This is a genomic window from Blastococcus aggregatus, assembly GCF_900221005.1.
In the GTDB taxonomy this organism is placed as follows: Bacteria; Actinomycetota; Actinomycetes; order Mycobacteriales; family Geodermatophilaceae; genus Blastococcus; species Blastococcus aggregatus.
This window is the reverse complement of sequence record NZ_OBQI01000007.1, coordinates 57,672-273,061: the sequence shown is the minus strand read 5'-3', so window position 1 is coordinate 273,061 and position 215,390 is coordinate 57,672. Positions and strand designations below refer to the sequence as shown.

Annotated in this window: 198 protein-coding genes, 1 tRNA gene and 5 pseudogenes (1 of these 204 only partly in view); 55 read left to right on the top strand and 149 right to left on the bottom strand. The window is 71.6% G+C overall.

Annotated elements, in window-relative coordinates; all coding sequences use genetic code 11:
* The first annotated feature begins 321 nt into the window (after positions 1–321).
* The 4 genes from mobF (CRP29_RS21235) (at position 322) to CRP29_RS21220 (ending at position 7,990) form a co-directional block, all read left to right on the top strand.
* Complete coding sequence (gene mobF, locus CRP29_RS21235; protein WP_245853166.1) at positions 322–5,820, top strand: MobF family relaxase; 5,499 nt, start codon at positions 322–324, stop codon at positions 5,818–5,820.
* A 141-nt stretch (positions 5,821–5,961) separates the two neighbouring features.
* A complete protein-coding gene (locus CRP29_RS21230) occupies positions 5,962–6,654 on the top strand; it encodes a DUF433 domain-containing protein (RefSeq protein WP_097197045.1) in 693 nt (230 codons plus the stop codon).
* A gap of 9 nt (positions 6,655–6,663) precedes the next feature.
* Positions 6,664–7,074, top strand: coding sequence for a PIN-like domain-containing protein (locus tag CRP29_RS21225; RefSeq protein ID WP_097197044.1), 411 nt, complete (start codon positions 6,664–6,666; stop codon positions 7,072–7,074).
* A gap of 82 nt (positions 7,075–7,156) precedes the next feature.
* The gene (locus CRP29_RS21220; protein ID WP_097197043.1) at positions 7,157–7,990 is read left to right on the top strand and encodes a DUF5710 domain-containing protein; all 834 of its coding nucleotides are present in this window, start codon (positions 7,157–7,159) and stop codon (positions 7,988–7,990) included.
* On the opposite strand, the gene CRP29_RS21215 is transcribed toward CRP29_RS21220, so the two are convergent.
* The 27 genes from CRP29_RS21215 to CRP29_RS21085 form a co-directional block, all read right to left on the bottom strand.
* Positions 7,984–9,321 (bottom strand): hypothetical protein, encoded by a 1,338-nt coding sequence (locus CRP29_RS21215; protein WP_097197042.1) that lies wholly within the window; start codon positions 9,319–9,321, stop codon positions 7,984–7,986. The two genes, CRP29_RS21220 and CRP29_RS21215, sit on opposite strands and share 7 nt — an antisense overlap.
* 2 nt (positions 9,322–9,323) lie before the next feature.
* Positions 9,324–9,620: a hypothetical protein gene (locus CRP29_RS21210; protein WP_097197041.1), complete on the bottom strand. Its 297-nt coding sequence runs from the start codon at positions 9,618–9,620 to the stop codon at positions 9,324–9,326.
* A 108-nt stretch (positions 9,621–9,728) separates the two neighbouring features.
* Positions 9,729–10,211, bottom strand: coding sequence for a hypothetical protein (locus CRP29_RS21205; RefSeq protein WP_097197040.1), 483 nt, complete (start codon positions 10,209–10,211; stop codon positions 9,729–9,731).
* Entirely contained in the window at positions 10,208–10,786 is a 579-nt protein-coding gene (locus CRP29_RS21200) for a hypothetical protein (RefSeq protein WP_097197039.1), read from the bottom strand. The genes CRP29_RS21205 and CRP29_RS21200 overlap by 4 nt, the downstream gene beginning before the upstream one ends.
* On the bottom strand, positions 10,783–12,696 hold the full coding sequence (locus tag CRP29_RS21195; RefSeq protein ID WP_097197038.1) for a type IV secretory system conjugative DNA transfer family protein: 1,914 nt from the start codon (positions 12,694–12,696) through the stop codon (positions 10,783–10,785). The genes CRP29_RS21200 and CRP29_RS21195 overlap by 4 nt, the downstream gene beginning before the upstream one ends.
* 67 nt (positions 12,697–12,763) lie before the next feature.
* The gene (locus tag CRP29_RS21190; RefSeq protein WP_097197037.1) at positions 12,764–13,918 is read right to left on the bottom strand and encodes a M23 family metallopeptidase; all 1,155 of its coding nucleotides are present in this window, start codon (positions 13,916–13,918) and stop codon (positions 12,764–12,766) included.
* Entirely contained in the window at positions 13,915–15,423 is a 1,509-nt protein-coding gene (locus CRP29_RS21185) for an ATP-binding protein (RefSeq protein WP_097197036.1), read from the bottom strand. The genes CRP29_RS21190 and CRP29_RS21185 overlap by 4 nt, the downstream gene beginning before the upstream one ends.
* Positions 15,420–16,934, bottom strand: coding sequence for an SCO6880 family protein (locus tag CRP29_RS21180; RefSeq protein WP_097197035.1), 1,515 nt, complete (start codon positions 16,932–16,934; stop codon positions 15,420–15,422). Before CRP29_RS21180 ends, CRP29_RS21185 begins: the two co-directional genes overlap by 4 nt.
* Positions 16,931–18,511, bottom strand: a complete 1,581-nt coding sequence (locus tag CRP29_RS21175; RefSeq protein WP_225232359.1) for a hypothetical protein — start codon at positions 18,509–18,511, stop codon at positions 16,931–16,933. Before CRP29_RS21175 ends, CRP29_RS21180 begins: the two co-directional genes overlap by 4 nt.
* Before the next feature lie 40 nt (positions 18,512–18,551).
* Positions 18,552–19,289 (bottom strand): hypothetical protein, encoded by a 738-nt coding sequence (locus CRP29_RS21170; protein WP_318249959.1) that lies wholly within the window; start codon positions 19,287–19,289, stop codon positions 18,552–18,554.
* Positions 19,290–19,360: 71 nt separating this feature from the next.
* Positions 19,361–19,717: a hypothetical protein gene (locus CRP29_RS21165; RefSeq protein ID WP_097197033.1), complete on the bottom strand. Its 357-nt coding sequence runs from the start codon at positions 19,715–19,717 to the stop codon at positions 19,361–19,363.
* 23 nt (positions 19,718–19,740) lie between these two features.
* Positions 19,741–20,562 carry a hypothetical protein gene (locus CRP29_RS21160; protein WP_097197032.1) on the bottom strand — a complete coding sequence of 274 codons (822 nt, stop codon included), beginning with the start codon at positions 20,560–20,562 and terminating at the stop codon, positions 19,741–19,743.
* A 302-nt stretch (positions 20,563–20,864) separates the two neighbouring features.
* Positions 20,865–21,122: a helix-turn-helix domain-containing protein gene (locus CRP29_RS21155; RefSeq protein WP_097197031.1), complete on the bottom strand. Its 258-nt coding sequence runs from the start codon at positions 21,120–21,122 to the stop codon at positions 20,865–20,867.
* 7 nt (positions 21,123–21,129) lie between these two features.
* Positions 21,130–21,621, bottom strand: coding sequence for a hypothetical protein (locus CRP29_RS21150; protein ID WP_097197030.1), 492 nt, complete (start codon positions 21,619–21,621; stop codon positions 21,130–21,132).
* 138 nt (positions 21,622–21,759) lie between these two features.
* Positions 21,760–24,999 (bottom strand): AfsR/SARP family transcriptional regulator, encoded by a 3,240-nt coding sequence (locus tag CRP29_RS21145; protein WP_097197029.1) that lies wholly within the window; start codon positions 24,997–24,999, stop codon positions 21,760–21,762.
* On the bottom strand, positions 24,996–25,442 hold the full coding sequence (locus tag CRP29_RS21140; RefSeq protein ID WP_014375313.1) for a TadE/TadG family type IV pilus assembly protein: 447 nt from the start codon (positions 25,440–25,442) through the stop codon (positions 24,996–24,998). The genes CRP29_RS21145 and CRP29_RS21140 overlap by 4 nt, the downstream gene beginning before the upstream one ends.
* Positions 25,439–25,834 (bottom strand): TadE/TadG family type IV pilus assembly protein, encoded by a 396-nt coding sequence (locus CRP29_RS21135; RefSeq protein ID WP_236825405.1) that lies wholly within the window; start codon positions 25,832–25,834, stop codon positions 25,439–25,441. The genes CRP29_RS21140 and CRP29_RS21135 overlap by 4 nt, the downstream gene beginning before the upstream one ends.
* 26 nt (positions 25,835–25,860) lie before the next feature.
* On the bottom strand, positions 25,861–26,232 hold the full coding sequence (locus tag CRP29_RS21130) for a TadE/TadG family type IV pilus assembly protein (protein WP_225236003.1): 372 nt from the start codon (positions 26,230–26,232) through the stop codon (positions 25,861–25,863).
* Positions 26,233–26,333: 101 nt separating this feature from the next.
* Complete coding sequence (locus tag CRP29_RS21125) at positions 26,334–26,531, bottom strand: hypothetical protein (RefSeq protein ID WP_097197027.1); 198 nt, start codon at positions 26,529–26,531, stop codon at positions 26,334–26,336.
* Between the two features lie 30 nt (positions 26,532–26,561).
* Positions 26,562–27,476 carry a type II secretion system F family protein gene (locus CRP29_RS21120; RefSeq protein WP_097197026.1) on the bottom strand — a complete coding sequence of 305 codons (915 nt, stop codon included), beginning with the start codon at positions 27,474–27,476 and terminating at the stop codon, positions 26,562–26,564.
* Positions 27,473–28,384, bottom strand: a complete 912-nt coding sequence (locus CRP29_RS21115; RefSeq protein ID WP_097197025.1) for a type II secretion system F family protein — start codon at positions 28,382–28,384, stop codon at positions 27,473–27,475. The genes CRP29_RS21120 and CRP29_RS21115 overlap by 4 nt, the downstream gene beginning before the upstream one ends.
* Entirely contained in the window at positions 28,381–29,802 is a 1,422-nt protein-coding gene (locus tag CRP29_RS21110; protein ID WP_097197024.1) for a TadA family conjugal transfer-associated ATPase, read from the bottom strand. The genes CRP29_RS21115 and CRP29_RS21110 overlap by 4 nt, the downstream gene beginning before the upstream one ends.
* On the bottom strand, positions 29,792–30,595 hold the full coding sequence (locus CRP29_RS21105; RefSeq protein WP_097197023.1) for a CpaE/TadZ family protein: 804 nt from the start codon (positions 30,593–30,595) through the stop codon (positions 29,792–29,794). The genes CRP29_RS21110 and CRP29_RS21105 overlap by 11 nt, the downstream gene beginning before the upstream one ends.
* A gap of 14 nt (positions 30,596–30,609) precedes the next feature.
* Complete coding sequence (locus tag CRP29_RS21100; protein WP_097197022.1) at positions 30,610–31,293, bottom strand: SAF domain-containing protein; 684 nt, start codon at positions 31,291–31,293, stop codon at positions 30,610–30,612.
* Positions 31,290–31,607: a hypothetical protein gene (locus CRP29_RS23440; RefSeq protein WP_236825406.1), complete on the bottom strand. Its 318-nt coding sequence runs from the start codon at positions 31,605–31,607 to the stop codon at positions 31,290–31,292. The genes CRP29_RS21100 and CRP29_RS23440 overlap by 4 nt, the downstream gene beginning before the upstream one ends.
* A 578-nt stretch (positions 31,608–32,185) precedes the next feature.
* Entirely contained in the window at positions 32,186–32,593 is a 408-nt protein-coding gene (locus tag CRP29_RS21090; protein WP_225232370.1) for a hypothetical protein, read from the bottom strand.
* Positions 32,594–32,992: 399 nt separating this feature from the next.
* Positions 32,993–33,445: a helix-turn-helix domain-containing protein gene (locus CRP29_RS21085; protein ID WP_097197019.1), complete on the bottom strand. Its 453-nt coding sequence runs from the start codon at positions 33,443–33,445 to the stop codon at positions 32,993–32,995.
* A 548-nt stretch (positions 33,446–33,993) separates the two neighbouring features.
* Here CRP29_RS21085 and CRP29_RS21080 point away from each other — a divergent pair.
* A complete protein-coding gene (locus CRP29_RS21080; protein WP_097197018.1) occupies positions 33,994–34,215 on the top strand; it encodes a helix-turn-helix domain-containing protein in 222 nt (73 codons plus the stop codon).
* A gap of 311 nt (positions 34,216–34,526) precedes the next feature.
* On the top strand, positions 34,527–35,660 hold the full coding sequence (locus CRP29_RS21075; protein ID WP_097197017.1) for a site-specific integrase: 1,134 nt from the start codon (positions 34,527–34,529) through the stop codon (positions 35,658–35,660).
* A 309-nt stretch (positions 35,661–35,969) separates the two neighbouring features.
* Here CRP29_RS21075 and CRP29_RS21070 read toward each other — a convergent pair whose 3' ends face one another.
* The 3 genes from CRP29_RS21070 to CRP29_RS21060 form a co-directional block, all read right to left on the bottom strand.
* Entirely contained in the window at positions 35,970–36,248 is a 279-nt protein-coding gene (locus CRP29_RS21070) for a hypothetical protein (RefSeq protein WP_097197016.1), read from the bottom strand.
* Positions 36,249–36,493: 245 nt separating this feature from the next.
* The gene (locus tag CRP29_RS21065; protein WP_097197015.1) at positions 36,494–37,129 is read right to left on the bottom strand and encodes a response regulator; all 636 of its coding nucleotides are present in this window, start codon (positions 37,127–37,129) and stop codon (positions 36,494–36,496) included.
* Entirely contained in the window at positions 37,126–38,343 is a 1,218-nt protein-coding gene (locus CRP29_RS21060; protein ID WP_097197014.1) for a sensor histidine kinase, read from the bottom strand. Before CRP29_RS21060 ends, CRP29_RS21065 begins: the two co-directional genes overlap by 4 nt.
* 181 nt (positions 38,344–38,524) lie before the next feature.
* Between CRP29_RS21060 and CRP29_RS21055 the strand changes: the two genes are divergently transcribed.
* From CRP29_RS21055 to CRP29_RS21015, 8 genes are all read left to right on the top strand, one after another.
* Entirely contained in the window at positions 38,525–39,607 is a 1,083-nt protein-coding gene (locus CRP29_RS21055) for an ABC transporter permease (RefSeq protein WP_097197013.1), read from the top strand.
* The gene (locus CRP29_RS21050; RefSeq protein WP_097197012.1) at positions 39,604–40,293 is read left to right on the top strand and encodes an ABC transporter ATP-binding protein; all 690 of its coding nucleotides are present in this window, start codon (positions 39,604–39,606) and stop codon (positions 40,291–40,293) included. Before CRP29_RS21055 ends, CRP29_RS21050 begins: the two co-directional genes overlap by 4 nt.
* A gap of 990 nt (positions 40,294–41,283) precedes the next feature.
* Positions 41,284–41,598: a rhodanese-like domain-containing protein gene (locus CRP29_RS21040; protein WP_225232373.1), complete on the top strand. Its 315-nt coding sequence runs from the start codon at positions 41,284–41,286 to the stop codon at positions 41,596–41,598.
* Positions 41,599–41,635: 37 nt separating this feature from the next.
* Positions 41,636–43,024, top strand: coding sequence for an MBL fold metallo-hydrolase (locus CRP29_RS21035; RefSeq protein ID WP_097197009.1), 1,389 nt, complete (start codon positions 41,636–41,638; stop codon positions 43,022–43,024).
* Positions 43,021–43,602, top strand: a complete 582-nt coding sequence (locus CRP29_RS21030) for a rhodanese-like domain-containing protein (protein WP_097197008.1) — start codon at positions 43,021–43,023, stop codon at positions 43,600–43,602. Before CRP29_RS21035 ends, CRP29_RS21030 begins: the two co-directional genes overlap by 4 nt.
* Before the next feature lie 4 nt (positions 43,603–43,606).
* Positions 43,607–44,485 (top strand): sulfite exporter TauE/SafE family protein, encoded by an 879-nt coding sequence (locus tag CRP29_RS21025; RefSeq protein WP_097197007.1) that lies wholly within the window; start codon positions 43,607–43,609, stop codon positions 44,483–44,485.
* A gap of 107 nt (positions 44,486–44,592) precedes the next feature.
* Positions 44,593–44,862 (top strand): metal-sensitive transcriptional regulator, encoded by a 270-nt coding sequence (locus CRP29_RS21020; RefSeq protein ID WP_097194514.1) that lies wholly within the window; start codon positions 44,593–44,595, stop codon positions 44,860–44,862.
* A gap of 151 nt (positions 44,863–45,013) precedes the next feature.
* Positions 45,014–45,442: a DUF2892 domain-containing protein gene (locus tag CRP29_RS21015; protein ID WP_209305935.1), complete on the top strand. Its 429-nt coding sequence runs from the start codon at positions 45,014–45,016 to the stop codon at positions 45,440–45,442.
* Positions 45,443–45,455: 13 nt separating this feature from the next.
* On the opposite strand, the gene CRP29_RS21010 is transcribed toward CRP29_RS21015, so the two are convergent.
* From CRP29_RS21010 to CRP29_RS20970, 9 genes are all read right to left on the bottom strand, one after another.
* A complete protein-coding gene (locus tag CRP29_RS21010) occupies positions 45,456–46,814 on the bottom strand; it encodes an MBL fold metallo-hydrolase (RefSeq protein ID WP_097197005.1) in 1,359 nt (452 codons plus the stop codon).
* A 49-nt stretch (positions 46,815–46,863) separates the two neighbouring features.
* The gene (locus CRP29_RS21005; RefSeq protein ID WP_097197004.1) at positions 46,864–47,253 is read right to left on the bottom strand and encodes a DUF302 domain-containing protein; all 390 of its coding nucleotides are present in this window, start codon (positions 47,251–47,253) and stop codon (positions 46,864–46,866) included.
* A 574-nt stretch (positions 47,254–47,827) separates the two neighbouring features.
* A complete protein-coding gene (locus CRP29_RS21000) occupies positions 47,828–48,667 on the bottom strand; it encodes a cytochrome c oxidase assembly protein (RefSeq protein WP_135095149.1) in 840 nt (279 codons plus the stop codon).
* A gap of 5 nt (positions 48,668–48,672) precedes the next feature.
* Positions 48,673–49,155 (bottom strand): DUF2243 domain-containing protein, encoded by a 483-nt coding sequence (locus CRP29_RS20995; RefSeq protein ID WP_097197002.1) that lies wholly within the window; start codon positions 49,153–49,155, stop codon positions 48,673–48,675.
* A 17-nt stretch (positions 49,156–49,172) separates the two neighbouring features.
* Positions 49,173–49,589, bottom strand: a complete 417-nt coding sequence (locus CRP29_RS20990; RefSeq protein WP_209305936.1) for a hypothetical protein — start codon at positions 49,587–49,589, stop codon at positions 49,173–49,175.
* A 152-nt stretch (positions 49,590–49,741) separates the two neighbouring features.
* A complete protein-coding gene (locus CRP29_RS20985) occupies positions 49,742–50,320 on the bottom strand; it encodes a class I SAM-dependent methyltransferase (RefSeq protein ID WP_097197072.1) in 579 nt (192 codons plus the stop codon).
* A gap of 29 nt (positions 50,321–50,349) precedes the next feature.
* A complete protein-coding gene (locus CRP29_RS20980; protein ID WP_097197000.1) occupies positions 50,350–50,850 on the bottom strand; it encodes a hypothetical protein in 501 nt (166 codons plus the stop codon).
* Complete coding sequence (locus tag CRP29_RS20975; RefSeq protein ID WP_097196999.1) at positions 50,847–51,752, bottom strand: cytochrome c biogenesis CcdA family protein; 906 nt, start codon at positions 51,750–51,752, stop codon at positions 50,847–50,849. Before CRP29_RS20975 ends, CRP29_RS20980 begins: the two co-directional genes overlap by 4 nt.
* Entirely contained in the window at positions 51,745–52,506 is a 762-nt protein-coding gene (locus CRP29_RS20970; protein ID WP_209305937.1) for a DsbA family protein, read from the bottom strand. The genes CRP29_RS20975 and CRP29_RS20970 overlap by 8 nt, the downstream gene beginning before the upstream one ends.
* A 128-nt stretch (positions 52,507–52,634) precedes the next feature.
* On the opposite strand from CRP29_RS20970, the gene CRP29_RS20965 reads away from it, so the two are divergent.
* The 4 genes from CRP29_RS20965 (at position 52,635) to trxA (ending at position 55,054) form a co-directional block, all read left to right on the top strand.
* Complete coding sequence (locus tag CRP29_RS20965) at positions 52,635–53,450, top strand: GntR family transcriptional regulator (RefSeq protein WP_097196997.1); 816 nt, start codon at positions 52,635–52,637, stop codon at positions 53,448–53,450.
* Positions 53,451–53,472: 22 nt separating this feature from the next.
* Positions 53,473–53,826 (top strand): rhodanese-like domain-containing protein, encoded by a 354-nt coding sequence (locus CRP29_RS20960; RefSeq protein ID WP_097196996.1) that lies wholly within the window; start codon positions 53,473–53,475, stop codon positions 53,824–53,826.
* Positions 53,823–54,614, top strand: coding sequence for a sulfite exporter TauE/SafE family protein (locus CRP29_RS20955; protein ID WP_097196995.1), 792 nt, complete (start codon positions 53,823–53,825; stop codon positions 54,612–54,614). The genes CRP29_RS20960 and CRP29_RS20955 overlap by 4 nt, the downstream gene beginning before the upstream one ends.
* Before the next feature lie 71 nt (positions 54,615–54,685).
* Positions 54,686–55,054: a thioredoxin gene (trxA, locus tag CRP29_RS20950; protein ID WP_097196994.1), complete on the top strand. Its 369-nt coding sequence runs from the start codon at positions 54,686–54,688 to the stop codon at positions 55,052–55,054.
* Positions 55,055–55,285: 231 nt separating this feature from the next.
* Here trxA and CRP29_RS20945 read toward each other — a convergent pair whose 3' ends face one another.
* The 5 genes from CRP29_RS20945 to CRP29_RS20930 all read right to left on the bottom strand — a co-directional run bounded on the left by CRP29_RS20945 (position 55,286) and on the right by CRP29_RS20930 (position 58,526).
* On the bottom strand, positions 55,286–56,476 hold the full coding sequence (locus tag CRP29_RS20945; protein WP_097196993.1) for an NAD(P)/FAD-dependent oxidoreductase: 1,191 nt from the start codon (positions 56,474–56,476) through the stop codon (positions 55,286–55,288).
* 64 nt (positions 56,477–56,540) lie between these two features.
* Entirely contained in the window at positions 56,541–56,861 is a 321-nt protein-coding gene (locus CRP29_RS23665; protein ID WP_281256828.1) for a hypothetical protein, read from the bottom strand.
* A complete protein-coding gene (locus CRP29_RS23435) occupies positions 56,747–57,025 on the bottom strand; it encodes an NAD(P)-binding protein (protein WP_281256827.1) in 279 nt (92 codons plus the stop codon). The genes CRP29_RS23665 and CRP29_RS23435 overlap by 115 nt, the downstream gene beginning before the upstream one ends.
* Positions 57,026–57,027: 2 nt before the next feature.
* Positions 57,028–57,219, bottom strand: coding sequence for a ferredoxin (locus CRP29_RS20935; RefSeq protein WP_097196992.1), 192 nt, complete (start codon positions 57,217–57,219; stop codon positions 57,028–57,030).
* 29 nt (positions 57,220–57,248) lie between these two features.
* Positions 57,249–58,526, bottom strand: coding sequence for a cytochrome P450 (locus CRP29_RS20930; RefSeq protein WP_097196991.1), 1,278 nt, complete (start codon positions 58,524–58,526; stop codon positions 57,249–57,251).
* Between the two features lie 227 nt (positions 58,527–58,753).
* On the opposite strand from CRP29_RS20930, the gene CRP29_RS20925 reads away from it, so the two are divergent.
* Complete coding sequence (locus CRP29_RS20925) at positions 58,754–59,314, top strand: TetR/AcrR family transcriptional regulator (protein WP_209305938.1); 561 nt, start codon at positions 58,754–58,756, stop codon at positions 59,312–59,314.
* A gap of 81 nt (positions 59,315–59,395) precedes the next feature.
* Here CRP29_RS20925 and CRP29_RS20920 read toward each other — a convergent pair whose 3' ends face one another.
* From CRP29_RS20920 to CRP29_RS20910, 3 genes are all read right to left on the bottom strand, one after another.
* Positions 59,396–61,693 carry a (Fe-S)-binding protein gene (locus CRP29_RS20920; RefSeq protein WP_097196989.1) on the bottom strand — a complete coding sequence of 766 codons (2,298 nt, stop codon included), beginning with the start codon at positions 61,691–61,693 and terminating at the stop codon, positions 59,396–59,398.
* Between the two features lie 390 nt (positions 61,694–62,083).
* On the bottom strand, positions 62,084–62,518 hold the full coding sequence (locus CRP29_RS20915; protein ID WP_217991698.1) for a MarR family transcriptional regulator: 435 nt from the start codon (positions 62,516–62,518) through the stop codon (positions 62,084–62,086).
* 151 nt (positions 62,519–62,669) lie between these two features.
* Complete coding sequence (locus CRP29_RS20910; RefSeq protein ID WP_167758200.1) at positions 62,670–63,374, bottom strand: TetR/AcrR family transcriptional regulator; 705 nt, start codon at positions 63,372–63,374, stop codon at positions 62,670–62,672.
* Positions 63,375–63,535: 161 nt separating this feature from the next.
* On the opposite strand from CRP29_RS20910, the gene CRP29_RS20905 reads away from it, so the two are divergent.
* Together CRP29_RS20905 and CRP29_RS20900 are read left to right on the top strand one after the other, a co-directional pair.
* Entirely contained in the window at positions 63,536–65,887 is a 2,352-nt protein-coding gene (locus tag CRP29_RS20905) for an MMPL family transporter (RefSeq protein WP_097196986.1), read from the top strand.
* 79 nt (positions 65,888–65,966) lie between these two features.
* A complete protein-coding gene (locus tag CRP29_RS20900; protein ID WP_097196985.1) occupies positions 65,967–66,368 on the top strand; it encodes a hypothetical protein in 402 nt (133 codons plus the stop codon).
* A 110-nt stretch (positions 66,369–66,478) separates the two neighbouring features.
* On the opposite strand, the gene CRP29_RS20895 is transcribed toward CRP29_RS20900, so the two are convergent.
* The 4 genes from CRP29_RS20895 to CRP29_RS20880 form a co-directional block, all read right to left on the bottom strand.
* A complete protein-coding gene (locus CRP29_RS20895; protein ID WP_097196984.1) occupies positions 66,479–67,207 on the bottom strand; it encodes a dienelactone hydrolase family protein in 729 nt (242 codons plus the stop codon).
* A gap of 58 nt (positions 67,208–67,265) precedes the next feature.
* Positions 67,266–68,339 carry a BtrH N-terminal domain-containing protein gene (locus tag CRP29_RS20890; RefSeq protein WP_097196983.1) on the bottom strand — a complete coding sequence of 358 codons (1,074 nt, stop codon included), beginning with the start codon at positions 68,337–68,339 and terminating at the stop codon, positions 67,266–67,268.
* Complete coding sequence (locus CRP29_RS20885; protein WP_097196982.1) at positions 68,336–68,833, bottom strand: PaaI family thioesterase; 498 nt, start codon at positions 68,831–68,833, stop codon at positions 68,336–68,338. Before CRP29_RS20885 ends, CRP29_RS20890 begins: the two co-directional genes overlap by 4 nt.
* 210 nt (positions 68,834–69,043) lie before the next feature.
* On the bottom strand, positions 69,044–70,591 hold the full coding sequence (locus tag CRP29_RS20880) for an acyl-CoA synthetase (RefSeq protein WP_097196981.1): 1,548 nt from the start codon (positions 70,589–70,591) through the stop codon (positions 69,044–69,046).
* A 119-nt stretch (positions 70,592–70,710) separates the two neighbouring features.
* Here CRP29_RS20880 and CRP29_RS20875 point away from each other — a divergent pair, with 119 nt between their 5' ends.
* On the top strand, positions 70,711–71,367 hold the full coding sequence (locus CRP29_RS20875) for a TetR/AcrR family transcriptional regulator (RefSeq protein ID WP_167758201.1): 657 nt from the start codon (positions 70,711–70,713) through the stop codon (positions 71,365–71,367).
* A gap of 45 nt (positions 71,368–71,412) precedes the next feature.
* Here CRP29_RS20875 and CRP29_RS20870 read toward each other — a convergent pair whose 3' ends face one another.
* The 10 genes and pseudogenes from CRP29_RS20870 to CRP29_RS20830 all read right to left on the bottom strand — a co-directional run bounded on the left by CRP29_RS20870 (position 71,413) and on the right by CRP29_RS20830 (position 83,374).
* Positions 71,413–72,477 (bottom strand): MBL fold metallo-hydrolase, encoded by a 1,065-nt coding sequence (locus CRP29_RS20870; RefSeq protein WP_209305940.1) that lies wholly within the window; start codon positions 72,475–72,477, stop codon positions 71,413–71,415.
* Complete coding sequence (locus tag CRP29_RS20865; protein ID WP_097196979.1) at positions 72,474–73,643, bottom strand: acyl-CoA dehydrogenase family protein; 1,170 nt, start codon at positions 73,641–73,643, stop codon at positions 72,474–72,476. The genes CRP29_RS20870 and CRP29_RS20865 overlap by 4 nt, the downstream gene beginning before the upstream one ends.
* Positions 73,640–74,434, bottom strand: coding sequence for an enoyl-CoA hydratase-related protein (locus CRP29_RS20860; RefSeq protein ID WP_097196978.1), 795 nt, complete (start codon positions 74,432–74,434; stop codon positions 73,640–73,642). The genes CRP29_RS20865 and CRP29_RS20860 overlap by 4 nt, the downstream gene beginning before the upstream one ends.
* Positions 74,427–76,025 (bottom strand): AMP-binding protein, encoded by a 1,599-nt coding sequence (locus tag CRP29_RS20855; RefSeq protein WP_097196977.1) that lies wholly within the window; start codon positions 76,023–76,025, stop codon positions 74,427–74,429. Before CRP29_RS20855 ends, CRP29_RS20860 begins: the two co-directional genes overlap by 8 nt.
* Positions 76,015–76,584 carry an acyl-CoA carboxylase biotin carboxyl carrier protein subunit gene (locus tag CRP29_RS23430; RefSeq protein WP_455428505.1) on the bottom strand — a complete coding sequence of 190 codons (570 nt, stop codon included), beginning with the start codon at positions 76,582–76,584 and terminating at the stop codon, positions 76,015–76,017. Before CRP29_RS23430 ends, CRP29_RS20855 begins: the two co-directional genes overlap by 11 nt.
* Positions 76,585–76,754: 170 nt before the next feature.
* A pseudogene (locus CRP29_RS20850) lies at positions 76,755–78,077 on the bottom strand (acetyl-CoA carboxylase biotin carboxylase subunit); the annotation flags it as partial.
* Complete coding sequence (locus tag CRP29_RS20845) at positions 78,056–79,636, bottom strand: acyl-CoA carboxylase subunit beta (RefSeq protein ID WP_097196976.1); 1,581 nt, start codon at positions 79,634–79,636, stop codon at positions 78,056–78,058. The gene CRP29_RS20845 and the pseudogene CRP29_RS20850, both read right to left, overlap by 22 nt.
* Positions 79,633–81,435, bottom strand: coding sequence for an acyclic terpene utilization AtuA family protein (locus CRP29_RS20840; protein WP_209305941.1), 1,803 nt, complete (start codon positions 81,433–81,435; stop codon positions 79,633–79,635). Before CRP29_RS20840 ends, CRP29_RS20845 begins: the two co-directional genes overlap by 4 nt.
* On the bottom strand, positions 81,432–82,232 hold the full coding sequence (locus CRP29_RS20835; protein ID WP_097196974.1) for a TIGR03084 family metal-binding protein: 801 nt from the start codon (positions 82,230–82,232) through the stop codon (positions 81,432–81,434). The genes CRP29_RS20840 and CRP29_RS20835 overlap by 4 nt, the downstream gene beginning before the upstream one ends.
* The gene (locus CRP29_RS20830) at positions 82,229–83,374 is read right to left on the bottom strand and encodes an acyl-CoA dehydrogenase family protein (RefSeq protein WP_097196973.1); all 1,146 of its coding nucleotides are present in this window, start codon (positions 83,372–83,374) and stop codon (positions 82,229–82,231) included. The genes CRP29_RS20835 and CRP29_RS20830 overlap by 4 nt, the downstream gene beginning before the upstream one ends.
* A gap of 17 nt (positions 83,375–83,391) precedes the next feature.
* On the opposite strand from CRP29_RS20830, the pseudogene CRP29_RS23850 reads away from it, so the two are divergent.
* A pseudogene (locus CRP29_RS23850) lies at positions 83,392–84,312 on the top strand (SDR family NAD(P)-dependent oxidoreductase); the annotation flags it as partial.
* A gap of 316 nt (positions 84,313–84,628) precedes the next feature.
* Here the strand turns inward: CRP29_RS23850 and CRP29_RS20820 are convergent.
* Together CRP29_RS20820 and CRP29_RS20815 are read right to left on the bottom strand one after the other, a co-directional pair.
* Positions 84,629–85,561: an alpha/beta hydrolase gene (locus CRP29_RS20820; RefSeq protein ID WP_097196972.1), complete on the bottom strand. Its 933-nt coding sequence runs from the start codon at positions 85,559–85,561 to the stop codon at positions 84,629–84,631.
* Positions 85,562–85,639: 78 nt separating this feature from the next.
* On the bottom strand, positions 85,640–87,142 hold the full coding sequence (locus CRP29_RS20815; RefSeq protein WP_097196971.1) for a flavin-containing monooxygenase: 1,503 nt from the start codon (positions 87,140–87,142) through the stop codon (positions 85,640–85,642).
* An 88-nt stretch (positions 87,143–87,230) separates the two neighbouring features.
* On the opposite strand from CRP29_RS20815, the gene CRP29_RS20810 reads away from it, so the two are divergent.
* Positions 87,231–88,412: an AraC family transcriptional regulator gene (locus CRP29_RS20810; protein ID WP_141437191.1), complete on the top strand. Its 1,182-nt coding sequence runs from the start codon at positions 87,231–87,233 to the stop codon at positions 88,410–88,412.
* 29 nt (positions 88,413–88,441) lie between these two features.
* Here CRP29_RS20810 and CRP29_RS20805 read toward each other — a convergent pair whose 3' ends face one another.
* The 4 genes from CRP29_RS20805 to CRP29_RS20790 form a co-directional block, all read right to left on the bottom strand.
* Positions 88,442–88,762 carry a hypothetical protein gene (locus tag CRP29_RS20805; protein WP_097196969.1) on the bottom strand — a complete coding sequence of 107 codons (321 nt, stop codon included), beginning with the start codon at positions 88,760–88,762 and terminating at the stop codon, positions 88,442–88,444.
* Positions 88,763–88,980: 218 nt separating this feature from the next.
* Complete coding sequence (locus CRP29_RS20800) at positions 88,981–90,693, bottom strand: MDR family MFS transporter (RefSeq protein WP_097196968.1); 1,713 nt, start codon at positions 90,691–90,693, stop codon at positions 88,981–88,983.
* Positions 90,690–91,214, bottom strand: a complete 525-nt coding sequence (locus CRP29_RS20795; protein ID WP_176523078.1) for a MarR family winged helix-turn-helix transcriptional regulator — start codon at positions 91,212–91,214, stop codon at positions 90,690–90,692. The genes CRP29_RS20800 and CRP29_RS20795 overlap by 4 nt, the downstream gene beginning before the upstream one ends.
* A gap of 120 nt (positions 91,215–91,334) precedes the next feature.
* The gene (locus CRP29_RS20790) at positions 91,335–91,706 is read right to left on the bottom strand and encodes a hypothetical protein (protein ID WP_135095154.1); all 372 of its coding nucleotides are present in this window, start codon (positions 91,704–91,706) and stop codon (positions 91,335–91,337) included.
* Positions 91,707–92,047: 341 nt separating this feature from the next.
* Here CRP29_RS20790 and CRP29_RS20785 point away from each other — a divergent pair, with 341 nt between their 5' ends.
* Positions 92,048–94,705 (top strand): putative bifunctional diguanylate cyclase/phosphodiesterase, encoded by a 2,658-nt coding sequence (locus CRP29_RS20785; RefSeq protein ID WP_141437190.1) that lies wholly within the window; start codon positions 92,048–92,050, stop codon positions 94,703–94,705.
* 869 nt (positions 94,706–95,574) lie between these two features.
* Here CRP29_RS20785 and CRP29_RS20780 read toward each other — a convergent pair.
* The 5 genes and pseudogenes from CRP29_RS20780 to CRP29_RS22940 all read right to left on the bottom strand — a co-directional run bounded on the left by CRP29_RS20780 (position 95,575) and on the right by CRP29_RS22940 (position 103,347).
* Positions 95,575–98,805, bottom strand: a complete 3,231-nt coding sequence (locus tag CRP29_RS20780) for a type ISP restriction/modification enzyme (protein WP_245853159.1) — start codon at positions 98,803–98,805, stop codon at positions 95,575–95,577.
* 518 nt (positions 98,806–99,323) lie between these two features.
* A pseudogene (locus tag CRP29_RS23425) lies at positions 99,324–100,358 on the bottom strand (restriction endonuclease); the annotation flags it as partial.
* A 185-nt stretch (positions 100,359–100,543) separates the two neighbouring features.
* Positions 100,544–101,017 (bottom strand): Mov34/MPN/PAD-1 family protein, encoded by a 474-nt coding sequence (locus CRP29_RS20775; protein ID WP_225236002.1) that lies wholly within the window; start codon positions 101,015–101,017, stop codon positions 100,544–100,546.
* Between the two features lie 29 nt (positions 101,018–101,046).
* Positions 101,047–102,879, bottom strand: a complete 1,833-nt coding sequence (locus tag CRP29_RS20770) for a ThiF family adenylyltransferase (RefSeq protein WP_097196963.1) — start codon at positions 102,877–102,879, stop codon at positions 101,047–101,049.
* Positions 102,880–103,182: 303 nt separating this feature from the next.
* Positions 103,183–103,347, bottom strand: coding sequence for a hypothetical protein (locus tag CRP29_RS22940; protein WP_176523076.1), 165 nt, complete (start codon positions 103,345–103,347; stop codon positions 103,183–103,185).
* Positions 103,348–103,457: 110 nt separating this feature from the next.
* Between CRP29_RS22940 and CRP29_RS20765 the strand changes: the two genes are divergently transcribed.
* Complete coding sequence (locus CRP29_RS20765; RefSeq protein WP_097197070.1) at positions 103,458–103,808, top strand: helix-turn-helix domain-containing protein; 351 nt, start codon at positions 103,458–103,460, stop codon at positions 103,806–103,808.
* A gap of 19 nt (positions 103,809–103,827) precedes the next feature.
* Positions 103,828–104,787, top strand: a complete 960-nt coding sequence (locus CRP29_RS20760; RefSeq protein WP_176523075.1) for an ImmA/IrrE family metallo-endopeptidase — start codon at positions 103,828–103,830, stop codon at positions 104,785–104,787.
* A gap of 610 nt (positions 104,788–105,397) precedes the next feature.
* On the opposite strand, the gene CRP29_RS22475 is transcribed toward CRP29_RS20760, so the two are convergent.
* A complete protein-coding gene (locus CRP29_RS22475) occupies positions 105,398–106,678 on the bottom strand; it encodes a hypothetical protein (protein ID WP_141437189.1) in 1,281 nt (426 codons plus the stop codon).
* Positions 106,679–107,226: 548 nt separating this feature from the next.
* Here CRP29_RS22475 and mobF (CRP29_RS20750) point away from each other — a divergent pair.
* Positions 107,227–112,797 (top strand): MobF family relaxase, encoded by a 5,571-nt coding sequence (gene mobF, locus CRP29_RS20750; RefSeq protein WP_245853164.1) that lies wholly within the window; start codon positions 107,227–107,229, stop codon positions 112,795–112,797.
* A 282-nt stretch (positions 112,798–113,079) separates the two neighbouring features.
* On the top strand, positions 113,080–115,929 hold the full coding sequence (locus CRP29_RS20745) for an NACHT domain-containing protein (RefSeq protein WP_097196959.1): 2,850 nt from the start codon (positions 113,080–113,082) through the stop codon (positions 115,927–115,929).
* A gap of 97 nt (positions 115,930–116,026) precedes the next feature.
* Here the strand turns inward: CRP29_RS20745 and CRP29_RS20740 are convergent, their stop codons facing one another.
* The 16 genes from CRP29_RS20740 to CRP29_RS20665 form a co-directional block, all read right to left on the bottom strand.
* Complete coding sequence (locus CRP29_RS20740; protein WP_097196958.1) at positions 116,027–117,325, bottom strand: hypothetical protein; 1,299 nt, start codon at positions 117,323–117,325, stop codon at positions 116,027–116,029.
* A gap of 558 nt (positions 117,326–117,883) precedes the next feature.
* Positions 117,884–120,358: an AAA family ATPase gene (locus CRP29_RS20735; protein WP_097196957.1), complete on the bottom strand. Its 2,475-nt coding sequence runs from the start codon at positions 120,356–120,358 to the stop codon at positions 117,884–117,886.
* The gene (locus tag CRP29_RS20730; protein ID WP_141437188.1) at positions 120,355–120,585 is read right to left on the bottom strand and encodes a hypothetical protein; all 231 of its coding nucleotides are present in this window, start codon (positions 120,583–120,585) and stop codon (positions 120,355–120,357) included. The genes CRP29_RS20735 and CRP29_RS20730 overlap by 4 nt, the downstream gene beginning before the upstream one ends.
* A gap of 410 nt (positions 120,586–120,995) precedes the next feature.
* On the bottom strand, positions 120,996–121,688 hold the full coding sequence (locus CRP29_RS20725) for a hypothetical protein (protein ID WP_245853158.1): 693 nt from the start codon (positions 121,686–121,688) through the stop codon (positions 120,996–120,998).
* A 129-nt stretch (positions 121,689–121,817) separates the two neighbouring features.
* Positions 121,818–122,309: a hypothetical protein gene (locus CRP29_RS20720; protein WP_245853157.1), complete on the bottom strand. Its 492-nt coding sequence runs from the start codon at positions 122,307–122,309 to the stop codon at positions 121,818–121,820.
* A complete protein-coding gene (locus tag CRP29_RS20715; RefSeq protein WP_097196954.1) occupies positions 122,297–123,814 on the bottom strand; it encodes a type IV secretory system conjugative DNA transfer family protein in 1,518 nt (505 codons plus the stop codon). The genes CRP29_RS20720 and CRP29_RS20715 overlap by 13 nt, the downstream gene beginning before the upstream one ends.
* Positions 123,815–123,818: 4 nt before the next feature.
* Positions 123,819–125,111 carry a serine/threonine-protein kinase gene (locus CRP29_RS20710; RefSeq protein WP_097196953.1) on the bottom strand — a complete coding sequence of 431 codons (1,293 nt, stop codon included), beginning with the start codon at positions 125,109–125,111 and terminating at the stop codon, positions 123,819–123,821.
* Complete coding sequence (locus CRP29_RS20705; protein ID WP_097196952.1) at positions 125,111–125,416, bottom strand: hypothetical protein; 306 nt, start codon at positions 125,414–125,416, stop codon at positions 125,111–125,113. The genes CRP29_RS20710 and CRP29_RS20705 overlap by 1 nt, the downstream gene beginning before the upstream one ends.
* Positions 125,413–126,039 carry a conjugal transfer protein gene (locus CRP29_RS20700; protein ID WP_097196951.1) on the bottom strand — a complete coding sequence of 209 codons (627 nt, stop codon included), beginning with the start codon at positions 126,037–126,039 and terminating at the stop codon, positions 125,413–125,415. The genes CRP29_RS20705 and CRP29_RS20700 overlap by 4 nt, the downstream gene beginning before the upstream one ends.
* Entirely contained in the window at positions 126,036–127,181 is a 1,146-nt protein-coding gene (locus CRP29_RS20695) for a M23 family metallopeptidase (RefSeq protein WP_097196950.1), read from the bottom strand. Before CRP29_RS20695 ends, CRP29_RS20700 begins: the two co-directional genes overlap by 4 nt.
* Positions 127,182–127,184: 3 nt before the next feature.
* The gene (locus CRP29_RS20690) at positions 127,185–128,705 is read right to left on the bottom strand and encodes an ATP-binding protein (RefSeq protein ID WP_097196949.1); all 1,521 of its coding nucleotides are present in this window, start codon (positions 128,703–128,705) and stop codon (positions 127,185–127,187) included.
* 35 nt (positions 128,706–128,740) lie between these two features.
* On the bottom strand, positions 128,741–130,270 hold the full coding sequence (locus tag CRP29_RS20685; protein WP_097196948.1) for an SCO6880 family protein: 1,530 nt from the start codon (positions 130,268–130,270) through the stop codon (positions 128,741–128,743).
* Positions 130,267–131,751, bottom strand: coding sequence for a type IV secretion system protein (locus CRP29_RS20680; RefSeq protein WP_245853156.1), 1,485 nt, complete (start codon positions 131,749–131,751; stop codon positions 130,267–130,269). Before CRP29_RS20680 ends, CRP29_RS20685 begins: the two co-directional genes overlap by 4 nt.
* Complete coding sequence (locus CRP29_RS20675) at positions 131,744–132,589, bottom strand: hypothetical protein (protein ID WP_097196947.1); 846 nt, start codon at positions 132,587–132,589, stop codon at positions 131,744–131,746. Before CRP29_RS20675 ends, CRP29_RS20680 begins: the two co-directional genes overlap by 8 nt.
* On the bottom strand, positions 132,589–132,879 hold the full coding sequence (locus CRP29_RS20670; protein ID WP_097196946.1) for a hypothetical protein: 291 nt from the start codon (positions 132,877–132,879) through the stop codon (positions 132,589–132,591). Before CRP29_RS20670 ends, CRP29_RS20675 begins: the two co-directional genes overlap by 1 nt.
* 1,059 nt (positions 132,880–133,938) lie before the next feature.
* Positions 133,939–134,715 (bottom strand): hypothetical protein, encoded by a 777-nt coding sequence (locus tag CRP29_RS20665; protein WP_245853154.1) that lies wholly within the window; start codon positions 134,713–134,715, stop codon positions 133,939–133,941.
* A gap of 453 nt (positions 134,716–135,168) precedes the next feature.
* On the opposite strand from CRP29_RS20665, the gene CRP29_RS20660 reads away from it, so the two are divergent.
* Both CRP29_RS20660 and CRP29_RS23095 read left to right on the top strand, forming a co-directional pair.
* Complete coding sequence (locus tag CRP29_RS20660) at positions 135,169–136,374, top strand: PD-(D/E)XK nuclease family protein (RefSeq protein WP_097196944.1); 1,206 nt, start codon at positions 135,169–135,171, stop codon at positions 136,372–136,374.
* 513 nt (positions 136,375–136,887) lie between these two features.
* On the top strand, positions 136,888–137,358 hold the full coding sequence (locus tag CRP29_RS23095; protein WP_217991696.1) for a toll/interleukin-1 receptor domain-containing protein: 471 nt from the start codon (positions 136,888–136,890) through the stop codon (positions 137,356–137,358).
* A 52-nt stretch (positions 137,359–137,410) separates the two neighbouring features.
* Here CRP29_RS23095 and CRP29_RS20650 read toward each other — a convergent pair whose 3' ends face one another.
* The gene (locus CRP29_RS20650) at positions 137,411–137,845 is read right to left on the bottom strand and encodes an NUDIX domain-containing protein (RefSeq protein ID WP_097196943.1); all 435 of its coding nucleotides are present in this window, start codon (positions 137,843–137,845) and stop codon (positions 137,411–137,413) included.
* Positions 137,846–137,961: 116 nt separating this feature from the next.
* Between CRP29_RS20650 and CRP29_RS20645 the strand changes: the two genes are divergently transcribed.
* From CRP29_RS20645 to CRP29_RS22465, 3 genes are all read left to right on the top strand, one after another.
* Positions 137,962–138,540 carry an NYN domain-containing protein gene (locus CRP29_RS20645; RefSeq protein WP_176523073.1) on the top strand — a complete coding sequence of 193 codons (579 nt, stop codon included), beginning with the start codon at positions 137,962–137,964 and terminating at the stop codon, positions 138,538–138,540.
* A gap of 270 nt (positions 138,541–138,810) precedes the next feature.
* Positions 138,811–139,044, top strand: a complete 234-nt coding sequence (locus CRP29_RS22470) for a hypothetical protein (protein WP_141437187.1) — start codon at positions 138,811–138,813, stop codon at positions 139,042–139,044.
* Between the two features lie 182 nt (positions 139,045–139,226).
* Positions 139,227–139,628, top strand: coding sequence for a hypothetical protein (locus tag CRP29_RS22465; protein ID WP_141437186.1), 402 nt, complete (start codon positions 139,227–139,229; stop codon positions 139,626–139,628).
* On the opposite strand, the gene CRP29_RS20640 is transcribed toward CRP29_RS22465, so the two are convergent.
* From CRP29_RS20640 to CRP29_RS20545, 21 genes and pseudogenes are all read right to left on the bottom strand, one after another.
* Positions 139,629–140,870, bottom strand: coding sequence for an L-lactate MFS transporter (locus tag CRP29_RS20640; protein WP_097196941.1), 1,242 nt, complete (start codon positions 140,868–140,870; stop codon positions 139,629–139,631).
* A gap of 116 nt (positions 140,871–140,986) precedes the next feature.
* Complete coding sequence (gene nrfD, locus CRP29_RS20635) at positions 140,987–141,931, bottom strand: NrfD/PsrC family molybdoenzyme membrane anchor subunit (RefSeq protein ID WP_097196940.1); 945 nt, start codon at positions 141,929–141,931, stop codon at positions 140,987–140,989.
* 104 nt (positions 141,932–142,035) lie between these two features.
* Entirely contained in the window at positions 142,036–142,974 is a 939-nt protein-coding gene (locus CRP29_RS20630; RefSeq protein ID WP_097196939.1) for a 4Fe-4S dicluster domain-containing protein, read from the bottom strand.
* Positions 142,971–145,703: pseudogene (gene fdh / locus CRP29_RS20625) on the bottom strand (formate dehydrogenase); the annotation flags it as partial. The gene CRP29_RS20630 and the pseudogene fdh, both read right to left, overlap by 4 nt.
* A gap of 12 nt (positions 145,704–145,715) precedes the next feature.
* On the bottom strand, positions 145,716–146,285 hold the full coding sequence (locus CRP29_RS23880; RefSeq protein ID WP_097197066.1) for a dehydrogenase: 570 nt from the start codon (positions 146,283–146,285) through the stop codon (positions 145,716–145,718).
* A 48-nt stretch (positions 146,286–146,333) separates the two neighbouring features.
* Complete coding sequence (locus tag CRP29_RS23845) at positions 146,334–146,729, bottom strand: hypothetical protein (RefSeq protein WP_425427116.1); 396 nt, start codon at positions 146,727–146,729, stop codon at positions 146,334–146,336.
* Between the two features lie 76 nt (positions 146,730–146,805).
* A pseudogene (locus CRP29_RS23420) lies at positions 146,806–147,537 on the bottom strand (transposase); the annotation flags it as partial.
* 120 nt (positions 147,538–147,657) lie between these two features.
* Positions 147,658–148,329 (bottom strand): hypothetical protein, encoded by a 672-nt coding sequence (locus tag CRP29_RS20610; protein WP_097196936.1) that lies wholly within the window; start codon positions 148,327–148,329, stop codon positions 147,658–147,660.
* A 160-nt stretch (positions 148,330–148,489) separates the two neighbouring features.
* Positions 148,490–148,756, bottom strand: coding sequence for a hypothetical protein (locus CRP29_RS20605; RefSeq protein ID WP_097196935.1), 267 nt, complete (start codon positions 148,754–148,756; stop codon positions 148,490–148,492).
* A gap of 57 nt (positions 148,757–148,813) precedes the next feature.
* Positions 148,814–152,134, bottom strand: coding sequence for a LysM peptidoglycan-binding domain-containing protein (locus tag CRP29_RS20600; RefSeq protein ID WP_097196934.1), 3,321 nt, complete (start codon positions 152,132–152,134; stop codon positions 148,814–148,816).
* Positions 152,131–152,559: a hypothetical protein gene (locus CRP29_RS20595; RefSeq protein ID WP_245853152.1), complete on the bottom strand. Its 429-nt coding sequence runs from the start codon at positions 152,557–152,559 to the stop codon at positions 152,131–152,133. Before CRP29_RS20595 ends, CRP29_RS20600 begins: the two co-directional genes overlap by 4 nt.
* Positions 152,556–153,020 carry a TadE/TadG family type IV pilus assembly protein gene (locus CRP29_RS20590; RefSeq protein ID WP_097196932.1) on the bottom strand — a complete coding sequence of 155 codons (465 nt, stop codon included), beginning with the start codon at positions 153,018–153,020 and terminating at the stop codon, positions 152,556–152,558. The genes CRP29_RS20595 and CRP29_RS20590 overlap by 4 nt, the downstream gene beginning before the upstream one ends.
* Positions 153,017–153,430, bottom strand: a complete 414-nt coding sequence (locus tag CRP29_RS20585; protein WP_245853150.1) for a TadE/TadG family type IV pilus assembly protein — start codon at positions 153,428–153,430, stop codon at positions 153,017–153,019. Before CRP29_RS20585 ends, CRP29_RS20590 begins: the two co-directional genes overlap by 4 nt.
* A gap of 74 nt (positions 153,431–153,504) precedes the next feature.
* Positions 153,505–153,741 (bottom strand): hypothetical protein, encoded by a 237-nt coding sequence (locus tag CRP29_RS20580; RefSeq protein ID WP_097196930.1) that lies wholly within the window; start codon positions 153,739–153,741, stop codon positions 153,505–153,507.
* A 22-nt stretch (positions 153,742–153,763) separates the two neighbouring features.
* On the bottom strand, positions 153,764–154,672 hold the full coding sequence (locus CRP29_RS20575; RefSeq protein ID WP_097196929.1) for a type II secretion system F family protein: 909 nt from the start codon (positions 154,670–154,672) through the stop codon (positions 153,764–153,766).
* A complete protein-coding gene (locus CRP29_RS20570) occupies positions 154,669–155,532 on the bottom strand; it encodes a type II secretion system F family protein (protein ID WP_097196928.1) in 864 nt (287 codons plus the stop codon). Before CRP29_RS20570 ends, CRP29_RS20575 begins: the two co-directional genes overlap by 4 nt.
* The gene (locus CRP29_RS20565; RefSeq protein WP_245853149.1) at positions 155,529–156,944 is read right to left on the bottom strand and encodes a TadA family conjugal transfer-associated ATPase; all 1,416 of its coding nucleotides are present in this window, start codon (positions 156,942–156,944) and stop codon (positions 155,529–155,531) included. Before CRP29_RS20565 ends, CRP29_RS20570 begins: the two co-directional genes overlap by 4 nt.
* 110 nt (positions 156,945–157,054) lie before the next feature.
* Positions 157,055–157,837, bottom strand: coding sequence for a CpaE/TadZ family protein (locus CRP29_RS20560; RefSeq protein ID WP_097196926.1), 783 nt, complete (start codon positions 157,835–157,837; stop codon positions 157,055–157,057).
* A 4-nt stretch (positions 157,838–157,841) separates the two neighbouring features.
* Entirely contained in the window at positions 157,842–158,561 is a 720-nt protein-coding gene (locus tag CRP29_RS20555; RefSeq protein WP_097196925.1) for an SAF domain-containing protein, read from the bottom strand.
* Positions 158,558–159,439, bottom strand: coding sequence for a hypothetical protein (locus CRP29_RS20550; protein ID WP_245853148.1), 882 nt, complete (start codon positions 159,437–159,439; stop codon positions 158,558–158,560). Before CRP29_RS20550 ends, CRP29_RS20555 begins: the two co-directional genes overlap by 4 nt.
* 62 nt (positions 159,440–159,501) lie before the next feature.
* A complete protein-coding gene (locus tag CRP29_RS20545; RefSeq protein WP_245853146.1) occupies positions 159,502–160,110 on the bottom strand; it encodes a hypothetical protein in 609 nt (202 codons plus the stop codon).
* Positions 160,111–160,380: 270 nt separating this feature from the next.
* Between CRP29_RS20545 and CRP29_RS20540 the strand changes: the two genes are divergently transcribed.
* Positions 160,381–161,019: a peptidase gene (locus CRP29_RS20540; RefSeq protein ID WP_097196923.1), complete on the top strand. Its 639-nt coding sequence runs from the start codon at positions 160,381–160,383 to the stop codon at positions 161,017–161,019.
* A 107-nt stretch (positions 161,020–161,126) separates the two neighbouring features.
* On the opposite strand, the gene CRP29_RS20535 is transcribed toward CRP29_RS20540, so the two are convergent.
* The gene (locus CRP29_RS20535; protein ID WP_141437184.1) at positions 161,127–162,083 is read right to left on the bottom strand and encodes a coiled-coil domain-containing protein; all 957 of its coding nucleotides are present in this window, start codon (positions 162,081–162,083) and stop codon (positions 161,127–161,129) included.
* Positions 162,084–162,514: 431 nt separating this feature from the next.
* Between CRP29_RS20535 and CRP29_RS20530 the strand changes: the two genes are divergently transcribed.
* Positions 162,515–163,771: a DUF6880 family protein gene (locus CRP29_RS20530; protein WP_176523071.1), complete on the top strand. Its 1,257-nt coding sequence runs from the start codon at positions 162,515–162,517 to the stop codon at positions 163,769–163,771.
* Positions 163,772–163,932: 161 nt separating this feature from the next.
* Here CRP29_RS20530 and CRP29_RS20525 read toward each other — a convergent pair whose 3' ends face one another.
* Positions 163,933–164,691: a hypothetical protein gene (locus CRP29_RS20525; RefSeq protein ID WP_097196921.1), complete on the bottom strand. Its 759-nt coding sequence runs from the start codon at positions 164,689–164,691 to the stop codon at positions 163,933–163,935.
* 198 nt (positions 164,692–164,889) lie between these two features.
* Here CRP29_RS20525 and CRP29_RS20520 point away from each other — a divergent pair, with 198 nt between their 5' ends.
* Positions 164,890–165,474, top strand: a complete 585-nt coding sequence (locus tag CRP29_RS20520) for an SMI1/KNR4 family protein (RefSeq protein WP_097196920.1) — start codon at positions 164,890–164,892, stop codon at positions 165,472–165,474.
* Positions 165,475–165,778: 304 nt separating this feature from the next.
* Here CRP29_RS20520 and CRP29_RS20515 read toward each other — a convergent pair whose 3' ends face one another.
* On the bottom strand, positions 165,779–166,897 hold the full coding sequence (locus CRP29_RS20515) for a TDT family transporter (protein ID WP_097196919.1): 1,119 nt from the start codon (positions 166,895–166,897) through the stop codon (positions 165,779–165,781).
* A gap of 104 nt (positions 166,898–167,001) precedes the next feature.
* On the opposite strand from CRP29_RS20515, the gene CRP29_RS20510 reads away from it, so the two are divergent.
* The 4 genes from CRP29_RS20510 to CRP29_RS20490 all read left to right on the top strand — a co-directional run bounded on the left by CRP29_RS20510 (position 167,002) and on the right by CRP29_RS20490 (position 169,968).
* Complete coding sequence (locus tag CRP29_RS20510; protein ID WP_141437183.1) at positions 167,002–167,616, top strand: uracil-DNA glycosylase; 615 nt, start codon at positions 167,002–167,004, stop codon at positions 167,614–167,616.
* Positions 167,607–168,584, top strand: a complete 978-nt coding sequence (locus tag CRP29_RS20505; RefSeq protein ID WP_217991694.1) for a LysR family transcriptional regulator — start codon at positions 167,607–167,609, stop codon at positions 168,582–168,584. Before CRP29_RS20510 ends, CRP29_RS20505 begins: the two co-directional genes overlap by 10 nt.
* A gap of 160 nt (positions 168,585–168,744) precedes the next feature.
* Complete coding sequence (locus CRP29_RS20500) at positions 168,745–169,290, top strand: GNAT family N-acetyltransferase (RefSeq protein WP_097196916.1); 546 nt, start codon at positions 168,745–168,747, stop codon at positions 169,288–169,290.
* Positions 169,291–169,764: 474 nt separating this feature from the next.
* Positions 169,765–169,968, top strand: coding sequence for a helix-turn-helix transcriptional regulator (locus CRP29_RS20490; protein ID WP_217991693.1), 204 nt, complete (start codon positions 169,765–169,767; stop codon positions 169,966–169,968).
* A gap of 61 nt (positions 169,969–170,029) precedes the next feature.
* Here CRP29_RS20490 and CRP29_RS20485 read toward each other — a convergent pair whose 3' ends face one another.
* Together CRP29_RS20485 and CRP29_RS20480 are read right to left on the bottom strand one after the other, a co-directional pair.
* Positions 170,030–171,253, bottom strand: a complete 1,224-nt coding sequence (locus CRP29_RS20485) for a tyrosine-type recombinase/integrase (protein WP_097196913.1) — start codon at positions 171,251–171,253, stop codon at positions 170,030–170,032.
* Between the two features lie 110 nt (positions 171,254–171,363).
* Positions 171,364–171,436: transfer RNA gene (locus tag CRP29_RS20480), tRNA-Asn, on the bottom strand.
* Between the two features lie 142 nt (positions 171,437–171,578).
* On the opposite strand from CRP29_RS20480, the gene CRP29_RS20475 reads away from it, so the two are divergent.
* Complete coding sequence (locus tag CRP29_RS20475; RefSeq protein WP_097196912.1) at positions 171,579–171,788, top strand: hypothetical protein; 210 nt, start codon at positions 171,579–171,581, stop codon at positions 171,786–171,788.
* 1 nt (position 171,789) lies between these two features.
* Here CRP29_RS20475 and CRP29_RS20470 read toward each other — a convergent pair whose 3' ends face one another.
* From CRP29_RS20470 to CRP29_RS20460, 3 genes are read right to left on the bottom strand one after another with little or no spacing between them, the layout of a single operon-like run.
* Positions 171,790–172,344, bottom strand: coding sequence for a hypothetical protein (locus tag CRP29_RS20470; protein WP_097196911.1), 555 nt, complete (start codon positions 172,342–172,344; stop codon positions 171,790–171,792).
* Positions 172,341–174,224, bottom strand: coding sequence for a DNA primase (gene dnaG / locus CRP29_RS20465; protein ID WP_097196910.1), 1,884 nt, complete (start codon positions 174,222–174,224; stop codon positions 172,341–172,343). The genes CRP29_RS20470 and dnaG overlap by 4 nt, the downstream gene beginning before the upstream one ends.
* Before the next feature lie 11 nt (positions 174,225–174,235).
* On the bottom strand, positions 174,236–174,865 hold the full coding sequence (locus tag CRP29_RS20460; protein WP_097196909.1) for a YdcF family protein: 630 nt from the start codon (positions 174,863–174,865) through the stop codon (positions 174,236–174,238).
* 128 nt (positions 174,866–174,993) lie between these two features.
* Here CRP29_RS20460 and CRP29_RS20455 point away from each other — a divergent pair, with 128 nt between their 5' ends.
* The 4 genes from CRP29_RS20455 to CRP29_RS20440 all read left to right on the top strand — a co-directional run bounded on the left by CRP29_RS20455 (position 174,994) and on the right by CRP29_RS20440 (position 179,963).
* On the top strand, positions 174,994–175,428 hold the full coding sequence (locus tag CRP29_RS20455) for a Fur family transcriptional regulator (protein WP_097196908.1): 435 nt from the start codon (positions 174,994–174,996) through the stop codon (positions 175,426–175,428).
* A gap of 31 nt (positions 175,429–175,459) precedes the next feature.
* Positions 175,460–177,682, top strand: coding sequence for a catalase/peroxidase HPI (katG, locus tag CRP29_RS20450; protein WP_217991692.1), 2,223 nt, complete (start codon positions 175,460–175,462; stop codon positions 177,680–177,682).
* Between the two features lie 134 nt (positions 177,683–177,816).
* Positions 177,817–179,103, top strand: coding sequence for a zinc metallochaperone AztD (aztD, locus tag CRP29_RS22460; RefSeq protein ID WP_176523070.1), 1,287 nt, complete (start codon positions 177,817–177,819; stop codon positions 179,101–179,103).
* Positions 179,100–179,963: a metal ABC transporter substrate-binding protein gene (locus tag CRP29_RS20440; RefSeq protein ID WP_097196906.1), complete on the top strand. Its 864-nt coding sequence runs from the start codon at positions 179,100–179,102 to the stop codon at positions 179,961–179,963. The genes aztD and CRP29_RS20440 overlap by 4 nt, the downstream gene beginning before the upstream one ends.
* On the opposite strand, the gene ppdK is transcribed toward CRP29_RS20440, so the two are convergent.
* The 3 genes from ppdK to dusB all read right to left on the bottom strand — a co-directional run bounded on the left by ppdK (position 179,950) and on the right by dusB (position 184,307).
* The gene (gene ppdK, locus CRP29_RS20435) at positions 179,950–182,646 is read right to left on the bottom strand and encodes a pyruvate, phosphate dikinase (protein ID WP_097197062.1); all 2,697 of its coding nucleotides are present in this window, start codon (positions 182,644–182,646) and stop codon (positions 179,950–179,952) included. The two genes, CRP29_RS20440 and ppdK, sit on opposite strands and share 14 nt — an antisense overlap.
* 75 nt (positions 182,647–182,721) lie before the next feature.
* The gene (locus CRP29_RS20430) at positions 182,722–183,150 is read right to left on the bottom strand and encodes a hypothetical protein (RefSeq protein WP_097196905.1); all 429 of its coding nucleotides are present in this window, start codon (positions 183,148–183,150) and stop codon (positions 182,722–182,724) included.
* The gene (gene dusB / locus CRP29_RS20425; RefSeq protein WP_097197061.1) at positions 183,147–184,307 is read right to left on the bottom strand and encodes a tRNA dihydrouridine synthase DusB; all 1,161 of its coding nucleotides are present in this window, start codon (positions 184,305–184,307) and stop codon (positions 183,147–183,149) included. Before dusB ends, CRP29_RS20430 begins: the two co-directional genes overlap by 4 nt.
* A 205-nt stretch (positions 184,308–184,512) precedes the next feature.
* Here dusB and CRP29_RS20420 point away from each other — a divergent pair, with 205 nt between their 5' ends.
* Both CRP29_RS20420 and CRP29_RS20415 read left to right on the top strand, forming a co-directional pair.
* Positions 184,513–185,586 (top strand): type IV toxin-antitoxin system AbiEi family antitoxin domain-containing protein, encoded by a 1,074-nt coding sequence (locus CRP29_RS20420; protein WP_097196904.1) that lies wholly within the window; start codon positions 184,513–184,515, stop codon positions 185,584–185,586.
* Positions 185,587–185,703: 117 nt separating this feature from the next.
* Positions 185,704–186,345: a class I SAM-dependent methyltransferase gene (locus CRP29_RS20415; RefSeq protein WP_217991691.1), complete on the top strand. Its 642-nt coding sequence runs from the start codon at positions 185,704–185,706 to the stop codon at positions 186,343–186,345.
* On the opposite strand, the gene CRP29_RS20410 is transcribed toward CRP29_RS20415, so the two are convergent.
* The 5 genes from CRP29_RS20410 to CRP29_RS20390 all read right to left on the bottom strand — a co-directional run bounded on the left by CRP29_RS20410 (position 186,303) and on the right by CRP29_RS20390 (position 189,403).
* Positions 186,303–186,821 carry a GNAT family N-acetyltransferase gene (locus CRP29_RS20410; protein WP_281256825.1) on the bottom strand — a complete coding sequence of 173 codons (519 nt, stop codon included), beginning with the start codon at positions 186,819–186,821 and terminating at the stop codon, positions 186,303–186,305. The genes CRP29_RS20415 and CRP29_RS20410 overlap by 43 nt on opposite strands.
* A complete protein-coding gene (locus CRP29_RS20405) occupies positions 186,799–188,202 on the bottom strand; it encodes a glycine--tRNA ligase (protein ID WP_281256824.1) in 1,404 nt (467 codons plus the stop codon). The genes CRP29_RS20410 and CRP29_RS20405 overlap by 23 nt, the downstream gene beginning before the upstream one ends.
* Positions 188,203–188,281: 79 nt before the next feature.
* The gene (locus tag CRP29_RS20400; RefSeq protein ID WP_097196902.1) at positions 188,282–188,650 is read right to left on the bottom strand and encodes a hypothetical protein; all 369 of its coding nucleotides are present in this window, start codon (positions 188,648–188,650) and stop codon (positions 188,282–188,284) included.
* A 28-nt stretch (positions 188,651–188,678) separates the two neighbouring features.
* Complete coding sequence (locus tag CRP29_RS20395) at positions 188,679–189,065, bottom strand: HNH endonuclease (protein ID WP_245853143.1); 387 nt, start codon at positions 189,063–189,065, stop codon at positions 188,679–188,681.
* A 71-nt stretch (positions 189,066–189,136) separates the two neighbouring features.
* Entirely contained in the window at positions 189,137–189,403 is a 267-nt protein-coding gene (locus CRP29_RS20390) for an antibiotic biosynthesis monooxygenase family protein (RefSeq protein WP_245853141.1), read from the bottom strand.
* Positions 189,404–189,453: 50 nt separating this feature from the next.
* Between CRP29_RS20390 and CRP29_RS20385 the strand changes: the two genes are divergently transcribed.
* Positions 189,454–189,888, top strand: a complete 435-nt coding sequence (locus CRP29_RS20385; RefSeq protein ID WP_097196900.1) for a Fur family transcriptional regulator — start codon at positions 189,454–189,456, stop codon at positions 189,886–189,888.
* On the opposite strand, the gene CRP29_RS20380 is transcribed toward CRP29_RS20385, so the two are convergent.
* Both CRP29_RS20380 and CRP29_RS20375 read right to left on the bottom strand, forming a co-directional pair.
* Positions 189,866–190,630 (bottom strand): SDR family NAD(P)-dependent oxidoreductase, encoded by a 765-nt coding sequence (locus tag CRP29_RS20380; protein WP_097196899.1) that lies wholly within the window; start codon positions 190,628–190,630, stop codon positions 189,866–189,868. The two genes, CRP29_RS20385 and CRP29_RS20380, sit on opposite strands and share 23 nt — an antisense overlap.
* 3 nt (positions 190,631–190,633) lie before the next feature.
* Positions 190,634–191,797 (bottom strand): acyl-CoA dehydrogenase family protein, encoded by a 1,164-nt coding sequence (locus tag CRP29_RS20375; protein WP_097196898.1) that lies wholly within the window; start codon positions 191,795–191,797, stop codon positions 190,634–190,636.
* 25 nt (positions 191,798–191,822) lie between these two features.
* Between CRP29_RS20375 and CRP29_RS20370 the strand changes: the two genes are divergently transcribed.
* Positions 191,823–193,037, top strand: a complete 1,215-nt coding sequence (locus CRP29_RS20370; protein WP_097196897.1) for a CaiB/BaiF CoA transferase family protein — start codon at positions 191,823–191,825, stop codon at positions 193,035–193,037.
* Between the two features lie 6 nt (positions 193,038–193,043).
* On the opposite strand, the gene CRP29_RS20365 is transcribed toward CRP29_RS20370, so the two are convergent.
* The 9 genes from CRP29_RS20365 to CRP29_RS20325 all read right to left on the bottom strand — a co-directional run bounded on the left by CRP29_RS20365 (position 193,044) and on the right by CRP29_RS20325 (position 200,187).
* The gene (locus tag CRP29_RS20365) at positions 193,044–193,808 is read right to left on the bottom strand and encodes an isoprenyl transferase (RefSeq protein WP_097196896.1); all 765 of its coding nucleotides are present in this window, start codon (positions 193,806–193,808) and stop codon (positions 193,044–193,046) included.
* Positions 193,805–194,614, bottom strand: a complete 810-nt coding sequence (recO, locus tag CRP29_RS20360) for a DNA repair protein RecO (protein WP_097196895.1) — start codon at positions 194,612–194,614, stop codon at positions 193,805–193,807. The genes CRP29_RS20365 and recO overlap by 4 nt, the downstream gene beginning before the upstream one ends.
* Positions 194,614–195,516 (bottom strand): GTPase Era, encoded by a 903-nt coding sequence (gene era / locus CRP29_RS20355; protein ID WP_097196894.1) that lies wholly within the window; start codon positions 195,514–195,516, stop codon positions 194,614–194,616. Before era ends, recO begins: the two co-directional genes overlap by 1 nt.
* Before the next feature lie 45 nt (positions 195,517–195,561).
* Complete coding sequence (locus CRP29_RS20350) at positions 195,562–195,894, bottom strand: cytidine deaminase (protein ID WP_097196893.1); 333 nt, start codon at positions 195,892–195,894, stop codon at positions 195,562–195,564.
* Between the two features lie 6 nt (positions 195,895–195,900).
* Positions 195,901–197,250 (bottom strand): hemolysin family protein, encoded by a 1,350-nt coding sequence (locus tag CRP29_RS20345; RefSeq protein ID WP_097196892.1) that lies wholly within the window; start codon positions 197,248–197,250, stop codon positions 195,901–195,903.
* A complete protein-coding gene (gene ybeY / locus CRP29_RS20340) occupies positions 197,247–197,750 on the bottom strand; it encodes an rRNA maturation RNase YbeY (protein WP_091985166.1) in 504 nt (167 codons plus the stop codon). The genes CRP29_RS20345 and ybeY overlap by 4 nt, the downstream gene beginning before the upstream one ends.
* 5 nt (positions 197,751–197,755) lie before the next feature.
* Positions 197,756–198,886 carry a PhoH family protein gene (locus tag CRP29_RS20335; protein ID WP_245853137.1) on the bottom strand — a complete coding sequence of 377 codons (1,131 nt, stop codon included), beginning with the start codon at positions 198,884–198,886 and terminating at the stop codon, positions 197,756–197,758.
* 91 nt (positions 198,887–198,977) lie between these two features.
* Positions 198,978–199,802, bottom strand: coding sequence for an enoyl-CoA hydratase/isomerase family protein (locus CRP29_RS20330; RefSeq protein ID WP_097196891.1), 825 nt, complete (start codon positions 199,800–199,802; stop codon positions 198,978–198,980).
* Between the two features lie 25 nt (positions 199,803–199,827).
* Positions 199,828–200,187: an HIT domain-containing protein gene (locus CRP29_RS20325; protein ID WP_217991690.1), complete on the bottom strand. Its 360-nt coding sequence runs from the start codon at positions 200,185–200,187 to the stop codon at positions 199,828–199,830.
* Between the two features lie 228 nt (positions 200,188–200,415).
* On the opposite strand from CRP29_RS20325, the gene CRP29_RS20320 reads away from it, so the two are divergent.
* Both CRP29_RS20320 and CRP29_RS20315 read left to right on the top strand, forming a co-directional pair.
* Positions 200,416–202,527, top strand: coding sequence for a carbon starvation CstA family protein (locus CRP29_RS20320; RefSeq protein ID WP_245853134.1), 2,112 nt, complete (start codon positions 200,416–200,418; stop codon positions 202,525–202,527).
* Positions 202,524–202,712, top strand: a complete 189-nt coding sequence (locus CRP29_RS20315; RefSeq protein WP_097196889.1) for a YbdD/YjiX family protein — start codon at positions 202,524–202,526, stop codon at positions 202,710–202,712. Before CRP29_RS20320 ends, CRP29_RS20315 begins: the two co-directional genes overlap by 4 nt.
* Here the strand turns inward: CRP29_RS20315 and CRP29_RS20310 are convergent.
* Genes CRP29_RS20310 through hrcA form a run of 3 tightly spaced genes read right to left on the bottom strand, consistent with a single transcriptional unit; the run spans position 202,709 to position 205,644 of the window.
* Positions 202,709–203,470: a 16S rRNA (uracil(1498)-N(3))-methyltransferase gene (locus CRP29_RS20310; protein WP_097196888.1), complete on the bottom strand. Its 762-nt coding sequence runs from the start codon at positions 203,468–203,470 to the stop codon at positions 202,709–202,711. The genes CRP29_RS20315 and CRP29_RS20310 overlap by 4 nt on opposite strands.
* Before the next feature lie 6 nt (positions 203,471–203,476).
* Positions 203,477–204,607 carry a molecular chaperone DnaJ gene (gene dnaJ / locus CRP29_RS20305; RefSeq protein WP_097196887.1) on the bottom strand — a complete coding sequence of 377 codons (1,131 nt, stop codon included), beginning with the start codon at positions 204,605–204,607 and terminating at the stop codon, positions 203,477–203,479.
* A gap of 14 nt (positions 204,608–204,621) precedes the next feature.
* Positions 204,622–205,644: a heat-inducible transcriptional repressor HrcA gene (hrcA, locus tag CRP29_RS20300; RefSeq protein WP_217991689.1), complete on the bottom strand. Its 1,023-nt coding sequence runs from the start codon at positions 205,642–205,644 to the stop codon at positions 204,622–204,624.
* A 139-nt stretch (positions 205,645–205,783) separates the two neighbouring features.
* Here hrcA and CRP29_RS20295 point away from each other — a divergent pair, with 139 nt between their 5' ends.
* Entirely contained in the window at positions 205,784–206,203 is a 420-nt protein-coding gene (locus CRP29_RS20295; protein ID WP_425427113.1) for a type II toxin-antitoxin system VapB family antitoxin, read from the top strand.
* 6 nt (positions 206,204–206,209) lie between these two features.
* Here the strand turns inward: CRP29_RS20295 and CRP29_RS20290 are convergent, their stop codons facing one another.
* The 5 genes from CRP29_RS20290 to hemW all read right to left on the bottom strand — a co-directional run bounded on the left by CRP29_RS20290 (position 206,210) and on the right by hemW (position 210,765).
* Positions 206,210–207,565, bottom strand: a complete 1,356-nt coding sequence (locus tag CRP29_RS20290) for a DUF2254 domain-containing protein (protein WP_097196885.1) — start codon at positions 207,563–207,565, stop codon at positions 206,210–206,212.
* Positions 207,566–207,567: 2 nt separating this feature from the next.
* The gene (locus tag CRP29_RS20285; protein WP_097196884.1) at positions 207,568–208,815 is read right to left on the bottom strand and encodes an NAD(P)/FAD-dependent oxidoreductase; all 1,248 of its coding nucleotides are present in this window, start codon (positions 208,813–208,815) and stop codon (positions 207,568–207,570) included.
* 27 nt (positions 208,816–208,842) lie between these two features.
* A complete protein-coding gene (locus tag CRP29_RS20280) occupies positions 208,843–209,169 on the bottom strand; it encodes a TraR/DksA family transcriptional regulator (RefSeq protein WP_097196883.1) in 327 nt (108 codons plus the stop codon).
* A gap of 85 nt (positions 209,170–209,254) precedes the next feature.
* Complete coding sequence (locus CRP29_RS22935) at positions 209,255–209,431, bottom strand: hypothetical protein (RefSeq protein ID WP_176523069.1); 177 nt, start codon at positions 209,429–209,431, stop codon at positions 209,255–209,257.
* A gap of 113 nt (positions 209,432–209,544) precedes the next feature.
* Positions 209,545–210,765 carry a radical SAM family heme chaperone HemW gene (gene hemW / locus CRP29_RS20270; protein ID WP_097196881.1) on the bottom strand — a complete coding sequence of 407 codons (1,221 nt, stop codon included), beginning with the start codon at positions 210,763–210,765 and terminating at the stop codon, positions 209,545–209,547.
* Positions 210,766–210,813: 48 nt separating this feature from the next.
* Here hemW and CRP29_RS20265 point away from each other — a divergent pair, with 48 nt between their 5' ends.
* Entirely contained in the window at positions 210,814–211,584 is a 771-nt protein-coding gene (locus CRP29_RS20265) for an enoyl-CoA hydratase-related protein (RefSeq protein WP_097196880.1), read from the top strand.
* Positions 211,585–211,640: 56 nt separating this feature from the next.
* On the opposite strand, the gene CRP29_RS20260 is transcribed toward CRP29_RS20265, so the two are convergent.
* Positions 211,641–212,288: a maleylpyruvate isomerase family mycothiol-dependent enzyme gene (locus CRP29_RS20260; protein WP_097196879.1), complete on the bottom strand. Its 648-nt coding sequence runs from the start codon at positions 212,286–212,288 to the stop codon at positions 211,641–211,643.
* Between the two features lie 79 nt (positions 212,289–212,367).
* Between CRP29_RS20260 and CRP29_RS20255 the strand changes: the two genes are divergently transcribed.
* The gene (locus tag CRP29_RS20255) at positions 212,368–212,820 is read left to right on the top strand and encodes a MarR family winged helix-turn-helix transcriptional regulator (protein ID WP_245853132.1); all 453 of its coding nucleotides are present in this window, start codon (positions 212,368–212,370) and stop codon (positions 212,818–212,820) included.
* A gap of 3 nt (positions 212,821–212,823) precedes the next feature.
* Here CRP29_RS20255 and selB read toward each other — a convergent pair whose 3' ends face one another.
* Together selB and selA are read right to left on the bottom strand one after the other, a co-directional pair.
* The gene (selB, locus tag CRP29_RS20250) at positions 212,824–214,563 is read right to left on the bottom strand and encodes a selenocysteine-specific translation elongation factor (protein ID WP_245853131.1); all 1,740 of its coding nucleotides are present in this window, start codon (positions 214,561–214,563) and stop codon (positions 212,824–212,826) included.
* Positions 214,560–215,390, bottom strand: the 3' portion of a protein-coding gene (gene selA, locus CRP29_RS20245; protein ID WP_097196877.1) for an L-seryl-tRNA(Sec) selenium transferase. 501 nt of this gene lie beyond the right edge of the window; only the last 831 of its 1,332 coding nucleotides appear in the window; its start codon lies beyond the right edge, outside the window — the gene reads right to left on this strand; it ends in the stop codon at positions 214,560–214,562. Before selA ends, selB begins: the two co-directional genes overlap by 4 nt.

The window sequence follows — 215,390 nt, the reverse complement described above, 5'->3', positions numbered from 1 at the left end:
TCAGTCCCAGACCTGCTCTTCGCTGCGGTCAGTCCACCGCACCCACCGCCGACCCGGACGCTACTCCCGGGCCGTCTTGACACATAGGAGCTCATTTCGGCTGGCCGCTGCCAAGCGGTCGGCCGAGGAAGGCGGCAGTCGTCCGACACCGGGTCAGTGATCTGGGGTCCAGCGGACGAAGCCGGGGTGGAGGCGCGTAGAGACCGCTCACGGCTCCGTCGACGCGAACGATGACGGTCCAGGCAACGCCCGGCGCCACCGCGCTACTGGAGAAGTGCGGCAGCCGTAGTGGAGTCCGCCTTCCTACGGTCCGCGACCGTGATGACGCTGCACAAGCTGACCGCCGGGGACGGCTACACGTACCTGACGCGGCAGGTGGCAGCGTTCGACGCGACGGAGCGGGGTCACACGGGCCTGGGGGACTACTACTCCCAGCGGGGAGAGTCCCCGGGGCGGTGGGTGGGCGACGGCATCGCCGGGCTCAGTGGCGTGGGCGCCGGTCAGCTCGTCACCGAAGAGCAGATGAAGTCGCTTTTCGGAGAGGGGCGGCATCCCGACGCCAACCGGCTCGAGAAAGAGACCCTGGCCCTGGGACAGACGCCGACCGAGGCCCGAGCGGCAGGAGCCCTGGGGCGGGCCTTCTACGTCTTCACCCCTCAAGCCGACGGCTTCCGAGCCCGCTGCGCGGAGGAGTTCGCCGCTCTCAACTCTGCACGCGGGCAGCCGGCCACAGCGCCGGTTCCGGACGACGATCGAGCGAAGATCCGCAGCGACCTCGCCCGGGTCATGTTCGCCGAGGCCTACGGCCGGGCACCGCACGATGCCCGCGAGCTATCGGGGTTCCTCGCCCGGGTCTCGCGGCCGGCAACGACGGCGGTAGCCGGCTACGACCTCACCTTCTCCCCCGTCAAGTCCGTATCGGCGTTGTGGGCACTGGCCCCGCGGGGGGTGGCCGAGCAGATCGAGGCAGCCCACGCCGCCGCGGTCGCCGACGTCTTGGCCTGGCTAGAGGAGAACGCGTGCTTCACCCGGCTGGGCACCGATGGAGTGCGACAAGTGGAGACCACCGGACTCATCGCCTCGGTCTTCACCCACCGCGACTCCCGCGCCGGCGATCCCGACCTCCACAGCCACGTGGCGGTGAGCAACAAGGTCCAGACCCGCGATGGACACTGGCGTGCGCTGGACGGACGGGTACTGCACAAGGCCGCCGTCGCCGCCTCCGAGCGCTACGACACCCGGCTGGAAGCACACCTGGTCACCCGCTTGGGGATTCGATTCACCGACCGTCCCGGCATCACAACGGGCCGGCGGACGGTGCGGGAGATCGTCGGCATGGACCAACGCCTGCTGAGCGCGTGGTCGTCGCGGCGTCGGGACATCGACGCCCGGCGAGGCGTGTTGGCGGGCGAGTTCCAGCGCCACCACGGCCGGGCGCCCACGGCGGTGGAAGCGATCGGGCTGGCACAGCAGGCGACCCTGGAAACGCGCGGCCCCAAGCACGAGCCACGCTCTATCGGTGAGCAGCGGGCAACCTGGCGCCGAGAAGCCCTCGCCATCCTCGGCAGCCCGAATCGCGTCGACCGGATGCTGGGCCGGGTGCTGGGCGCGCGAGGGTCCCCGCGCCCGGGGGTAACCGAGGCCTGGGTCCAGTCGGCCGCCTCCCGGGTGCTGGACACCATCTCGGCTGGGCGGGCTACCTGGCAGATGTGGCACGTGTGCGCCGAGGTGGAGCGGGTAGTGCGGGCCGCCGCCCTGCCTCCCGCTGAGGTGGACGTCGCGGTCACCCGGGTCACCGAGGAGGCGCTGTCCCCCGGCCTGTCCGTTCCCCTCGGTGAACGCGACCCGGTGGTCGAGCCGCCGGAGCTGCGCCGCTCGGACGGGGCCAGCGTCTATACCGTCGCCGGATCCCGGCTCTACACCAGCCGGGCGGTGCTTGACGCCGAGGCGCTGCTGCTGGCGGCCGCGGGGCGCGGTGAGGGACGCCGCGCCGATCCGGCCACGGTGGAGCTGGCGCTGCTTGAGTCGACGGCCAACGGCGCGGAGCTCAATCCCGGCCAGGCGCAGCTGGTCCGTGAGCTGGCCTGCAGCGGTGCCCGAATGCAGCTGGCCCACGCCCCGGCCGGCGCTGGTAAGACGACCGCGCTGGCCACCCTGGCCCGCACCTGGACCGCCGACGGCGGGACGGTGCTCGGGTTAGCGCCCTCCGCCGTGGCCACCGCCGGGCTGCGGGCTTGTCTTGGTGCACCTTGCGAGACGCTTACCAAGCTCGTCTGGTGCCTCGAGGCCGGACAAGCACCCGACTGGGTGGCCGGCATCGGGCCGACGACGCTGGTGGTCCTCGACGAAGCCGGCATGGCCGGCACTGTCGAGCTGGCCCGCGCGGCCGAGTACGTCTTGGGGCGGGGCGGATCGGTGCGCCTGGTCGGCGATCACCAGCAGCTGACCTCGGTTGCCGCCGGCGGCCTGCTGGCCGAGATCGCCGCCACCCATGGCGCGGTCACCCTCACCCAGTTGGTGCGCTTCGATGACCCGGCGGAGGCCGCGGCGACCGTCGCCGTCCGGGAGGGCGACACCCTCGGGCTGGGCTTCTATCTCGACTCCGGCCGGGTCCACGTCGGGGACCGGTCCACCTGCGCCGAGCAGGCCTACGCCGCCTGGGCCGCCGACCGCGACCGCGGTGTGGACGCGCTGCTGCTGGCCGCGACCCGGGAGCTGGTCGCGCAGCTGAACCAGCGGGCGCGGGCTGACCGGCTGACCCGCGCCGCCTCCTCGCCGGGTGCGGAGGTCGAGCTGGCAGACGGCACCCGGGTCGGCGCTGGGGACCCCATCATCACCCGCACCAACAACCGGCATTTGCCGATCACTGCCACCGAGTGGGTGAAGAACGGTGACCGGTTCGCCGTCCGGGCCGTCGGCGGCGACGGCTCCCTCGACGTCGTGCACACGGACACCGGACGGCGGATCAGCCTGCCGGCGGGCTACGTCGCCGAGCACGTGCAGCTCGGCTACGCGACTACGGTGCACGGCGCCCAGGGCGTCACCGCCGAGGTCTGCCACACCGTTCTCGGCGGCACCGAGTCCCGGCAGCTGCTCTATGTGGCGCTGTCCCGGGGGCGCGCCGCGAACCACCTATACCTGGCCACCATCGGCGACGGTGATCCGCACAGCATCGTCACCCCCGCCGCCGTGTCCCCGCCCACGGCCACCGACCTGCTGGTCGGCATGCTCGCCCGCGACGGCGCCCAGACCTCCGCGGCCGGCGCCCGCCGGGCACTGGCTGACCCGGCCGAGCTGCTGCACGAGGCCGCCACCCGGTACGCCGACGCGCTACACGTCGCCGCCGACCACCGCCTGGGTGCCGTGACTGCAGAAGAACTGGAGAACGCCGCCGAGCGCCTGCACGCCGGGTTGACCGCCGCGCCGGCGTGGCCGACGCTGCGCGGACACCTGGCGCTGCTCGCACTCAAAGGCTGCGACCCTGCCGCCGTACTGAGGACGACGGTCGAAGCGCGGGAACTGGAGACGGCGACCGACCCCGCTGCCGTCCTCGATCACCGGCTGCCCGTGTCGGGTCCGGCAGGTCCGCTGCGGTGGCTATCCGGGATACCGGCGGCACTGGTCGACGATCCGCGTTGGGGGCCCTATCTGACCGCCCGCGCCAATCACGTCATCGCCTGCGCGGCACGGGTCGGAGAGAACAGCGCCGGCATGACCGCGGCCACCGCGCCCACCTGGGCGAGACCGCTGCTGGGCCCGGATCACGGGTCGCTGCGTGCGGACCTCGCCGTCTGGCGCGCCGCGCTCAGTGTTCCCGACAGCGACCGGCGCCCCACCGGACCGCCCCGGCGGCAGGCTGCGGAACGCCAATCTCAGACACGCCTGGACGAGGCCGTAACCGCTACCGGCCCCACCCGGGACAGCTCCGTGTGGTCCGCCCTCGCCGACGGCATCGCCCCCCGCATCCGCCGCGACGAGCACTGGCCGGCACTCCGCGACCGGCTGGCCGCCGCCGACCGTGCCGGTCTAGATGCCGCCGGCATGCTCGCCGCCGTTGCTGCACAACGTCCCCTGCCCGACGACCTGCCCGCCGCGGCCCTGTGGTGGCGGATGGCACCCCACGTCGCCCCGGCCAGCGTTCCCGCTGGGCCGGGCACGGCCGGACCGCGCCCCGACTGGTGCACCACCCTGCTGGACCTGCTCCCAGACCAGCAGGCCCAAGGTGTGCTGGCCGACCCGGCGTGGCCGGCGCTGGTCACCGCGGTCACCACCGGCACCCGCAACGGATGGCGTCCCGCCGACCTGCTCACCGCCGCACTCACCGGCCTGCCGCCCGCAGTGACCGACGACGCGGTTGGGCTGGCCGAGGCGCTGGTCCTCCAGATCGCCGCCCTCACCGACCCGGCCCCCGTGCACGACCCCGAACCCCTGCCGGCCGATCTGCAGCCCCCCGACGATGCGCATCTACTGCCGCCCGTGCACGCACCCAAGACCGCCACCACTGACCCGGCGGACGGGCTGCCCTGCGACGAGGACGCGCCATTCGACCCCAACTACGACACCCCTCCGCCGGCGTGGCCGCCGCGGTATCGCACGCCGGACCCCTTCACCGTCACCGGCGGGGTCGATGTCGCCGACGACGCCGACTACCTCCTCGAGCAACACTTCTGGGCCACCGCCATCGTTGGCCGCGACCGGCTCATCGAGCTCAACGCCCAGGCCGCCGCCTTCTCCAGCGACCACTACCGCCACTCCTGGGCAGCGGGCTACCTGCACGACCGGCTGGGCACCGACCTCACCGCCGATCCCCGGTTCACCGCGGGCTACGCCCCCGCCGGCTGGACCGCGCTCGTCGACCACCTGCGCGGCCTCGGCGCCAGCGACCAAGAGCTGCTCGCCGCAGGCCTCGCCCTCCGCGCTCGCACCGGAGCGCTGATCGATCGGTTTCGCGACCGGCTCACCTTCCCCATCTTTAGCCGCGACGGCGTCATCGTCGGCTTCGTCGCCCGCCGCAACCCCACCGCACCCGACGACGGACGCGCCGGACCCAAGTACCTCAACACCCCGGGCACCGACCTGTACCGCAAGGGCGAGCACCTGTTCGGGCTCCATGAGAGCCGAGCTGCGCTGGCCGCGGGAGCCACCCCGGCTCTCGTCGAGGGACCGCTGGACGCCATCGCCCTCACTCTGGCCGGTGGCGAACAGACCGTCGGCGTCGCCGCCCTCGGGACCGCCCTGACCGACCGACAAGCAGACCTCCTCGGCCCCTACATACGCCTCCACGGCCCCGGCATTCTCGTGGCCACCGACGACGACACCGCCGGACAGCAGGCCGCAGAGCGCATCTTCTGGCAGCTCTCCACCCGTGGGGACGACCCGCGCCGACTCGCCCTGTTCGACGGGCTCGATCCCGCCGACCTCTTCCACCGCGAGGGGGCCACCGCGCTACGGAGGGCCATCGACGCCTCGAGCAGCCTCGCCGACAACCTTCTCGACGCCCGCCTTACCGCCGCGCTCTCCGACAGGAGCCCCGCAGCTCTCCGCGCAGCACTGCACGACGTCAGCGCCACCATCGTCGCCCTGCCACCCAGCCGGTGGCTGGCACACATCGACCGGGTCACCGAGGCTCTCGGCGTGCCGCCTGGCACCGTCCACAAGGCCGTGCTCGACACCGAACCGATCACCTCGGCGCCTCGCAGGACCCCGACTGGTCCACACCGGGCGCACCGCTCAACGCCCCCATACGCGGATCCTCAGCGGCCGGGTCAGACGGGACGGCCGTCCCACAGCACGCCACCTGAGCTGCACCAACCCCGGTAGAGGTTCGGCTTCCGGGACGCGTTCACTCCCGGCAGCCGGGAGGACGCGCCACGGTCTGGGTCCCATCACTGTCGGGTGACAGTCCTGCGCCGCATGCCGCTTGTCCAGCGCTCGGTCATACCTCCCTGACAAGATGCGCTCATGAACCGAGTCGCCCGGCTGGTGGACCGCCCGGTGTACTCGATGGCCCAGGTCGATCGCATCCTCGGTCTTCATGGCGGGACAGCCCGCCGGTGGATCGACGGCTACAACCGCGGAGCCAAGTCGTATCCGCCGGTCATCAGGCAGGAGCGGACCAACGAGGACACCGCCACGTGGGGCGAGTTTGTAGAGACTCGGTTGCTCGCGGAGTTCCGTGACGCCGGGGTGCCGATGATCCGGATGCGGCCAGCGGTGGAACGCCTGCGCCGAGAGCTCGAAACGCCGTATCCGCTGGCCTCAGCGCGGACCTGGCTGTACGCGGAGGGTCAGGAACTGGTCCGAGCGGTGCAAGACGAGGTCGGCCTCGACAGCGCGTTGCAGCTCGTCGTGGTGAGGAGCAACCAGCGTCTTCTCTGGTCTCAGCATGCCGAGTCGTTCCGGGGGTCGCTCGAGTGGACAGACGGCGATGTTCCTGAGCCCCGACTACTGCATCCCATGCCGGACATCGCTGAGGTACAGGTCGATCCGCTTCGCGGCTACGGGGAGCCAGTTGTTCGCAACGTCCCTACTGAGGTCATCGCAGAGCTGATCCGTGCGGGAGAAACGCCTGACTCTGTGGCAGACATGTACGAGCTGAATCGCTCGCTCGTCGACGCCGCGGTCCGGTACGAGCTGAAGCGCGCGGCCGCCTGACGTCTCGTGGTGGCCGATCGCGAACGTCTGCGCTTCTACGTGGACGAGAGCGCGCTCGGGCTCGGCAAGGCTCTCACCGCCGCGCGCTTTGACACCGTTCATGTCGGCCATCCACTGATCCCCGAATGCCCATACGGCACGCTGGACCCCGACTGGATGCCAGCTGTGGCGGCGCGAGGCCTCATCGCCATTGGCCGGGACAGGCGAATGCGTACCCGGCCGGCCGAAGTGCACTTGATCCGGGAGTCGGGCCTGCGTGTCTTCCGGATCGGCGGCAAGCGGGATGAAACGACGTGGGGTTGGCTGACGTGGATGGTTCGCCGGTGGGACGACATCGAGGAGATCGTTGACACCAGGGGCCCAGGGCCATGGTGGTACGTCATCACCGAACGGTCAGTAAGGGAGTTGCCTTTGGCTTGAGAAGCCCCCGCCGAATGGGGGCAACCGTCATGTCGGTACCCGGCTGCATAGTCAGGGCACCCCGAGTAAGTACGGAGTACCGATGCCGGATCGCTTGTGGCTCGACGTGCCGTACGCCGAGAAGGACGCTGCCAAGGCAGCCGGTGCCCGATGGGATCCCGACGTTCGCCGCTGGTATGCGCCTCAGGTGGCACTGCTCCCGAAGCTCGCGCGCTGGGAATCACGGATACCCGAGCTCTTGCCCGGGGAGGACCGCAGCTTCGGCCAAGGTCTGTTTGTCGACCTGGTGCCGTCGACTTGCTGGTTCACCAACGTCCGCAGTTGCGTCGACGAAGGCCAGTGGGACGCGCTCCGGTCCATGGTCTACCGCCGGGCCGGGCACCGCTGCGAGGCCTGCGGCGCTCCACGCGGCACTGACCGTCAGCGACTGGAAGCCCACGAGCGCTGGCAGTACGACGAGAGCACCTACACGCAGACGCTGCGGCGCCTGATCGCCCTGTGTTGGTCCTGCCATCGGGCGACGCATTTTGGCTTCGCCGAGGTCACCGGCACCTCCGCCGAAGCGACCGCCCACCTTCGGGCGGTCAACGGCTGGTCACCCGGCGAAGCTGACGCCCACATCGACCGCGCCTTCGCACTCTGGGAGAAGCGGTCGACCCATGAGTGGCGGCTCGACCTGGGCATCCTCACGAACGCCGGCATCAGGGTGGTCGAGCCCCCCGATCCCGGGCGTCGGACTGAGGAGAGCGCGACGCGCCTGGCAATCAAGATGCCGCTCCTGCCCACGTCGATACAGGGGGAACACGGCAGCCATACCGCCGCGGAGTACCGATGCGACGACGAAGGCCCCTCCGCACCCGAACCGCCCCGCAGAAAGCTGTGGGCGCGTATTCGCGGAGCTCTCACTAGTCAGTAGCGGCCAGGGCCGCCTGCGCCCGGCGCCGGGGTGTTGATCCCTTGCGCACAGCGGGCTCGTGCGACTGCCTTGGCCACGTCGTCGGCGTGGCTGAGCAGTCGCTCGCCCGGGCCGGGCGCTCGAGCGCGCTGCGCGTAGAGCCCGGCGAGGTGGCGCTGGCTCGTAGGTGCGGCGGGTGCAGCACGGTTCACGGCGTCGGCCAGGCTGCTCGACAGCGCGGTGGCCGAGGCGACCGCGCGACCGAGGCGGTCAAGGTCGGCGCCGCGGGCCTGTACGCGGCGGCCGGCGATGACGTCCCGCACCCGGTCGTCGGGCATGTTGTCCATGCGGGGCAGGTCGCGGGCGGCGGCGTAGAGCTGACCGGTGCGTGACCAACGGTCGACGGCCGCGGCGAGTCGGTCGGCGAGGACGGGAAGCTGGTTGGTCACCTGCTGGACCGTGCGGGTCAGGCGAGGGAGGTCGCCCCGGTCGCGGAGCGCGCCGCGGTCGGCGTTGGACCCGAGGTCGTTGCGCAGCGTGTCGGCGAGGGCGCGTGCCCAAGGAACGACGCCGTGGGGGTCAGTGGGCCCGACTCGGTGGCCGTCGTCGAAGGTCATGCTGATTCGGCCCGTGAGTTCCCATGCGACGGCTGCCAGCAGGGGCCGCATGCCTTCGTCGCCCGAGGCGGCAGCTAGCACGGACGAGGCGCAGTCGCTGGTGATCTCGGCGGCGGCCACAGCGGCGCGAAAGTCGCGCAAGGTCAGGCCTTCGCTGCGCAGGGATCGGTCGACCGCCGCGGTCAGCGCCGCTGCGGCATCGACTGCGGTCAGCCTCTCGCCGGCTCGTGGCAGGCCGGACACCGGCACCAGGCGATCGAGGACGGCCGCGCCGTTGGCCGTCGGCGGGTCGGCCTGGGCGTCGCGCTCGACGGCTGCGGCCAGCCTCCGGACGACGGCCAGCTCGGCGACCGCAGCCTGCGGCAGCAGCCGGTGCGCCAGCCGGGCGCAGTGGTCGGCAGCTTCGGCAAGTTCGACGGTGACCGCCCACCGGTGGCCGCGACCCATGCTGGCGCGGTCGCGGCCGATCACGTCGGCGGCGGCGCCGGCCAGGTCGGTCAGCGGTCCTCCGGTGCGCGGCCAGAGCCGGCCCACCGTCGTGCAGGCAGCGGTCATCTGGGCGGCGGTCTGCTGCCGACGGCTGACGCCAGCAGTGAGCCCGTCCTGGGTCATGCCAGCGATGGCGCGGCCGAGGTGGGCCATCGCTCCGGTGACGTCCTCGATCGCCGCGACGCTGGTCGGCGCCGCGGTGCGTTCGGCGAGCGCGTCGAGCAGCTGCTGCAGGCTGGTGGCCATGATCAACGCAGCTGTCGCAGGGCGCGGCGGGCTGCGCGGGCCGCGTCGATGACGTAGCGAGTCGCGAAGGCCTCCTGGTCGACGAGGCCGAGCGCGCCCATAGCCGCGCGGATGCTGGCGCGGGGGTCGTCGTCGACCAGTGGGACAGGCTCGGCGTGCCCACCGGCCAGCTCGAGGAGCTCCGCGGCCTGCATGCACTCCAGGGCGATGTGTGCGGGGACTTGCTCTCGGTCGGCGCCGACGGCGTCGAGCAGGGAGGCGGCGTAGCTGAGCGGGTCGATGCTCGCCTCGACGGTCACGGCGGCTCTCCTTCACTTGGTGGACTGCACCGAGGCTGGGTCGCCGCGGCCGGTGAGTGGGGATGTGGCGATCAACCTGTGGATCGCGGCGGGGCTGTTTACGACCGGTCATCTGGGCGGCGGCGTGGCTGGGCCGCCGTCCGCATCGGGAACGGGCAAGGCGGCCGGGCAGTCGTCGAGCAGTCGCCAGTGCAACTCCCGCGCCGGATGCCGGTCGGGAAGCGGGGCGGCGGCGAGGCCGGGCAGCCCGGCGGCAACGTCGTAGCCGGCGGCCGCGGCGCGGGTGAGGGCGGCGGACAGAGGCCACCAGTCCGGGCCGTCCAGGAGGCGCGGATCGATCCGCCGGGCGACGGCCTCCCACGCCGGGTCTGCAGGCTCGTCGTCCCGGCGGCCGACCGGCTCGCTCTCCATCTCGGCGGCGACGCGCACGATCTCGGCCGCGATGGCGCGCCGCCGGGCCTCGGGCATGGCCTCGCACCACGCGGCCAGCAGTTCCGGAGTGTGGCGAGTCATCCACTGCCGGCTGACCCGGACGCCGCCGAGCAGCGCGACCCAGTCGTCGGACCGGTCAGGGCGCGGAGCAGCACTCATCGGGTAGCTCCCTCGCCGTCGTCCAGTGTGACTGTGTCCGGTGCCCCGTCAGATGACTGGGCCCCGGTGTCGGCGTCGAAGCGGCGGCGCCGCTCCGCGACGGCGGACGGAGTGCGGTAGTCGGCGTCCCAGGAGCGGGCCGGCCAGTCGACATGTCGGCCGGGTGGGCAGCCGAGGCCCTGTCGCTCGTTCATGCGGGCGTAGAAGCCGGGCAGGGCGTAGCGGTGCCACTCCTCCATCGGATGGGGAACCGTGGCGTCGGCCGCCGCGGCCCGCATGCACGCGAGGACTGCCAGCTCGCGGACCAGTGCCGGGTGGGCCGGCCAGCAGGAGGGGACGAAGTGCGCGGTTTGCCAGGCGTAGGTGTGGTTGAGCCAGCCGGCGACGTCGTCGATCCACGACCACAGCTCCCGGCGCACTTGGGGAGAGCAGGTCGCCGGGTCCCACGGCCGGTCTAGCAGCCCGTAGGCCGATGGCTCGAGCCCGGACACCTCGGCCTGCCGCAGCATCTCCAGCGCGTGCCGGACCCAGCGCGGCGGTCGCGGAAACGGGGGCGCCAGGAGGATCTCGGTCACGACACCTCCCAACTCGCGGGCATGGTCCCTGCGGCTTCAGCCGTCGGCTCGGAGGGGCGGCGGGGGCGCTCCCCTCCCCCGGTGCCGCGGCCGCGGGCGGCCATAACCCGGTCGCGGGCGGCCGCCTGGGCGGCCAAGAGCGTGGCGCCCCGGCGCCCCGTGAGGCACCGGGTCAGACGGGCGATCAGCGGCGGCGCGTTCTCTGCGAGCACCAGCGCCCGGCCGGGCGGCAACAAGCGGATCTCCTCCGGCCGCAGCACCGGGGTGTCCTCGCCGTGGGTGGACCGCGCCCAGCCGGCGCCCCGGTAGCTGTAGGAGGAGCGGCGCACGCGGGTCCGGCCGATCAGCTCGGAGAGCTCGCGGTAGAAATCGCCGTCCTTGCCGCCGCCGAAAGCGATCACGACGTTGGTGAGGCCGAACAGGGCCCGGGCCTCGTGCTCGCCGTAGAGCAACACCAGCTGCCGCCAGGTCTGGGCGGCGTAGATGTAGCTCACGCCCAGGGCCCGGTCGTTGGCCATGCGAGTGCGCAGAGTGGGCAGCGGCGCGGTGGACGGCAGCTCGTCCAGACAGGCCAGCAGCGGCGGGCACAGCCGGCCGGTCCGCGAGCCGGCGGCGAGTTGGAGCGCGGTATCGAGGACGTGCTCGGCCAGCGCGGTCAGCAGCGGGGACGCGGAGGCGTAGGGGTCGTCGCGCCCGAGCAGGTAGACGGTGCCGCCGGCAGCGAGGAGACCGGCAACCTCGGTGGCCGGCCGGCCGGGCCCGGGAGTGCAGCGGCGGCGGATGTCGGCCTGGAAGAACAAGGCCAGCGCCTGCTGGACGGTCGTGGCGGTGTTCCCGGCGGTGCGCGGGTCGCCCTGCATGGCGCCGTGCAGCAGCCCGTCCCACAACGGCGCGGCCTGCGGGTGGCCCCGCAGGATGTCGGCCGGGGCGGTCGCGGCCTGCGGATGGGCCGCCCACTCGAGGACGTGCTCGACGGTGCCACCGGTCAGCGCGGCGGCGTGGAAGTAGGCCTGCAGCACCTTGGCCGCCTCGAAGGCGTAGAAGCGGGCCGCGCCGTCGGAGATCCCCCCGGTGACCGCGCCGGCGACGGTGCCGGCGGTGAACGCCTTCGCCCGACGCTCGGCGACCATCGGATCTCCGCAACCGGCGACCGGGTCCCACACCAGCTCCGGCACGCCCGGGACCGAGCCGAACGGATCGCACACGGCGACCGGCCGCCCGCCGTCGGCGCGGGCGTCGAGGGTGAGCAGCAGGTCCTCGGCCTTGGTCAGCGTCACCAGCGCCGCGCCGGGCGCGTCCAGGAGCGCCGGTGCGAGCAGGTCAAGGGTCTTGCCCGAACCCTGCGGGCCGTAGATGCCGGTGGTCCGGTCGAAGGGCACCCACAGCTCTCCACCGGCGGGGACGGCGCAGACGCCCAGCCGCCAGCCCACGCCATCCGACTCGGGGGACCGCCCGCCTCGACCCGCGGAAGTGGGAAAGTCGGGCCGGACCACGGCAGCGGCGCGACGCAGCCGGGAGCGGCCAAGCACCTGCTCGACTTGGCTGCGGTCGGCCATTCCGCTCGGCGTCCCGAGCAACCGCCGTCCGGCCCAGACGGCACCTCCGCTGGCGACGAGGAAGGCGACGAGCAGGACCGCGATGACGGCGTAGACGGCGGGGGTGCCGGGCAGCGCCGCCGCCTGGCTCGCGTCGAGGCCGGTGTCCGGATCCCCGACCAGCAGGCCGCCGATCGAGGCGGTCAGGGCGGCGCCGTCGGTCGGCCAGACCCAGCCGCCGCCGTCGAGCACCGCGGCCACTCCGCGGCCGACAGGCAGCAGCAGCGCAGCAGCGGCCAGCCAGGCGCTGACGGCTGCAGCCGGGACCTCCCAGCTCGCCGGGCCCACGTCTGCGCGCGCGCCGACGCCGGTCATCGCCGCCGTCCGTACGGCGTCCGGTGCATGGCTCCTCCTGTGGGTCGGAAAAGGGGGCACGAGCAGGTCAGCCCGGGTTGGACGCATTCAGGTCCACGCCGCGATCGGCCAGCCACGGAACCGGGTCGAGCGGCGCGCCGTCCTGGCGGACCTCGAAGTGCAGGTGGACACCGGTGCTGTTGCCGGTGGATCCCTGGAAGCCGACCAGCGTCCCGGCGCCGACGTGCTGGCCCGCGCTGACCGTGTAGGTCGAGAGGTGCCCGTACCGGGTGGTCACCCCGCCGCCGTGGTCGAGCTCGACGAGGTTGCCGTAGCCGGCCAGCCCCAGGCCGCCGTCACGGTCGCAGTAGGCGCTGGTGCAGGCGGCGGTGATGACGGTGCCGCCGCCGGCGGCGTAGACGGGGCTGTCGCGGGGGCCGGCGATGTCGACGCCGGCGTGCAGGGTGCCCCAGCGGGGCCCGGAGCCGGAGGTGACCTGACCGGCGGTGGGCCGGATCCAGGATCCGGCGGGCACCGGAAGGTTCGGGCAGACGCCGGACGCCCCGCGAGCAGGGTCGGCAACGATGGCCTGGGCGGTGGGCCACAGCATGCCGGTCAGCTCGCCCGCGAACGGCGCCCAGCGGGCGTAGGCGCCGCCCGCGGCCGAGACCTGCACCTCCTGGGCTGCCTGGGTGAGCGGGATGGTCCGCCAGTTCGGCACCTCGACCAGCCGGTCGTAGAAGGCCGCAGCGGCGTAGACGGGGTCCATCAGCTGGGCGACGGTGCCCCAGCCGGCGATCCAGCGCTGCTGGAAGGTGTTGACGCTGTCGTGGTCGGAGCCGAGGCCGTCGTGCGCGTGCTGGAGGCTGGTGGCGGTCACCGCAGCCTGCTCGGCGGTGAGTTCGGGGCTGCTGCCGTCATTGGCCAGCATCCGGATCCGGGACTCCTGGTATGCGGTGGCCAGCGCCACGGTGGCCGCATAGGGGTCGAGTCCCTGCGCCGCGGCGACGGCGACGATGGTCTGCGCGTGACCCATCTGGACGGCGTCCAGCTCGATGCCGGCGACGGTGCCCCGGGTGCCGCCGATCGAGCAGCGCGACGATGCGGCCGCTGGCTGGTCGGGTGCGGCCAGAACGGCGAGCGGGATTAGCAACAGGGTGAGCCCGGCGAGCACCGGGAGGGCGACCGGAGCGGCGGCCTTCCACAGCCACGCCCGCGCCGCGCGCTCCGCCGCGCCGCTCATCGCGCTCCCCCGGCGGTGAGGGCCTCGTTGGTGTAGGTCAGCCGCAGCTCGGGCTCGGTGAGGACGGTCTGCACCTTGAACGCCCGGTCCCCGACCAGCCACAGTGCCCGGCCCTTGCCCGCGACGGCCCAGCCGGTGACCACCCGCTGGGCTATCGGGGCCAGGCCGAGCAGGCTGCCGAGTTCGTCGCCGATGGCCTGGTCCTGGCCGTGCAGGACCTTGACGTCGCACAGGTGCAGCAGGTCGCGGCCGATGGCGACCGCCTGCGAGGTCGCGTCCCCGGCGGTGAGCATGTCGGAGGGCTTGTGCGCCAGCAGGATCTGCACGTCGGCGTCGCGGCGGGACAGCCGGAGGTTGGCGTCCAGGCTCTTCATCGCCTCGGCACCCAGGCGCATTTGCCGCCACGTCTCGTCGCGGATGACGATGCGCAGGTCCCCGGGCTCGGCGATCTCGCGCATCGCCTGGCCCCAGGAGTTGAGGCAGGTCAGCGCGATGCCGACGGCCTGGTCACCGAGCGGCTCGACCCGGGACAGCGACAGCGACTGGATCGGGGCGCGCCAGTCGACGGCGATGGTGGTGTGGTCGTCGAACAACCCGGCCAGGGAGCCCTTGACCAGGGCGCCGAGAGCGTCGCGGAGAGTGCGGGTGGCGTCGATGAAGTGCCGCCGGTCGGCGTAGCGGCAGCCGGCGACGAGCTCGTCGGGAGGCTCGTCGAGTGCCCGCCACAGCTGCGGGATGGTGGGCTCGGTCAGCCGGGTGGCGCCCGAGCGGTAGCCAGTGAGCAGCCGCAGCGCCTCCCCGACCGCGGTCTCCTCCACCGGGCCGAACGGCACCGCCTGCGAGCCGATCAGGCCGCGCAGCAGCACCAGCCACCGGGCGAACAGGAGCGCCTCGCGGCGCCGGGCCTCGGCGGCGTCGAGGCGGTCCCAGCCGTACCCGAGCGGGCCGAAGGCCAGCGGGTTCACCCGGGTCGGCAGGCCGTGACCGATGACGAACGGCTCCACGCCGAGTGCTCTGCAGAGGGGCTCGTACTCGTCCTTGGTGTCCCCGAGGATGAGAGTGCGATAGCCGTAGGCGAGCATCCGCAGCGCGAAGGCCTTGACGGTGGCGGACTTGCCGCGGCCGGGCTTGCCGAAGACGACGACGTTGGGGTTGGTGACCGGGAGATCGTCGTCGGTGACCCAGCCGACCGGATCGCAGTAGAACGCTCCGCCGGACAGCAGGTCGAGTCCCATCTGTGCGCCGGTGGGCGGTAGGCCCGAGGTGGCAATCAGGGGCCACACCACCGGCGTCTGCTCCGAGGTCATCCGCCACACCGACAGCGGCGCCAGCGCCGCCGCTCGGCCACGACCACGTCCGCGGGGGCCGCGGCGGGGCACCAGCTGGGTGAACGGCCCCCGTTCCCGTGCCGCGGTCTCGATCGCGGGGACGGCGGGCAGCCGGTGGCCGAAGTCGTCGAGCAGGACAGCGACGTCCCGGCCACGGCGGAAGGGACGGCGGCTCATCGTCGGCCTCTGCGGTCCGGCAGCCCAACGCCGAGGGGAATGGCGGCAGCGGCGAAGGCGGAGTCCTGCGCCAGGTCGAGTCGCAGCGGCACGAAGCCGGCGGCCCGGACCGAGGCGGACAGCCGGCGGCCGTGCTCGACCACCGGCCACGTCGCCGGCACGGTGACGCAGGCCGCCGCGGCGACGCGCACCAGAGCACGGCCGGCGGTGAGCTTCTCCTCGGCGGCACCGACCCGCTCGGTGTCCCGCCGCTGCCGGGCCCGCTGCCGGAAACCCATCCGGGCGCGCATCTCGTTGCCGGTGGTGGCGCTCATCTGCTCCCGACTGACCACCCGGGTCGCCCGGGTCAGCGGCAGCGGGTCGAGGAAGACGGTCAGGCAGCGCCGCTCCCCCGCCACCGTCGGCACGAGCACCGGGGCGAGCGCGCCGAGCACCGCACCGGAGTCGGGCAGCAGGATCGTGTCGGTCACCGACGCCCAGGCGTCGTGCAGGTAGTGCCGCACCTCGGCGCGCGCCATCGTGGGTGCCGCGGCGGCCATCGGCACCCCGGTGGCCAACTGCTGGCTGGAGGCGGCCGCCAGGTCGGCGGCGACCAGCTCGCCACGGTCACCCGGGGCGAAGCTGGTGCGCACCGCGGCGGCGAGCTGTGCGGAGTCGAGCCAGGACACCGTCGTGCAGCCGACGGGTCCACGAAGCGCGGCCTCGACCTCTGCCATCACCGAGTGCAAGACCCGGGCCCGGCCGTCCACGCCCCCGCCGGACTCCCTCGCCGCCCGGGCGATCCGTCCCTCGCCGACCACGACGGTCACGAACGCTTCGGTCCGTACCGCGGCCGGCGTCAGCGTTGCGCCCAGCAGCGCGTTGACCCGCGCGGCGAGCGTCGGCGCGTCGGGGTGGGTGTGAGTGCGTTCCCAGGCGGCGCGCTCCGCGCCGTCGTCGGGCACGGTGCGCACCTGCAGGACGAGCACGTCGATCAGCTCGGTGCGGGCGGCGAGCTCGCACATCTCGGCCAGGCCGGCGCCCATCCGGTCCCGCTCGCCCGCCTCGGCGAGCCCGATGCCGGGATGGGCAATCGACGCCACCGCTGCCCAGGTCCGTGCGGCGCAGTTCTGCACGATCACCGGCCGGGTGAACAGCTGCCCGAAGGGCGGCCCGTCGTGAGTGCGGATTCCGGCGAGCACTCCCGGCAGGTCGGCCTCGGACAGGTCGTCGGCCGTCCCCGCTCCGGCCCGTGAGCCGAACGCCGCCCAGCCCATGGCTCCTCCGATCGCGTGCAGACAGAGGTCGCCGAACCAGCGGCCGGCGGCACGGCCCCGGATAGGCACCAGCAGCACGGCGGCCAGCAGCGCCCACACCGGCAGCCAGCCGACGAACAACCCCCAGGCCTGGCCGTTCAGGGCCAGCAGCGCCGGAACGCCGGCGAGCGTCACCAAGGCCAGCTGCGTGCCGGTCATCCCCAGGAACCAACCGGAGACGTCCTTGGCGTACTCGCCGTAGCGGTGTGCGCTCATGCGGCACCGTCGTCGGCAGGAGAGTCAGGCCGCCCCCGCGGAGCGGGGAGGTCGGATTGGGGAGACCCGCCGCGTCCGGCGCCGTTGGCCCGCTCCGCGGGCCAGCCAACAGCCGCTGCGCCGTCGGCGAGGGACGACCACAGCGGATCAGGAGTCAGGGGGTCTTGGCCGTCCCCGTCCGGACGCGGCGACGCGTCGTCCTGTCGTGAGAGCGCGGTTGCGCGAGCGTGCCCGTTTCCCGCCACGGAAGCCCGGCCCCGAACTGACTGCCTGTAGTAGGGCGCGGTGTGTCCGATGCCAGCTCCGGAGAGGACGTCGGCCGCCGAGGCGGCCACCCCAGCGGCCAGACGGCCGGCCGTGGAGGTGCCCGTTGTCAGCGCACGCAGCGCGCCGGCGAAGCGACCACTGGTCGCGGCGTCGGCGGTCGACTCCCCCTGCGCGCGGTCTCCAACCAGCTCTGCCGCGGCTCCGGAGGCCGCAACCCCACCGGAGGCGGCGACAGCGGCGGCCCCCGCAGCACGACCACCTCCCCCGCCGAGATTGCCCAGTGCGCCCATGACTCCGCCAGAGGCGGCCAGGGACGAACGCAGAGCCGCGCCGCTGGAGGTACCGGGGTCGACAAAGGCCAGCAGCCGGAACAGCGCCAGCGGGCAGATCGCGCCGAGCAGAATCAGCAGGCAGCCGACCACCGCCATGCCGACCGCTGCCTCTGTGCTCGTTTCCTCGGCTCCGGTGACGATGCCCTCGGTGATGGTGACGCCGACACCAAGGATGAGGACGGCGACCGGGGCGACCAGCAGTGCGGCGAGGAACCAGCGCAGGCTGCGCCAGAACCAGGCGCTCGAGGACTGTGCCAACAGGCCGCCGGCCGAGATGGCCGAGGTCGCCGCCAGCACGATCAACGCCGCCTCGCGGACCAGCATCAGCAGCAGGTAGCCGACGCTGGCCGGCACCAGGAGGAAAATGGAGCTGACTCCGAGAACGGTGGCAACCGTGCCGTTGACCACGTCGCGGCCCACGCTGATCGACGGGTCAAAGGCGGCCAGAGTGTCGATGTCGAGCAGGCTGCGCAGCAAGGCGGTGATCAGCCCGGAGACGCCGGTGACCAGCAGCGCCGCGATGCCGACGTAGCTGACCCAGACCAGCCCGAACTGCAGCAGGCCGATGAGCAGCCGGCCGAGGCTCTGCCCGTCCCGGCGTGCCGCCGCGACACCGAGTTGCACCATGGCCATCAGCGCAGCCACGGCCGCGCCGATGCCGAAGGTCACTGGATAGACCCCGGCCAGCGGGCCCCCTGCGGACAGGTCAGGGGTGGCGAGCGCGTCGATCACCGAGAAGGCCAGGCCCAGTAGCCACAGCCCGGCCTCCCACAGCGACAACATGGCGCTGATCCACACGTCGGCGACCACGGCTCCGGCCGCTTCACCGATCACGCAGAACGGGTTGGTCGGCAGACACGACAACGCGTCCTCGGCCGATGACGGATCGGCCGGGAAGGCGACCACCACCGCCGTGTCGGCCAATGCGGGAGCGGCGACTGCCAGCCATCCCGCCGCCGCCAGCAGAACGACGACCAAAGCTCTGGGCCCGACCCGACTACGCCGTCGTGGCTGTGGGCTAGGCATGGCGCAGATCCCGCCAGCCAGCCGCGATCGCGGTGTCGGTACCCGGCCAGACGGACGGCGCCGGCGCGGGCTCCGGCCCGGCACCGATCATCCACCGGTCCCCCACCCATGCCATGCGCTGGCAGTCGGCGATCGCGATCCGCGACGTCTGCTCGACGGTGACGGTGAACTCGAGGTTTACGCACACCACCGCGAACTGCGGACCCACCGTTCCCTTGATCAGCCCCATCGCCGGTCGGACAACGATGGCCAACTGCGGGGACCCGGCACCGGACAGCCCCGCCGCCGACAGAAGGCTCGCCATGCCAGCCACCCCGGACCACGACTCCGGGGTCGGGCCGCCAGGGGCAGCCCACTCGGCGATGACACGCCGCACACCGTCCATCGAGCCGGTCTGCATCGCCGTCACGTCGATCGCGGCCAACTGCGCCAGGGCCCCTTCCGAAGTGCGGGGAAAGCCGGTGGGCACGTCAGCCGGGCCGTCGGCCGTGGTGCGCGGCAACTCGATGACACCCGCCGCCTGCCGCGACACCGGACCTGGCAGCGCGTCGTCCGGGTCGGCGGTCGGCATCGGCGTCGCGGCCAGGGCATCTTGGGACGACGTATCCGTGGAGAGTGAATCTCCCTGTCGCGCAGCGTGCGCTGAGCCTGACTCCTCCTCGGTCAGCGCCCCAACGACTGCGAGGACCACGCCGGCCAAGACCGCTAGCGCGACGAGGGCGGCGACCACGACCAGCGTGAGAAGTCGACCAGCTCCCCACCCAGGGATAGCGCTTCCCTGGACGTCTCGGTGGCGGCGCATCACGTGCACCCGCTGCCGGTGATCGAGTCCAGGATGACGAGGATGACCGTGTAGGCGATGGCCACCATCACCACCACCGCGACGCCCATGGCCCCGTACCGGGAGGCGTGCGGATGGGAGAAGATCCGCCCGACGAGGATCGACCCGAGGGACACGACCGCGCCGATGCCGATCAGCGCCAGCACGCCCCACTTCACCCAGGCGGTCACATCGTCGGCGAAGGCTTCCATCCCGGGCGGTGCCTGGGGGCAGACCGCCGCGCTGATTTCGGCCGGCGTCGCAGTCGCCGGCCCGGCATCCAGCACGACGAACCCGGCAAGGACGAACACCACGCTTGATGCGGCCCGCACCGCCACGGCGGTGCTCCTGCGTCCGGCGGTCACGGAGTCTCCCCCGCCGGGGCCACGAGTGCGGCCAACGACCGGCCGGCGGCCGCCACTGGCTTCGGTAGCCGGTCGCCGGTCAGCCCGGCAATCTGCAGTTGCCGGTCGATCGGCACTGGGACCACCTGCCCCCGCGACCGCAACTCACGAAGCCGCGGACCGCAGCTGACCTCCACCAGCCGGGGCCAGCGGGCCGGGCCCACTGCGGCGACCGCCGCCTCGCCGCCGACGGCGGCGAGCAGCTGCTCGGTCTGCCGGACCGACGGCACCGTCACCCGGGTGACGACGACGACCATCGCGCCGCCGACGACCGAACCGGGTGGATCGAGCAGCGTGCGGGTCAGCGACCAGCCGGCATCGACCACCCTCAGGGGCTCAGCGTCGTCGGTCTCTGGTGGCGGCGGAAGCACTCCGTCGGCCGGATGCCGAGTGAGGCGGACGACGTCGAGTCGATTCCGGCGACCGCGCCGCCAGGCCCCGTCCGTGCCCATCTCGATGGCCGGGGCCGCCACCAAGCCCGACTGGACAGGCTCGGCATAGTCGACCAGCTGCACACGCCTGGCTTCCGCCAGCCCTTCGGCCACGGCCAAGGCGACCGTCGAAGCGCCGGCGCCGGCGTGACCGGCCATCACCAGGACGACAGGATCGCCGACGTTGGACGCCACCCACGGGATCGAACTGGCAGCCGGCCGGGAGGCAGCGACAGGACCCGCAGCGCGCGACGCCTGGCCTCTCCAAACGACGTCGAGATCGTTGAGGTCGTCGAAGTTCCCTGAGCGGATCGCGATGACGGCCGCGCGCATCGCCTCGACCGTCATCGGCCGTGCTCGACGAGAAGTCAGTGGGTCCGCGATCGCCATCGATCCCGACGGCGGCGCGTCACGGCTCATCCGACCGCGCCGCGGTCCCCGACGCGGGGTTGGGCTCTGCATGCGCCGACCGTGTCGTCCGGGCCTCCAGAAGTCCTCCAGTTAGCAAACTGGAGAGCGGTCATCGGCCGAGGTGAAGTGTGTGCCGGCGCTGGGGTGGTACCGAACGACTCTCACCGGCGGACGACTGGAGGATTACCGGAGCCCCGACGCCGCACGCCGGCGGATGCCGGCCCTCGATCGGGTTTCGGTCAGGGACGCTGGGCACCCTGCCGTGGAGCGCCGACCGCGCGCCGTGGAACCCCGTGCTTGTCCAGCACGCGGCGGACTGCGGTGGGCGAACGGTCGATCAGCTCGGCGATCTGCCGCAGCGAGCGGCCGGCGGCGTACTCGGCGAGGACGAAGGCCTCCAGCTGCGTCTGCAGCCGCAGACTGGGCACGGTGCCGGTGCGGGCAGTACCGGCGAAGGCGGGCAGCGGGCGAAGCTGTGGCCGCGGCGGATAGGGCATGGCTGGATCAGTGCCGAGCCGGCCAGGCGATCAGCGGTCCCAGCCGGAGGTCGGGGTCTACGCCCTGGCCGGCCGGAGCGCAGTGATCGTGGCTGCCGGCGGCGTGCGCAAACGCAGCGAGCACCAGGCCGAGTCTGCGACGGTCCAGCGCCACCACCACGTCGGCAAGGTCGACCGGCCGGCCGTCGGCGAGGCTTACGGCTACCCGGAGCACCGCAAGCTCCTCCGGGCTGCCGGGCAGCCGCCCGTCGGCGAGGGCAGCGTCGAGCTCGGCCCACTCAATGCGCGCCCACATCTGCCCGCCGACCGGCTCGGCCTCCACCGTGATCATCCCAGCGGCGGGCAGATGAGCCGGCCAGTAACCGTCGTTGGCGAGCAGCAGCACGGCGGCCTCGGCGGCGTAGTCACCGACCGCGGCATTCAGCAGCGCGACCTCTACCTCGTCGAGGTCGAGGTCGGCGGCGATCGGGTCGATGATGACCAGCGTCTCTCCTTCCATCCCGAGGGCCTGCGCACTCGAGTGTGGTCAGCAGGTACGACACCTCGACCTGCCGGCGAAGGTCCCGGACGTCCCGGACTGCGGTTCGTCCAGGTTGGACGCTTCCCTCGTTGTGGTGGATGCAGCCAGCGGCCGTCGTCACGAGGCACGGTCGAGGAACTGCCGGCGGGCGCGGTTGATGGTCTCCGCGGTGCTCATGGGCAGGTCCATCTCGTCCTCACCGTCGTGGACGGCCACGATGCGAGCGACGTAGGTCTCGGCCTCGGCGCGGTTGCCCTGGTGGTAGGCCACCCACATCGCGTCCAGCAGCACTTGTTCGTCGTCCGGCGCCACAAGCAGGGCGGTGGCCGAGGCGGTGCCGGCGGCGGCCAGGTCGCCGTCGGCGAGGGCGGCGGTGACGACCTGGTGGGCGACGTCGCAGACCGCGGCGGTGAGTGTGAGGTCCAAGCCGTCCAGCCACTCGTAGCCGGCCGGGCGCTGGGCGAACGGCGAGCCAGACACCAGCTGAAGGGCGGCCAGCAGGTCGGGCAGGCCGTCGTTTCCGCGGACAGCGGCGCGGGCGCGCAGCTGGCGGAAGAGGTCGGCGTCGACAAGCACGCCGGTCAACGTGTAGCGGCCGCGGTGGCCGGAACTGACGTGCTTTTGGCCGGTGGCGGGATCGGTGCCCAACCAGGCGCGGGCGCCGGCGGTGACCCGGTGGACGTAGGCGCGGGCGCTGACCGGGTCGGCCCTGCCGCCGCGGGCAGGCTGCAGCGCGGTGGCGGCCTCGTCGGCGGTGGCGCCGTGCGGGCGGGTGGCGAGGTAGGCGACCGTCTCCTCGTAACGGCGCCGCAGCCCGGACCGGGCGACGGCCGCCTCATCACCGTGCGCGCTCAGGGTGACCGGTCCGAGCAGCGTCAGCCGCGGCCGGGCGCATTCTGGCGACCACCAGTCGGCGAGATCGCGGTCGAGTTGGGCGAGGTCGTCCTCGATCCGGCTGCGCATGTCGGCTGGCGCCGCACGCCCCGGCGCCTCGGCGGCATCGCTCGCCGACGACGTCGTTCGGGCGGCAATGTCGGTCGGCGAGCGCGGCGTGGCATCGCCTGCTGCAGCAGTGGTGGACCTGCGTACGACCGTCTGCGGGGCGGCCAGTTGGACCCGTGGCTCGGTGATGCCCGAATCGGATGCGTCGTTGCGGAGGGCGCCGGCGGCGTCGGTGTGCACCTGCCAGGGGCGGTCGCCGGCGGCGACGGGGATTGGGTCGTCATTGGAGTCACGCTCGAAGGCCAGCAGCGTGGCGATGTCGCGACCCTGCTCGGCGGTCAGTTGTGGAGCCGGTAGCCGCAGCCCCAGTGCCGGAATGAGCAGCGACCCGTCGTCCGTCAGCGTCAGCAGCCACTCGTCGCCGGCCTCCCCCGCGTCGACGCCGAGCACGAGTGCGACCGCGGCGCGCCGCTCGCGGGCGGGCAAAGCAGCGGCGGCCTCGGTCAGTTCGCCGCCCTGATCTGGCGTCTGTGGGTTGAGGACGACCTGCGGCATCCAGCCGTCCCCCGCTCCGGCCCGCAACCGCCCGTCCAGCACGTCGTCGGTGTCGCGCTCGGCCGCTTCCCGCAGCGCGGCGTGCAGAGCGGGATCGTTGGCGGTGTCGGTCGGTTGGACCCGGTGCGGTGCCAGGTCGAGCAGTTCCTCGCCGAAACCAACGGTGGTGACAGTGAGGTGGTCCGACCAGCTGTTGACGGCCAGTTCGGCGGCCAGGTGCCGGGCGAAGTCCGTGCGGCGGTCGGCCGGTCCGGTCACGTACACGGCGCCGAGGCGTTCCAGGTCGAGCAGCCAACGGTCGCCGCCGTCGGTCCCGATGGTGACCAGGGTCGGATATGGCGCCAGGCGAGCCCGGACCACTTCGGTGGCCACGCCGGTGTCCCGGTCCAGCCGCACGAACCACCACAGGCCGGTGTCATCGGCGGTCCACGGTTCGGGCGGCGGACTGTCGGCCGGGGCGTGCAGCCGCAGCTCGAGCCGGCCGCCGTGCAGTCGGGCGGCGACAACGTCGGGCATCAGCCCGTCTGGGTGCTCGGAGATCCGGACGGCGAGTCCGCGCAGCGCCAGGTCGAGCGCGTCGTAGTCGGCCGTACCCGCGTCGGCCGCCGAGGTGACGACCGTCTGGGTGGCCGACAGCCCCTTCGGGAGGGGAATCAGCCGTCGGCCAGGGCGGCGGCGGCGCAGCCGCTGGCGGCGGTGCGCCAGCCACGTCGCGCCCACGCCTGCGGCGAGCAGTGCCCCGCTGCCGGCGAGAACGGCCGCCAGTTCCGCCGGGAACTGGTCCCCGTCGGCATCGAGGGCATCAGCGTCGACTGCCGACTGCACCGGTTCCTCGGCTGGACTCTGCGATGTCGGCGAGGCGGCGGAGGTCGATGAGGGCTCCGCCGGCACGGCTGGCTCGTCCTCATGCGGCGGGGGTGGCGGCGGTGCCTCCTCAGCCGGTGGTTCGGGGGTGGCGGGCGAAAAAGAGCCAGCGGCTGCCGGGTCTACGGGCGGGAGGTCGAGGACCTGCCCGGGGAGGATCAGGTCGGGATCGGTGAATCGGCCGCCGCCGGGAAGGGGTTCGCCGGCATTGAGGGCGTAGATCGGCTGCCAGCCGTCCAGGCCGTGTTGCTCGGCGATGTCGGTGAGGGTGTCGCCGGGCCCCACGGTCACCTCGCCGGCCGTCCTGTCGACCACGGGGACGCTGGCGTCGGGCGGAAGGATCAATACCCAGCCCGGACGGATCAGCCCCGGGTCGATGAGGATCGCGCCGTCAGGCTGGGGCCGGCCGCGGTTGAGCTCGAGGATTTCCTCGAAACGGGTCCAGTCGCCCAGGTAGCGGGCGGCGATGCGGCCGAGAGTGTCGCGCGGCTGCACCGAGTAGGTCGGACCGGCCGCGGGAGGTGCGGTAGGCGGGGTGTCGGCTGGCGGGGCGGGCGCCGGCGGCGGCTCCTCGTGGTCAAGCGGCTGTTCGGCGACGACCGGCGGACCGGCCACGGCCGGAGCGGCCAACAGCGGTGCGCTGGCGAAACCGAGGACGGCGGCCACCAGAAGGCCGGCGAGCTGCTGTGGGACCGCCAGGCCGGGCAGCCGCAGCGGTGGCAGTCCGCGCAACTGACTGACGAGCTCGACGGCCACCGACAGGGCGAAGCACGCCCAGGCACTCCAGCCGATCACCACGAGCAGTCCGAGGAAGACGGCGCCGGTGTCCGGTCCGCTCAGCGCAGTGGTCACCTCCACCCAGGAGGGCAGCTCGTCGGGCAGGTAAGCGCCACCGAGGTGCCATAGCGCAATCGGGACGCCGGCGACGGCGGCCGCCAACACCAGAAGGGCGAGCAGCTGGCGCAGCACGTCGAATGCCCGCGGTGGCGTGGTCATGGGCCCGCTCCCCCGTTCTGGCCGGTCCCTGTGATCAGGTCGGCGGTGCCGGAGCCCTCCACCGTGAGGGTGGAGATGCCGATCAGGCCCAGGAAGGTGGTGGGCTGGGTGATCGTGGTGGTCACGTACAGGGTGTCGCCGTCGACGACCGTCACCGCGCCCTGCACGTCGTTGCGGTCGAGGTAGTCCTGCGCGGCGGCGACAGCGGCGGTCGGGTCGACCTGCACCTGTCCGGCGAGGGCCGCGGAGATGTCGAGGGCCTGTCCGCCCGCGCGCGCCGCCTCGTCGGCGATGGCGTTGGCGCGCTGGGTCGCGGCCACCTTCGCGCCGCCGTCGACGGCCAGCCCGATGATGAGCAGCAGCCCGGGAACGAGAACGGCGAGGAAGACACTGATGGCGCCGCGCTCTCCGTCCGGCCGCCGGTGTCCGTGGTAGCCGGTCATCGTTCGCGGTAGGCGTCGATGGGGCTGATGAAGGAGGCTTCGACGGTGACCGAGCCGGGGAGGCCGGGGGCCAACAGGTCGGCCATGCCGACCACGCAGGTGATCGACACCGTGACGTCGCCCGGCTGGCCGAGCGGGGCTTGGAACCCCGCGGTGTCGACGTCCACCGTGGTGCGCTCGCAGCGCAGATCCTGAGCGGCCAGGGTGCGCTCCGCCTGGGCGCCGGCCCGTGCGGCGGCGGTGGCAGCGTCGCGGGCGAGCGATGCCTCCCGCGCGGCGGCTCGTGCGGCCTCTTGGACGGCACCCTCGGCGATCTGGGTGCGGCCGGCGACGACGGCGAAGGACAGCAGCAGGAGGAGCGCCGGGGCCAGCAGCGCCAGCTCGACCGACACCGACCCCCGCTCCCTGGCCTGGGCATTCATGGCGTGGGCCGTTCCACCGGGCCGACGGCGGTCTGGGTCACCGACCAGCCCGACAGGCCGGGGAAGAGGCTGAGCGAGCTGCCGGTGACGGTCACCTCGATGCTGCTCGGCGAGCCGGTCACGGTCACGTTCCGGGCGACGAGCAGGTCCTGCGCGGTCTGGTCGAGGAAGCCCTCGGCGGCAGACTGGGCGCGCGCGGTCGAGGCAGGCTGCACGCGGCCCTCGCGGGCGCCCTCCTGGGCGGCGCCCAGCGCGATCGAGCGGGCGTAGAACCACAGAGCCGCCTGGATCAGCGTCATCACCAGCAGCAACACCACCGGGAAGGCGACCGCCAGTTCCACCGACGCCGCACCGCGCTCGCCCGACATCCGTCGGCGCCCCACGCCGCCGGCCCGGCTGCCCGTAGCAGGGCAGGGCCGGGACACGGCCGCAGGGCCACACGGGCCGGCGAGGTGAGGCACGGGCCGGGCTACTGGATCTGGGCCGACCGAGAGGTGACCGCGTTGGCGATCACGGCCACCAGCGCGACGGCGATGCCGATCAGCGCCACAGTGATGATCACCTGCTCGACCGACAGCGAGCCGCGCTCCGGCTCGTCGCGGAGATCGCGCAGCCGGTCGCGCAGCTGCGCGCCGACGACGGTCAGGAGAGTGAGTATCGAGGTCATCGGGGTTCCTCTCGGATCGGGGTCACCGGGTCAGGTGGCCATGAGACGGGCCAGGGCGGGATAGAGGAAGAGCAGCAGAAAGGCGATCGACAGCAGGGCGACGGGAGCGGTGAGCTTTTCGCTGGCGGTGTTGGCCGCCGCCTCCTCCTCGGCCAGCAACTGGACCCGCAGCGACTGCGCGCGCGCCCGCAGCGTCGGCGCGATCGACGCGCCCTCCGAGGCGGCGACCTCGGCAATGTCAGCCACGTCGGCCAGCTCACCAACACCGGTGTCGGCGGCCATTCGGCGCAGGCCGTCCCACGGCGGATCGCCGGCCAGCCGGGCGGCGACCAGGGCGTCGGTGATCCGTCGGAACACCCAGCCCTCCCCCACGCCGGCGGCCCGCTCCAGGGCGATGGTGGGGCCCTCGCTGGCGTCGCGGCGCAGGCTGACCAGATCCAGATAGGACGCCAGCGCCCGCCGCATCTGACCGCGGGCCTCGGCGGCCTGGTCGCGCACGACCAGGTCTACGACGAGGAACAACACGCCAGCCAGCGCCAGCGATCCGGCCACCGGCACCACCACCGGCAGCCGGACGCCGGTCATGCCGAGCACGGCGGTCAACAGTGGAACGAACACCGCGCCGAAGGCGGCCAGACCGACCTTGCGGGCGGCGTAACCCTCCGGCGTCCAGCCGATCAGCGTCAGCGCCTGGGACGGCGCGCTCCTCCCGGCGGCGGGCAGCCGGGCGGCGGCCCAGGCACCGGCGCGGCCGGTTGCGCGTGCCCACCGGTCGCCTCCCTCCGGCATCGGCGCGACCGGGACAGGAGCCGCGCCCCCGTCGAGGCGGGCCAGCGCGTCGGCCAACCGCGGCTGCTCGACCACGAGAACAACCCGCAGCAGCAGGAACGCTCCGAGACCGACGAGCGCGCCGGAGCCGATCAGCAGTGCCTGGATGCCGCTCATGGGACCGGCAGCTCGTTCGGCTCGAGACCGAGAACCCGCAGGCTGCGGTCGGGATCGACCAGGAAGCGTGGGGACGGCGCAGGGGCGGTGAGCCGGCGCATCCACAGCAGGCAGGCGACGATCAGCCCGGCGATAGCGGCCAGCACCAGCTGCCCGACTCCCGTGCCGTAGGGAGCCAGGTAGTCGCCGTTGAGCGCGGCCAGCGCGGATGCGGCGACGGTGATCAGCAGCAGCCACCGGGCATTCGCGCGGGGCTTGGCGCGGTCGGCCTCGACCTTGCGCCGCATGGTTACGTCCTCGGTGAGGCTTCCCGCCAGCTCGGTCAGCACCCGTGCCAGCCCCGGCCCGCGCAGCTCCGCACCCAGCAACAGGGCGGCGACGACCAGGTCCCCGGCGGCGTCGTCGAGATCGTCGGCGAAGGCCAGCAGCGCCCGGGACGTCGGCCAGCGCGCCTGAAGCCGCGCGGCCAGTGCCGCTACCTCCGCCGCGATCGGTTCGGGAGCGGTGCGGGCCGAACGAATCAGCGTCTGCTCCAGCCCCCCGCCCGCAGCGAGTACGTCGGAGGTGCGGCGCACCCACTCCTGCAGCGCCTCCAGCCGCTCCACGGTGGCGTTGCCGCCGGAGAACTGCGCCAGCAGCCACGGCACACCGATCACCGCCAACCCGGTCAGCACGCCAGCGACCGGCCAGCCCGAGGCCAGCCACACCACCGCCGCCGCAACGGCGGCGGCCACCCACAGCGCCCGCTGCCGCCGCACCGCCGGGCCGTCGGCCCGCGCCGTCGGACGCGGCTGGCGGCGCCGCGGCCGAGCCGGCGGTTCGGGGGCGGTGAGGGCGTGGGCGGCTAGCAGCAGGCCGCCCATCAGCAGCGCCCCGCAGACGCCGGCAAGCAACCCCGTGCCGCTCACCGTCGTCCCCCGACAGCGCCAGCCCAGCGCCCGTGGCCTGGCCGGAGCCAGTCGGGATCGAAGCCCACCCGGACGTAGTCGGCGAGGTCCACCGGATCGTGCTCGGGTATGGCCCTGCCGTCGGGGCCTGGGGCGAAGACGTCGGTGACGGCCGGGCGCCCGCCCTCCCCGATGCCGTTGCACTCGAGGACCTGGCTAACGAACCGGTGCCGCTCGCCCCCGATCCACCGTTCGTCCACGGTGGTGATGTGCACGATCAGGTCGATCGCCGACGCGCAGGACCGGTAGACATGCTCCGGGGTGACCGCGGCGCGGCCGCGCATGCACAGGTTGGCCAGCCGCTCGAGGGCGTGGTGGGCTGAGCGGGCGTGCAGAGTGCAGGCCGAGCCGCCCTCCCCCGCCTCCATCACCTCGATCAGCGGCCACGCCTCATCGCCGCGGACCTCGCCCAGCCACACGCGGCTGACGTTCATGACCAGCGACTGCTCGACCAGCTCGGTCAGCGTCACCTCGCCGAGGCGGCGGCCGTCGGGTCCGCGCTCGCCGGTGCCCTCCCGGGCCTCGAACGGCACCACCCTCGGATGCCGGTCGGGCAGCTCGTGCAGCAGCAGCTCGAAATGCTTCTCGATCGTGGCCAGGTGCTCCTCGACCGGCAGCTCGTTGGCCAGCGCCCGCAGCATCAGCGTCTTGCCAGCAGCCTGGGCGCCGGTGACGACGATGTTCTTGCGCGCCCGCACCGCCGCCCGCAGGAACTCGGCCAGCGGCCGGTCGATCGCCCGCAGACCCACCATGTCGTCGAGGTCGACGTTCCGGATCCGGTGTCGGCGTATCACCAGATGGGGTCGCGGCACTGTCTCGATGACTGCGGCCAACCGGGACCCGTCAGGCAGGCGCATGGTGAGCAGCGGACTGGCTGTGGTTAGCGTCCGCTCCGCGCGGCCCAGCCGAGCGGCGATGTGCTGCAGTTGCCGCACCAACTCCTCGTCCGAGTCGGCGATCGGGTCAACGCGGACGTCCCGGCCGTCGGCGTAACCGATCCACACGTTGTCGTACCCGTGAACCTCGATGTTCTCTACCAGCGGGTCGTCCACGTAGGGCTGCAGCCGGCCCAACCCGAACTGGGCGGCGAACACCGCGTCAGCGATCACCCGCTCCTCGGCCGGCGTGGGAACCATCTGCCCGGCGCGCATCCGCTGCCGGACCAACTCATCGACGCCGTCCTGGACGAGCGTGCGGGCCAGCTCATGCTGCGCCATCATGCTGAGCGTCGGGCGGCGCTTGAGCTCCTCGGCCAAGGCCGTCGCCGTTGTCTGATGCAGCCGACGCACCAGCGTCCAGTCCACCGCCACCGGTGATGCGTCCGCTCGTCGAGGCACGGTGCCCGCGCTGAGCAGGTCGGTGGTGAGGTCAGCGGACACGGCTGCCCCCAAACGTGGTTGCGGGCGCAGGCACGGGCGCTGGCGGTGGTGTCAACCTGGATTCGTGAGCCGCGGCCAATTCGACCAACCGGGTCGCGACCGTCCGCGCGGCTCGTAGCAGCGGCGACTGGGTGAACAGCCGGCCCGCCGGCGCGCCGTCGCTGAGCACTGCGGCCGCCTTCGGATCCCGCGGCAGCGAACCGACCGAGGGAACGCCGAGTGCCTCGCTGATCTCTCGCTCGCCGTACGGCTCCCCCGGCCCGATCACCAGCGTGCCCAGCATGCCGGGGTACGCCTCCCGCCCTCGGAGTTCGGCAATCGCCTGCGTCGCCGCACGCACGGCGCGAAGCGTGGAGCCGGTGGCCAGCACGACGGCGGCAGCCCGTTGGACCACGGCGGCCGGGAAGTGCTCAGCGCGCCGCCGCCCGCAGTCGGCCACCACGTCCACGGCGCCGTCCTCCACCGCCGCCAGCACGGCGGCCAGGCGATTCCAGTCCATATGTCGGGCGCCGGCGGGATCGGCCAGGCCGGGTAGCAGCCGCGCACGTCCTTCGGAGTCGAGCCGCAGCAGCTGACGGTCCAGGTGCAGGGCCGGCCCGCCGCGCCGCGCCGCGAGCTCCAGGTCGGCCAGCCCGCCCGCGAACGGCTCGCCTCGGCCGTACCCCGGCAATACGTCCCCGCCGGCCGGATCCAGCTCGGCTAGGACCACCGGGCGAGGCCAGGACAGCGCCAGAGCCAGCCCGCTAGTGGTCACGCCGGGTGCGCCCTTGGCCGAGCACAGTGCGATCAACACGGCAGCCGCCCCGCCTACTCGCCGGCCACCACGACGATGGCGATCAGGCCTGCGGCGGCACGGGCGGCGACGTCCGGCCCGTCGGCCTCGTCGACGAGCACGTCGACGACCCGCAGCCCGTCGGTTCCGGGAGGGCCAGAGTTCACCACGGTCGCTTCCACCACGCTCGGAACTCCTTGGGTCGTGGCTGGAGCGCTGCCCGCGGCCACGGGCACCAGGAGGACGTCGTCGCCCGGCCGCAGCGGGGTCGTCGGTAGTTGCACGAGCGACACGCCAACCCCGATCAGCTGCTGTCCTGGAGCCGGGAGGCGCTCATCGGTCAGGGCGTCGCGGGTGAGCAACGAACCGGGCCCCAGGGTGGTCGCCGCGACCAGGCCGATCACTTCGTCGCGGTCGACGTACGGGATGGGCTCCAACGCCGGATCGGCAGAGATCGTTGCTTCTACGAGGTCGGCAGCGGTGAGAGTCTGCCCCCACGGCACCTCGCGTGCGATCGCGATCACGGCGGTCGTCTGACCCAGCGACGTCGCCAGATAGGTCGCCCCAAGAGCACCGAGCACCACCATGCTCACGGCCAATGCCAGAAGGGCCGGACGGCGCCGGCGGCGAGGTGGCGGCAGCACCGGCGCGCGAGGCAGGCCATGCATTTCCGCCGGAGAGGGCGCTGCCCCGGTCGTCGGCGGCTGGGTCCGGGTCATCGGCTTGCCCCGTCCTGGTTGAGGACGTGCAGTTCACCGACGAACAACTCCGCCGAAGAGGACAGCTCCAGCGTCTCTGTGCCCGACAGCCCACTACCGGACCAGGTGATCGTCCACGTGCTCGTCGCTGTGATGGGCCACGGGCCACCGCCCGGTACGTGTCGGCTCGACGCCTGCGCATACACATGGCCGCAGTCCGGAGACGCGCCTTCGGTGCCCTGCACGTACGGCGTCCCGAGGCCGCAGGTGACGATGTGTCCGTCGCCCATGTTCCAGAGGACCTGGCTGACCCGAGCTTCGGCGGTCACCGTCACGCCTCCGGCGGAGGCAGAGGCCTGGACAGGGCCAGTCGTGCCTGCGGTGCGTGCGACCCACATCCACACCGGTAGACCCACCAATCCGCTCCGGGAAGCCGGCGGTGGTGCCATCCCGATGTCCGGCGCCTTCAGTGCCATGGATGCGATTGCCTCCTGAGCGAGGAGGCGAGGGTCCACCGGGGGGGCGCCAGGTGCTCCAGCCCCGTTCGACAAGAAGATCAGGCCCGACCACAATCCTGATCCGGTTCCGACCGGGCGCGGGCATGTGAAGACCCAGATCATCCCGTCTTCCGGACGATGTCCGGCCCATACCGGGTCCCCAATCCACGGTTGAGGATCTGCAACCGCTCTCGTGCAACTGGGCGGGGGCGCCTCTCCGACTGCCGGCTGCTCCCAGCCAGGGCTGACGTCGTTGTCCCCACCGGCGCCTTGTCCCGCGGATGTCGCCTGGACCAGGCAGATCCCGGTCTGGGCATCCCTTTGCGCGCACTCCACGGGTGGAGCTGCCATTGCGACGTTCAGCCCGCCGGAGACCGTGAAGATCGCGATCGCGAGCAGGACCACGCGGTGCGACGTCAGCATGGTCGATCCGTCAGCGGGTCCAACTCGTTGACCAGCCACGGGGATCCCGGTTCGGCCTCGTAGCGCGTGACGGTGATGTCCCAGACGTACCGCGGCGGAGTCCCGTGGGGCACGACCTCCCCGTTCTCGACCCTCAGAACGCGCGTGCTCTCGCTGTCGTAGCAGCCGGTGATCCTCACGGTGGGTCCCTCGGGAGCCGTTAGGTCGACGTCGGTGACCTCCAGGTCGACTGCGGTGTCGCCTTCCTGACGGAGCCCGAGGGCTGCGTAGTCCCGTACTGCCGTGACGGCGAGCAGCGCGGCGGGGTCACCCGAGAACCGCCGGATCTCTGGCTCCCAGTCCCTGGCACCTGGGTCCTTCTTGGCCGCGTCAGTGACGCGCAGCAGCTCGTTGACGACCACGGTGGCATCTGTTGCCGCCTCGTCTTCGGGGCTCGGCGCGTTGCTCGTGGCAGGAGCGGTCGTCGAAGTCCGCGAAGTCGAAGACGTCGTCGCGCTCGGCGTCGAGCCCTCCGGACTGGCCTCGCCCGCCGTGCATCCAGCGAGGGGCAGTAGCGCAAGGAGCGCACCAGCCGCCCACCGCCGCCTGGTCATCGCGACTGCCCGCGCCGGGTAGGGAGACCGTGCTTCGGTACGAGGCTGACTGCCCGCGGTCGGTGGACGAGTCCCTGGGGCATGCGGTCCCATGCCGCACTCGACTCCGTCGTGCGGGCCATTGGGCACCTCCCCCGGGCAACTGCGCGGGAAATTACCACCGGGATCGTCCGGGGAGGCAGGCTCTTTCTCCAGTAATTCTCCAGTTCAGCCTTCGAAAGTCGCCATGGCCGCGTGGTCCCTGCGAGAGCGGCGGACGGCCGCCTCCACTCGCGGGCTGTCCACGCCGAGAACCTGGCTGATGGCGGCTATCACCTCGGGCGAGGGATCCGCCCCGGGGCGGCCGTCTTCCAGCCGCAAATACGTCATGACCGACAACCCGGGCCCAGTCACCTCATTCGTGGCAAATCCGGCCGCCAAGCGCAGAGCCGCCAGAGGTGGGTCGTCGCGGTCAACGTCGAGGAGATACAAGGGGTCGACGCCCAGCGCGGTCGCAAGCCTCGGCACGAAGCGGGGTCGCGGACGCTCGAGTCCCGTCTCCCAGACCCGGATGCGCACCGGACTGGAGAGCTCCAGATTTTCAGCCAGTTCTTCTCGGCTCAGGCCGATGGCCTCACGGGCAGCCTGCAGGCGGTCGCCTCGAAGCAGCGGCCGCGCCACGGCAGCTCCCCCATCACCCGATCGGTGGACACCCGCCCCGTGGCGCCGAACCCTAGTGCCGTGTGCCCGCCCCGATCGGGCAAGCGCCTCGTCACCGGCGCGGCGCGCCTGCGTGTCGGCACGCTGCGACACCAGTCGACGGAGGGGGCAACGGGAGGGTGACGTCGGGCGGTGGCTGGAGGCCTGCGCCGGCATCCTCCCGACGTCCAACGCACCTCTCGTCCACTGGAGACCCTCTGCAGGGCCACGACCGACTGCGCATCTGCCTCCGCAGGGGAACTGGAGAAGAACTGGAGGACGACATGCTCGACAAAGCCGGCACCCGCGACATGGCTGTGGAGAGCGCCTGCGTCGTCTTGCCGAGCCACCAAACCGAGGCCTCAAGACTGAAGGAATACCGGAACAGTCCGCGGAAGCCTTTGCGCCATGAGACCAACAGCCCAGCCACAGCCGCCGCGGTATCCGTGCCGGCCTCGGGGCACCCCGATCGGTGACGTCGACCGCGGCATCCGTGGCCGTCCCATCCTCGGTCAGCAGGTCGGTTCCTGATGCCTGCGACGACCTCGGAACGAGTCGCGTCGCTTGAACAGCACAATCAGCTGCTGACCGTCGCCCAGGCCGGGGACTACCTGGGAACAGGAGAGCGGTTCATCCGCCGGCTGATCGCTCAACGGCGGATCACCTACGTCAAGCTCGGCAAGTACGTCCGGCTCCAGCGCTCGATCCTCGACGAGTTCATCGAGGCCGGACGTGTCACGAGTGAGGAGTAGCTCGACTCGTGCCGCACACCGGCAGCGACCGTGGGGGCGCGCCTATGCCGGGCCGAAATTCTCGGCGGTCACCACGCCACTTGGGCGCCTGTCCCTGCCCTCGTCAACCATGGCGTGGGGGTGGCGATTCTGCGGCCCCTCCACCGACCTCGCGCCCACCGCCCGCTATTGCCGCGGCGAGCACGTCGTCCTAAGTACGTCAAGCCCCCCGATGAGACTCGTGGAAGGCCATCAGTCGATCGGCGTCGCCGCCTCAACTCGGTCGGCAATCGCCCGACAGTCGCCTCAACCGAAGGCACGGGGAGGCTGACGTGAGCCGAAGGACCTGGGGCACGGTTCGTCGGCTCCGCTCGGGGCGCTATCAGGCCCGCTACACAGATGACACGGGCAGGCAAGTCTCGGCGCCGTCCACGTTCGCGACCAAGGCCGACGGCTACAGATGGCTCGCCAAGACGCAGACCGAGCTGGACTCGGGCCGCTGGATCGACCCGAAGGCGGGCAAGGAGCCGCTCCAGGTCTATGCCGAGCACTGGGTGGAGACCCGCCTCGTCCGTGGCCGGCCACTGGCCCCTCGCACGGCCGAGCTCTACCGAGCACAGCTCAAGAACCACATCGTCCCGTCCCTGGGATCGACGCCCCTTCGCCAGCTGGAGGCCTCTTCTGTCCGGGCCTGGTACGGGAAGCTCAGCGGCCCCGCCGGACCGGGTCAGGTCACAGCGGCCAAGTGCTACCGACTGCTGCGCGCCATCTGCACTACGGCTGTCGACGACAATCTCATCGCTCGGAACCCGTGCTCCATCCGTGGAGCAGGGCAGGAACGCTCCAGTGAGCGACCGATGTTCACGCTCGCTCAAGTCCAGGCGCTCGTCGATGCCGTCGAGGATCGCTGGCGAGCGCTGATCCTCCTGGCTGCCTGGACGGGACTGCGCATCGGTGAGCTGTCGGCGCTCCGTCGGGAGCACCTCGATCTCAAGGCAGGCACCGTGAGCGTGAAGAGCGCGGTCATCGACGTGATCGGGCAGGAACGTTCCTACGGCCCGCCGAAGTCGGCCGCAGGTCGCCGAGCCGTGGCGATCCCGCCGCACATCATCGGCGACCTGGAACACCACCTCGCGACGTACGCCCAGCCCGGTGCGCACGGACTGGTCTTCGTGGGGCCGAAGGGCGGGCCTATACGACGCAACAACTTCGCCTCGCGGGTGTGGGCTCCAGCAGCAGAGGCGGCCGGACTGCCGGCTGGCTCCCATCTACATGACCTGCGCGGCTGGGGCGCCACCGTCGCCGCCCGGCACGGCGCCACCACCAGGGAATTGATGCACCGACTCGGGCACGCCTCCCCCGCCGCGGCGCTGCGCTACCAGCGCGCCGAGCAAGAACGAGATGCCGCGCTCGCCGCCGCCATGAGCGCGGCGCTGAGGCACTCCGACGGCACGACTTCTGCCTGATCCGGCTTGAGCTCCGGAGATCGAGCCACTCCACGAGCTCAACCTTGTCGCTGGTGATGCGGGTTCGAGCCCCGTCACTCACCCCACCGGCGAGGCCCCTGGTCAGGCGACTAACCAGGGCCTTTACCCTTCCTCGTTGCATGCTGGGAGGCAAGATCACCCCGGTCAACCCCTAGCTGGGGGCACCCTTTTTGGGAGGCCAATCCCACGACCGCCGTCGGCCGGCCGGGTCGGTGCACGCCAGGGATGACTGACTGAACATGTTGCTGACCCAGGAGCGGCGCAGCTCGTCGGCCCTGGGTCACGTCCTCACGCGGTGGCGGCGAGTTGGCCAGGCGAAGTGACGTCGACGGTCAGGACGCTGGGCAGACGGTCCAAGCGGAGGGTCACGAGTTCCATTTCATGCGACGAGGCAGTCAGATGCACGGTGACCGTCCACCGACCACCGTTGGCCTCTTCGGCTTCCAGGCGAGTGAAGGCGTGGTTGCGTCCGGTCAACATGGTGAGGACGCGCTGCAGTCCCAGCGCGTCGGCCACGACGACGCGCACTCTGGCTGCGCTGGGAACGAGATCTTGGTGGATGGCCATGGATGCCTCCGGGCCGTTGGGGCCCTGGTCAGCGGGAGAGCGACCTCGACTGACGTGCTCTCGGACCCACCGGCGCGAGAGTCAGTCGCCGGCGAGCCCGCACAGAATCGCGAAGCCAGCCACGTCAGCAAGCTACACGGCGCTTCTGTGGTGGCCGGCGAACCCCGCCCGACCAGCCGGAGTCCGCTCCGAACGCCGCATCGGGGATAGAACCACCGGGTTCCCCGCATCTACGCCTCACCGTCTCATCGGCGGATGAGCCCTCGAGCGGTGGCGGCGGCCACGGCAGCGGTCCGTGAATCGACGCCAAGCTTGGCGTAGATGTGCACGAGGTGGGACTTCACGGTCGCCTGGCTGAGGAACAGTCGCCCGCTGATCTGCTGATTCGACAGTCCTTCGGCCACCAGCTGCAGAACCTCGACCTCACGGAAACTGAGCGTCTCGGCGGGCGTTCGTACGCGGTCCATCAGCCGCTGTGCGATCTCCGGAGCGAGCGCGGATTTGCCCGCGGCTGCCGTCCGTACTGCGGCGGCGAGCTCGTCGGGCGGGGTGTCCTTCAGCAGGTAGCCGGTGGCGCCGGCCTCGATCGCGGCGAGGATGTCCACGTCGGTGTCGTAGGTGGTTAGCACAAGCACCCGTGGCGCGCCGGAGCGAGCGGTGATGAGCGCGGTGGCCTGCGAGCCGCCCATGCCGCTGCCGAACTGCAGGTCCATGAGCACCACGTCGACTTCCAGCTCGGCGGCGAGCTCGACGGCCCGCTCGGCGGTGGGCGCCTCGGCCACGACGTCGAAGTCCGGCTCGCCCTCCAGGACCGCACGCAGGCCGGCGCGGACGACGGGGTGGTCGTCGGCGAGCAGCAGCCGGACGGGTCCGGACGTCAAGCCGACACCTCCTCGACGGTGCCTGCGGGGACCGGGAGGGTGGCCGCCACCGCCGTGCCCTTGCCGGGCGCGGACTCCACGACCAGCGCGCCCTGCAGGGCGCGCGCGCGAGCGCGCATCGCCGCCAGGCCGAACCCAGTCCCGTCCGGACCCTGGCCGGGCGGTGCGACCAGCTCGGGGTCGAACCCGGTGCCGTCGTCGACGATGTCGAGGGCGACGTCGGTGCCCATGTAGCTCAGCGTCAGCTCGACGCGTGACGGCTGCCCGTGCTGGACGGCGTTGGCGAGCGCCGCCTGTGCGATGCGCAGCAGCGCGGTCTCCTGGGCAGCCGGCAGCTCGATCGGCACACCGGAGATGGAGGCGTGCACGGCCAGCCCAAAGGCATCGGCGGTGGTCGCGCACAGCTGCTTGAGCGCGGCGGGCAGTGAGCCCGCCACCTCCAGGCCCGGCGGAGTCCAGTCCCGGACGAAGCGCCGCGCCTCGGCAAGGTTGTCGACGGCGGCCTGGCGGGCCTGCCGCACGTGACCGAGGGCGCTGTCCGACCGGCCGGGAAGGGCGCGCTCCGCGGCGCGGAGCAGCAGCTGGATGCTGGACAGGCCCTGGGCGAGGGTGTCGTGGATCTCCCGGGCGAGCCGCTCGCGTTCGGCCAGCACCCCACCCGTGTGCTCGGCGGCGGCCAGGTCGGCGCGGGCGGCGGTGAGCTCGTCGATCAGCCGCCGGCGCGCTTCGCTCTCCCGGTACAGCGCCTGGTAGCCGAGCACGGTGGCCACCGCGACGGCCGCGCCCAGGACCGGGCCGAGGACCATCGGCGCGGTGAGGCCGTCCTGGTGCCAGGCGAACCCGGCGATCGCCGCGACAGTCGTGGTCGCGACGGCGGTGAGCCCCCAGCGCATGGGCAGCAGGTGGAGCTGGACGAAGAACAGCGGGAAAGCCAGCCAGATGCCGTCCGGCGTCCAGTACAGGAGCACCAGCCAGCCGAGGCCCAGGATCGTCAGCCAGATTGCCGCCGCGGCGGTGGAGCGCTGCACCGACGGCAGAGCAGGGCCGACGGCGTAGATCAGGCCCACGGCGACCGCCGCGGCGAGGACCGCACCGGCATGCGGGGCGTCCTCGGCGACGGCGCGTGCGACGGCCAATCCCAGCAGCGCGAGCACCAGCAGGTGCAGACAACCGCGCAGCACCGGCTGTACCGGAACGGGAGCAGTCGGGGTCATGGCACCTCCAGGCTAGGCAGCTGCGCGAGCACCGCATCCATCGAAAGGTTGAGGCGGCCGTGCACCTCCTGGCCTGGCCGGAGCAGTCTCCCGCACGATGCCTGGAATGCCCTCTCCTGGCGAGGCTGGATCCAGTCGCCGGGCACGTCGCCTGGCACGTGCAGCGAGGAGAGCCTGAACCGTGTTCGTCGCCTGGAGAGACCTCCGGTTCGCCAAGGGACGCTTCGTCCTCATGGGCGCCGTGGTCGTGCTCATCACGGTGCTGGTCGGGCTGGTGTCCGGCCTGACCGCCGGCCTGGCCCGGGCCAACACCTCCGCCATCACCGACCTGCCCGCCGACTCCCTCGCGTTCGCCGCGCCCGCCGACGGAGAGGGCTTCTCCTTCACCGTCTCCAGCGTCGACGCCGACACGTGGACGGCATGGGAGCGGGTGCCCGGAGTCACGAGCGCCGAGCCGCTGGGCATCCTCACCACCCGCGCGCAGACCGACGGGCGGACGGCCAGCGTGTCCGCGTTCGGGGTGCAGGCGGGCTCCGGCCTGGCCCCGTCCGCCGGGCAAGTCCGGGACGGCGCGGTCGTGCTGTCCACCGCCGCCGCGGACGAGCTCGAGGCCCGAATTGGGGACACCGTCACGGTGGCCGGGCAGGAACTGCGGGTGGCCGACATCGCCGGGGACGCCTCCTACAGCCACACCCCCGTCATGTGGACCAGCCTGGACGACTTCCAGGCGCTCACCGGCAGCACCGGCGACGACGATCCCAGCGCCACCGTCATCGCGCTGACCACCACCTCCGACGCCGACCTGGCCGCCGCCGACGCCGAGCTGGGCACCACGACGGTCAGCCGCGACGACGCCCTGTCCGCGATCGGGTCGTTCACCTCAGAGAACGGCTCCCTGCAGCTGATGCGCGGATTCTTGTTCGCGATCTCCGCACTGGTGATCGGTGCGTTCTTCACCGTCTGGACCATCCAGCGCAGCGGCGACATCGCCGTCCTCAAGGCACTGGGCGCGTCCACGGGCTACCTGCTGCGCGACGCGCTCGGCCAGGCCGTGGTGCTGCTCGTGCTCGGCACCGTCGCCGGCACCGCGATCGCGGTCGCCGCCGGCGCCGCCCTCGGCCACGCCGTGCCGTTCGTCCTCGACCTCGCCACCGTCGCCGTCCCGGCGCTGGTCATGATCGCGCTCGGCGTCGCCGGCGCAGCCCTGTCCATCCGCCGGATCACCTCCGTCGACCCGCTGACCGCCCTGGGAAGTGCCCGATGAGCCTGCACCTGACCGATGTCACCCTCACCTACCCCGACGGCGGTGCTCGCCTGACCGCCCTGGACGACGTCGACCTGGACGTGCCGGCCGGCACCATCACCGCCCTCGTCGGCCCGTCCGGCTCCGGCAAGTCCAGCCTGCTGGCCGTCGCGGCCACACTCATCAGCCCGGACACCGGGCACGTGGTCATCGCCGGCACCGACACCACGGGGCTGAGCCGCAGCCGGCTGACCGAGCTGCGCCGCACCCGGATTGGCATGGTCTTCCAGCAGCCCAACCTGCTGCCGTCACTGACCGCCGCCGAGCAACTCCAGGTGATGGCCCACCTCGACGGCCGCGCCCCGAGGGCCGCACGAGGCCACGCCATGGAACTCCTCGAGGCCGTCGGGCTCACCGGGCAGGCCGACCGCCGGCCGCACCAGCTCTCCGGCGGCCAGCGGCAGCGCATCAACATCGCCCGCTCGCTGATGAACGAGCCGGCCGTGCTGCTGGTCGACGAGCCCACCAGCGCCCTGGACCAAGAACGAGGCGCCGCGATCCTGGACCTCATCACCACCCTCACCCACCGGCAAGGAACCGCCACCGTCCTGGTCACCCACGACCGCACCCACCTGACCGCCGTCGACCAGATCGTCGAGATCCACGACGGACACCTGCGCAGCCCCGTTACGGCCGGACACCGCTGAGGGCCATCACCCCTCCGCGGCGGCCAGCAGCGACCAGGCGATGCCCCGGGATTGGGGGGCAGTTGGGGGTGTCCCAGGCGGGGGAAGACATCCGGACCCCCTCCGCCTCGGCCGGCGTCATCGGAGTGGCGCACACCGTGGTCCGGCGACGATGTGCAGGAGTTCGTTCATCGGATCGCACCTAAGGCACGCGGAAAGCACGACGGCCACCTCGTGAGGCTGTCACCAGCGGATTCACGGGTGGAGTCACCCAGCCTTCCAAGCTGACTGTGCGGGTTCGATTCCCGTCACCCGCTCCGATGCGATGTAGCGGGACACCTCTCACAGGTGTCCCGCTACGTCATTCACGGTCATCTTGCGGTTGTTTGTACCCGGGTCGGGGTGGGGGCAGGGGCGCGGAGTAGTTGTCCGTGAGTTGCAATGATGCGGACGCGCGGACATCTACGTCCACGAGCCCGCCGAGGGCGACGAGAAGTTCCTGGAGGAGACCCGCCGCCCTCTGGGCCAGAAGGCCGCGTAGGCGGCGCGAATCGAGGGGCCGGCTGCTCAGGCAGCCGGCACCTCCTCTTCGCGCGTTGGGCCGACCGACTGGATCCGCCCGTCGACTACCGCGATCGCCGGAACTTCGAGAAGAAGCCGCCGCCAGCGCGGCCGGCCTGCCGATCGTGCCCTGGGCAGCGCTGTGCGGCTGGGACGCCTCGCATCACCTGGTCCACGTGCTGACCGCAGCCGGCCCACGTTGTGTTGCCGCATGTCTTGCAGGACACCGCTCGACACATCCGTCCTTTTCCTTCTCCTCGAGGGTGATCGCGAGGGCGGAGGTCCTCGTCGACACCGGTGTTCCACCACACAGGTGGGGTGCAGGCAGCGCTGGCTTGGTGAGCTCTGCCGCTCGCACAACATGCCCCCGGGGGAATGCGTCGGACGGTGCTACCGTTGGTCCACACATACCCCCCCGGGTATCTGACCCACAGACTTTCAGGAGCTGACGTGATCCCCGAGATCGACCAGAACACCTTTGCCGCCCGGCTCGCCGAGGGCGATGCCCTCGTCGTCGACGTGCGCGAGGCGCGCGAGTACCGCCCCGGCCACGTCCCCGGCGCGCAGAACATGCCGCTGAGCGTGCTGCCGGCCCGCCTGCCCGAGCTGCCGAAGGACCGTCCGGTCTACGTGATCTGCCAGGCCGGTGGCCGCAGTGCCCAGGCGACGGCCCTCATGCGCGGCGTCGGCATCGACGCCACCAGCGTCGCCGGCGGCACCGGCGCCTGGATCGAGTCCGGCCGCCCGGTCGCCACCGCCGCCTGACCTGAACCACGCCACCACGGCCCCGAGAGGAACCCCGATGACGATCACCGTCCTCCCCCTGGACACCCCCGGCCTGGGTGACCGCACCTACATCGCCCACGACGGCGAGGTCGCGCTCGTGGTCGACCCGCAGCGCGACTACGACCGCGTGCTCGGCATCGCCGAGGCCGCCGGCGTCCGGATCACCCACGTCTTCGAGTCCCACATCCACAACGACTACGTCACCGGCGGACTGGAACTGGCCCGCGAGGTCGGCGCCCAGTACCTGCTGAACGCCGACGACCAGGTCTCCTTCGAACGGACCGGGGTCTCCGACGGCGACATCGTCGAGGTGGGGGCCCGGATGCGCGTGCGGGTGCTGCTCACCCCCGGCCACACCCACACCCACCTGTCGTTCGCACTGGAGGCCGACGGCGAGTCCGTGGCGGTGTTCACCGGCGGCTCGCTGCTCTTCGGCTCCACCGGGCGCCCCGACCTGCTCGGCCCCGACCACACCCAGACGCTGGCGCACGCCCAGTGGCACTCCGCGCAGCGGCTGGCCGCCGAGCTCCCGGACGAGACCGCCGTCTACCCGACGCACGGCTTCGGCAGCTTCTGCTCGGCCACCCAGTCCGGCGGCACCGCCAGCACCATCGGCCAGGAGAAGCTCGCCAACCCGGCCCTGACCACCGACGAGTCCCGCTACGTCGAGGATCTCCTCGCCGGCCTGGACGCCTACCCGGCCTACTACGCGCACATGGGCGCGGCCAACTCCGCCGGCCCCGGCGAGGCCGACCTCTCCCTGCCGACCGAGGCGGACCCGGCCGAGCTGCGCCGGCGCATCGAGGCCGGCGAGTGGGTCGTCGACCTCCGCAACCGCACGGCCTTCGCCGCCGGGCACGTCGGCGGGACGGTCAACTTCGGCCTGGACGGGCAGTTCGTCACCTACCTCGCCTGGCTGATGCCCTGGGGCACCCCGGTGACCCTGCTCGGGGAGACCGCCGAGGACGTCGCCGAGGCCCAGCGCGAGCTGGTCCGGGTCGGCATCGACCGGCCGGCCGCGATGGCCACCGGCCGCGTCGAGGACTGGTCCGGCGGCGAGCCGCTGCGGGCCTACCGCACCGCCACCTTCGCTGACCTCGCCGCCGAGTTCACCGCCGGCCGCAGCCCCCTCGTGCTCGACGTGCGGCGCAACCAGGAACGCGCCGAGCGGCACATCGCCGGTTCGCTGCACATCCCGATCCACGAGGTGCTCGAGCGCCTCGACGAGGTCCCGGCCGGGCCGGTGTGGGTGCACTGCGCCGGCGGCTACCGCGCCGGCGTCGTCGCCGCCCTGCTCGACGCGCACGGCATCGACGTCGTCGCCATCGACGACTCCTTCGACAATGCCGGCCCCGCCGGCCTCTACCTCACCACCGACGCGATCAAGCAGGAGATCCCCGCATGACCACCCCCACCGTCGACGCCCCCACCCTCGCCGAGCGCCTCGGCAACAACTCGGACCCGGACCCCACGCTGATCGATGTCCGCACACCGGCGGAGTTCGAGGCCGGCCACATCCCCGGCGCGGTCAACGTCCCCCTGGACGAGCTGAAGGGCTCGCTCGACGAGCTCCGCACGGTCCTGGACGATCACCACGACGTCGTCCTCGTCTGCCGCTCCGGCGCCCGGGCTGGCCAGGCGCAGGAGGCCCTGCAGGCGGCTGGCCTTTCCTCCCCCGCCGTCCTCTCCGGCGGCATCGTGGACTGGGAGAAGACCGGCGGCACGGTGAACCGCGGCCGCCAGAGCTGGGAGCTCGAGCGCCAGGTCCGCCTGGCCGCCGGATCGCTCGTCGTCGCCGGGATCGTGGGCAGCACGGTCGCCCCCAAGGCGAAGTGGCTGTCCGGCTTCGTCGGCGGCGGGCTGGTCTTCGCCGCCCTGACCGACACCTGCGCCATGGGCATGGCGCTGGCGAAGATGCCGTGGAACAAGCGGGGCGCCCGCGCCACCGGCTCGGCGCTGGACCAGCTCACCCGGAAGCGGTGACCCGGTGCTGATCGCGCTCACCGTCGCACTGGCCGTCGTCGTCGGAGTCACCCTGGGGCTGCTCGGCGGTGGCGGCTCGATCCTGATGGTGCCGCTGCTGGTCTACGTGGCCGGCATGGACGCCAAGGAGGCGATCGCCGCCTCGCTCGTGGTCGTCGGCGTCACCGCGGCGGTGAGCGTGGTCGGCCACGCCCGCGCCGGGCGCGTCCGCTGGCGCACCGGGCTGCTCTTCGGGACTGCCGGCATGGCCGGCGCGCTGGCCGGCGGGTTCGTCGGCGGCCACCTTCCCGGGCAACTGCTGATGATCGCCTTCGCCCTCATGATGGTCGCCACGGCGGTGGCCATGCTGCGCGGCCGCCAGGACGTCGACCCGGCCAAGGCACACGCCGAGCTGCCCGTGGGCCGGGTACTGCTCGACGGCGTCGTCGTCGGCCTGGTCACCGGCCTGGTCGGCGCGGGTGGCGGATTCCTCGTCGTCCCCGCGCTGGCCCTGCTCGGCGGGCTGCCGATGGGCGTCGCCGTGGGCACGTCCCTGCTGGTCATCGCCATGAAGTCCTTCGCCGGGCTGAGCGGCTACCTGGCCACCGTGTCGATCGACTGGGCCCTCGTGGGTGCGGTCACCGTCGCCGCTGTCGTCGGGAGCCTGCTCGGGGCCCGGGTGGTCGACCGCATCCCGGCCGATGCGCTGCGCCGGGCGTTCGGGTGGTTCGTCCTGGCCATGGGCGCCTTCGTGCTCGTCCAGGAGGCACCGGACGGCGCGCGGCTCCCGGCACTGATCGCCGTGCTCGGCGTGGCCGCAGCGATGGGGACCTGCACGGCGTTCGTGCCGCGCTGCCCCCTCCGCCACGCCGGGATCGTCGGCCCCCGCCCCGCCCGGGCCTGACCCAGACGGCCGCGCGGTGCGTCCGGGAATGCCCACGCACCGCGCGGCGCTTCAAGAAGCAGTACCCGCCGGGGTATCACCCCGGCGGACGGGAGAGGATGAGGGACATGCAGCTCGAGAACACCCAGGTCGTCGGAGATGTCATCAAGCGGCTCCGGCGTGCTGAGGGCCAGCTCGCGGGCGTGATCCGCATGCTGGAGGCCGGCCGCGACTGCGAGGACGTCGTCACGCAGCTGGCGGCCGTGTCCCGGGCCCTGGACAAGGCCGGGTTCGCCATCATCGCCACCGGCCTCGAGCAGTGCATCACTGCCGGCGAGGACGGCAACGCCGCCCTCGACCGCGCCCGGCTCGAGAAGCTGTTCCTCTCGCTCGCCTGAGCAGCGGCTCCCCGCGGCCCGCACCGGTAGTTCGGTGCGGGCCGCGCGCCGTTTCCTGGTCCGTTTCACCCGCAGGGCCGACGGGCACGGGCTCCGAGGCACCCGCCCGTGACGAGATGGAGGCGAGATAGGCCAGGAGGAAACCGACCCGGTGCGGACGCACACTCCCCAGCGGCTGACCCGGCGCCTGGACGACGAGCGGCTGGCGCGGATCGCGGAGTTCGGGACGGCGCCGCGGGAGAGGTCGAGCAGGCACCTCTCCCAGCTGGACCGGGAGTGGGACGTCGAGCGCAAGCTCGAGGCGAATGCCGCCACGCTCATGCTCGTGGGCGTCGCCCTCGCGGCCACGCGGTCGAAGCGATGGCTCGCGCTCGCCGGCGTGGTGCCCGCGTTCCTGCTCCAGCATGCGATCCAGGGCTGGTGCCCACCGATCGCCGCCTTCCGCGCTCTCGGCTCCCGGTCGCGCAACGAGATCGACGCCGAGCGCACCGCCATCAAGGCCCTCCGCGGAGACTTCGCCGGGCTGGAGCTGGAGCCCGGGGCGGCTGAGCGCGCCCTCGCAGCGGCCGGCGCACGCTGACACACCTCGAGACCTAGGCGTCCTCGAGTCCAGCCTTTCCGGCCGACTCGTAGGAGTCGTTGACCAGGACCACGGAACGGCCGGGTCGGTCCAGCACCGAGGCCGCGATCGAGGCCCGGTAGCCGGAGCCGCAGTAGACCCACACCTCGCCCTGCGGCACCTCGTCGAGCCGGTCGGCGAGCTCGTGCAGCGGGATGTGCTGCGAGCCGCGCACGAAGCCGTCCGCCCGCTCGTCGTTGCGCCGGGCGTCGAGGACCTGCACCGGCCCCCGCTCCATCGCCTCGGCCAGGCCGGCGAAGTCACTCACCGGATACGACCGCAACGGCTGCCCGTCGGCGAGGGACTCGACGTCCCCGATCGCGGCACCGGCCAGCTCGTCGACGCCGATCCGCACCAGCTCGCGGCGAGCCTCGGCCACCTGCTCCTCGCTCTCGCCGATCAGCGTCAGCGGCTCCCCGTAGCGGTAGAGCCAGCCGAGGTAGGTCACGAAGTTGGTGCCGAGCTCGACGTTCATCGCGTCGGTCAGGTGGCCGGCCGCGAACGCCGTGCGCTCGCGCAGGTCGACCACCCACTCCCCCGCCTCGATACGCCGGCGCAGCCCCGCGGGGTCGACCTTCTCGGGCATGGAGAGGTCGACCGGCGCGGGGCCCCGCCGGTTGATGGGCGCCATGCGCGCGTAGTAGGCCGGGAAGGCGTCCAGCCCGGCGAGGAGGGTGTCGACGTACTCCTGTTCGGCCTGCGTGAGCGCGGGGTTGACCTTCGCCTGCTCCCCGATGGTCGACGACGTCCCGCTGGTCGGGGTGGCCGAGCAGAAGCTGCCGAAGCCGTGAGTGGGGAACACCTGCGCCTCGGCCGGTAGCTCGCGGGCCAGCCGCCGCACCGAGTGGTACTGGGCGTGGGTCAGCTCGTCGGTGACCTCGGGGCTGACTAGATCGGTGCGGCCCGTAGCGCCGTAGAGCATGGATCCACCGGTGAACACCGCCTGGACGTCGCCGTCGCCGTCGCCGTCCGCCAGCGCATAGCTGACGTGGTGGTGGGTGTGCCCGGGGGTGTGCAGGGCCGTCAGCCGCAGCCGCCCGGCTGCGATCACTTCGCCGTCGGACACCGCCACGTGGTCGAGCTCGGCGTCGCTCCCGCTGGGCAGGACGTAGGCGGCACCCGTCTCACGGGCGAGTTCGGGGCCCCCCGTCACGTAGTCGTTGTGGACGTGGGTCTCCAGGACGTGGGTGACCCGCACGCCGCGCCGCGCGACCAGGTCCAGCACCCGGTCGATGTCGCGCTGGGGATCGATCACCACGGCGACCTCGCCGTCGTCGATGAGGTAGCTCCGGTCGCCCAGGCTGGAGGTCTCGATCGTCTGCACATCGAACATGCCGTTGTCCCTTCTCTACCCCGTACGGTACAAACCGTCTGCGGCGGGCTCAGCTCCTGAGTGCCGCCAGCGCCGCATCCAGACGACGCCCGGCCTCGTCGGCCATGGGCTGCAGCTCGGGCCGGCCGGTCATCGACACCATGGTCTGCGGGTCGAGGACCTGCACCGTGGAGCCGTCACCGGCCTGGCTGACCACGACGTTGCACGGCAGCAGCACGCCGACGCCGCGGTCCGCCTCCAGTGCCTGCTGCGCGAGGTCGGGGGCACAGGCGCCCAGGATCAGGTAGGGCTCCATCTCCACTCCGCGCTTCTGCCGCAGCGTGGCCTGCACGTCGATCTCGGTGAGAATGCCGAAGCCCTGCTCGGCCAACGCCTCCTTTGTGCGTGTCACCGCCTCTGGGAACGGAACGTCGAGGTCGAGGGTCCGTCGGTACTCCATGCGGCCGTTCCTTCCGGAGCGCCGCCCGACGTTGAGAGGCGGCCCGCCTGCTCGGACCGCCGGTCGGTGCGGCGAGGTCTCGGCGTCCCTACCCGCACCGACCCTGCCGTACCGCCCGTTGGGGCCGGCGACGACGCTGGACGACGGCCAGCGGGCTGACCTGCGTCGTTGCCCTCGCGGTCGCCCGCTGCCTATTCTCGATCTGTGTACTGGGGATTTGCACCGAGCCGGCCCGCGTTCTGCGTGTGCCTCCTCGCGGTGACCCCGCTCGTGGTCGACGACCGGCTCTGTCCGGGCGGCACTCCTTCCCGCTGAGCCAGCGCTCAGCGGTCCCGTGTCCGCCCGCACGCCAGCCGAAGGACCTCCGTTGACCGAGATCGCCGCGCCCGTCCCCACACCCTTGCCGCTCGCCCGAGCAGTCGAGGCGGTCACCCCGGCCGCCACACCGGTCGCGACCAGCTCTGCCCCGGCCCGCCGATCGCGGTGGCGGCGCCTGGTCTCCGCCGTCGCTGACACGCACCGAGCAGCCGTCCCCTTCTGACGGGCTTGCCCGCCACTGACGCGCGCCGGGAGCTCACACGGCGGGAGCGTTGCTGGCCACCGCGGCCGGTTCCCGCGCGAGTGCCCGCCCTGTGCGGCGGTACCAGGCGGCGAACAGCGCGACGAGCAGCAACAGGTCCGCGACGTGGCCGCCGTAGTACATCAACTGTGCAGCAACCTCGACCTCCGCGGCGTCGTGCCCGCCACCCACCGGTAGCACCGGAGCACGGGAGAACAGCAGCTTGGCCAGGAAGGCGTGCAAGCCGCCGGCGACGACGAGGACGACCAGACGTACCGCCATGCCCGGCCGGCGCGGCGCGGGATCGGGCCCGGCCACCGCCCAGGCGAACAGGTACCCGGCCAGCAGGAAGTGCAGGTGCAACAGGTGGTGCACAACGTCTGACCGGGCGCTCAAGGCGTACAGCGGCGTCAGGTAGAGCAGGTACAGCCCGCCGACGCTGAGCACCGCGGCGGTGGCCACGTGGGACAGCCCGTGCAGCACCCGCGACCGCAGCAGCACGGCTGCCGGGCGCCGGGCGGACACGGGCAGACCCGAGAGCAGCAGGGTCACCGGGGCGCCCATGACCAAGGCAATGGGCGCGAACATCCCCAGCAACAGGTGCTGCGCCATGTGCCCGTCGGCCGTGCCGGCGTCGACAGCCGGGGACAGCGCGGCTCCCACCAGGACGGCTCCCAGCAGGAAGCTCGCCGTCCGCCCGCCGCTCCAGCGGCGGCCACTCCCCCGCATGCGGGCGACGCCGGCCAGGTAGCCCGCGCCGAGCACGACGGCGACCAGCACCGGCAACAGCCACGCCGCCGCGGCGGAGCCCGTCCCGTGCGAACCGCCGTGCGCCAGCACGGCGGCTCCGGACATGGTGTTCACCGCCGGTCGGCCCCGGCCTGCCCTTCGCCCCGGGACCGCCACAGCAGACCCGCACCCACCGCCAACAGCACCAGCGCGGCGCCGTTCCAGGCCAGGTCGTAGGGCAGCAGGTCGACCCCGTAGCGGATCTGGTGCAGGCGCAGGAGCTTGTGGTCGACGATCCCGTCGAACAGATGGAAGATGCCCAGGCCGAGCACGAAGCCGCCCCACGCCGAACGGCGCGCCAGCGTCCCGCGGCGGCGCAGGTCGGCGAACCAGAAGAATCCGGCGACCAGCAGCACGAGGTAGGCCGTCTGCAGCAACCCATCCGACAGCAGGCTGATGTCAGGGGTGGACCGGTCGTAGAAGTGGTGCCAGCTCAGCATCTGGTGGAACACGATCTCGTCGATCGCGGCCATGATCGCGACGCCGAGCATGGTGCCCGTCAGCACCGATCGGTGGCGGTCCGCCGTGATGGGTCGGGCGGCGGTGTCCGTCATGCCGAGTCCTCCTGGCGTCAGTGGCTGGTCAGCCCGCGGCGGGACTGCAGGGAGGGCGGGATCCACCGCTCGGCGATCAGCCCGGTCGTGACCGAGTAGATGGCCTTGTGCAGGATGTCTACGACGTGCTCGTTGCGGGGCCAGACCATCGGCGGGGCCCCCACCCCGGTGGTGTTCTCCAGCGTCTGGTCGGTCGACAGCCGCACGATGGTGTGCGCCACGTGCGCCTGCGGGCCACGGAGCCCGACCGCAGCCCACACACCCCGCAGGGCCCCCAGCACGGCCCCGGTCCCGTAGTGCATCGCCCAGTTCCAGCCCGTCGGCCGGTCGGCGTCGGACGGATGGCGGCCGAGCAGAGTGAGCAGGGTCCGGGCGGGGATGTAGGAGTGCGGCCGGCGGGTGACGGCCTGTTCCAGCCTCTCAGCCGCCGTCATCACAGCCACCCCCAGCAGGCCGGCGGCCGCGCCGCGGCCTGCTGCCGGAAGCAGTGCTCGGGCACGACTTGCCTCGTCCGCAGACATCCCCTGTGATCCCTCCTGTGAGTTGCGGACGGTCATAGCCCCTCCGGCGCGGATCTACACGGTCATCAGGGACGTTGCGCGAACAGCAGCGTGTCCACGGCGGTGCCGGAGTCGGTGTCCCTGTCCATCCGCTCGAGGCGTTCCGTGCGCCAGCCCCGGACCGCCGTCCCGAGCAACTCCGGGTCGTAGAGCACGTCGGGGTCCTGTGGGCCCCCGGTCCCACGGATGAGGTTCTCCCGGTCGTGGCCGAGGACCAACAGGTGCCCGCCCGGGAGGACGGCGCCGGCGGACCGCGCAAGGACGTCGACCAGCTCGGGGCGTGGAAGGTGCAGGTACAGCACGAGAACCAGGTCGAACTCCGCCGAGCCCAGATCGGCGGTCAGCACGTCCTCGACCCGCCACGTCACACGCGCCCCGGGCGGCGCGTTCTCCTGCCCCCGACCGAGACCGACGGCCGAGAAGTCGATCGTCTCGACATCCCATCCCCCGCCGGCCAGCCACAGCGCCATCCGTCCCTCGCCCGCGGCGACGTCCAGAGCCCGCCCGGGGGGCAATCCGGCGGTCACCTCGGCGGCCGTGCGGTTCGGCTCGACGGACCACTGCCGCGCCTCGGCGTAGCGGCGGTCCCACTCAGCGGCTTCCATGTCGCTCCCCTCGATCACACCGGGCTGCCTCAGCGGGCCGCGCCGGCGTGCGGCAGAGCCGGCACGGCGCAGGCGACCTGCCCCCGCAGTCTGCGGGCCAGCGCCCACGCCAGCAGGAGCAGCGCGAGGACGGAGAGCACGGGCTGTACCGGCTCGAAGTACGTCATCGCGCCACTGGCGCCCAGGGCCAGCAGGACGAGCTTGTTGCAGACCGGGCACCCGACGGCGAAGAACGTCAGCAGTCCGCCGGCACCACCCCACCAGCGCGACCGGCGCTCCTCCACGGCCGGAGCCGGCTCCGGCGACCCCGGTTCGCGCACGTAGGTCGCCACGAGCAGCCCGGCGAGCGCGGCGCTCGCCAGCAGGGCCGGCCAGGACCACCATGTGGGCGGCACCTCCCGGCTGAAGACCGGCGTGTCGATGAGGTCGGTCGGGACGGCGACCACCAGCACGCCGACGGCGGTCATGGCGAGCGCGGTGAGCCAGCGCCGGCGGTCCCAGGCCCGGAGCGCCAGGTACATCGAGGTCATCGGGACTCCTGTCGGTCGAGCGCGCGGATCGTGTCGTCGTCAGGACCGGCATCGGTGGTCCTGGTGCGGATCCGGTGCAGGCGGCGCGCGATGACGCCGAGGAGGAGCGCTGCGGTGGCCGCCAGCAACCAGACGTCGAGATCGCGTGCCGACAGCTCGGCGATCCAGCTCTGCGCCATGAACTCGAGGTCCGTGGTGTCCCCGAGCCCGAGGACGCCGGTGATGCCGGCGGTGCCGTCGAAGCGGAGGAACAGCCAGCCGATCACGATGAACAGGGCACCGGAGATCAGCTGGCTCGTGTGCAGCTGCCGACCGCCGATGCACAGCGGGCGACCGCGCAGCCATCTGCGCCGACCGAGGTCGAACCGGTCCCACAGCAGCGCGAGCACGAACATCGGCGCCGCCATCCCGAGGGCGTAGACGGCCAGGAGGACTCCTCCTCCCACCACGCCCCCATCGGTCGCAGCTAGGGTCAGCACGGCGCCGAGGATGGGCCCGGAGCAGAACCCGGCGAGGCCGTAGACCGCACCCAGCGCGAAGGTGCTCGCCCAACCGCGGGCCCGGCCCGGGGTGGCGACCCGGGCACGAAGCCGGTCGGCTCCGGGCAGGCCGAAGCCACCGCCGAGGAGCTGCACGACCCCGAGAGCGATGATCGTCCACCCGGCGACGGCGATCAGCACCTCGCGGTGCCCGTAGAAGAGCGTCGAGACCAGCGCCGACCCCACCCCGAGGGGCACGAGGGTCAGGCAGAGGCCAAGCCAGAAGACGACGGTGCGGGCGAGCAGCTCCCGCGGATGCGCGAACGCGTAGGCGAAGAACGACGGCAGCAGGAGTGCGCTGCAGGGGCTGATGAGCGTCAGCGCGCCACCGAGGAACGCCGCCGCGAGCCCCAGCTCACCCATCGGCCCCGGCCTCGGCGGCCGCCTGCTCGATCGCCGCGACGAAGGTGTCCGTGGGCTGCGCACCCATGATCGGTCGGCCGTTGAGCAGGAAGGCGGGCGTGCCGGCGATGCCGAGCTGCTGCCCCTCACGGAAGTCAGCGGTGACCGCGTCGAGCGTCTCCTGCGACTGCATGGCCGCGGTGAACCGGTCGACGTCCAAGTCGAGGTCGCGAGCGAGCCCGAGCAGCACGTCGTCGGTCAGCTGACCGCTGTTCGGCGGAAAGCCCAGCGCGTAGACCGCGTCGTGGTACTCCCAGAAGGCGCCTTGCTCCCCCGCCGCCCGTGCGGCCCGCGCCGCCTGGACCGACTGCTCACCGAAGTAGGGGAAGTCCCGCCACTCCAGCCGGAGAGTGCCGTCCTCGACGAACCGGTCGAAGAGCACCGGCTCGGTCTCCTGGGCGAACTTCGCGCAGAAGGGGCACTGGAAGTCCTCCCACATGACGAGGACGACCGGCGCGTCGGCGTCCCCCTGTGCCAGCGGGTCGTCGGCGATCCGTCGGGCCTGGTCGTCCGCCGGCTGCGCCGACCCACCCTCGTGGTGGACGTCCGCCACCGGGCCGCCGGCGTCCCTCCCGTCAGCACGGCCGAGACCCCAGACGACGGCGACGACGCCGAGCACGACGACCACGGCCAGGGCGATGAACGGTCCACGCAGGGCCTGCGCCGTCGTGGATCGGCCCGTCTCCGGCGGCGTGGTTGGAGCAGCGTTGGGCACGAGAACTTCCCCCTGACGCGCCATCGTCGACGCGGGTTGTCCGGACAACTCGTCTACAGTTGACCGTACAAGAGCTGCTGCGGTCGTCGATCGCCACCCACGGCCCCGTGAACCGAACTGGAGGAGCCATGCCGGAGCTCCCGCGCATTCCCCCGGCGGCACGGCTGGATCGCCACACGAACACACCGCTGTGGCGCCAGCTCGCCGCCGATCTCCGCGACCGGCTGGACGGCGGCGAGTTCACCGAGGGCTTCCCCGGTGAGGTGGAGCTCGGCCTCCAGTACTCGGTCAGCCGGCACACGGTCCGCGAGGCGTTGCGCCAGCTGCGCGCCGACGGCGTGATCAGCACCGGGCGCGGTCGGCGCCCCCGGCTCGCCGCGCTCGACCCGGTCATCGCCCAGCCCACGGGGATCGCCTACTCGCTGTTCTCCTCCGTGGAGGCCTGCGGGCTGGTGCAGACGTCGGTGGTACGCGTGCTGACCCTGCGGGCGGACGGCGTCATCGCCCCCCGGCTGGGGCTGGAGGAGTCGACACCGCTGGTCCACCTCGAGCGGCTGCGCTTGGCCGACGACCGACCACTGGCACTCGACCGCGTCTGGCTCCCCGCCTCGATCGGTGAGCCCCTGCTGGACGTCGACTTCCGCCGCACCAGCCTGTACGAGGAGCTCGCCCGTACCGGCATCCCGGTCACCGGCGGGCAGGAGACGGTCCGGGCGGTCATCCCGAGCAGGGCCGAGCACGACGCTCTCGACCTGCAGCCGCCGTCGGCCGTGTTCTCCGTCGAGCGGACGGGCACGAGCTCCGGTGTCCCCGTCGAGTGGCGGCACACCCTGATCCGGGCCGACCGCTTCGCCCTGACCAGCACGCTGGACCCCCGGCCGGGAGCGACCGAGCCGCCCAGCGGCGATCTCGCCGCCTCCGCGCTCACGCCGAGCTTCGGCTGACCCCACCCAGGAAGGACCGACGATGACCGAGGCGTCCCGCACCACCCGGCTCCCCGACCTGGACCCGGGCCAGGCCGCCGAACTGCTCGAGCGGGGCGAGGCCGTGCTCCTCGACGTCCGCGAGCCACAGGAGTGGGCAGCGGGCCACGCCCCGCAGGCCCGACACCTCCCGCTCGGTCTGCTCACCCCGGAGGCGGTCCCGCAGGACCGCCCGGTGATCGCCGTCTGCCGGTCGGGCAACCGCTCGGGCAAGGCCGCCGACACCCTGGCCGCAGCCGGCAGGCGAGTGCACAACCTGGCCGGCGGTATGAAGGCGTGGGCGCACGCCGGCCTCCCGGTGGTCACCGACGACGGAGAGCCGGGCACCGTCGCGTGATCGTCGCCGCCACGCTCGGGCTGGGCCTGCTCATCGGCCTGAGCCTGGGCGCCCTGGGCGGCGGCGGCTCCATCCTCACCGTGCCCGCCCTGGTCTACGTCATCGGCCAGGACGCCCGCGCTGCCACGACCAGCAGCCTGTTCATCGTCGGCGTCACCTCGGTCATCGCCGCACTCGGCCACGCCCGCAGTGGGCGCGTGCGCTGGGGCGTCGGCGTCGCTTTCGGGATCACCGGCATCGCGGCCGGCTTCGCCGGGACCGCGGTCAACCGGCTCATGAACCCCGATGTCCTCCTGCTCGGCTTCGCCGCGGTGATCGTCGTCGCCGCTGTGGGCATGCTCGCCAACAGCGGAGACGAGACGCTCCCGCCAGAAGAGGGCGACGCACTTCAGCCCGCACGACGCTGGAGAGCCGGGCGGATCGGACGGATCGCCGGCGCAGGCCTGCTCGTCGGCTTCATGACCGGGCTCTTCGGCGTCGGCGGAGGCTTCGTGATCGTCCCAGCGCTCACCCTCGCCCTGGGCATGTCCATGCCACAGGCGGTTGCCACGTCGCTGGTCGTCATCTCGATCAACTCCGCCGGCGCCCTGCTGGCACGCGCCGGCACGGCTCACTTCGACTGGGCCGTGATCGCCCCCTTTACGCTGGCCGCCGTCGCCGGCTCGCTCGGCGGGAAGGTCGTCGCCGACCGCCTCTCCGGCGCAACCCTCACGCGGGCCTTCGCCGTCCTGCTCATCGCCGTCGCCGTCTACACCGCCACCTCGAGCCTGATCTCGCTCCTCGGCTGACCGTCGGGAACAGGACGCACCTTTCGCGGGCTTATACCCATATGGGTATCGGACAACGAAAGGGTCACATCATGAGCTCGACCGACCTCACCGCCTCGACCTTCCAGGACACCGTCAGCCGTGACGGCATCGTGCTGGTCGACTTCTGGGCCGGCTGGTGCGGCCCCTGCCGGGCCTTCGAACCGGTCTTCGAGGCCGCCGCGCAGCGCCACCCCGACATCGTCTTCGGCAAGGTCGACACCGAGGCCGAGCAGGAGCTGGCCGCCGCCGCCGGCATCCGGTCGATCCCGACCCTGATGGCCTTCCGCGACGGCGTCCTCGTGTTCGCACAGCCCGGCGCCCTGCCCGCCGAGGCGCTCGAGGAACTCGTCACCGCGGTGCGCGGACTGGACATGGAGCAGGTGCGCGCCGACCTCGCCGACCAGCGCCTCACCGCCTGATCGCGGGACCTCGCTCGCGGTGTCCCGCGACATCATCTGCGTTGGAATTCGCGGTGCCGCCATGACTGATCATCCTGTCGGGCGATTGCAAGCCTTGGAGCAGACTTGGTGGGTGGAGTGCCGCCCCGGTGCCATCGCGGTCTTTCCCCCACGTCTCTTGGCTTCCGAGGCGACTGCGGCAGGACCTTCGCGCCATTGCGACACGTGGCCTCCCCGTGACGGGACCGGCGTTCATCGACCTGCGAAGGCGAGAGCGTCCTGCCAGGCGCTTCCCCGGCCGATCATCGCCCGATATTTCATGATCTTGCCCGGCATGTTGAGCGCCAGGGCGCCGACGAGCAGGTCCTCCTGGCGGTAGAGGGCGAGCCATCGAGTGTCGTCCAGGTCCCCGATCACGGTGACCTCGTCGGCGGCGGTGATGCCGACCATCTGCAGCTTGTCGCTGTACCAGTCCGACCAGAAGTAGGGGACGGTGCTGTACGGGGTGGCCTCGGCGGGGGCCAGAGCGTTGCGCGCCGCAGCGGCGCCCTGTTCGGCGGCCGACGTCCAGTGCTCGAGGCGCATCATCCGGCCGAAGAGCGGGTTGTGCCAGCGCGCGACGTCGCCCGCGGCGTAGACCTCGGGCGCGGCACGCAATGTCTCGTCGCACACGACGCCGTCCTCGACCTGCAGCCCTGAATCGGTGAGCCAGTCGGTGACGGGGTCGGCGCCGATCCCGACGACGACGAGATCGGCGGGCAGGATCGAGCCGTCGGACAGCGCGACGCCTTCGACGCAATCCTCGCCTTCGAGCCCGGTGACGGAGACACCGCACCGCAGCTCGGTGCCGTTGCGGGCGTGCAGGTCTGCGCAGGCGGCGGCCATCTGCTCGCCAACGGCACGAACGAGCGGCAGCGGGGCCGCCTCGAGGATGGTGACGTCGACGTCCCGCTTGCGGGCGGCCGAGGCGACCTCGGACCCGATGAAGCCACCACCGACGACGACCATGCGGCAGCCGCCGTCCAGGGCCCGGCGGATGCTGCGGGCGTCCTCCACGGTGCGCAGGGTGTGCACGCCGTCGAGCTGCTCCCCGGGCAGCTGCCGGGCGCGCGCACCGGTCGCGATGACCAGCCGGTCGTAGCGCAGCTGCTCGTCACCGCCCAGGACGATCTCCCGGGCATCGGTGTCGAGCGAGGTCGCGGGCACGCCGAGGCGCAGCTCGACGTCCAGGGCGCGCAGCTCCTCCTCGGTGCGGTGGTGCGGCACCGCCGGGTCCTCGCCTGGGTCGAGGAAGGCCTTGGACAACGGTGGCCGGTCGTAGGGCAGGTGCTCCTCGGCCCCGACGAGAAGCAGCCGCCCGGCGTAGCCGGTCTTGCGGGCGGACTCGACCGCGCGCAGCCCGGCCAGTGAGGCTCCGACGACGACGACAGGTCCTTCAGACATCGACTCTCCAGAGAACAGTCGGCGCTGATGCGCCAAGAACACGGGGCGCGTCAGCGGTCGGCGGTCACACAGGCCGGCAGCAGCTGATGGCGCAGTGCCCCCGGTGCGTGGGCGGGACGGCCGGCACGGATGGCGCGACAGGCGCGACGCGCTGGTAGGCCGCGCCAAGCGGTGGCCGCACATCCCGCTCTGCCTTGTTGGGCCAGAGGGAGCAGGCGCGCTCGGCCTGTGCGGTGATGGTCAGCGGCTGGTACAGGGTGTTGGCGTAGTTCAGCGAACCGGCGCCGACGCCCGCCCCGGCGAGGACCACGACCTTGGCGACCTTGCTGATCCGCTGGATCCCCTTGAGTCCCCAGGCGGGGTTCCCACCGGAACCGACGGACATCCCATGAGGTCCCGGGCAACGTGTCGTCGGTGAAGCGCATCCCCGGCCTCGAGCACGGTGATCCGGTAACCCTTCTCCGACAGCCGCAGAGCCGCGACGCTTCCGCCGAAGCCGCTGCCGATGACTAGGACGTGGGCGTCGTGCTCCGGGCGCGATGCGCCCATCCTCACTCCTCGATGCTCAGCGCGCTCGTGGGGCAGGCCGCGACGGCCTCCTCCATCAGCGCCCGGCGGCCCCCCGGGGGCGTGGGGTTCAGCAGCTTGAGCGCGCCGTCGTCACCGACCTCGAAGAAGTCCGGGGCGACCGACTCGCACATTCCCAACGACGAGCACTTGTTCTCGTCCAGCACGATCCTCACGGGAGTGTCCTTTCCGGTCGGGTGGACGGTCAGCGCTGCGGGGTGAAGCGCACGGGCAGGTGGTTGACGCCGTGGAAGAAGGTGCTGACCGTGTAGGAAGGCTCTCCGGACACGTCGATGTCGGGCAGCCGGGTCAGCAGCTCGCGGTAGATGGCCGCCAGCTGCTGGCGGGCCAGCTGATTGCCCAGGCAGTGGTGGATTCCGCCGCCACCGAAGCTCACGTGCGGGTTGGGGTTCCGGGAGAGGTCGAAGCGCTCGGGCGCGTCGAACACCTCGGTGTCCCAGTTGGCCGAGGCGTAGAACATGACCACCTTGTCGCCCTGGGTGATCTGCTGCCCGTTCAGCTCGCAGTCGCGGGACGCGGTGCGCCGGAACGTCATGATGGGGGTGGCCCATCGGACCATCTCCTCGACCGCCCCCTTGAGCCGGCCGTCGAGGTCCTCCATGAGCCAGGCCTTCTGCTCGGGGAAGTCGGTCAGGGCCTTCATCGCATGGCTGGTGCTCTGCCGGGTCGTGTCGTTGCCGGCGATGGTGAGCAGCCCGAAGAAGGACATGATCTCGTCGTCGGTCAGCCGCTCACCATCGACCTCGGCCTGCACGAGGTTGCTGAGCAGATCCTCGCCCGGGTTGCGCCGGCGCTCGGCGATGTACCTGCCGGCCAGCTCACCGAGGTACAGCATGGCCTGGAACAGGCGGTCGAGGGGTTCCTGGTCGCCCATCAGCTCCGGGTCGTTCCAGCCGCCGGCGAACTGCGACTCGTAGGCCATCTTCGCCCGGTCGGCCTCGTCGATGCCCATCATGTCGCAGATGTTGTGCATCGGGACGAGAGCCGCCACCTCGGGGACGAAGTCGACCTCGCCCCTGGTCGCGATGTCGTCCACGATGCGCCGGGCGTTGCCCTGGATCTGGTCGTGGATGCGACGGATTTGCTTGGGGGTGAACGCCGAGCTCAGCAGCCGCCGGATCTTGGTGTGCCGCGGCGGGTCCATCGCGATGAAGCCCTGCCCCGCGTCGAGTAGTTCCTGCGGCATCGACTCCATCACGATGCCCTCGCCGGAGATGAAGTCCTCGTGCCGCTTGGTGACCTCGACCAGGTCGGCATGGCGCACGACAGCCCAGAACCCCTGGTCGTTCGGGTCCTTCATCAGCATGTCCTCGACCGGCTGGTGCCAGCTCACCGGGCGCTCGGCGCGCAGCACGGCGTAGGTCTTCTCCCGCTCGGCGGCCGTCTGGGACCAGAACGCTCGGGACGAGATGTCCGCGGGGTCATAGGGGCGGGTGTCGCGCGGATGGGCAACGGTGGTCATCACGGCTCCAGGGTCTGCTCCGTACGGGTGGCAACCAGGTTGACACACCGCCCATTTTTGTCAAGTTGTAGACCCCGACTCGGGATTTGTCAGGACCGGTTTGGACAGAAGGAGGCCCCGGCAGTCGCTGTGACACACTGTCGGAAATTGTCAAGGACGGAACAAAGACGATGGGACGGGGGCGGCCAGTGGCGGCAGAGCCTCTTCGTCTGACCTTCCGCCAACACGTGCGCGACCGCGCACTGGACGCGGCGCGGGCTCTGACGGTCCAGAAGGGCTGGTCCCGAGTGCGCATGGGGGATGTCGCCGCGCTGACCGGGGTATCGCGCCCGACCTTGTACAAGCAGTTCGGCGACAAGCAAGGCCTCGGGGAAGCGCTGATCATGGAGGAGACCGAGCGGTTTCTCGTCGGCATCTCGGGAACGCTCGAAGCCCATCCTCAGGACGCCGCCGGGGGAATCACCGCAGCAATCGAGTACGTGCTGGCCGAGGCCGACGCCAGTCCCCTGCTGTGCGCGATCCTCACCTCGGCACGCGACGCCGACAACGAGCTGCTGCCCATGCTCACGACACGTTCCGCACCGGTGCTCGACGCCGCCACCCGAACCCTGATCTCCTGGTTCACGGAGCACTTCCCCCAGCTGGACCCGCAAGACCTGGCCGACGGCGTGGACGCAGTGGTCCGACTCGCAGTCAGCCATCTCGTACTCCCCGTCGATGACCGCACGACCACCGCGCGCCGACTGACTCGGATCGCCTTGCGAACCCTGCAGCTGGGGACCGTATGAGCGCGCGACCGATGCGGATCCCGGGCCGGGAAGACGACGGCGCCCGCCCCCGCTAGGGACGGGCCCCGTCGGCGTCCTGGATCATGCCTGACCGTGCTCCGTGTTCGCGGAGTCCAGGCCGACGACGTCGTCGGCCTTCGTGCCGACGTCGGCGCCGGACTCGGCACCCGGTGCCGCGACACCCGCCGGCGTCATCGAGCGGAGCAGGATCTGGCTGACGTCGAGGACCTCGACGTGCTCGCCGGCCTCGCCGTTCTGCTTCTTCGACGTCAACGCGTCGGAGAGCATCGTGATGCAGAACGGGCACGCGGTGGAGATCACGTCCGGGTCGAGCTCGAGGGCCTCCTCGGTGCGCTCCATGTTGATCCGCTTGCCGATCTTCTCCTCCATCCACATGCGCGCGCCGCCGGCGCCGCAGCAGAAACCGCGGTCCTTGCAGCGGTGCATCTCCTGGGTGGAGAGGCCCTGGACGGAGTCGAGGATCTCGCGCGGCGGTGTGTAGACCTTGTTGTGCCGGCCGAGGAAGCACGGGTCGTGGTAGGTCACCTTGCGGTCGACCGGCGTGACCGGCGTGAGCCGGCCCTCCTCGACGAGCTGACCGAGCAGCTGGGTGTGGTGCACCACCTCGTAGTGGCCCTCGAGCTGCGGGTACTCCTTGCCGAGGGAGTTGAAGCAGTGCGGGCAGGTGGCGACGATCTTGCGCATGCCCGGCACGCGGCCCTCGAAGACGCCGTCGAGGGTCTCCACGTTCTGCTGGGCGAGCATCTGGAAGAGGAACTCGTTGCCCATGCGGCGGGCCGGGTCGCCCGAGCAGCTCTCCCCGTTGCCGAGGACGGCGAACTCGACGCCGGCCATGTGCAGCAGCTCGGCCACGGCCTTGGTGGTCTTCTTGGCGCGGTCGTCGATCGCGCCGGCGCAGCCCACCCAGAACAGGTACTCGATGTCGTAGTCGAGCGGCCCGTCGGCCACCTTGACCTCGAAGTCGAGCTCCTTGAGCCAGTCCTCGCGGACGTTGCCGCCCATGCCCCACGGGTTTCCGCGGTTCTCCAGGTTCTTCATCATCACGCCGGCCTCCGAGGGGAAGCTCGACTCGATCAGCACCTGGTAGCGGCGCATGTCCATGATGTGGTCGACGTGCTCGATGTCGACCGGGCACTGCTCGACGCAGGCGCCGCAACTGGTGCAGCTCCACAGGACGTCGGGGTCGATGACCCCGCCCTCCTCGAGGGTGCCGACCAGCGGCCGGTGCGCCTGGGCGTCGTTGGTGCCCTCGATGCGGGCGTACCCGGACGCCCAGGCCTGCTCGTCGCTGGGCTTGAGGACGTCGTAGTCGGGAGCGGTCTCGCTCGCGGTCTTCTCGCCGAGCAGGTAGGGGGCCTTCGCGTAGAGGTGATCGCGAAGATCCATGATCACCATCTTGGGGCTGAGCGGCTTGCCGGTGTTCCAGGCCGGGCACTGGCTCTGGCAGCGCCCGCACTCGGTGCAGGTGGTGAAGTCGAGCATCCCCTTCCAGGTGAAGTCCTCGATCTTCCCGCGGCCGAAGATGTCGTCCTCGCCCGGATCCTCGAAGTCGATCGGCTTGCCGCCGCTGGTCATCGGCTGCAGGGGGCCGAGCGCGACCGTGCCGTCGTCGTTGCGCTTGAAGTAGATGTTGAAGAAGGCGCTGAACCGGTGCCAGGCGACGCCCATGTTCAGGATCCGGCTGATCACGACCAGCCAGACCAGGCTCGCCACGATCTTGACGAACGCGACGACCGTGAGCAGGTCGGGATTGTCGGGCAGCACCGTGGCCAGGGCGCCGGAGATCGGGTGCGACCAGGCGGGGGCGTCGGTCAGGTCGGAGGAGACCTTCAGCGCCCGGATCAGCAGGATGGAGATCCCGATGGTGAGGATGACTGCCTCGACGAAGTAGCCGCGGCCCTCGTTGGTGCCGGCGAAGCGGCTCTTCCGGCCCTGCCGGCGCGGGTGGTCCTTCTGGCGCCGGTAGATCAGGTACAGGATCCCGAGGATCGTGCCGGTGCCGATGACCTCGGCGAACAGGTTCCAGACCCCCCACTCGCCGATCAGCGGCACGTGGAACGCCGGGTCCCACACCTCGCCGAACGCCTCGACCAGCGTCAGGACGAGACCGTAGAACCCCATGAAGACGAACCAGTGCGCGACGCCGATTGTCGACCACTTGAGCATGCGGGTGTGGCCGAGCGACTCGATCGCCAAGGTCTTGAGCCGGTCCTTGACCGGGCCGAAGCGGGTGCCGTCGGGCTGGCCGATGCGGATGATCCGCACCATCGCCCGCACCGCGCGGTAGGCCATCACCGAGGCCACGATCAGGAAAAGGACGCTGATCGTGCCCAGGACAATCTGCAGAGGGCCCGTCATTCTCTTCCTCCCCGTACGCCTGGCGGCGTCGATCGACTCCCGTCCGTCACGCGAGGGACGGGTTTGCTCCGGTAAGCGCGCCGCGTGCGACAGCGGAAGGCGAGAGGCGGGGCACGTGTAGGGACGCCCTCCGCACTACTTGTGCGCGATAGCGGCCGGAGGTTAGACGACTGGTCGGTAACTCGGTGGCGGCGCCGCGCGTCCAGGGGCTGTCTGCGGAGCGGCTTCCCCCTTGTGACGACTCCCGAGGGCGCGAGGTCGAAGTCTGCGATGAAGGCCGCGCACAGTTGCCGATACCGCTGCACAATCTCCGGGCCGGATTCGGTCGTGCCGCCGTCGAGAGCGGGCGGGACGTGCCCGGACACGCACCCGAGGCTCCAGGCGCGGTCATCAAGACGACCTCTCCCAGCGAGCTATCGCGCGGGATGCGCTGGCGCGCAAGTACGACAGGAAGTCCCGTGCTTCCAGAAGTCGGTCTCGGTCGTCCCGGGGGGCGAGTTCACGGAAGCCGGCCTCCAGAGCTTCCTCGAGCCTCTCCAGCAGGACGAGGCGACTGGCGAGATAGCGCGGAAGGGGATTCGGCCGGCCCAGCCGGTAGTACCCACTTCGCACACCGGGCTCGCGATCCCGTTGCAAGAGTCCCAGACGGACCAGTTCCTGCACGGCGCCGCTGATCGCAGCCGCGCTGCTGCCGATCCCCTCGGCGAGATCTCGGGCGGTGAGGCGATCCCGACCGTCGGCGAGGGCGTAGGCCAGCACGCGCGAGGCCGTCGTGGACAGACCCAGACGATGCAACTCAGCGGTCAGTCGCTGATGCACCCGCACGGAGTCACGCCCCGCGTCGAGGTCGGCGGGGTGGGGCAGTCCCTCGGTCCGCGGGGACGTCGCCCCCCGCGGTCCCCGGTCCGGACCCGTGTCACCGGGCGAAGCGGCCATCACGACCCCGGGGCGTCGGGTGGGGGGTCGCTGGCATCGATCACCCGAACTCACCTGGCTGAACATGGATGCCCTCACGAGGGCTGCTCTCAGGATGGCGTGACGAACTTGCGATCCGGATCGCCGTGAAGCCGCTGCGCATGCCTTCCACGACATCCTTCTCGTCGAGCGGAGGCAGCGGCTCGGCCTGGTCGGGTCTCATCGCGTCGAAGACCAGGGACACGTACCGGCGCCGGTCCGCCGGCGAGGCCGGGGGCGTGGACAGACCGACGACGAGGATGCTGAGCACACGCGGGATGTCGTAGGGCTGGAGGTCCGCACGGATCTCGTTGGCCTCCTGCGCATGCCGCAGCAGGACGGCGAAAGGCTCCAGGAACTCCCTCAGCATGTCGTCGGTCAGCACCGCGAAGTTCGCCGACGAGGCGATCAATCCGCGCTCCCGGTCGAGCAGCTCCAGCAGCCGCTCGACGATTAGCAGGAACGACTTCCGGGCACTGCCTTGCGCGCACGAGTGCCGGAGGAGCGGCAGGAGCTCATCTCGCATGATCGACCGGTACACGGCCCGGGTCAGGCTCTCCCGGCTCGAGAAGTGGCGGTACAGCGTGGCGACCCCGACACCGGCTTCGCCGGCGATCTCCTCCAGCGACCCCTGGCCACCGGAGGCGAAGACCTTTCGGGCAGCCGCGATCAACCGCTCACTGTTGGCCAGGGCGTCGCGCCGCCGACCTCTTGTCGCCGATGTCATCGCAGCACTCCTCTCACGCCGACTCGGGGCGGCCCCCGTGGTGCCGCCACAAGCCCCCCTCCGCGTCCCGAGCTGACCGCGCTTACGATAGCTTCCTATCACTTCCATTCCGCGGGGCCCGCATGGGCGCTGTGACGCACTGACCGGCTCTGGGGGCTGCGGTGTCGACTTTGCTGTACCGGGTGGGGCGCTGGACCTATCGGCACCCGTTCCGCGTGATCGGGGTGTGGGCGGCGCTCCTCGTCGCGCTCGTCGGCGCGCTGGTCCTCAACCCGCCGAAACTCAGCACAGAGTTCCGGATCGACGGGACGCCGGCGCAGGAAGTGATCGACGAACTGGCCCGCGAACTGCCAGAGGTGTCCGGCGGCCAGGGGTCGCTGGTGTTCCAGGCGCCGGCCGGCGACCGACTGGACTCCGAGCTGTTGGGACCGGTGCTCGCCGAGGCGGTGCAAGGGGTCTACTCGGTTGAGGAGGTCGTCGATCCGGCCGACCTGATGCAGTCGCAGCAGCAGCCGGGCGCGGCCCCGGCCACCCCGCCGAGGAGCACCCCGGAGACACCGGGGAACGCGCCCAGCGCCCCGCCGGGCACGCTGGTCGTCGGGGGCCAGCCGGTGCTGGGAGTGACTGTGTCCGAGGACGGCCGGGTGGCACTGTTCCAGTTCCAGTTCGACGACCAGATCTTCGAGCTCCCTCAAGGCACCGTCGCGGACACCGTCGCGGCGGCGGAGGCCCCGGCGGAAGAGGCCGGTGTGGCCGTGCTGCCGGGCGCCACCCTGCAGGAGATACCCGAGATCATCGGCGTCGGGGAGATCGTCGGACTCGCCGTGGCCGCCCTCGTCCTCGTCGTCACGCTGGGCTCCGTGGTCGCCGCTGGGCTGCCGCTGCTGACCGCCCTGGCCGGGGTCGGCGCGGGCATCGGCGGCGCCTTCGCGCTGGCCCACCTGTTCGAGCTGAACTCCCTGTCGGTCGTCCTGGCCCTGATGCTGGGGCTGGCAGTGGGCATCGACTACGCGCTGTTCATCGTCAACCGGCAGCGCTGGCTGATCCTGACCCGCGGCCTGGACGCCGGGGAAGCCACGGGCCGCGCCGTGGGCACCGCCGGCAGCGCCGTGTTCTTCGCCGGCACGACGGTCGTCATCGCTCTCACCGCGCTGCTGGTCGTGGGCATCTCCCTGCTGACGGTCATGGCGCTCATCGCCGCCGCGACCGTCGCCATCGCCGTCCTGGTCGCCCTGACCCTGCTCCCGGCCCTGCTGGGTCTCGTGAAGGAGCGCATCTGCTCACCCCGCGCCCGGGCACGCCAGGCGGGACACCGCGACCGCTCCCGCAACCCGGCGCGACGCTGGGTCGGCCTGGTGGTGCGATACCGGTGGGCGGCCGTCGTCCTGGTCACGGCAGTCGCCGCGCTGCTCGCCCTGCCGCTGTCCAGCATGCGGCTCGGGATGCCCTCGGCCGAGAGCTACGGCAGCGGCACCCCGCAGCGTGAGGGATACGACCTGGTCGCCGAGGGCTTCGGCGAGGGCTTCAACGGGCCGCTGGTCGTGGCGGCCCGGACGGCCGAGCCCGGCACGCCGATCGAGCCGCCCGCCCTGCAGGAACTGGTGGCCGACCTGAGCGCGCTCGACGGCGTCCAGAGCGCCATGCCGGCCGGCCTCAGCCAGGACGGCACCATCGCGGTACTGCAGGTCGTCCCCACCACCGGCCCGACCGACGAGGCGACCGAGGACCTGGTCGCCGAGATCCGCGACCGCTCCGCGCAGTACGGGGACGACCTGGGGATCACCCTCGGCGTCACCGGCCTGACCGCCATCGGCATCGACATGTCCCAGCGACTGTCCGAGGTGCTGCCGATCTACCTGGCGGTGGTCCTCGGCCTGTCGCTGATCGTCCTGCTGCTGGTCTTCCGGTCCATCCTGGTCCCGGTCAAGGCGACCCTCGGCTTCCTGCTCAGCATCCTCGCGACGTTCGGGGCCACGACCGCCGTCTTCCAGTGGGGGTGGCTCAATCAGGTCTTCGGGCTCGACAGCACCACCGTGGTGATGAGCGTGATCCCGATCATCGCCACCGGCGTGCTCTACGGGCTGGCCATGGACTACCAGATCTTCCTGGTCTCCTCCATCCGCGAGTCCCACGTCCACGGCCACCACGGGACCGACAGCGTCACCGACGGATTCACCCAGGCCAGCCGGGTGGTGGTCGCCGCGGCGATCATCATGACCGCGGTCTTCGGCGGGTTCATCTTCAACGCCGACCCGATGGTCAAGCAGGTCGGCTTCGCGCTCGCCGTCGGCATCTTGATCGACGCGTTCCTGATCCGGCTCACCCTCGTGCCGGCTGTGATGGCCATGTTCGGCGACCGGGCCTGGTGGCTGCCCGCGTGGCTCGACCGGCTCCTCCCCGACCTCGACGTCGAGGGTGACAAGCTCGTCCAGCGGCTCAACGGCGAGCACGGCGACGTGCCCGAAGCCGCCGAGCCACCCGGCCGGGAACCGGCGTCGGCCCCAGCCGGGTGACGTGCCGATGATCGGAGGGCACCCGGCGAGGCAGCTCACCCGGCCGGGGAACCGACGCCTCGCGCGGTGGGGACGGCGGTTGATCGCCGGATCCGTCGTCGCGTCGGCCACCCTGCCCTGGCTGGCCGACTGGAACCACAGCCACACCTTCGGGCCCGAGTACGGCCCGCACGCCCGGTGGCACGGAACCTCCGAGGTCGTCGGCGCAACCGCGGAGGGACTCCTCGCCCTGTGGCTGCTCCGCGCCGCCGAGGAGCACCGCCCCGACGAACGCCTGCTCACCGCCGCAGCGCTGCTGCCCATCGCCCGCTGGGCGCCGTTCAACCTCACCCTGCTGGTGCCCGGGACCTCCCCCTACGACCAGCACCGCATCCCGCAACGGGTGCTGGGCATGCCGGCCGCCCTGCTGAGCCAGGACCTCATCGCCGCCACCGCCGCCGCCGGCCTGATCCTCCGCCGCCTCGCCCGCGAACGGGCGTAGGGCGCCCGGACCACCCCGGCGGCGCGCCGGGGGCGGCCGCTCGATAGGCAGGCCACCACTTCTGAGGTGCTTGTCCTGCACGGGCGGCGCGGAGTCGACAGCGAGCGCCTTCAGTCGGCGGTCGGGTCCCCGTCGTGGAGGTGGCGCGCGAAGAAGCCGAATACCCGCCGCCAGGCATCCTCCGCGGACGGATGGTGGTAACCGAAGCCCACCACCCGTTCGAGGACGGCGAGCGGCCCGGTGTTGTGCCGGTTCATGAAGGAGTGGCCGGCGTCGGGATACTCCTTGACGTCGTGGTCGACCGCGAGGCTGGTCAGGGCACCGTTCAGTCGCTGGGCCGCACCCGGCAGCGTCCTGTCGCGGCCCCCGTAGCTGGCGACGACGGGGCAGGCCCCCTGCAGCACCCGCTCGAGATCCTGCGGTGTCTGCCCGTAGTTCGGAGCAGAGGCGTGGAACCCGCGAGTCGCCGCGACCAGGGCGAAGCCGCCCCCCATGCAGAAGCCGACGATCCCCACTGTGCCGGTGCAGTCGGGTCGCCGTACGAGCCAGGAGCGCGCGGCCTCAAGATCATCGAAAGCCGCGCCTTCGCGACGGCCCAGCGCCCGGAACGTCGACCGGAGGCAGCGAACGGGTCCTCCGGCTGTGAACAGGTCGGGCGCCAGCGCCAGGTAGCCTCCGACAGCCAGCCGATCCGCCTGCTGGCGGGTGTCGTCGGTGAGACCGAAGGCCTCGTGCACCACCACGACGGCGGGCCACGGCCCCGTGCCGACCGGCGGGACGGCGAGGTACGCCCGCAACTGGGGGGCGCTCGCGGCCCCGTCGATCGTCGTGTCCGGCATCAGGACCCCCCGTGTCGTGTGCTCATCTGTGAACTGTCGGGCTGCGTGTGGGCCGGCGTCACGAGGAGACGCGTAGTTCCTCGGCAGCCAGCGCGAGCAGGTCGGCGGCCTCCTCCTCCAGGGCGGGCAGTCGAGCGGCCGCCTCGGCGGCTGCGGCGACCCGGTCCGGCAGCGGAACGTCGGCGGTCGCGGCACGAGCCAACCGGCTCCACGCCTCGGCACACCTGTCGTAGGCCAGGCCCGCCCGTGCGCTGGCCGAGCTTCCCGTCCGCCACGCCACGTCGTGGCAGGCAGCCACCTGGAGCCGGCGGAAGAGCCCACCGCCCGTGCCGGCCTTCTCGACGAACACCGGGAGGGCGGCCAGCGCGGCTTCCAGGGTCACGGTGTCCCACACCTGCGGCCACGAGGCCAGGTCGTCGGCGAACTCCCGGATCCCGGCGAGCCCCAACGCGCTGATCGAGCCCGGCGGCAGGTCGGAGGAGTCCACGATCCCCGGACCGCCGTGTCGGATCCCGGCCGCCGCGGCGGCGAACGCCTCGGCGGCGACTGACCTCAGATCCGGGAGCCGCTCGGGCCAGTCGACAGCGAACGTGGCGTGACGCGTCGGCGCCGGGAATCCGGTCGAGCGGCGCGCACGGGCCAGCGCTGCGTACGGCACCTCTTGGACGGCCTCGCGGTCGTTGTCCACGACGTAGGCGATCTGCCGCTCGTCGTCGTAGCCGATCACCACGACGTTGTGCCGGCTCATCTGCAGCCGCACGCGCAAATAGGGCAGTTCGGCGATGTCCGCCCAGACCATGACCGGCCGGCCGGCGGTCAGTTCGTCACGGACCCAGCGCCATCCCAGCGCCGCGTCATCGGTCCGCCGCAGCTCCACCTGCGCACCCAGGCGTCGCAGCAGGTCGACCTCCATGTCCCCGCCCCGGCCGACGAGGTAGATCGGCGGCGCCAGACCCGGCACCCGCAGATAGGAGAAGTCCAGCCCCCCACCGAGGCCGAAGACCAGTCCCTCCGCGAGCACGTCCCCTCCCCAGTCGAGCCCCGCCCAGTCCAGCAGGTCGCGGAGTGCTCCGGACCCGCAGTGCCCGGCCATGCGATCGGGATAGCTCTCCAGCAACCGTCGCCCGCTCACGGCGCCACAGGCGCCGCGTCTCCACCGCCACGGGCGAAGTGCTCCAGGCCGACGACGAGGAAGAGTGCGGACGCCTCGACCACGGCCGCTCCCCCCTCGTCGGTGCCCTGCGCCCGGACGAACAGCTTGCGCCCTTCCCGACGCTGCACACCTGCCTCCAGCAGGTAGGGGGTCCCGAGCAGGACCGGCGACCGGTACCCGACCTCCAGGTGACGGGTGACCGCGGGCTCCCCGATCAGGTACAGCAGGAAGCCGAACAGGTCGTCCAGCACCGTCGCCACCGCGCCACCGTGTGCGATGCCCGGCGCGCCGACGTGCCGCTCGTCGAAGACGTGCCGCGCCCGCACGGCGTCCCTCTCCCGCCAGACCTGCAGGTGATGCCCGTGCGGGTTCTCCGGGCCGCAGCCCAGGCAACGAGCATGGTGCGGCGGCAGGGGCCCGGCATGGTCCTGACGGGCAAAGCCCTCCGACCAGTCCCCGATCACGGAATCCACGTCATCACCCCTGCCTCCTGTCGCGCACCAGCTCGCCTGCGGCCCTCATGACTGCACACTGCCCGCCGCCGGCAGTGGCCGGAGGGAGCAGAACTCCGACGCCGGGAACGAACCGGAAGTGGAGGGTGAGTTGCCCCATCACGGGTGATCGACCGTGACGTCATTCCTGCCCCTCGCCGTTCCGCCGACCCCGCGTGCCGTCGGCCACTGTCAGCGGAGTACCGCGTGCTCTCCTCCGCCGTGCTGCTGCCGTAGCACCGTCTTGAGCACCTTGCCGGTGGCGTTGCGCGGTAACTCGGGGACGAACTCCACGCGGGTGGGGCACTTGAAGTGGGCGAGCCGCTCCCGCGCGTAGGCGATCAGTTCCTCGGCCGTCGTCCCGGCGCCGTCCTGGAGCGCGACCACGGCCACCGGGGTCTCACCCCAACGGTCGTCGGGGACCCCGACGACCGCTACCTCACGGATCGCGTCGTGTCGGTAGAGGACCTGCTCGACCTCGATCGGATACACGTTCTCGCCACCGCTGATGATCATGTCCTTCTTGCGGTCGACCAGCGTGATGAAGCCCTCGGCATCCATGCGGCCCAGGTCGCCGGTGTGGAACCACCCGCCGCGGAACGCCTCGGCCGTGGCCTCCGGTAGACCCCAGTAGCCGGCGAACACGTTCGGGCCGCGCAGGACCAGCTCCCCGACCTCATCGGCGGGCTGGTTTCTGTCCGTGTCATCGACGATGCGTGCCTGGACGTGGAAGACCGCCCGGCCGATGGAGCCTGCCTTCTCCTTGACGTGGTCGGCGTCCAGGACCGACACGAGCGGAGCGGTCTCGGTCATCCCGAAGCCCTCCTGGAAGGGCAGGCCTTTGCCCTGGAAGAAGTCGATGACCGGCAGCGGGCACGGCGCTCCCCCTGAGACGGCGAGTTCCAGCGACGACAGGTCGTAGCCGTCGAAGCCGGGCACCGACATGAGCGCCGCCCACATCGCCGGCACCATGAACTGCACGGTGGCCCGCTCCCGGGACATCACCTCCAGAGTCCGGATCGGGTCGAAGGACGGCAGCACGACATTGGTTCCACCGACGTACAGCAGCGGCAGGGTGTGGACCCCCAGTCCGCCGATGTGGAACATCGGTGCCACTGTCACGGTGACGTCACTTTCCCGCAGGCCCCGACCGAAGGAGAGGCTGTTCACGACGTTCCACAGGTGGTTGTCGTGGGTGAGCATCGCGCCCTTGGGACGCCCGGTGGTCCCCGACGTGTACATCAGGCACGACAGGTCCCGCCGGTCGACGTCGCTGTCCACGGGCCGGGGCTCACCGCCGGCCAGCACCTGCTCGTAGTCGAACTCCCCGTCCTCGACCTCGCCGCCGACCAGCAGGCGGGACCGTATCCGGACGCCGTCACCAGTGAGGGCTGCGCGCGCCACGGGTGCGAGAGGCGCGGAGTACACGAAGGTGTCGGCCCCCGAATCGGCCAGGAGGTAGGAGACCTCGGGCGGCGCGAGTCGCACGTTCATCGGCACGAACACCGCCCCCAACTTCGCCGTGGCGAGCATCGTCTCGAGGAACGCGACGCTGTTCAGGAGCAGCCCGGCGACGCGGTCACCCCGGCGCACCCCCAGTGCGCGCAGCGCCCGCGCCAGTTGGTCGGTCCGCCCGTCGAGGTCGGCATAGGTCAGCCGTCGCTCACCCTGGACCAGCGCGACCCGGTCCCCGGAGAGGAACGCCCTCGTGGCGACCCAGCTGCCGATCCCCTTGTCCATGTGCCGTCCTTCCCGAGAGCCCCACGGTCCGGTGACCTGAGTCACGGCCAGCTTGGCCAGACTTGACGGTTCCGTCAAGATGAGGTTCCACGCGCGACCGCCGGATGAAGGGACGAGGCATGACGTCGGCAGGACCGGCATCCCCTCCAGCCACCGCGCGTGGCCGTCGCACCCGGTCCGCGCTGCTGGCGGCCGGAAGGGAGCTGTTCGAGGAGTGCGGCTTCTCGGCCGTCGGTATCGACGCGGTGGCGCAGCGCGCCGGGGTCTCCCATGGCACGTTCTACACGTGGTTCGACTCCAAGGAGATGTTGCTCCGCGAGATCATCTCCGAGGTCGCCGCGGACATCTTCTCCGCGACCTCGATCGGTAGTCGCCTGCCGGCGGACGCGGCGTATGCGCGGATCGAGGCGGCGAACCGGTCCTTCCTGCGTGCGGTCACCCGGCACTCCCGCATCCTGCGGGTGCTGGACTCGCTGGCGGACACACGGGAGGACTTCCTCCGGCTGCGGCTGGAGATCCGGGAGTCGTTCGTCCAACGAGGGATGGAGGGCCTGATCCGGCTGCAGGAGCTGGGGCTCGCCGATCCGCAGCTGCCGCCGCGGGCGACGGCCAGCGCTCTGGGCGCGATGGTGGAGTCCTTCGCCCACCTGTGGCAGGACCCGGTGGAGGGGCTGGACGAGGCGGCGGCAGTCGACGTCCTCACCCGGTTGTGGGCCGGGGCGATAGGTCTGGCGCCGCGAGCGTGGCCCGGCGGCGGCCGGGCGGGGGCGGGCTGACCGGACGGCCACGGGCCGAGATGGCGTGGATGGGTGGCCGGCGAGTCAGTGCTGCACCCAGCGCCACGGCGTCTCGCGGCTGCGCCGCACCCGTCCTCTGCTCTCCAGGAGGACCAGGTGCGCCAGGGTCTCGGCGACAGCCGCTCTGCGCATGAAGCCCGAGATCTGGTCCCAGGGCCGCGACCAGGTCAGCGCTGCGGTCAGTTCCCACGTCGTGGGCGCCGTCGCCGCGGCAGCGCGGACCTCCTCCAGCCGCGCGTCGTGGTGTGCCACGAGCGCCGACACGCGCGCCGCGAGGCCGGCGAAGCGGTACTCGTGCGCGGGCAGCACCTCGCGCACGTCCGAGTCCAGCGCTCCCACACGCGCCAGCGAGTCGATGAAGTCGGCCAGCGGGTTGCCGGGCGACTGAGCGTGCACCCCGATGTTGGGCGTGATGCGGGGCAGGACGTGGTCGCCGGAGAAGAGAAGGCGACGACGGTTCTCGTGGAAGCAGAGGTGGCCGGGCGAATGGCCGGGGGTGTGCACGGCACGCAGATCCCATCCCGCCAGTGGCAGCCGGTCGCCGTCGCGGATCAGGCGGTCGGGTTCGGCCTGGCGGACGTAGTCGGTGATCGCCAGCGAGGCGCCGGCCAGGACCCCGAGCTCGTCCTCGGGCACGCCGCAGTTCCGCAGCAGCGCGGCCATGTCGTCGAGCAGGTCGGTGATGCCGGCCCCGTACCGAGCGGGCAGCAGCGCGGCGTCGTCGGGATGCAGTCCCACCCAGGCACCGGACGCCTCGCGGACGCGGCCGGCCAGGCCGTAGTGGTCGGGATGGATGTGCGTCACCATCACGCCGCGGACGTCGCCCATCGCGTGCCCCGCGGTAGCGAGCCCGTGGGTCAGGGCCTGCCAGGCGTCGTCGGTGTCCCATCCGGCGTCGATCAGGGCCAGGCCGTCGTCCAGTTCGAGGGCGTAGACCAGCACATAGCGCAGCGGGCTGTCCGGGATGGGGACGGGAATGGACCACAGCCCCTGCTGGACCATCTCGACCGGGGGCAGGACCTTCTCGGCCCAGGCCCGTTCCTGTTCGGTACCGGTGACCCGCAGCGGGCGGGCGGGCTCCGAGGTCACAGGCCCATCCGCTTGCTGATGACCTCGTTCATGATCTCGTTCGTCCCGCCGCCGATGCCGAGGATCCGCGCGTCGCGGTAGTGGCGCTCCACCTCCGACTCCCGCATGTAGCCCATGCCGCCGAAGATCTGCACCGCCTCATCCACCACGAAGTCGCAGGCGTAGACGGCTGTGTTCTTCGCCATCGACACCTCGGTGACGACGTCCTCGCCGGCCAGGTACCGCTGCGTGACCGCCCGCGTGTAGCAGCGGGCCACGTCGACCTGACGGGCCATCTCGGCGAACTTGTGCCGGATCACCTGGCGGGAGGACAGCGGCCGCCCGAAGGTCTCCCGGTCCCGCGCCCACGCGAGCGCCAGATCCAGGGCGCGAGCTGCGGTCGCGTAGGCCTGGACGGCCAGGCCGATCCGCTCGCTCTGGAACTGCTGCATGATCTGCACGAACCCGGAGTTCTCCGCGCCGACCAGGTTCGCGGCCGGCACCCGCACGTCGGTGAAGGCCAGCTCGGCGGTGTCGCTGCACCGCCAGCCCATCTTGTCCAGCCGCCGGGACACTGTGAACCCCGGCGTGTCCGTGTCGATGACCAGCAGTGAGACTCCACCGTGACCGGGTCCGCCGGTGCGCACGGCGGTGGTCACGAAGTCAGCGCGGACGCCGCTGGTGATGAACGTCTTGGCGCCGTTGACCACGTATTCGTCGCCCTCGCGCACCGCGCGGGTGCGCAGATTCGCGACGTCGGAGCCTCCGCCCGGCTCCGTGACCCCCAGAGAGCCGATGAGCTCGCCGGCGAGCGTCGGCCGGACGTAGCGGTCGACCAGGTCCGGGCTGCCGTGCGCGGCGATGTGCGGAACGGCGATGCCATGGGTGAACAGGGAGGCGCAGACGCCGGTGGAGCCGCCGCCTTGCAGGATCTCCTCGGTGATGATGGCCGAGTCGATGGGGTCGCCGCCGCTGCCGCCCACCTCCTCGGCGAACCCGACGCCGAGGAGCCCGACGTCGGCCGCCTTCCGGTGCAGCTCCCGCGGCAGCTCACCGGCCAGTTCCCACTCCTCCATGTGCGGTGCGATCTCGCGGGACACGAAGTCGCGGGCCAGCCGCCGCAACGCCACCCGCTCAAGCGTGCTCCACGGGTCCCCCACGGGCGCGAGGACATCGGTCTCGGTCATGCGGCTCCTCCTCCGGTCGGTGCTCCCGCCGGTGACACCCAGGCGGGCAGGCGCTTGTCCAGCAGCGCGGCGATGCCCTCCCGCGCTTCGGCCGAGAGGAACCGCTCGGCGGAGACCTCGGCCATCCGGCGGAGGTCCTCCTGCAAGTCAGCGCCCGGGATGTCCCGCAGCAGCTGCTTGGTGATGTCCAGCGCCTCGGGGGCTCCCCGGCTCAGCTGCCCGACCAGCGCGTCGACTGTCTCGTCCAGCTCGTCGTCGGCCACCGCACGGTCCAGCAGGCCGGCCTCCCGGGCACGCACCCCGTCGAACTGCTCGCCGGTGAGGAACAGCTCGCGCGCGGCGCGGCGGTCCATCCGGCGCAGGACTGGCACGGCGATGATGGCCGGGGCCACGCCGATGCGGACCTCGCTGAACCCGAACGTCGCGCCCGCGAGACCCACCGCGAGGTCGCAGGCTGCGACCAGGCCCAGCCCGCCGGCGCGCGCGGCCCCGTTGACCCGCGCCACCACCGGCTTGGGTCCCTCCATGATCAGCGTGAGGACCTCCGGCAGGTTGACCACCGGCCGCACGCCCGTCCGCTCCTCCTTGAGGTCCGCGCCGGAGCAGAACACCGGCCCGGCCCCGGTGAGGACGAGGACGCGCACGGCGGGCTGGCCCATCGTCTGCCGCAGCGCGGAATGCAGCTGCTCGAGGAGCGCGGCTGACAGCGCGTTGCGGTTGTGCGGCGAGTCCAGGGTGACCACCGCGGCGGGCCCACGGTGGTCGACGTGGACCAGCTCCTGATCAGCCACGGAACCGCGCTCGCAGCTCGTGCTTCTGGATCTTGCCCGTCGCCGTCTTGGGCAGGCCGGCGAGGACCTCGATCCGCTTCGGGACCTGGAAGCCGGCCAGGTGCTCGCGGCAGAACGCGGTCAGCCGCTGCGCGAGGTCGGCGGGGTCGGCGGCGCGGTCGGCGGCGACGACGACAGCTGTCACAGCCTCGCCCCACTGGTCGTCGGGCACCCCGATGACAGCGGCCTCGGTGATCTCCGGGAAGCTCAGCAGCACCCGCTCGACCTCCACGGAGGAGACGTTCTCCCCGCCGGTCTTCACCATGTCCTTCACCCGGTCGGTGAACCAGACGACAGCCTCCTCGTCGAGGTGGCCCACGTCGCCGCTGTGGAACCAGCCGTGGGCGAAGGCCGCGGTGTTCGCCGCCGGGTTGTTCCAGTAGCCGCTCATCGCGTGCGGACCCCGGTAGACGATCTCCCCTGTCTCGCCCCGGGGAAGCAGGTCCCCGGCCGGTCCCATGATCCGGGTGTCGACAGTCACCACCGCCGGGCCCCACGAGCCGCTCTTCGTGTCCTGGTGAGCGGGCCACTGGAGCACCGTGGCCGGCACGCACTCGGTCTGCCCCGAGCCCAGCAGCACGTCGGCGCCGGGGAACGCGGCGGCGATCTGGCCGATCCGCTCCTGCGGCATCGGGGCCATGGCGTACATGCAGAGCCGGACCGAGGACAGGTCCCGCTCGTCCAGCCCGGGGGTGGCGAGCACCGCGGCCCACATCATGGGGAGGAGGAGCAGGTGCGTGGCGCGGCGGCTCTCCACGACGTCCAGGTAGGACCGGGGCTCGAAACCACCGGGCAGGATCGCCGTTCCGCCGGTCAGCAGCACGGGCAGCAGCAGCGTGTCCAGCGCGGTGGTGTGGAACAGCGGGAGCACGATCGGGGCCACGGAGAACTCGTGCCCGTGCCGGTGACCCACCTGCAGCGCATTGCTCAGTGCCGCCACGTGGACGGCCAGGTGGCTGGTCAGCACGCCCTTGGGCCGGGCCGTCGTGCCGGAGGTGTAGAGGCAGTGCAGGGTGTCGCGGTCCTCCACCACCACCTGCAGCGGGGTGGGGTCCGCGGCCACGTCGTCCCAGCGCAGCACCGGGCGACCGGCCACCGAGGCCGGCGCCTCCCCGGTGACCACCACTGTGGTGACCTGCGGCAGGTCGGGCAGCACCTGCTCGAGGATCGGGACGAACGCGGGATCGGCGACCACCGCCCGCGCGCCCGAGTCGCCCAGGATCCACGCCACGTCGTCGGCGGGCAGCATCAGGTTGACCGGCAGGGCGACCAGCCCGGCCTTGGCGCAGCCGAAGAACGTGGCCACGAACCGCCACGAATTCCCCAGCAGGAAGGCCACTGGCTGCTGGCGCTGCAGACCGGCGTCGAGCAGCCCGCGCCCGAATGCCTCGGCGGCGGCGTCGAGCCCTGCGTAGCTGATCTCCTCGGCGCCGTCGGCGACGGCGGTCCGATCGGGGAACTGGAATGCCGAGCGGGTGAGCATGTCCCCCACCGACAGGCGGGTGGCCAGATTCAGCTGGAGGGGATCGATCCCGGACAGGTCAGGACGCATCAGGTTCTCCTCGGTCGGGCGCGGGTTGGTCCTCCACCACGGCGAGCACGGCGCCGGTCTCCACCTGCTGGCCGACGGTGACGTGCAGTGCGGTGACCACGCCTGCCGTGGGGGCGGTCACCGGGTGTTCCATCTTCATCGCCTCGAGCACCAGCAACGGCTGCCCCGCCGTCACCCGGTCGCCCTCGGCGACGGCGACCCGGGTCACCGAGCCCGGCATGGCGGCGGTCAGCGACCCGGGCGGGATGGCGGCACTGGGGTCGGGGAAGCGCGGCAGCTCGACAAGCGCGGTGGACCCACCCGGCTCGTCGACGTAGCAGCTGTCGCCGGCCACGTGCACCTCGAAGGCGGAGCGCAGGCCGCCGGCCTCCAGCTCGATCAGCACCCTGCCCGGCGCCAGCACCTCGGCGCCCAGCAGCGTCGCCTCCACGGGGGTGCCGTCCACGTCGGCAGCCAGGCCGCCTCTATCGAGGCGGTACCGCACGGTCCCGGCGTCGAAGACAGTGGTCTGCGCCTGCGTCGGGTTGTTGCGCCACCCCGACGGCAGGCCGGCGAGCACCGGCGCGGTGGCCCGCCGCAGCGCCGCCCCCGCGAGGGCGGCCGGAGCGCGTGCAGTCGCAGCCGTTCGGCGTCCACCAGGGGTGCGGCCAGCACGTCCAGGCCGTGCCGGTCCAGGAAGCCGGTGTCGGTCTCACCGGCGAGGAACGCCCCGCTGCGCAGCACCCGCACGAGCAGGTCACGGTTGGTGGTCAGCCCGTGCAGCCTGGCGCGTTCGAGCGCGCCGGCCAGGGCCAGCGCGGCCGAGGTCCGGTCCGGCGCCCAGGCGATGACCTTGGCCAGCATCGGGTCGTAGTGCACGCCCACCTCGCTGCCGGGGGCGACACCGCTGTCCAGCCGGATGCCCGGCCCGTGGGGCAGCCGGAACTCGGCGTCGGCGGGGACGTGGAGGTCCTCGAGCCGCCCCGACTGGGGCAACCAGTCCCGGGCCGGGTCCTCGGCGTAGAGGCGGACCTCGATCGCCGCCCCGTTCAGGGGAGGCCGCAGCGCCGAGTCGGGCAGCGGCCGGCCAGCGGCGACGTCGAACTGCAACCGGACCAGGTCCAGGCCGGTGACCGCCTCGGTGACCGGGTGCTCCACCTGCAGGCGGGTGTTGACCTCGAGGAAGTAGAAGTCGCCCTCATCGTCGAGCAGGAACTCCACGGTGCCGGCGCCGAGGTAGTCGATGGACCTGGCCGCGGCGACAGCGGCGGCCTGCAGCCGCTCCCGCAGCTCGGGGCCGACCGCCGGGGACGGCGCCTCCTCGACCACCTTCTGGTGGCGCCGCTGGATGGAGCACTCCCGCTCGAACAGCGCCACCGTCGTGCCGTGGCTGTCGCCGAAGACCTGGACCTCGACGTGCCGGGGCCGCTCGAGCAACCGCTCCAGGAAGACAGTGCCGTCGCCGAAGGCCGAGGCAGCCTCTCGGCGGGCACCCTCTACCGCCTCGGCCAGCTCCCCGGGACGGCGGACCTCCCGCATGCCGCGGCCGCCGCCGCCGAAGGACGCCTTGACCAGCAGCGGGTAGCCGACGTCGGCGGCGGCCTTTTCCAGTTCCGATCCGGACAGCCCGGTGGCGTCCACGCTGGGCAGGGTGGGCACCTCGGCCTCCTGCATGCGGGCCTTGGCGGCCAGCTTGCTGCCCATGGCGTCGATGGCCTCGGCGCTCGGGCCCACGAAGACCAGCCCCGCCGCCTGCACGGCGCGGGCGAAGTCGGCGTTCTCGGAGAGGAAGCCGTAGCCGGGGTGCACGCAGTCAGCGCCGGCCCGCAGCGCGGCCGCCACGATGGAATCGATGCGCAGGTAGGTCTCCGCCGGGGTGTTGCCCGGCAGCCGGACCGCGATGTCCGCGTCGGCCACGAACGGCGCGGACGCGTCGGCGTCGGAGTACACGGCCACCGTGCGCATCCCCATGGCCCGCGCGGTGGCGAACACGCGACGGGCGATCTCCCCGCGGTTGGCCACCAGGACGCTCGTCAGGTTCCGGGGAGCGGTCACAGCCTGAACACCCCCCATCCGTCGTGCAGACCTCGGACAGGGGCGTTGTGGATCGCCGACAGCGCCAGCCCGAGGACGGTCCTGGTGTCGCGCGGATCGATGATCCCGTCGTCGTAGACCCGGCCCGAGAGGAACAGCGCCAGCGACTCCGCCTCGATCTGCTGCTCCACGGCGGCCCGCATCGCCGCGGCGGCCTCCTCGTCGTAGTCGCGCCCGCGGGCCTGTGCGCTGGCCCGGCCCACGATGTCCAGCACGCCCGCGAGCTGCGCCGCCCCCATGACGGCGCTCTTCGCGTTGGGCCAGGTGAACAGGAAGCGGGGGTCGTAGGCCCGGCCGCACATGCCGTAGTTGCCGGCGCCGTAGGAGGCCCCGATGTTGACCGTGATGTGCGGGACGGCGCTGTTGGAGACGGCGTTGATCATCTGCGAGCCCGCCTTGATGATGCCGTCCTGCTCGTACTCGGTGCCGACCATGTAGCCGGTGGTGTTCTGCAGGAACAGCAGCGGGGTGTCGGTCTGGTTGGCCAGCTGGATGAACTGGGCGGCCTTCTCGGCGTCCTGCCGGAAGAGGACCCCGCGGGCGTTGGCCAGCACGCCGATCGGATAGCCGTGGATGCTCGCCCAGCCGGTGACCAGGGAGGTGCCGTAGAGCGGCTTGTGCTCGTCGAAGCGGCTGCCGTCGACGATCCGGGCGAGCACGTCGCGGGGGTCCAGCGGCTGCCGGAGGTCGGCCGGGGCGAGGTCGAGCAGTTCCTCGGGGTCGTGCAGCGGCGGGTCGGCCGGCCGGGAGGGGCCTAGTCCGCGCTTGCGCCAGTTGAGATTGCGCACGATCTGCCGGCCGATCCGGATGGCGTCGACCTCGTCGACGGCGAGGTGGTCGGCGCTGCCGGAGACCCGGGCGTGCATCGAGGCCCCGCCGAGGGACTCCTCGTCGGCCTCCTCGCCGGTGGCCATCTTCACCAGCGGCGGTCCGGCCAGGAACACCTTGCTGCGACCGTCGATCATCACCACGTGGTCGCTCATCCCCGGCACGTAGGCGCCGCCGGCGGTGCTGTTGCCGAAGACCAGGGAGACGGTCGGGATGCCCTGGGCGGAGAGCCGGGTGAGGTTGCGGAAGCCGCGGCCGCCGGGGATGAAGATCTCCGACTGGGTCGGCAGGTCGGCGCCGCCGGACTCCACCAGGCTGAGGAACGGCAGCCGGTTGGTCTCGGCGATGTCGTGCGCCCGCCCCGCCTTGCGCAGCGTGTACGGGTTCGAGGTGCCGCCCCGCACAGTCGGGTCGTTGGCGGAGATGATCACCTCCACGCCCTCGACGACGCCGATGCCGGTGACCTGGCTGGCGCCCACCGGGAAGTCGGTGCCCCAGGCGGCGTACGGGGACAGCTCCAGGAACGGGCTGTCCCGGTCCAGCAGGAGTTCGATGCGTTCGCGGACCGTCAGCTTGCCGCGCTTGCGGTGCCGGGCCAGGGCGCTCTCGCTGCCCCCCAGGTTGGCCAGGGCGCGCTGCTCGTCGAGTTCCGCGAGGCGCTCGAGCAGCGCGGCACGGTTCTCCGCGGCGCGCTCGGCGAGGATGGTCACACTCGTCCTTCCGGGAACAGGGACACCGGGACGTCGACCACGCGGGAGCGCAGCCACTCCCCCACGGCCTTGGCCTGGGGGTCGAAGCGGGTGCCGGCGGCGACGCCCTCGCCGAGCAGGCCGTGGATCTGGAACAGCACCGCCCGCAGCCCGGGCAGCAGCTCCCGGGTCAGCGGCAGGCCGGCCGCCTCGGGCAGCAGCTCGCGCAGCCGCTCCTCGGTGAGGAAGGCGGCCAGCCAGGCGTAGCCCTGGTCGTTCCGGGCGTACACGCCGAGGGTGGCCGCCCCTCCCTTGTCACCGCTCCGGGCGCCGACCACCCGGCCGAGTGGGACGCGGCGGGTGGGGCCGCCCGGCGACGGCCCACCGCCGGCCACCAGTTCCGCGGGCTCGTCGTCCTGGGCGCCGGCCGGCCGCGACCGCGCCGAGGGAACTGTCTCCGCGCCGCCGTCGGGCAGGCCCACCAGCTGGTCGACGTCCTCGGCCGGCACCCAGGCTGGCGCGTACACGCCGTAGGCCGACGGGCTGGGCGGGGCGGTGGTGGCGAAGAAGCCGGGGATGCTCGCCAGGCCCAGCTCGATGAGGGGCACTGTGAACGCCTTGCCCACCTTTTCCCGGTCCGGGTCCTTCACCGTCACGTGCAGCAGGGCGCTCGCCTCCTCCTCGGAGCCGGCGTCCGGGGAGTCCGTGCGCGCCAGGGTCACGACGGCCTCTGCCACCCCCTCCAGCGCCGGAGCCAGCTGCCGGCGCAGCAGCTCCGCCTTGCGGTCGACGTCCAGCCCCGCCAGCGGCAGGGTCATGGAGTTGCGGAAGCCGCCGAGACGGTTCGTCGCCACCTTCAGCCACCCCCCTGGCGGGAGCCCGCGGGCCCCGGTGATCTCGACCCGGTCACGCCCCAGCTGCCGAAGCTCTAGCTGGTCGAACCTGGTGATGACGTCCGGCCCGCCGTAGCGGCTGCCGGTGCACTCGTAGAGCAGCTGCTCTGTGACGGTTCCGACGGTGACAGCTCCCCCGGTGCCGGGGTGCTTGGTGATCACGGAGGTCCCGTCGGCGGCGATCTCGGCGAGCGGGAAACCGATGCGGTCCAGGCAGCCGGGGTCGGCGTCGAGCAGCTCGGCGAAAAAGCTGAAGTTGCCGCCGGTGGCCTGCGCGCCGCACTCGAGCACGTGCCCGGCGACGGTCGCCCCGGCGAGCGCGTCGAGGTCACCGGGGCCCCAACCGTGGTGCCAGGCCGCCGGGCCGACGACCACGCTGGCGTCGGTGACACGACCTGTGACGACGACGTCGGCGCCGGCCTCCAGCGCCCGTACGATGCCCCAGCAGCCGAGGTAGGCGTTCGCGGTGAGCGTGTCGGGGAACTCCCCGGCCCCCGCGGCCCCGTCACCGTCCGCCGGTGGCCGCTCACCGGCCCGCAGGCGGCCGGCGGAGCTCAGCTCGACGAGCCGGGGCAGCAGGTCGTCACCGCTGACAGTGGCCACCCGGACCTCGACCCCGAGCCGCGTGCCGAGTTCACGTACCGCGTCGGCCAGCCCTCGCGGGTTCAGCCCGCCGGCGTTGCTGACGATCCGAACCCCCCGGCTGAGTGCGTCGCCGAGGCAGTCCTCGAGCTGGGTGAGGAACGAGCGCGCGTACCCGGCGGCCGCGTCGCCGGCACGCTGCCGGCCGAGGATGAGCATGGTGAGCTCGGCCAGGTAGTCGCCGGTCAGGACGTCGACGTCGCCGCCGTCGAGCATCTCCCGCATTGCGGAGAGGCGGTCGCCGTAGAAACCGGAGACGTTGGCCACCCGCAGCGGCGCGCTCATCGCAGCGGCTCCCGCCCGGCTCCGGGGGGGCCGGCGAAGGCCTGCGCGATCCGGGCCCATTCCTGCGCCGCCGCCCCCCGCACTGTCAGCGCCAGGTCGTCGCGATGCCGGCGCTGGGTGACCAGCAGGCAGAAGTCCAGCGCCGGGCCGCTGATCACGTCCGCCGCCTCGGGCGGGCCCCAGGTCCAGCTCTGGCCGTCCGGCCCGGTCAGCTCGAGCCGCACCGGCGCTTCGGGCATGGTCGCGCCGCGGGCCGCGTAGGAGAACGGGCGCGCCCGGTAGCCGATCTCGGCGACCTCGCGCAGCCCGGAGGTGGCCGGACGCTGCTGCCCGAGCGCGTCGACGACATCCTGCCCGTGGGCCCAGGTCTCCATCAACCGGGCGGTGACGAACGAGGCGGGGCTCATGGGCGGGCCGAACCACGGGACGCGCATCCCGGGCTCGGCGACCCGCAGTGCTGCGGCCAGCTCGGCACGTCCCGTGCGCCAGCGGTCCAGGACCTCGGCCGGCTCCAGGTCCCGGCCTTCCAGCGTGCGCTGCTCGACGTAGTCGCCGCCGTCCGCGGTCACTCGCTGCACCAGCGCGGTGAAGGCATCCGGACCGGTGACCGCCAGCCGGGCGTCGGCGTCGAAGAAGGCCAGGTGGTTGATGGTGTCCCGGATGTCCCAGCCGACCGCGGGGGTAGGAGCACGCCAGGCGGCTGCCTCCAGCGGGGCGACCCGCGCGTCGAGGTCGGCGCACTCGGCCTCGAGGTTGCCGACGAGCTGCTCCAGCAGCGCGCTGCCGGTCGCCGTCATGCCGTGAACCCGTCCATCCGCGCCAGCACCTGGAGCATCACCTCGTCGGCGCCGCCGCCGATGGAGGCCAATCGGGTGTCGCGGAAGAACCGGGAGGTCCAGGTCTCCTCCATGTAGCCCATGCCGCCGTGGAACTGGATGGAGGTATCGGCGACCTCGCGCAGCAGGCGGCCGGCTGTCAGCTTGGCGACTGTCGCCTGCCGGGTGACGTCCTCCCCGGCCAGGTACGCCTCCGCGCAGGCGTAGTTGTGCGACTGCAGCAGGTCCACCTGCGCGGACAGCTCGGCCAGCCGGAAGGCCAGGTACTGGCTGGCCATGAGCGGCCCGCCGAACGCCTGCCGCTGCTTGAGGTAGTCGCGGGTGCGCTCGAGGGCGTGCCGGCAGCTGGTCACCGCGCCGTAGGCGACGAACATGCGTTCCACCACGAACTGCGCCATCTGCTGCTGGAAGCCGCGCCCGACCTGGCCGATCGTGTTGGACACCGGGACCCGGACGTCGTCGAAGAAGAGCTCGGCGGTGTCGGAGGACCGGTTGCCGAGCTTGTCGAGCGTCCGCGAGACGGAGAAGCCGGGCGTGTTCGTCTCCACGATGATCTGGGACATGCCGCGGTGGCCGCCCTCGTCGGAGGTGCGGGCGAGCAGACACAGCCAGTCGGCCTGGGTGCCGTTTGTGATGTAGAGCTTGCTGCCGTTGATCACCCAGTCGTCGCCGTCGCGCACGGCTCGGGTGCGCAACCCGGCCACGTCGGAGCCGGCGGCCGGCTCGGTCACCGCGATGGAGCAGACCGCAGTGCCACGGATGGCCGGCTCCAGGTAGCGGCGCTTGAGCTCGTCGCTGCCGAACTCGTGCAGCGACGGCGTGGCCATCATCGTCTGGACGCCGATGGCCATCGGGATCCCCGCGCACCCGGAGCGGTGCAGCTCCTCGACGAGGATGACCGAGTACATGTGGTCGGCCCCCTGCCCGCCGTACTCGGGGTCGTACTCCAGGCCCAGCAGGCCCAGCTCGCCGAGTTTCGGGAAGAGCTCGTGCGCCGGGAAGATGCCGGCGCGCTCCCACTCGTCGACGTGCGGGGCGATCTCCTTCTCGACGACGTCCCGGACCAATGCCCGGAAGGCGCGGTGCTCGTCGGTGAAGCGCACGGAGGCTCCTGCGGGTCATGGGCGCTGGCCACGGAGACAAACTTGACGACCCCGTCAGGTTAGCCATCTGGCGATGTGGCGCACAACACCCCGGGTCGGCTTTCTGGCGGGCCCGCCCCCTTTGGCGGCGCGGCTTCGTCGAACGGTTCAGCGACCGGCCGCTCCCGATCATCGGAGCCACCTTCCTGACCACCGGCGCTGGTCGGCTCCGGGCGATCACCCGTGGGTGGGTGACCCGCTGGATCCTGGCCCCGACCTTCCCGCTCGTCATCGCCCGGCGGCAGCGCCCAGCGGGGGCTCTGGAGTCATGGCAGGTCTGGCGAACGTGGGACGGAGCGGCGGAGGAGCTCATGCCCGAGCGGGCGGTCGAGGGGCAAGCGCGAGACGCCGATGTCAGCGGCGTCCGGGTCCTGCTGACGGGCGGTACCAGCGGGCTGGGGCTGGGCATGGTGCGGGCCCTGGTGACCGGCGGGGCCTCGGTGGTCCTGACCGGCCGGGACGCCGACCGTGCCCGCCGGGTCGCCGAGCAGGAGACGGCCGCCGGCCCGGGATCGGCCACCGGGATCGCGATGGACGTGCGGGACGAGGCCTCCGTCGCCGACGGCGTGGCGGCCGCGCGCGCGGCCCTCGGCGGCATCGACGTCCTGGTCAACAACGCCGGCATCGGCATGCGGACGGTCAATCCCCGGTTCCTCACCGAGCCACGACCGTTCCACGATGTCAGCCCGGCGGGGTTCGCCGACCTGATGGCCACCAACGTGACCGGCTACTTCCTCGTCGCCCGCGCGGTCGTGCCCGACATGGTCGCTGCCGGGCACGGCACCGTGGTGAACGTCAGCATCAACGAGGAGACGATGCGCCGCCGAGGGTTCGTCCCCTACGGCCCGTCCCGAGCCGCCACCGACGCGATGTCGCACGTGATGGCCGCCGACCTGGCCGGCACCGGCGTGGACGTCCACCTGCTGCTGCCCGGTGGGGCCACTGTCACCGGCATGATCCCTGACGACCTACCGGACGAGGCCCGAGCCGGGCTCCTGGAACCCGGTGATGGGCCCGGCCATCCGGTGGCTGTGCTCGCCCGCGTCCGCCGGCCGCACCGATCTCCGCGTGGTGTCGCGGGACTTCGTCCCAGCAGGGGACCCCTCTCCCGCGTGACCGACCCGCGGTTCGCCCCGGCCCCGGCCCGGGAGCCGCCGGCTGTGCGGGGCAGCCGGCCCCGCCCAATGGACGGAGCCGGCTGCATCCAGGGGTCGGTCAGCCGCGCAGCAGCTCGCCGAACCGGGCAGAGCTCTCGTCGATCGCCTTCTGCGCGGCGGGCGAGATCGCGCCCATGTCGAAGAAGCCGTGGATCATGCCGTCGTAGCGGTGGACGTCCGCGGCGACGCCCGCGGCACGCAGCGCCTCGCCGTAGGCCTCGCCCTCGTCCCGCAGCGGGTCGAACTCCGCCGTGACGACGACCGCCGGGGGCAGTCCAGTGAGGTCGGCGTGCAGCGGCGACAGGCGGGCGTTCTTGGCGTCGTCCCATGCCCCCGCGTAGTGGCCGTAGAACCAATCCATGGTGTCCTTCTCCAGGAAGTAGCCCTTGGCGTTCTCGACCCGGGACGGGTACTCCCCCTCCGCGTCCACCGCCGGGTAGATCAGGAACTGGGCGACCAGCGCTGTCCCGTCGGCGTGCAGCACCTGCGCCACGACAGCCGCGAGGTTGCCGCCGGCGCTGTCCCCGACGAGACCCAGCCGCTGGTCTCCGCCGAACTCGTCGAGATGCTGGGCGATCCAACGGGCGGAGGCCACCGCGTCGTCCGCTGCGGCGGGGAAGGGGTGCTCCGGCGCGAGCCGGTAGTCCACGGACACCACGACGGCGCTGCTGCCCTTGCAGACGTTGCGGGCCATGTTGTCGTGGGTGTCGAGGTCACCGATGACCCAGCCCCCACCGTGGAAGAAGATCACCGTGGGGAAAGGGCCCTCGCCTTCGGGGCGGTAGACGCGCGCCTTGAGGTCACCCTCGCTGCCGGGCACCGTGCGGTCCTCACTGCTCCCGACCTGGACGACGTGTTCGGGCGCCCGGGAGCCGTGGGTGAGCGCGAGGTACTGGTCGCGCCCGGCCTCTGCGGTCCCCTCGTACATGGGGGGCATGCCCGCCTGGTCAAGCATGCTGAGGACGGCGGCGATGTGCGGGTCAACCGGCACAGGATTCTCCTTCTGGGAACGACTCGGGACGTGCGGAAAGAACTCGTGGGTGGTGCAGCGCGACCGCCGGCCGGCCGGTCAGCCGTACACCAACGAGGTGTCGTCGAGCTCGAGCGCAGGCAGTGAGTCGCGCTCCTCGGCGTACTCGAGCAGGTGGAGCCAGGGCTCTCGGTCACCCTGCTTGAACATCAGGTGCATGGTGCGCATGACGTAGCCGGAGTTGAAGTTCTCCGGATCGCCCCATGGCCGCAGCTGCATGCCGGCGTCCTCCGGACGCAGCGTGGGGACGACTGTCGTCGCACCCCGCTTCTCCATGTGCGCGAGCAACCGGCAGACGAACTCGCTGACCAGGTCCGCACGAAGGGTCCAGCTGGCGCGGAAATACCCGAACACGTAGGCCATGTTCGGCACGCCGCTGATCATCATGCCGCGCCAGGTGACCCGCTGGGTAAAGTCGACCGGCTCCCCGTCGACGGTGAAGGCGACCCCCCCGAACAGGCTCAGGTCGAACCCGGTGGCGGTGACGACGATGTCGGCCTCCAGCTCCTCTCCCGAGGAGGTGCGGATCCCGGTCTCGGTGAACGTGTCGATCGTGTCGGTGACGACCGACGCCTGGCCCTCCCGGATGGCGGTGAAGAGGTCGCCGTCCGGGAGGAGGGCGAGCCGCTGCTGCCACGGCCGGTAGGTCGGGTTGAAGTGCTTGTCGATGTCGAAGCCCTCAGGCAGCAGGGGACGCATCGATTCGATGATGAAGGCCCGCAGCTCCTCCGGCGCTTCCTTGGACATCCGGGTGATCTCGTCGCCCTCGGCGATGTACGCGCGCCGCAGGATCTCGTGGGTCCACTCGTCAGGGACGTCCAGGGCGCGCAGCGTGTTCGCCAGCTCGTGGGTCCTGGGGCGGGCGAAGAAGAACGTCGGCGAGCGCTGCAGCATCGTCACGTGCGCCGCCTCCTGCGCCATGGCCGGCACGAGGGTGGCCGCAGTGGCTCCGGATCCGATGACGACGACGCGCTTGCCCGCATAGTCGAGGTCGACCGGCCACTGCTGCGGGTGCACGACCTGACCACGGAACCGGTCCAGCCCCTCCCACTGCGGCCGGTGGGGCCGGGAGTGGTCGTAGTAGCCCTGGCACATCCAGAGGAAGTCGGTGGTGAAGCGCAGCGACTCGCCGGTGTCCTCACGGGTCACGTGCACCGTCCAGCGCTTCTCCTCCGATGACCAGCTGGCCGCGCTCACCCGGTGCCGGTAGCGAATCCGGTCACCCAGGTCGTTGTCCTCGATGACCTCGTCCAGGTAGGCCAGGATCTCCTCCGAGGCGGCGATCGACGCGCCCCGCCAGGGCTTGAACCCGTACCCGAAGGTGAACAGGTCGCTGTCGGACCGGACGCCGGGGTAACGGTGGGTCCACCAGGTGCCGCCCCGGGCGTCCAGCGCGTCGAGGATGACGAAGCTCTTCCCCGGGAACTGCTCCTTCAGGTGGTAGGCAGCACCGATCCCGGAGATTCCCGCGCCGACCACGAGCACGTCGACGTGCTGGGTTTCCTCGGCGGTGCCAGGTGCTGCGTCTGCGGTCAAGGTCATGCTCGGTACCCATCTGCCGGGTGACGGCGGTCACCACGGAAGCTAGCCGCGAGAGTTCCACGTGAGCCATGACACAATAGGCCGTAAGTTGATTATTTCGGCCAACCCTCAGCCCTTCGACGCCCCCGTCCGCGGCACGGGCAGCGTGGCTCTGCTGTGCGCGCTCGCCATGGAGCACGGCCTGCCTCGCCGTGATGTCCTGGCCGGCGGCGGGATACCGGAAGCAGCCCTCGAGGACCCGGACGCCGAGATCACCGGCGCCCAAGAGCTGCGCGCCATCGCCGCGGTCGCCGAGTCGCTGCCCGAGGACGCAGGCCTGACCGCCGGCGGGCGGTACCGGCTCGCGAGCTACGGCATCTGGGGCTTCGCCCTGCTCTCGAGCCGCACCCTGCGTGAGGCACACGAGGTCGCCATGCGGTTCGTCGACCTCACCTACGCCCTGACGCGCATCAGCGCCCAGGAGGACGAGGGCGAGGTCCGGCTGTTCTTCGACGACTTGGACGTCCCGGAACACGTCCGGCGCTTCGTCCTGCTCCGCGACACCTCGGCGGCCCTCCAGCTGTGGCGCGAAACCCTCGGCCGCCCGGTCGTGCCGCTGCGCGTGACGCTGCGACTGCCGCAACCGGCCGACCCCACGGGGTACGAGACCGCGTTCGGCGTGCCATCCCTGTTCGGGACCGCACGGTCGATGCTGGCCTTCGACGCTGCCCTGCTCGACCAGCCATTGCCGCAGGCGGCCCCCCTGACCGCCGCACTCTGCCAGGCCCAGTGCCGGGACCTCCTCCAGCGCCGCCACTCACGGCAGGGGACGAGCGGACGCGTGCGGGACCTCCTTGTGCACACGGGAGGCCGGATCCTCGGACAGGAGGAGGTCGCCGCCGAGCTGCACGTCAGCGTGCGGACCTTGCGCCGAATGCTCGAGGACGACGGAACCACCTTCCGCGCCATCGTGGAGCAGACACGTGAACACCTGGCGGAGGAGCTGCTCGTGACCGCCGGTCTGAGCGTCGAGCAGGTCGCTCGACGGCTCGGATACACGGATGCCTCAACTTTCGTCCATGCCTTCCGACGGTGGAAAGGGATCAGCCCCGGCCGCTGGAAGGAGCGGAAACGCGGGCTCCCGGTGCGGCCGTCCACGAACGGTCGGAAGTCCCGGCCGGCGGCCGGCGTAAGTGACGGCCGCGCCGGCCGAGCCGCAGATGGGATCCCTGTCCCATCGACGAGTTCGAAAGCCCCGGGCCCGAGAGAGCCCGGCGCCGCCGACTCCTGAGCATTCGCGCCTCCCGTTCGAGGCCGCGCTCAGTCGGAGGTGTTGGGCCGTTCAGTTCGATCCCGCTCCGGCCGATCGGCCGCCGATGGGCAGCCGGCCCGTATCCACGATTCCATCGCGGCGACCCCTCGTGCCGCCTCGAGCGCGATCATGATCTGCTGGCGACCCGGTCGCCGCCAGGTCGGGGGCCCGGCCGCCAGCCAGTCGGTCAGCACCGCGGGACGTCCTGTCCACGCCGTGCCCATGGCCAGGCTGCCGGTCATCAGGCACCAGAGCAGCAAACGGGCCGCGCGCAGCAGCCACAAGCCGAGGCTGTAGAGGTACAGCCTGGTTCGGAGGAGGTACTCCACCGCCCCCCCTCTCTCCAGGGGTCTGCCCGCTCACAGCGTCACGACCGCCGCGGGTCACCCCCGGCTGTTGCGAACTGCAACCATGGTCCCGCGGTGCAGTGCGAAAGGGAAGGGTTCCGTCTGCGGGCAGCATCTGGGGGCAGCTAGCTGTAGCGCCCCGGAGACACAGGCTGGCCTGGCTGGTCCGGTGGTCCCGCGACTACCGACGGCAGAGGCCGCTATGGCTCGGCCTTCGGAAGTCGCGCACCGGCCGATCCGCGGGCGTCGGAAGCGCTCCTGCGTCCGGCATCGTCCGCGCCATGCCCGAGATCGCAGTCCGGATCGACCGCCGTCTCGAAGGCCTCTGCGACGTTCTCCCCGGTGGTGTGCTCCTGCGCGTGTTCGCGCAGCGGGGTCTCCCGCAAGAACAGCAGCACGAGGAACCCGAGCAGAGCGAACGGCACGGCGGCGAGGAAAGTGGTCTGCAGCGCGTCGGCGAAGCCGGTGATGACCGCGGTGTGCACCGGTTCGGGCAGTGCGCCGATCTGTTCGGGGCTGCCCAGCGTCGGAGTCCCGCCGGCGATCCGGTCGGCCGGGACGCCGGCCTCGGCGAGGCGGGACGGGATGGTGTCGGCGAGGCGATGGGTGAGCAGGGCGCCGAACACCGCCACCCCCAAAGCGCCGCCCAGTGACCGGAAGAACGTGGCCCCGGAGGTGGCCACGCCCAGGTCCTTCTGCTCCACGGCGTTCTGGGTGGCCAGCACCAGCACCTGCATCACCAGGCCGATGCCGACGCCCGTGACCAGCATGTACAGCCCGGCCACCACCAGGGAGGTGTCGACGGCGAGCCGGCTCATCAGCCCCAGCCCGACCGCTGCGATCAGGAGGCCGACCACCGGGAAGATCTTGTACCGACCGGTGGCCGTGATCGCCCGCCCGGAGCCGATGGAGGCAGCGAGCAGGCCCACCATGAGCGGCAGCGTCAGCAGCCCCGAAGCAGTCGGCGACTCCCCCTTGACGATCTGCAGGTACTGCGGCAGGAAGATGATCGCGCCGAACATCGCGACACCGACGACGAAGCCGGCCAGGCTGGTGACGACGAAGGTGTGGTTCGCGAACAGGTGCGGCGGCATGATCGGCTCGCCTGCGCGACGCTCCTGCCACACGGCGAGCACCAGCAGGACGGCGGCCGCGGCGGCGAGCGCATAGGTCCAGGCCGAGTTCCAGGCGAACTCCTTGCCGCCCAGCGACAGCATCAGCAGCAGCGCGCTGACCGAGGCGACGATGAAGAAGGCACCGAGCCAGTCGATGGAGTGCCGGCTGCGCGGGAACGGCAGCTTCAACACGCGCTCGGTGACGATCAGGGCCGCCACGCCGATCGGGATGCCCACCCAGAAGGTCCACCGCCAGGACAGGTGCTCGACGAGGAACCCGCCGAGCAGCGGTCCCGCGACCGTCGCGATCCCGAACACGGAACCGATGTAGCCCTGGTAGCGACCACGCTCCCGCGGGCTGACGACGTCGCCGATGATCGCCTGCGACAACGCCATCAGTCCGCCGACACCCAGCCCCTGAACCGCGCGGAACGCGATCAACTGCGCCATGTCCTGCGCGAAGCCGCTGGCCAAGGATGCGAGCAGGAAGATCCCGATGGCGGACTGGAACATGATCTTCCGCCCGTAGAGATCGGACAGCTTGCCCCAGATCGGTGTGGATGCGGTGGAGGTCAGCAGCGTCGCCGAGACGACCCAGGCCAGCTGCTCCTGCCCACCGAGCTCGCCCACGATGGTCGGCAACGCCGTGGCCACGATGGTCTGCGAGAGCGCCGCGACCAGCATGCCCAGCATGAGCCCGAGCAGCACGGTCAGGATCTGCCGGTGTTCCAACGGTGGCAGGCCCTGGTGGCCGCTCGAGGAGTCCGGCGTCTGGCTGTGAGGAGCAGGGGAACTCACGCGCGCAGGACCTCTTTCGAACCGGCTTCGTCGGGGGTTGCGGCGGATCTGTCCGGGCTCGCGCCGGAGGGCGACGGCGCTCCGCCGGCCATTGCCTCGGTGACTCTGCCGTCGAGACCTGCGTTCAACCGTTCCAGCAGCGCTGCAAAGGTGTCCTGCTCGTCGATCGGCCACGAGCCGATCAGCTCGCGCACGGCATTCCGGCGGACCTGACGTGTCCCAGCGACCGCACGCCGCCCCGCCGATGTCAGCCGCAGCCGGCAGGCCCGCCCGTCCTCGGGGTCCGCCTCGCGCGTGACAAGCCCGGCCTGCTGCAGGCTGGCCACGTGCCGGCTCACCGTCGAGGCGTCGAGGTACAACCGGGCCGCCAACGCCCCGTTGCGCATCGGTCCCTCGTCGTTGAGGAAGCCCAGGATCGTGTATGCGCTCCGCTCCAGTGGCTCCACGGGCCCATCGGTGTGGAGCTGGACGCGCTGAGCCCGGCGGACCAGATGGGTCAGCTCACGTTCGATGCGCACCATGGACCCCTCAGCCGATCCGGCCCCACCCAGTTGCATGGGCCAACCATAAGGCGTTGCCGACGAAGGTTCCAGCTCTACCGCCGCCGGTGGAACTCCCCACCTACGCAGTCCGCCATCCGGTCAGCCCTCGGCGCTGGATCCCGCCTCGTCGCCTCCCGTCGACCCCGGCGATGACTGGCCCAGCCACGACTCCAGGGCGGCGATGCCACGCGCCGCTTCCCGGTGCACGAGCTCATCGTCGAATCGCGGTGCAGGTGAGCCATCGACCGGCCCGGACCGCCCCGGTGCACCGTGGAGCAGGTGCCGACCCGCGGCGTAGAGGCCGTAGCAGGACACCGCCACGCCGCCCATACAGAACGCCGCAACCAGGGTCCACGTGAAGGCGGGTAAGGCTTCCTCCAGCAGGCGCGACAGCGCTTCCCCCGTCGCCTCCCAGGCCACTACCGAGGCACCCATCAGTCGCCGCCAATCAACGTGCGGCACCACAGCCACCGGGCCATGGCGCCCGCGTGCGAGGACTTCAGCCTATTCCCGTACCGGCTCGGAACGGATGGTTGCACACGTCATCTTTCGACCAATCCCCAGCGAGACCTGCACCCGGGCAGAGGTCCGCGGCGGGTTCCACGATCAGGTTGCGAGTCCCCATCGTTCCGTGACACGTCCCACCTCAGGCCGTGAGCGAGGCGCTGTGGCGTGTAGCGGTGCGCGCCGGGCTTGACCCGAGGGACCTCGCCGGGGCCGACGGGCACGACCGGTCACGGACACCGCCCCCCTCGAATGGGTGGTCGCGCTCAAGACGAGTTGAGCCGTACCGATACGGAACCATGCGATTCGTGCGGTTCTCCGAGCAGAGCATGCGCCGCGCCTCGCCCCTGTGGTGCTACCTGACGGCGCTCGTGCTGCTGCCGCTCCTCGGCGTCATGGTCTTGGCCACCGCCGCGGCACAGACCCGGGCGAGCGAGGCGGACAGTGCCGCACGCGCGGAGAACGGCATGCGGACCCTCGCGGCCCTCGACGGCGCGCGCCGGAGCGTGGAGCAGGAGCTGATCCCGTTCCTGTGGCTGCACGTCGTCGCCAACCCGGAGGCCATCGCCATGCTCGACCTGCCGCCGGGACTGCTGGAGGTACAGGCCGAGACGATGGCGCGCGACTCCGCGCGGGTCCGAGCGGTGACCGATCGGGCGCTGGCCGGCGTGCCGGCCGGCTCGGTGGGCTCCGCTGCCGCCGAGCGCGCCGCGACGGACCTGGCCCTGCTGCGCTCCGGTGGCAACACGCTGAACCTCGACATCGAGGACGTCTACTTCCGTTTCCTGGCCGTCTCGAACGATCTGATGACCGCCCAGCAGGCCGCCGCAGCCGCCGCCACCGCGGAAGGGATCCCGGGGGTCACCCTGCGGGCACTCCAGGACGTGCAGTCCATCGCGCGGCTCAGCCAGGTCGCCAGCCGGCAGCTCCCGCTCTTCTTCGGGTCCATGTTCGCCGGCGGGGACAGCATGATCGGCTCGCGCACCGCGTGGCAGACCGCCCTGCTCGACTACAGCGACGCCGAACGCCAGATGAAGTCCCTGTCCCAGCCCTCGCTGCGAGAGGCATGGCGGGCCGTGCAGACGTCCGACGCCGTGGGCGCCGTGGACGGCGTGCTGACCAGCGGTGCGGACGGCGACACCCCCACCGTGTCCGTCGCCGAGATCGCCACGCTGCTCGTCCAGACCCAGGAGCGCAACGATCTGCTGGGCGAGCTCGTCGAGACCGCGATCGGCAACGCCCACACGCTGGTGTCCGCCGACCGGGAGGAGGCCACCGGTCAGCTGCGGGGGATCCTTCTCCTCGCCGCCGGCCTGCTGGCCGTCTCGCTGCTCGCCGCACTGGTGCTCGGCCGCAGCGTGGCCGGCGCGCTGCGACTGCTGGCCGGGCAGGCCAGCCAGATCAGCGAGGGCTCGCTGGTGGAGGTGGAGGTCGCCGGACCGCGCGAGGTGCGCACCGTCTCGGCGGCGCTGGGAGCCGCCGTCGCCGGGCTGCGCCGGATCCAGGACCAGGCCCAGGCCGTCGCCCGCGGCGACCTCGACGACGCCCTGCTCGACCAGCCGCTGCCCGGACCGCTCGGTGAGGTCGTCCACGCGTCGGTCAAGGAGATCGTGCACGCGGTACGCCAGCGCGAGGAGCTGCAGTCCGCCCTCGCCCACCAGGCCACCCACGACGCGCTCACCGAGCTGCCCAACCGCGCCCAGGCCGTCACGCTGGTCACCGGCGCGCTGCACCGCGGCCGGCGGTCCGGTCAGATGACCGGCCTGCTCTTCGTGGATCTCGACGGCTTCAAAGCGGTCAACGACGGGCACGGGCACGCCGCCGGCGACGAGGTGCTGCGCGAGGTCGCCCGCCGGCTCACGGCCGGGGTCCGGCCCGGCGACGTGGTCTGCCGCCTGGGCGGCGACGAGTTCGTCGTCCTCGTGGAGCCCGTGCACACCGAGCACGACCTGCTGGAACTCAGCCACCGGCTGATCTCCTCGATCAGCGAGCCGATGGTGGTCCAGCGTGCCCAGGTCCGGATCGGCGCCAGCATCGGCGTAGCGGTCAGCCGGGACGGCAGCACCGACGCCGACGTGCTCTTCGCCGAGGCCGACGCCGCCGCCTACCGCGCCAAGGCTGCGGGGCGTGGCCGCGCGGAGATCTTCGACGAAACCCTGCGGCGGCAGCTCAACCAGCGGGCGGCACTGGAGGTGGCGATCGCCACCGGCCTGGCCAACGGTGAGATGCAGGTGGCGTACCAGCCCGTCATGGAGGTCGCCACCGACCGGCTGATGGGCTACGAGGCGCTCATCCGCTGGACGCGACCCGGTGTCGGACCGGTCGCTCCAGACCAGTGGATCCCCGTGGCCGAGGGGTCCCGACTGATCGGTGAGGTCGACCGCTGGATGCTGCACGAGGCCACCCGCCAGCTGGCGCAGTGGCGGGCCGAGTCCCCCGCCGCGCCGGGGGCGCCCGACCCGACGATCGCGGTGAACATCTCTGGACGGCACCTGGCCGACCCGCGGGTGATCAGCGACGTCGCCGACGCGCTGGAGGCGTCCGGGCTGCCCGCTCACCTGCTGGTCCTGGAGGTCACCGAGACCGTGCTGGTCGACGACCCGCTGGCCAATGACCACCTCACCGAGCTGCGCGCCATGGGCGTCAGCATCGCCATCGACTACTTCGGCACCGGATACACCTCCATCGGCCAGCTGCGCAACATGCCGGTCGACACGCTCAAGATCGACCGCAGCTTCGTGGCCTCCACGGAGCCCGCCCACCGCGAGCTCGTCGCCCTAATGATCAGAGCGGCGCACACCTTCGGGTTGACCGTCGTCGCCGAGGGCGTGGAGGAGCCGGACCAGCTGGCGCAGCTCAAGGCGCAGGAATGCGACCAGGCCCAGGGCTACCTGCTCTACCGGCCCATGCCCGCCACCGAGGCCGGGGCGCTGCTCCGCAGCCCCCAGCCCGCCGGCTCGCTCTGAGATGGAGCGACACGGTCCTGCGAGAGGGTGTGGGGGACACGACGACCTCCTGATCGAGGGCCGTCCATAGACAACTCCACAGCCCACCCAGACGTCTGAGCCATGCCGAGACTGGCACTACTGAGCAGACTCCCGGTCATTGACCGGCTCGCTGGCGCACGCCACGGTGACGGCCGAGACATCGACGACACCGCGATCGCCCCTACCCGCCGCAAGCGCAACGCCTCCTTGCGCGGCAGCAGGCCGCCCCCCGAGGAGGCGGCCAGCTCCGCAGAGCCATGGAGCAACCCAGAGGCGGATCGCGAGGTCGACGGCGTCGAACCCGTCGACCTTGTTCGGTCCGGAAGGTGCTGATCGCCTCGCCCCGCGATAGGACATGACGTCTCCCACCCTGGGTTACCCCCGAGCCGAAGAGGAGCCGGGACGCCGCATGCGCCGGCATTGCAAGCGCGGTGTTGAAGGCACGCGGAAGGCACGGCATCCGCGTGCCTCACGTCCCGCCTGCGGGAACAGGGCTAGAGTCTCAAGCCTTCCAAGCTGGCCATGCCGGTTCGATCCCGGTCACCCGCTCCACGTCCTGACCAGCTCCGATGCCCGTTTGTGCAGCTCAGCCGGGCAGCGCTGCTCCTTCCGTGCCTTACCGGTGCCGCCCCTGTTGACCACTGACCACCGGGTTTGACCGGTGCTTAAGGCGCGGATAAGGCGCGCCCCGGCCGTGGATGACCTCTGCGTCGTGCAGCTGCAGGGCACGGGCCGCCAGCCCACGAGCGACGCCGGGTACGGACGGCCAGGTGTCATCTCGTGGCTGGCCTGTGCCCCGATCGGGGCGGCCGGCGCACCGTGATCGCGGCCTGGCCGTCCCGTGTCGTTCACCCGTCGTGGCGGGTATCAAGCGGGGGCAGGGAGTCGACCACCTTGATCGTCTCCAAGGACACTGTGACGATGCGCGCCAGCAGGTCGACGATGTAGCGCGGATCGCCGACTTCGCGGGACCAGTCGTTGGGGTCGTTGACGATGCCCGACGCCTTGTCCGTCTTCACCCAGTAGCGGTCGATGATCCACTCGATCGCCGAGCGGCTGCCCAGCGTGTACCGGTACGCCTCTTCCGGGATGCCCCGCAGGGTGATCCGGTCGTTGTAGTGGATGACCGACTTGTCGCTCCGCAGACCTTCGGTCTTCTGCTCCGCAGTGGGCTTGCCGAAGCTCATCTTCTTGTTGCCGACGGCGAAGAACCCGTAGTTGGCCTCGCCGCCCGGGCCACTCACGTCAAGCCCTTCCAGCGGGTACGGCTTCACGGTCTCGTAGCCCAGGTGCACCTCGGCCAGCTGCCTGCCAGCATCGGCGAACGCCCGGAAGTCGGCCGCGAACGGGATCCGAGGCAGCATCTTCTTCAGGTCCGCCGCGTAGGTCTCCCGGTACTCCGACGAGTGCAGCAGCCCGTAGACGTAGTCGAAGATGTCGTTCTTGCTGATCGCCTCGCCCTGGTACGCGGCGGTGAATGCGGCCAGCGCCTCATCGGTGATGTTGTCGATCTGCCGGTAGCCATCGACGACGTCGCCCTCGTGGACGTCGAACATCCCCGCGTCGTCGACCTTCTCGTAGTGCCACCGCGCAAAGAACTGCCCCGTGTAGCTGTAGAAGCTCAGGTCCGGCAATTGGTCGACCATGACCACCCCTGGCGCTGCTTCAATGCGCGGGGCAACAACGACAAGCCCTCGATTCACGTGCGTTGAGCCGGGAAACAGCGTGGGAAGCCTGTAGACCATGTCATTCAGCGCGCGGTCGAAGTAGACGTTCGCCTTCGTGAATGGTCGATAGACGGCTAACTGGACGCGCTCACCCTTGAATTCACGAGGACGCCCCCGATCCAGATCCGCCAGGAGACCCCGGTTCCAGCTGATCAAACTGCCGTCCGTCGTTGCGGTCGCTGCGGTGGCGCCTCGGGCACGGTCCGTCTCGTACGTGGCGACCAGCCTGGTCATGTTCTCAGCCACTGATTCCCGGCCGAAGGAATAGCACCATGTATCGCGATTGGTCTTCAAACCGCCTGACTGGACTGCAAAGACAGACTCGATGGGCAGGAAGCTGACAAAATCGTCGGCGCGTTGGCCGAGCCAATCGCCATGATCGTTCGGCGCGATAACCACGGGTGCCAAGCCACCAAGAGTTTCCGCCTCGGCGACATGGGCCAACTTCTGCTCGCGAGTGAGATAGTCGCCGACGTCGGTGTAATGCACAGTGGCCGATCCGGCCTGGCCACGTTTCTTGACCAGCACGGTGATGGCGACAGTGGCTCGACTGCCGGCGCCAAAGACCTTGCCGCCCTCACGGCGAGACTGCTCGCCTGCCGTGCGCTGGTTGCCGCGGAGGTTGAACACGTGGATGGCCGAGAACTCCTCGGCCAGCGTCTTGCGCATGCCGTCGGCGGTGTTCGAGTCCAGAAATCCACCGTTCGTCACGAAGGCGACGATGCCGCGATCCTGGATGCGCAGCGTGGCCCACTTGATCGCCCGGATGTAGGAGTCGTACAGCGAGTTCTTGTTCGTCGCTGTCGAGCGGGCGGCGTAGGTGTCCCGGATGGCGGCGTCCAGCGTGGGGTACTTCTCGTTTGCGTTGTCGTCGTTCGCCGAGTCCTGGCCTGCCGAGTACGGCGGGTTGCCAACGATCACCTGGATAGGCAACTTCTTCTGCCGCTCCAACCGCTCGTTGTTCTCCGGCATGACGCTGATGTCCTGCTGGTCGCCGTCCTCCCACGACTGGAAGCTGTCGGTGAGCACCAGCCCGGGGAACGGCTGCGGCGTCCCCTCCAGCTCCTCGAACGTCGTCTCGATGTTCGCCGCGGCGATGTAGTAGGCCAGCAGCAGGATCTCGTTGGCGTGCAGTTCGTTCGCGTACTTGCGGGCCAGGTCATGCGGCTCGATCAGCCCGCTCTGCAGCAGCCGCACCAGGAAGGTGCCGGTGCCAGTGAACGGGTCGAGCACGTGCACGCCCTCGTCGGTCAGCCCCTGCCCGAACTCCGCGCGCAGCACCTCGTCGGCCGAGCGCAGGATGAAGTCGACGATCTCCACCGGCGTGTAGACGATGCCGAGCTTCGACACCGTCTTCGGGAACGCGGTGGCGAAGAACTTGTCGTACAGCTCCACGAGCACCCGCTGCTTGCCCGCGGCGTTGTCCACCCCGGCGACCCGCTTGCGCACGGTGTCGTAGAAGCCCTCCAGGGTCTCGTTCTCCGCACCCACCGCGTGCGCATCGAGCACCACCAGCATGTTCTCCATCGTCCGGGCCACCGGATTGCCGGCCAGGAAACTGGAGTGCGCGAACAGCGCATCGAACACCGGCCGGGTGATGAGGTGCTGGGCCAGCATGTCGATCGCGGCGTGGTCGGTGATCGAGTCATTCAGGTTGCCGCGCAGCCCGGCGACGAAGTGCTCGAACTCGGTGGCCGCCGGCCCCGGCGTCGCGAGCAGGCCCTTGATGCGGGTGACGTGCGCGGCGGCGATGTCGGCGATGTCCTTCGCCCAGGATTCCCAATACCGGCGCTCGCCGACCTTGGCCACGATCCGCGCGTACATCGCGTCCCGGAATTCGTCGGCCGGGAACTCCATGAGCAACTGCTCGGTGGACTTCTGCGCCGGCTGATCCGGGTCGGGCACGGCCACGCCGTCGCCGTCCGTCGGACCGGTGATGGAGACGATCTCGATGGTGTCCGGCTTGCGCTTGTTCAAGTCGATCTGGTTGACCATCGCGTGGAAGCGGTCATCGTGGCTGCGTAGCGCCTGCAGTACCTGCCAGACCACCTTGTACCGCTCGTTGTCCCGCAGCGCCTCCTCCGGCGCGACGCCGCTGGGCACCACCACCGGCAGCACGATGTAGCCCAGCTCCTTGCCCGGCGCCTTGCGCATTACCCGGCCGACGGACTGCACCACGTCGACCTGCGAGCCACGGGGGGTGAGGAACAGGACGGCGTCCAGCGAGGGCACGTCCACCCCCTCGGACAGGCAGCGGGCATTGGTGAGCACGCGGCACACGCCGTCGGGGGCGGGCTCCTTGAGCCAGGCAAGATGGGTGTTGCGTTCGTGCACGCCCATCGTGCCGTCCACGTGCGCCGCCTGAACCCGCAGCCGGGGGCGGTCCTCCGGGGGTCGATCTGCGCTCGGTCGGCCAGGTCCGGGAACGCCGCGGCCGCCGTCTTAGACGCCTTGATGTGCTGCGCGAAGGCCACCGCCGTCCGCATCGGCGCCCTGCCGACGACCGACGGCTGGCCATCGGTCGCCGACGGGCCGAAGTTCTTCGCCAGGCCGTTCCAGCAGCCGATCAGCTTCGCGGCCTGGTCGAGCTGGATCTCACCGGAGTTCGCCATGGCCTGCTGGAAGTTCTCCGCCACGTACTTCTCGTCGACGGCCAGCACCAGCACCTTGTAGTCGGTCAGCAGGTCGGCCTCGACCGCCTGCCCGAAGCCGAGCCGGTGCAGCTCCGGACCGAACGTGTTCTGGTCGCCCATGTCGGCCAGCACCGCGTCGGCGTCCGTTGCCTTGCGACGGACCTCCTCGCCGAACACCTTGGGCGTCGCGGTCATGTACAGCCGCTGGGCCGCCTTCAGGGCATCGGCGTCGTGCACCCGCACGAACGCGGACTCGTCTCCCTCGGCGAGGGTGACGCCGGTCGTCCGGTGTGCCTCGTCGCAGATGACCAGATCGAACCCGGGGAGGCCGAGCTCCTGGGCGCGGGTGACCACGTCGATCGACTGGTAGGTGGAGAACACCACCCGCATTTGGCCGTCGGCGTTCGTGTTCGCCTCGAACCGGCTCAGGAGCGTCTGCGGGTCGGTCGAGGCCGGCTCGGTCAGGTCGATCGGGAGCTGGTCGGCGTCGTCGGACGGCGTGCGCCGTCCGACCCGGACGTCCGAGCAGACCGCGTACGGCGCGATGTCCACCTCGGCGTTGGCCATCCACTCCCGCAGGCTCTGGCTCAGCAGCTGGATGCTCGGCACCAGGAACAGCACGGTGCCGCCCGCGCCGACCAGCTCCTCGGCGATCCGCAGGCTGGTGAAGGTCTTGCCGGTGCCGCAGGCCATCACCAGCTGGCCCCGGTCGTGCTTGGCGAGCCCGGCGCGGACATCGTCCAGCGCCTTCTGCTGGTGTGGGCGCAGCGTCTTCTTGCCCGTCGGGACGACGATTTCCGGCGTCGTCCAGGAGAACTGGTCCCAGTCGATGGCGGCGTCGGCGAGGTACCCGATGTCGACGCGCTGAGCCACTCCCCCCGCCAGCGTCTCCTCGGCGTTGGACGACCAGCCTGCTGCCGTGTCGAAGACGATCCGCTTGGTGAACTGGGCGGAGGCGGAGGCGGAGACGAACGAGTCGATGTCGGCCTTGGCGACCGTGCGACCCGGTGCGTAGAACTTGCACTGGATGGCGGTGAGTCCGCCGTCGTCGGCGTTCGCCGCGACCAGGTCGATGCCGGTGTCCGGCCGGCCGGCGCGCTCGGGCCAGTCCGACCACAGCCAGACGTCGGAGAACCGCGACTTCCACTCGGGGTCGGAGGTCAGGTAGGCCCTGATCAGTCGCTCGAACTTGCTGCCCTTGTCCCGCTCGTCCAGCGCTTCGCTGCGAAGTCGGTCTAGGACAGTGTGGATGGTCCCCGTCACGCTTCGCATCTTGCCCGACTGGACCTCAGGGCAGGGTTGCGCCGCCCAGACAAGTCGGCCCATCGCAGGGCGAGAGATCGACTAACGGGACGTCCGGCGAGGGTGGCTCCCGTCGGACGGGCTCACACAATCGACGCCGATCTGACGCCTTGGCACTCTTCTCCAGCGCCAGGTCTGCCGAGCCCATCGCCCGCTCACTCGCTTCGATCGGTCGGTGACTCCCACACCTCAAGGGATAGGAGACGAGGGCCGCCGCGACGGCGGACTTGCTGGCGGACGGCGACCTGCCACAGCGGACCGCCAGCGAGCACAGCCATCACCGGATAGTCGGCGCGCGCGTCGGGATGCTCGGCGATATGACGCAGGGTGGCCCGGTCGGTGCCGCTGAGCCTGACGGTGCCACGCGGATGGGTGTGCCAGTCGCCCAGGTACTGCAGTCGTCGGCCTGCCAGCTCGTACGCCTGGGCGAGTTGCTCCTCCTGCCAGGCGCTATCCGGTGTGAATGTCCTCGCGTGATGGCCGGCGCGGGGCCCGGGGCCGATGACCTCACTGATGACCACCGCGGCCGGTTGAGGGGACCAGCCCAGAAGGAGTCCCCCGGTCTCTGAGGGGTAGGCGCGCTGGGCCTCGCGGAGCGCCTCCTCCAGGGCCGCCGCGGCCCACCACACGCGGCCCCGGCGGGTGGCGCGGAAGTCGATCAGTGGTCGCCGCGGCACAGCGGATGCACCGGTAGCTCGAGGCCGGTCCAGGTCGGGGGGATCGGCGTCCCGTCAGACGTCCTCAACGCGAGGACGTGCACGTCGTGGCCGCTGTCGGGGTACCCGCCTGGCCGGCCCTGCTGCAGCGTTGCCACGGCGACGCGGACGGCGTGCAAGGCGACCTCGGCGAGGTCGAAGCCGGACCCGGCGAAGGTGGGGTCGGCGCAGCCGACCGGTTGGACTCCACTTCCGTCTGGGGCCGCCGCTAGCGAGGGGATGGACTCGCCGTGGAGGCCGTACTCGAGGCAGTACCAGCACGCCGTTCCCGACACGGGCGACAGGCGGGTCACACGACCACCCCACCCGCCGTTGGTCGCCGAGGCGGCGAGGTACGGCTTGCGGCGGCGGCGCGCCAGCCACGCCAGCGCCTGCTGCAGGCCCTTCTCCGCGGTGCAGTCCAAGACGAGGTCGACCTTGTCGATGAGCTCGATCCACGCGTCGATCTCGTTGCGGTGGTCGGGCTGGGGGTCGGTACGTGGTGCGCCGATCGCGTACGGAATGACGTTGACGGTGATGTCGGGCGCGACGCTAAGGGCGATCTGGCTGGCGGCGAAGGCCTTGTTCCATCCCGCCATGTCGAGGCGGGCGGCGTGCCGGACCAGGTTGCCCGGTTCCAGGTGGTCGCGGTCGACCACGGTGAGCTGTCCGATACCGGCCCGGGCGAGATGCTCGGTGACGGTGCTGCCGAGCGCTCCGACACCGAAGACGGCGATGTGCCGGTCGTGCAGGCCGGTGAGTTCGGGGACCCGGGCCGCCATGTCCGGCTGCCCGGCGTACCCGGCGCGGATGACATGCGTGGTGATCCTGCCGCCAGCCGACGGAAGGCCGCGCTGCCCGCGCCCGCGCTTGGCCTGCTGCCGGGGCCGGCCGCCGGCCGGACGGAGGCGGACGAGGAAGACCCAGCCGTCGCCGGTGCCGCGGTGCACTCGCTCCTCGGGGAAGGTCAGGCCGAACACCTGCAGTTCCCAGCCTTCGACGGGAGCGGGCTGCCACGCCCCGTCGAGGAGTTGCGGCGCAGCTCTCTTCAGTTCGGTCACGAACGCCTCGGGGGTGTTGCCCCGGACGGAGGCGTCCAGGCGAGCCCAGCGGCCGGTGACCGGTCGCGGGAAGCGGTCGGGATTCTGCCCGGAGAGCGAGCAGAGGACCTGGCCCCTGCCGTCGCTGACCGTGAAGACCGCGCCGTGCAGGAGGCCGGCGTCCTGCACCGCATCGACGCCGGCCAAGTCCAGCCGGGAGAGCCGCAGGCCGAGCGTCCCATGCGTGCTCGTGGTGGGCAGCGTCCAGCCGCTGTCGACGAGAAGCATCGATCCCTCGTCGAAGCAGCTGTAGTAGTCGGTCCAGGGCTCGGCCTGGGCCTCTTCCACGCCGGTGAGGGCCTCGACTTCGTCGGCGGACGTCGCCGTTGCCTGGCCGGCCTGCACCGTCTTGGGCAGCTGGTTGGTCAGCAGCCAGGCCAGCGTGTCGTCCGTGTGCCACAACGCAGTCGAGCGACCGATCAGGCAGAGGTCTCCGCTGAAGGGATGCGCGTGGTGGGCCATCGGCTCCAACTGGTCGGCAGTGAGGCGGACCGAGGGCCGGACGAAGGGGTACAGGTCGGGGAAGGTCACCGTCAGGTCGACGACCCGGTCACCGATCGCGGTCACGCGTAGCTGAAGGACGCCGAGCCGGCCGGCCGCGTCGTCGATGTCGTAGCGGATGCCGGCCGCCTCGAGACATATCAACTCGTGCTCGAGGCGGCCGGGGAACTCCGTCTCCCAGAGCGGAGTGCTCAACCGACCGGCCGGTCCTTCGGCGGACGCGGCGGGTTCGGCGGGCCCGGCGGGGGGCCCGGCGGCGGCTTCGGGGTGTGCGGGTGCTCCGGGTGCTCCGGGTGCTCCGGGTGCTCCGGGTGGTCGGGCTTGCGCGGCTGTCCAGGCATGGTTTTCCTCTCGTTCGGCGCCGATGTCGGCGACTCCGTTGACCATGGCACGTACCTCTGACAATTCCGCCCAGTCGCGGTTCTGCACGCCGCCGGACGGTTGACACCGCCTGAAAAGGAGCGAGTTGCACGACGCTCTTTTCAAGCGAGGTGGCAATCAGTTCTCTTTGCGGACGCCCTTGAACGGTTTGGCGTCGGCCTTGCCATCCATGAACTGGCCGCCTGGTCCACGCTTCGTCCACGAATGCGTCTTGGGGTTGTAGGTCTGCGTCCGCTGGCGCACTGCTCCAACGCGATGTCCGCGACCAGTGTTTTTGGCCATGACGGCCTCCTCTGTCTCATCGCCGCCACCATGGTGGGCGGACGTTCACTAGAGTGCATGGCGGTCGCAGGCTTGTCAACTATGGTGTCCGGGCGTGTACTATCGTGGCTATGCAGGACCAGCCCGCCGAGCTCGGCAAGATCCTTCAACGCCTTCGGGAGTTGTCCGGCTCATCGCTCAAGGCTGCGGGCGAGCAAGCGGGGATCAGCGCGGCGTACCTCTTGAAGCTTGAGCGCGGCGACGTTCAAAACCCCTCTCCCCACGTCTTGTACCGCCTCGCCGAAGCTCTAGACGGGGACTATCTGGACCTGATGCGGCGCGCTGGCTACGTCGTACCCGGCGCGCAGGGTGCCGGCGGCAGCCTCGCTCACGCACTCAGCGCCAAGGGCATAACTGACGACGAGGCCGCTGCGCTAGCCGCCTACCTAACGATCTACCGACAGCAGCGCGGGCATGGCTGACCTCCTAGCGTCGGCCGAGATGATCGACGCGCACGTCGACGACCTGCTTCGTGCAGCGGACGCGTACGGCCGCTTTCCCACACCGGTGAACGACATCATCGAGGCGGCCGGCCTGGTCGAGGTGCCGAACCACGAACTGGACCACGCTGTGCTGGCGCAGATGCCGCCCGAGCAGCGGGCGCTAGTCGTGCAGGCACTGCCCCAGCTTGAGGGCATGCTCGACCGACAGGCGAGGACGCTTTGCGTAACAGACCTCGTCACCAACGAAAACCGTCGTCGGTTTGTCAAACTCCACGAAGTCGTTCACGGAGCTCTGCCACACCAACAAGCGCTCATATACGCAGACAACGCCGAGACGCTGAGCCCTTCCACGCGTCTAATGTTCGAGCGCGAGGCGAATTACGGGGCCGCGCACCTGCTTTTTCAGAGAGCCGCTTTCGCGGCTGAAGCCCGCAGTCTCAGCCTCTCCGTGGCATCGGTTCAGGTGCTCGCCGCTCGCTATGGGTCATCGATCCACGCGGCGTTCAGACGTTATGCGGAGACTCACGACCGAGCGGTCCTAGTTTTACGGTTGGATCTCCCGAAGGTCAGGGGGGGACCACAGATTCGTCGCGAACAACCATGCTCCCCCTCGTGGACGAGCCGGTTCGGTGCTCCAAAATTCCCAACGCACATGAGCCCGTCGGATTTTTCCTTCCTCCACCTGGACAACGAGGTTGCCGGGGAAACTCAGCTCGTCGACCTGAACGGCCAACCAGCGAGAGCCAACGTCGAAATGTTCAGCAACTTCTATTCACGCTTCGCCCTGCTCTGGACGACGCCCGCACGCCCAAGAACGGACCCGCAACGACTCGCGAGCCTGCTCTCCTCGGACTGGACCGCAGCCCGGAGGCTGGCAGACCGCACACATCGCACCGCCTTGGCCCGGTCAGCTGGTACGGCGCCGAATGACCACACCACAGGCAACGACAACCGTTAGTCGGTGCGGCGCCGCTCCTGAGACAGGGTGCGTCAGACGGGAGACGCAGGCGTTTGCACCGCCGCGGTGAGAGTCATGCACGGCCACCCAGGTCAGGTCCCGTCGGGTGGGACTTGCGGCACGAACATCCCTCGGCCACCCCGCGACGAAGCAGCCTCGGCACGAGATGGGAGCTGTGTCCGCTCGGGGGCGCAGCAACGTGACCTGTGGCAGTGCATCAGAGCCAACTTGCTGCTCCGTCCCACGGCCCAGTTGCCTAACATGTCTTTCCGACAACGCCATGTCCCACCACCCGGCGCCAGCGCATCCTCGTAGCCGAAGGATTCAGGATCATCGGCCGGCACACGTCTTGCTGTCCGCCTGTCTATCCCGGACAGTCCCCACTGCATCACAGCGAACACTTGGTTAGGTCGCGCCACGAGATGCGCGAGGTGCCGTCCGGAAAGAGCTGCTCGGATTCCGTCCCGCCATCTGGGATTCTCGAAGCAGCGTCGAACCGGGGACCGAACGCCCGACACGCTCCCGCGCCATCTACTGTGCGCCGGCGTCACCACGCCTCCGGTCCGACATCGGGCCGTAGGACCATGCGGCGATGGCCGACGTCGCTATCTCACGGGCGCCGCGAAGGAATCTGAGAGTGCTCACTCTCGTCGATCACGACCACAATGCCTCGGTTGTTCTCGAGCGTATTTCTAATCAAGCTTGAGACGACCGTGCTCGTGTCACCTCGAGTCCCGATCCATGAGCCTCCCACTAGATCCACGAACTGACCATTGGTGAGGTAGCGCATGGCGTTATGCCAACCAATAGCCACGCCTCCTCGACTGCCCTCCACCCGGCGATCCCGACGGACTAGCTCGAACAGGTCGACGGGGAAGTACATGCCCTTCGCCAGGCGATTGCCGTCGGGACGACGGATATCAGGATTTACAAGCTTGACATAGAACGGCGCTGCGGATAGCCGCATGTCTTCCACCTGCACAGGAGTCGAGTCCACCAGACCAAGGCTAGCCATTCGCTTAAGTTCTTCGGTCAACTGCGCGTCAGGTCGATAGCTGACTCGCGAACCGTTTGCCTCCGCGGTCATGCGCTTGTACTGCACTAAGACGAATGCCTTCGTCTCTTCACGGTAGTAAATTAGGTCGGTACCAGTGAGCAGTTCGAGCTCGGTCTTGTCCGCATACAGGACAGTCAGCCTTCGTTGTGGCACATCCGGGTCCGTGTACCTCCAAACATCGTGGATGCCAACCTCGGTATCAACCCAAAGACCGAATCGTTGGGCATCGTGTCGAATCAAGGCCGCCTCTTGCGTGGTGGAGGTGGTCAAGCCACGCAGGAAGGGAACGTCGATCGCGCTCTCAACATCAGGCACCCGGGCGCGGCTGTCCACCCCGGCCAACTCGAATCCAAGCGCCACCGCATCCCGCTGCTCACGCCGATTGCGCACAGCAGCTGAGATTTGCCCAGGCACCGCTTGGAGCCGGTCGCGCAACGACTGAACTGCCTCCGCGACGCCGGCGCGAAGTTCGTCTAGTCGGGCTACCACGACATCCGCGGCACCGGGCGGCAGGAGTGAATCCCACGCCAATGCACTTGTGACCGTAGAGCGGCGACCTTCGGGTAACCCCTCGAGTACCTCCGTCCAGGGAACCGGTGGCGTTATGCGCCGGGGGTGGAGGACCTCCACCAGGAGGTCAAAGTCCCCCGACCGCTGTCGTCGGCGGACCAGCGCCGCGCCGCCAAGGCTGTCCGACCGCGACAGCAGCGCGACTTGCCAGGTCTTCGTCAAACGGATTCCCGTCGAAGCGATGGTTGTGGTCAGCACACCACCTGCTGTCTCGGCGCGGTCGAAGAGCACGTCCCACGACTGACGCAGTTCCAACACCGGCATGCGTGGAGTCTTCTTGGGGGATGCCACAGCCCGCGATTCTTCCCAATCATTCACTTCTCGCCCAAGGACCAGACGGCGAGTCACCCTATGGGGACGTCTTGAGCAACAAGGATGTGCTCACCGCGCACTTGTGTGGATCGAGGGCCGGCAGCGATGGCGGCCATGGCGCATACCAGGGAAATCCCGTCCGTCCCAAGGGACGCAGCGATCTGGTGAAGCGTCAGCCCATTGGCGCGCATGGCTGCCGCGGCCGCTCGGCCATGGCCGGTGATGACCCACCTTCGCCCCCTGTGCGGCCGGCGACCATGCCGGCCATGGCGCGTGCGCGGACAGTGCGGGTCTCGAAGGCGTGCCGCAGTCGGGGGTCCCACGCGCACAGGCGCCCTTAAGTGCTCGTGCAGGAGGTTTGGTCCGACGCGGTTCCATCCCGAGTGACATTGCGAGACGGCCGGGGATCGTCCAACTGCAGTTTCCAAGATCATCGATCGACACACCTAGTGCATCCAGGATGATCTTGGTGGGACAGCGCTTCATAGCGTCAGGTCGTGATGACGCTGCACAAGCTCACCGCGGGCGACGGGTACATGTATCTGACCCGCCAGGTGGCCGCGCACGACGGCACGACACGCGGATCTGGGAGTCTCGGCGACTACTACAGCGAGAAGGGCGAAGCTCCGGGCGTCTGGATGGGCCGCGGCCTTGCCGGTGTGCCGGACTTCCCGCTCGGTGAGCGGGTCACCGAGGCGCAAATGGTGGCGCTGTTCGGGAACGGACGTCACCCCAACGCCGAGGAGATCGAGCGAGCGGCCCGACTCGCGGGCAAGGACCCGGAGCAGATCGACCAGGCGAGCCGGCTGGGCGCGCCGTACCGGGTCTTCGACCAGTCCAACGAGTTCCGCCGTCGGTGCGCCGAGGGCTTCCGTGACCACAACTTCGCCAGCGGACTGGACGCCGTCACCCCGGTTCCGGAAGAGGATCGCGCCCGGATCCGCACGGCCGTGGCGAGCGCGATGTTCGTCGAGAGCTACGGCCGGCCCCCGGCCGACGCCCGAGAGCTGTCCGGTCACCTGGCCCGGATCTCCCGGCAGGCTACGACGGCGGTGGCCGGCTACGACCTGACGTTCAGCCCGGTCAAGAGTGTCTCCACGCTCTGGGCCATCGCCCCGCCAGACGTCGCCGCCGTCATCGAGCGGGCACACGCCGACGCCGTCGCCGACACGCTGACGTGGCTGGAGGACCACGCGACGTACACCCGGATCGGCCGCAATGGGGTGGCCCAGGTGGAGGTCCGAGGACTGATCGCGGCGGCGTTCACCCACCGCGACTCCCGTGCCGGCGACCCGGACCTGCACACCCACGTGGCGATCAGCAACAAGGTGCAGACCCTCGACGGCCGGTGGCTGGCGTTGGACGGGCGACCGATCTACAAGAACAAGGTCGCCGCCTCCGAGCGGTACAACACCCGGCTGGAAGCGCTGGTCGTCGACCGGCTCGGCGTCCGCTTCGCCGACCGGCCCGGCACCGAGCCGGGCAAACGGCCGGTGCGGGAGATCGTCGGTATCGAGGGGCCACTCCCCCAGCTCTGGTCCTCGCGGCGGCGGGCGATCGAGGTCCGCCGCGCGGCACTGGCGGTGCGGTTCCAGGCCGACCACGGCCGCCCACCGACCACGGTCGAGGCGATGTCCCTGGCTCAGCGGGCCAACCTGGAGACCCGCCAGGCCAAGCACGAGCCGCGCTCCCACGCCGAGCAGCGCGCCTCCTGGCGGGCACAGGCGCTGGCCACGTTGGGCGGCGAAGCGGGACTGCGCGCGTATCTGGACGGTGCCCTGCGCAGTACCCGCGGCCGCCCACGCGGCCCGACGCGCGCGTGGGTGACCGAGACCGCCCACCAGGTGCTCGCGGTGGTCAGCAGCGCGCGGGCGACCTGGCAGGAGAACCACGTCCGCGCCGAGGCCGAACGCGAGGCCCGGTCCGCCGGAATCGGACTGAGCGACGTGGACCGGGCGGTTGACGCGGTCGTCGCGGCCGCGCTGTCACCCCCGATGTCGATCCGCTTGGACGGCGGGGTGACACCGGGCCAGCGCGTCGCCGACGAACCCGTCGCGCTGCGCCGCTCCGACGGAACGTCGGTGTACGTGGTGGCCGGCTCGGCGCTGTACACCTCGAGCGAGATCCTCGCCGCTGAACAATTCATCCTCGCTGCGGCCGGCAGACGCGACGGGCATGTCACCCCTGCCGCGGCCGTCGAGGTCGCGCTCGTGGAGTCGGTCGCCAACGGGGTGACGCTGAACCCGGGCCAGGTGCAGCTGGTCCGTGAGCTGGCCACATCGGGCGCGCCGGTGCAGCTGGCGCTGGCGCCTGCCGGCACCGGGAAGACCACCGCGCTGCGGACGCTGTCGGCCGCCTGGCGCGCCGGCGGCGGCAACGTCGTCGGACTGGCTCCCTCGGCGGCGGCGGCCACGGTGCTGCGCGAGCAGATCGGCGCCAGCACCGACACGTTGGCCAAGCTGATCCACGCGCTGACCACCGACCTCGACGTCCCACCCTGGCTGCCCACGATCGGGCCGCGCACCCTCGTGGTGGTCGACGAGGCCGGCATGGCCGGCACCGCGGACCTCGCCCGCGTGGTCGAGCACGTCACCGCGGTCGGCGGGTCGGTCCGGCTGATCGGTGACGACCAGCAGCTGGCCGCCGTGGGCGCCGGCGGAGTGCTGCGCGACCTCGCCGCCACCCACGGCGCGGTCAGCCTCTCCCAGGTCGTCCGTTTCACCGACCCGGACACCGGCAGCGCGAACCACGCCGAGGGCGCGGCGTCGCTGGCGCTGCGCGAGGGCGACCCGGCCGCGCTGGCCTACTACGTCGACCATGGCCGGGTGCACGTCGGCGACCTCGCCACGGTCACCGAGGACGCCTACATCGCCTGGGCCACCGACCGCGCCGCGGGACGCGACGCCATCATGCTGGCCCCCACCCGCGAGCTGGTCACCGAACTGAATGGCCGCGCCCGCACCGATCGCCTGGCCCGGCAAACTGGACCGATCGGCCGCGAGGTCGCCCTGGCCGACTCGATGTCCGTCTCCACCGGCGACGCGGTGATTACCCGCCGGAACGAGCGCACCCTGGCACTCGGCGCCACCGACTGGGTGAAGAACGGTGACCGGTGGACCGTCACCGCCGTCCATGATCGCGGAGCCCTCGACGTCGTCCACGAGCGCACCGGCCGGCACGTCACCCTGCCCGCCGACTACGTCACCGAGCACGTCACCCTCGGCTACGCCACCACCGTGCACGGCGCCCAAGGTGTCACGGCTGACACCTGCTACGCCGTCGCCACCGGCAGCGAGACCCGCCAGCTGCTGTACGTCGCGCTCACCCGCGGCCGGCACGCCAACCACGTCTTCCTCCTCACCGCCGGGGACGGCGACCCGCACAGCGCGATCACCCGTGACGCGCTGCTGCCGCCCACCGCCGTCGACCTGCTCACCCGGGTCCTGGGACGCGACGGCAGCCAGACCTCGGCCGCCAGCCACAGCCGGGCGCTGGCCGACCCAGCCGCCCGGCTCTCCTCCAGCTCCGACCGTTACTCCCACGCGCTGAGCACCGCCGCGGAGGACCGGCTCGGGTCCTCCGCGCTCGTGGTGATCGACAGCGCCGCCGAGGCCGCGGTGCCCGGATTGACCGCGCAGGACGCCTACCCGGTGTTGCGCGCGCACCTGGCGCTGTGCGCTGTCGCCGGCCAGGACCCGGTCGATCTCCTCAGGCGGGCGCTGGCCTCGCCGCGCGGTCTGCACGACGCCCGCGACACCGCGGCGGTCCTCGACTGGCGCATCGATCCCACCGGTTCCCACACGGCCGGAACCGGTCCGCTGCCGTGGCTGCCCGCCATCCCCGAGACGCTGCGGACCGACCCCCGGTGGCGCGCCTACCTCACCCACCGCGCCGACGAGGTCGCCGCACTCGCCACCGCCGTCAGCAACGGGGCCCGCGCCTGGACCCCGGCCAGCGCCCCCGCCTGGGCACTGCCGCTGCTCGACCGCGCCCCTGACCTCGTCGCCGACCTCGCCGTCTGGCGCGCGGCCCACGGCGTCGACAGCGCCGACCGGCGCACCACCGGCCCCCCGCTGCCTGCGGCCGTCGACGCCCGCGCACAGCGCGCCCTCAACGCCCGCGTCGAGCGGCTGCTCGGCGAACCGGGCACGGCCGCCGCAGGGTGGTCGGCTCTGGCCCACGGCATCGACCCGCGCCTCACCGCCGACCCCTACTGGCCGACCCTCGCCGAGCGTCTCGCCACCGCAGAACGCGCCGGCATCGACGTCACCTCACTGGTCCGCGCGGCCGGCGACCGTCCCCTGCCCGACGAGCAGCCGGCCGCCGCGCTCTGGTGGCGGCTGTCCGGGCACCTCTCCCCCGCCGCACTAGCAGGCGGTGCCGTCGCGGCGCAGAAGCTGCGCCCGGACTGGGCGCCGGTCCTGTCCACCGTCATCGGTGGTCCGTCTGCCGACCGGGTGCTCGGCGATCCGGAATGGCCAGCGCTGGTCGCCGCCGTCAGCTCGGCCTGCCTCACCGACTGGTCCCCAGAGCAGCTCTTGAACACCGCGTACGACCTGCTGCGCGCCGGCCACCCCGACGACGAGCCGCTGGGTCCCGACGAGTTGACCACCGCTCTCGTGTGGCGGATCGGCCTGCTCACCGATCCGACGTCCGGCGGCCGCACCACCACATGCCCGCCGCCCGACGACCTCGACCAACTCCCGACGCCGGACGGCGTCCTCGATGAGGACTGGCTGGCCGGCCTCGCGGAACCTGACGACCTGGACCACCCCGGGCCGCCCGAGGACGACCCCGCTGGCGCCGCCGACACCGGTCGGGCAATCGGCTACGCCGAGTTGGGCGACGCGCCCCGCGTCGACCGGCGGCGCCTCCTCGAGCTCAACGAGGAGGCCGCTGACTTCTTCGCCGCCCGCTTCCGCGACTCGTGGGCGCCGTCGTACCTCATCGGACGGCTCGGCACCGACCTTGCCGCCGACGAATGGTTCACCCTCGGCTACGCACCCGCCGGCTGGACTGAGCTGACCAATCATCTGCGCCGCCTCGGCGCCACGGACACCGAGATCGTCGCCGCCGGCCTCGGTAGCTACGCCTCCACCGGCCGGGTCATCGACCGCTTCCGCGACCGGCTGCTCTTCGCCATCCGCGACGGCGCGGAGGTCCACGGCTGGATCGGCCGCCGCAACCCCGCGCACGACGGCGACGAAGCCGGTCGAGCCGTACCGAAGTACCTGAACACCACCGAGACAGACCTGTTCACCAAGGGGCGCGAGCTGTACGGCCTGACCGAGGGCGCCACAGTGCTGGCGGCCGGTGCCGTCCCGGTCATCGTCGAGGGCCCCCTCGACGCACTGGCCGTTACCCTCGCCGGCGACGGCGAGTACGTCGGCGTCGCCCCGTTGGGTACCGCGTTCACCGACGCACAGGCCGACCGACTGCGCCCCTTCATCGGCGAAGGACGACTGGGGGTCATCGTCGCCACCGACGCCGACTCTGCCGGACAGACGGCAGCGCAACGCATCTTCTGGCAGCTGACCGCCCGCGGCGACGACCCACGCCACCTCGCCGTCGCGACCGGCAAGGACCCCGCCGAGATGCTGCAGACGGCCGGCACCACCGCGCTGCGCCAGGCCCTCGCTTCCTCCCCCAGCCTGGCGGGCACGCTCATCGATGCCCGCGTCGCCGTCTACGCCGACCGCCTGGACACCGTCGAGGGCCAGGTCCACGCCACGCGTCGCGCCGCCGAGGTCATCGCCGCTCTGCCCACCACCAGCTGGCCAGCGCACCTCACCGACCTGGTAGCCCGCACCGGCATCGCCCCCGACATCGCGCTGTCCGAGGTCTTCGACGCCGCCCAGGCACGCAGCGAGGTAGACCGACGCACGAGAGCAGCGCTACCGGCACAGCACGGCGACGCTTGCACCGCAGTCCCCGGCCGCGCTGCTGAGTCATCTCCACCAGTGACCGGGCGGCAGACTCTCACGGCCAGCACGAGGACAGCTGAGCTCGCCGCATCCGCGGCACCTCATTCTCAGCCTGCAGTTCGGCGTGAATCCCGCCAGCGGTGCTGACGAGGACGGTAGGGAGCCTCCACAGGGCGGCCAAGCAGCGCGGTCAGCTGCCGAGAAGTCGGGCGCGGACGCGTCGTCTTCGCCCGTCGCGCTCGGTCTGGATCCCGCCCATCGGCCGGCTCATAGGGGGTCCCTTGGCGGAACCAAGGATTTGCCGTGAACCGCTTGCTCTTAGCCAGCCGCGACGATCCTGAGACATGAGGTCTCGTGACGCCGCCGCAGCTGCTGCGGGGGACGTTGGCCGGTGGGGCACGATGGGGGTACGCCCGGCCCAGGAGTGCGATGTTGAAGTACGACCTGCAACGTCTTGGAGGCATTGGCTTCCAAGACGTGGTGTCTGCGTTGGCCATCAAGGTGCTCGGGGCACACGTGCGGCCCATGGGGCGCGGCAAGGACGGCGGCCGCGACATGCTGGTCAACAACGGCGTCATCGTGTGGGCAGCGAACGACCACTACGCCAAGGTCGAGACCTGGGACGGCACCACGGTCTTCCAGGCAAAGCACAAGCAGATACTCGAAGCTCCTCAGAGGGACGCCAGCACACTGTGGCAGCACATCAAGGCTGAACTGAACGCGTGGGCCTCGCCTGACTCCGAGCGAAGTGCGGTGCCGCACTATCTGGTCTTCGCCACTAACATCCCGCTTACGCCGGCTCACCGGGGCGGCGGATTCGACACCATCAACGCCAACATTCAGCGCTTTCTCGACGACCTGAGCGACGAGACCTCCGAAGACCATCTCGACGGGGCAGAGAAGTCCCGGGCACGGCGAGTGCGGCAGGCACGCCGCGACCGGATGCGGAGCCTGCGAGCATGGCGCCTCTGGGACGGCAACCAGCTCGTCGGCCTACTCGACGCACACGATGGGGTTCGCCGAGCGTTCGACGGGTTCCTCACCGCAGGTGACGTACTCGCAGACCTCTCCATGCTGTCCACGAACCTCAATCAGCAGGAGTTGGGCCCGGCTCTCAAAGAGCACGCCCGCTGGGCGCTTCTGGCCGAACGGGGCGTCTACTTCGACGACGCTGGCGGTGAATCCAAGGGCGTGCCCGTCGAGCAGGTCGCCATCGACTTGCCAGTCCTCGTCGGCGACGGCCAGGCAACCGAGCGCGTCATTCGGTACGTGCTCGACCGGGGTGACCACGTCCTGAAACCAACGATGACGACGTCGCAGAAGCCGCGGCATCTCGTCGTCACGGGCGCCCCCGGCAACGGCAAATCAACCATCGCGAAATTCTTAACCCATGCCTATCGCGCCGCGTTTGTCGGCGAAAGCACCGACCTTGGCGACGAACACCAGGCCACCGTTGCGAAAACAGAAGCGGCACTCAAGAGGATGGGGCGAGCTGTTCCGGCGAACCGCCGATGGCCCGTCAACGTCGACCTCGCCAAGTTCGCCATCGCGCAGGCGACCAACAGCGACTACACCCTCCTACACTGGATCGCCTCACATTTGACCCGTCAGGTCACATCTAAGGACGTGCCCCGATGGGGGCTGTGGGCGTGGCTTCGAACATGGCCCTCGTTCATTGTCCTTGACGGTCTCGACGAGGTCACCGAGCCGTCAGTCCGGCAGACCCTGGTCGCCGACATCGAGGCATTCGTCGGGGACGCCGAGTCAAAGGACTGCGACCTGCTGGTTATGGTCACGACCCGACCGACCGGCTACGCCGACGAGATGAATCCGACGATTTTCGAGCGCATCAACCTGACGGATCTCACTATCGATGACGCCCTCCAATACGGTCGACTGGTCACCCGCGTGCGGGTGCCGAACGACGAGACTCGACGCAACGGCATCATTGCTCTCCTCGAGGAAGCCGCGAGACAAGAAGCACTGAAGCACCTGCTCCGCACGCCTTTGCAGACCCTCATCATGTCCATCATCGCGGAGTCATCGCGCCGCTTCTCTCCTAGCCGATTCGCCCTCTTCTGGGGCTATTACAAGGTCATTGAACAACGCGAGCAGAACAAGGAACTGGGGTACTCGAGACTGCTGCGTGACTACGCACCTCAGGTCTTGGACCTGCACCTTCGGGTAGGACTGCTGTTGCATGAGCGCGCCGAAACCACGACCGGCTCCGACGCGATCCTGACTCCTGAAGGCCTTCGAGATATGGCATGGCAGGTCCTCAACGATGCCGGCTACGAGCCGTCGAACAAGGACAGGCCGCTGTTGGATCGAATCCTCAGCGCTGCGACCCACCGACTCGTTCTGCTGACCCCGCAACCCGGCGGCGGTTACGGCTACGATGTGCGCTCGCTTCAGGAGCTGATGGCCGCCTACGCGCTGACCACCGGCACACTCGAGCTGGCCATTCCTCGACTTCGCCGGATCGGCGCTTCCCCGCACTGGCGCAACACCCTACTCTTCGCCGCAGGACGCTACTTTTCAGAGCCGCAGCCGCACCAAAAGAATGCCGTTACGTCCCTCGTCCTGACTCTCGACGAGAACGCCTCGGACCGACTCGGAGCAATCTTTCCGGTCGGCCCGAACGTGGCCATCGAAGTCATCGACGACGGGATGGCCTCGGAACCAAGGTATCTCCACCCACTCATGACCCACGCCTTGAAGGCGATCCACGAACCCGAGGGCTTCAGTCCGGACATCTACGCACGCATGCTAATGTCCGCCGCAACGGCCTCCGAGACCGTGCGTCGACTCATCGCCGACGGACTCCGTGAAGCGCTCAGCGGCACTTCTGTCTCACGCATGAACGCAGAAGACGTCCAGCGCTCGATCACAAACATTGGCAAAGAGGTCGGCACCACGCCGGACGTGCTGGGGCTGGCCACCGTGAAACGCGACCACTCAAGGTCGCTTCCGGATGACCCAAAGCCGGACTGGAAAGCGTTCTGGGACACCATCCATGCCTACTCCGACCCCGCCACTGCTGAAGTGCTCAGCACTATCGGAGACCTCCTACAGAGGGTCGCCGACCAAGGGGTGACGCACGATTGGGCTCCCCTCGACCTACGGACACACCTCTCTGATCCGGACGTCGCATTCATCCTGCAAGAAGCACTCAGCCACGTCGCCGACGCCTCCCCGCTCCTCGTCGCCATGTTGCGCCACGACGTCGTCCCGACACTGTGGCGGCAACCGGTCGACCTCACCGACGACCCGCTTTGACCCATCTTGGGCCCAACGCGCACGGCTGCCTGGCCGGTCCCGGAAGACGGTAGTAATTCGGGCGGCGCAGGCGAGCGCCGGTGGCGGTCCTGCCGCGTCACTCGTCCTCGTTGGCGGAGTCGTCATTCTCGATGATGCGGACCTGCTCCCCGAAGGTTGCCAGGTCCTCGTGTGTCCCGATTCGCACGAGCGCCGGCGTCGGCAAGGGGACCTCCCGGAGCTGTTCGGGTCCGTGTAGGCGAAGGCTGCAGACAGGGCAGCGAAAGCCGTCAGCGGAGAGCCGAATCCTGATCGCCACGAGCACCTTGTCTGAACCGTCGGCGTCGACGAAGTGCTCGCCAGGCTGCATCTCGAGGTAGGGGGATCCGGTCAGGAAACCGATGCGTTCGCAAGCGGGGCATCCGAGCGCAACCTTTCGGTCATCCTCCTCCGCCTGCAGCATGGTCACCCTGTCCAAGGCGGCGAGCTCCTCTTCGCGCTCGGCCTCCGTGAAGTCGGAGACTCGAGTGGCGAAGACTTGACGGGCATGGCCGAGGCGCAGCGTGATGACCTGCTCGACGGCCGTGCTCGCCTCGTCAAGGAGCGACACCGCAGCGTCCGTGTAGTCCCCGAAGACTTCATGGAGGTCCTCACCCATCATGCTCAAGATTTCGTCGGCGCCGCGCACCGCGAGCTGAGCGACCTCGTCGGCTCCGCCGCCCTGGTCGCCGATGTGTGCCACACCGTTGCGGGCCTGCATGACGGCATCGAACCGTCTGGCGAAGATGACGCCCGCACCGCCAGCGCCTCCGGCCTGGATGGTCCCGATCCGTTCGAGGGCTCCTTGCAGGCCCACCGTCTTCAGGACGTGCGGGGTGCTGAGCCGGTGCCCCTGGCCGGCGAGAACTACCAGCGAAAGCAGGTCGAATCTGGCGTCGATGAGGAGCGAGGGATGCAGACGCGCGAGATACGCCTTCGCGAGGTGCTCGAGCATGATGCCGAGTTGCAGGGCTGCGTCGTCGTTCTCATCCGCGGCTCGCGCTCGCATGCCCCGGGACGCGTGCCGACGTGCCGACGCCAGCAGAGAGTCGCTGTGGATCGGCGCTGAGGGCAGGATTGAACCGGCACCGGTCCGCACCCTGATGTTGCCGATCGACAGCGTTCCCTCGCCCGACAGCCCCGCGGGTACCCAGCCGCCATACCTGCCGGAGGTGCCCATCAGCGGATCATCCCGGCGACCCTCACGGGTAGCTCGCGCCGAGGATCTTCCCGGCCTCCGGAACGACACCTGTGGCGGCTTCGGCGCAGACTCGGAGCGGTGCATGAGCTTGTCCTGAGTCATCACCTCGAGGGCGAACGGACCGAGGTAGCTGGCCGACGCGGTCAGTGCCGTGCCGGTCGCGATCGCCTGCCGCATGGTGGCGGCGGCGACCCTGAAGTGTCGCTCGACGCGGTCGGCAGGGGTGAAGGCGACGAGTCCCCAGATTCTCCGCAGCCAGCATGAGACCGAGTGTCGCTCATGAGCTGTCGAGACCTCGTCGTTGGCCCAGCGGTTTCGTCGTCCCGGTAGGCGCTCCCCTTGCGCGCGTCCCGCGCGACGATTCTTCCCAAGGAACGGAGTCTCCGGACTCGCCGGGGCTGTTCAGTCCCTGGCCTCGCCGGACATCGGGGACGAGGACCGCGTGGACCTGCGAACGCTCTCCCTGGCCAACGGTTGCCTGCAATGCCTGGTTCGCCTCCAGCTGACTCCTCGCGACGCCGTAATAAGCCCCCGCCGCACTCTCGGCCACCACGCGTCCCGCGAGCCTCACCGGGAGGATGCCCGCTGGCACCGCCGGTGGGCGTTCAGCGTCATGAGCGGACATTCCGGAGACCTCCGCGGCGACGTCCGGCCGGGAGTGCGGGACGTGGCTCGACCATGCGCCGCGGTACTCGACAGGCCGCCGGGCGCTCGTGGATGACGTAGGGCGGGCACCTACTTCTCGACGAGGTTGAGGTTAAGCTTGGCGCACCGGCAGCGCAGCATCTTCGCGTCCGGGTACCCCTCGGTCTGGACGAGCTGCCCGCACCGGTTGCACTCGAAAATCGCGAGCAGCTTTCGGGCCGCCGCAACCGTCTCAGCGAACTCTTTCGCGGTCACGTCGATCGACGGGTTGTAGTGCGTCATGGCGTTGATAGCCCACTGCTCGATGTCGTAGCCGCGGCGGACCTGCTTCCAGGTCTCCTCGAGCTCCTCGGTCCTGGTGAGCTGGTCGGCGTCACCCCACCGTTGCGCTGCCTTCTTGGCCTTCTGCAGCAGCTTCGAGTACCGCGAACCGACGGCGGCGAGCATCTCGCCGAGCTCGTGCCGTCCGTCGGCACGGAACTGCACAGGGGCGCGTAAGTCGTTCGCGAGCGTGTGCATCCGGTTCTCGAGGAGTTGCCGCAGAGCCGGCGCCGCCAGGTTCACCTCGCCCTTGGCGAGGTGGCTCTCGATCTGGGCGAACACGTCTCCCTTAAGGGAACGGACCGGGCCTGTTTGCACGCTCCAACTCTGGAACTCGACGATGTTGTCGCGCTTGACGACCTTGAGCTGCTCGATCGTCTTCGCCCACGTCGTCTCGTGCGTCGTGATGACGAACTGCACGTGCGGGAAGCGCGACAAGAGCAGGTCGCAGATCTTGCGCCGATGCGCGATGTCGATGCTCGTAATGACGTCATCGAGGACGACGAAGCTGAGGTCATTGCCGAGCATGTGGTCGAGCAGGGCGAGGTACAGCGCCAGACCCATCCCGTCCTGGTGGCCCTCGGAGTGGTAAGCGCCTGGTGGGAACAGCCCGTGGTCATAGAAGCCGACGGCGAGGTCGAGCTTCCCGGCTGTTGGGGCGAGCTGGGCCCGGAACGCGTCCTCGTCTCCGGCGTTGATCTGCTGGTAGTGCGCCGAAAACTGCGCCTCGATGCTGCGGTACAGCTGGTCGAGGGCGGCGTCCATGGCTGCGCAGTACTTCACGTACAGCAGGTCGGCGACACGGGAGCTCTCGGTTGCGTCCTGCAGCGCGGCCCGCGCCTGCTCAAGACGCGACCACCGCTCCTGTGCACGAGCAAGCCAACCGGACGCGGCCTGGATGTCGGACTGGTCGGGCAGCGCATCTGCGGACGCGGCAACGGCGTCAGTAGTCGCGGTCGTGCTTGCCGTCGTGCCAATCAGTAGAGCGGCAGCATCGTCGCCACCGGCACGTGTGATGGCCTCGGCGACGGTCGCCGTCGCGTCGTCGGTGATCCGGCTGCGGGTACTGGCAAGCTCAGCCGCCCATGCGATAAGGGTATCGGGGTGCTCCGTGCCAGCGAGGAGCATCTTCGCGGTATCGGCGGCGGCGAGCACCTTGCGTTGAAGCGCCTCGAGCTGCAGGCCGAGCTGGCCGGTGACGTCTCCAATCGTCGTTTGGACGCTCCCGGCGTGCTCGGACGCGGCGAGCTTCGTGGTGATGTGATCCCGCAGTGCCGCTTCGGTGTCCCAGTCGCGGTCGCACACGGGGCAGTGGCTGCCGTCGACCTGAGCGAGAGCGGCGACGAGGAGGCTGCGTCGTGCGAGGGCCGTCTGTGCGGCATCGACGTCACCGAGTTCACGGACGGCCGCACCAAGCTCCGAGACGAGTTCACCGACGCGGGTTGTCGCCGAAGCGGCCGCGCCAGCGAGCTCCTGTGCGGTGCGGACCGCGCCGGCACGGTCGGGCCCGCTCGTGTCGCGATTGACGCCGTCGTCGAGCGCGACCCACTGCGGGCCAATCGTGAGGTTCGCCTCGGTCAGCTCGGGGAGGTTGAGCAGCCGCCGCCGGTTGTTCGCTGCCCTAGTGACGTCGCCCCGTGTGGTAGTCGTGCCGCCGAGGAGGCTGGCGAGGTCGGGCAAGGCGGCCTTGACGCGCGCGTCGGCGTTGTTCTTCTCCTTGGTGAGTGACCTCTTGGATGTCCCGAGGTTCTGGCGCAGGGTCTCGAGGCTGTCAAGCTTGAGTAATGCCTGCACGGTCTGCGAGCGGTCGCCGGGCTTGGCCAAGATGAACTTGAGGATCTCGCGCCGTGTCAGGATGAGCTCACGATGCGCGGCGGCGTCTGCGACGGCTGTGTGCATCTCCGCGGTGTCGGGTGTGAGCGTGTACTCGCCTGCGCGCCGGACGGTCCGGGTTAGCGTGCCTTCGCCGCCATTGGGGATGCTGAACGTGAGGGTGACCCTCGCTGCGTCCGGATTATTTCGCTGCAGAACGTGTGGCGCGTGCTCTTTCACGGTGATGCCAGCCGTGGCTGCGCCAGTGAGTCGAGCAATGCTGCCGGTGAGGGCAAAGTCGATGGCGTCGACGACGCCGCTCTTACCGCTGCCGTTGGGGCCATGCACGAGGATCGAGTCGCCGCCCATCGGGATCGTGAGGTGGCGGATCCCGCGGAACTCAGTGATCTCGAGTCCGACGAGCCGGATCATGCCGTGCCGCCCAACCCGTCCCGCGTCGCCGTGTGGACTTGGACGAGCGCCACGATCTGCTCAGCGTCGGGCAGTTTGCCAGTTCCGGCGAGGAGTTCGCGGAGCTCTGCGGTCAGTGCCGGCGGCGTTGTTTCGTCGGACTCGACGGCGGAGAGAAAGTTCTCGATGACGGCGGTAGGGATGCTGCTCAAGATCACGCTTTCGTGTGCTGGCTGGCCCGATTTCATCAACCCGGAGTGGCTGATTCAACAGAGTTTCGACTTCTCGTAGAGTTTGCACGACCCGGGCCCCCGCTGGGCTCGGAGAAGGTCTCGGCGAGCCTCTGGGATTACGGCCAGCGCCCCGCCTGTCCGAGGCTGCCGGTGGGGCGTCGTCTTGTCAGCTAGGCAAGCGCGCGGGCCCTCCAAGCCGACCCCCAAGCGGGGAACCGCCCTCGTCCCGCTGACCCAGCCCTCAGCGGGAACAGCGAGCTAGCGTTGGCGCCCGTATCGGGGCGTCCCGCAAGACCCACCCGGTGATGCGTAGTCACAGCGAGGCGACATCAGGTACGCCCGGCAACGCCAAACGATTCTGGACCAGCCTGTCAGTCGTCTCAGTGCGCACATGGCCGCGGTAGCGGCTGGGCGAGAGTGGAGCACTACGGCCGGGTGGCCAGCAGGCTGGCAACCGTGCTGGTGGCCTGCACGTGCTGTCCGAGCTGCGGATCCAGTCGCTTGGCCAGCCCGAGCAGGTCGGCCAGGCGCGCGGCGACGTCGGTGTTCAGCAGGGGTTCGTGGTGGGCCACCCGGTTGCGCAGGTCGTGCAGGCGTCCGACCGGTCCGTCCACGTGGGCGGCGCGGTCGGTACCCGACGGGAAGGCGCGGTGCAGGGCGGGCACCCACAGCGTCTTCTCGTGCGCGGCGGAGCTGAGGTAGCGCCAGAAGCCGAACATCAGCTCCGCCACGACCTTGCCCGGCGGGGCGGTCGGTCCGCCGGCGTTGGCGACCGCATGGCGCAAGCTCTCCCGGGGCCTGTCGTTGACGTCGACGCGGCGTCTTCCTCGTCTGCGGTACAGCGGTGCGAAGACGGCGTCCCCGGCGAGAGTCCAGTGCGGTGGTCCGGGCCAGCGAGTGGACAGGGCGACGTCGTACGCGTTACGCAGCCCGACCTCCAGGTTCGCCAGGTCGTGCAGAAGTGCAGCGCTGAGCTGGGCGTTCCACTCGTACATGGCCAGCGCCCGAGCCCGATCCCCGCCCGTGGCGGTCAGATAGACCGCGAACCGCGGCGCACTCAGCCAGGCCTCCACCCAGGACCCAGCCAGTGGGGAGGTCGGGGGCGTCGGCGTTGTCATGACGCCCGATCCTCGCGTACATTGATCGCGAAAGCCCCGGTGGACCGCTGGCCTCTGGCCATGTCGCCGGGGCTACGTCTTTCCGACGACCGCCACGTCGGGGTGCCCCGCTGGAGCCCTTCGCCCCGGTCACCGCGACGGGGCGTCGAGGGACGCGATGTAGCGGCTCTCGGCGGGCCAGTCCTGGTGTCTACCGGTGCGACACGTGCTCTCCCCGAGGCGTTCGGTCATGCGGTCGCTGAACATCGGGAAGGCGTAGCGGTTCCACTCCTCCACCAGCTCGGGCCCAGCAGCGTTCTCCGCCGTCCAGCGCAGAACCGCCAGGACGGGCAGCTCTCGGGCGATGTGGGGATGACGCGCCCAGCAGGCCGGAATCATCTGCGCGGGGCGCCACGCGTACTCGTGGTTGATCCACGTGACGACGTCGTCGCACCAGCTCCAGACCGCAGCGCCGAGCTCGGCGCTGCAGCTGGCCGGCTCCCAGGGCCGCTCCAGGTCCGCGATGGCATCGACGCGCCCCGCTCCCCCGCGGTCACGTCGCCGAATGTCCTGCAGGAGCTCGAAAGCGTGCAGTACCGCGAGCGGTGGCGGTGGGAAGGGCAGCACGATCACGACGACCACGCCCCGGGCAGCGATCCGAACGGCGGCTCGATGTGCTCGTCCTGCCTCGGGCCGAGCCGGTGGTCGCGGGCATAGGCGAGGGCAGCAGCGGTGCGTTCACGAACATCCGAGGAGTCGGCGCGGGCGCGGTTGACTTCCGCTCGTGCAGCGTCCAACTCCTGCTTCAGTTGCTCGCCGTCCTTGCCGTCGAAGCAGCGCTGCAACCGCGCGATGATCGGTGGCGCGTTGCCGGCGATGACCAAGGCGTGGCGCTCACGGATGCGTCGGATGTCGCCGGGCCGCAGGACCCGTACGTCCTCACCGGAGCGCGAGGTGCCGACGCCGCCGGGACCGTCGGTGACGGTCTGCCGGCTGATCCGCACGTCGTCGAGCAGGTCGGACAGCTCCCGGTAGAAGTGGATGTCCTTGCCGCCGCCGAAGACGACGAGGTTGTTGGTGAGCCCGAACAGCGAGCGGGCCTCGTCCTCGCCGTAGGAGACGACCATCTGCTTCCACGTCTGGGCGGCGTAGATGAAGGAGAGGCCGAGCGCACGTTCGTTGGCCATGCGCACCCGCAGCGTGGGCAGCGGCGTGGTGGAGGGCAGCTCGTCGAGGCAGGCCAGGAAGCAGGGGGTCAGCCGCCCGTGCGGCGAGGTGGTGGCGGCTCGCAGTGCGGTGTCGAGGACGTGTTCGGCGACCGCGGTCATCAGCGGCGCCGCCGAGGCGTAGGGGTCTTCCCGGCCGAGCAGGTACACGGTGCCCTGCCGCGCGATCAGGTCGGCGAGATCGGTCGCCGACCGTCCGGGCGAAGGCACGCAGCGGGCTCGAATCTCGGGCTGGAAGAACAACGCCATCGCCTGCTGAACCGTGGTGACGGTGTTGCCGACGGTGTCCGGGCTGCCGTGCAGTGCACCGGCGAGAAGCCCGTCCCAGAACCGGGCGGCGTGCAGGTGCTGCTGCAGGATCTCGGCGGGTTGCTCGGCGGCGACCGGGTTGGCGACCCACTCCAGGACGTGCTCGAGGGTGCGGCCGGTGAGCGCTGCGGCGTGCAGGAAGCCCTGCAGGACCTTGGCGGTCTCCGCGGCGTAGAACCGGGCGGCGTTGTCCTGCCGACCCCCGGTGACGGCTCCGGTGATAGTGCCGGCGGCGAAGGCCTTGGCTCGTCGCTCGGCGGTCTGGGGGTCCACACAGCCGGCGATCGGGTCCCACACCAGCTCGGGCAGCCCGGGCGCGGCGCCGAACGGGTCGAGCACCGCGATGGGGCGCGGTGGATTCCCGGCGTGCGGCGGCTGCTGGCGTCGTCCGGCGGTCAGCAGCAGGTCGTCGAGCTTGGTCAGCGTGGCCAGCGCGGCGCCGCGGTGGGCCAGCAGCGCGGGGGCCAGTAGGTCGAGGGTCTTGCCGGACCCCTGCTCGCCGTAGACGCCGGTGGTGCGGTCGTAACGGCACCACAGCTCCACCCCGTGCGGAACCCGGGACCGGCCCAGCCGCCAGCCCACGTCGGTCGGGTCGAACGCGTGCCTGCGCATCGCGTCAGCGCGCCCGGCTCGGCCCGGGGCGGGCTCGGGTCGCCTGCAGCTGTTGGTGGGCCTGCTGGCGGGCCTCGCTCAGCGCCACCGGCGTCTGCGGGTCGTCGAGCAGCGCCCGATTCGCCGTCCAGGCCCGCTGCGGGAAGCCGGCCGTCGCGCGTACACCTGGGCCGGCGGCATGATCGGCGACGGCGAGGGAGAGCAGCCGGGCGTTGTGCAGGGCGCCGGCGACGGGCTGCAGGTCGACCGCGTCGGCGCGGACGAGCCCACCGAGCTGATAACCGCGCAGGTACGCCGCCACGCGCTCGTCGCGCGGCGGCATGTCGCGGGCGTAGCCGATCAGGGTTCCGGAATCGGCCCAGTGCCGGACGGTGCGGTACAGCAACTGGTTCGCAAAGGTCGGCAGGTGCTGAGCACCGGCCGCGACCGACGCGCGCAGCGACGCCGTCCAGGTGTTCGGGTCGGATCCAGCCTCGCTCAGGACGGCATGGAGCCGTCCGGCCGCGGTCACGCCGGACGGCGCGTGCGCGTGGGGACGCCGACTGCCGTCCTCGTACGGACGGAGAGCGAGCCGGACCGCGCCCCAGGCGTCCGACGCCCTGCTCGGTCCGGCAACTGCCCCGCTGGCTGGGCCGAGGCGTTCGGCAGCGGAGCTGAGTGTCTGGGCGGCGATCGTGTAGGCCGAGACCTCGGCGACCGAGGGTGGATCACTGCCTCGGGCGGTCGCGCGCAGCAGGACGCCGACGGCGTCGGGGACCACAATCGCGGGATCGACGGATCGATCGGCCGCCGGGCCCGGGACGGGGCGGTCGAGGATGGCGGCATCGGTACGTGTCGGCGGTTGGAGCGCGGCTGTCTGCTGCACCAGGACCGCCTGGTGCCTAACCTCGGCCAGCCACTCCGCCGCCGGGCCGGCGGGCAGGCCGCGGGCGATCACCTCGGCCAGTGGCGTCACGGTCTCGGCGACGGTAGTGGCGGCGGCCCACCGGCTGGCGACGGTGGTCTGGGCGTGGAGGACGCCGACGGTGTCGGCTGCGGCGGCCGCTATCCGGGTCAGCGTCGACTCGGTCGCCGGAGCGCGAGCGGCCAGCTCGGTGCAGGCGGCGGCGAGGGCGGCCACGTGTTGTTCCCGCTGGTCGCCGGCGATGGGAGAGACGCCGTCGCGACGCAGGTGCGCCAGCGCTCGGCCGACGTGGCCGAGCGCGGTGGCGGCGTCGGCACGGACGGCCGGGCGGTCGTCGAGCGAATGGGCGTTGTCGACGAGGGCGTCGAGGAGCTGCCCGAGTGAGGTGGCCATCAGCGCGGTGCCCGGAGCGCGCGGTGCCCGTGCTGGGCGGCGGCGAGGACGTCGGGGTGCGCGAAGTCGTGCGCGGGCAGGTTGCCGAGGACGCGCAGCGCCTGCTCGATGAGCCGGTCGGGGTCGGTGCTGTCGGCCGTCGCGGGCACCGGACCGGGGGGCGCCAGAGTGGTGGCCGCGGTGAGGCAGTGCAGCTGGGCTGTCGGCCCGGCCTTCTCGTTGCGGGCGGCGGCGGCGAACAGCGCCGCTGCCTCGGCCCGGGCGGTCAGCAGGTCCGGCCTGTGGCCGTTGTCGGTCGAGCTCATCGATATGACTCCTTCTCGGAACGAACGGTTGGACGAGATGTCGACGTCGACGGTCGTGGCGCGGTCGGCCCCGAGTCGGGGCTCGCGCCGGATCTGTGGGCACGACGGCGAACTGCAGCGGCGCCTGTGGACAGCAGTCGGCGGAGGCGGCCTCGGCCGCCTCGAGACGGGTAGCGGTCCGGGCGGATGACTGCTCGCCCGGCGCGGAGCTGGCGCAGCCCCAGTGCTTGCTCGGCCTCCCGGCGGGTGGCCATGCCGCCGCGGGCGTCGCCGGGACGCCGGTAGCGAACAGCCAGGACGGTGGTCGTGAGCGCCCCGCTCAGCAGAACGAGCTCGGCTGCGGCGATACAGGCGTACGCCGGGACCTGCCCGGCGACCTGGCGCAGCTGGTCAGGCGGCAGACCGCGACCGGGCTGGCCGTGCAGAAGTCCGCCCAGGACTCGCACGACCGTGTCGGTGCTGTGCGGCCACACCCAGCCGCCGCCCCACAGCGCCGAGGCGACCCCGAGTCCGGTCAGGGCGGCCAGCGCGATGGCGATCAAGGTGCCGCCGGCTGCCACGACGGCCAGCTCCCATCCGCGACCGATCGGCTGGGGATCGCGACGCCGGGGCGGTGTGGTCACGCGCCGGCCCCCGCGTGGACGGACAGGTCGACACCGCGTTCAGCGAGCCAGGGCACCGGGTCGACGGGTGCGCCGTCGAGGCGGACCTCGAAGTGCAGGTGGACGCCGGTGCTGTTGCCGGTGGAGCCCTGGAAGCCGAGCAGCGCACCGGCCGGCACCTGCTGCCCGGGAGTGACGGTGTAGCCCGAGAGGTGGGCGTAGCGGGTGGTTACTCCGTCGCCGTGGTTGAGTTCGACGAGGTTGCCGTAGCCGGCCAGATCGAGGCCGCCGTCGCGGTCGCAGAAGGCGCTGGTGCACGCGGCGGTGAGCACGGTGCCGGCCGCGGCGGCGTACACCGGGCTGCCGCGCGGGCCGGCCAGGTCGACGCCGGCGTGCTGGCTGCCCCATCGCGGCCCGAAGCCGGAGGTGAGGACGCCGGCGCTGGGGCGGGCCCACGCGCCGTCGGGCACCGACAGGCCGGGGCAGCCGCCGTCCACCGCACCGGCCGTGTCCGCATCCACCGCCTGGGAAGCCGGCCACAGCATCGCCGTGAGTTGCTGGGCGAGCGGCTCCCAGCGGGCGTAGGCGCCGCCGGCGGCCGAGATCTGCACCGCCTGCGCAGCCTGGGTCAGCGGAATGGTTTCCCAGTCGGGTACGTCGACGAGCCGGGTGTAGAACGCTTCGGCCGCGTAGACGGGGTCCATCAGCTGGGCGACGGTGCCCCAGCCGGCCATCCAGCGCTGCTGGAAGGTGTTGACGCTGTCGTGGTCGAACCCGAGCCCGTCGTGCGCGTAGCTCAGGCTGGTGGCGGTCACCGCGGCCTGCTCTGCGGTGAGCTCGAGGCTGCTGCCGTCGTTGGCCAGCATGCGCAGCCGCGACTCCTGCCAGGCGGTGGCCAACGCCACCGTCGCGGCATGCGCGGGCAGGCCGCGCGCGGCGGCGACGTCGGCGATGGTCCGCGCGTGACCCATCTGGACGGCGTCCAGCGCGATGCCGGCGACTGTGGCCCCGGTGCCACCGGCCCCACATGTGGTGTCGGGGTGGGTCTCGCTCGACGCTGCCCCGCCGAGGAGGAGCAGCACGGTGGACATGGCCAGCAGGGGCAGGACGAAGACTGCGACACCCGCCGCCAGCGCCGTCCGGCCGGCGTCCGTTCCTGCCATGGGCTACGCCACCCCCGCCCGGCGGGCGGCCACCGAAGCTGCCTCCGCGTCGCCGGACGTGGAGGTCGTGATGGCGTCGTTGGTGTCGGTCAGGGCCACGTCGATCGAGGTGCGAACCGTCTGCACCTTCGCGACGTGGCTGCCGACCAGCCACAGCGCCCTCCCCCGGGCGGCGGCGGCCCAGTCGGTGACGATGCGCTCGGCCATGGGGCTGAGTCCGAGCAGGCCGGAGAGCTCGTCGCCGATCTGGTCGTCCTGGCCCAGCAACACCTTGGTGGCGCACAGGTGCAGGAGGTCCTTGGCGATCGCCACGGCCTGGCTGCCGGCATCGCCGACGGTGAGCATGTCCGACGGCTTGTGCGCGACGACGACCTGGATGCAGCCGTCGTTGCGGGACAAGCGCAGGTCCGCATCCAGTGACCGGACGGCGTCGGCGCCGAGGCGCATCTGCTTCCAGCACTCGTCGCGGATGACGATCCGCAGGTCGCCAGGTTCGGCGAGCTGGGTCATCGCCCGGCCCCAGGAGTTCAGGCAGGTCAGGGCCACGCCGACGGCCTCGTCGCCGAGCGGGTCCAGCCGGGACAGCGACAGCGACTGGATGGGGGCGCGCCAGTCCACCGAGATCGTGGTCGGTGCGTCGAACAGGCCCGCCAGGTGCCCGGTGACCAGCGCGCCGAGAGCGTCGCGCACCGGTCGGGTGTCGTCCAGAAACTGTTGGCTCGTCGCGTAGCGGCAGGCGTCGACCAGCTCGGCACTGGGGGCGCGTAGTGCCTCCCACACCCGCGGGATGGTGATCTCGCGCATCCGGTCGGCGCCGGTGGTGTAGCCGGTCAGGTCCCGAATCACCTGGCCGACGGCGGTCTCGGCCGTCGGCCCGAACGGCACGTGCTGGGACCCGACCAGACCGCGGAGAAGCAACAGCCAGCGGGAGAACACCATCGCCGCGCGGCGTTGCGCCTCCGCGCGCGGCAGCCGGGTCCAGTCGTTGCCCAGCGGACCGAAGTCCAGCGGATTGATCCGCGCGGGCAGGCCGTGGCCCACCGCGTGGGGCTGCACCTCCAGCGCCCGGCAGAGCGGCTCGTACTCGTCCTTGACGTCGCCGAGGACCAGCGTGCGGTAGCCGTAGGCCATCTGCCGCAGGGCGAACATCTTGACGGTGCCGGACTTCCCGCGGCCGGGTGCTCCGAAGAAGATCATGTTCGGGTTGGTGACGCCGGCGACCGCCTGCAGCGTCCAGCCGATCGGATCGACGGAGAAGGCGCCGCCGGAGAGGTAGTCGATGCCCAGCAGCGCGCCCGTGGGAGGCAGTCCGTTGCCGGCGATCAGCGGCCACACCCCGCCGGCCTGCTCCGACGTCATCCGGTAGACCGCCAGCGGCGCGGGCACCGGGCACCAGCCCGTGGCCCGACCGGTCCGTCCGTGCTGGCCGACCAGGAAGGAGAGAGGGTCGCGGTCGTCCGACCGAGCCGGACGTGGGGCGAGCGGCGGCAGTTGGTGGCCGAAGTCCGAGACGAGCTTCGCCACTCCCCTCCCCCGCACGCGAGCGGCGCGTCGGCCGATCACTTCGTGCCCCGACGTCGAGGCAGGCCGATGCCGAGCGGGATGCAGGCCGCGGCGAAGCCAGAGTCCTGAGCCAAGTCCAGCCGCAGCGGCTTGAATCCGCTTCCGGTGATGCTCGCCTCCAGCCGGCGGCCGTAGTCGGTGATCGACCACGTCCCGGGCACCGTCACTGATGCGGCGATGCCGACGCGGACGAGCGCGTTTCCCTCGGCGAGCCGGACGTCCTGGCCCTCGACGCGGGCGGCGTCGCGGCGGTGGGACGCGCGGACCTGGAACCCGCCGCGGCGTCGGATCTCGGTCGCCAGCTCCGAGCTCATCGACTCGTTGCCCACGAGGCGGTCGGCCTTCGCCGTGCTGATCGGCTCGAAGAACACCGTGGCGCACCGCCGCTCCCCCGCCGTCGTCGGGGTCAGCACCGGTGCCAGGGCACCCATGACGGCGCCCTTGTCGGGCAGCAAGACGGTGCAGGTGGCCGAGTGCCATGCGTCGTGGGCGTAGTGGCGACGCTCGGGATTCGGCGCGACGGTTGGCCCGGCTGCGCCCATCGGCAGAGCCGCGGCGACCTGCGGATCGGAGCTCGCGGCGAACTCGGCCGCCGCGAGACCGGCCCGGTCACCGGGCGCGAAGCCGGTGCGGATGGCGGCGGCCAGGCCGGGAGAGTCCAGCCAGGTGACGCTCGTGCAGCCGACGGCACCGGCCAGCCGGGCCTCGATCTCGCCCATCACCCCGTACAGGACGCGCGCGCGGCCGTCGACGCCGCCGCCGGCTTCCTTGGCCGCGCGGGCGATCCGCCGCTCCGGGACGACGACGGTCACGAATGCCTCGTGGCGCACTCCGGCGGACGTCATCACCGCGGCGAGTTCGGCGTTTGCCGCCAGCGCCAGCCCCGGAGCGCTCCGGCGCAGATGGGTGCGCTGCCACGCCTCCCGTTCGGCACCGTCTTCGGGCAGCGTGCGGATCTGCAGGGCGACCACCGACACCAGCTCCGCCGTGGCCGCGCCCTCGAGCAGCTCGGCCAGGCCCGCTCCCAATCGCGCGCGGGCGGCTGCCTCGGACAGCCCGATCCCGGGGTGGGTGATCCTGGCGACGGCGGCCCAGGTGCGCTCCCGGTGGTCGGCCACGACGGCCGGGCGGACGAGCAGCGGGCCGAACGGCGGGCCGTCGTAGGTTCGGATACCCGAGAGCACGCCGGGCAGGTCGGCCTCGTCGAGGTCGTCGGCAGTTCCGGCGGCGGCCTTGGACTGCCAGTCCGTCCAGCCCAGGACGGCTCCCGACCAGCGACGCAGACACTCGACGGCCCACTGGAACGCCGAGCGACCCCGCACCGGGACGGCGACCAGCACGATCAGTACCGCCCACACCGGGGCCCATCCCAGCGCTAGCAACCACTTGGCCGAGCCCGCGGCCAGCAACAGCGGCAGGCCGCCCACAACGATCACCACCCACGACCCGCCGCCGAGACCCAGGAACCAGCCCTGCCTGTCCTTCGACCACGAGCCGTACCGGACCGGCCGTCCCGGGGCCGTCACAGCGCCACCGTCGCAGCTTTCTGGGCGGCCGCGGCGCCGCCGGAACCGCCGGCCGCCGTCCCCTCCTGTGCCCAGCCCGCCAGGCCCCCGCGGGGAGTCCCGGGAGTCCCGGCAGGGGGTCCTCCATCGAAGGGCGGTGGCCCCGGCGGCTGAGTCGATGGGCCGCCACCGTCGGCTTCCGGTCCACCGGCCGAGCCACCGTCACCGGAACCGCCGTCGGGACCTCCGCCCGTATCGCTCGACGACCGGCCGCCTGCTCGCCGGCTGCTACCCGCATCGCTGGGCGGCATGCCGTAGGCGGGGTGGCCGACGCCGGCCGAGCCCAGCACGTCCGCACCGACGGCGACCGCACGGTGAGCCAGCGAGGTGCCGGCACCCACCGCGGCGCCGACCCCACCGAACATCGCGGCCAGCCGCCCCGAGGACTGGGCCTCCGCTGCAGCCTCCCCACCGGACCGGCCGTCACCGCCGCTGCGCGCCGCGGCGCCACTGCCCACGGACTCGCCGCCACCGCCGGAGAGCACGCCCGACAGGCCGCCCGCGTCGGTCCACGACTGGCGCAGCGCCGCACCGGATGCGGTTCCTGGGTCCACGAACGCCAGCAGCCGGAACAGCACCAGCGGGCAGACCGCACCGATCGCGATCATGACCGCGCCGACGATGGCCGTTCCCGCGGCCTGGGCGGTCGAGTCACCGTTCCCCGCGACCACCCCGGCGGAGAGCTGGACGCCGATGCCGAGGACGAGTGACGCCACCGGCGCGATGAGCAGGCAGGAGATGAACCAGCGCAGGCTCTTCCAGAACCACGCTTTGGTGCTGTCGCTGAGCAGTCCGCCGGCGGAAATCGGAGCCGTGGCGGCCAGGATGATCAGCGCCGCCTCCCGGACGAACATGATCACCAGGTAGAAGAACGAGGCGGGGATGAGAAGCAGCAGGGAGGAGATGCCCAGGACGGTGGCCACCGTCGCGTCGACCACCTCGCGGGGCCAGGAGCTGCTGGGGTCGAAGGCCGACAGGCTGTCGATGTCCAGCATCGCCTGGAGGATTCCGCGGGACAGCCCGGCCGCGGCGGTGACCAGGGCGCCGGCCACTCCGAGGTAGCCGACCCAGACCAGTCCGAACTGCGCCATCCCGAGCAGCACCCGGCCCAGGGACTGTCCGTCGCGGCGGATCAGTGCCACGGCCAGCTGGACGAACATCATGATCACCGCGACCGACGCACCGATCCACAGCGTCGTCGGAAGCACCGCCCCCATCGGTCCCGATGCCGTGAGGTCTGGGGTGGTGAATGCGTCGATGACCTGGAAGGCGAGGGTGAGCAGCCAGAGCCCGGCGGACCAGAGGGCGATCATGGCGGCCTTCCACACATCAGCGACGGCCGCGGAGGCGGCGTCCCCGAGCCAGCTGATCGGGTTCAGGTCGATCGCCAGCACGCTGGTGCTCACAGCCGCCGCGTCGCCGGCCAGGAGAGTGCTACCCATGGCGCAGCTCCCGGTAGCCGACGTCGATCGCCAGATCTGTTCCGGGCCACACCGATGGCGGCTGCGCGGGTTCGTCGCCCGGTCCGATCATCCAGCGGTCGCGGTGCCAGACCATCCGTTGGCAGTCGGCGGTCGCGCCGCGGGCAGTCTGCAGCAGGGTCACGTCGAGCTCGAAGTTCACGCAGGGCACGACGAAGTCGGGCCCTGCGCTGCCCTTGAATTGGCCCATACGTGGCGTGAGGACGACGGCGAGCTGCTGCGATCCTCCACCGGACAGGCCCGCGGCACTCAGGAGCGTGCTCATCGCCTGGACGCCGGACCAGCTCGTGGTCGTCGGGCCACCGGGCATCGCCCAGGCGGCGATCACGTCACGCGTGCCGGCCAGCGAGCCGGACTCCAGCGCGACCTGGTCGATGGCTGCCAGCTGCGCCATCGCTCCTTCGGCGGTGTGCGGGAAGCCGGTCGGCACGCCCGCCGAGCCAGTGTGCGTCGCCCGCGGCAGCACGATCGGCGGGCCGGAGTCACGGTTGGAGAGGGGCGCGGGACGGGAGGCGGATGTCGGCACCTCAGGCATCCGCCTGGCGGCGAGCGCGTCACGAGCCTCGGCGGCGGGCAGCGTGCCGGTCGGATCAGCTTCCGTCGCCGGGCCTGTCTCGTTCCCGACCAAGCCGCTGGCGTCGTCGCCGTCTCCAGTCGGGGCGACCGCGTGGCCCACGGCCAACACCAGGCCTGCCATCAGAACCGCGACCGTCAACGCTGCCATGACTAGCAGGGCGAGCAACTTCCGTCGCGACCACTGCGCGCTGCGCGGCTCCCGGCCGCCTCGGCGGAGCGCCATCAGCAACCGGTCCCGACGATCGACAGGACGATCACGTATCCGACGACGTAGAGGATCGCGCCGACCAGGCAGATCAGGATGCCGTCCATACCGAGCCGGGCACCGCGGGGATGGTGGGTGACCCGGCCCCAGATCAACATCCCGACGCTGGCGAAGAAGCAGATGCCCAGGATGGCCAGGACGCCCCACTTCACCCAGGACTGGATCTGGTCGGCATAGACCTGCACGCCAGGCGGTGCGGCCGGACAGACGGCGGCCACCGTCAGTGTGTCGGCGAGCAGGGTTCTCATCGACGCGTGTCCTCCGGAGTCGGTACGGGATTGATTGCGCCCTGTGACGCCCTGTTCCGGTTCCGTGAAGGCCGTCGTCGAGCAGCTCGAGCAGCGCGCGGCCGGCCCCGCGAAGAGGCTTGGGGAGCGGGGATGAGGTGGGTCCCGTGAGCTGGAGGCGCCGATCCATCGGCACGGACACGACGCGACCAGCGGCCCGCAGGGCGAGCAGGCGAGGGCCCAGGCTGCCGGTGACCTCGCCGGACCACCGGCGTGGACCGACGGCGGCAACCACGACCGGTCGCCCTCCCAGCTGCTCCAGCAGCTGCTCCGTCAGCCGCACCCCGGGCACGGTGGGCCGGCAGACGACGACGGCGCGGCTACGGCCAGTCAGACGGCGCAGATTCTGCGCGGCGTGACCGAGGTCGATGACGGTCAGCGGCGGGCCGTCGGCGACCGGAAGGACCGGCCAGTCATCGGATGCCGTGTCGGTGGCGCGGCGGTCGATGGTGACGCCGGTGCGCAGCCCGCGCCGCCATGCTCCGGTGACGTCGGTACCCAGCTCCTCCGAGGCCGCGGCGACCAGCCCCGACCGGAACGGACGGGCAGTGTCGACGAGGTGCACCCGCTGCCCGTCCGCTGCCGCGGCGTCGCTGACCACCAACGCCACCGTGGACGCACCGGCGCCGGCGTGAGCGGCCAGAACCCCGATCCAGCCAGCCTCCAGCTCACCGTGGTGAGCCCCGGGGTGCCTGGTCCCGGCGGTACAGTTACTCCCGGGGACGAGCACCTCCCCTTGGGAGTTCCCTCGGCCTCGAACCGGTGAGCCCGCCTCCGCCCTTCTCCGACGTCGCGTGGTCGGAACCGCCTCGCTCGTCGAGGCGGGCTGCTGCAAGCTGCCGTTGCTCGTGCGCTGCGGCGGTGCGGTGATCCCTGCTGTGTCGGGTCGCGGCCGTCGGGACTGCAGCTCTCGCAGGACCTCCTGGATCTCAGCGACGGACAGAAGTCGGCCGTTGCCCCCGAGGTCGCCGGAGTCGTGATCGCCGCCATCGGTCATGCCGACGGTGGGCAGGCGCGCGGTCACGCGACGGCCCCCAGATACTGCGTAGCCACGTCGCGCAGGGCGGTCAGCGTGCGGTGCCGCCGGCGGTACAGGGTGCGGGTCGTGATGCCGTGCGCGGCGGCCACCCGCTGGTCGACATCGCGCTCACGTAGGGCTCGGGCGCACTCGGTGGCGACCAGCAGCGCCACGTCACCGGCGTCGACCCCGGACCGCACCGCCCACTGCAGCAGGTCGGCGACGTCGAGGTCCTCCCGCTTGTCGTAGGCGGTGGCTCGAACCAGCCGAGTGACGTCGCCGTCGACGGTGAGGAGCTCTCCCCACTCTGGGTGCCGTCGGCTCCGGGGTCGCAGCTCGTGGAGCACCATCCGCCGCGTCTCGGCCCCCAGGTTCGCGGCGACCGCACGCGGACGCCGTTGCCAGGGGTAGCGCCGGACCTGGCAGGCGAGCTCGCCGACCACCACAGCGACGATGTCGGGGCTGAGGTCCCTCAGTTGCGCGGCCATCGTCCACACCAGGCCACTGAGCAGGTGCAGGATCAGCAGCAGGGCGTCGTCGTCCCGGCCGCCATCGACGGCGGCCAACCGGACCAGCGCGGCAAGGACGACGTCGGTGCGGTCGGACTCGGCGTCCCTGGACCAGACGGCGAGCAGCTGGGCGACGGTGGTCAGTTCGGCCAGGTCCGGCTCGGTCTCTGCCCAGCGGGGCAGAACGGCGTCGGCGTCCAGCCGTGCGGCCAGCGCCGGCCAACTGCCGACGATGGTGGGGTCGTAGAACATCTGCGGGTCCTCCGGCATCAGTGCGATGCCGTAGACGCTCCGAAGAGACGTTCAAGTAGCCGTCACCCCTTGCCGGGGTGACATCGGGACGAGCACGGCTCGCCGACAGGCCACCAGCGCCGTGGCACAACCACGTCTCTGCACCGCCCGGGCGCTGGTGCCGGCGAAGGGGTGACGGAGTCGCTCGTCGGGGTGACGGATGCGGTGTTGATCGCTGGTACGAACTCCGCCGCCACGCAAGGGATCGGGCCCCGCATGACGCCCCTCAGCGGGAATGGCAACCGGACGCGTCTACCGGGACAAGCTGACACGAGCGCCTCGTCCAACGGCGGCGTGCTCGGTAGCCCTTCCCCCTGCGGAACATCCGGACATGCCGGTGAGCGGATGTTTCCTAGTCGGCCGTCTCCGTCAGTGCGATGAACTTGTCGAGAGTCCTTCATTCTCGAAGGCCAGTGAGCCTACGGTGAGTGCGTGCCCGACCACCTGCTGACCGTGCTTGCACCGATGCTGACCAACCGCCCACAGCGCCGGTTCAACGTGTTCGACGTCATGCACCATGGCACTCACGAAAAGCAGCTCTCGAACGTCTTCGCGTGGCTCCTGAAAGCCGACGGGACACATGGCTTAGGAAGCGCGTTCCAGCGGATCTTCGTTGAGGAGGTCAACCTCCGGCTCGGCGAAAAGGGTCGAGAGCCGATTCCAGACCAGGCGTTCGGTGTCCGGCAGGAGCAGAACACAGCTGCAGTCGGTGAGCCTGCGGACATCGCAGACATCGTCCTCGACGGTGACGACACCACGATCGTCATCGAGAACTACGGCGTGCCCGATGGCCACGAGCACAGCTATTACGGGTACCTGGGGTACGGCGCACGTCAGCCCCCCCCCCCCCCCCCCCCCCCCCCCCCCCCGAAGAGTGTTGTCGTGCTGCTCTGCGAGAGCGGACTTGGGGGCGCTCTCGTCAGGGGATGGGAGAACGCCCCCGTAGTTCTCTACGCGACGCTGCTGGACCGGGTCTACGAGCACATCCAACAGCTTCCGAAGTACCGCCGCGAGTACGTCGAGCAGTACTACTTCATCGAGAACATGCACCGGTACTTCACGAACAGGACGGCGCTCACCATGGATCGTGAAGGCTTGATGCAGTTCGTCGATGCTCTCTGCAGAGGCGGGGAAGCCGAGCGCTTTGGTCAGAAGCATCAAGACGCGGTCGCTCGGCAGCTCGCAGATCAGCTGCGGGAGGAGGCGATCCAGCGCTACAGCGAAGGACGTGAGCTGCTCGGCATGGCGAAGACGATCCTCCGCAACTACTGCGACGCGACACTCTCTCCGCGGGTCAACGAGACCTTGGGGCGCAACGTCCTAGGGAAGGCCATGGTCCCGTGGTCTGGCATCTACGCATGGGAAGTCAGCATCGCGCCTCACCCAGACTTCGCTGACAAGGCCGAAGGCACCTACGTCGCCCATCTGGCTCTTGGCCCGTCTGCTTGGTACGAAGTCACGAAGGGGCGCTGGCAGGGCACAGCGATACAGCCTGACTTCAAGCGCGTCATGCTGCTCGACGAGAGAACTGCCGGCCAGGCAGTGATCTCGAAGGTCTCGATCGTCGAGGTACTCGAGGGTCTCGGTGCAGAAGACACGCGGCTTCACGACGAGATGGTGAGCCTGCTTCAGCCTTGACCCAGTTGGCGTGCTCGCAGCTTGTCCAACGCCTTCCGCACAGCCTTGCCGCCCCTCGATGAGAGGTCCCCCTACCGCGCGCCCAGTGCGCCTACCTCGCTGCCGCGACCGGACGCGCGCCCCGCTAACAGGGGCGGCTAGCCGACGTCCGCTCATGCCGCGGACAGCGTGCGTTTCGGTGAGGGATCCCCTATCGGAACAACCCTCGCTGTCATGTCAGAGGTCGCCACTAGCCTCCGCCTCATGTCTCAGTGCACTGCGCCCGTGCGGGGCCACATCAGGGGCGGCGGCGCCGACTGCCCAGTTCACGGACGCGGCGGAGGGTATGGCTACGCGCCGCCGCGGTCATACCCGTCTTACCCAGCACCGGCCGCCCCTCTCCGTAGGAGCGGGAGCCTGTCGAGCGGCAGCGGGGAAGGTCGCACCGTCCAGCCGGCCTGGCAGCCGAGCACGTCGACTGTCTCGTACACGCCGCAGCAGGTGCGCGACCTAGAGCCCGTCCGCGCTTCGGTCGTGGCCCGAACCCAGGAGCAGGACGTGTTCCTCTGCCACGCCTGGGACGACCGTAAGGCCGACGCGAAAGATGCCTACGACTTGCTCGTCGGACGCAAGCTCTCGGTGTGGTTCAGCGAAGTGAGCCTTCGGCCCGGCACGGACATGCGAGTGGCCATCGAAAAGGGGCTCGTGAGTTCGCGCATGGGAATCGTCCTAGTGACGCCCGCCATGCTCGTAAAGCTGCGCTCCGATCGAAGCGTCGCCAACAGTGAGCTCAGCGCTCTACTGCGCCGCAACCTGCTGGTGCCGGTCATGCACGGTGTGACGTTCGAGGAACTCGACCAGGTCAGCCCCATGCTCGCGTCACGTGGTGGGTTCAACACGGCGGAGGAGTCCTTGGAGGACATCGCCGTAAAGGTCGCCGAGCTCGTCGGAGAGCTCGCCGATGAAGAGGCGGCCGCGCTCAGCATGAAGTCGGCCGCCGAGTAGCGCGGGATAGGGACGGCTACGACCCCTCGGAGCGTTCTCGGTACCCGATCGCTCAGCGGAGCGCGGCTTCGAACAATGCCGGCAGGCGAGCATCGGCGAGCTTGAGCGCCGTCATCTCCCCATGGTTCAGCCAGGCCAGGGCATCGTGCTCTGTCGGATCAAGGCTCGCTGGCTCTCCATCCCACGATTCGACGACCCAGACATCCATGCGGAAGTCCGCGCCGATGACTTGAGCGAACGGAGTCCCGGTGATGACAGCGGCAACGCCGAGCTCCTCCCGCAGCTCTCGGCGTAGCGCCGCGGCGGGAGTCTCCCCATCCTCAACGTGGCCGCCAGGAAGGTCCCAGCAGTCGGGGTACCAGCGTCGCGCGGGGGCACGATGTAGCAGCAGCCCGCGGCCGCCTCGCTTCAGCAGTCCGGCGGCGACAATGTGGACATCCTCATCGACTGTCACCGCGTCAGTTTTGCAGGTGCCCCGGTTGTCCATCGCTCCGTGGGGACGCAACTGTTAGGGCCCGTGCCCTGGAGTCCGGCACAGTCGTCCACTGGACTACTCGGTCGGCGGCACTGGCTCTCGGCGCTCGGCCTGGGCACTATCTCCCCGTGGACCGCACCGTTCTACTTGTCGACGCCGGCCACCTGCTCTCCGGCGGCGGGAGCTTGACCGTGGCCGAGCACAGGCGCACCAACCTGGATGTCGACGTGTGCAAACTCTTGACGGCTCTCGTCGATCGCGTCGAGCAAGACGCTGAGCTTCCCCTGCTACGCACGTATTGGTACGACGGCGCCCGCGAGGGCAAGCCCTCCGCGGAACACTCAGCACTCCGGGAACTGGACTACACCAAATTGCGACTCGGGCGCCTCGTACAGGGCAGACAGAAGGGCGTCGATGCGCTGATCTACCGCGATCTGACGACTCTCGCGCGCCAGCGCTCCATCGTCACGGCATACCTTGTGGCCGGCGACGAAGACCTCTGTGAGGGCGTCGCCGAAGCGCAGTCCCTCGGCGTTCAGGTCTGCCTCATGGCCGTTGAGCCCGCCGGGAACAGCGACGTGTCGCAGGCCCTGATCCACGAAGCCGATCGTGTCATCGACTTGGACGACGACTTCCTAAGCCCCTTCTTCGCTGCGCGCGGTCCGGTCGCTGCTCCGCTTGGCGCCCAGCCGGCCGAGCCTGGGTGACGGTCTCCTCACAGAAGCATCCAGATGGGATCGTGCCCGGTGCGTCAGGTTCCCATCGTCTCGTCTCGAGAGGTGCGAGCGATCAAGGCGGTGGCCTGTACTCAACACGATCCTGCACAATCCGCTCCTCGCCTGGCTGCACTACCCAGCGCACTCTCGACACCACCCACGCGTGCCGCCCCGTCGGGGAATCCTGGTCTGGCAGGGTGATACCTACGTCTGACGGAGGCGCTGACCAACCGACAAGGTCTGAACCCGGAGGAGGCTGCAATGCCCACAGGACCAAGGCATTACCGCGCGGTGGAGCGGCCGGAAGGTGCGCCGCCCGGCGACTACGCAGTGGAATGTCGGTGCATGATCGGCGAAGACCACGCGGACGGGGAAATCGAGGAGTCGCTCAGCGTTTACGACGCCGCAGACATCTGGCTGTCCAACGGCATGGACGAGGACTATACGTTCGGCTACGGCGAGGATGAGTTGAGAAACGCCGCCGGACTGGATTGATCGCGGCATCAACGCCCGCGCCGTCAGGACCGTTATTGGACTGCCGATTTGAAAGACACAAGCCGGCGGCGATCGATCGCGTCCCGCGACGGTTGGTGAGCCATGGAGGCAGTCGAGATCGATGCGGCGTGTCCACCTCGCCGCTCATTGGAAATCGCTGATCGGGAGGCAGGCTGGCACTCATGGCGATGACGCTGTGCCGCGAGTGCACCCGTGACGTGTCCACGGAGGCGGCGAGCTGTCCCCACTGTGGGGTACCGAACCCGTCCTACCGCGACGCATCGAAGTTCCACTCGTCACCTCCCGAGTGGCAGCCTGGAGACCCGTACCCGGCACGTCTCCAGCCGCGCCCGAATGTTCGGGGCGGCCTGTTCGGCAAGCGGATAGGCGGTCTTCGAGTCGGCAACTCGGTGAACGTGTCCAACCCCTTGGCCCATGGCCGCGCCACGATCCTTGACATCTCCACAGACCCGTCGCGCGGGTACGCCACGAAGCTCTTCCCATCGTTCCTGGTGGAGTTCGCGGACGGCACGCGCGGGTGGTTCAACCGCATCGACCTGGAGAAGGAGTACAGCGCCGACTAACTAAGCCTCGACGCTGCGACGCGCGCGGGGCAGCTTGGTGATGAACGTCAGAATCATGGACACCAGCGCGATGATCCCGATGGTCGTGTAGCCCAGGGTGTAGTTGCGGTCGCCGCCGATGAGGGCGGAGATGAGGATCGGGCCGAGGATGCCGCCGATGCTCCAGCCGACCAGCATCAGGCCGTAGATGGCGCCGGCGTACTTGACCCCGAAGTAGTCGCCGGCCGTGGCCGGCATGGTGCCGAACCCACCGCCGTAGCAGAGGTAGATGACGGCGGCGAGGATGAAGAACAGCGCCGCGTTCGAGGCGTGCGGCAGCAGCAGACACACGCCCTGGAGCCCGAGCATCGCCGCGAAGGCGGGCATCCGCCCGATGTAGTCCGACGCCGCCGCCCAGACGACCCGGCCGCCGCCGTTGAACACCGCGAGCACGCCCACGACGGCGGCCGCACCGGTCGCCGTGTACCCGGCGATGTCCTCGGCGCTGGCGGCGGCCTGGGCGATCAGTGCGATCCCCGCGGTCACGTTGAGCGTGAGGATGGCGGTGAGCAGGTACCACTGCGGGGTCCGCAGCGCCTCACCCTGGGTGTAGTCCTTCTCCACCCTGGCCTCGACCCCGCTCGTCGCCGGCTCGTAGCCGGGCACGGTGTATCCGGCCGGCGGGTTGCGGAAGAACGAGGCCCCGATCAGGGACATCACCAGGTAGGCGATGCCGAGCGGGAGGAAGGCGCTGGTCGGCTGCTCGGGATCACCCTCGATCAGCCACTGGGCGACCGGTGAGGTGAGCACCGCACCGAAGCCGAAGCCGCCCACGGCCAGGCCGGTGATCAGGCCCCGCTTGTCCGGGAACCACTTGAGCAACATGGCGATCGGGACGATGTAGGCGAAGCCCAGGCCGAACCCGCTGATCACGCCGTACCCGAGGATGATCAGCCACAGTTGGTCGCCGCTGGTGGCGAACGAGGCGAGCACGACGCCGACGGCATAGATGACACCACCGATGAGCGCGACGATCCGCGGCCCCCGGACGTCCTGGATCCGGCCCCCGATGTAGCTGCCGATGAAGATCATCCCGATAGTGACGGTGAAGGGCAGCGACGCCTCCACCCGACTGAGGTCGAACGCCGAGGCGTCCCGCAACGCCGAGCCGAACACGCTCCACGCGTACACGGCACCGATCGAGAACTGCAGGAGGAGCGCGGCGGCGACGAGGAACCACCTGTTCCCTTCCGGGGGCGCCACTTCCGGTGCTGGTGTCGGGTGCCGTGCTCTGTCCCTGCGCCATGTCCGTCCTCTTCACCTCGACGCTCCGTGACTTCGATGCTCCGTGCGGGCGCCGGGCGGGCGCCCCGTGCTGATCAGCCCCGGTAGCGGGTCGGTTCCCCCCGATCGAGGCGCTCACGCTGCGGCACCACGGTGTACTTGGGGTCGCGGGCCGACTGCTGACCGGCCTCGAAGATCCCGAACCGCGTGCACACCGAACCCGCCACCAGCGCGGCGCCCGACACGGCGGCCACCGGCCTGCTGCGCCCGCCGAGGAGAGAGCCCAGCGCGCCGGTGATGGTGAGGGCTTTGCTCGCTCTCATCCACCGCCCCGCCTTCCCCTGGTGCAGGGGCTCGGCGGTGATCCCCATGGAGGACTCCATCCGCTGCTCGGCCACAAGCTCCAGCACGGCGCCCCCGACGGCCATCCGCCGTGCGGGGCCGGCCTGGTCCGGAGGGACGGCGAGCATGCCGACGCCGCCGGCCGCGGCCGCGGCCGAGCCGACGAAGACGAACGGCAGCTCCCGGTAGGCCTCGTGCCAGGATGGGGTGGCCGTGTCCGAGAGCAGGACGGCGGTGTACGCGGCGACCGGTGGCGCCGTCAGCGCGGCCACGAACCCGGCGGGCCGCCCCACGGCGGAGACCAGGCGGAACAGCGCCGGAACGCGCCGCTCGGGGAGCATGTCGACGAGCTCGGCCGCCGCGGCGACTCCGGCGATCGGACCGTACGTCGACAGGATCCAGGTGCCCACGGACATCGGCGAGGTCAGCTTGGCGGTGCGCAGCATGTTGAGGAATCGCCCCGGACGTCCGAGGTCGTGGACGAGCGTGGCCATGGTGGCGGACAGTCCGATGAGGGCGGTGAACCGGCCGGCACGTCGCAACGCGGGCCGGCCGGTCAGGTCGCCGCCGGCGGCGAGCAGGGATGATCCCGCCGCCATCCCGCCGAAGAACATGTACGCGGGGATGTCGGCCTTCCACGGGGATGCCTTGACGACGGGCAGTCCGGAGTACGACGTGAAAGTGGCCTCCGGAACCATGGACTGGTCCCCTCCGCCCCCACGCCGCCGCTTCCCGCGCCGCCCGTCCTGGGAACCGAGCACCACCGTCTGCTGCCGCGGACCTTCACCGTCTGGTGCCGAGCTCATGAGCGCCTCTCCAGGAAGGAGAGGACAGCGCCCAGCAGCAGCGCACCGGCGGCGACGACGGCCCGCTGGTACATGTGCGGGAGGTCGCGGGTGGTGACCACCGGGTCGGGGGGCAGGCCGTAGACCTCGGGTTCGTCGAGGAGCAGGAAGAACGCTCCCGCGCCGCCCACGCCGTCCTCGGGGTCGGCCCCGTAGAGCCGGGCATCGGTCACCCCGCCGGCCTGCAGCGCCTCGACCCGCTGCTTCGCCCGCTCCCGCAGCTCGTCGACGTCACCGAACTGGATCGACTGGGTGGGGCAGGCCTGGGCGCAGGCAGGGGTCATGCCGGCGCCCAACCGGTCGTAGCAGAGCGTGCACTTCTGCGCGATACCGACGTTCTTGGCCGCCTCAGGGCGCTCTCGCCGTTCGATGACCCCGTACGGGCAGGCCGGCACGCAGTAGCCGCAGCCGTTGCAGATGTCGTCCTGGACCACGACCGTGCCGAACTCGGTCCGGAACAGCGAGCCGGTGGGGCAGACGTCCAGGCAGGCGGCATGCGTGCAGTGCTTGCACACGTCCGACGACATCAGCCAACGGAAATCTGGCCTGTCCTCGCCGGCCACCGTCGTCTGCTGCCCGTCATCGGCCACCCCGTCGTGCAGCAGCGTCGGCATGCCGAGATCGACCGGCGGGGCGGTCGGGCGAGCCGGCTGCTCGACGAACGCGACGTGCCGCCAGCTGTTGGCGTTCAGCGAGCCGGTGTTGTCGTAGGACATCCCGAGCATGTCGAAGCCGTTGTCGGGGACCTCGTTCCACTCCTTGCAGGCCACCTCGCACGCCTTGCACCCGATGCAGATGCTGGTGTCGGTGAAGAACCCCTTGCGAGCCGGAGGGTCGTCGTAGCCGGCATCGCGTGCCGGGTTCACCGGACCGAAGAGACTGGTCTTGCCGATCATGGCTGCGCCCCCTCGTCGGCCTCGCGACCGTCGGTGTGAGATCCGGCGGTGCCGGTGGTCAGGATCGGCGTGCGCCGGCCGGTGTCGAGGCCCGCCCGCTGCAGGTAACCCGCGATGTACTCCCGGAGCGCCGGCCCGGTCGGGCGCCGCCCGGGCCGGACGTCACAGGTGCCGACCTTGCTCTCCTGGATCAGCACGTTGGGATCGAGCGTGATGCCGAACAGGTCGTTGGCCGAGTCGCCGGTGACCATGCCGCCGGCCCCCCAGTGGTAGGGCAGCCACACCTGGTGCACCACCCGACCTTCGACACGGAGCGGGATGAGCCGCTCGGTGACCAGCACCCGTCCCTCCACCGCCGACCGGCTGGTGATCACGTGGCACCAGCCCATGTGCTCGAGCCCGCGCTCTTGCGCCAGCGCCGGGGACACCTCCACGAACATCTCCGGTTGCAGTTCGGAGAGGTACTCCAGGTACCTGCTCATCGCCCCCGAGGTGTGGTGCTCGGTGAGCCGGCTGGTGGTGAACACGTAGGGGAACACCGCGACCTGCTCGGCCTCGTCCGGGAAGCTCGGGTTGATCGGGTTGTCCGGCCGCGGGTAGTCCTTGCGCGTCGGGTTGCCCTGCTGGGCGTACAGCGCGTTGCGGAACGGGGACTCCACCGGCTCGTAGTGCGTGGGCAGCGGGCCGTCGATGAGCCCCTGCGGCACGTACAGGGCGCCCTTGCCGTCGCCGTTCATGATGAACGCGTCGTCGCCCGCCAGGGCCGCCACGCCGCGCGCGCCGTCGGGCGCACGGTAGGACGGCGGCTTGGTCTTCTCGAAGTCCGGGACGTCGTGCCCGGTCCACTCCCCGGCCGCCTCGTCCCACCACACGTAGGCCTTGCGCTCGCTCCACGGCTTGCCGTCGGGGTCGGCCGAGGCCCGGTTGTAGAGGGTCCGCCGGTTGGCCGGCCAGGCCCAGCCCCACTCGGGGGCGACCCAGGACTGCTCCGATGCGGGCTTGCGGCGCGCCGCCTGGTTCACGCCGTCCTTGAAGACGCCGGTGTAGATCCAGCAGCCGCCCAGCGTCGAGCCGTCCTCCTTCATCTCGGTGAACGAGGACAGCGGCCGGCCGGTGGCGATCTCGTAGCCGTTGATCTCCATGAGCACCTTCTCGGCGCTCGGCTCGCCCCACGGCTCGTGCTGGTGCTCCGGAGGGACGTAGTCCCAGACGAGGTCGAGCAGCGGCCGGTCGCGCTCACGGGCGGAGCCCGCCAGCCGCTCCCGGAGCAGCCGGCCCAGGTGGTAGAGGAACCACAGCTCGGAACGGCAGTCGCCCTTGGGGTCCAGCGCCTTCTCGCGCCACTGCAGCATCCGCTGCGTCTGGGTGAAGGTGCCCTCCTTCTCGACGTGGGACGCCGCGGGGAACAGGAACACCTCGGTGCGGCACTCCTCCGGCACGATTTCGCCGGTCGCGATCTCCGGCGAGTTCCGCCAGAACGACGCGCTCTCGATCTCGACCAGGTCGCGCACGACCAGCCAGTCGAGGTTGGCCATGCCGAGCCGCTGCGCCCGGCCGTGCGCGGAGCCGACCGCCGGGTTCTGACCGAAGAGGAAGTAGCCCTTGACCTTGCCGTCGATCATGTCCAGCACGGTGCGGTAGGTGCCGTGGTCGCCGGTCAGCTTGGGCATGTAGTCGAAGCAGAAGTCGTTCTCCGCCGTCGCCTTCTCGCCCCAGTAGGCCTTGAGCAGGTTCACGGTGTAGGCCTTGGAGTTGTCCCAGAACCCCTTCGCCCCGGGCTTGCGGATGCTGTCCACATAGGTCTGGAAGTCCGGGTGCTTCGAGGCGCTCGGCATCGGCAGGTAGCCGGGCAGCAGGTCGAACAGCGTCGGGATGTCGGTCGACCCCTGGATGCTGGCGTGCCCGCGCAGAGCCATGATCCCGCCGCCGGTGCGGCCGATGTTGCCCAGCAGCAGCTGCAGGATCGCCGCCGTGCGGATGTACTGCGCCCCGACGCTGTGCTGCGTCCAGCCCACGCTGTAGCACAGCGCGGTCGTCCGCTCCCGGCCGGAGTTCTGCGTCCACGCCTCGCAGACCTCGCGGAACGCCTCGGGGGAGACGCCGCAGACCTGCTCGACCATCTCCGGGGTGTAGCGGGAGAAGTGCCGCTTGAGGATCTGGTAGACGCAGTTGGGGTCCTGCAGCGTGTCGTCCCGCAAGGCGCTGGAGACGCTGGCACCGTGACTGCCGAACTGCTGCGCGCTCGACGTTTCCCGTTGCTCGTGCATGTCCTGCCGGGTGTCGCCCTCATGCTCTTGCTGGGCGTACTGCCAGCTCTCCGGTGAGTAGGTGCGGGTCTCGGGGTCGAAGCCGGAGAAGAGGCCGTCGAGCTCGTCGGGGTCGGTGTACTCGTCGCTGACGATCGAGGCAGCGTTGGTGTAGGCCACGACGTACTCGCGGAAGTCCAGCTCGTTCTGCAGAACGTAGTTGATGATTCCGCCGAGGAAGGCGATGTCAGTGCCGGCACGCAGCGGCACGAACGTGTGGGCCAGCGCGCTGGTGCGGGTGAACCGCGGGTCGACGTGGATGATCTTGGCGCCGCGGAGCTTGGCCTCCATCACCCACTGGAACCCGACCGGATGCGCCTCGGCCATGTTCGAGCCCTGGATGATGATGCAGTCGGCGTTGGCCAGATCCTGCTGGAAGCTGGTGGCGCCGCCGCGACCGAAACTGGCCCCCAGACCGGGGACGGTGGCGGAGTGCTATATACGCGCCTGGTTCTCGATCTGCACGGCGCCCATCGCCGTCCAGAGCTTCTTGATGAGGTAGTTCTCCTCGTTGTCGAGCGTCGCGCCGCCCAGACCGGCAATACCCATCGTGCGGCGGACCTTGTTGCCGGACTCGTCCTCGTCCTGCCACGTCTCGTCGCGCACCTTCAGGACGCGGTCGGCGACCATGTTCATCGCCGTCTCGAGGTCCAGGTCCTCCCACTCGGTGCCGAACGGCCGGCGGTAGCGCACCTTCGACTCGCGCATCGGGCCGGTCACCAGGTTCTTGCTGGCGGCCCCCTTCGGGCAGAGTCGGCCGCGGGAGATCGGGCTGTCCGGATCGCCCTCGATCTGGACGACCTTCTCATCCTTGACGTAGACCCGTTGACCGCAGCCCACGGCGCAGTACGGGCAGACGCTCCTGGCGACGCGGTCGGCGGTCTCCGTGCGGGCGGTGATCCGCTCGGTCTGGCCGGATCGGGCCGCGGTGCCGCGGCCCAGCGGATCGTTGCCGCTGAACTGCCGCAGCACCGGCCACGAGAGGAAGGTCTTGCTCAGATCCACGTCCGCACCCACTCAGGTTGGTGACGAAAGCGCTCGACTGTGACCTTCCTAACAGGTCCCCGTCGACGCCGCGACCCGGATCACCACGGGGCCCGGAACTGCGGCGCGGTCAGCCGCGGTCGCCGGTCGCAGGCCCGGCGTGGCGGCGCTGGATCCTCGGGTCGGGCAGTGCGGCGGCCACGCAGTGCCCGATCCGGCCGTCCCTGGTCGTACATCCACGTGGTGCCGAAGCCGATGCCGTCGGCACCGAGGTGGCCGGCGCTCTCCATGCCGATCCACTCCCCCCCGCGGGTCGCGCACCAGGTACATCGTCACGTCGACGTTGATGAACGCCAGGCCCACGGAGCCGGAGTTCGCCAGCGGGTTGGTGAAGTCGGCCATCAAGGCGGCGCGGAGCATCGGCGTGAGCGGCTGCCCGGCCACGAACTCGGCCGTCTCCCGCATCCACACCTTGCCCGGACCGTCGTCGCTCCAGCCGGTGATCCGCCGGATCTCCCAGGACATCGGGCCGCCGGCCGGCGAGTAGTTCGTGGGTGCTCCCGGCGCCGTCGATACGGATCAAGACCTTCTTGCCGCGGGTATGTCCGCCGGGCAGCTGTGCCAATGCGGCCTTGATCACGGTGAGGTGGTCAGCGGCGGTGTTCGAGCCGGCGTTGCCCTTGCGCAGCAGGAACGACAGGGGTTCCCCGGTCCCGGCGGCGCCGTGGTCGACGAACGCCCACAGCGGGTGGTGGCCGTACCCGCGCTTGAACGTCGGCGCCGCGGCCTCCTTGTCCGAGTGCGAGGTGATCAGCGTGGCGTCCACGTCGATGACCACCGGTCGATTGGCCTCGGCGTCGTGATCGGGCGCGTGCTCACCGGCCAGCGACCAGGCGTTGGCCCGGGCCGTCGCCCGGGCGGTGTTGATCGCCGTCAGTGCCGCGGGGGCATCGGCGGCCAAGGCGTCGATGCAGCGGGACACTGTCGGATCCGACGCCACCAGCCCGAACACCTCCGGAGCCGCGCGCAGCTGGGCGATGTCGGCCAGACAGTCACCGCCGATCGCCAGGCTGACCGCGAGATCCAGCAAGATCTTGCCGGGGTCGTGGACGGCCAGCGGCTTGCGCCACCCTGCCATGGCCTCCCGCAGCGCCCGGGTCAGACCGACGGTCTGCGCGGTGCGCAGCAGCAGCATCGAGCCGGCGTGAGCCACGACCGCCGAGCCGGTCCCGTCGATGGCCGGGCGCGGGTAGTACAGGGTAGGTTTCTTCACCTGGAAGGTGCTCCTCGAGCTGCGTAGAACGGACCCTAGACAAGTCCCATTCTCGCTGGTCAGGAGCACTTTCCGCTTGATCAACTACGCGTCAAGCGACTGCGGCATGAAAGCCCCGGGCTAACCGCGGCCGCTCTGGAACCTCCAGATCCGGTGATCCAAGCCGCGGAGATCGACGTTCAACCCGGCGGCGACGGCCGTGACCAAGTCCGCCGCCTCGTTCGGCGTCGGGGTGCGCCCGATTGCACGCGCGACAAAGCGTGTGATCATCCGGTCGGGTTTGACCTCTTGCACGCCGGCGAGCAGCCGCGCGTACCGCCACGAGATGCCCGAACCTTGACCGGGCACGGCGCGCCAAGCGCGCTCGGCGGCCGAGGTCATGGGCTCGACGGCACCGCGGAAATCGGCCGCCGACTCCATGCCAGCCGCGACCAACGCCCGAGCGCACAGCAGCACCGCCTCGGCCTTGAGGATCCCGCTTCGCGTCGACGTCCGATGCTTGTTGTCCATCGCCGCGGAGAAGGCGTCCGAGCCACCGGTTCGCTCGATGGCGATGATCAGGTCGCGGGCGCCGTCGACCCCCGGGTCGGCCCCTTCGTCTGCGCGCAGCCCGCGATAGCGCCGGACCACGCGCCGGACCCCGCCGTAGCGCACCCCCATGGACCAGACGGCATCGATGATGCAAAGCGCCAGTCCGTCCGGGTATCCCTCCGGGGGCGTCCAACTGTCGGTCGGGCCGAGCAACTGCTCGCACTGCACCGCGAGTCTCGCGACGTCCCCATCGGAAGACATGGGCGTCATTCAAGCAGCCGCCAGGCGAAGCTACGTGCGATGTCGGACCGGGGCACTGGACCTGGCAATTCGACGGTTCCGTGCGGCCGTCGACCCGGTGAAGCCGGTCGATCGCCGGCTCCGCGACGGCACGCGGACGACCGGCTTCCTGGTGAGGGGCCTACCGCGGTCGGCGATCCAGCTGCCGGTCAGCGACAGGCACGGGATCCGGATGCGGTTCCGCGGAGAGCTCCAGCCAGCGAGCCATACGGTTGAAGTTGGCCGGGTGGTAGTCAGCCGACCTCGGGTTGCTGCTGAAGACGATCTGCAGGCCTGGGTTCTCGCCGTCCTCGCCCACGATGTCGGCGTTGTTCGTGGCGAGGCGGATGCGATCAGGGGTGTCCTCGTGCCACCAGACGTAGAAGCCATCGAGGGGCGGAGCGGCCATGGTGGGAAGGTAATCCGAGATCGACGAAGGCGCCTGGCTGTCCTCTTCGCATCGGAGTCAGCTCGCTCGACCGGTCCACTGGCGTCGGAAGAGAATTTCGGCTGTTCTCGGTGGCAGATCCTCTTCGACCTCGGCGTCATGGTTGGCCAGGATGCGGGCGACGTACGCGTCTGCTTCAGCCCTGTTGCCCTGCGCGTCGCAGGCAGCGACCAGGTCGAGCAGCGGCGTGTCCTCGTAGCTTTCAGCCTTCAGGGCCACCTCCGCAGCGGCCGCCGCGAACTCTGGCCGCCCAGCGGCGAGGTGATGGGTGGCGACCGTGTGGGCGACGTCGGCGATCATCGCCGCGTACTCGAGGTCCAGCCGGCCGTCTTCGTCGACTAGCCATCGATATCCGCCCACGGCCCCCTGCCGTTGGGTCGGCAGGTCGAAGGGGCGACCGGTGACCAGGTCGAGCGCCGCGCACAGGTCGGCGATGCCGTCGGCTCCGCGCGCCAGGCCTCGGACTCGCAGTCGGCGGAACAGTTCGGCGTCGATGAGCATGCCGTCGATCCGGTACCGGCCCGCCGCTGCGGCGGTGAGCCCGGAGGGCAGAAAGTCGGCGCCGGTATCCGGATCGGTGCCGAGCCAGGCCCGCACGACGGAGATGGACTGGCGCACCTTCGTCTTGCCGACGACGTCGGGCTCGTTGGGCCAGATGGCGGTGGCGTAGCGCTCGCTGGTCACGCCGCCCGGTCGGGTCGCCAGGTAGGCGACGATCTCGGTGTAGAACTGCCGCCGCGGATTGCGCTCCGGTAGCGAGCCCTGAGCGCGCACCAGGACCGGACCGAGCAGCGTCAACTTGGGGCGGGGACAGGAAGGGTCGGCCCAGTCGGCCAGGTCTTCGTCCAGGCCGGGATCGGCGCTCTCCACCTGGCCCCGGATGCCCTCATCGGTGGCCGGGGCCAGCGCCTGCAGGTCCTGCTCGGTCGTCGCCGCCTGATCCAGGTAGCTCTGCGTGGGCAAGGGCAGCACGGAGCTTGTCGTCGACAGCGGCTTCTTCGTCGGGCCCGGTGACCGCTCGTCAGCCGCGACAGAGTCCGGTCGCTCCCGCCGGGAAGTGCCTGCTCGTTCGACGCGTAGGCCGCCGCAGGCGTCGGCGTGCGCGTCCCAGGACTGGTTGCCGTGGCTCGGCGGGACGGGCCGGTCCTCGGTGACAGACGCCAGGGCGAGCACCTGACCCAGCTGCGCGGCCTCGTGGGCCGGGACCTGTTGGGCGATCAGCTCGAGGTCCAGTGCCGGGATGCGGAGAACCCCGTCGTCGTCGATGGTCAGCCGCCAGCGGACGTCGTCGGTGAGATCGGTGTCGTGAACCAGCACCACCGCGACCGCACTGCGGGCCGGCTGCTGCCGAATCGCAGTCACCAGCTCGGCCAGACTGTCGCCGTCCTGGGCCGCGTCCGAGGCGATCAACAGCACGTGCGGAGCCCAAGCGTCAGCCGCGACGTCGTGCAGCCGGCCCCCGAGCACGTCGGTGGCGGCAACCCGTATGGCGTCCGTGACCGACTCCAGCCTCCCGGAGAGTGCCGCGATCGCCTTCTCGACGTCTTCGGAATAGGTCAACCGGTCGGTATTGATCTTGGCCAACTCCTCGCCGAAGCCGACCATGGTCACCTGCAGCATCTCCGACCAGCTGTTGTGCGCCAGCTCAGCGGCGAGGAACCGCGCCAGGTTCAGGCAGCGCTCGGAGTCGCCGGACAGGGAGATGGCCCCGACGCGTTCGAGGTCGACGAGCCAGTGCTCCCCCGCGGCGGTGTGACCCACGGACGCGAGCGTCGGGAACGGGGCGAAGAACCGTGTTCGCCGGTGCTCGTCGTAGGTCAGCGGGTCGCCGCGTCGGATCGACCAGCGGGTCCCATTGAAGTCCACGGTCCATGGCTCCGGTGCCTGCGGCGAGGGGCTCGCGAGTACCAGCGTCAGGACGTCGTCGGTCGTGCACGCCGCGACGACGTCGGGCAGCCGGGCGCCCTCGACCGTCGACAAGCCGTGCACCAAGCTGCGCAAGGCCTGATCCAGCCAGCTCACGTCAGCGCTGCCGGCGCTTCCCGCCATCAGCAGGGTCCGCTCGGCGTCGAGGAGTTCGGGCGGGGTGCTGCTGATGACCCGGCCGGGACGGCGGTGGCGGAACTGGCGTCGCCGATAGCGCAGCAGAGCAGCGAGTGAGGTACCGGCCAGGAGTAGCCCACCACCCGCGAAGGCGACCATCGGCAACTCGGGTGCGCCGTCCTCTGTCGGGGACTCGCTCTGCTGGGTTGGTGACGACTCGGCGTCCGGCGCGGCCGCTCCCGACGGAGTCGAGGGCGGGTTGTCCGGCGCCGGCACGGACGCCGTCGGGGCTTCTCCGGACGGCGGCAGGGGCGGTTCCGTCGGTCGAGGCGCAGGTGCGGGCGGTATCGGTGGGCTCGGCTCGGGCTCGGGGCTGTCCACCGACCTTGGGATGCTCAGCGTCCATCCCGGCCGGATTAACGATGGATCGGTGAAGGTCGCTCCGCCCGGCTGGATGCGTCCGCGGTTCAACTCCCAGGCTTGACGCCAGTCCTCACCGCTCCCGGTGACCTCCTCCGTGAGATCCCACAGGGTGTCCCCCGGTTCGACGGTGACCTCCTCGGCAACGCTCGCGCCGGTGGGCTCCGGGACGCCCCCGGCCGGCGGCAGGCCGGAAGCGTCCGCCGGCAGGACCAGCAGCGTGCCGGGGTTGATCTCGTTGTCCGGACCGACGGCAGCAGCGTTGAGGTCGACGATCTCCGGATAGCGCAGCGGGTCGCCCAGGTAGCGCTCGGCCAGCGCCCACAGGGTGTCTCGGCGCTGGACCTGGTAGGTCGGGGGCGTCGCAGTCGGGTCCTCCGGAGTCGAGTGCGCGGACGCCGTCTGGGTGACCCGGACGCCGATGTCCTGCTGCGCCGACGCGGACAGGCCAGTGGACACGGTCACGACCGGCAACGGCGGCCGGGCAGATGCGGTCCCGGACGGGGATGCACTGGCGAATGCAGGGGCGACGGTCAAACCGACGGCGACCGCGGTCACCAGCGCGGCCGCCGGCCGCTGGAAGATCCGCAGCCCCGGCAGCGGTGGAGCCGGCCGGTCGCGGACCAGCCCCATCAGCTCTGCCGCGGTCGACAGCGTGAACAGCGCCCAGCACACCCATACCCCCGTAGCGAGGACGATCTGGGCGAGTCGTCCGTCGTCTCGAACCTTCAGCGAAGTCGCGACCTCGCCGAGGGACGGCAGGCTGTGCGGCACCAATTGCAGGGCCGCGAGGAGCAGCGGAACGCCGACGACGACCGCGATGAGCACGACTAGCGCACCCGCGGCCTTCAGGAGGCGGACCGCGCGAGCGGTCACGACAACCCCTCCCCTTGAGTGACGCCGACCAGCAGTTGCGCGGTGTGGGTGCGGGTCTGGCTGACCGGGATGCCGAGCAGGGGTGTCGAGGCGGTGACGGTCACGCTGACCTCGACCACGCCGGGGCCGAGGACGTTCACCGTGCCGACCGCGCCGGCCTGCTCGAGGTAGTCGCGGGCGGCGGTCACGGCCAACGTGGCGTCCGCGCTGCCTCCGGTGGGGACCGGGCCGACCGCGATGCTGGCCGCCCGGGCCGCCTCGGCGGAGTAGGTGTCGGCGCGGTTGGCCGCTTGGATCGCCGTACCGGCGTCCACGAGGCCGGTCACCAGGAGGCTGGCGGTCAGCACGATGAAGCAGAAGAGGACCGCCACCGACCCGCGCTCGTCGTCGCGGGCTTGGGCGCAGGTCCGCCCCGGGCAGGTCACGACAGGTCCCGGGCGGGGTCGAGCGGGCTGGTGGCCGTGTCACGCAGGGTGCGCGAGCCGGGCAGTCCGGCCACCCCGATGTCGGACAGGCCGACGGTGCATGCCACGGTCACGGTGACCGACGCCGGAACGCCCGGGGCGCTGGTGAACCCGGTGGTGTCGACCCGCACCTGGACGTCGGCGCAGTGCAGGTTCCGGTCGGTCAGCGCATCGGTGGCGCTGGCCGTGGCGACTTGCTGAGCGGCGCTGGCTGAACGGGCGAGCGAAGCGTCTCGGGCGGCGATGCCGGCGACGCCGCTGATCCGGTCGCCGGCCAGTGCGATCCGGGCTCCGATCACCAGCATCGCGAGGATCAGGATGCCGACCGGTAGCAGGATGGCCAGCTCGACGGACTCGGAGCCGCGGTCGTCTCTCCGCGGCGGGCCGGTCGGAGCGGTGACCGGCTGCAGGCGACGGTTCATGGCGAGTCCGGCGTGGTGAAACGCTCCTTGCCGCGCGTCACAGTGACGTCGACGGTCGGGGCGAAGCCGGGCAGCGGGATCACGTTGGGCACCTCGGCGGTGATGTGGACGGTGACCGTGGTGGCGGTGTCCTGTTCCTCCACCGAGTAGCGGGTGATGGTGCCGGTGCCGAGTCGGGCCAGGTACTGGTCGGCCGCTTCCTGTCCCGCTCCCCCGGCCGCGCCGCTGACGCTGGCTGCCCGCGCCCCGGCGTGCGCGGCGGCGTCGGCGGCTTCGCGGGCGAAGTACCACATCGCCAGCTGCGGGCCGGCGAGCAGCAGAGTGACGATGATCGGGAACAGGATGGCGAACTCGACGCTCGACGAACCCCGATCGCTCCCGCCACCGCGGCTCGGCAGGCCTGGACGCACGACCACACCGCACGGCGGTACCGCGGTGCGTCTCCGGGCACGGGATCCAGGCATGGCGTTGCTGGTGCGTCTCGCTACTGGAACAGCGCCGTCTTGCTGGCCACGAACGCCACCGCGGCGACGGTGACCGCGCCGCCGAGCGCGATGGCCAGGATGACCATGAATGCCTTCTCGGAGGAGTCCGAGCCGCGGTCGTCGCGCACGTGCTCGGCGCGCAGCCACGCGAGTGCTGTCAGGACCGCGGCGTGCAGTGCCGCCTGGTGGGCCAGGACTGCACGAAGGTGATGGCGATGCGTTGCGAGCTGGAACATGGGGCCTCCCGTTGGTGTGGGGTCAGGTGCTGACGGCGAACATGCGGAGCAGGAACGGGACCAGGACAAACAAGGTCAGTCCGGTGACGAGCAGCGCCAGCGGGCGGGACATCCGCTCGCTGACCTCGTTGGCCTGGCTGCGGGCATCGGACAATTCGGCGTGCCGGAGGGTGCGGGCGCTGGCCAGCAAGGTGTTGTAGACCGACGCCCCGTCGGCGGCCACCGCGGCGATGTCGGCGAGGCTGCGCAGTTCGGGAACCGCGAGCTCGTCACCGAGGTCGCGGAGGTCGCTCCAGGGCTTACGACCGGACAGCGCGGCGCGCCGGATCGCGCGCCGCATGCGGACGAACGGCAGGCTGCCCGAGATCTCCGCGGCCTCCTCGAGGGCCTGCTCCACCGAGCCTCGCGCCCGGCGCTCGCCGGCCACCAGGGTGAGGAAGGACTCCAAGTTGCTGCGGAACTCCGCCCGCGCCTTCCCCGCCGCCTCCCGGGCCTCGGCCGACGGGAGCAGCCATCCGACCGCAGCCAACCCCAGTCCGACGGCGCCGGGCACGACGAACGGCACCGGCATGTCGACCAGCACGGCGACGAGGCCGAGCACCGCGGGGGCGAGCAACCCGGCGAGGGCAAGGGTCAGCTTGCGCGCGGCAAGCTCACTGCGGGTCTGGCCGAGGATGGCCAGGTCGGCATCGGGGACGCCGAGGCGTCCCTCGACCACGCGAACCATCGCCGACGGCAACCAGGTCCACCGGTGCCCCGCCGAGTTCGACGTCGTTCCCGGCGGGGGCAGGGTTCCCGCGGTCGGGCTGGCCGAGAGCTGCTCGAGCGCCGCGATCAGCGACGGCGGCGCGGGACGCAGCGCCCGGGCCGCGAGGACGAGACCGAGCGCCACCACCATGCCGGCCAGGGTGGCCGTCTGCAGCCCGGTCACCGGTCCACCGTGACCAGATCGGGGTCGACGAGCACACGCGGCGGCCGGGGCGGGTCGGACAGGCGGCGCATCCACCGCAGCGCCGTACCGAAGAGCACGACGTCCAAGAGCAACGCCACCTGCCCGAGAGGCGTGGAGTAGCCCGACAGGAAGGTACGGGAGAACAGCGTCATCGCGACGACCAGGACCAGGGTGACCACCACGATGGTGCGCATGTTCGCCCGTGGCTTGGCGCGCTCGGCCTCCACCTCGCGAACCATCCGCGAGCGGTCGTCGAGGTCTGCGGCCAGCGCGGTGAGCACCTCGGCCAGACCTGGCCCGCCGTTCCGCTCCCGCAGGATGAGCACCATGGCGATCTTGTCGGCGGCCGGGTCGTCGACCTCACGGGCGAACTGCCGCAGCGCGGACTCCACGCCCTGAGGCCCCATCCGGGTCACCAAGTTGGTGACCGCCGGCGCGATCGCCTCCGGCGCCGAGCTCAGCGAGCGGCGCAGCGCATCCCGGGTCGAACCGGCAGCGCCCGAGCTGATCAGGTCCGCCAGCCGCCGTGTCCAGTCCGCCAGCGCCTCAGAGGTGGCGATCATCCGCTTGGCGGCCTTGCCGCCGCCGAGCACCTTGGGGATGAACACGACGCCGCCGGCGGTGGCCAGCGCGGCGACCGGCCAGCCGGTGATCAGCAGCGCGAGCACCCCGGTTGCCACGGCGCCGAGGTGCAGTGGCGTGATGCGCCGTCGGCGGGGACGGCGTACGGACAGCGAACCAGTGGACGGGCCGACCCCACGGACCGCTGCGACCGCGACGACCAGACCGCCGGAGACCAGCAGCCCGGCGAGGACGAGCAGCAGCATCCCGGCGGTCACGACGCCCACTCCTGCCGGCGGAGGTCGGTGGGCCAGTCGGAGGCCTCCGGGTGCAGCCAGTTCAGGTCGAAGCCGACCGCGGTCAGACGTTCGGCCAGCGAGTCGCTGAGCATCCCCGGCCCGGTGGCCCGGGCGCGGCCGTCGTCGGGTCGCGGCGCGAAGATCGGCTTGAGGTCGGGGCGACCGGAGTCGCCGATCGCACCCAGTTCGTAGATGCCTGACACGAACCGGGTGTAGCCGTGGTCGCGCTGCACGTGCACGACCAGGCCGAGGGCGGCCAGCGAGCGCAGGACCAGCTCCGGTGACGGCGTCGGGTGTGCCTTGAGCGCGTTGATCAGGACCTTGTCGAAGACGCCGTCAGCCGACGGGGAGTGGATCGTGCACATCACCGAGGCGATGCCGCTGGTCGCGGCCTCCAGCAAGGAGGTGACGTAGGCGCCGCGGACCTCGCCGACCAGCACCCAGGTTGGCGAGGCCCGGAGCGCCAGGTGCAGGGCGTCCCCCATGTCGAATCCGCCCCTGCCCTCGGCGTTGGGCAGCCGCGACTCGAAGGGGCGGCAGACGGCGTGCCGCTTGACCAGTCGCTGCTGGTCGGGATCCCACCGCGGCAGGTGCAGGCCCAGCTCACGCTCGTCCTCCACGGTGATGACCACGTTGTTCCACGGGATCGCGTTGCCGAGCGCGCGCAGCAGGGTGGTCTTGCCGACGCCCGGCGCCCCGGTCACGAGCGGCGATACGCCGGCCTCGATCACCGCGCGCAGGAAGGCCCGGATCGGTGAGTCGACCATGTTGAGCCGGTGCAGGTCGTCCAGGCTCGGGTCGGAGAAGCGGTGCACCCGGATCACTCCGGCCGGGCGGGGCAGCACGTCCATCGCGGCCTGCAGGCGAGCTCCCAGCTGGGTGACGCCCTTTAGACGCACGTTGAGGATGGGGCTGGCCGAGGAGAACTCGCGGCTGGTCTGCCCGCCGTCCGAGCGTGATCCGATCGACCGCAGCAGCTGCTCAAGTTCCTCGTCGGTGGAGGCGATCGGCGGTCCGGCCACCAGCTGGCCGTCCACCGTGCGCAGCACGGTCGGGTCGCAGCCCTCGAAGTGGATGTCCTCCACGTCGTCCCGAGTCAGCAGCGGCGCCAGCCGCCCCAGTCCGTCGAGCTCGGCCAGCACCGCGGCGAAGATCCCGTCCTCGGTGGCCACCGCGGGGACGGCCCGGCCGCGGTTGGCCTCGTGCAGCAGCCACTGGTCGTATTCGTCGCGGATCAGCTTCTTGGTCAGTTCCCGACGCGGACCGGCCGCGTAGTTCTTGTCCTCCGCCGTCAACCGCGTCGACACCCGGTCGCGCAGCTCCGCCACGACGCGATACTCGACCTCGGTGAGGTCCGCAGCATCGGACGGCGTGGTCTTGGCCCGGGGCACGTCTCCTGGGACGTCGCCTCCGAGGCCGGACAGCAGCGGGCGCGTCGGGACCTGCGGGAGCTCCGGTGCTGTCGACGATGGCGACCGGGGCGGCCGGGCGTATTCGGGGCTCATCCGGCCACCGCCTCAGCGAGCGAGGAGGCCTCGGCGGAGCCAGCCAGCTCGCCGGCCAGGGACGACGCCGCGCGCATCAGCGCGGACCGCCGCAGCGTCTTCATGCTCGAGACCGCCCCGTCGGAGAGGGCAGCGGCCGCGCTGGGGTCGTAGGGCAGCACGCCGGCGAGCGGCAGTTGCAGCGCCTTGACCACCTCGCTGGCTGAGTACGGCCCGTTCCCGACCACCAGCGCGGCCACGCTCGCCAGGTCACCGAGCTCCTGACGCACCCGCCGCACGGCGTCCTGTGCCGCGTGCACCGACCGCACGCTGGGCCGCACCGCCAGGAGCACCTGGTCAGCGGCCCGCAGGACCGGCCAACATCCCCGATCGGTGACCAGTCGTCCGGCGTCCACCACGACGTCCCGGCCGATGGCGGTCGTGGACGCGCGCAGTGCCAGCGCGAGCCGCTCCCACGTCTCGGAGGTGAACGACGCCCCCTGCGTGGCCGTCGTGAACCCGGGGATCAGCGACACCTGCGGATGCTCGGGTACCTGCACCGCATGCTCGGCGAACAGCTTGGCGGCCGCCGTCGCCGGCAACCCCCGACGAGCGGCAGCCGACCAGGACAGCAGGCCACGGTCGACGCTGACCCGTCCGGCCAGCAGCCCCGGCGCCAGATCGCCGCCCGCGTGATCGCAGTCGGCCAGCAGCAGCGGTCGAGGCCAACACAAGGCCAGCGCCCACGCCGACGTCGACACGCCGGGGGCTGCCTTGCCGGAGGCCACAACGGTCAGCACCCGATCACCGCCCCGTCGGCAGCAGGATCAAGGCCAGACTGCCGGTGGAGGCGAGCTGGGCGAGCGCTGGACCCTCGGCCTCACGGACCCGCACGTCGACGACCGTCACCTGGGTGGCCGGGTTCACCGGCCCCACCTCGGCGACGGTCGCCTCGGTCGGCCGACCGGACGTCCCGCCCATGGCATCGGTCCCACTGGTGGAGCCCGCGGCACCGGGAGTCGGAACGATCAGCACCTGCTGCCCCGGCGTCACCCCGCGAGAGGGAAACTGGCCTTCCTTCAACGGCAGGGCCACCAGCATCTCCCCGACCGCGAGTCCGGTGCCCGTGCCGACCTGGGCGCGGGTCAGCAGCTCGCCACGGGTCAGCGGGACCTGCGCCACCATCCCGACGACCTCGGACTGCTGGGCCGCAGGGATGGGTGACAGGTTGGGGTCCGAGGTGACGTTCGCGATCGTCAGGTCGTCGGCGGCGATCGTCGAGCCCACCTGCACGTCCCGGGCGACCGCAAGCACCTCGGTCTGGGCGGTCAGCATCCGGCCGGCGGCAAAGGCGATCAGACCACCGAGCAGGACGACGAGCAGGCTCAGGACCAGTGACTTGCGGCTGGTGCGCCGCCTTGCCGCCGCGCTCCGCAGCGTGGGGACCGGTGGTGGTGCCGCCTCACGCACCGGAGCCGCGGCACGCCCGGCTAACGTCGTCGTCCCCTCTACCTGTGCTGTCACCCGGTCACCACCGCCTGCACCTCCGCAACCGCGAACGTCGCGTTCGACGTCGTCGTCAGGTCCGGCAGAGTGCCGCTCGCTCCTGTCGACGACGTCCAGGCGACCGACCAACTGATGCCGTAGGTCGCCGTCACCTGCTCATCGGGCTGGTGGATCGACGAATGCGGATACCGGTACTGGCAGCCCGTCGGGGATGGAGCCCAGACACCGTCGCCGCGCTGCCAGGCCGCCCCGGGGCCGGAACACGAGACAGCACCAGCCCCGTCGCCGGGTGTGAAGCTCAAGGCGGTTGGCGTCACCGTCACCTCCGCCCAGACGCCGCCGGCGTCCGCCCGCGCGGTCAGCGCTCGGAACGATGCGGGGTCGGTCCAGAACCACGTATAGGCGTTGACAACGGTGAAGGCCCGGCCATCCCGCATGGTCCCGGCCGGGTAGCGACCGGTCGTCGGCTCAGGCACGGTCAGGGTGCGCAGCGCCTGCTCGGCGAGCACCGCGGGGTCGACGGCCGCGGGGCCGGCCGGCGCGGTGGCCGACCAGAACGAGAACCCGTTCGTGCCGGGAAAGGCCCCACCGTCCGTGTAGAAGGTGCACAGGTAGACGGTGCCGTCGGTGTGCCCGCTCCACACCGGCGAGTCCTTGGGCGGTGGCTCGAGCATCGGCTGGGCGTAGCACTGCAAGCTCTGGACCCACCACGACGGGCCCTCCTGGCAGGGTATGGCGGCGCCGGTGGCGTCCAGGGTGCACGAAGCCTCCTGACTTCCACCACCGCCACCGGAGCCCACTGCGACCGGCCGACTTCTCGGCTGCTGAGCGGACTCGACCTCCACCACGCAGATGCCGAGCGAGTTGAACTGCTGGCAAGCGACCGGGTCGGCCATGGCCGTGCCCGAGTGCACGCCTTGGACGCAGAGGCCGAGCAGCGCCCCGGACAGCGCGACCGTCACCCGTCGCATGACTGCGCCTGCCTGTTCGGAGCCTCGCTGACCCGCCATCCGGAGGCGTCCGGATAGTCCGGGTTGACCAGCGTCAGCCGTGCAACGAGGTATCTCGGGCGGTCGGCGGGGACGACCGAAGTCCCGGAGGCGTCGGTCGCCTGCACCTGGCTCACGTCGACACATGCGGTGACCACGACGGTCGGGAGCGTTGGTGACGGCGAGGCCGCCGGATCGGTCGTGAGGTCGACGCTGTCGGCGGTCGCCGTCACCAGCTGGGATCGCCCGACCTGCCGGTAGCCCTGCGAACGAAAGGTTCCGATGGCAGTGGCCTGATTGGTTGCCTCCGGCGCGACGGCCACCTCGTAGAGGTCGTCGAGGGGGCGCGACGGGTCCAGGTAGAGGTCGTCGATCGTCTGGACGTAGGTGGGGACGAACTCGACGGCCTGTGCTCGTGCTTCGTCGGCCGGATCGGTCGCGGATGGTGCGGCGCTCGACGACGACCCCGAGGTCGGTGTCGAAGTCGGCGCAGTCGAGGAACCGCCGGACGACGAGCAGCCCGAGACCGTGAGCACGCCAGCAACCGCTGCCGTGACCGCCGTCCGCGTCACCTGCACGCGTCCTCCGCTCCGCTTCCGGTCTGCCTGTTCGTGCATCGAGACTTCCTCTTCGCCGTGAACACGGTGTGACATCGAGCACCATGACACCCATTCGGGTGACTCAGAGTCACGATGGCTCTGCCGGTCGTCCCCCAGATGGGTGTATCGCGAGGCCCTGTCAGGTTTCTGCGCCGCACACTCGCAGCCCGCTCCCCCGCGCCTCGGCAGACGAGGTGCCAGCGCATGGGAGCAGTCGTTCGCGGTCCGGCGAGGAGGCACCTGGCGCGCATGGATGCTGTGTGGCTGGGTGTGGTGGTCGCAGCCGTTGTCACCGGGGCGGCGGCCACACCCGTGCTGCTGGCACGCGGGCTCGCGCAGCTGGCGCGACGGGACGCCGCGAGCAGGGGTCTGGGTCTGGCGGGGGCTCTCGGCGGGATCGCGGCCGGGACGGCGGCGGTTGCGGTGGCACAACGCACGGGGATCTGGGAGCTCGCGCCCGTCCTGCTGCTCTGGGGATGTGCGCTCGTCACGGCGGCGTGCTGCGACGCGGTCACCCAGCGCATCCCGACTGCACTCGTTCGGCAGGCCGGCGTCCTGACCTGCGCTCTGCTGACCGTGGCACTGGCCGTGCACGGCGACTGGCCGGGACTGGCGCTCAGCGGCGTCGCCGCGATGGCGTCGGGGCTGACGTTGCTCCTGTGCTGGCGGTTCGCAGGAGCGGGGTTCGGTGACGTCCGCCTGGCGACGCTCGGCGGGCTGGGCCTGGGGCATGCCACACCTCGCGGGCTCCTGTTGGCCTTCGCCGCGTTCACCGTGATCACCGTGACGCAGGCCGTCGTGACCGTGATGCGCGGCGGGGACCGTCGGAGCACGATCCCGTACGGCCCTGCTCTCACGGTGGGCTTCTTGCTCGCGGCCGCTGCCTGACACGAGCGAAAGCCAGCGGCCGATCTTCGGAAGCGGGATCTTCGGCACACCGGCAGGGCGCCGCTCGCATGAACCAGTCCGGTGTGCCCGGCCAAGCCTCCGGGACATCAGCCGCCGGTCTGGTCGGCGCCCGGGGTCGTGCCCTCGCCTCGACGCCTGCCACGCCCGGCGGGCGACTGGGGACGCCGGGTCTCACGTGCGACGGGGGTGCTGTCGAGTCGGGCTTCGGCCCGATCGGCTCTGCTGCGCTGCACGGCGACTTCCTCGCGTGCGGCGTTGAGTTCACCGCGCAGCCCGCCGAACTCCGCCTGGAGTCGGCGGTGCTCCTCCTCGTGACCGGCACGCAGGTCGTCGACCCGCTGCTCACCGTGGGCCTTCTCGCGTTCGGCGCCGCGAACGGCGGCGTCACGCTGGGCGGTCATCGTCGCCAGCTTCCCGCGCAGATCGCCGACCTCCTCATGCAGGTCCATAGCTCGCCGTTCGACCAGCGCCAGGTCCCGGCGTAGCGACTCCACTGCCTCCTCGGCCCGGGCGGCGCGCTTCGACTCGGCCTCGATCCGCTCGACGGCGTTGCGGAAGCGTTGCTCTGCCTCGGACTGCGCGACCAGGGCTGCCTCGGCTCGTTGTGTCGCGGTGTCCCCGCCATCGTGCGCCTCGACCAGCCGCGCCTCGGTGACGGTCAGCCGCTGTGAGATTTCGGCCAGCTCTGCAGCAGACCTGTGCAGCTTCTTCTCCGCAGCCGCGTGGGAGTCTGCCAGCTCGGCGATCGCCCCGTCGCGTTCGGCCTGGACCTCCGCCAGCCGCTGGCGAGTCTCTTCGAGCCCGGTACCGAGCTGCTCGCTCAGCGCAGAGGCCTCCTCCGCAGCGGCGTCGGCCTCGGCGCGCTCGGCCTCGGCGCGCCGTTGCGCTTGCTGAGCCCGAGTTGCGCGCGCCTCGGCGGTCGCCACCTGCTCGGCCGCCTGACTCGCCGCAGCCTCGATCTGCAGCTCGGCAGCTTCCGGATCGGCCACGGTCCGCAGCTCTTCGAGCAACCCCTGCAGCTGCTCACCCAGGTGCTCGACCATGCCGGCGACCTGACCGTGCAACTCACCGGCCCGCTGCCGCGCAGCGTCCACCGGCCGCGACTCGACTCCGGGCGCGTGCCCGGACTGCGCCGCTCGCAGTCGGCGGCGTGCATGCCAGGCGGCGGTCCGGTTGTGCGCGCTGTCGTCGCAGTACTCCGGCGGGCGGCCAGCCCCGGCATGCGATGCCGCCGCCGGCCGCTGGCAGCCGGGAAAGCGACAGATCCGTCGTTCCGTTTCCGTAGGGTCGCTCATAACGTAAAGCTGCACCGACGTAATGACGGCGGAACGCTTCTGCGGCGGTCCTGTGGACGAGGGATCCACTTCCACATCTCGGGTTGCGCGGTGCGCCGGTGCGCTCCAGGCGCGGGCCGTGCCCAGTTGGCGGGGTTGGCGGGGTTGGCGGGGTTCCACGAGCCCGGGACGATGAGCAGGTGGGATCTCTCGCCGCCGCGGTGCTGCCGCTGATCCGGACTCGCACCGATCTGCACCGTTGGGGTTCGGCGAGCCAGCACGGCATGGTGATGCACGAAGCAGTCGACCTGCTCGAGCAGGCCATGCCGACCCGTGATCCGGTCGAGGTGCACGCGGTGACCCACAAGGCGCTGACCAGCGCGATCAAGGTGATCGCACGAGCCGACGACTCCAGCGGAGTCATCGGTGACGCGTGCCGCCGGCTACTGGCCCTGCACCCGAGAACAGCGGCCGCCGCGTCAACTCCACCGGGCCGGCTGGTCGACTGGATGATCGCGTTCCAGTTCGACGGCGACGTCGACTACTTCGAGCTCGACCCCGTTGCCTACGCCCCGGCCCTCGGGGCCGACGGCATCACCGCCTACCGCCACCGCCTGGGCGAGATCCAGGTGCGGGTCGGGGACCCGCCGGCCGACCGCCTGGCATCGAGCCACCGGCACGAGCACTGGGTGCTGTCCTGGAACGAGCAACGGCTCGCCGTCCTCGACCGGGATGCCGACGCCGTCATCCGCACCCACGCACGCGACCGGCGCATCGCCCGCTGGTTCCACGACACCGCGGTCGCCCTCGTCGAGATCGACCGGGTCGACCTCGCAACCAGCTGGGCCCGGCAGGGCGCCGGGATCAACCCCTTCCACCAGGCTCAGGAGTGCGCCGACCTGTGGGTGTCCCTGCTCGACCAACAACCCGGGTACGACGCGGACGACATCCTCGCCGCCCGCCGCTCGGTTTTCGACCGATGGCCGACCGACTCCACCGCAGCCCGACTGCACGACGCCGCCACCGCTGCCGGTCGGGCCTGGGCCGACATCGACGACGACGTCATCGACCGGCTCGCCCAGCAACCGCGGGACGCCGTCAGCTTCGCGCTGGGCACCCTGCGCGACCCACGACGTGCCTGGCAGCTCGCCCACGACCTCGGCCTGGACCCCGACGACAACCACACCTGGGGAACGCTGGCCACCGCATACGAGGCCATCGACCCACCGGCCACATTCCCGGTCCACGCCCGGATCGTCGAGAGCGACCTCACCCACGCCGACGCACGGCACTACCGCGACGCCGCCCGACGCCTGGCCGGAATGCGCACCCTCGCCGCCGGCACCAGCGACCAGGAACACATCGACCACGTCGACCGGCTCATCGCCGACCTCCGCCTCACCCACCGCCGCAGGCCACGCCTGCAGCAGGAGTTCAACCGAGCTCACCTGCCATGACGTCCCGACCAAGAGCCGGCACCGACGTTGCTAGACATGCACGGGACAGCTGGCGCCGCGGGACAAGGGGCATCCTCGGATACAGACGTCAGCTACCGCCTGAGCAGAATGGATGCGGCTCACTCTGATGTAACGGCTCTTCTCGGCGCAGCACTGTCAATTCAGGCGTGCGCGTCATAGGGCGAGCGATCGAAGTGGTGCGCCAGCCGTGTCATCTTCATCAAGTAGGCCGCTGCCATCTGCAAGTGCGTGTACGCGGTGTCGTAGTCGATCTCTGTCCCAGTTGGGTGCCCCGCATCATTGCGCGTCAGGCGCAGCAAGTCCGTCACCGCATCAAGGCTGAGGCTGTCAGCGAGCCCGTCGGGCACGCGGCCGCGGTGGGAATCCAGGAGCTTGCGCACTTCTTCGAACCGGGCGCTCTGCGACGTACGCGGGTTCTCTACGGCCTTGCGCAGCTTCTCGGCCGATGGGCCGAAGGACTGGACCATCGACAGAGCCAGCTCGTTCACCACCCGCTCGGATGCAACGCCCAGCATGACGGAGGAGGCGAGGAAGCACTGGGCGTTGAACGCTCGCAGCGCTTCCTCGAGGTAGACGAGGGCGAAGGCGTCGACGCCTGGTTCGGCTCGTCGGAGACGGCGGAGGTATCCGTCCGGGTCATGCGGTTCCCAGCGCCCTGTTGTTGCTGTCTTGATCCCTCGGGCGCTCGCCCGCCAGCGCCAGTTGTCGGTGCTCGACCCCTGGCCGGCCTTGTCGATGTAGGCCAGGCCCTCGCCGACCAGACCCCAGAGCGCCTCGGCCACTTCGTGCGGGGGCCGGCTTGCTTGCACAGCGATGTGGCGGAGCAAGTAGGGGTCACCGAAGCGCGTGTCAGCTCCCGGCGTGACCAAGTAGCCAAGGATGTGCTCGCGTAGTTCCACGGCCCGCAGTCTGACCTGTCGCACGGTGGAGCCTCGCTCCCGACGAGTCAACTGAATTCGTGGCAGCCCAACACGGGGTAGATCCTGGGGCAGGTCCCGCGATGCTCGCAGTGGTGTCGGCCTAGGGTCCCCAGCATGTCCGAACTCGACAATCGCGTCTGGCGGGCCTGGACGGCGACCGCGTGACTCCACGAGCCTCTGCCTCCCGCGTCACCCGACGAGCTGGACTCCGTCGAGCAGTCGATCGGACGACCCCTGCCGGGCGCGTTCCGAGAGCTGTACCAGCGGCACGACGGTGGATCCTGGCTCGGGGGCAATTGCGTCTTGTACCCGTTGCAGACCGACGGTGAGCTCAGCGTCGCGCAGGCGTCCGCGACACATCGCGAATGGGGTTGGCCAGTCCCGGACGAGCTTGTGCTGTTCGGCAACGACGGCAACGGAGACCCGGTGGGACTGTGGCTACCGCCCACCGAGACTCGACCGATCATCGCCAAAATCGGTGCGATCTTCGAGCCCGGCTGCATGGGCATCATCGGGGAAGACCTCAACGCGTTCCTCCGGATGTGGACCGCCTACTACCTGCTCCTGCCTGACCGGGAGACGACGACCGCCGGCCTCAACGCCCTCGAACTCCCCGACCACCTGCGGACTGACGACCCCGACGACGAGACCCTCGCCCAGATCGTCGAGTGGGCGAACCCCACGATCACGGGCTCGGTGAGCGACCCGTACCAGGCGCGGCTGACCGCGGACGACGTGCGTCGCATCGCGGCTGCTGGCTGACCAATTTGTCTCTTCGTAGGCCGCCAAGGGACACGGCCCCAGACGACGTCGGCGCATCGAGTAGCGACCGGAAAGGCCCGTATACGGTCCTGCGGATTTCGTTCCACAACTCGGACCAAAAGTCCGCTCGTAGTCACCTTTTGATGTCCAGCCTGGGTGAGGCTGAGGGGGAGGCCGGCAGTGATGCTCGCCGCCGCGACCTGGCCGAGGACTCGAGTGTCGGCGGACGTGACCTGCGGGGACGGTGACCTGGACCGCAGGGATCGAGCGGGCCAACTCCGACGGTGACCGGCTGGGCCGGCTGTCAGCGCAGCAGGGTTCCGGTGAGCACTCCGCGGATGGTGCGGGCGGCGACGGTGGCCCAGGCCAGGAGCAGGCCGGTGAACAGGGTGAGGGCGGCGACCTGCAGGAAGGTCTCCCCGGTGTGCAGGGCCAGGCCCGAGGTGCCGGTGACGACCGTGCCGACGGGGAAGGTGAACGACCACCAGGTGAGGGTGAAGGGCAGGTGCGCGCGAGCGGTCCGGATGGTCACCACGAGGGCGATCCCGGCCCACATGAGGGCGAAGCCCCACACGGGGAGGCCGTAGACCAGACCCATGGCCTGGAAGGCGGTGGCGTAGGGCTCGGGGACGGCGAGGTGGGCCTGGGCGCCGAGGTTGTTGGCGGCGGTGATCGACTGCCCCAGCGGACCGAGCACGATCCACAGCGTGGGCACCATGGCGGCGGCGCCGATCTTGTGCCGGGCCAGTCGGCCCCACACCAGGGTGATCACCACGAGGCTGGCCAGCAGCGACAGCCCAAACATCGACCAGCACAGGGTGAACAGGGTGGTACGCAGCTGTCCGGCGGGCAGTTCGGGCACCAGCAGGGCGCCGGTGGCCGCGGACACCATGGGCGGGACGACGGGCATCAGCCACCCGCCGAACGCGGCGTCCTCGGCGACGTCGTGGCGGGTGAAGACCAGGTACGGAACCCCGACGGCGGTGACCAGGCCGTAGACGGTGCCGGCGATCCACAGGACGGCGAACACCCACAGAGCCGCGGTGGCGCCGATGAGGTCGGCCCCGACGAGGTGCGTGGCGACGCCGAAGGCCAGCAGGCCCATCGGTGGGGCGCCGTAGAAGTGCGCCATGACCGGGTTGTTGGCGTGCCGACGGGCGGTGTTGGGGTGGTATCGCCAGTGCGCGAGGGTGGCGGCCGAGACGGCCAGCAGCAGCACCCCGGCCAGCACCCACACCACCTGTGCCAGGACCTGCAGGCCCGGGACGGTGACGGGCAGGGTGGCTGCAGCGGTGGCCACGATGGAGGTGCCCATGACCGAGGCGAACCAGTTGGGGCCGATGGTGGCCACGGCCAGTCGCCGGTCGTCGGCGCTGGCGAACAGGCCGGGTTCGGGGGTGGGGTGGGTCGCCGTGCTGGTCATGGGTCCACCCTGCGCTGATGCCGACCCTGCCGGTAGCCGCCGCGTCGTTGTGCATGCACAAGTGAAGCTTGTGGGTTTTGCCACGGGGATCTAGCGTCGCACCTGTGCAGGAGACAATGCGAGAGCTCAAGCTCGCCCGGCTGGACGCCCCGCACGTCGCGCCGCTGAATGCACTGGTCCGGCGGTGGCGGGGCCGAGGTCGGGCGGTGCCGTGGTTCGACCCGGACGGCGGAGGCACCGGTGCGCGGGTGCTGCTGCTCCTGGAGAGCCCGGGCCCGGCAACGATGGCGCTGGGGGAGCGCGGGTTGTCCTCCGAGGACAACCCCGACCCCACGGCGCGGGTGCTGCGGGCCGCGCGGGAAGCGTCCCCGCTGCGGGCGGTGGACTGCCTGAGGTGGAACGTCGTCCCATGGGCGCTGGGCACCACCGAGGCCTGGCGCAACCCACGGGCGGCCGACCTGGTGGAGGCCGGTCCAGCATTAGCCGAGGTCCTCGAGCTGGTCCCGCGGTTGCGGGTCGTCGTCCCGCTGGGGACGGCGGCACTGGCCGGCTGGATGCGGTACCTGACGATGCACCCACCCGCGCACCCGGTGGCGACCCTGGCGGTGCCGCACCCCTCCCAGCGCAACACCCATGCCCGGACCGAGGCCGGCCGGCGGTTGCAGCAGGCCCTGGGCGCCGCAGCAGCATGGCTGCCGGAGCTGACGGCGTGCCGCTGAGTCCGCACGTGCCCGAGCTGGGGGCGTTGGAGCTGTTGCTGGACGTGGTGGCCACCGGCAGCATCGGTGCCGCGGGGCGCCGGCACGGTGTCACCCAGCAGGCCGCCTCGGCCCGGCTGCGCACCTTGGAGCGGCAGGTGGGCTTTGCCGTCCTGGAGCGGCGGGCCCGCGGCACCCGGCTGACCGAGGCGGGGACCGCCTTCGCCGCCTGGGCGGCTCGCGTGGTGGAGGCCGCCGCCGACCTGGACACCGGGCTGACCGCACTGCGTCACCGGGGATCGGCACGGTTGCGGTTGGCGGCGAGCATGACCGTGGCCGAGCACCTGGTCCCGGGGTGGCTGGCCGCCCTGCGGGCGCACGGGGGCGTCGAGCAGATCACCTTGACGGCCACCAACAGCGCCGCCGTGGCCGACCTGGTTCGCGCCGGGGTCGTGGACCTGGGTCTCGTCGAGGGACCGGACCCCCTGGCCGACCTCTCCCAGGTCGTGGTGGGCACCGATGACCTGGTGCTCGTCGTTGCTCCGGACCACCCCTGGGCCCGTCGGCGACGGCCGGTGGCCGCCGCCCTGCTGGCCCGCACCCCGCTCGTCACCCGCGAGGTCGGCTCGGGCACCCGCACCGCGCTCGAGCAGGCGCTGGGCACCCCGGGCCCGGCGCCGGTGCTCGAGCTCAGCACTGCGACCGCCGTCCGGGAGTCCGTCCGGGCCGGGCTCGGCCCGGCCGTCCTGCCCCGACTGGCGGTGGCCGGTGACCTGCGCGACGGCCGGTTGGTCCCAGTCGGCCTCACCGGGGTAGACCTGGGCCGACGGTTGCGGGCCGTGTGGGTGGGTCCCACCGGCAGACCACCCGCCGGACCGGCCCGCGACCTGGTGGCCACGGCCACCGCACGAGCCCACCCGCCCGAGCCGCGGAGGAAGGGTGACGCGGGCGGGGTGACACCCCGGTGCTCGTCGTCCCCGCACCACTGACGTGCCGGCACGCACAACGCAACCCGTGTCGACAGTGCTTTCAGCGCCGACCACAAACCCCCGTTAACGGACGGCCCGATACCCAACCGTTTAGGAGCCAACGGGAGCCAGTGGTAGTCCGGGCGCGCGTGGCCGGACGGACAGCAGGCACGCTTCTCGCGTGATTCATGCACCTTGGCCCGCGGCAGTCCCCCTCTCCTCACCTCGTCTGGCGCTTGAGCCGCTGCAGGTCAGTCACGCCACCGAGGCCGCGACAGCCTTCGGGGATGCTGCCTTGCACCAGTTCACCGGAGGGGCGCCAGCCACCGAGGAGCAACTTCGCGCTCGGTACGCCCGCCAGGTCCATGGGCACTCTCCGGATCGCACTCAGGGATGGCTGAACTGGATGCTTCGCCGACACGACACCGGCGAACTCATCGGCACCGTGCAGGCCACCCTCACCCGCACAGCCGACAACCGCATCACCGCTGAACTCGCCTGGATCATCGCCACCAGTCACCATCGCCAGCACCTGGCGAAGGAAGCCGCCGCTGTGGTCGTCGCGTGGCTCTTCCAGGTCGGTGTCGCGGACTTGGTCGCGCACATCCACCCGCACCATCTGGCCTCTGCTGGCGTAGCCCGCCACCTCGGATTGCACCCCACGCCCGTGATCGTCGACGGCGAGGTCGAGTGGCGACTGGCTCCCGGTCCCGTCGAGGCGGCATGAGCGCACGAGCGATGCGGTCAAGCGCGGGCCAGTTCCGCACCCGACGGGGCGCGCGGACCTACAGCGCAGAGCGCGGCTAGCGGGAATCGGCCGTGTCGCTCTGTGTGACCAGAAAGGGGTTCCGAAACTGCGGCCAACAACCACCCGTTTCTGGGCCGCTCGTCGCGCCACTTGGCTCGTCGGGCGTTTGCGCAGGTCGGCCGTCGGATCAACCGGCCCAGAACCCGTGCCCGAAATCAACGGCCCGAATCGGCGGACCTCTGACCTTTGTGGGCCGCTCCCGCTAGGCGAACTCGTCCTCCACATCTTCGCCGCCTACGTCCAGATGGAACGACGCCTCATCAGCGAACGCAGCCGCGCCAGCCTCGCCGTCGGCCGCGCCGGCTGGCCGAGCCGCCAGGATGTCTACAGCTGGTCCTACCTTGCAGGCCAAGCCTGACCGACATGCGTGAGGAACGACCAGGAGGTTCGTCCATGGACAGCCCCGATGACCTGCTGACCACCGCTGAGGTCGCTCAGATCATGCGCTCACCGGTGTCCACCTTGAGGTACTGGCGGCATCTCGGCACTGGTCCGCACAGCTTCCGGCTGGGGCGTCGGGTCGTCTATCGCCGCGCCGACGTGACCGCCTGGCTACTCGAGCGGTCGGAAGCGGGACGTGCGGAACGAGCGGGCTGAGCAGTGAGCGTGATCGCCGCTCTGCCGTCGTGCCAAGGATCCGCGGCGGCGCCCACGCGGATCATCGACCAAGCACCCGAGCGGCCTCGGCGCTGACCACGTGGCGGCCGAAGTAGACATCCAGGGTCATCGACGGGTTGGCGTGGCCGAGCTGGTCGGCCACCTGGCGCGGGGTGAAGCCAGCTTCGTCGAGCCGGGTGGCGACTGTTTTGCGGAACGTATGCGAGGTGACCCACGACCAGGGCCCCTCCGTGCAGCGGGCTGATCGTCCACCCGCCACCGGCCGCACGCCGGCTCCGTCGCACGCTTCGCACTCGAAGCCGTCAAACAGCTGGCGCAGATCGGCGGAGACGTTCGTCGGGTCCCGCAGCGTGCCGGACACCGGCGTCGGGAAGACCAGCGCGGTGTCCGGCCGCCGGGGTGACGCGAGCCGCCGGCGCACCATCTCCACGGCGAAGGCCGGCACCGCGACGATCCGCCAGCCGGCGGCGGTCTTCGTCCGCGGCTGCACGACCATCCCCTGCTTGGGCACCCGCACCGTGGTGGCGTTGACCTCCCACGTGCCGGCGTCCAGGTCGAGCAGCGGCCGACCATCAGCCTTTCCGGTCCGCAGTGCCAACGCCTCACCGATCCGGGCGCCGGTGGCGAGCATCCAGTCGACGAGATCAGCGACGTCCAGCTCGGCAGCCCGTGGGCTCGAGTGGAACAGCTCGACCAGCCGCCTGGCGTCCTCCACCGACAGCGCCCGCGGCGCCTTCTTCGCGGTCGTGGTCAACCGGGCGCCGGCATCACGCACCGGGTTGGACGTCACCGCGCCGTCCGCGATCGCCAGGGCGAACATCCCCGACAGACACGCTCGAGCCGTCTTCGCCGCTCCCGAGCCGCTGCGCTGGGCGATCCTGGTCAGCGCCCGGTTCACGGTTCCCGGGGTGATCTCGCGCAGGCACAACCGGCCGAATGCCGGGATCACCTGGGTGCGCACCGTCGAGCGGTAGGTGCGCTCGGTGCCGGTCGACCAGCCGTGCTCGGCGGCCAGCCAGGCCTCGGCCAACGCCGACACCCGCGTGCCTGCGGTGAGAGCACCCGTGCCACCCGGGGAACGGCGGACGGTCAGCTCCACCTTCAGCGCCCGCTCGGCTGCGGCCCGGCTCGCCGCGGTCTTGGAGACCAGCCGGACCTGGCCGTCGTGGTCGCGGAACTTGACCCGGGCCTTGACCATGCCATTGGGCATGGTGGCGAACAGGACCTTGCCGCTGGTGCCCAGGGGCAGCGGTGGACGGCCCACGGGACACCTCCGGCACTCGGTAGTGAGTGCCTAAAGAGTGCCAGCGTTGTCTTGGCTTGCAAAGGGAGAAGGCCCTGACCGGCGATTTCGCTGGTCAGGGCCTTACGTTGCTCCCCCGACTGGACTTGAACCAGTAACCCTGCGATTAACAGTCGCATGCTCTGCCAATTGAGCTACGAGGGACGAGCGGGCGCGAACACCCGCTGACCCGACCAGAGTACCGCAACGATCGGGTCGTTCCTCAGCCCCCTCGGCCGTGTCCGGGGCGACGATGCTCACAGGTAGCGTCATCGACTGTTCCGCTCCCGTTGCCCTGGAGGTCCTTGTGGCGAAGCTGTCGTTCCTGGCCGGATTCGGTGCCGGCTACGTGCTCGGCGCGCGCGCCGGGCGTGAGCGCTACGAGCAGATCCGGCGCGGCTGGGACCGCGCGAAGGACGACCCGCGCCTGCAGAGCCTGGCCGGCATGGCCCAGGCGCGGGCCGACGACGCCCTCTCCTCGATCCGCACCCGCATGGGCAGCGACACGCCCCGCTGAGTCAGTCCGGCACGTCCGCGGCGACGACGTCGGCCAGCTTCTGCCGGGCCGACTCGCGAGCGACCGGATCGGCGCGGTCGGCGTCGTCGTCGAACACGACGGTCCACTCCCGCCCGGGCTGACCGGGGATCCGCCGGGCCACCAGCAGCACCCCTCCCCGGCCGGGCAGCGGCGACCGCTGGCTGGCCACGACCGTCTGGTCCACCCGCCGGCGCACGACGGCCGGCAGCTCCCCCGCATCGACCAGCGCGTGCCGCTGCGCCGGCCCGCGTGCCTGGACTCCCGGCTCCACCTCGGTCAGCGGGGTGACGTCGAACGTCCCACCCGTCTCGCCGGCGGCCCTCCAGCGCGCCGAGCCGATGTGGTGCCATGGCAGCGGCTCGCCGGCGACGCCGTCGGCACCGATCCGGCGCAGGCCGCGGTCGGTGGCGACCAGCCAGCCCTCGTCGCGGGTCAGCGCACCCCACGCCAGCGCCTGCTCGTCCCCGGACAGGGCCGCCCGCACCGCCTCGGGCGGGCGGGCGAAGCGCCGGCGCACGGCGTCGAGCAGGCTCATCCGAGCCCGCCGATGGCCCGCTTGCGCAGCGAGATGGCCAGCTGCTCCAGGTCCATGAGCTGCTTGAACGCCTTCATGTACTCGTCGCCGCTCTCGACCGGGTTCATCCGCTGCAGCTTGCCCTTGAGCCCGGCGATCTCCCGGACCGTGGCCATCTCCTGCAGCCGGGCCATCACCGCGGTCACGTACCCCGCGTCGGCCTCACCGGTCGAGCGCAGCGGCTCGACAGCCAGCGCGGTCAACATCGCCCGCGCGCTCTCCCGGTCGCACTGCTCGGCGACCAGGTCCAGCCAGGCCGGGCCGGTCACCGTGGCGGCCGCCGCTCCCCCGGTGCCGGCGACCGCCGAGGCGACCGCCGCGTAGTCCGGATCGGTGTAGGCCGCGGGCGGGACGGCGTCGAAGGCCGGCCCCGCCAGCTCGGGCACCTGGAGCGCAGCCTTGACCGCCTCCCGCTCGATCGCGATCGCCGCGTCGTCGGGCGTGCGCTGCGGCGGCCGGGGACGGCGGCCACGCGACTGCTGCCCTCCGTCACCGGTGTGCCGGCGCACCCGCTCGAGCACGTCGGACTCGTCGGTGTCGCCGATCAGCGAGGCCAGCCGGCGGGCGTACGCCGGGCGCAGCGCATGGTCCTTGATCTGGGCGAGCAGCGGCGCGGTCTTCTCCAGCGCGGCGACCCGGCCCTCCACGGTGTCGAGGTCGTACTCGGCCAGCGTCGTCTTCAGCACGAACTCGATCAGCGGCGAGCGCCGCGCGATCAGGTCGCGCACCGCGGCGTCGCCGTGCTCCTGGCGCAGCTCGCAGGGGTCGCGACCGTCGGGCTCCACGGCGACGAAGGTCTGCGCGACGAAGCGCTGGTCCTCCTTGAACGTCTTCATCGCGGCGGCCTGGCCCGCGGCGTCGCCGTCGAAGGTGTAGACGACCTCCCCGCGGAACTCGTCCTGGTCCATCAGCAGCCGGCGCAGCACGCTGATGTGCTCGCCGCCGAAGGCGGTGCCGCACGACGCGACGGCGGTGGTGACGCCGGCCAGGTGGCACGCCATGACGTCGGTGTAGCCCTCGACCACGACGGCCTGGTGGCGCTTGGCGATGTCCCGCTTGGCCCGCTCGATGCCGTAGAGCACGGTGCTCTTCTTGTAGAGCGGGGTCTCCGGGGTGTTGAGGTACTTGGGGCCCGGGTCGTCGTCCATCAGCTTGCGGGCGCCGAAGCCGATGACGTCGCCGGTGATGTCGCGGATCGGCCACACCAGCCGGCGGTGGAAGCGGTCGATCAGCGTGCCGCGCGAGGACTCCTTGGCCAGGCCGCCGGTGACCAGCTCGTTCTGGGTGAAGCCCGCCGCGCGCAGGTGCCGGGTGAGCGCGTCCCAGCCGCCGGGGGCGAAGCCGCAGCCGAAGTCCAGGGCCACCTGCCGGTCGAAGCCGCGCTCGGCCAGGAACTGCCGGGCGGGCGCGGCGTCCGGGGTGCCCAGCTGCTCGGCGTAGAAGGCGGCCGCCGCGGCGTTGGCCGCGACCAGCCGGGCGCGCTGGCCCACCGAGGCGCGGTCCGGGCCGGCCGTGGGCCGCCCGCCGTCGTCCTCGTACTTGAGCTCGATGTTGGCCCGGTTGGCCAGCAGCTCGACCGCTTCGGAGAAGGCGAGGTGGTCGATCTGCTGGATGAACGAGATGACGTCGCCACCGACCCCGCAGCCGAAGCAGTGGTAGAGCCCGCGGCTGGGCGTCACCTGGAACGACGGCGACTTCTCGTCGTGGAAGGGACAGAGCCCCTTCAGGCTGCCGCCGCCGGCGTTCTTGAGCTGCAGGTGCTCGCCGACGATCTCGTCGATCCGCGAGCGCTCGCGGACCAGCGCGATGTCGGCGGCCCGGATGCGTCCTCGACCGGCCATCAGGTGCCTCCTCAGCCGATCCCGGGAGCGCCGGCGACCGACTCCCCGGTCACGCGGTAGAGGAGGTAGGCCGCCGTCTCCCGCATGATGTAGCGGAACTGCGTGACCCGAGTCTGCACCGCCGGCCCCTGGCGGGTCGGCGAGCTCACCGCGTTCATCCCGGCGTCGGCCGCCATCCGCTCGGCGCGCATCGCGTGCCAGGGGTCGGTGACCAGGACGGCGTCGGACCAGCCGCGCTCGTCGAAGACGGTGGAGACCACTCGCATGCTCTCCAGGGTGTCCACGCCCTCGGGCACTGCCAGGAGCGCGTCCGCGGGGATGCCCGCCGCGGCCAGGTAGTCGCGGCCGGCCTCGGCCTCCGCGAACGCGTCCCCCACCGCCTTGCCGCCGACGGTCACGATCACCGGCGCGACGCCGTCCTCGTAGAGCGCCAGGGCGTGCTCGAGCCGCGCCTCGAAGATCGACGACGGGACGCCGTTGTACTGCGCCGAGCCGAGCACCACGATCGCGTCGGAGGTCGGCCGGGAGTCCTGCCGCGCCGTCCACCAGATCGCCAGCGACGTCGCGGCGACGAGCAGCAGCGACGCCAGCACGGCGGCACCGACCACCCGCGTCACCAGGTTCCGCAACCGCACCCCCACGGGTCATGGGTACCACGCGGCACCGACCGCCCGTGGCGCGCGTGCGACGAGTGATGCGCGCGCCACATCGGGCGCGGAATGCCGCCCGCCATCTTGAACGAATCCGGTGTGCACGACAGGCTCTCCCCATGGCGACCCCCGAGTTCGAGTCGATGCTGCGCAGTGCCGCGCTTCGGGTCACCCGGCCGCGCATGGCCGTGCTGGCCGCCGTCCACGCCAGCCCGCACGCCGACACCGACTCGCTCATCGCTGCGGTGCGCCGGACCTCGGGCCCGGTGTCGCACCAGGCGGTCTACGACGTCCTCAGGACGCTCACCGAGGTCGGTCTGGTCCGCCGATTCCAGCCGGAAGGGTCGGTGGCACGCTACGAGACCCGGATCGGCGACAACCACCACCATCTCGTCTGCCGCTCGTGCGGCGCCATCGTCGACGTCGACTGCGCGGTCGGGCAAGCCCCCTGCCTGACGGCGAGCGACGACGCCGGCTACACGATCGAGGAGGCCGAGGTCGTCTACTGGGGACGCTGCCCGGACTGCCTCGCGAGACCCACCACTGACGCCTGACCCGAACCATCCGCCGACAGAGAGGCCCACCGTGAAGGACGAGCAGAACAAGGTCGAGACCGAGAGCACCAGCGAGAGCGAGAACCCGGCGATCCCCTCGCCCACCTCGCACACCGGTGGCCGCCCCCGCAGCAACCGGGACTGGTGGCCGAACCAGGTCGACCTCTCGGTGCTCAACAAGCCCTCGAAGGACTCCGACCCGCTGGGCGTGGACTTCGACTACCGGGCCGCGTTCGCGACGCTCGACGTCGAGGCGGTCAAGCGGGACCTGGCCCAGCTCATGCGCACGTCGCAGGACTGGTGGCCGGCCGACTGGGGCCACTACGGCCCGCTCTTCATCCGCATGTCGTGGCACGCGGCCGGCACCTACCGGATCGCCGACGGCCGCGGTGGCGGCGGCGAGGGCGGCCAGCGGTTCGCGCCCCTCAACAGCTGGCCGGACAACGCCAACCTGGACAAGGCCCGCCGCCTGCTCCTGCCGATCAAGCAGAAGTACGGCCGCAAGCTCTCCTGGGCCGACCTGCTCGTCCTCGCCGGCAACGTCGCGCACGACGACATGGGCCTGCCCACGTTCGGCTTCGCCTTCGGCCGCGAGGACACCTGGCTGCCGCAGGAGACCTTCTGGGGTCCGGAGGACACCTGGCTGGGCGACGAGCGCTACGCCGGTGACGACCCGCTCGACCTGGACGAGGGCCCGCTGGCCAACGTCACCATGGGTCTGATCTACGTCAACCCCGAGGGCCCCAAGGGCAAGCCGGACCCGCTGGCCTCCGCGCACGACATCAAGGTGACCTTCCGCCGGATGGGCATGGCCGACGAGGAGACCGTCGCCCTCATCGCCGGCGGCCACACCTTCGGCAAGACCCACGGCGCCGGCAACCCCGAGCTCGTCGGCCCGGAGCCGGAGGGCTGCCCGGTGCACGGCAACGGCCTGGGCTGGATCAGCCAGTACGGCACCGGCAAGGGCGCCGACACGATCACCAGCGGTCTCGAGGGCGCCTGGACCCCCACGCCGACCACCTGGGACAACACCTACTTCGAGGTGCTGTTCGGCTACGACTGGGAGCTCGTCGAGAGCCCGGCCGGCGCGAAGCAGTGGCAGCCGAAGAACCCCGAGGCGCAGCAGCTCGTGCCCGACGCGCACATCGAGGGCAAGAAGAACCCGCCGATGATGTCCACGGCGGACATGGCCCTGGCGGTCGACCCGGAGCTGCGCGCCTACGCCGAGCGCTTCCGCGACGACCCGGAGTACTTCGCCGACCAGTACGCCCGCGCCTGGTTCAAGCTGCTGCACCGCGACATGGGCCCGAAGACCCGCTACCTCGGCCCCGACGTCCCGGCCGAGGAGCTCATCTGGCAGGACCCGGTCCCCGCCGTCGACCACGAGCTCGTCGGCGAGGCGCAGATCGCCGACCTCAAGCAGCGCCTGCTCTCCTCCGGTCTGACCGTCTCCCAGCTGGTGCACACCGCCTGGTCGGCCGCGGCCTCCTACCGCGGCACGGACAAGCGCGGCGGCGCCAACGGCGGCCGGCTGCGGCTGGAGCCGCAGCGCGGCTGGGCGGTCAACGCCGGTGTCCAGGACGTGCTGCCCGTGCTCGAGCGGGTCAAGGCGGAGTTCGAGTCCGGCACCGGGGCGAAGATCTCGCTGGCGGACCTGATCGTGCTGGGCGGCAGCGCCGCCGTGGAGAAGGCCGCGGCCGACGCCGGCGTGCAGGTCACCGTGCCCTTCTCCCCCGGTCGCACCGACGCCTCGCAGGAGCAGACGGACGTCGACAACTTCCGCTGGCTGGAGCCGCGGGCCGACGGCTTCCGCAACTGGCTCTCGCCGGGCAGCAAGCTCCAGCCGGAGACGCTGCTGGTCGACCGCGCCTACATGCTGGAGCTCACCGCCAAGGAGATGACCCTGCTCGTCGGCGGGCTGCGGGTCCTCGGTGCCAACACCGGCGGCGTCCGGCACGGCGTGTTCACCGACCGGCCTGGCGTCCTCTCGCAGGACTTCTTCCGCAACCTGCTCGACCTGGGCATCACGTGGCGCACCTCGGCCGAGTCCGAGGACGTCTACGAGGGGCTGGACGCGAACGGCACCGTGGTGCGCACCGCCACCGCCGCCGACCTGGTCTTCGGATCGAACTCGATCCTGCGCGGGATCGTCGAGGTCTACTCGGCCGACGACGCGCAGGAGACGTTCGTCCGCGACTTCGCCGCCGCGTGGGTGAAGGTCATGGAGCTCGACCGGTTCGACCTGCACGCCTGATCCCTTCCCACCGGACGCCCCGGCCCGCCTCGCGGGACCGGGGCGTCCGTGCGCCCACCCCCCTTACTGAGAATGATTATCATTAGCGTTACGGTGCTCCTGACCGATCCGGTTCACGACCACCAGGAGCCCCCGTGCGCAGCCCCCATCCCCTGTCCCTCCGCACCGTCGCGGTCGCCGCGACCCTGCCGCTCGTGCTCGCGACGGCCTGCGGCTCGGCCGACGACGACGCCGCCGCGCCCGCCCGGTCCAGCGCGCCCGCCTCGGCCGAGCCCACCGAGGTCGGGGCCGCCGCGCCGCGCCTCGCGCTCACCTACGACGGCGGGGTGCAGATCCTCGACGCCACGACGCTCGAGGTGCTCGCCGACGAGCCGATGGACGGGTTCAACCGGCTCAACCCGGCCGGCGACGGACGGCACTTCCTCGTGTCGACCCAGGGCGGGTTCCAGCTGCTCGACGGCGGCGCCTGGGGCGAGCCGCACGGCGATCACGGCCACTACTACACCGCCGAGCCCCGGCTGACCGACGTCGTCTTCCCGGCCGAGAAGCCCGGGCACGTGGTGGCGCACGAGGGCCGCACCGTCCTGTTCGACGACGGCACGGGCGACGTCACCCTGTTCGACAGCGCCGACATCGCCGACCCGGACGTCGAGCTGTCCGCGTTCTCCACGCCGGAGGCCCACCACGGCGTCGCCGTCGAGCTGGCGGACGGCACGATGCTGGTCTCCGACGGCACGGAGGACGAGCGCAGCGGCGTCCGCATCCTGGACGCCGACGGCGAGGAGCTCGCCGCCCGCGACGACTGCCCCTCCGTGCACGGCGAGACCGTGGCCGCCGGCGAGGCCGTCGTGATCGGCTGCCAGGACGGCGCCGTCCTCTGGTCCGGGGGCGAACTCACCAAGATCCAGAGCCCGGACGCCTACGGCCGCATCGGCAACCAGTTCGGCACCGAGGACTCGCCGATCGTGCTCGGCGACTACGAGCGCAGCGAGGACGACCGGTCCCGCACCGTCGCCCTCATCGACACCACCACCGCCTCCGTGCGTCTGGTCGACCTCCCCGCGCCGTACTGGTACCAGTCCTTCGACCGCGGCCCGAACGGCGAGGGTCTCGTCCTCACCTACGACGGGAACCTGCAGGTCATCGACGTCCTCACCGGCGCGATCACCCGGTCCATCCCCGTGACCGCGCCATGGGAGGAGTCCGACGACTGGCAGGACCCGCACCCGCAGGTCGTCGTCGTGGACGGCATCGCCTACGTGACCGAGCCCGCCACCCGGACCATCCACGCCGTCGACATCGCCGGCGGCACCGTGTGGAAGAGCGCCGTGCTGGAGGTGACGCCGAACGAGCTCTCGGGCGTCTCCGGCGACGCCGAGGAGCACGCCGAGCACGAGCACGAGGGCGAGCACGACGAGTGACCCCGGCCCGGACCCTCGGCGTCCTGGCGCTGGCCGGATCGCTCGCCGCCGGGCTCGCCGCGTGCGGCGGCGGGCAGGACGAGGTGGACGGCGTCGACGTCGTCGTCACCTCCTACGCCCTGCAGTTCGTCGCGGAGGAGGTCGGCGGCGAGCACGTCGCGGTCACCAACCTGACCCCGCCGGGCGGAGACACCCACGGGCTGGAGCCGGCGCCACGGGAGGTGGCCGCGCTCGCGGCCGCCGACCTCGTGGTGCACCTCTCCGGCGGCATGCAGCCCGCCGTCGACGCGGTCCTCGCCGAGGTGGGGCAGGAGCACCTGGTGGACGCCGCGACCGTGGCCGACCACGAGGGCGACCCGCACTTCTGGCTCGACCCGCTGCGGCTGGCCGAGCTCGGGCACCGGGTCGCCGAGGGGCTGGGCGCGGTCGATCCGCACGCCGCCGCGGACTACACCGCGGCGGCCGACCGGCTCGAGGCGACGCTGTCGGCCCTGGACGGCGAGTACGCCGACGCGCTGGCCCCCTGCAGCGGGGCCACCCTGCTCGCCTCGCACGAGGCCTTCGGGTACCTGACCGACCGCTACGGCCTCCGGCAGGTGGGCGTCGCGGGGCTGGACCCGCAGGTGGAGCCACCGCCCAGCCGGATCCGCCGGGTCGCCGAGGAGGTGACCACCACCGGCGCCCGCACGATCTTCTTCGAACGGGCGGCCGGATCGTCGGTGGCGGAGGTCCTCGCCGCGGACCTCGGCCTGGCGACCGATGTGCTGCACCCGATCGAGCGGGTGCTCCCCGGCGAGACCTATCCGGAGCTCATGGCGGAGAACCTGGCGGCGCTCCGCAGGGGGCTCAGCTGCGACTGACGCCCAGCGCGGCGCGGCCGGCCTCGAGCCGGGCCACGGGCACCCGGAACGGCGAGCAGGACACGTAGTCCAGGCCGACGTCGTGGAAGAAGTGCACCGACTCGGGGTCGCCGCCGTGCTCGCCGCAGACGCCGAGCTTGAGGTCCGGGCGGGCCGCCCGCCCGGCCTCGACGGCGATCTCGACCAGCTTCCCGACGCCGTCGCGGTCGATCGACTCGAACGGCGAGACGCCGAAGATCCCCTTGTCCAGGTAGGCGTGGAAGAACGCCGCCTCGACGTCGTCCCGCGAGAAGCCCCACGTCATCTGGGTGAGGTCGTTGGTGCCGAAGGAGAAGAACTCCGCGGAGCCCGCGATCTCGCCCGCGGTGAGCGCGGCGCGCGGCACCTCGATCATCGTGCCGAGCAAACCGTCCACCTCGCAGCGCTCCCGCTCGAAGACCTCGGTCAGCACCCGCACGGACTCCTCGCGGATCGCCTCCAGCTCCTGCACGGCGCCGACCAGCGGGATCATGATCTCCGGGCGAGGGTCCCCGCCGGCCTTCTTCCGTTCGCAGGCCGCCTCGGCGATGGCCCGCACCTGCATCGCGAAGAGCCCCGGCACGACCAGGCCCAGCCGGACCCCGCGCAGCCCGAGCATGGGGTTCTCCTCGTGCATCCGCCGCACCGCGGCCAGCAGCCGCAGTTGCCCCTCGTCGTGGTGGCCCTCCGCCTCGGCCACCGCGACGCGCACGGAGAGCTCGGTGAGGTCGGGCAGGAACTCGTGCAGCGGCGGATCGAGCAGCCGCACGGTGACCGGCAGCCCGTCCATCGCCTCGAAGATCTCCAGGAAGTCCTGCCGCTGCAGCGGTTCCAGCGCGTCCAGCGCCGCCTGCCGGTCGTCGTCGCTCTCCGCGAGGATCAGCTTCTCGACGTGCCGGCGCCGGTCCCCCAGGAACATGTGCTCGGTGCGGCACAGCCCGATGCCGTGGGCGCCGAACCGCCGGGCCCGCGCGGAGTCCTCGGGGGTGTCGGCGTTGGTGCGGACGTCGAGTCGCCGCACCTCGTCGGCGTGGCCCAGGATCCGGTGCACGCTGCGCACCAGCTCGTCGGCGTCCTCGGACCCCGGGTCGATCTCCCCCTCGAAGTAGCGGACGACGGACGACGGCTCGACCGGCACCTCCCCCAGCCACACCCGGCCGGTCGACCCGTCGATGGAGATGACGTCGCCCTCCTCGACGACGCTGCCGTCGGGGGCGGTGAAGCGCCGCGCCTTGGTGTCCACCTGCAGCTCCTCGGCACCGCAGACGCACGTCTTGCCCATCCCGCGCGCGACGACGGCCGCGTGCGAGGTCTTGCCGCCCCGGCTGGTCAGCACGCCCCGCGCGGCGATCATCCCGGAGAGGTCGTCGGGGTTGGTCTCCCGCCGGACCAGGATCACCTGCTCGCCGCGCTCCTCCCAGGCCACCGCGGTCTCGGACGAGAACACCGCCTTGCCGACGGCGGCCCCCGGCGAGGCGTTCATCCCCTGGGTGAGCTGCCGGGCGTTCCCACCGGCGATGAACCGCGGGAACATCAGCTGGGCGAGCTGGTCGCCGGTCACCCGCCGGACCGCCTCGTCCATGTCGATGAGGCCCTCGTCGACCAGCTGGGTGGCGATGACGAACGCCGCCTCCGCGGTGCGCTTGCCGACCCGCGTCTGGAGCATCCAGAGCTTGTTCCGCTCGACGGTGAACTCGATGTCGCACAGGTCGCGGTAGTGGGACTCGAGCCGGCTCATGATCCCCATGAGCTCGTCGTAGGCGCCCTCGTCGATCCCGCGCAGGTCGGCCAGCGGAACGGTGTTGCGGATGCCGGCGACGACGTCCTCGCCCTGCGCGTTCTGCAGGTAGTCGCCGTACACGCCCTGCGCGCCGCTGCCCGGGTCGCGGGTGAACGCGACGCCGGTGCCCGAGTCCATGCCGAGGTTGCCGAAGACCATCGCGCAGACGTTCACCGCGGTGCCGGCGTCGCTGGGGATGCGCTCGCGCCGACGGTAGATCACCGCGCGGTCGGAGTTCCACGAGTCGAAGACCGCGTTGATCGCCAGGTCCATCTGCTCGCGGGGTTCCTGCGGGAAGTCGCGGCCGGTGTGGTCGCGCACGATCGCCTTGAACCGGGCGACGACGTCGCGCAGGTGATCGGCGTCCAGGTCGAGGTCGGACTCCGTGCCCTGCTCGCGCTTGACCTCGTCGAACGCCTCGTCGAACAGCTCGCCGTCGATGCCCAGCACGGTCTTTCCGAACATCTGGATCAGCCGGCGGTAGGAGTCCCACGCGAACCGCTCGCTCCCGGCCTGCTCGGCCAGGCCCTGCACCGACTCGTCGTTGAGGCCGACGTTGAGGACGGTCTCCATCATCCCGGGCATCGACGCCGCCGCCCCGGAGCGGACCGAGACCAGCAGCGGGTCGGCCGCGTCGCCCAGCGTCTTGCCCATCGCCTTCTCGAGCGCGGCCAGGTGCTCGCCGACCTGCGCGTCGAGCTCGTCAGGGGTACCGCCGTGCTCGAGGTAGTACCGGCACGCGTCAGTGGTGATCGTGAACCCCGGAGGGACGGGGAGCCCCAGGTTGGTCATCTCGGCGAGGTTGGCGCCCTTGCCACCGAGCAGGTCCTTCTGGTCCTTGCTGCCCTGGCTGAAGTCGTAGACCCACGTGTCCCCGCTGGACATCGTCCGCACCTCCACGCTCGACCGGCGGCTACCGCCTGGAGGCGATCGTGCCGTACCGGGACGCGCGCGGCCGGATCAGGCGACGCCGCAGATGCGCAGGCCGTCCTCGCCGATGACGGTCAGCTCGGACGTCGCCCCGTCGGACCACCGCACCGGAACCAGGCGGGCGTCCCCGTCCCTGCGCACCTCGCCGAGCTCGGGGTCCCCCTCGCCCAGGTAGTCACCGGCCACCTCGGCCGGCTCGAGCCGCGCGCGCTCGGTCTCGCAGAGCAGCGCGTGCGCCGTCTCGGTGTCGTCCGCGGCGAGCGCGGTCAGGAAGACGCCGCTGACCTCGGTCGCCTGCTCGCTGCCCGAACCGCGGAGAGCCAGCCCGAGGAACACGACGAGGGCGGCGACGACCACGGTGCCGCCGAGGATGAGCACGAGGATCTTGCCCGACCGCTGAGGGACGCCCGTGTGCAGCGGCGCCGGGCCGTCGTCGTAGAGGAAAGGTCCGGTGGTCATCCGCCACTCACTTCCAGTTCGGCGCCGGCCGGCGGCCTCGGGTCGTCCCGGTCGGCCAGCCAGCCCTCGGGCAGTGCGACCGGACGTGGCGGCGTGGTCCGACCCCGGGGAGCCCCGAGGACGGCGGTGGGATAGGGCTGGTCGGGGATCCGCGCCAGCAGGTCGGCGAGCTCGTCGAGGCCGCTGACCATCGCCAGCGCGCGCCGCACGTCCGAGCCCACCGAGAAGCCCTTGAGGTACCAGGCGACGTGCTTGCGGAAGTCGCTGCAGCCCCACCGCTCGCCGTGGTGCTCGGCCAGCAGGGTGGCGTGCCGGTGCATGACCGCCGCGACCTCGCGCATGGTGGGCAGCGCCCGCTGGGACCGGCCCGCGAAGGCGGCGGCGAGGTCGCCGAACAGCCACGGCCGACCCAGGCAGCCACGGCCGATGACCACACCCGCGCAGCCGGTCTCGGCGACCATCCGCAGGGCGTCGTCGGCCTCCCAGACGTCGCCGTTGCCCAGCACCGGGATGTCGACGGCCTCGACCAGCCGGGCGATCGGCGCCCAGTCGGCGGTACCGCTGTAGAGCTGGTCGGCGGTGCGCCCGTGCAGGGTGATCGCGGCGGCGCCCTCGTCCTGCGCGATCCGGCCCGCGTCGAGGTACGTGACGTGATCGGCGTCGATGCCGATGCGGGTCTTGATGGTGACCGGGACGTCCTTCGCGGCGCGGACGGCCTCGCGGACGATGTTCGCCAGCAGCACGCGGTGCCACGGCAGCGCCGAGCCGCCGCCCTTGCGGGTCACCTTGGGCACCGGGCAGCCGAAGTTGAGGTCGATGTGCGCCGGGCGGGTGCCTGCCACGCCCTCGTCGACCAGCATCTCCACGGCGCGTCCGACGGTCGCCGGGTCGACGCCGTAGAGCTGGACGGAGAAGGCGTCCTTCTCGTCCGCGGTCGCGCGGATCATCCGCAGCGTCTTGTCGTTGCGCTCGACCAGCGCCCGCGTGGTGATCATCTCGCAGACGTAGAGCCCGGCCCCGAACTCGCGGCACAGCGTCCGGAACGCCGGGTTGGTGATGCCGGCCATGGGTGCGAGCACCACGGCGGGGTCGACCGACAGCGCCCCGAGCCGCAGCGGCGGGAGCGCCGTCGTCGTCGGCTCGAGCGTGGCGGTCACGTTCCCAGGGTAGGCGGCGCGCCACGTCACCCCCGTGCCGACGTTCAGCCGCCCGGATCGACGTCCAGCCGCGGTATGGGGCGGCGGGACGTCACACGGCGCGGCTGGACCCCGGTGCCGGAGCCCTCCGTCCCCAGCCGGCCGGCCCGTCCACAGATCCGACCGGCTCCCTCGTCGGGCCGCCCACGTGCTGCACCGTCGGCCCATGAGCGCCGTCCCGGTCCCGCCGCTGGCCGTCCGCGAGCCCGCCCGCCGCCGGCTGGGGATCTTCACCACCGCCGATCTCGCCGCCCGGGGGGTCAGCCCGCGCGAGGTGGCGACGGCGGTGCGCGCCGGTGCCTGGGTGCGGCTGCGACCCGGTGTCTTCGTCCGAGCCGTAGACCTGGCCGAGGTGGAGCGGACCGGACGTCGTCCAGGTCTGGATGCGCTTGCAGTCGTGGCGGGCATCGATCGCCCGTCGGCCGTCTTCAGCGGCGGGACGGCGGCCTGGGTCTGGGGGCTGCCCCGACCGGCGTCCGAACCCCGGATCGTCCAGCTCACCGATCCCCACCGCTGGCGCCGCGGGCGGGGCTGGTCGATGACCCACGCCCGCCTGCCGGACGACGAGGTGACCGTGCGGGGCGCCTACCCGGTGACGACGGCTGCCCGCACCGTGGTCGACCTGGCGCGCGAGTGGCCCGAGGTCGACGCCGTCGCCGCCGTCGACGCCGCCCTGCTGCGCCGGTTGACCACGCGACAGGAACTCGCGCAGGTCCTCGCCCGCCAGACGAGCGTCCCCGGGATCCCGCGCTCGGTGCGCGCGGTGGCGTCGGCCGACGGCCGGGCGGAGACCTGGCTGGAGACGTGGGGCCGGCTGACCTTCGGCGCGCTGGACCTGCCGCCCTTCGTGCCGCAGGTGGAGCTCTGGGTCGACGGGCGTCTCGTCAAGGTCGTCGACGGCTGGTACGCCGAGGCCGCCCTGGCCGTCGAGTTCGACGGACGGATCAAGTACCGGCGCCCCGGCTTCGGCCGCACCCCGGAGGAGGAGCTGTGGCGGGAGAAGCGGAGCGAGGACCTGCTCCGGTCGCTGGGCGTCCGGTTCGTCCGGGTGGCCGGCGAGGACATGGCGCCCACCCGGCGGGCCGAGCTCGACCGGTTCGTGCGGCGCCAGCTGGCGACGGCGGGACCGGCCGTGCGCACCTTCCTCGAGGTGCCGCGCGCCGAGGGCCGCTGGCGCGGCGGCGATCCCGGGGACGACGGGTGGCTGGCGCTCACCGACGACCGGGTGGGGCTGGCATGAGGAGGGTCCAGCCGCTCCGATCAACGTCCAGCCGCGGTGTGACGCGGCTGGACGTGTTACGGCGCGGCCACACGTCAGGTGGCGCGCGCAGCGGGGCGACTCTGGCAGCCTGCCCGGATGATCACGGACTGGGACCACAACAGCTGGTACCACCGGCTCCTGCTGCGCGAGGTCCCGGCGGGGGCTCAGCGGGTGCTCGACGTCGGCTGCGGTGCCGGCGGCCTCGCCCGGCGGCTCGCAGCCACCGTCCCGCAGGTCGACGCCGTGGACCGGTCCCCGGAGATGATCGCCGCCGCCCGCCGGCTGGCGCCGCCGAACTGCTCCTTCGAGGTCGGCGACGCGCTGACCCTCGACGTCGCGCCGGGCAGCTACGACGCCGTCGTCAGCTCGGCGGTGCTGCACCACCTGCCCCTGGCCGAGGCACTGCCCCGGATGGCCGGGTGGCTGCGGCCCGGCGGGGTGCTGGCCGCCGTGGCCCTCCCCCGCACCGACCTGCCCCGCGACCTGCCGGTGGAGCTGGCGGCCTTCGCCGGGCACCAGGCGCTCGGCCTGGCCTTCTCCGCCGCCCGCCCGCTCACCGGGGCGGCACTGCACCGCCATGACGCCACGCACGACGCCATGCCGGTGGCCCCGCCCGCGCTGACCACGCGCGAGGTGCGGGCGGCGGCCGGGGCGGTGCTGCCGGGTGTCCGCGTGCGGCGGCTGCTGTTCTGGCGCTACCTGCTCGTCTGGGAGAAGCCGGCCGGATCCCGCTCGTAGACCAGGAGCTCGGGGTGGGGCGGGAAGGCGCTCACTCTCCGCTCCCCCGTCCGTCGCCACCCGAGCCGCTCGTAGAAGCGCCGGGCGCGGGCGTTCCCCTCGAACACCTTGAGGAACGCACGCCCGACACCGCCCTCGCGCATGCCCTCGAGGATCGCGTCGTGCATCCGCTCGGCGTCGCCCGTGCCCCAGCGCTCGACGGCGGTGCCGAGGTGCAGCAGTTCCGCACCCCGCACCGCGGCGAAGCCGATCACCGCCTCGCCGCGGACGGCCACGGCGCACTCGATCCCGGGATCGGCGATCTCCTGCAGCCAGGTCCGGCCGATGTCCTCGCGCGGGAAGGGGTACTCGTCCTGCGGGAAGATCGTCGAGAGCGCCCGGACGGCGCCGGGCTCCTGGACCGCGAGCACCGCCGGCACGTCGCCCGGGGTCATGGGGCGCAGCCGGAGAGGCTCAGCAGCCGACGAGGCGCGCACCCAGGTAGGACTCGACCTGGTCCAGGCCGACGCGCTCCTGGCTCATGGAGTCGCGCTCGCGGATGGTCACGGCCTGGTCCTCGAGGGTGTCGAAGTCGACGGTGATGCAGAACGGCGTCCCGACCTCGTCCTGCCGGCGGTAGCGGCGGCCGATCGCGCCGGCGTCGTCGAAGTCGACGTTCCAGTTCCGCCGCAGCGCCGTCGCCAGGTCCTTCGCCTTGGGCGAGAGGTCGGCGTTGCGCGACAGCGGCAGGACGGCGGCCTTCACCGGCGCCAGCCGCGGGTCGAGCCGCAGCACCGTGCGCACGTCGACGCCGCCCTTGGCGTTGGGCGCCTCGTCTTCGGTGTAGGCCTCGATGAGGAAGGCCATCAGCGAGCGGGTCAGGCCGGCCGCGGGCTCGATGACGTACGGCGTCCAGCGGGTGTTGGTGGCCTGGTCGAAGTAGGACAGGTCGGTGCCCGAGTGCTCGGTGTGCGTCTTCAGGTCGAAGTCGGTGCGGTTGGCGATGCCCTCGAGCTCGCCCCACTCCGAGCCCTGGAAGCCGAAGCGGTACTCGATGTCGACGGTGCGCTTCGAGTAGTGCGACAGCTTCTCCTTCGCGTGCTCGTAGTGGCGGAGGTTGTCCGGGTCGATGCCGAGGTCGGTGTACCAGGACGTGCGCTGGTCGATCCAGTACTGGTGCCACTCCTCGTCGGTGCCCGGCTCGACGAAGAACTCCATCTCCATCTGCTCGAACTCGCGGGTGCGGAAGATGAAGTTGCCCGGGGTGATCTCGTTGCGGAAGGACTTGCCGATCTGGCCGATGCCGAACGGCGGCTTCTTGCGTGCGGCGCCCATGACGTTGGCGAAGTTCACGAAGATGCCCTGGGCGGTCTCGGGGCGCAGGTAGTGCAGCCCGGACTCGTCCTCGACCGGGCCGAGGTAGGTCTTGAGCATCATGTTGAAGTCGCGCGGCTCGGTCCAGGCGCCCTTCGTGCCGCAGTTCGGGCAGGAGATGTCGGCCAGGCCGTTCTCCGGCGCCCGGCCCTTCTTCTCCTCGAAGGCCTCCTCGAGGTGGTCGGCCCGGAACCGCTTGTGGCAGCTCTGGCACTCCGTGAGCGGGTCGGTGAAGACGCCGACGTGGCCCGAGGCGATCCAGGTCTGGCGCGGCAGGATGACCGAGGAGTCCAGGCCCACGATGTCGTCCCGGCTCTGGACCACGGTCCGCCACCACTGCTTCTTGATGTTCTCCTTGAGCTCGACGCCCAGCGGGCCGTAGTCCCAGGCGGAGCGGGTGCCGCCGTAGATCTCACCGGACGGGAACACGAAGCCCCGGCGCTTGCAGAGGTTCACGACCTTGTCGAGGCGGGCGGGGTCGTGCTTGGCGGTGCTGGCGCTCACGGCGAGAGGCTCCATCCGGCTGGCGGTCGGCGGTTGACCTGTCCACGGTAGTGGCACCCCCGCGGACACCCCCAGCCGGTCACATGCGGCTGAACAGCACCAGCCAGGCCACTCCGAAGCCGACGATCACGAGGATCGGGAACAGCGTCAGCAGCACCCACGGCCAGCGGCGCGGGTTCGACCGCACCTGGACCGGCTCGATGGACCGGTGGCGCATCTCGGGCGAGCTGAAGGCCAGCGTCCGCTCGCGCGGGACGGCGCGCGGCGGCGCCGCCATCTCGTCGGTCGGCCCGGTGGCCATGCGCCGCGCCCGGACGACGGCCGGGTCCTGTTCCGCGCTGAGCGGACCCAGGCCCTTCCACTCGTCCGGCAGCGCGGGCGGGGGGCGACCGGGCAGCGGCGGGAGGGTGATGTCGCGGGTGCGGTCGTCGGGCGGCATCGGGTTCACCGGGCCACTGTGCCCAGGGGACCGCGCGCTACGCCTCGACGGGTGTGACCTCGACGGGGACGGCCTCGACGGGGAACCGCTGGGCGAGCGCGATCCGGATCTCGGCGTGCCGGACCAGGAAGGCGCGCTCGTCGAGCTTCTTGCGCCGCAGCCAGCCGGAGACCTCGTCGTTGCACTTGCTGGCGTTGCACGAGCCGCAGGCCGGCGCGATGTTGTCCAGCGTGTAGCGGCCGCCCCGCGAGATGGGCAGCACGCAGTCGCGCTGCAGGGGGGCGCCGGTGGCGCCGCAGTACGCGCACCCGCCCCAGGAGTCCTGCAGCGCCGTCCACTGCTCCGGGGTCAGGTCGTGCTCGACGGCGTCCATGCGGCGCTTGCGCCGTCGGGCGTACCGGGCGGTGCGGGTGCGGCTGACCACGCTCCGACCGTAGGCGCTGCGAGCCGCCCGGCGTGGGACCGCCGCGTCACTCCCGCACGCCGACCGGAAGCTCAATCGGAGACGTACGCCCCCGGCTCGTCGAGGGCGTGCACCCACACCGGCGCCCCCGCGATCTTCACCGCCGCGGCGGACAGACCCCGCCGGTACGCGCCGACGCCTTCCCAACGGGTCACCAGCGCGAACAGGTCCGGGTCGTCGGCGGCGCGGCCGAACTCCCCGCCCAGGAACCCGGGCATCGCGCCGAGCGCCTCGAGCAGCGGCGGCACCGCGGCCACCAGCTCGTCTGCGTCCTGCCCCGTCGCCCGGAGGCGGGTCACCGCGAACACTGCTGTCTCCCGTCGTCGTGCACGCCTGTCAGCATGGACGCATGGTCCGCACCACCCGCCAGCGTGAAGCCGTGCGAGCAGTCTTCTCCGACCTCGAGGGCTTCCACAGCGCCCAGGAGGTGCACGCCCGGCTGCGGGACGCCGGGGACGCCGTCGGGCTGGCCACGGTCTACCGCGCGGTGCAGTCGCTGGCCGACGACGGCGAGCTGGACTCCCTCCGCACCGACTCCGGCGAGGCCCTGTACCGCCGGTGCAGCCCTCAGCACCACCACCACCTGGTGTGCCGGAGCTGCGGCCGGGCCGTCGAGGTGGAAGGCCCGGCCGTCGAGCAGTGGGCCGACCGCGTCGCCGGTGAACACGGGTTCGCCGACGTCAGCCACACGCTGGAGATCTTCGGCACCTGCGCGGAGTGCCGGGCGGCCGCCGAACCTCCGGCGGCCGGCCCGGCGCCGGTCAGCGCGGAGCCATCCGGATAGCGCCGTCGAGGCGGATCGTCTCGCCGTTCAGGTAGCCGTTCTCCAGGATCTGGGCGGCCAGCAGCCCGAACTCCGAGGTGTGCCCGAGCCGGGCCGGGTTCGGCACCGAGGCCTCCAGGGACGCCCGGACGTCCTCGCGCAGGCGCGCCAGCAGCGGGGTGTCCATGATCCCCGGCGCGATCGTGCACACACGGATGGCCTTGCTGGCCAGGTCGCGGGCGGCGTTGAGGGTCATGCCGACGATGGCGGCCTTGGAGGCGGTGTACGGCAGCTGGCCGATCTGGCCCTCGTACGCCGCGACCGAGGCGGTCAGCACGATCGCGCCGCGCTCGCCGTCCACGGGCTCGGTGCGCGCCATGCGCGCCGCACCCAGCCGCAGGGCGTTGAACGAGCCGGTCACGTTGAGCTTCATGACCCACTCGAAGTCCTCGAGCGAGCCGGGCTCGCCGTCCTTGTCCAGGACGCGCAGCCGGCGTCCGGCGCCCGCGCAGTGCACGAGCCCGCGCAGCGGGCCGTCCTCGCCCGCCACGTCGAGGGCGGCGGCGAACTGGTCGGCGTCGGTGACGTCGGCGGGCGCGAACCGGGCGGCGTCGCCGAGGTCGGCCGCCACCTGCTCCCCCGCCGAGGTGGGCAGGTCGATGATCGTGACCCGGCCGCCGGCGGCGACGAGCCGCTGGGCGGTGGCCAGGCCGAGGCCCGAGGCGCCGCCGGTGACGGCGGTGACGAGTCCGTTGAGCTGCATGGGTCAGATTCCCTCTCGGTTGCGGTCACGTGCGACGAGCTGGGCGGCGATGACGTTGCGCTGGACCTCGTTGGTGCCCTCGCCCAGGATCATCAGCGGGGCGTCACGGAAGTAGCGCTCCACGTCGTACTCGCGGGAGAAGCCGTAGCCGCCGTGCACGCGCATGGCGTCCAGCGCCACCTGCATCGCGGTCTCGGAGGCGAAGAGCTTCGCCATCCCGGCCTCGAGGTCGGCACGCTTCCCGCTGTCGAGGACGGCGGCGGCGTCGAGGGCCATCAACCGGGCGGCACGCGTCTTCGTCGCCATGTCGGCGAGCAGGTTGCCCACCGACTGGTGCTGCCAGATCGGCTTGCCGAAGGTCTCGCGGTCCTGGGCGTACCGGAGCGCCGCCTCCAGCGCCGCCTGGGCCACGCCGACCGCGCGGGCGGCGACCTGGATCCGCCCGACCTCGAGCCCGCGCATCATGTGCCGCCAGCCCTGGCCGGGCACGCCCCCGAGGACGGCGGAGGCGGGCACGCGCATCTGGTCGAAGGAGAGCTCGCAGGCCTCGACGCCGCGGTAGCCGAGCTTGGGGATCTTGCCCGAGATCGCCAGGCCCTCGCCGGGCTCGACGAGGACCACGCTCATGCCCGCGTGCGCGGGCTGGGCGGTCCGGTCGGTCTTGCACAGCAGCCCGATGAGCTGGGAGTGCTGGGCGTTGGAGATCCAGGTCTTGGACCCGCTGATCACCAGGTCGTCGCCGTCGGCGGCGGCGTAGGTGCTCATGCCCTGCAGGTCGCTGCCGCCGGAGGGCTCGGTCAGCGCCATGGTCGCCCGCACCCGGCCCTCGGCCATCGCCGGCAGGTAGCGCTGCTGCTGGTCCGGCGTGCCGAACGTGCGGATCAGGTAGGTGATGACCGAGTGGCCGCCGATGGCGCCGGCCAGGCTCATCCAGCCGCGGGCGAGCTCCTCGGTCACGCGGGCGAAGCAGGCGGCGCTGACGTCGGCCCCGCCGTGCTCGGCGGGCACCAGCAGGCCGAAGAAGCCGAGCTTCTTCATCTCCTCGATGAACTCCTCGGGGTACGCGTCGACCGCCTCGAACTCGCGTACGCGGGGCGCCACCCGCTCGTCCACGAACTGCGCGACCAGGTCGACCATGTCCTGCTCGTCAGGCGGAAGGGCGCTCATGGCCCGGACACTATGTTGTGCGGCTATGAGCGCCGCCACACCCCCGTCCCTCCCCCTGGCGGGGATCACCGTGGTGGCCCTGGAGCAGGCGGTGGCCGCTCCGATCGCCACCCGTCACCTCGCCGACCTGGGCGCCCGCGTCATCAAGATCGAGCGCGTGGGCGAGGGCGACTTCGCCCGGCACTACGACGGCGCCGTCCACGGCCTGGCCTCGCACTTCGTGTGGCTCAACCGGGGCAAGGAGTCGGTGGCCCTCGACCTCAAGTCCGAGGACGGCCGGGCGGTGGCCCGGGCTCTCGTCTCGGGCGCCGACGTCTTCCTGCAGAACCTCGCTCCCGGCGCAGCGGCCCGGCTCGGCCTGGGCGCCGAGGCGCTGCGGGCGGCCGATCCGCGGCTGGTGGTCGTCAACATGTCCGGCTACGGCACCGCCGGTCCCCGGCGGGACCGCAAGGCCTACGACATGCTCATCCAGGCCGAGACGGGCCTGGTCTCGGTGACCGGCACGCCGGAGACGGCCACCAAGACGGGGGTCCCCGCCTCCGACATCGCCGCGGGCCTCTACGCGAGCCAGTCGGTGCTGTCCGCGCTGTTCCGGCGCGAGCGCACCGGTGAGGGCGCCACGGTCGAGGTGTCGATGTTCGACGCGACCGCCGAGTGGCTGGGCCATCAGATGTACATGCAGCTGTACGCCGGCCGGCAGGTCCCGCGCATGGGGCTGAGCCACGCCGCCATCGCGCCCTACGACGCCTTTCCGACGAAGGACGGGCAGATCCTCATCGGCGTGCAGAACGACCGGGGGTGGCAGGACCTCGTGACCAAGGTCTTCGACCGGCCCGACCTCGTCGACCACCCCCGGCTGCGCACCAACGTGCTGCGGGTGGAGCACCGCGAGGAATGCGACGCCGTGGTCGCCACCGAGTCCCAGAAGTGGTCGACGGCGGAGCTCGACGCCCGCCTCGCCGAGGCCGGCGTCCCGGCGGCGCAGGTCAACGACCTGCAGGGGCTCATCGACCACCCGCAGCTCAGCGCCCGCGACCGGTGGCGCGAGGTGGAGACCCCGGTCGGGCCGGTCCGCGCGATCCTGCCGCCGATGACCTTCACCGACGTCGAGCTGGCCATGGGTGCCGTGCCGGACCTCGGCGAGCACAGTGTCGAGCTGCTGGCCGAGTTCGGTTACAGCACCGAGGACGTCGAGCGGCTGGTCGCCGAGGGCGTCGTCGGGCGGCCGAAGACCGACTGACCGGTCCTACGCGGAGCCGAACCGCCGCTGGCGGGAGGCGTACTCCTCGCACGCCGCCCACAGGTGGCGGCGGTCGAAGTCGGGCCACAGCGTGTCGAGGAAGACGAACTCCGCGTACGCCGACTGCCACAGCAGGAAGTTGCTGGTGCGGTTCTCCCCGGAGCTGCGCACGAACAGGTCGACGTCGGGCATGTCCGGCTCGTCGAGGAACCGGGCGATGGTCTTCTCGTCGATCTTGTCCGGGTTCAGCCGGCCGGCGGCCACCTCGCGGCCGATGGCCGCCGCGGCGTCGGCGATCTCGGCGCGGCCGCCGTAGTTCACGCACATGGTCAGGGTGAGGACGTCGTTGTCCTTCGTGAGCTCCTCGGCGGTCTCCAGCTCCTTGATCACCGAGCGCCACAGCCGGGGACGGCGGCCCGCCCAGCGCACCCGCACGCCGAGCTCGTGCATCTCGTCGCGACGCCGGCGGATCACGTCGCGGTTGAAGCCCATGAGAAAGCGGACCTCGTCGGGGCTGCGCCGCCAGTTCTCGGTGGAGAAGGCGTAGGCGCTGATCCCCGTGATGCCCAGCTCGATGGCGCCCTCGACGCAGTCGAACAGCGAGGACTCCCCCGCCTCGTGTCCGGCGGTGCGCGGCAGCCCGCGCTCCTTGGCCCAGCGGCCGTTGCCGTCCATGACGATCGCGACGTGCCCGGGCACCTTGTCCTTCGGCAGCTCGGGAGGGCGCGCGCCGGAGGGGTGCGGGTTCGGCGCCTTCACCTCGCGCTTCACGCGCCGGTCCCGACGATCAGCGGCGTCGCGGCGGCCCGGACCATCGGGCGCCCGTGCTCGGTGCGGTCGACCAGCGGCAGCGAGCGCAGCCCGCGCTCGAGGTGCCACTGCAGCATCGCGGCCACCAGGCCGCTGCTCTCGCGGCGGTTGATGCCCTGGCTGGCATCCGCCCGCGCCCAGTCGCCGGTCAGCAGGGCCTCCATGAGCTCGAGGGTGACCGGGCTCGGCATCGCCGAGCCGGTGGGCCGGCACGAGGGGCACACGGTGCCGCCGGCCGGGACGGAGAAGTGCCGGTGCGGGCCGGCCTCGCCGCAGCGGGCGCACTCGCCCAGCGCGGGCTCCCATCCCGCCACCGACATCGCCCGCAGCAGGAAGGCGTCCAGCACCAGCCCCGGCTGGTGGGCCCGCTCCCCCAGCGCCCGGAGCGCGCCCACGACGAGGAGGAACATCCGCAGCGACGGCTCCTTCTCCTCGGCGGTGAGCCGGTCGGCCGTCTCCAGCACCGCGGTGCCCGCGGTGTAGGCCGGGTAGTCGGCGACGACCTCCTGGCCGTAGGACCGGATCGACTCGACCTGGCTGACGATGTCGAGGTTGCGGCCGGTGTAGAGCTGCAGGTCGACGTGGGTGAAGGGCTCCAGCCGGGCGCCGAACTTGCTCTTGGTGCGGCGCACCCCCTTGGCGACCGCGCGCACCTTGCCCGTCCGGCGGGTGAGCACCGTGACGATCCGGTCGGCCTCACCCAGCTTCTGGGTGCGCAGCACGATGCCCTCGTCGCGGTAGAGGGCCTTGGGGGTGTGCGCGCTCATCAGTACCCGAGCCGGTTCAGCTTCTTCGGGTCGTCCTGCCACTCGCCGAGCACCGTGACGTGCAGGTCGAGGTGGACCCGTGCGCCCAGCAGCGTCTCCATGCCGACGCGGGCCTCGCTGCCGATCGCCTTGATGATCGAGCCGCCCTTGCCCAGCAGCATCGGCTTCTGGCTGTTGCGCTCGACGTGCAGCAGGGCGTGGATCTCGACCAGGTCCCGGTCGGGGCTGCGGTTGATCTCCTCGATGGTGACCGCGAGCGAGTGCGGCACCTCCTGGAAGACCTTCTCCAGCGCCGCCTCGCGGACCAGCTCGGCGAGCTGGCGCTCGACGTCCTCGTCGGTGGTCTGCTCCTCCGGGTAGAGCGGCGGGCCCTCCGGCAGCATGCCGATGAGCAGCTTCTCCAGCAGCTCGACCTGGTCACCCTTGACCGCGCTGATCGGCACGATCTCGGCGGCCTCGACCAGCTGGCTGGCGGCGAGCAGCTGCTCCACCACCTGGTTCTTGCCGGTGGCGTCGGTCTTGGTCACCGCGATGACGATGGGTGCCCGGATCTCGCGCAGCTGACGGGCGATGAACTTGTCGCCGGTGCCGACGGGCTGGTCGGCCGGGACGCAGAAGACGACGACGTCGACGTCGGACAGCGTGTCGCGGACGACGTCGTTGAGCCGCTTGCCCAGCAGGCTCTTGGGCTTGTGCAGGCCGGGGGTGTCGACGAGCACGATCTGGCCCTCGGGCCGGTGCACCACCCCGCGGATGGCGTGCCGGGTGGTCTGCGGACGGTTGCTGACGATGCCGACCTTCTCGCCGACGAGGGCGTTGGTCAGCGTCGTCTTGCCGGCGTTCGGGCGGCCCACCAGGGCGACGAAGCCGCTGCGGTGCGGCGTCTGCTCAGGGCTGCTCACGCCGACAGTCTCCCACCGACCGGTGACACCAGCGGCCGCCGACGGTCAGACGGTGGTGCGCAGGGTTCCGTCGGGGCCGGCGAGGTGCACGGGTGCCGACGGCGTGAGGTCGCGGACGGCGGCCAGGCCGTCGGTCTCCACCGCGTCGCCCTCGCTGACGATCGCGGCGGCCTCGAGCCCCTCGACCCCGCTGGAGACGGCGGCGGCGACCGCGGCCTGCAACGCGCTCAGCTTCAGCGACGGCAGGCCGACGCTCGCTGCGACGTAGGTGCGGCCGTCGGTGTCACGGACCGCCGCGCCCTCGGCCGCACCGGTGCGGGCGCGGGCGGAGCGGGCCAGGGTGACGAGCTTGGCGTCCTCGGGCTGGAGTTCGGTCACGGGACGTCAGCCTTCCACGCCGACGGCCGGCTCCTGGTCACGGGCCGACGAGCGGCCGCGGCCGTCGCCGTCCTCGTCCTCGGCCGGCTGCTCGACCCGGCAGACCAGCAGCGTGTCGACCCGGTTGCGCCGTCCGCCGGTGCTCTCGGCGACCAGCCGCAGGCCGCCGATCTCGGCCGAGGCGCCCTCGATCGGCACCAGGCCCAGCTCGCGGGCGAGCAGGCCGCCCACGGTCTCGACGTCGTCGTCCTCGGGGAGCTCGACGCCGAACAGCTCGGCGAGGTCCTCGACCGGCAGCCGGGCGGTGACCCGCATCGAGCCGTCGGGCAGCTCCTCGACCGGCGGGCGCTGGAAGGCGTCGTGTTCGTCGGCGATCTCGCCGACGATCTCCTCGAGGATGTCCTCGATGGTGACCAGCCCGGCGAAGCCGCCGTACTCGTCGACCACGATCGCGATGTGGATCCGCTGGGCCTGCATGTCGCGCAGCAACTCGTCGACCGGCTTGGACTCCGGGACGAACGTCGGCGTGCGCATCAGCTCCTCGACCCGCGGCCCGCGGCCGTCGCCGGCGTTCTGCGACCGGCGGACGAGGTCCTTGAGGTAGACCACGCCCACGACGTCGTCGACGTTCTCGCCGATCACCGGGATCCGGCTGAAGCCGCTGCGCAGCGCCAGCGCGAGCGCCTGACGCACGGTCTTGCTGCGCTCGATCCAGACGACGTCGGTGCGCGGGACCATCACCTCGCGGGCGATGGTGTCGCCGAGCTCGAACACCGAGTGGATCATCTGGCGCTCGCCGGACTCGACCACACCGCGCTCCTCGGCCATGTCGACGAGCTCGCGCAGCTCCACCTCGGAGGAGAACGGCCCGTCGCGGAAGCCGCGGCCCGGCGTGATCATGTTGCCGACGAGGATGAGCAGCGTGGCCACCGGCCCGAGCACACGACCGAGCAGCTTCACGACGCCGGCGGTGGCCAGCGCCACCGAGTAGGCGTGCTGCCGGCCCAGGGTGCGCGGGCCGACGCCGATCAGCACGTAGCTGACGACGGTCATGATCGCCGCGGCGGTGAGCACGGTGCGCCAGCCGCCACCCCAGGCGTCGTAGAGCAGGACGGTCCCCAGCACCGCCGCGACCATCTCGCACGCGATGCGGAGCAGGAGCAGCAGCGAGACGTGGCGGGCGCGCTCGAGCACGACCTCCTCGAGGGCGCCGGCGCGCTTGGCGCCCTCGCGCCGGAGCTCGTCGACGCGCGCCTTGGACACCCGCTGGAGGGCGGCGTCCATGGCGCCGAACAGGCCCGCGAGCGGGACGAGGCAGCAGGCGATCACCAGGAGGACGACCGCACCCGAGCTCATCGGGGGTTCTGCCCCTTGTCGACCGCCTCGCCGGTCACCGGCTCGCGCGGCGCCGACTTCCAGCTCTCGATGAGCTCCGACTGGAGACCGAACATCTCCTTCTCGTCCTCGGGCTCCATGTGGTCGTAGCCGAGCAGGTGCAGCACGCCGTGGGTGGCCAGCAGCACCAGCTCGTCGTCCATGGTGTGCCCGGCGGCGCGGGCCTGGCGGACGGCGACCGCGGGGCACAGCACGACGTCACCGAGCAGCGCCGGGCCCGGATCGGGGTCGTCGGGGCGGGCGGTGTCGAGCTCGTCCATGGGGAACGCCAGGACGTCGGTCGGACCCTTCTCGCCCATCCAGCGCTCGTGCAGGCTGCTCATGTACTCGACGTCGACGCACAGGACCGAGAGCTCGGCCATCGGGTTGACGTCCATCTGGCCGAGGACGAACCGGCAGATCCCGGCCAGCTCCGCCTCGTCGACGGCGATCTCGGACTCGTTGGAGACCTCGACGGGCATCGCGGTCAGCTCCCCTGCCGGCGCGGCCGGGTCGGTCGGGCCGGCGCGGGCGTGGTCGCCCGGGGCTGGCGGGCGGCGTCGAAGCGCTCGTAGGCGTCGACGATGTCTCCGACCAGCCGGTGCCGGACGACGTCGGTGCTGGTGAGAGTGGCGAAGTGCACGTCGTCGACGCCGTCGAGGATCTCGCGGACGATCTTCAGACCGCTCTGCGCACCCCCGGGCAGGTCGACCTGCGTGACGTCACCGGTGACGACGATCTTGGACCCGAAGCCGAGCCGGGTGAGGAACATCTTCATCTGCTCGGCGGTGGTGTTCTGCGCCTCGTCGAGGATCACGAACGCGTCGTTGAGCGTGCGGCCGCGCATGTAGGCCAGCGGCGCGACCTCGATCGTGCCCGAGGCCATCAGCCGCGGGATCGACTCCGGGTCGACCATGTCGTGCAGCGCGTCGTACAGCGGCCGCAGGTAGGGGTCGATCTTCTCGCTCAGCGTCCCGGGCAGGTAGCCGAGCCGCTCCCCGGCCTCGACCGCCGGGCGGGTCAGGATGATCCGGTTGACCTGCTTGGTCTGGAGCGCCTGCACCGCCTTGGCCATGGCGAGGTAGGTCTTGCCGGTGCCGGCCGGACCGATGCCGAAGACGATCGTGTGCTCGTCGATCGCGTCGACGTAGTGCTTCTGGTTCAGCGTCTTGGGCCGGATCGTGCGCCCGCGGCGGCTGATGATGTCGAGGCTGAGCACCTCGGCGGGCCGCTCGGAGCCCCCGCCCCGGAGCATGGCGATGACCCGGCGCACGGAGTCGGGCCGCAGCTGCTGACCGGTGGCGAGCAGCGCGAGGAGCTCGTCGAAGACACGGACGGCGAAGGCGTTGTCGGCCGGCTGCCCGGTCACGGTGATCTCGTTGCCGCGCACGTGCACGTCGGCCTCGACCTCGGCCTCGACCAGCCGGAGCAGCTCATCGGCGGAGCCGAGCAGGGCGACCATCGAGACCGACTCCGGCACGGCGATCGTGGCGCGGACCGCGGCCGGTTGCCGGCCGGTCGGGTGCTCGGCGGTGGAGTCGACGGCGGCGGCCTGCGCCGATGCCTCACGGGACGTGGGGGCACCCTCGACGGGGACGTTCGGGGAGGTGTCGGGCAAGAACCCTCGACCCTGCCTTCCTGGCTGGGAGTGGCGGACCGTTCGATGCTACCCGCGTGCGGGACCGCGAAGCGCGCTTCGCCCGATGGGGTCAGCGCCCGGAGTAGGTCGCCTTCCCCGGCCCCTCGGTGAGGAAGGACCGGACGGCACCGCGCAGGTCCTCGGTGCCGAACAGCGCCCCGGACACCTCCGGGACCAGCGCGTCGGCGGCGCGGGCGCCCTGGCGGACGGTGGCGGCCACGAGCTGCTTGGTGGCGGCGTGGGCGAGCGTGGGGCCGGCGGCGACCTGCCTCGCGTAGGCCCGGGCGGCCTCGGCGAAACCGTCGTCGGGCAGCACCCGGTTGACCACGTTCCACCGCTCGAGGACGGCGGCCGGGTAGCGCTCGCCGGTGAAGACCAGCTCGCGGGCCCGGGCCGGGCCGGCCCGCTCGGCCAGCCGCTGCGGACCACCCATCGACGGCGTCAGCCCGACGACGATCTCGACCAGCCCGAACGACGCCTTCTCGGCGGCCAGCAGGATGTCGCAGGCCAGGGACAGCTCGAACGCGGCCGTGAGGGTCAGCCCGTGCGCGGCGAAGACCGTGGGCACGGGCAGGTCCTCGACGGTCTGCGCGACCCGGAGCAGCTGCGCCCAGAGCTCGCCGCCGCGGGCCTCCGGCTCGGGGCCCTCGGCGATGTCCCGGAAGAACGTCACGTCGACGCCTCCGGAGACGACCTTGCCGCGCGCCTCGAACAGCACCGCCCGCGCGCGGTCGGCCCGCTGCGGGTCGGTCAGCGCGACCAGTTCACCCACGGCGGCGTCCAGCGCCTGGAACACCGCGGGCGTGAACAGGTTCAGCGGCGGGTTGTCGAGGACGACGACGGCGACGTCGCCGTCCCGCTCGATCCGGACGGGCGGTGCGCTCTGCTCGGTCACCGGCCGATCCTCGCAGGGATCCCGGTCAGCCGGGCGGCCAGCCGAGGCCGCGGCCGCCCAGCACGTGCAGGTGGAGGTGGTCGACCGACTGCCCGGCCTGCGGCCCGGTGTTGGTGACGACGCGGTAGCCGGGCTCGCTGCCGCCCTCGGTGACCAGGCCCTCCTGGACGGCGACGGCGTGCGCGGCGTTCGCGACCTCGCCCAGCAGGGCCGGGTCGGCCGCCGCGAGCGCCCCGAAGTTCCGGTGGTGCTCCTTGGGGATGACCAGTACGTGCGTGGGGGCCTGCGGGTGGATGTCGCGGAAGGCCAGCACCCGGTCGGTCTGGTGGACGACGTCGGCGGGGATCTCCCCGGCGACCATGCGGCAGAACAGGCAGTCGGACACGGTTCGCACCCTAGGGCCGGCCGGCCGTCGAGGCCTCGCGGGCACCCACCCCGCTCCCTATGCTCGTTGCCGTAACCGACGGGGGCCGGCGACGGAGCCGGTGTCGGGACGGAGGACGCCATGTCCGGGACCGCGACCACGGGTAGCTCCGCGAGCGGGCACTCCCCCGCGCCTCCCGGCCGACGCCCGAGCCCGGGATCCATCGCGGTCTGGGTTCTCGTCGCGGCCGTGGGCGCGGTCTGCTGGACCGTGCTGGCCCTCGCCCGCGGCGAGACCGTGTCGGCGCTGTGGATCCTGTTCGCCGCGCTGTGCTCCTACGCCATCGCCTACCGCTTCTACGCCCGGTTCATCACCTACCGGGTGCTGCGGGTCGACGACCGGCGGGCGACGCCGGCCGAGCGCATGGACAACGGCATCGACTTCGACGTCACCGACCGGCGGGTGCTCTTCGGCCACCACTTCGCCGCCATCGCCGGCGCGGGGCCGCTCGTGGGTCCGGTGCTGGCCGCGCAGATGGGCTACCTGCCCGGCACGATCTGGATCGTCGTCGGCGTCATCTTCGCCGGCGCGGTGCAGGACCTGACCGTCCTGTTCTTCTCCATGCGCCGCAACGGCAAGAGCCTCGGCCAGATGGTGCGCGAGGAGATCGGCGTCGTCGGCGGGATCGCCGCGCTCATCGCCGTCTTCGCCATCATGATCATCATCCTGGCGGTGCTGGCGCTCATCGTGGTCAACGCGCTGGCCGAGTCCCCGTGGGGCGTCTTCTCCATCGCCCTGACCATCCCGATCGCGCTGTTCATGGGCATCTACCTGCGCCGGCTGCGCCCCGGGAGGGTGCTCGAGGCGACCGGCATCGGTGTGGTCCTGCTGCTGCTGGCGATCGTCGGCGGTGGCTGGATCGAGGACACCGGGCTGGGCGACGCACTGACCCTCTCCAAGGAGTGGCTGGTCCTCGCCCTGGTCGTCTACGGGTTCGTCGCCTCCGTGCTGCCGGTCTGGCTGCTGCTGACCCCGCGGGACTACCTGTCGACCTTCATGAAGATCGGCGTGATCGTCCTGCTGGCGATCAGCCTGCTGATCGCCCGACCGGTGCTGCAGGCCGAGGCGGTCACCGACTTCGCCCGGGAGGGCACCGGTCCGGTGTTCGCCGGGTCGTTGTTCCCGTTCGTCTTCATCACCATCGCCTGCGGGGCGCTCTCGGGCTTCCACGCGCTCATCGCGTCAGGGACGACGCCGAAGATGGTGGCCAAGGAGAGCCAGGTCCGCCTCATCGGCTACGGCGGCATGCTGATGGAGTCCTTCGTCGCCATCAGCGCGCTCATCGCCGCCTGCGTCATCGACCAGGGCCTCTACTTCGCGATGAACAGCCCGGCCGGGGCCACCGGGGGCACGGCGGAGGCCGCCGCCACGTTCGTCAACGGCCTCGGCTTCGACACCACGGCGCAGTCGCTCGGCGCGGCAGCAGCCGCGGTCCAGGAGGACACGCTCATCTCCCGCACCGGTGGCGCCCCCACGCTCGCCGTCGGCATCTCGCAGATCTTCAGCGACGCGTTCGGCGGCGGTGGACAGGCGTTCTGGTACCACTTCGCGATCATGTTCGAGGCGCTGTTCATCCTCACCGCCGTCGACGCCGGCACCCGCGTCGGGCGGTTCATGCTGCAGGACACGATCGGCAACGTCTGGACGAAGTTCGGCGACCTGTCCTGGCGACCGGGCAACGTCATGGCCAGCGCCCTCGTCGTCGGGCTGTGGGGTTCGGTGCTCTACATCGGCGTCACCGATCCGCTGGGCGGCGTCAACCAGCTCTTCCCGCTGTTCGGCATCGCCAACCAGCTGCTCGCGGCGATCGCGCTGACGCTGGTCACGGTGCTGCTGATCAAGCACGGGAAGCTGCGCTACGCGTGGGTGACCGCCGTCCCCCTCGTCTGGGACCTCGTCGTGACGATGACGGCGAGCTACCAGAAGGTGTTCTCCTCCGACCCGCGTGTGGGCTACTTCCAGCAGCGGCAGGTGTACGCCGACGCCCGGGACGCCGGGGACGTGCTGGCCCCCGCGACCGACATGTCGGAGATGGACCAGGTCGTCTTCAACTCCACGCTCAACGGCGTCCTGCAGGCGCTCTTCGCCGTTCTGGTGCTCGTCGTGGTGGTCGACGCGGTCGTCGTGATCGCGCGGGCCATCCGTGCCGGCCAGTTGCCGACCACGGAGGAGCCACCCACGCCGTCGCGGCTGGTCGAGCCGGCGGGGTTCTTCCCGACCCCGGAGGAGAAGGAGGCGCTGGCCGAGCACCGGCGGCTCGTGGGCGCCGGCGTCGGGCGGCCCGAGGCGGAGGAGAAGTGACCGCGGTCATCGCGCGGGCCTGGCGCGGCGTGCGCTGGTACCTGCGCGAGTTCACCGGCGAGGCCCGCTGGGACCGCTACCTCGAGCACTGCGCCGCGCACGGCCACGACCCGATGACCCGGCGGGAGTTCGAGCGGCTGCGCTCCGACGCCCTGGAGGCCAACCCGGTCTCGCGCTGTTGCTAGCTCCAGCGGGTGCGGGCGCTCAGCGCGGCCAGCGCCGCTGCGCCGGCGGTGGAGGTGCGCAGCACCTCGGGGCCCAGTCGCGCCAGTTCGGCGCCCGCGGCGCGGAACGCCACGGCCTCGCCGTCGGTGATCCCGCCCTCCGGTCCGACGACGACCACGACGGACCCGCTCTTCGGCACGCTCAGCCCGGCCATGGGACGACGGGCCTGCTCGTGGAGCACCACCGTCAGGTCGGCGTCCCCGATCAGGCCGCACACCTCACGGGTGGACATCGGCTCGGTCACCTCGGGCACCCGCGGACGGCGGGACTGCTTGCTCGCTGCCCGGGCGGCGGCGCGCCACTTGGCCACGGCCTTGGCCACCCGGTCGTCGCGCCAGCGGGTCACGCAGCGCGCCGCCGTCCACGGCACGATGCGGTCGACGCCGAGCTCGGTGGCGAGGTCCACGGCGAGCGGGCCGCGATCACCCTTGGGCAGCGCCTGGACCAGCACGAACTCCGGCTGCGGGGCCGGCACCTCGAAGCGGGCGCTCACCGCGACGCGCAGCCCCTGCGGCCCGGCGGAGACGACCGCGCCCTCGGCGACCGCACCCTGCCCGTTCCCGACCCGCACCCGCTCCCCCGGCTCGAGGCGCAGCACGTCGACGGCGTGCCGGCCCTCGGGCCCGTCGACCAGCAGCTCAGCGGTCTCCGGCAGGGCGTCGAGCAGGAACAGCGGTGCCCCGTCGAGCTGGGGCGCGCCGGCGTCGGCGGCGGTCACCGCGGGTCAGCGCCCGTGGAAGGCGTCGCGCACGCGGGAGAACAGCCCGCCCTGCGCCTCGCGGTTGGACTCCGGCTGGTCCTCGCCCCGCAGCGCGGCGAGCTCGCGCATCAGCCGCTCCTGCTCGCCGTCGAGCTTGGTGGGCGTGACGACGTCGACGTGCACGACCAGGTTGCCCCGGCCGGTGGCCCGCAGCCGCGGTGCGCCGTGGGCCCGGAGGGTGAGGATGCTGCCCGACTGCGTGCCGGGCGCGATGTCCAGGTCCTCCTCGCCGTCGAGGGTCTTCAGGTTGAGCGTGGTGCCCAGTGCCGCCGACGTCATGGGGAGGGTGACCCGGCAGTGCAGGTCCTCGCCGTCCCGGGTGAAGACGTCGTGCGGCCGCTCGTGCACCTCGACGTAGAGGTCGCCGGCGGGGCCGCCGCCGGGGCCGACCTCGCCCTGGCCGGTCAGCCGGATGCGCATGCCGTCCTCGACGCCGGCGGGCACCTTCACCGAGATGGTGCGGCGGGCGCGCACGCGGCCGTCGCCGGCGCACTTCCCGCAGGGCTCGGGGATGACCTGGCCGGTGCCCGAGCAGGTCGGGCAGATGCGGCTGGTCATGACCTGGCCGAGGAAGCTGCGCTGGACGCTCTGCACCTCGCCGCGACCGGAGCAGGTGGTGCAGGTGGCGACGTGCGTGCCGGGGGCGGTGCCGGCGCCGGCGCACACGTCGCAGAGGACGGCGGTGTCGACGGTGAGCTCCTTGACGGTGCCGAACACCGCCTCGTCCAGCTCGAGCTCGACCGGGATCAGCGCGTCCCGGCCGGCGCGGGTGCGACCGCGCGGACCACGGGTCTGCTGGCCGCCGAAGAACGCGTCCATGATGTCGCCGAGGCCGCCGCCGAAGCCGCCGCCGCCGAACCCGTTGCCGCCGCCGCCGTTCTCGAACGGATCCCCGCCGAGGTCGACGATCCGGCGCTTCTCCGGATCGGTGAGCGCCTCGTAGGCGCGGGTGATCTCCTGGAAGCGCTCCTTCGCCTCGGGGTCGGGGTTGACGTCGGGGTGCAGATCCCGCGCCAGCCGCCGGTAGGCCCGCTTGATGTCGGAGTCACTGGCCTCGCGGGCCAGGCCCAGGACGCCGAAGTAGTCGGTTGCCATCGAGAAGTTCGTCCTCAGCTCTCGGCCAGGATCTGGCCGACGTAGCGGGCCACGGCGCGAACCGCGGCCATGTTCGTGGGGTAGTCCATGCGGGTCGGACCGACGATGCCCAGGCCGCCCAGCGCGCGGTCCCGGGAGCCGTAGCCGACGGTGACCAGCGAGGCGCCGGTGAGCGCCTCGTGGTCGTTCTCCTCGCCGATGCGCACGAGCACGGTGCCGGCGTCGACCTCGCTGATCAGGCGGAGGACGACGACCTGCTCCTCCAGCGCCTCCAGAAGGGGGCTGACGGTGCCCTGGAAGTCCAGGGCGCTGCCGCGGGCGAGGTTCGCCGTCCCACCGATGACCAGACGGTCCTCGCTGGGCTCGACGAGGGTCTCCAGCAGGGTCGAGCTGACGGTGGCGACCAGACCGCGCAGGTGCTGGGGCGCGGTCTCGAGCAGGTCGGGCACCTTGTCGCCGGCATCGGTGAGCTTCACCCCGCTGAACGCGGAGTTCAGCAGGGTGCGCAGCTCGGCGACGGCCCCGGCGTCGATGTCGGCCGGGCAGTCGACGACCCGCTGCTCGACGCGGCCGGTGTCGGTGATGAGCACCAGCATGAGCCGGGCCGCGGCCACCTGCACCACCTCCAGGTGGCGCACGGCGCTGCGGGAGAGCGTCGGGTACTGCACGACGGCGACCTGCCGGGTCAGCTGGGCCAGCAGCCGGACGGTGCGGCCCAGGACGTCGTGCAGGTCGACGGCGCCGTCGAGGAACCGCTCGATCGCCCGTCGCTCGGCGACCGACAGCGGCTTGACCGCCGACAGCCGGTCGACGAAGAGCCGGTACCCCTTGTCGGTGGGCACCCGGCCCGCGCTGGTGTGCGGCTGGGTGATGTAGCCCTGCTCCTCCAGCACCGCCATGTCGTTGCGGATGGTCGCCGGGGAAACCCCCAGGTCGTGCCGGTCGGCCAGCGCCCTGCTGCCCACCGGGTCGTTGGTCGAGACGAAGTCCTGGACGATTGCCCGGAGGACCTCCAGGCGGCGTTCGTCGTGCGCCACGAGACACCTCCCCGTACCGGTCGACCCGCCGTGCGGTGCGTGGATCGCGCCGGCCGGGGCCACGGGCCCGGGACCGATCCTGCTGGCACTCGCACGGTCGGAGTGCCAGCCCAGCATACGACCGCCGCGGGCCGTTAGGGTGGAGCGGTCGGCGCTGCGGCGGACAGAGAGTGGAGACGGTCCCCTGATCTTCAAGGCGGTTCGAGACGGGCGCCCCTATCCCGATCACGGCCTGTCATCCCGCGACTGGGCGATGATCCCGCCGCGGCAGGTGCGCATGGACACCTTGACGACGACGAAGCGCCAGCTCGCCCTCGACACCCTCCTCGCCGACGACTCGACCTTCTACGGCGACCTGTTCTGCCATGCCGTCCAGTGGCACGGCGAGCTCTACCTCGAGGACGGGCTGCACCGCGCGCTGCGAGCGGCCCTGCAGCAGCGCAACGTCATCCACGTCCGCGTGCTCGACCTCGACGCGCTCACCCCCGTCCAGGCGGCCGGCCCGTCGACCGAGGCCATCCCGGCCCAGCCCCCGGTCCCCGGGACGCGCCGCAGCTGACGACGCTCAGGCCGGCGTGCCCGCGTCCGTCCTGGCCGTGTGGTCCGCGGGATCCACCGGGTCCTCGGCCACGGCCCGCAGGTGGGCGACGTCCTCCACGTGCAGCTCGGGATCCTCCTCGACCATGGCGAGCAGCAGCCGCAACTGGCGTCGCAGCTCGGGCAGCGCGTCGGTCCGGCCGGCCTCCTCCACGTGCAGCACGAGCATGCGCAGCACGCGCGCGAGCGCGGCGACGACCTGGTGCTGCGGGGCCGCGTCCTGCCGGAGCTGCTCGAAGCCGTGGGTGACGTACTCCGCCGCGCTCAGCTCCCACGGGCGGACCAGCCGCCGTCCGTCCAGGCCGGCGACCACCGGCCGCGGGAGCTCTGCGGGGAGCAGCCGGCGCAGCAGGCTCCCGATCCGCAGGATCACCTCGACCGCCGTCGTCGGGTCGTTGATCGCCGGGCTGAGCGCGCGCAGGCCGATGTCGACCAGTTGCCGGAGCGCGAAGTCGACGTCGTCCTGCATCGTGCGGACGTCGCCCACCAGGACGCTCGCCTGCACCCGGGCGCGCACCCGCTCCGGCCGCTCCGGAGCCGGCCAGACGTGCGCCAGCGGTTCGCCCTCGTGGATGTACGCGCCCACCCGGGTCTCCAGCCGCAGGGTGGCGCCCGCCGGCAAGGCGGCAAGCAGGCGGTCGGCCGGCGCCTGGGTGACCCAGCCGTCCGCGGTCGCCCGCACCGTCAGCCCGGGTTCTGGCCGGGGCACCGCCCCCTCCGCGGGGCGCTCGGCGGAGGTCCGGCGGACGACGTCCGCGAGCACCGTCTCGGCCTCCCCCGTGATCCGGCGGACGACCTCGCCCACCTGCATGCCGTGGGCCAGGTGGTCGAGGTAGGCCACGATCAGCAGCACGGTGACGACGGTGAGGACGACGGCCACGGTGACCGGGACCGGCGCCGCCGTCTCCTCCTCGGGCCCGCTGACCACGCGCAGGGTCAGGACGCTGTAGACGAACGTCGCGACCAGCGACCCGATGACCACCTGGGCCAGCCGGTCGCGGATGAACGACCGCATGACCCGCGGCGAGAACTGGCTGCTCGCCAGTTGCAGGCTCACCACGGTCAGGGAGAACACCACGCCGGCGGTCGTGATCATCGCGCCCGCCACCGTGCTGAGCAGCCAGGTCGCGGTGTTGTTGCTCATGTCCAGCGTGAACGGCGGATCGCCCCTGTCGGCGAGGGCGCGGTCGAGCGAGCGGGTGGCCTCGGCCAGCAGCACGCCGCCGACCACGATCAGCGCGGGCAGGAGGAACAGGCTCTCCCGGAAGCGGTAGCCGACCGAGGCGAGCCGGAGCACCGGCAGCGGTCGCGGGGTCCGGCCCACCGTCAGCGCAGCGGGTCGAACGGGCGGAGCACCTCGGGGGTCTCCCCCTTGAGCACGGCCTCGGCCACGAGCATCCCGGTGACCGGTCCGAGCGCGATCCCCCACATGCCGTGCCCACCGGCGACGAAGACCCGGTCCGACGCGGTGCGCCCCAGCAGCGGCAGCCCGTCGCCGGTGACCGGGCGGGAGCCGACCCACTCGTCCTGCCGGTCGTCGAGGTCGACGCCGTTCAGGAACGGCCGGACCGCGTCGACGACGGCGTCGATCCGGCGGGGGTCCAGCGGTGCGTCGGGACGGCGGAACTCCATCATCCCGGCGATCCGCAGCCGGTTCCCCAGCGGCGTGAGAGCCACCCGCTGCTGCGGGAGGTACAGCGGCCCCGCGGGCATCCGCGCCACGGGCACGCTGAAGCTGTAGCCCCGACCGGCCTGGACCGGCTGCCGGACGCCGAACCGGCGGGCCAGGCGCTCCAGCCAGGCGCCGGTGGCGACGACCACCGCGTCGTGCCGGCGCTCGCTGTCGTCCAGGTCGAGGACGACGCCCTGCGGAGCGTCGCGCACGGCCCGCACGTCGGTGCCCTCCAGCACCTGCCCGCCGCGGTCGCGCACGGCCCGTGCCAGCGCGCGGACGAACGCCGGCGGGTCCAGGTAGCGCTGGCCGTAGAGCTGGATGCCGGCGCCCACCCGGTCGGTGAGCACCGGCTCCAGCGCCCGGGCCTGCTCGCCGGTGAGCTGCCCGAACAGGACGCCGGACTGACCGCTGTCCTTGATCGCCTGCAGCTCGGCCAGCAGCCCCTCGCGCTCCCGCTCGGTGCGGTACAGCGCGAGGAAGGGCGACGCGCGGTGCGTCGCCGCCTGCACCCCACCGGCGGCGAGCGCGTCGAAGGCCTCCAGCGCCCGCTCGTTGAGCGGGACGTAGGCGGCCATGCCCGACCGCCAGCGGCCGGGCGTGCTGTTCCGGGTGAAGCGGGCGAGGAACTGCAGCAGCCGGGCGTCGGCGCGCAGCGGCACGTAGACCGGTGACCGCGGGCTGAGCACGGCCCGCAGGCCGTAGCGCAGCACCGCGGGCTCCGGCAGCGGCGCCGTCAGGCTCGGGGTCAGCCAGCCGGCGTTGCCCCAGGACGCGCCGGCCGCGACGTGCTCCCGCTCGTAGACGGTGACCTGCGCGCCGCTCTCCTGCAGGAACCAGGCGGTCGCGAGACCGACCATCCCGGCCCCCACGACCGCGACGGACTGCGGGTGGACCGACATCGACGGACTCCCTCCCTCACCGGCCGGTCATCGCCGGTCGGTGCAGGCGACGCAGGCGCCGGCGTAGGGCCGCAGCTCCAGCCGCTCCTCGGGGATCGTCGCGCCGCAGTGGACGCAGGAGCCGTAGGTTCCCGCCGCGATCCGCTCGAGGGCCTCGTCGATCGCGGTGATGGTGTCCGACAGCGACGCGCTGCGCCGGAGCGCGACCGGGTCCGGGACGGACTGGGCGCACTCGAGCAGCGCGGCCTCGCGCTGCCGGACGCAGTCGGCGCGCTGGTCGGCGAGCAGCGTGCGGAAGGCGTCCCAGCGGGAGTCGCCGGCGGGCAGGTTCTTGGTGTCGAGCGTGGTGGTCATGAGAAGTCCTCGGGGTACGCAGAAAGACGCGGTCACCCGGTGGGTGCGCGTCAGGACAGGGGTGCGGCGGCGACTCGGGGGCGAGTCAGGCGATCTGCGGCGGGGCCCTGTCCTGGCTGCGGCGGAGCACGTCGAGCCCTCGCAGCCCTCGGGCCCGGCGGTTCATCGCCAGGGCCAGCAGCATGCCGCCCGTCAGAGCGGGGGCAGCGCCGGTGACCCGGACGCCCGGCGGGGAGCTCGGGGTCGCAGGGAACGTGCACATGTCCACCGCCGACCACCTCCTCACCCGCCCGGCACCGTTGCCAGCTGTGTTGCCTGGAAAGGGGCCACCCTAGTCCAGGAACGCGAACAGGTGGCCGGATTACGGGCCGGTCCTCAGTCGGTGAGGTCGCGGACCAGCGCGTCGGCCAGCAGCCGGCCGGGATCGGTGAGGACGGCACGACCGGCGACGTGCGCCGCCTCGTCCAGCAGCCCGCGGGTGACGGCGTCCGCGGCCCGGCGCCGGCCGAGCTCCGACAGCAGCTCCAGCGGCAGGCCCTCGCGCAGGCGCAGGCCGAGCATGACCGTCTCCAGCGCGCGGTCGTCGTCGTCGAGCAGTTCGGCGTCGGCGTGCGGGCTCTCCCCGCGGGCCAGCCGGTCGGCGTAGGCGGCCGGGTGCTTCACGTTCCACCAGCGCAGGCCGCCGACGTGGCTGTGCGCGCCGGGTCCGACGCCCCACCAGTTGGCGTTCGCCCAGTACAGCTCGTTGTGCCGGCAGCGGGCCGCATCCGAGGTGACCCAGTTGGACACCTCGTACCAGTCGAAGCCGGCGCGGCGCAGGGTCGAGTCCGCCTGCTCGTAGCGGTCGGCGAGGACGTCGTCGTCGGGCATGGGCAGCTCTCCGCGGCTGATCCGCCGGGCCAGCCGGGTGCCCTCCTCGACGATGAGGGCGTAGGCGCTCACGTGGTCGACCGGGGAGGCCAGGACGGCGTCGAGCGAGGCGGCCCAGTCGGCGTCGCTCTCCCCCGGGGTGCCGTAGATCAGGTCCAGGTTGACGTGCTCGAACCCCGCGGCCCGCGCGTCGTGAGCGGCCTGCACGGCCCGGCCGGGGGTGTGCCGGCGGTCCAGCACCGCCAGGACGTGCTCCGCCGCGGACTGCATGCCGAGGCTCACCCGGGTGAAGCCGCCCTCGCGGAGCGCGGACAGGTAGCCGAGATCGACGGTCTCGGGGTTGGCCTCGGTCGTGACCTCCACGTCGGCCGCCACCGGGAAGAGCCGGCGCACCTCGGCGAGCACGGCCGTCAGGTCGGCGGCCGGCAGCAGGGTCGGGGTGCCGCCGCCGACGAACACCGTCGAGACCGTCGGCAGGTCCGGGCCGAGCAGGGCAGCCGCGCGGCGCAGCTCGTCGATCGCCGTCCCGGCGTACTCGGCGCGGTTGGCGCCGGGCCCCAGCTCGTCGGAGGTGTAGGTGTTGAAGTCGCAGTAGCCGCAGCGGGTCGCGCAGAAGGGCACGTGCACGTACAGGCCGAACGGCGTGCTGGTGAGCCCCTCGCGGGCGGACTCCGGCAGCTCGAGCGGCGGGACGGCGCGCTCGACCAGGGGCAGGACGGTGTTCATCTGCTCCCAGTGTGCCGCGCCAACGCCCGCTCGCGGCAGGATGCCGCTGTGACCCACGACCGAGTGATCCAGGTGACCGTGTCCGCCGGCGTCGCGACGCTCACCCTCGACTCCCCCGAGAACCGCAACGCGCTGTCCCGGGCGCTGCGTGGCCAGCTCCGCGCCGCCCTCACCGACGCACTGGCCGACGACGCCGTGCGGGTGATCGTGCTCGACCACACCGGCCGGGTCTTCTGCTCCGGCATGGACCTCGCCGAGGCGGCCGGAGGCTCGTCGCAGGAGCAGGGCGTCAACGAGTTCCCCGAGCTCCTGCGGCTGATCTGGTCCTCCCCCAAGCCGGTCGTCGCCGTCGTCCGCGGGCCGGCCCGCGCCGGCGGGGTGGGCCTGGCCGCGGCCTGCGACGTCGTCGTCGCGGCGTCCTCGGCCAGCTTCGCCTTCTCCGAGGTGCGGCTCGGCCTCGTGCCGGCGGTCATCTCGGCGGTCGTGCTCCCGCGGATGACCCCGCACGTGGCGCACCGGCTGATGCTCACCGGCGAGGTGTTCGACGCCGCGACGGCCGCCGGGGGCGGGCTGGTCGACCTCGTCGCCGAGCCCGCCGAGCTCGACGCCGTGGTCGCCGGTCAGCTGACCGCCCTGGCCGCCGGAGCCCCGGTCGCGCTGGCGGAGACCAAGCGGCTGCTGCGGTCGCGCCAGCCGGACCTGGAGTTCGGGGAGCTGCTGACGCTGTCCGCCCGCTTCTTCGCCGGCGAGGAGGGCCAGGAGGGGATCGCGTCGTTCCGCGAGAAGCGCCCGGCCCGCTGGGTGCCCAGGACGGACTGAGCACGGTCGGCCTCTGCCCACGCCGGGTGGGCAGAGCCCGACTGTCCCGGGAGGCACTACCGGAGCTCCGGCACGCCCGCCCCGGACAATTCGTCGCGGACCGGCGTGGTGCGGCCGGTCAGCACCATGAGCAGCGCCTGGATCGGCCCCTCGACCGGTGCGCCCTCCCCTGCCGCCCAGTCGGTGTCGGTCGCGGCCAGGCGCACGCCCCGCACCCGCGGGAACGTCGTGGACATCGGCCACGGCATGGTCCACACGCGGATGGCCGCGGTCCTCGCCGCGTCCACCGGCATGTGCCGCTCCCGCCCGAGCGGGACGGCGATGTCCTGACCGTGCACCAGCACGTCGAGCAACGGCTCGAGCGGCGTGACCCCCGGCGCCGTGCGGCGGGAGCCGGCCATGCCCCGAATCTGCTCGGAGAGCAGCGCCGGTGGTCGCTCGGCGTGCCGGACGGCGCTGTCGTGGATCATCCGCGGCAGGCTGCCCCGCGCCCGGAGCAGGTCGAGCGCGGCCCGGCCGGCTCCGGTCTGCGCCAGCGCGAGGTGCGCCGCGACGTCGCGGACCCGCCATCCCGCGCAGAGCGACGGTTGCTCCCACTCGGCGGGGGTGAGGTCGTCCAGCAGGTCGGCCAGGTCGAGCCGCTCGCGGTCGACGGCCGCCCAGACGGCGTCGGTGTCCAGGGTCCGGATCGGGTGAGGTCCCATGAGGTGCCCCTCGGGAACTAGTACGATGATCGAACGAGATTAGTTCGATCTGCTGACCATCGTCAAGGGAGATCCGCGCGTGGCCGACCCCGTTCCGGCTCCGGACGAGCTGGACCTCGGGTTGCTCCTGTTCATCCCCTACCGGGCGATGGAGAACCGCGTCTTCGCCGCACTCGCGCAGGCCGGCTTCGACGACTTCAGCCCCGCCCAGGCACGGGTTCTGCAGCGGATCGGTCCCGACGGCACCCGGCTGACCGAGCTCGCCGAGTCGGCGCAGGTGACCAAGCAGACCGCCAGCCACCTCGTCGACCAGCTCGAGCGGACCGGCTACGTGCGCCGGACCCCCGACCCGACCGACGCTCGCGCCCGGCTGGTCCGGATCGCCGAGCGGGGCGCCGCCGCCCAGCCCGTCGCCGCGGCCGTGGTCGCCGAGGTGGAGGCGGAGTGGCGCGCCCACCTGGGCGAGCGCAGGTGGGGCCAGCTGCGGGCGGCGCTCGCCGAGCTGCGCGAGATCACCGACCCCTACCGCTGAGGATCAGCGCAGCCGTCGGGTGTTGTCCGGGAGGCGGGTGCTGAGGCCCTGCGCGTCGAGCCACTCCATGAGCGGGACGGCGACCCGGCGACTGGTCCCCCACGCCTGCCGGGCCTGGCTGACGGTGAACGGCTGGGCCAGCCCGCCCAGTCGCGCCCGTGCCACCTCGGCGATCCCGGGCGCCAGGTAGACGGCATCGGCGACGCGGACCAGCTGACCGCTGCGCACGGCAGCCGCCAGCTCCCGCGGACCCAGACCCGCGGCCGCCAGCTCGGGAACCTCGGGAGCGGCGAACGGGTCGGCGGCCAGCCGAACGCGGATCGCGTCGACGGCCCGCTGCACCTGCGGAGGCAGCTCGGCCGCGCCGTCGACCACCCGCCCGTCGCGGAGCGCGAGCGGAGGGCGCACGAGCGCCGGCACCAGGTCGGCGCCGGGCAGGTCGAGCGCCCGGCGGACGACCTCGACCGGCGGGCCGGGCTCCAGCGGGCGCAACCGCCGGAACCGCGCGACGACGTCGGGCACGCGGGCGGCGAGCGCGTCGACCAGGCCGGGCGCGAGCAGCCAGGGACCGTGCTCCGCGGCGCCCTCGGGTACCGGCCAGCCCATCGCGGTGAACTCGGCGGTGCGGACGATCCGCCGGCGGGCGAGGTCGGCCGCCGCACCGGCGTCGCCGGCCGGCTGCGCGGCCAGGTCCGCGGCGCGCTGGCGGGCCGCGCCGCGGCGGCGCAGCTCGGGCGGGTCGACGTCCCGGACCTCGGCACCCAGCACCCGCCGGGCACCCGGATCCCGGAGCAGCACGCGGTCACCGATCCGGAGGGGCAGCGCGGCGTCCAGACGCAGCCGGACGACGGCGCCGTCCAGGGGGCGCACCCGCGCACCGACGGTCGCCGACCCGACGTGCACGACCGCCTCGGCCGGGAGCCGGTCCTCCGGCGCCCGCACCAGCGTCACGTCCACCTCGGCGGTGCTGCGGAACGCGCCCGGGGTCAGGAGGGCGTCGCCGCGGGAGATCTCCTCGACCGCGATCCCGCGCAGGTTCAACGCCACGCGAGCGGTGGCCCGGGCACGGTCGACCGGCCGGCCGAGCGACTGGACGCCGCGCACGACGACGTCGCGGTCCCCCAGCCGCAGCCGGTCCTCCGGGGCGACCGTGCCGCCGGCGAGGGTGCCGGTGACCACCGTGCCCGCGCCCTTGATGGTGAATGTCCGGTCGATCCACAGCCGCACCGGCGCGGTCGCATCCGGCTCGGGCAGTCCCTCGAGCAGCCGCTCCAGCGCGGTGGTGAACTCCGGCATCCCCGCGCCGGTCAGCGCGCTGACCGCGATCCCGGGCACGGCGCCCATCGACGTCCCCGCCAGCCGCTCGGTCGCGTCGGCGAGCACCGGCCCCGGGTCGGCCAGATCGGACTTGGTGACCGCCAGCAGCGCGTGCTCCACGCCGAGCGCGTCCAGGACGGCGACGTGCTCCTCCGTCTGGGCCGACCACCCGTCGTCGGCCGCGACCACCAGCAGCGCCGCCGGGACCGGGCCGATGCCGGCGAGCATGTTGCCGATGAACCGCTCGTGGCCGGGCACGTCGACCACCGCGACCGCGCGGCCCGACGGCAGCGCGGTCCAGGCGAACCCCAGGTCGATGGTCAGCCCGCGCCGTCGCTCCTCGGCCCAGCGGTCGGGCTCCATGCCCGTGAGCGCGCGCACCAGCGCGGACTTGCCGTGATCGACGTGCCCGGCGGTGGCGATCACGTCCACTTCTCCGCCACCTCCAGGACGGCGTCGGCGAGCGCGGCGTCGTCGTCGGTCAGCAGGCTGCGCAGGTTGAGCAGGGTGCGGCCGTCCTCGACGTACCCCACCACCGGCCGGGCGCCCAGCCGCAGGGGCTCGGCGAACGCGGCGGGCAGCGAGACGGCGACCCCGGTCAGGGGGTGCTCAGGGGCTCCTCCCCCGCCGACGCGGCCGGGCGCGTCGACGACGCGGGCGTCGACGCCCGCCCCGGTCAGCCGCCCGGCGATCGTCGCCGCGCGGGCCCGCAGGCCGGCGAGGTCGGCGGCGAGCAGTTGCTGCACGGGTGGCTGCGGGCCGCGCAGCGTCGCCTCGAGGGCGGCGAGCGTCGTCTTGTCGACGCGGAGCGCGCGGTACAGCGGATGCCGGCGCAGCCGCTGGACGAGGTCGGCCCGGCCGAGCACGAGCCCGGCCTGCGGCCCGCCGAGCAGCTTGTCGCCGCTGGCCAGCACGAGGTCGGCGCCCGCCGCGAGCGTCGACTGCAGGTCGGGCTCGTCGGGCAGCAGCGGATGCGCCCGCAGCAGGCCCGACCCCACGTCGGCCACCAGCGGGACGCCGGTCCCGGCCAGCGCCGCGGCCAGCTCGCCGATCCCCGCGGACCGCGTGAAGCCGCGGACGACGAAGTTCGACGGGTGCACCTTGAGCACGGCGCCGGTCTCCGGCGTGAGCGCGGCGCGGTAGTCCTCGACGGTGACCCGGTTCGTCGTCCCGACCTCGCGCAGGCGGGCGCCGGTGGACTCGAGCAGGTCGGGGATGCGGAAGCCGTCGCCGATCTCGACCAGCTCGCCGCG

Bases quoted from the DNA above. Each gene is read 5' to 3' on its own strand.
- CRP29_RS21005 (WP_097197004.1), bottom strand. From the start codon at position 47,253: ATGGAGTACCGACGGACCCTCGACCTCGACGTTCCGTTCCCAGAGGCG.
- CRP29_RS21150 (WP_097197030.1), bottom strand. From the start codon at position 21,621: ATGGAAGGAGAGACGCTGGTCATCATCGACCCGATCGCCGCCGACCTC.
- CRP29_RS20735 (WP_097196957.1), bottom strand. From the start codon at position 120,358: ATGATCCGGCTCGTCGGACTCGAGATCACTGAGTTCCGCGGGATCCGC.
- CRP29_RS20760 (WP_176523075.1), top strand. From the start codon at position 103,828: ATGATCGACGCGCACGTCGACGACCTGCTTCGTGCAGCGGACGCGTAC.
- CRP29_RS20490 (WP_217991693.1), top strand. From the start codon at position 169,765: ATGGACAGCCCCGATGACCTGCTGACCACCGCTGAGGTCGCTCAGATC.
- CRP29_RS20670 (WP_097196946.1), bottom strand. From the start codon at position 132,879: ATGAGAACCCTGCTCGCCGACACACTGACGGTGGCCGCCGTCTGTCCG.
- CRP29_RS20710 (WP_097196953.1), bottom strand. From the start codon at position 125,111: ATGGCCACCTCACTCGGGCAGCTCCTCGACGCCCTCGTCGACAACGCC.
- CRP29_RS21220 (WP_097197043.1), top strand. From the start codon at position 7,157: ATGCCGGATCGCTTGTGGCTCGACGTGCCGTACGCCGAGAAGGACGCT.
- CRP29_RS20895 (WP_097196984.1), bottom strand. From the start codon at position 67,207: ATGCCGGACACGACGATCGACGGGGCCGCGAGCGCCCCCCAGTTGCGG.
- CRP29_RS20995 (WP_097197002.1), bottom strand. From the start codon at position 49,155: ATGACGGACACCGCCGCCCGACCCATCACGGCGGACCGCCACCGATCG.
- CRP29_RS20835 (WP_097196974.1), bottom strand. From the start codon at position 82,232: ATGACGGCGACCGGCAGCGCGCTGCTGGAGCAGCTCGTCGGCAACCTC.
- CRP29_RS20725 (WP_245853158.1), bottom strand. From the start codon at position 121,688: ATGACAACGCCGACGCCCCCGACCTCCCCACTGGCTGGGTCCTGGGTG.
- CRP29_RS20285 (WP_097196884.1), bottom strand. From the start codon at position 208,815: ATGTCGGTCCACCCGCAGTCCGTCGCGGTCGTGGGGGCCGGGATGGTC.
- CRP29_RS20745 (WP_097196959.1), top strand. From the start codon at position 113,080: ATGTTGAAGTACGACCTGCAACGTCTTGGAGGCATTGGCTTCCAAGAC.
- CRP29_RS21125 (WP_097197027.1), bottom strand. From the start codon at position 26,531: ATGACCTCGATACTCACTCTCCTGACCGTCGTCGGCGCGCAGCTGCGC.
- CRP29_RS21060 (WP_097197014.1), bottom strand. From the start codon at position 38,343: ATGACCCCGACTGCTCCCGTTCCGGTACAGCCGGTGCTGCGCGGTTGT.
- CRP29_RS21070 (WP_097197016.1), bottom strand. From the start codon at position 36,248: ATGGCCATCCACCAAGATCTCGTTCCCAGCGCAGCCAGAGTGCGCGTC.
- CRP29_RS21030 (WP_097197008.1), top strand. From the start codon at position 43,021: ATGACCACCCCCACCGTCGACGCCCCCACCCTCGCCGAGCGCCTCGGC.
- mobF (WP_245853164.1), top strand. From the start codon at position 107,227: ATGACGCTGCACAAGCTCACCGCGGGCGACGGGTACATGTATCTGACC.
- hemW (WP_097196881.1), bottom strand. From the start codon at position 210,765: ATGAACACCGTCCTGCCCCTGGTCGAGCGCGCCGTCCCGCCGCTCGAG.
- CRP29_RS20985 (WP_097197072.1), bottom strand. From the start codon at position 50,320: ATGGAAGCCGCTGAGTGGGACCGCCGCTACGCCGAGGCGCGGCAGTGG.
- CRP29_RS23665 (WP_281256828.1), bottom strand. From the start codon at position 56,861: ATGTCCGTCGGTTCCGGTGGGAACCCCGCCTGGGGACTCAAGGGGATC.
- trxA (WP_097196994.1), top strand. From the start codon at position 54,686: ATGAGCTCGACCGACCTCACCGCCTCGACCTTCCAGGACACCGTCAGC.
- CRP29_RS20590 (WP_097196932.1), bottom strand. From the start codon at position 153,020: ATGAACCGTCGCCTGCAGCCGGTCACCGCTCCGACCGGCCCGCCGCGG.
- CRP29_RS20705 (WP_097196952.1), bottom strand. From the start codon at position 125,416: ATGAGCTCGACCGACAACGGCCACAGGCCGGACCTGCTGACCGCCCGG.
- CRP29_RS21180 (WP_097197035.1), bottom strand. From the start codon at position 16,934: ATGAGCGCACACCGCTACGGCGAGTACGCCAAGGACGTCTCCGGTTGG.
- CRP29_RS21050 (WP_097197012.1), top strand. From the start codon at position 39,604: ATGAGCCTGCACCTGACCGATGTCACCCTCACCTACCCCGACGGCGGT.
- CRP29_RS21145 (WP_097197029.1), bottom strand. From the start codon at position 24,999: ATGACCACGCCACCGCGGGCATTCGACGTGCTGCGCCAGCTGCTCGCC.
- CRP29_RS20875 (WP_167758201.1), top strand. From the start codon at position 70,711: ATGACGTCGGCAGGACCGGCATCCCCTCCAGCCACCGCGCGTGGCCGT.
- CRP29_RS20540 (WP_097196923.1), top strand. From the start codon at position 160,381: ATGGATGCTGTGTGGCTGGGTGTGGTGGTCGCAGCCGTTGTCACCGGG.
- CRP29_RS20415 (WP_217991691.1), top strand. From the start codon at position 185,704: ATGATCACGGACTGGGACCACAACAGCTGGTACCACCGGCTCCTGCTG.
- CRP29_RS21205 (WP_097197040.1), bottom strand. From the start codon at position 10,211: ATGAGTGCTGCTCCGCGCCCTGACCGGTCCGACGACTGGGTCGCGCTG.
- CRP29_RS22935 (WP_176523069.1), bottom strand. From the start codon at position 209,431: ATGTGCACGTTCCCTGCGACCCCGAGCTCCCCGCCGGGCGTCCGGGTC.
- CRP29_RS20455 (WP_097196908.1), top strand. From the start codon at position 174,994: ATGGCGACCCCCGAGTTCGAGTCGATGCTGCGCAGTGCCGCGCTTCGG.
- CRP29_RS20880 (WP_097196981.1), bottom strand. From the start codon at position 70,591: ATGGACAAGGGGATCGGCAGCTGGGTCGCCACGAGGGCGTTCCTCTCC.
- CRP29_RS20740 (WP_097196958.1), bottom strand. From the start codon at position 117,325: ATGCGGCAGGCGATCGCGACCGGCACGGCACTGACCGCGTCGGCCAGC.
- CRP29_RS20375 (WP_097196898.1), bottom strand. From the start codon at position 191,797: ATGAGCGCCCTTCCGCCTGACGAGCAGGACATGGTCGACCTGGTCGCG.
- CRP29_RS20470 (WP_097196911.1), bottom strand. From the start codon at position 172,344: ATGAGCCTGCTCGACGCCGTGCGCCGGCGCTTCGCCCGCCCGCCCGAG.
- CRP29_RS21100 (WP_097197022.1), bottom strand. From the start codon at position 31,293: ATGACCCGGACCCAGCCGCCGACGACCGGGGCAGCGCCCTCTCCGGCG.
- CRP29_RS20260 (WP_097196879.1), bottom strand. From the start codon at position 212,288: ATGGGACCTCACCCGATCCGGACCCTGGACACCGACGCCGTCTGGGCG.
- CRP29_RS21000 (WP_135095149.1), bottom strand. From the start codon at position 48,667: ATGTCCGGAGCCGCCGTGCTGGCGCACGGCGGTTCGCACGGGACGGGC.
- CRP29_RS20730 (WP_141437188.1), bottom strand. From the start codon at position 120,585: ATGAAATCGGGCCAGCCAGCACACGAAAGCGTGATCTTGAGCAGCATC.
- nrfD (WP_097196940.1), bottom strand. From the start codon at position 141,931: ATGGTTCCGGAGGCCACTTTCACGTCGTACTCCGGACTGCCCGTCGTC.
- CRP29_RS20345 (WP_097196892.1), bottom strand. From the start codon at position 197,250: ATGAGCTCGGGTGCGGTCGTCCTCCTGGTGATCGCCTGCTGCCTCGTC.
- CRP29_RS21080 (WP_097197018.1), top strand. From the start codon at position 33,994: ATGCCTGCGACGACCTCGGAACGAGTCGCGTCGCTTGAACAGCACAAT.
- CRP29_RS22475 (WP_141437189.1), bottom strand. From the start codon at position 106,678: ATGCCGGTGTTGGAACTGCGTCAGTCGTGGGACGTGCTCTTCGACCGC.
- CRP29_RS22465 (WP_141437186.1), top strand. From the start codon at position 139,227: ATGGCGATGACGCTGTGCCGCGAGTGCACCCGTGACGTGTCCACGGAG.
- CRP29_RS21140 (WP_014375313.1), bottom strand. From the start codon at position 25,442: ATGACCGGCTACCACGGACACCGGCGGCCGGACGGAGAGCGCGGCGCC.
- CRP29_RS21195 (WP_097197038.1), bottom strand. From the start codon at position 12,696: ATGACCGGCGTCGGCGCGCGCGCAGACGTGGGCCCGGCGAGCTGGGAG.
- CRP29_RS22940 (WP_176523076.1), bottom strand. From the start codon at position 103,347: ATGGCCAAAAACACTGGTCGCGGACATCGCGTTGGAGCAGTGCGCCAG.
- CRP29_RS20535 (WP_141437184.1), bottom strand. From the start codon at position 162,083: ATGGTCGAGCACCTGGGTGAGCAGCTGCAGGGGTTGCTCGAAGAGCTG.
- CRP29_RS20990 (WP_209305936.1), bottom strand. From the start codon at position 49,589: ATGACGGCGGCTGAGAGGCTGGAACAGGCCGTCACCCGCCGGCCGCAC.
- CRP29_RS21020 (WP_097194514.1), top strand. From the start codon at position 44,593: ATGCAGCTCGAGAACACCCAGGTCGTCGGAGATGTCATCAAGCGGCTC.
- CRP29_RS21155 (WP_097197031.1), bottom strand. From the start codon at position 21,122: ATGCCCTATCCGCCGCGGCCACAGCTTCGCCCGCTGCCCGCCTTCGCC.
- CRP29_RS20975 (WP_097196999.1), bottom strand. From the start codon at position 51,752: ATGGGTGAGCTGGGGCTCGCGGCGGCGTTCCTCGGTGGCGCGCTGACG.
- CRP29_RS20580 (WP_097196930.1), bottom strand. From the start codon at position 153,741: ATGTTCCAGCTCGCAACGCATCGCCATCACCTTCGTGCAGTCCTGGCC.
- CRP29_RS20680 (WP_245853156.1), bottom strand. From the start codon at position 131,751: ATGGGTAGCACTCTCCTGGCCGGCGACGCGGCGGCTGTGAGCACCAGC.
- CRP29_RS20515 (WP_097196919.1), bottom strand. From the start codon at position 166,897: ATGACCAGCACGGCGACCCACCCCACCCCCGAACCCGGCCTGTTCGCC.
- CRP29_RS20695 (WP_097196950.1), bottom strand. From the start codon at position 127,181: ATGGCAGGAACGGACGCCGGCCGGACGGCGCTGGCGGCGGGTGTCGCA.
- dnaJ (WP_097196887.1), bottom strand. From the start codon at position 204,607: ATGGCAACCGACTACTTCGGCGTCCTGGGCCTGGCCCGCGAGGCCAGT.
- CRP29_RS20715 (WP_097196954.1), bottom strand. From the start codon at position 123,814: ATGCGCAGGCACGCGTTCGACCCGACCGACGTGGGCTGGCGGCTGGGC.
- CRP29_RS20550 (WP_245853148.1), bottom strand. From the start codon at position 159,439: ATGGCCGACCCGGTCGCTTGCCAGCAGTTCAACTCGCTCGGCATCTGC.
- CRP29_RS20630 (WP_097196939.1), bottom strand. From the start codon at position 142,974: ATGATCGGCAAGACCAGTCTCTTCGGTCCGGTGAACCCGGCACGCGAT.
- CRP29_RS21010 (WP_097197005.1), bottom strand. From the start codon at position 46,814: ATGTTCGATGTGCAGACGATCGAGACCTCCAGCCTGGGCGACCGGAGC.
- CRP29_RS22470 (WP_141437187.1), top strand. From the start codon at position 138,811: ATGCCCACAGGACCAAGGCATTACCGCGCGGTGGAGCGGCCGGAAGGT.
- CRP29_RS20385 (WP_097196900.1), top strand. From the start codon at position 189,454: ATGGTCCGCACCACCCGCCAGCGTGAAGCCGTGCGAGCAGTCTTCTCC.
- CRP29_RS20370 (WP_097196897.1), top strand. From the start codon at position 191,823: ATGAGCGCCGCCACACCCCCGTCCCTCCCCCTGGCGGGGATCACCGTG.
- CRP29_RS20765 (WP_097197070.1), top strand. From the start codon at position 103,458: ATGCAGGACCAGCCCGCCGAGCTCGGCAAGATCCTTCAACGCCTTCGG.
- CRP29_RS20665 (WP_245853154.1), bottom strand. From the start codon at position 134,715: ATGCCGGAGGACCCGCAGATGTTCTACGACCCCACCATCGTCGGCAGT.
- CRP29_RS20605 (WP_097196935.1), bottom strand. From the start codon at position 148,756: ATGGCCGCTCCGCCCCTCGATGGCTTCTACGTCTGGTGGCACGAGGAC.
- CRP29_RS20920 (WP_097196989.1), bottom strand. From the start codon at position 61,693: ATGACGGGCCCTCTGCAGATTGTCCTGGGCACGATCAGCGTCCTTTTC.
- CRP29_RS21120 (WP_097197026.1), bottom strand. From the start codon at position 27,476: ATGAGCGGCATCCAGGCACTGCTGATCGGCTCCGGCGCGCTCGTCGGT.
- CRP29_RS20675 (WP_097196947.1), bottom strand. From the start codon at position 132,589: ATGGCGCTCCGCCGAGGCGGCCGGGAGCCGCGCAGCGCGCAGTGGTCG.
- CRP29_RS23845 (WP_425427116.1), bottom strand. From the start codon at position 146,729: ATGCGGGAGACGGCCGAGTTCGTGGCCGGGCAGCCGCTCACGCCGATG.
- mobF (WP_245853166.1), top strand. From the start codon at position 322: ATGACGCTGCACAAGCTGACCGCCGGGGACGGCTACACGTACCTGACG.
- CRP29_RS20965 (WP_097196997.1), top strand. From the start codon at position 52,635: ATGCCGGAGCTCCCGCGCATTCCCCCGGCGGCACGGCTGGATCGCCAC.
- CRP29_RS20650 (WP_097196943.1), bottom strand. From the start codon at position 137,845: ATGGACAACCGGGGCACCTGCAAAACTGACGCGGTGACAGTCGATGAG.
- CRP29_RS21230 (WP_097197045.1), top strand. From the start codon at position 5,962: ATGAACCGAGTCGCCCGGCTGGTGGACCGCCCGGTGTACTCGATGGCC.
- CRP29_RS20980 (WP_097197000.1), bottom strand. From the start codon at position 50,850: ATGACCTCGATGTACCTGGCGCTCCGGGCCTGGGACCGCCGGCGCTGG.
- CRP29_RS20430 (WP_097196905.1), bottom strand. From the start codon at position 183,150: ATGACCACCGGACCTTTCCTCTACGACGACGGCCCGGCGCCGCTGCAC.
- CRP29_RS20960 (WP_097196996.1), top strand. From the start codon at position 53,473: ATGACCGAGGCGTCCCGCACCACCCGGCTCCCCGACCTGGACCCGGGC.
- CRP29_RS21215 (WP_097197042.1), bottom strand. From the start codon at position 9,321: ATGGCCACCAGCCTGCAGCAGCTGCTCGACGCGCTCGCCGAACGCACC.
- CRP29_RS20930 (WP_097196991.1), bottom strand. From the start codon at position 58,526: ATGACCACCGTTGCCCATCCGCGCGACACCCGCCCCTATGACCCCGCG.
- CRP29_RS20840 (WP_209305941.1), bottom strand. From the start codon at position 81,435: ATGAGCGCGCCGCTGCGGGTGGCCAACGTCTCCGGTTTCTACGGCGAC.
- CRP29_RS20865 (WP_097196979.1), bottom strand. From the start codon at position 73,643: ATGACCGAGACCGATGTCCTCGCGCCCGTGGGGGACCCGTGGAGCACG.
- CRP29_RS21190 (WP_097197037.1), bottom strand. From the start codon at position 13,918: ATGAGCGGCGCGGCGGAGCGCGCGGCGCGGGCGTGGCTGTGGAAGGCC.
- recO (WP_097196895.1), bottom strand. From the start codon at position 194,614: ATGAGCGCGCACACCCCCAAGGCCCTCTACCGCGACGAGGGCATCGTG.
- ppdK (WP_097197062.1), bottom strand. From the start codon at position 182,646: ATGTCCAGCGGGGACACGTGGGTCTACGACTTCAGCCAGGGCAGCAAG.
- CRP29_RS20380 (WP_097196899.1), bottom strand. From the start codon at position 190,630: ATGCAGCTCAACGGACTCGTCACCGCCGTCACCGGCGGCGCCTCGGGC.
- CRP29_RS20280 (WP_097196883.1), bottom strand. From the start codon at position 209,169: ATGACCACCACGCTCGACACCAAGAACCTGCCCGCCGGCGACTCCCGC.
- CRP29_RS20815 (WP_097196971.1), bottom strand. From the start codon at position 87,142: ATGACCTTGACCGCAGACGCAGCACCTGGCACCGCCGAGGAAACCCAG.
- CRP29_RS20945 (WP_097196993.1), bottom strand. From the start codon at position 56,476: ATGTCTGAAGGACCTGTCGTCGTCGTCGGAGCCTCACTGGCCGGGCTG.
- CRP29_RS21035 (WP_097197009.1), top strand. From the start codon at position 41,636: ATGACGATCACCGTCCTCCCCCTGGACACCCCCGGCCTGGGTGACCGC.
- CRP29_RS20855 (WP_097196977.1), bottom strand. From the start codon at position 76,025: ATGCGTCCTGACCTGTCCGGGATCGATCCCCTCCAGCTGAATCTGGCC.
- CRP29_RS20420 (WP_097196904.1), top strand. From the start codon at position 184,513: ATGAGCGCCGTCCCGGTCCCGCCGCTGGCCGTCCGCGAGCCCGCCCGC.
- ybeY (WP_091985166.1), bottom strand. From the start codon at position 197,750: ATGCCCGTCGAGGTCTCCAACGAGTCCGAGATCGCCGTCGACGAGGCG.
- CRP29_RS20610 (WP_097196936.1), bottom strand. From the start codon at position 148,329: ATGTCTTCCGATGGGGACGTCGCGAGACTCGCGGTGCAGTGCGAGCAG.
- CRP29_RS23435 (WP_281256827.1), bottom strand. From the start codon at position 57,025: ATGGGCGCATCGCGCCCGGAGCACGACGCCCACGTCCTAGTCATCGGC.
- CRP29_RS20910 (WP_167758200.1), bottom strand. From the start codon at position 63,374: ATGACATCGGCGACAAGAGGTCGGCGGCGCGACGCCCTGGCCAACAGT.
- dnaG (WP_097196910.1), bottom strand. From the start codon at position 174,224: ATGGCCGGTCGAGGACGCATCCGGGCCGCCGACATCGCGCTGGTCCGC.
- CRP29_RS21130 (WP_225236003.1), bottom strand. From the start codon at position 26,232: ATGTCGGGCGAGCGCGGTGCGGCGTCGGTGGAACTGGCGGTCGCCTTC.
- CRP29_RS21160 (WP_097197032.1), bottom strand. From the start codon at position 20,562: ATGACGGTCGAGGCGATGCGCGCGGCCGTCATCGCGATCCGCTCAGGG.
- CRP29_RS20795 (WP_176523078.1), bottom strand. From the start codon at position 91,214: ATGGTGCGCATCGAACGTGAGCTGACCCATCTGGTCCGCCGGGCTCAG.
- CRP29_RS21185 (WP_097197036.1), bottom strand. From the start codon at position 15,423: ATGAGCCGCCGTCCCTTCCGCCGTGGCCGGGACGTCGCTGTCCTGCTC.